We start from the raw sequence: 230,686 nt of genomic DNA on the forward strand, positions 1-230,686 counted from the left end.
CCGCCCGGTATCCGGGCAGCAGCCTCCGTATCCTGATCCTGACCATAAATGTTAGCCACGTCAAAACTGTTTTGGTACTTATAAATTGGCGACCAATTCCACAAATTTGTTCCTGAGAGATACAGTTGGGCATTTTTTATCCGGGCTTTCGAGACCCAATTCACAGGTAATTGATATCCGATGCGTAAATCTTTCAGACGCACATAGGCTGCGCTTTGCAGGTATCGGGTCTGAACGACGGCCAATTCCCGGGAACTTTGCAGCGCGACATATCCTCTTAAACGCGGAAAATAGGCGTCGGGGTTATCTTCGGACCACATATTACCGAGCATGGATTTGGGGATTAAATCATACGGACGGTTGTATTGGCCCCAGAATAAGGCGTTGTCAGTACCGGGCCACCAATCCTGCTGACCAATACCTTGGAAGAATACTGAAAACGACAGACTGTTCCAGTTGGCACCCAGGTTGAGTCCAAATGCATAGCGGGGAGAGGAATTTCCAATGATCTTTCGATCGCCGGGGTTGTTCACGGTGTTGTCTCCATAAGATATGATTCCGTCGTTATTAAGATCCCTGAATTTTATATCACCGGGTAGCCAGGTTTTGGTACTGGAAGGTGAATACAGGTTCTGATCCGCATGGCTCTGTATGTCTTCCTCTGAGGTGAAAAATCCTTCCGTCTCATACCCCCATATTTCTCCGATGGTCATTCCGGGGTAGTAATTAAATCGGGCATCCCAATACGAGCCAAGGTCTTTGTTGGGATTCGTATATCTGTCGATGGTTGATACATAATCCGATAATGTCGCTCTGATGTTGTACCGGAATGGCTTATTGCCCAGCGTGAGCTCATCATTCCAGCCCAGGCTCAGTTCCCAGCCTTTGGTGGTCATATCCGCGTAGTTACCTTTCGGAGGAGTAGCTCCAAAGGTGGCGGGAAGATCGAGTCCAACCGCAAACATGTCCTTTGTTTTTCGAACATAGACATCACCGGTAAACTGCAATCTACTATCCAAAATTTCTAAGTCCAGACCGACATCTGCCGTAGTGGAAGTCTCCCAGGTCAATCCGTTTGGAATCACAGCCGGGGTGGAGGTTGCCTGATTAATCGTCCCCCCAATCAGGCGATTCATGGTGTATATGTTAAACAATTCCTGATAGGTGTACGGGGGAACATTCCCATTTCCCAGCGATCCGTACGAAGCCCTAAGCTTCAGATTGGAAATAGCATTGGTGCTGACATCCCAAAATGGTTCTTGTGTGATTCGCCAACCAGCCGAAACCGATGGGAAAAACCCCCATTGCTGGTCTGTAGGAAACTTTGACGACATATCCAATCTGCCATTTACTTCCAGCAAATACCGTTCATCATAGTTGTAATTGAATCTAAAAAATCCGCCAGCTACTCGCCACTTGCTGTAGTTGTTGTCAATCGTGATGCCACCTCCATTGGTCAGGCTTAAGCTTTCGGCATCGGGGAACAACAACCCATTTCGACGTGTGGAGAGCGAATTGTACTCGGATTGCTCGTAATTGTACCCCAACAACCCTTTGATATTATGGACGGTAGAAAATGTTTTTTCGTATTCCGTATAAAAATTGGCAGCCAGGTAATTAACCCCGCTATTGCGGTCGGTCAGATCATTCGTGGTACTACCCAGATAAGAGATTACACCCCTTTGATTACTGTATGGGACAGGCACTCTTTTTGTAATCTGCCCTTTGTCAGTATTCCTAAAAGTGAAATCTCCTCGTACGTGAAAAGCATCATCGAAAAATGAAGCATTGAACGACGAGGTGTTCCGTACCACTTTATTCTGGGTGGTTATTCCACTTTTCCCATATTGTAAATCTCCTACACTGTACGCCGCTGCCATGGTCAGTGTTCCATCGGGATTGAACATCGGAGCCATGGGCGGGCTGTCATTGACCAAGCCGTACCAGATCACGCCACCACTAACATTTACCGGGTAAAAATACTTTTCGTTGGCCAGGTTCAGGTTGTTTCCGATTTCCAGCCAGTCAAATATCTTCACCGAAGCTTTGGCCCGAAGGTTCAAAGTAGAGTAATCATCGCTGTTGTAGGCAAACAGACCATCCTGGTTGTAATTACGGGCGGAGATTAAAAACTTGGTTTTGTCATCACCCCGCTGGATGGAAATATTGTGCTCATTGCCCATGACCTGATCCTTGTACAACAGATCCCACCAATCTGTGCTGGCGTAATACTGGAATCGCCCATCGTCATCGACTTCCACATCGGGTAAGTTGGGGTTCCCTGCCCGCTGTCGAAGTTCGTTGTGATAGTCCTCCGAATATTTTAGAGATCTGTGAAAGCTTGATGGTGTTCTGGAGTAGTCATAATATGCCGAATACGCTTCTACAAACATATCTGTGTAGACTAAAGGATCGCTGACCATATCGGGAACAATGGTCGGAGCCTTGATGGACATATTTCCGCTATAGGTAATTGACGTTCTTCCTTTTTCGGGCTCTTTGGTCGTGATCAGTACGACTCCAAAAGCTCCACGGGCTCCGTAAACGGCTGCAGAGGTGGCGTCCTTAAGAACAGAGACATTGGCTATATCATTGGGATTGAGTGTCGTGGGGTCGCCTTCTACTCCGTCAATGAGTACCAGCGCACTGCCCCCCTGACCGATCGAGCCCAGCCCCCGGATTTGATAGCTGGCCCCTCGGTAGGGTTTTCCGTCAGCGAGGGTGATATTAAGGTTAGGAATGACTCCTTGCAGACCCTGGGTTACATTGGGCATCGGTCGATTCTCGAATACCTCGCTTCCGACCTGATCCACGGCTCCGGTCAGGTTTGCTTTTTTCTGTGTGCCGTATCCCACGACGACGACTTCATCCAGTGTCTGTATATCTTCCTGCATGATAATCGTGATGCTCATGCGACCATCCACGGACACTTGCTGGCTTTTGTAACCGATGTAGGACACGGTGAGTATGGCTTGTTCGTCGATGTCATTGAGGGTGAATCGTCCGTCAATATCGGTAGTCGTTCCTTTATTGGTACCTTCTACCAAAATATTTACACCGATCAGGCTATTCCCATTGGCATCGATGACTCTTCCCTGTACATTCAATTCCAATTGTCGGTTGTATATATCCCGAGTAGCGGGCGTGTTCAAAAAAGCTACAATTTGTTCTTCTTTTTTTCGTTCATTTGCATCCAGGATGCTCTGGAAGTGCCCAACCATTTTTTCCAAAGATTCCAGTCCGGCTTTGTCATCTCGATACAATGCGACATATTGCCCGTCAAAAACGTGGTATTTTAAGTCGGTCTGTCCCATCACATAGGCCAGATCTTCTTCCAGGCTTTCGGCCTTATCCAGCGTGTATCGGACCTCATGACCGGATACCCAGGCCCGGTCATAATTGAACAATACCTTGTATTTCCGACTAATCAAATGAATCGCTTCGATCAGAGAAATTTCATTATTTGGCTTTAGAGGCGCTGCTATCCCATTTGGGATATGCAAAATCATGGTTAATAGCACGATCAATAGAATTGTCCTGCAGCCATTCATTTTGGGTGTAATTGCTATATTCATCACACATTTAGTTTTTAAGTTAAAAAATTAAAAATCAGGGAGAAGTGGTGGCGCTTACTTCTCCAGTTTCTTTACGGTTATTTCACTGTTGTTTTCTTCCATTTCAATTTCTAAGCTCAGTGACATTAATTCGGAAACGGTATACCAGTCTTCATAAGGCAAGCCCAGATCTACCTGGCGGCTGAGCATGGTGCTGTCCTCCATGATAAATGACTTACCATAAATGTCTTTCAGCTCCTGAAGCACTGTCTCCAATTTTTCATTTTCATAAACTAAAAATCCATCGACCCATGACGTTGGTTCATCTGGAAGCTTCTCTTCATGTCGCTCCAGGGCACGGGTAATTCCTGAGTAGGTGATATGATCACCCGGCGTCAGATAGATGCTGTCCATGTGTTTTGCCAGTGATGGTCCAGCGGTTTTCTTTTCATCGTTTTTAGATCGGGGGAGGGGAGGCTTTGCGACCAACAGTACTTCTCCCGATTTGAGAAATACATCGGTCTTTTGCCGTCGGGATGCTACGTTGAACGAGGTCCCCAATACATTGACCGACAAATCGGATGTGATGACTTGAAAAGGCATCAAACTGATCGAATCTTTCTGATCGGGGGAAGAATTATTAACCGGCATACGTTGATGACTGACTTCAAAGAAAGCTTCCCCCTCCAGCTGGACGGTTCTTTCCTGGATGTTTTGCCAATTGGTATTCCATGTCATTTTGGAATTGGCGTTCAACAAAACGCGGCTGCCATCGCTTAAAACGATTTCCATGGTTTCCCCAAATCCCGTTCTATACTCCTTAGTGTTGGTTTTTGTCCACCACCACAGCATCATCCCGGCGATGAGGACTCCTGCGGCAACAGCAACAATTTTTCGAATTTTTAGGGACCATATTGCGTGTTTCTCGATGGGCATTTCCCGAACGTCACTGATTTTTTGCTCCGTCGGCCACTCGGATCGGACCTTTTCCCAGGAGAGATTTTCCACTGAAAAGTCTATATCATTTCGTTCCCATTCATCTTCCATGATGTTATGAATGTGTTGAAATTGGTTTCGATCCCTCAGTAACATGAAGAGCTCCTCGACTTCCTCATGGGTTGCCGTTCTATTGAGATATTTCTCATACAATAATTTGATCTTATGAAGATTTCTCATAGTTATTCAGGGTTGACCCGAATTTTTGTTGTTTTAGTTATAAGTCACGGTAAGATGGTATTTTCATTTGTTTAGTACAATTTCCTTTGAAATTAGCTCTTCTGTGAAAGGCTTTGGTATATAAGACAAATTGCTCTGCCTTCCGTACTAGTCATTAGGTATATTTTTTTGAAAATTTGAACAGAGTTATTTTTTAATTACCTTTAGAACCAATAGGATCGAATTAACATGGTGGATCTTGAGCAAATATTTTATGAATACCGCAATAAAGTTTTTGGCTTTTTTGTCAAAAACTTAAGCGATCAGGAGTTGTCCCGAGACTACACCCAGGAGGTGTTTTTTCAGTTGTGCAAACGTCAGGATGAGCTTCAGGATATACAATACCTGAACAGGTATATATTTTTAATGTGCCGGAATATGGTGATTAATCATTTGCACAAGGCAGCGCTGGACAAAAAACATAAGGAACATCTGGTTCGGTCCTGGGAGGATCTGCGTATCCGGGGTAATTCACCAATTGATCGGCAAATTGATGCCGATCACTATCGCACCGTCATGGCACAATCCATAAATCAATTGCCCCCCCGACAGCAGGAAATATTCGCATTGAGCAAACAACAGGGTTGGTCCAATCAACAAATTGCTCAGAAACTGGGGCTCTCGCCCAATACGGTAAAAAATCACCTTCATCAGGCGATGAAAAACCTACGCGCTACGATTCCAAATAGTGAAATAATGATACTTATCTTGTCGGTGGGCTTCATGCTGTAATCAACCAGCCTTTACGATGAAGCGATCCATTAAACCAGTGCGTAAATCGATTAATCAGATCATACACAGCACTTAAACCCATCGGGATCTGTGTTTATCGTGCGATGACCCGGATTCACTTTCTTAAAGTGACATTCAATTTCATAGGACTTTGGTTCCGGAAAACCGTTAAATCCACGTTGCCTTTCCAACGCTCTCCCTGATAAGCTTCCAGTAATTGGCGCATGGAATTGGTTTCCTGATTATTCAATGCCAGGATGACATCACCCTGGATCAGGCCCTGAGTTCCTGCCAGACTACCTGTCGGTGTTTTTAGTACGAGAATTCCGCGTTCTCCATCCATACCCGTCGCCGATCGTTCCCCGGCACCTTGGAGCTTCTTCACCTGAGCGCCCAGGAATTCAAAAGTCGCACCGGCGTCTTCTTTTCCGACCGGATACAGAACAGGAATTTCCGGGGACTGAGCTAACTTTTTAAGATCAGGGCTGAATACTCCAAATTCATCCATGGAGAAATTGACAAACCCCACCTGTAAGGCAGGGGATTTCGTAGATACTTTAAAATTCCCGGATTTAGGATCGATGTACTGTGGAGCACCATATAAACTGTGCTGGTCCAAACCCAGTTTTTGAGAAAAAGCCAGAGCTGAAGAATCGGGAAGAAGGTTGTAATCAATCTGATCACCCCAATCCGAGACCCGGATGGGTTTGTATCTGGTCGACACTATATTATGCCGGAATATGTCGTGACTGTTTTCGAACCAGACGTGCGGGTGAAAAGAATTGTTAATCATGATGTTGTTTTCTACCGTTCGGTAAAATCCTTCTCTTAATTTAATTCCTCCATTCAGACAAAGGTTGTTGTAAATATGATAATTACTGGATCCATCATCCAGATCAATGTCCCAGCCATGATCACAGCGAAACCGGTTGTTCCTGATCACGGTGGTGTCGACGGCATCGAGCAGGATGAGGGAGGGATCTTCTTTTACCATGGTGTTCATGGTGGAACGATTGGGATGCCAGAAACGGTCACGTCCCCAGGAATTAAAGGCACCATGATCTCCGGTTTCCAGGACCGTATTGAATACATCATTGTATTCGATCACATGTCCTCCCCAGGTTCCATCCCCAATATTGATCCCAGCGCGCGGTGTGTTGTAGATGGAATTGTGACTGGCTGTAATTCCCATGGCCATGGAAATCTGGATGCCGGCGACCTGCTTTTCCACCCGGCCGATGTCATGAATAAGATTGTCTCGCACAATGCAATCCAGGGGATAGGTATTGTCTTTGGGACCTGTGGTTCTATCCAGTTTTTGCCAATCTACAAACTCATGATATTCTAAGCTGGGTGATCGGACAGCTTCCGGCCGGCCGACCAGACAAACACCACTGGCTCCTGGTTTACGAATACGATTGCCTGAAATCATAGCTCTACGGTTATATCCTGAGATGAAAATACCATTTCCGCCTACCTGATCCAGAAAGTTGTTTTCAAATCGGATGTTTTCAGTCCCCTCCAAAAAGATAGCACCGCCCCGGTGAATCATCCAATCGCTGCGGAGCAATGGTTCGTTGGTCTTCATAAAGGTGTGCCTGGTATGACGAAAAGTGCAATGCTGCCAGACAATGTTTTGGACGGGTGCATCAGATGTACCGGTAATTTTAATGAGGTTTTCCAGAATAGGGATTTCTACTTCTAAGGAATCCATATTCAAACCATGCGGGCGGATAAACGACAACCGGCCGGTGTTTTGATCATAAAACCATTCACCAGGGGCATCGAGTTCCTCCCGAATATTCTCTACGTACCGATATTCGGGATGCATGCCCATTTGGCGATTGTTTTGGAAGCCACCTTCCAGCGTCACATTCCCTTTTTTGTCTGATCCGGTAATCTGATAATGATAGTCGCCCCATTCCGCCACGTGCATGGCATGAAGAATACCCGTTTCAGGATTGTTCCATCCCAACGTGCGAGTGGGGGCGATGGCGTCGGCAGCATAACCATTGTATACGAGCACGGTGGTGTCACAATTCGGATACCGTGCCCGGATTTGTTTTTGACCATTGATATAGAGTTGGTCAAAATCGAGCGCAGCCTCCAGGTTTGTCTGCCATAGACTATCTTTGATTTGAACCCACTCCAGGTCCAACCTTTGAGCTCCTGAGATGATAACTTCGGAATCCCCTGTGGGTTGGATAGTGAGAGGATATTCGTTCGTGCCTGAATGGGCAGATGTCAATTCAAGTGGTGCCTCAAGATAATGCGTGCCCGGAGATAATAAAATCTCAATGGACCCTTTAATCCCATCCATATTCAGTCGGGCGACAGAATCCAGAGCGTGTTGAATGGTCGGTACATGTGCAGTGTTGGTACTCAGACTTGAGTCTGGATACTCAGACTTTACATAAATCCGATGGGGTGTTTTTTGACAGGAAGCCAGAACAAATCCGATGACTATATATCCCAATACCCGGAGTTTTAGATTCCCATGTTGCGCATATTTAACCATGTGACTTAAGGTGAAAAATGATTTTACGAAAAACCGCTGACCATTTTAATTTTTTAGGATAGAAAGCAGATCATTTCCTGCGTTTTCAACCGGGTAATCATAGCCCAGAAGGCCTGAGATAGTGGCCGCGATTTGCTCTGTCCAGATTTGAAGTGGTTCTGCTACTTCTCCCTTTGCGGCTACATTTTTTCCTAAAAACGCCATCCACACCTCATCCGATCGTGGAACACTTGATTTTCCATGATGTTTCCATCCATCCGGGTCTGTTCCCCGTCCATGATCTGTCGTAATTATGATTGTCGTCTGATCTTTATAAAATGGGTCTGTCTGGACGGTATTCCAAATATCCTGGATAAACTGGTCCGTCCGTCGGGCTGAATATAGATACTGATCGTACTTACCTTGATGGGCAAAATCATCGGTCTCTCCATAGGAGATAAATAACAGGCGTGGCTTCTCCCGCTCCAAGTAGGAATGAGCCAAGTGGTGGGTGAAAGCATCCAGACGGACCGTTTCCCATAGCTTGGGGGTTTCTTTTTGCAATTGATTGATCAGTTTTTCTTTTTCACCAATGGGATTCTCAACCTGTTCATATCCTGAATTTACGGGGATTCCGCTCCGTTCTTCATTGATGATGTACGGAAACACATCCCAGCTGGTAAATGCAGCGATCTGGTTTTTGAATCCAGGTTTTCCTGCCAGATATTCCAGCACGGTGACATTGGGGTTGTTCGATTTACTGTTGGAGTTGATTCGCTCATCATCGGCATATCCGCATAGTATCTCACTATAACCCGGGTAAGAAAACCAGTGGTTGTTCGTCAGATTGGCATTGTTGCCCAGGGCCCGGTTTCCATAAAGTTGGCCCTCCTTGCTGATGACCTCCCAAAAAAAGGGTAGAAGAAGCTCCCGCCGCACTTTGGGATCCTCTGACCAGAATTCTTTTTTCAGGGCAGCGGAATCGGAAGCGTACACCGGGTGGTTGATCAGATTGGCATCGGCACCCATGAACAATTCCTGCCAGCGAAGACCGTCCAGCGTGATCAGGATGACCTTGGCTTCCTCGTTCGATTGAGGAGTGGTATGGCTGACAAGGTAACCGGTCAAATGGAGGAGAATAAAACAAGCGATGCTTTTTAGAAGAACATGATTCATGTCAGTGGGTTTTGGTGAATAGTAGTTGATGTAATGTTAATAAAAATACAACATAAAATGCGCACCCGAACGTCTGAATTTACGGAAAACACGAAAGTTTAAAGCCCCGAACATCTTTCACTCATATATGCAATGTTCGGTCACTGATCCGGGGAACAATTGGGTATATGTATCGGCTCATATCGACTCCAAGCTTTTCTGGAGATGGTCCGACAAATTCGGAGTGCCGTCCGCTGATTTCAATTTTTCCACGAGAATCAATTTCGATAAAAGCCCAAAGGGGATCACGATAAGGAACGGTTTTTTTGATGTTCGGATGTGATTTATTCACGGCTTCGGAGTATCGGATGTGTTGATAGTCGCTGCCCAGCCATTGGTAGGAGGCACTATTGATCTGAACGTAGTGGATGTCATTGATGTGATTGTAATAATCTTGGTGATGATGCCCTGTCAATACCAATATGACCTTCTGGGCATCGGATCGATGATTGGCTTGTTCCAAAGCATATCGCACCTGGGATCCATTTTCGAGTCCGCCGGCATCATTATCCAGTCCTTGGTGACAAAATACGACGGTTGGCTTGTTGGTTTTGTCGAGGTCTTTGCTGAGCCAGTCCAGTTGTTTTTTAGAGATAAATCGAGCATATCCCTTTGGTCTGGAAGGGGCGGGGTTGTGTTCATTTCCATCCAATACGACAAAATGAAATCCTTGGTGATCGTAGGAGTAATATTTCCCTTTGGCATTCCAGAACTTAACGGTCTCTTCTCGTTTATATCCACCATCGGTGTCATGATTCCCGATGACGTGATAGTTTGGACCCGACCATTGATCCCAGATGCTCATTAGAGACTGATTTTCGGGTTTCGGGATACAAAAGTCACCGAGCTGGAGTATGAAATCCGGTTTCCGGATCTGCATGTCGTCGATGAAGGCTTGTAGACGCGCCTCCCCGTCGTGCATAATATCTTGATGCAGGTCTGCGATTACACCGAATCGGACTACGTGCTTTTTGGACGTTTTTGTCATTGGCGTGAAAAGCAAAGCTCCCGCTGATAGGGAAGCGGTCTTGATAAATTCACTGCGGTTCATAATTACCCGGTTGAAGAGTTTGAAGATACAGAAATAATGAAAGCTACTGGAATTCCAGAAGCCTGTCTGACTTTAAATTTAAGGAATTAAGTTCAGAGTTTTTATTCGCTCTTGATAAATTCAAAACGGTCAATAATCATTTCGTGTTCTTTATGGTCTGAGGGAAGCTGACCTCTGAACAACCATAGATTCATTTTTAGACGTTCTTCGGAATGCGGAGGAATATCATCGCCTTCATAACGCCATTGCTGAATCAAACCCTCTTCATTGTTTTTCCATCTAAGGCCTCTAAAACTTGAAAACTCTATGTAGTCCGGTAGCCACTTAAAAAAATGCGTAGAATTTTCTCCTTCTAAATTTAAATTATATCTTTTTTTGTTGTCAGGTTTATATCCAGGTTGAACCACAAATTGGGCATTTTGATTTTCTTCATCTGACCATTTTGAGAACTCAATATCAATTTCTTCTTCATCATTTTTGTAGGCAAATAAACCGCCTACGACATTCCTATCTAACAGACTTACATCATTGTTGAGATAGAAAACATATTGGCCATACCCCAGACTCCGTCGCAAACTAACCCCGGCACAGTACCACTCGCCTCCTGCTTGAATGATTTTTAAATGCAACCGCCCCGCTTCATCCACCCAGACATTTTCTTTCGAATCAGAGAAGTAATTGGGTCCGGGGCCAACTTGCGTTGTCCCGGATGACCTGACATACCAATCATACCCTGAAAATTGAATGATTCTCTCCGAAGGTTCTGTCGGTTCCAGGTTAGTCTGGTTCTCCGCGCTACAGGCGGTCAATAGAAGAGTGAAAATTAAAAGGCGCTCTATTATCATTGGTCGGCCGACATTGGATTCCGATTATCTGATATTGATTTTTACCACAATATCATCCAAGAAGGCTCCCGCCCGATCTCGCACGGAAAGAATAAATTCATCTGAACCTGTGTCCATCCCATTGTGTATATAAAGTAAATTATTTAAATCAATATCCGATTGGGTAAATTTGGAGTCTGCCTGAAGCACGTTTGCACCTTTGATCAGCCACCCCATTTCAGGAGCTGCTTCCACCGTGTAAATGATGTCATCGGTTGGTGCGCCTTCTACGCTTAGATTCTCGTTTTGGAGCACAAAAACACCTCCGTTGTTAACGCTGAGATCTTCCTTAGCAACCAATTCGAGGCTACTGTTGCCCGAAGCTATGGTAGCTATCATTCTGGGGGTAAACAAATCTGGGTGCTCCTTGGAAGCTAATTCATCCGTTTCATCTGATCCCGGCTCACCATCGAGCATTAGTGAAACTCTTCCTTTATGATCTTTTGACTTGAAAAAGTCTGTGATATCAAATTCGAATGAACTGACTTTGCTGGTTATTATTGAAGCGATGGGTTCATCTTCCGGAAAGACAGCATTGTCAAAATTCAGACTCAATTCGGACCAGTTCGTGTCAGGGGTTTCAAATAAATTCAAGTTCACCCCTTTGCCATGGGTAAACTTTATCGCGGTCTCAAATCTGACATCCGTAATCACCCCCGCTTTAGAGAAACCAGAAAAGTCAAACATCAAAAAAGCTTTCCGATCGTAATTACCGTCTCCGGTGACATTTTTTATTTTTAAGAGAGGATCCTTACCAAAATTCTCTGTAGATTTTGAGCCTCCATTGATGTAGGTGTCATGTAACGGATATATGGTGTCGGTGACCAGATCGGGTGAGGGGCTGTCGGTATCTCCAGTGGCCACTGAGTAATAAGTGATTGAATTGACCACATGGATCACTCCATTAGCAGGTTCGAGGTTGGATGTAACAATTTCCCACTGTTTGCTTGTGCCTTCATTGATCAGACCAACAAAATTTGTTTTATGTGATAAAAACATGATTTGGCCGTTTTCCGTAGGATAAGAAATCGGATAATTGCTGGTTGCTAATTCAGGGTCTGTGAAAATCACGCTCGATTTCACCACATGATATTTTAAAATATTGGACAGAATGGGTCTGGGGATGTCTTCTATCTCAGGATACCCATTTTCTGCCATATATTTTCGGAAGGCCACATTCTTAGGGAGGATAAAAGTCCGGTCAGAACCCTCATCATACATAGCTTTTAGTCCGGTAAATTCAATGGCGGACTCCATGAACGAAAAAGAATCTCTCTGCTGTATAAATTCCCAGGCAGACATTCCCAATTTTCCGTCGGATTCTGAGGGTTGATATTTGAAATTTTCCTGAATTTCGCACGAATAAAATATCCCTGCTATCAGCAAAAATATTCCAATAAAATTAAACGCATGCCTTTTTATCTTCATGATAGAGTGTGTTTTTCTTGAATGAGAATCTGACGTTTTATTTATAAAATTCATTTTGCTTCAGATTTGGATTTTTATTAATAGCATCTTCATGAATAGGCCACAATAAATTGGCCTCATCTTTTAAGCCATTGATCGGTTCCATGATTTCAAAAACTTTTCCGGTTCTTATCAGATCAAACCACCGGTGACCTTCAAATGATAGTTCAATCAGTCTCTCATGCAAAATAGCAGTTCCTAGATCACCGTATAGATCTTCTGCTTGCATTAGATCAAGCGAATTCAGCCCTGCACGGTTTCTTATTCTATTCAATAAGTCAAGAGCCGGTTCTGTTTCATGACGCTGGGCGTGAGCTTCGGCTTTTAGAAGCATGATGTCAGCGAGTCGAATGAGGACAATGTTATTGGAAGATGGGGCCGCGCTTTCATCGTTGAATCCCTCTCCGAAAAATTTCCACACTTTTCGGGGCTCTACCGCAGTGGTATCGTAGATCAGATTTTTTCTCAGATCTTCCGGTTCAAAAGAATTTCTGAACTTTTCGCTTGGGAAGTAATCGGCATCTGAACCTAAAGCATAAAGAACTCGCATGGCGTTGGTTTGTACCTCATCATACCCTACCTCAAAGATGCTTTCCGAACTTAGTCCAAGTGAAAAAATATCATTCCAATTCTGGATAGAGACCAGTGAATACAACGGGTTTTCCAGAACACGCTCCGCAGATTCAATGGCTTCTTCATATTTATGGCGCCACATATAGACTTTAGTAAGGAATGCATCTGCAGCTCCTTGGGTGATGAGAACCCGGTTTTTTTCTCCTCCATAGCTTTCAGCGCAATGCAGAGACGCATAGGTGAGATCTTCTTCTATCTGATCGAGTACTACCTCTTTGTTTGTTCTGGTAACAAACAATTCCTGGTCAATATTTTCATAAGGCTCAAGAATAAGCGGTACGTCTCCCCATATCCGGACCAGATAGAAATATGCGATGGCTCTCGCCGCTCTCGCCTGGCCCATCAATCGATCTCCGAACTGACTCTCTTCTGCTTCAAAGATTCCCGGAATATATTTTATGACGTAATTTGCACGACTGATGACCCGGTAAAGATTATTCCATCGTGCAGACCTGATGACCGGGGTGAGTTGGTTTTCTTTCAGAGCATAAGGGTCGCCGGAATGACGGGTCTGAACTGCATCTGCTCTTCCTTCCCCCCAGTATGCAAAATCAACCCGGAAGGTAGATTGGAGTCCATTGTATATTCCGTATACACCAGCCTGAGCATCACTGGGTTTTTCATAAAATTTCTGGGCTGAAAAGCTGCTTATGGGGTCTTTGTCCAAAAAAGATCCATTGCATGATACCATCAGAAGGACCAACGTTATGCTTATAATATGATTCATCAAATTCTTCATTGTTTTTATTTTTATAGTCCGATGTTCAATCCAAAAATAAAGGTTCGATTCTGGGGGTAGGAACCTTCGTCTACCCCGACCCTCAATCCTGAATAGGAACTTACGTCAGGATCAAATCCCGTGTAATGTGTCCAGGTAATCAAGTTGGTAGCCGAAACGAAAGCAGATATTTTATGTAGTCCTGTTTTCTGGATAAGATTCTGAGGTAATGAATATCTTAAGTTGATGTTTTTGAGCTTTAGGTAAGAACCATCTTCTACCCAGCGACTTTGTACTCTGCTATCCGATTGCTTCGGATCATCTCGTACCGGCTTTGGAAAATCGGTGATGTCACCTTGTTTCCGCCACCGATGAAGCGCATCCGTCGATAAGTTATTATACCGGACTACTGAATTTCTCTGATGATTGATCTCGCTGTAAATATCATTACCATATGAGAACTGGAAAAATACATTCAAAGCAAAATTCCCGTAAGAAAATTCATTGGTGAATCCACCAAAGAAACTTGGTTCAGCATTTCCAATGATTTGCCTGTCATCCTCATTAATAACGTTATCTCCATTCAGATCATGCCAAATGGGGTCCCCGCCTTCAAATGCTGGACCTGAAGCACCATGAGTTACATTGTTGATATTGTCTTCATCACTGGCATATACACCATCAAACCGCCATCCATAAAAAATACCAATGGGATGCCCCTCCTTTAAAATGTGGTAATTACCATTTCGGATATAACCGTTAGTCAGCAGGTTTTCCGGGAGAGAAGTGACTTTATTCCTGTTCAGGGCCAGATTTATACTACTGGTCCATGAAAACCGGCCTGTGAGATTTTGTGTGGTTAGGACAAATTCGACCCCTTTATTTTCAATGCTGCCAATGTTCTGAGTGATGTAAGAGAATCCGGTAGTCTGAGGTATGGGCACGTTGTACAATAGATCTTTGGTCTTTTTTACGTACCAGTCCGCCTGAAACGTTAGGCGATAGGAGAAAAAAGAAAGATCAAGCCCCGCATTATATTGTGTCGTGGTTTCCCAGGTTAGTCCGGTATTGGGCATCACACTGGGTACCGCGCCCGGAAAATCCAGGTACTTGCCTTCCAGACTAAATTCACCTTGCGAAGTATAATCTCCAATAGCTTCATTTCCTGTCTTTCCTGCGCTAAAACGCAACTTTCCATCGCTCAGAAATGATATATCGTCAAATAATGATTCTTCAGAAAACCGCCAACCAGCGGAAGCAGATGGGAAATAGCCAAATCGCTTTTTCGTTCCAAATCTCGAAGAACCATCCGTTCTGATGTTTAGTTCAATCAAATACCTGGAAAGATAATCGTATGAGATTCTGCCAAAAAGTGAAAACATGGAATGTTCCGATGCTACATTCACACCCTGGTTGGATATGACACTGGCTGCGTTCATAGTGCGGATATCATCGCTTGGAAAAAATTTTCCATCCAGTCCGGTTCGGTCAAAACGCCATTTCTGAAAACTAAGTCCCATAATCGCACCTAGATTGTGCGCCTCGTTGAGCGTTTTATCATAACTTAAATAGCTTTCATTTCCCCAGGTCGTATTGTCAGTAGATCTGACCGACCCGGTATTGTATCCCTCTCTGTAATCCAAAATAGATGGCATGAAATTGTCTTCTTTCATAGAGGTATAATCAAAGTTCAGATTGCTTCTTAAACGGAGATCGTTGGTGATTTGGAATTCCAGGTATTGACTCCCAATAAACCGGTTGCTCTTATTCAGGTTAGTCGCATACAAGGCAATACCCACTGGATTTCTTCGGCCGATAGCATATCCATTTAGCGATCCATCCGGCAGGTACATGGACATACTGGGAGGTCTTATCAAAAGCTCTCGGATCACACTCCTGTTTCCTGTGCCACTTGCATTGATCCGATTATTATTGGAATTGGTGTACGATATGCTTTGTCCGATTTTTAGTCTTTCAGAGATATTGATATCTGTATTTAGACGCGAGGTAATTCTTCGGTAGTTGGAATTTAAAATAATGCCATCCTGGTCCAGAAAAGATGAGCTCCAGGCATATTTTACATTTTCATTTCCTCCTCGTACGGATAAGTCCACTTTGTATTGTGGAGCTTTTCTCATCAATTCATTTTGCCAATCTACGTCTCCGTTATTTACGGGGTTCAGTGAATCAATAATGGAGAAATAGGGTTCTTCGTTGTTGTCAAGATTTTTATAGGAGTCCAGGATGACCTGACGATATTGCGTGGCATTCAACACACTCAGATGGCGGGTAATCTCGCTGACCCCTGTCGTGAGGTTAACATTCACCTCCGGTTTTCCTGCAATTCCTCGCTTGGTAGTAATCATGACTACTCCATTAGCAGCACGGGACCCATAGATAGCGGTCGATGCAGCATCTTTAAGTACTTCAATTGAAATAATATCCGAAGGGTTAATGTCTGCTAGAGGATTTAATCCAAAATTCTCCGAACCATTAAGAGAAGAAAGAGAATTTGATTCGATGGGTATGCCATCCACTACAAATAAAGGATTATTGCCCGAATTTAAAGAAGAGTTTCCTCTTACTCGAATAGTCATTTCACCACCCGGTGCACCTGAATTCGAAGTGACCATGACTCCGGCTGCTCTGCCCTGTAGAACTGTAATGGGGTCCTGAACATTCGAAGAAGCTATATCGTCCGCTCCAACAGATACGATAGAACCCGTCACATCTCTTTTGTTCCGTGTGCCATAGCCGACAACCACTACTTCATCCAGGGTCTGGGCATCTTCGCGCATCACAATACTTATTATGGAATCCCCCTTGACAGGAACCTCCTGACTTTTATATCCAATATAAGAGACGACCAATAGGGCCTGCTCATCAATATTGCTCAATGTAAAACGTCCATCCAAATCAGTGGTGGTTCCCTTATTGGTTCCCTTGACCAGAATGTTGACTCCCACGAGAGGTTCATCATCGGCGTTGACTACCTGACCATTTATATCAATATTGTCTTCATGATCACGTACAGATTTATAAAACTCTTTCAAAGATAATTGACCACTTTTCGGTTTCCTGTATAACCGGATTCCTGTTTCATTTTCCAGATTTCTGAGGGAGTTGATCTTGCGCTCCATTTTACGTATTCTTCTCGAATTCGCATTGTGCTCCGAATACAGAAGATAGTATTTGGAGTCAATAGACTTATATTTCAGATCAAGACCATTCAGAAGTCTGTGGATAGCCGTTTCAAAACTTTCTTCCTCATTAATCTGAAAAGAAACTTCAATGTTTTTGACCAAGCTCGTTTTGTAAGAAAAAAGCACTGTATAATGTTCGCTGAGATTGTTCAAGGCTACATCTAATTTGCACGGTTTGCAATCAGGCTCTTGATGGTCTCTTGCTTGCATTTGCGATATTGTCGCTGTGAAAAAAAGCAGTAAAAAAATACCCTTTGAATATTTAAATAGTTTCATCATTCTGTTTTATTTGAATTCATGTATGAGCTTGCGATTGTATGTAGCTTAATACCTTAATGGTTTGTTGTTTTTATTTTGAGTGGAACTTGTACCAGGTCTTGAATAATATCCATGGCTTTCCTTTTGTCTGTAATAGGGAATATGACAGTGAATTTTTGATTCAGCAACTCGCTGTCCGACACTGTATAACTCACTCCAAAAACATTTTCATATTCCTTGAATATCTGAGTTAATTTGACATCCTTCAGTATCATGGAACCTTCCTTCCAATTGCCAGCAGAACGGGGAACTGGGGAGCTTGAACTGGATAACGATCCTTTGTGATCAAAACCTGCTTCTTCACCGGGAACCATCATCAGTGAATCATTCTTATCCAAAGCTCGAAGTTTTACGGATCCTTCCTCCAGGTAAACCCTTGTTGCTATATTTCTTGTATTGACGTTAAATTCTGTACCCAGGACTTCGACGTTCAAATCCCTGGTATGAACTACAAACTTTTTGTGGCTTTTCAAATCCTTACGTACCTCAAACCAAGCTTCTCCCTTGAGTGAGACAGTGCGTACTTCCTGAGAAGTCCATCGGCGGGAATAGCTTATTTCCGAATTGGCATTGAGCCTGACCAGCGTATTATCAGGCAATTTAATTTCTACAATTTCTCCAAAGTCGGATTTAATCACTACCGGTGAATTTAAATAGTACATTAGTCCCAGCCCGCTTATTAATAAAAATGCCAAACTCGCTGCCACTTTGGGCCACCATGAACCGAACTTTCTAACTTTGCCGGATTTTGTTGTCTGTTCTTTGCGAATCTTGTTGCTTAGTTTTGTTCGAATGTTTAATGCCTTTTTTTGATCTATGGCTTCAGCGTTCTCCAGATCAAGCCATTTCTGTTCCAAAATTTCAGCATCCTTAAATTCTTCCTTCCGGTTTAACCATATGAGGAGTTGCTCCAGTTCTTCTGGTGAAATGGTTTGGTCGGTCAGTTTTTCTAACAGTTTTTTATAATAATGGGACATAAAAAAGCATTGTAATTTTTATTAGGGACGTGTTTTTTGACGTCTTCTTACCTAGTAACCAATGCACAAGGGCGGATGTACTAGTTGTTTTGTAATTATTTTTCCAGTAATTTCCCGTTTTGGAAAATTTAAGGATTGGTTTTTGCCCTATTGAAATCTTAATACAATGCCGGGATGGAAAAGAAATATTGAAGAGGATGGTTTTGAAGATAAGTTCGATATGGTGTATCATGAAAATTTGGATCGGGTCTATCGGTATGTAGTTTCGATTATACATCATGATACGATCGCAGAAGATATTGCTGCAGAAGTCTTTTTTACGGTTTGGAAAAAACGGGAGACGTTATTACAATATGACAACGTCGTGGGACTGCTGTATAAGATTAGCAGAGACCTGTCGATGAATTATCTTAAATCCCTGGCCAATGACCGGCGGAAAAAAGAAGAGTTTTTTCACTATTATTTTGGTCTGGGTATGGCAAATGATGAACATATCCTGCGTGAAAAGCAATTCTCTGCTCTGGAACAGGCCATCGAGCAATTACCAGAAAGGTGCCGGGAGGTCGTCAGAATGAAATTCCTTCTTGGTAAATCACTGAAAGAAATTGCTGCTGAACTCCATATTTCAGTAAATACGGTACAAAATCATTTGACCAGAGGAAAGTTTATGATTAGGGAATTAATCCAATCCGATGAATCATTATTGATACTTGCTGCCTTTATACCTGGTTTTCTATGAAAATCAGTGTGATGTAGCCGTCTTGATAATTCCATTGCGGTCGGAAACTCAAGAACTTAAGCTGATTGGATAAAAAAAGGCTCCTGGAATTCCAGAAGCCTCCTTGCCATTAAATTTAAGTAATTAGTTTCGGATTTTTTAGTACACCGTTACATAAGTAGAGAAATCATTTTACCACGATGACGGTAGCTACGCCCCGTTCACCCTGGTGATCAAATTTTTTATTGTCGCTGGGGTAATTGATTACCCCTCGGTTTTTGACCCAGGCCGTGGACGAACCGCCACCATCCAGGTTCAATGCAGAGTGGCAATTGAAAGCTTCAAATAATGTCGTCAATTCCTTGATCGACATCCCGTGTGCCTGAGAAGATCGACCATCGACCACAAATACCAACAGACGATCGTCATCCGTCACACCGATTGCTGTCCGCGGGTGGCGGTTCGAATTGAAGGGCTTGTCTTTCTGGGATAAAGCCTTACCATCATGGATCAGCAAAGGGCCGGAAGCCAATGCCGTTGGTGCAGAGAGACTTTCCCATCCATCTTCTGGCTTCTCGACAATACGAACCTTACTATTCTCGTCTATGGTCATCGCTCCATTCTCCCGGTAAGGCGTGAAGCCATCTCTGGTGTGTTTGATGATTTTACCGTCTTTCTTGAAAAACACGGTCGATCCACCGGTAGAGGTGTTAAAAAAACCGCCGTTAAACCCAATCAAGGCTCGCGTATTAATCGAAGCGTCACTGGTCTTCAAAAAGCCGGAATTGACATAAGGAATATCAATTTCAACCGCTTTTTTAAGATCGACTTCAAAGAGGGTCACACTTTGTTTTGATTTGAATAAGTCGTCAAAATGAAAATATTTCCAGGTAACTCCCTCAGATACGGCGTGGCTTTCCCAGGTCGCATCCTGAATGATCTCGATGTCTGTTTTTTCATTCCCGCCGACCGGACCTTCCGGGGTCTTCTTTGTACATGCGGATGATGTAAAAACGAAAAGTACAAGAATATAGAGCTTTATCGCTTTCATCGCTTTATTTTATGTAGGAATTTAAAAAATTGATTACTCCGGGAGGGTGGCTCCCATGGTAGTGCTGCCTGACCTGTCGTGTCCATGGAAATCCTGGTCCAACCAGTCTTTTTCAGATTCAGGGAACAGATAATCAATCTCTTTAAGATGATTTGGTGTCATCCCATAAGTCAAAGCGGGGTTGTCGTCGCCAATTGGAGTGAAATCATCACCCAGCATAGAAATGGCTTTAAAAGCTGCATCCTCTTCGATTTGTCCGTTGGCATCAAAAACCACTTCGCCACTGGTCGAAGCCAGAATTTTTGCCGGATCGGCGTCCGATTCATATACGTCGATATTCATGGTTCCTTCCTTCTGAGTGTTGCCCGAGATTATGGAATTATAGATGCTAAGGATGTTTTCTCCTTTTCGCCGGTATACACCGCCACCTGGTCCTTTGATGGTGTTCTCGGTGATGGTCGTGCTGATGATTTCCATTTCACAGTTGTCATACATCATTACACCACCCCCGCCATTGGAAGAGGTGCTTTCATTTCCGGTGACCAGACAGTTGACCAATGCCCCTTTGGAATCAGCGCGGGCATAGAACGCAGCTCCGAAGGAACGACCTTTATTGTCCCGAATTTCTGAGTTGAACAAATATATTTCAGCATTCGGGTAGGCGTGTACGGCTGGTGCAGTACCACCGGAGTTTTCGTTAAACTCGGAATGGTACGCGAATACCGTCGAATTGTTGGCCCACAATCCACCTCCATTACTTTTGGATGCATTATTATTGAGTTTGCTGTGGAGGATGGTCACTTCTGCCTCGTCAAATACATAAACACCGGCGACATACTTGTCCGAGGTATTGTTTTTTACCGCACAATTCTCCAGCACGACCCGGGAACCACCGATAATAAGTCCTCCACCATATTCACGACGAAAGTCCCTTCCCTGGATAGTTGCTGAAGATTTACTTCCATCGGCCTGACCGTCAGATATGGTTAAGCCTCTAAGCACCACTTGTTCTTCATCCGACTGAGGTGCCGAGATGGTGACTACGTGGTATGAATTGTTTCCGTCCGACAATTCTCCGGACAATATTGTAGGGTAAGCATCCGGATCTGGGGTGGCTCCTGAACTGGCTTGGGCAGGAAATCCACCGATCAGGGTCATGTTGCTCGCCACTTCAAAAGTGCGATCGCGGGGATCATCCGAATTTCCTCCGGAAACAATGTTCATAGGGGTGTGATGACCTTCCGCGATGAAAATCGAACTTCCGGTAATGGCCAATTTTAAAGCATTGGACAAATTGGTGGGATCTTCCCAAGATTTGCCGGACCCCTCAGCGCCCTCTTTGACAAATATGTTTAAGGTTAATCCGGATTCTTGAACGACAGTCAATTCGGCTTGGGTGCCTTCCTGGCTATGGACGGTGATCGTGCTGCTCCGTTCATCGTTTTCGTTTTCCGTAACTGAAAACGACAGCGCACGTTTTCCTTTTTCCCCGGTGGATTCCTCCAATGTGATCCAATTTGCAGTGGTATTGGCTTCCCAGCTCAAATTCGACAATACATCGATGGAAAATTCCCCGCCTCGGTTGGAAACCTGGATGGCGTCCTGCACATCCAATAAAAGTGTGGGGACGAAATCGTCCTTTTCTTCACAACTCATGATGGTCATTCCCGCGAGCAGGACTGAAGCTATTGCAATAAATAAAGTACGCATTATATGTTTTTTTTTATAAGATTAAAATGAATAAAGAAGTGCTCTATTGATGAAGTGTTTTGATGTATTTGGGATACAGGTTTTGGAGGTAACATTCCACAATATCCATTTCATCGTCATAAGCACTTTCGTATAAAAAGGGGCCAGAATACTTCACCTGATCCAATGCCGCGAGAATGTCCACCCAATTGTTTTCTCCTTCACCTGAACATGGGAAATAATGGTTTTCAGCTTTTCCGGTTCCATCGGCGATGTGTACTGACTTCAAGCGATCTCCCATCTTTCGGATCATGATTTCAGGATTTTTGATGTGGTTCATATCCACAGCTAATCCAATTGATTTTGGCAGGCGATTAAAAATTTCAGAAACTTCCGCTACGGTTCGCATCAATGGTCGCTCGCGATCGCCTTTCATCAATTCGGGGCCCAACATATTTTCCAAAACCATAGTGGCGCCAATATCACGAACGGCCGCATCAAGTTCCAGCGCCGAGGTGATCAACTGGCTCTTTCTCAGGTCACGTTGACCAGGAGGATCCAGGTAATAGCTCGGATGGAAAAGGATGATTTCCGGCTGAAGAATTTCCAGATGCTTCAATAATCGAGCATGACCCTGAACCACCTTTTCGCGATCTTCTTCCACTATGGTTGATAGATCCATCGCCTGGCTAAAAGGCATGTGCACAGACCAGATGTTGATGCCCGCAGCGTCCGCAGCTGCTTTGGCGTCCAGCATGATTTGCTTTACTTCCTCGTCCGTTTTGGAATAGACGCCTTTCTTATCAAAGAATGTGTTCATGCCTGATGCTTCTACATGCCGGATTCCGGATTCATACGCATGAGTCATTTTTTCTACTGTTATCCGGGTCACCGGAACAGAATACCCTATTTCCAGGGGTTGCGGCTCCTCCACTTCCGGTAGGTCATCAGTGGTCTTTGGTTCTTCCGCTTCACAACTGTAGAATAGCAGTGAAAAAAGAATGATCAGATATTTCATCATTAGTGAATTTTTAATTGTTTAATTCCAATTTGGGTTTTGTTCCAACTGTGGATTCAATTTCAGTTCCTCAATAGGAATCGGATAAAAGTAATCCTTGCTTTCGTCAAAACTTCCACCGAGTGGGAATGGATTCAAATTTCCGGAATTGGTCGGTGAATTTCCTGTTATTGGATCACGTAATATTCGCTGCTGAACATTGATGATCGAAGTAGCTGATGACGGAGCACCAGAAGGATTGCCATCGTGAAGATAGACATCAGGACTGCCATCCTTGTTAAAATCATGCGCACCCAAATCTGAAAAATAAATCCCCACCATGGGTTTCTCGATTTTACTTCCTTCTTTCCATCGCATTAAATCATCCCACCGGAGTCCTTCGTTGAATAATTCGATACGGCGTTCGCGTCGTATTTCTAGAATCACACCCTGGTAAGCACCCTGTTCGACATTGGGGTACATGTTCGCCAAATACGGATCGGGGTTGCCGTTGGCCTCCGTAAGATTTAGATGAGGCATCCCCACGCGGTCTCGCAATAAGTTAATGGTTTTGTCCAGGTCGGCCTGTGTAATTGTTCCCAGCTCTGCTTTAGCTTCAGCGAGGTTCAAGAGCGCTTCTGCATATCGATAAACGATGATGTCAAAATGAGCAGAGCTCCATTGATCTTTCGAAGGTAAGGCTTTGATCACGCGGTATCCTGTGGTTGCTCCTTCCAGTTTTACAGGTTCTGGTTCGCTTTCACCATTGACGGTGAATCCGGGGCCAGCCGTTGTTTGCGTCAAACGAGGGTCCCTGTTTTGCATCTCCTCATAGTATTCGATCGTTTCATAACCGTCTATGTCTGTAAAACGGGAGCCATCTTTCATCAAATAGCTGTTGATCAGATCTTTGTTGATTCCGTAAGCGCCTTGCGTAGGAGCTGTCATCAGGTAACCTAGATTGTGCGTTCGGATTCCTTTCTCATAGTCCGCAGCTAAAATGGTTTCGACGGCGTCTTGATTATCCCGGGAAAATAAATTTCGGTAGGCTTCGTCCGGACCCCCGGCAGTGTAGAGCTGATATGCACCCGATTCAATTAATTCCTCCGCAGCATCCACGGCGTGTTGCAACATTTTTTCATGATTGGGTAAGCCGTGGTACTTTCGAAAGGTTCCTTCAAACAATCCGATTCTGCTTTTCAGAAGTAACGCGGTGTATTTGGTAACCAGGTTCAGTTCCTTTTCGTCCGTCATATTCGCAATCGCATAATCGATGTCCATCATCACAGAATCCATAATCAGCTGTCTGGAATCCCTTGATTTGTACAAGTCTTCATCGTCAGCGGAAAGGACATGATTATACCAGGGCACATCTCCGAATCGCTTTACTTTGTTGAAGTAGAACAGCGCTCTGAAAAATCGGGCTACGCCGCCATATGTTTTTTTAGCTTCTTCGTCTTCTACTTTTTGGTAATGCTCCAAAAAGAAATTGATGTCCCGCAAGTTTCCCCATGACCAGCCTCCACTACCGCGCCGGGTCGGGACGATTCGTCCACCTCGTATGCGTTCCGATGCGATCAAGGGGATGATATTATCCGATGCGGCATCATCCGTGTAGACAGACTTAGTCGGCAACATCGTGTAGAAATCATTGGTGGCGACTTCCAGGTCTTTCGGCGTGTTGAAGAAAAAATCAGCATCTACATTGTCTTTGGGCGGACGATCCAGAAAGTCTTCATCACAACTAACCAGTGTGAGAAACAAGAGTATTGAACTTAGTGTTATATGTATATATCGCATTGTTAAAGTTTTATGTTGATTCCAAATGAATAGGTTTTCCCCATGGGGTAGTCCCGTAAATCTGCGCGGGCAACAGCATCTCCCGGATTGGAGTAGCTGATGGCGGATCCGGCCTGTTCTGGATCGATGTATTTGGTCAGGTTGCCAAATCTCCAGGTGAGGATGTTTTCTCCGCTAAAATAGATTCGAACCTTTTTGACATCGATTCGATTCGTCAGATGGCGTGGAAGAGTATACCCCAATGTCAGATTTTTTACTCGGAGATAACCGATGTTCTCCAGATAATAATCATTCATCTCATAAAGCGACCGGTTGCTACCCAACGCCGCATAGCCTCGTTCTACCTGCGGATATTTATTGTTTGGATTGTCTGGAGACCAGGCATTATCGATCAGATCTTTTCGCACAAAAGTGATGTAAGGTCTCAGGTAAGGTCCCCAATACCGGTCACCGGTGGGGTACCAATTTTGTTTGCCAACGCCTGCACCAGCCAGAGCCACATCAATATTCCGCCACGATCCGCTCATGTTAAACCCAAAAGGGAATTTTGGCATCGCATTTCCTATGGGTTGGATGTCGCCGTGGTTATCCAGACGATATTCACCCCGATCGATGCGACCATCACCATTGGCATCCACATATTCGATATCACCCGCACGAAGCTTATTCCATTCGCTATTCTGGACCGTGTTGATAATGTATTTATAGACTTTTCCAAGACTGTTGGATGGATTTTCAAATTGCGCCTGGTATGCAGCGGCCTCTTCATCGGACTTGAATTGCCCGGCTACCTTATAGCCCCAAATTTCACCCAGTTCCTGACCTTCCCAGTAGGTGCTCATTAAGCCCTCCGGGTTGTCATATTTTGTAATGACCCCTTTGAAATTTGATAGCATGGCTGAAACGCGGAACGAAAATGGATGACCACCCAAGTCAAATTCATTGCGATAACTCGTCGTCAACTCTATACCTCTGTTGCGCAGGGAAGCAAAGTTCTCTCTGGGCTCAGCTGATCCAAATACGCCAGGTAGAGGCTTTCCTGGTAAATACATGTCTTCTGTATTTTTCTCAAACCAGTCAAACGATACAAATAGCTTATTTTCCAAAAACGCCAGATCGATCCCTAAGTCAAGTGATCTGGTGGTTTCCCAGGTGACTACTTTCGGTAAGGGTGACGGTGCGCCAGCATAGTTCAACTTTAGTCCATTGTTTAACCAGCTGGATTTGCCAAGCTGCATCAATTGCTGAAAAGTGTTCACGCCTACGCTTTGATTTCCCAAAGCACCATAAGATGCCCGAAGTTTCATGGAAGTGATCAGGTGATCCAATGGACGCCAAAAGTCTTCCCGGTTCACTTGCCATCCGGCTGAAACGGAAGGGAAGAAGCCCCACCGGGTGTCTTTGGGAAACCGGGAGGAACCATCATATCGTGCATTTACTTCCAGAAGGTATTTCTGTTCATAATCATAATTCCATCTACTGAAATACCCCTGAACAGCCCAGTCCAGGGACGAACCATCAATGTTGTACATTTCTGTTCCAAACGCCAGGTTGGCTTTGTCGCGTACCAACAAATCTTCTGATTGTGCTACGATACGATCCCTGGAAAATGTTTCCTGGTTATAACCCAAAAGGAGTTTGAAATTGTGCTTGTCTTGCAGGGACTTGGCATAGGTCCCAAAAAGGTTGAGCGCATTGTAATTGTTTTTCCATCGCCATTCGCCTAATCTGTTTAACCCGACAGTTTCCTCGGAGAGCCGGTCCGTCGTGAGGTATTCAAATTCATTGTACCTGTAGGTGCGATGGGTATTGTTGATTCTGGTGCTATAATCAAAATTGACCACCAGATCCTTGATTGGCGTCAGTTTGGCTCGAAAGGTATTAGTGAATTCATCGGTCAACCACTTCCGCCAGTTGTTTCCGTCTTCCATAGCTGCATGACCGCCCTGGCCACCATTTCCACCTCGGCCGACATCGACCGGTTGTCCGTCCAGTTTATTTGGATAGAAAGCAAACAGGTCATAAAAAGTAGTTGTACTCCATATTCCCCCATATCCATTTCGATACCCACCAAAATCTTCATCCAGTTCATGGGTGAATTTGATGTTGTTCGAAAGTTCCAGCCAAGAGTTGGGAACAAAGGTAATGTTGGCATTGAGGTTGTACCGATCCATATCCGCATCACGGATGTTTTGGATGGTTTCCCGGTTGTAAACACGGCCGGACAGGTATCCTCTCAGCTTCTCATTTCCACCCGAAATAGACAAATTGTGGTTTTGCGATGGCTGATATTCTTTGAACAGATAACTGTACCAGTCTGTATTGTAAAAGAACTTGTAGGAACCATCGGACTGCTTTTCATGAAAAGGTTCGATCTCACCTTTGGAAACAAGCTTGATGGTCTCCCAGTCAAAATCATTGTAGCCGGTATAACTAGAGCCGTTGTAACCATAGATGGCAGCGTCAATCATTTTTCCATAGGCGTACGGATCCGAAATAAAATCAGTCCGTGTTGTCGGTCGGGTCCATGCAAAGTTGTTGGTGTAGTTGACGGCCATTTCTCCAGCTTCACCCTGCTTTGTGGTGATCAGAATGACTCCGAACGAACCTCGGGCCCCGTAAATAGCTGCTGATGCCGCATCTTTTAACACGGTAACATTTTTGATATCTTGTGGATTAACTTTGGTGATGTCTCCTTCTATTCCGTCGATCAGAATCAGCGGGCTACCCCCATTGATGGAGTTGAACCCCCGGATATTGATCTCTGGTGTTTTGGTCGGATCTCCTGTATTTACCTGAATATTAAGCCCAGGGATCATCCCTTGCAACGAACTGACAATATTCGCATCGGGACGAGCCGCGATATCGTCTGCGCTAACTTGTCCTACGGCTCCGGTCAGATTGGCCCGTTTTTGTGTGCCATACCCCACGACGACCACCTCATCAAGGGTTTGTGCATCTTCGACCATCACGATAGAAAACTCGGTTCTGCCTTCTACCGGAATCTCCTGACTCTTATAACCGATGTAAGATACTAGTAATACCGCCTGATCGTCGATATCTGTGAGCGTGAATTCTCCATCAAAGTCGGTCGTTGTCCCCTTATTAGTGCCTTCGACCAGAATATTTACACCGATCAATGGATCTCCCTGATGATCTGTGACTTTTCCGGAGATGTTCAAAGTGAAAGCCTTGATATAATCTATGTGTCGCAGGTAGGTAGAACGCTGGCTTGTCTGTAGCTTTGGAACACTTGAAATCGTTGATTTTGTGATAATAACCTTATCTTTTACTGAAGTGAACTTCAATGGCGTGTTAGTTAAAATCATTTTCAAAGCGTCAGATACCGATATTGCTTCTTTATTTATGGATGCCTTGTACGCCCCCACTTGTTCAGGATTGTATGCAAAGTGCAGCGCTGTTTGTTTTTCGATTTCTTTGAAAATATTCGGAAGTATTTCATCCGTGACCTTTAAGTGAACTACTTTTTTATCTAGTTCCTGCCCATATCCTGGTTCTGCCATGGTCAACTGCAATCCGACCATAAACACGGCTATTAAAATAAAGCTTAATTTCATCCAAAATAATTTTGGTAATGGAGGTAAGCGCCAATTATTTATATGGTGATTACCATTAACATCTATGTTTTTCATAAATTTGAATTTGGTTTTTGAATAATTTATTCCAGAATTATTTGAAATTTTGATCATTCCGGATATTTACTTGGGCCTGCACGCCTTTAGTCTTATCCGGGATGATCCTTTTATACAATATTGAATATTTTTATTCTTTATTTTGATGCAAATCTAAGGGCGTAATATGAACAGAATGTTAACTTAGGATGATCAAATCAATCCCTCATCTCCATTGATTTTACTAAAGGTTTTTTATTCCATTTTTACGTGGTGTTGCTCTTCTTCACACACACACACTCACACACACACTCACACGCACACCCACACTCACTCCCGTAAGTTCACTCCCGTAAGCATCCTTTTCCATAAATTGTGATTTTATTATTAGTTATTTTATACTGAGCATTTGACACTCTGCACAGTATCATCAATATTTCTTCCATGGGATCCTCTGCATTAAATGAGGCGTACAAGGGACATCCCTTGATCGCCTTATTGTCAAATACAATCTTTTTATCCCAGCGTTTCTCCAAAAACAGTGCTGCCTCCTCCATATTTACATTGGCTAGTTTGAAAGCACCGGGTTTCGGCAACTCGTCTTTTTCCTCTTCCATCCTTTTTACATTCCGTTTGACCAGGAGTTTTTCCGATTGATATATTAGTTCATCATTTTTCTGGAGGATGGCTAGTTCTTTCTCTTTGTTGTTCACTTTCACGGTTCCACTTGTTACTTTGATTTCTACCTCTTTTTTCATGGAAGAAGCATTGACACTGAAGGAAGTGCCCAGTACCGTGGTGATGATTTCACCGGTCTGCACCTGAAACGGGTGTATCGTATCTCGCTGTACATCAAACCAGGCTTCCCCGGACAGTTCTACGCTTCGGACTTTACCATTAAAAGTTGAAGGATAGGTTAATTTAGCTCCAGGACTCAATAACACATACGTACCATCCTCAAGTAATAAACTGCGCTGATCGGTTTCAGATGCTATCGTGATGTCTGTTAGGGGAGAAGGCACGTTGTTAAGCCCTTCCGGACTTGGATTGAGATAAAGATATCCACTAATCAATATTACCAGAGCAGCGGCCACCCCCGATAAGACAACCTGGAGTTTTTTACTTTTCTTTCGCTGTATGTGATCATGAATACCCCGGTACACCCGATTCTTTGTTCTGAGCTTATCTTTTTTTTTCCATGGTTGCTCTTTGGTGTCCGGATCGGACAAATGCGCATAGTACTTTTCCATTATTTTTATCTCGTTTGCTGTTGCATTTCCTGCGAGATACCGGTCTATGAGATCCTCTAGCTGTTCCTTTGTCATCGTGTGTTGTTCGACTGTTTCATATACTATGTTGCATCCAAATGCACAAACACGTAGTCAGATGGTATTTTTTTCTTAGAAAATTTAGCGTTATCTTTCGCTGTCCAAGTGAATAGTACACCTAATGGGCAGAAGCTCATTGGTTTAACAGGGGATTTATACAATGAAGGACAGGATCAATCGACTAACTCAGAATCTTTCCGAACAACAGCTTTTGAAAAATCTTTCAAGGCGTAAAGAAAGTTCGCTTAAGGAGTTGTATAACCGATACTGGGAAACACTGTATCTCCAGGCCTGGCGAATACTACAAGATGAAAAAGCCAGCGAAGATGTGGTTCAGGAAGTGTTTATCGATCTTTGGGAAAAGCGTAAATTTGGCGATATTGAAAATCTTTCCGCCTATCTGTATCAATCGGTCAAATACAAGACGCTGATGATGCTCCGTAAAAACCGCATCACAGAAAAACACCTTGAAGTCATTAAAGAAATCAGTCCTGTACATACCTTTGATCGTGCACTGCAGGTCAAGGAGCTTCACGAAGATATTACTTACCACTTGCAACAACTCCCACCCCGATGTCGGGAAGTATTTTACAAAAGCCGTTTTGAACATTTGAAGAATGACGAAATTGCGGAGCAACTCAATATTTCAAAACGAACGGTAGAGACCCACATCAGCCATGCCCTCCGTTATCTGCGAGGCGTAAAGGAACTTTTGATGCTGATGATCTGGTTGGGGCTTTTTATTTGAGAAACAAAATCAGACTACGTTAGAGTAATCGATTACCTCACCCCCTCATTGGATAAAATTTGTCCTTGTTTCTTTAAGATACGACGAACCTCCTGGATGTCCACATTTCTGGGTTGCTGATCGTTCTGAAGGCATACATGCGCTGCCACTCCTGCGGCCTGTCCCAGGGACATCCAGGTCGGTTCCATGCGGATCGAACAATAAGCTACATGGGTGGCTGAGAGCGCAACCGGAACCAGCAAACCATCAATTTTTTGCGGAATCATCGTCCGATAGGGTATTTCATAGGGGCGAGTCAAGTGCGCCAACATACCCAGGTAACCCTCTAAAACGGTTCGGTTTTTATCGAACTTTTTATGAACCGGGAAACTATCAATGGGGAATTCACCCATGGCGATGGTGTCATCGTGTTGGAAAAAACCCGGGTTTCCTTTTGTAATGGCGACATCGTGTTGCGTCAAGGTGTATTCCCCCTTCAGACGCCTTCCTTCACGGACATATAGTTGGAAAGGAAAATGGTTGTTGTTCCTAAATTCATCCAATGGCAGGTGATAGGCCTGAGCCATTTTTCGGTGCTCCTCCGGCACTTCTTCATCATTCTGTAGAAACCAGATTAGTCCCAAAGCAATATTCCGGTGCCTGTCACAGATCCTTTGTCTGGTGACGGCATCCCCCTCTATATAGCCTTCATTTACTTCCGGAAACGGAAATCCCAGCGGTCGTGGGTTTGTATTGGCGTCTACTTTTGAGTTGGGTAGATCCGTTACGGAAAGGGCCCGGACCAGGGTGTCGAAATGTTCCGGATAGTAGCCCCATCCTTCATGGAATTCAGCCGGTGCACTCAATCGACCTTCCTTTAAATCATCAAAATAGGGGGTGTATAATCTGCGATCGTAGTCCGCGGGCGGTGAATCGAGCATGTAACTGTTCTCAAGGTCTGTGGTCAAACAATAACGATAGGTGTAGGCCTGGATCCCGTGGTCGGCTTCTCCGGTACTTCCGGGCAGTATTTCACCCTTTTCATAATCAAAGAAAATTACACCGGCATGGGGTTCTCCATATGTATCACGACCTTCCCGTCCCAATCGATATTCAGCTCCGGCACTCGCATACAAATCACCTTCATAGGTCGCATCAATAAATACTCCGGCAGAAAAAGAAGTAATCATTCCATTGGAAATATTCAATGCTTCAAGGCCTTTCACGCAATGGTTATTCACATCCACCTTTAGCAACTGATGGCTCGTAAAGACGGTAATCAATCCCGTTTTGGAAACCATCTCATTCAGAATCTTTTCAGCCACCGAAGGTTCAAAATAGTACCCTTCCCGACAAAGCTTCAAGTCATCCGAATCTGGTTCAAATTTATCTTGGTAATATTGGTACACCCGACCGGTGAATTCCCGGAACAACCCCCCGATAAATTCTTTTTGTTCGACATCGCTTTTCCCCAGGCCGCTTGTTGTCATACCACCGATGTGGTTATGAAATTCTATAATAGCAACTCTTCTTCCCAGGCGGGCTGCTGTGATAGCTGTCGCCAATCCACCCGGTGTTGCTCCCAATACAACAATGTCAAACCTTTCAACTAATTCCGGCATACAAATTTTGTTTTTAAATTACTATTCGATAGATTTTCTCCAAATGTCATAACACCCATTTATTCCGTTTGACAGGAATTAAGGTCATGGATCATCCGAAATCCACTCTTGTTCTTTTTGATTTTCTTTCATAGTCCATACCGTAAGTCCCTGAAGGTTTCGATCGGACTTGTTTCTTACCAACCCGATTGCATAGGCCACTACTATAAACAATCCATTGACCAAGGCACCGACCCAATAACTATGTACAGGAAGGATCCAGGATTGCGGAAGTACACCCAACAATCCCAAGCCGAGATATATATTAAAAACCACTGCTAATATCAATGCTACGGTGGCAGAGAAACCATCGATCCGCTCCGTGAAAAAACCCATAATAAAAAGTCCCATTAGGCAACCTCCAAAAACACTTGTTACAATCAAACTAATATCATTCATACTTTCTTTATCGATTTGACTAAATACAATGGCTCCCATGATTACCAATAGCGTCGCTGTACCCGCGATATAGTAAGCGGATCGAAGGTAAAACGAATCAGGACGGTCCTTTGCCAGCCAGGGTTTCATCAGATCAATGACACCGACCGTGGATAGGGCGTTAATTCCCGAATCCATCGTACTCATGGCAGCCGCAATTACAGCTGAAATTATGACACCAGAAATAACCGGGGGAATCTCACTCAGGACAAAATAAGGCAGGACCTGGTCAGCCTCCAGACCAGCAACCACGGTATTCGGAAAAGTTAGATAATATACGAACAGTGCCGTTCCGATAAAGAAAAACAGTGTCCACATGGGGAGTGCAATAGCTGTATAAACGACGGTTGCTTTGCGCGCTTCCCTCGTCGAACGTGCCGAGGCATAGCGTTGCACCATGTTCTGATCCCCTGCATATATGCCCAGCCAGTTGATAATTCCCAGAATAGCCACGGTATAGAAAGTACGTTCACTTAGATCAAAATCCATTGCACCCAGGCTAAACTTATTGTGCTCCTTACCCACTTCAAAAATTTGTGCAATGCCATCCGGCAAATCAATGGCCATCCAGGTAAAGCAAAGGATTCCACCTACAATTAAAATAATGGCCTGCACTACATCGGTCCAAATCACAGCCTCTATTCCACCCATAATAGTGTAAATTCCAATAAACAGACCAGTCCCGACGATAACCAAAGCAATAGGTGCACCGGTCAAAAACTGGATCACCAATGAAATCAAGAAAAGGACCTGTGCCATGCGAATAAGCTGCATCATTATAAAACTCACCGTACCATACATCCTTGGAACCATTCCGTAGCGCTCCCCCAGATATTCAAAGGCGGAAGTCAGCTTCCCTCTCCGAAAAAACGGGATAAAAACAATGATGGCTAATACAGCCACAAAGGGTACGACCAGATTGACCGAAAGTTGGCGCCAATCCAACACATAAGCAGCAGCCGGCAAGGCCAGAAAAGTAGCTGAACTAACGATGGTTCCTAACATGGACAAACCGATGATCCATCCAGAGAAGGATCTTCCTCCGACAAAATAGTCTTCCGTGGTTTTGTTTCGTTTGGAGAAGTAAAATCCAACCGCCAGCATTCCGGCCAGATAGATCAAAACGGTAATGATGTCAGCGGTACGAATCGATAAATCCAAATCTTTCTATTTTAAAATTATTCCCCTTTTTTCAGTGCCTCTTATTCCTTGAAGGCATTTCAAGGTTTTCCAGATCCGATATTTGAATTCGCTCCACTTCAACGGATTGTTTTCGTCCACCTTTTCCGCCGGAATGAGCGACATACAGATATCCTTCGTGTTCCATGACATGGGGATAATCCACCCCATCAAAATCACCTTCCACGAGAAAAAACATTTTATCGAAAACCATTCCATCATCACTGACGGACAGGGTTAACCATTTTCTGTTTTCGTAGTATGAGTTGTTCACCAGGACGTATTGCCCGTTGCTCATGCGAAGGCCATGAAATTTGGAACGGGCATCCGGAAAATCGGTTTGTACAGGATGGCTCCAGGTACGACCATTATCGATCGAAAAGGAGCGGTATAAATAACCGCTTCGATTATTATCCCTAAAAAGTGCCATCAGGCTTTTTCCATCGGGAAGAACCCACCAATAAGGCTCTTCTGCTGATAACTGGCTCGCTGATCCAAAAACAGGGAAAGATTCCCACTGGTCAATAGCCTTTGTTCCTCCTACCAAAAAATGAACTCCACTCTTCGTATAATCATAGGCTCGACGGGACATCAGCCATTCGCCTCCTGGAAGTTGCTTGGGTGGGAAATTGTTGATGGTGTTATCATGAACCAGGATATAATCTTCCCAGCTTCTGTTAGCTTTATTCCACCGAAAAGCCCGCAGTTGGAGACTTGGGCCAAAGAAACCAGCCGCTTCATCCAGTGTTACCAGGGCCAATAATTCTCCGTCTCGTTCCCAGAACCCACGGGCGATATACCGAAACCCGTCTTCTGTCCTGGTATTATAATGCAGGGATTCGGGGCCCGAATCGGGGGGATAGGGTGTAAGCATTAGAGGCTCGCTCCAGGTCCTGCCATCTTCACTGGTAGCATACTTTACGACTTGACCTACCTTGTCCTCTATTGATGGTCCGTCGCTCCACATGGCCCAAAAAAGGCCATCATAGTGGATTAAATAGTTGTGTTGATTCACTCCATCCTGCGGTGTTACATCACTAACCACAATGGATTCTTTCGGAACACGAGGTAGTGCATCAAAATCAATATTATGCGGATCTTCAAACCAATCTCCAACCAACATGACGGGGGATTGATCATTACTTGAAGGATCAGGATAGTTTTCTATCTTTTCTTGGCATCCGGTTACTGTAAAAATCACAACGATCAACAATGTAATTGCCAGAAGTCCGGTGATGAGATTTTTTATCATTAGTTCTATTTTTATCATGTTTTAAATCAGAAATTTATCGTGTGGGCATTTTGAGATTTTCCAAGTCTGATATGCGAATGCGCTCTACCTCCACGGATTGCTTTCGTCCGCCTTGCCCCCCGGAATGAGCGACATAAAGATATCCCTCGTGTTCCATGACATGCGGATAATCCACACCACCCAAATCGCCGTCTACCAGAAAAAACATCTTATCGAAAACCATTCCTGGCAACCATTCAGTGTGCAGGCCATAGCACATGAGATGGTAATGGTTAGAATGTGGAGGAAAAGTGTTTTATTCATTGCATTATTTTATTGGAATATTCTCTTGTTTACGGAAGGTCCTATTTTATTTGATGTGAGCACCTTCCGTGAAATACTTTGAAATGGCATTCCCTAATACCAAACCTTCTGATCGATACCCTTCCCGTGTACTTAATGGTGTATTCATATTGACCTCCAATGTTAATATAATCGTACTATCGGTTCCATTCATGGTTACCCAGGATGTTGAATTCCCTTTATTGACTCGTTTCCAGGGTCGGGCGCTGTAGCAGATTTGGGACATGGATTGGGTCGCCCGAAGCTTGTCATCGAATGGTTTTGCATCCAAGGTTTTTAAAAACTTAGACCGATTTTTGCTCTGAGTTGGAGTAAGCACATCTTTAGATTCCGGCATGATAAAGTAGGGGTGGCTTTGATTCCCAGGGCCATGAAAATCAATAAACAGATCGGCCTTGTTTTGTGCGACCAGCTCTTTTATTTTTGATTTGATGGCACGAATTTCCGGCCAATGACTTCCCTTGTTCTCCCAACCTCTGTTGTGATCATAGGGCGCCTGCATTTTTCCGGTCCTTCCTTCCGTGACACCATCCACATCGACAATGGGAACTACAGTTATCTGGGCACATTTTCGTAAAGCCATGGCTTCCGGACTATTGGACAATAACCATTCTGTGAGTTCGTGCAACACCCAGCTACTGCCCGATTCAAACGCATGAGATCGGGCTTGCAACCAGATACCATATTTACTTTCGCTATTCTCGGTATTGTCAAATCGAAGGGCCTTAACCGGACGATCCCCTTTCGATCTACACAGTTCAATGACTTCTACACCTGGGTCGATAGCGGCTAAAGGTAAGAGTAGCAAATCGATGTGTTCCAGAGTGTACGGCAGATCATAGGCAAACCAAACCGAATCACCTTTTACGATATGTGTGTAAACAAAAAACTCTTTGCCATCTATGACCTCCATTTTCCCTGTATTGGTCAATCCCCAATCTTTACGATCGTAGCTAAAATTAATTTGGGGACTAATACCCTTTATGGTTGAGTCTCGGGTGTCCAATTGAATGGTGATTTCTTCCCCGGGAGTCAATCCACCCACCCTAAAATGCCACCAGAGCTGAGACCACCCACCCTCTTTTTGATTGTGAGGTATGACCTGAAGGGTCAACGGTTTTGAATTTACCATTTTGACCGTACCGCCTCCACTGGGAAAGTCTGTTGAGATAAAAACAGAATCATTCCTGCTATTAAAAAAACCGGTTGGAACAGACGGCAACAACGAAGGCACCATCATACTGGCTGATGCAACCAGACTTGTGTTTCGGGTAAATTCCCTTCGGCTTATCTTTTTGTTTTTCATAAATTGCTCCTTTGGTGCCTGATCCAATATCGTTTCATTCTTCGAGCCCGGTCAATCGCCCATCACACAGGGAGGAATTGAATTGAAAATAAAAATCACAATTTTTCACCAAGTCGTTCAACTGTAGCTTCATGCTGGCTGAACAATCGAAAAAAATTTATCAAAATGAAATTTACCGGAAATTAATCGAGGCGTTTAGCACCCCTAATTAGACAGGTAAGATATAGCTTTTTATTTTAGCAGGACCGGATACGAGCTTTTTTTAGTTGAATTTTTCCTGAAACTAGAGAATATTATGGAAGCTCAACATGACATTTAAAAAGATTTAAGTGGATTGCTTTGATGATGGTATGACGCTTAAGAAACAAATGCGAAGTATCCAAAGTTAGTGATAGAACACCTTGAGGCAGTTCGGAAAGAACCTAAAATAAAAAAAAAAGACACTCCTTCTTTGGTGGGTTCAGGGAGTGTCTTTGACTATTTATTCGATTCTAAAAACAGACTCAAATCAGTTCCGCATGATGGTGAGTTTTGAAATCGTTTTATACGGTTCATCTTTATGATCGGATCCCAATTTCAGATTTCACACCTTGTAAGCTTTAAGATCAGGAACATCTGTCTTTAGTACAAAACTTTTTCTCTGCTTATACCGGTCCGTATATTCTACTACTAAATACCTCCCTGACTTGGATAAAATGATCGACTTGGGATAAAATTGCGGGCTACGATAATTTTGAGTGCCGGTTGCACGGGCTTTGTATCTGCCATTGTAATGGTAGTCGGCCGTAAGAAAATTGTTGGGTTAGGATTCCTTGTGCGTGTGGGCGGTGAGTGCCTGGTGGAGCAAATTCTGAAAACTTTCTATACCAAATTCTATTCATTCGGTAGTTCTCGTTATCTTAGGAATACAGGGATCGATGAAGCCCTGACTTATCTGGACGTAACTTTGATCACTAACGTGAACTGGCCTTTGTCCAGCCCGTCAGCACCGGGTGCCCCAATGACCACTTGGTAAGGGTGGTTTAGCGCGATGAGATTTTTTACCTTTCTGAAGTACCCCTGCGTTTCGCCCCGTCTTTTGAATGCCCACTTAAAGTCAACTTCACATCGGATGCACGATGGGAGGTTGGGTGCCGTATTTTCCCGGGACCTTGCTTACTTATTGTATGATTTGGTCATGGACGGGTGAACGACAACACCATCGTAAATGCAACGACTGTAATTAAATCTTTCATGGATCCAAGATAGACTCCTTGGACTGTGGTTCCCAGCACCCAAAGTGGTGATTTATCTAACTATCCGTCGGAATAGCTCATTTACAGCTTCCTATGGACAATGATTTGATCTCCTGTCATGGTTTCTATTTCATACATGTGGCTCAAGTCGGCGCCTGAAATCGTAATTTCTTTTACCGCCAGATCCGGTTTGCCCTTTGCCGTGATCACGAATGGTTCTTTGGATCGGATCTGTAATTTCCCGCCGCGAAGACTCTCAATTTGGGCAGATTTGAGACGGCCTCCATCCCATCGGATATCCACTTGAAAAGCGCCCCGTGCTTTCAATCCGCTGACTTCACCGGTTATCCATTTCGTGGGTAGTGCGGGTAGAAACTCCAGAAATCCAGCATGAGACTGCAGCAGCATTTCAGCCACTCCTGCTGTACCTCCCATGTTCCCATCCAGCTGAAATGGTGGGTGTGCGCACAAAAGGTTGGAATAACTGCCCCCACCGGAGGACATTTCTGTCCCTTGCAACCCTGTCGGACGTAATAATCGTCGATATAACCGATGCGCCTGGTCTCCATCCTTGAGTCTTGCCCAAAAATTCACCTTCCATGCCAACGACCATCCGGTCCCCTCATCACCCCGGGCATTGAGGCTGGTTTGCGCTGCTTCGGCCAATTCAGGTGTCGTGGTTGCCGTGATTTGGTTACCCGGATGCAGGGCATACAAATGGGATACATGCCGGTGTTTGTTCTCAGGGTCATCTACATCTTCTTTCCATTCCTGCAATTGCCCCCAGCTCCCCACCAAGGGTGGTAAGATTTTGTTCATCACGATTTTCGCGCTATCCCGAAAAGCATCATCCGTATCAAGTATCATACTGGCTTCTATACAATTATGTAAAATATCCCAAGCGATCTGATGATCCATGGAGGCACCCTGAGAAATTCCGCCATGCTCCGGAGAATAAGAGGGGCTTGAAACCAAATATCCTTCTTCATCTTCGGTGAGATAATCCATCCAAAACTGTGCAGCCCCTTTCATCAAAGGATATCCACGTTCTTTGAGAAATGCAGTATCTCCGGTAAACTGGTAGTGTTCCCACACGTGGCGGCACAGCCAGGCCGCACCGGCCGGATAAAATCCCCATGGAAATCCCCATCCGGGTGCAGTATATCCAAACGCATTGTTCATCGTATTGACGATCCAGCCGCTGGCGTTGAAAAATTCTTTGGCTGAAACCGATCCCGGTTCGACCAAACTTTCCATGTAAGTCATCAATGGTTTGTGGCATTCACTCAGGTTTGTGATTTCGGCTGGCCAATACAACATTTGTTCATTAATATTCATATGGTAATCGCAGGCCCAGGGCGGGTCTGCGCTGTTGTTCCATTTTCCTTGCAAGTGCATCGGCATGGTGCCGGGGCGCGAGGCCGAGATCATCAGGTAGCGTCCGTATTGGAAGTACAAGGCTTCCAGGCCGGGGTCATCCCCGCTTTGAGCAAACTCCTGCAACCGGACGTCTGTGGTGCGGCTTTCTTTGTGACTATCCCCTAAGGACAGATGTACCCGGTCAAATAGATGGGTATAGTCTGCACGGTGGCGCTGCCGGATCTCTTCATAGGTCCTGTTCTTGATTCGTTCCAGTGCCCGTTCATTATCTTTTCGGAAATCATTCCCTGAGTAATGCGGGTAGTCCATGGTATACGCTGTGGCTGCCACCTGAAAAAGGGTCACTTTCTTTGCATTGCGGATATATATGGAGTCCGAAGTGTACCGGACTTGCCCATCCGTGTCAATTTTTAACCGCATTTCATACTCCAACTCATTGTCCCGGACTGCGCCCCGAAAAGTATAGACCTGATTCCCGTATTGTGCATTGATTTTCTGATGTGGGGTCTCATACGCAATCGTATAATTAGCAGCTTTTTCTCCCTCCAGACGATAGACCATCACCCGATCCGGATAACTGCCAAAATAGGTGCGGCTATATCGCTTTCCATTGTGGATGTAGGAAACCTTTCCTTCAGCATTTCGGATATCCAACATCCTTTTGTATTCTTCCACTTGATCCGGATGCTCCGTTCGGATAAGAACGTCTCCCATGGTCTGTTGGGCACCGTAATCACCAAACATAGCACCATTCTCGGTGTCATGAATGACCCCTGTCAATTCTTGGGCGGCCAGTTTGTGCGCTTGATTAATCTGGCCGGCCTCTAGCAATGCTCTTATTTTGTCCAAATGCTTCCAGGCATTTTCACGAATGCCAAAATTATATTGATGGCCTGACCCGGGCCCGCCGCTCCACAAAGAGCCTTCTGAAATTTGAATCCGTTCTTCCTCGAGACCACCGAAGAACATGGCTCCTGTATACCCATTGCCAATGGGGAGTGCTTCTGTCATCCACTCGGTGGCTGGTTCATCGTACCACAGAAGTAGTGCATTGGATTTGCCATCCTGGACACCTGGAAATGACGCAGGTGCTTTGATATCATGCGCTGTTATAATGACAGATGTAGTTAGTGTCAGAAGCCATATGATCAATCGAAGGGTGTAACTAATTGGTTGGCTCATAATCATAGATATAAGATGAAATATTCTCTGCAAAGGTACAATGTGTAAATGAAAACGCCATTGTCTTATTGTTTCGGGATGGTGGGATTGCGCAAAGTTCAAATGGAGGGGGAGTGTGCAACAAATGCGGTCGTCGCCAGAATATACTCAGGTTTACAGAACATGAAATTAAAAAATGCTTTATTTCGGCTGTGGACTGGTCGAGGTCCAGCCCCCATCCACAATGATTGTCTGACCGGTGATCTGGCCGCTTTTTTCACTGAGTAAAAATAAGGCTGTATGCGCTATATCACCGACGTGGGTCACTTTGCCGGTGGGTGTGATCCGTTCCCATTCCTGGATATAATCAGGGTCTTCTGTGGTGCGCTCGGTAATCGTGGCACCGGGTGAGATGGCATTTACAGTAATTCCATACCGAGCCAGTTCAACGGCCGTGAATTTTGCAAAAGCCTGAAGTGCTGACTTGGTCATTCCGTATGCTGTCAGCCCCTGGTGAGCCTGGTGTCCGGTCACCGAGGACATGACGAGAAGGCGTCCGGGAATACCTTGTTTGATCATCGCATGGGCTGCTTTTTGACAGAGAAAAAAACTACCTTGCAAGTTGAGGTGAATCAATTTTTTGAAATCTTCCGGTGTATAATCCAGGAAATTGCCGAAGGTGGTGATTCCGGCATTAGCTATGACCAGGTCGAGCCGCTGATAGGCGGAAATCGCCTTTTGAATCATAGCATCGATGGTCTTTAGGTCGCCGGCATCACCGCTGATGCCTATGCATTGACTTCCCTCGATCGCGTCATTCTTTTCGATCTCCGTGCACGTCACTTGTACCAGCTCGGGATCAAGATCATTGAGGATCAGGTTGACCCCGCGCCCTGCCAATTGACGGGCTATTTCCTTTCCGATACCTTGTCCGGCCCCGGTTATAACAGCAGATTTTCCTTTGAAGTCACTCATGGTTATTGGTCTTGAAACTAGAAATGGCGAAGCGCTGCCAAAGTATTAATTATCATGGATAATATAATTGCTTTTAGAGAAATTTTATCGATCCAGGATTATTCACACTCAATTTTTACTATCTTTCTCCTCTTCATGACCTTATAAATCAAATTATATTTTGAATCTCAGAAGTGAAAAATGGTTTGCCCGAAAAGGGAAGGATGGATTTATTTACCGGGCCTGGATGAAAAACCAGGGCATTCCTGATGATGAATTTACAGGAAAACCGGTCATTGGTATTTGCAATACCTGGTCAGAGCTCACACCGTGTAATGCCCATTTTCGAGAATTGGCAGAGTCTGTAAAAAGGGGAGTGCTGGAGGCCGGTGGATTACCGGTGGAATTTCCGGTAATGTCTCTGGGGGAAACCTTGATCAAACCCACCGCTATGCTTTATCGGAATCTCATGAGTATGACCGTGGAGGAGTCGATCCGTGCGAACCCCTTGGATGGGGTTGTTCTGTTGGTGGGGTGTGATAAAACCACCCCAGCCAGTGTCATGGGCGCCTGCAGTGTAAATTTACCCATGATCGCAGTATCGGGCGGGGCGATGCTGACCGGGAAACACCAGGGACGGAACTTGGGAACATCGGATTTGTGGCGATTTGATGCAGAAAACAAATCAGGAAAACTGACGGCTGAAGAGTTCCGGATGATCGAAGGCGCCATGTGCCGGAGCCGAGGCCACTGTGCAGTGATGGGAACGGCATCAACGATGGCTTGCATGATAGAAGCACTCGGTATTACATTGCCGGAAAATGCTGCTATCCCGGCTGCGGACTCCCGGCGAAAAGTGCTCGCTCAGTTGTCAGGCCGGCGCATCGTCGATATGGTAAAAGAGGATGTCAAACCCTCTGATATCATGACGCGCGAACTCTTTGAAAATGCCGTTAAAATAAACGCTGCTATTGGTGGCTCTACCAATTTCATGATTCATCTCATGGCGATTGCGGGCCGGCTTGGGGTCCCACTGACTTTACGAGATTTTGACCACTTAGCGAAGGATATCCCTTTATTGGCAAATCTGGAACCTTCGGGAAAATACTTTATGGAGGATTTTTATTATGCCGGCGGTTTGCCCGCTGTAATTAAAGAATTGTTGCCTCATCTTCATGGAACGGTGCGTACGGTCAGTGGTCAAACAGTGGTTGAAAACAACCAAAATGCGCAATGTTATAACCGGGACGTCATTGCCTCGTTGGATAAACCATTTCAACAAAAAGCCGGAACGGCCGTCGTATACGGTAATCTTTGCAAGGATGGGGCAGTCATCAAACCTTCTGCTGCCAGCCCACATCTCATGAAACATCGCGGACAGGCCGTGGTTTTCGAAACCATCGAAGACTATCATGAGCGCATCAATGATCCGGATCTGGATGTCACCGAAGACCACATTCTCGTGTTGAAAAATGTGGGTCCCAAAGGTTATCCGGGAATGCCGGAGGTGGGAAATATGCAACTCCCCGCTAAGTTACTTCAACGCGGAATTACGGATATGATTCGGATCTCCGATGGGCGAATGAGCGGTACCGCTTTTGGAACCACTTTCCTTCATGTCTCTCCGGAATCTGCTGCGGGTGGTGTCCTGGCATTGGTCCGGGAAGGGGATTGGATCGAAGTGGATGTAGAGGAACGGCGGCTCCATCTTGATGTGAGCGACGAGGAGCTCGAAAAACGACGGGAAACCTGGAAACCCTTGCCAGAACCTACAGACAGAGGATATGTTAAAATGTTTTTGGATTACGTTCAACAAGCCCATAAAGGTATGGACCTGGACTTTCTACAAGGAAGTTCGGGAAGCGAAGTGACGCGGGATTCGCATTGAAAGAGATAGGGCGCTACGCTGTTAGGTCTTAGGACGCTGCGCTGTTAGCTGATGGGACGCTGAGTTGTTAGGGGTTAGGGTGCCTCCCTCATGATGAGTGATGAATTACACTGCCCCAGAGGGATCACCATGTGACAATTTTCTTTTATTAACCTTATTGATTTTAGCTTAATTTAGGTTAATTGGATTGATGGAGTTTATGCGGATTCTTCCCGTTAGGGACGGTACATAGGTAGAAATCTGTATATGGATAGAATTTCCGTGTCAGGTACGGTACATGGGTGAAGAGCACGCCCTGAACAAGATGGTAAAATGAAAGCCTTTGTGACGGGATAAAAACTTCGCTGCTAAAGGTTGATAAGTATAAATCATGAAAAACAGACCCAAAAACAATCCCTTTGCTTCTGAGAATAGGAATTCCCGCCGGGAATTTTGCAAAAAATCAGCGTTGGCTTCCGGAGCTGCGTTGTTCCCATTTAGTGTGGCATCGGAGAAGTATTTGGTGAGCCAATTCACCATCCCATATAAAAGCAAAAACATGATCAGTAAATCATCAAAAAGTATTATTGGCCCGTACGGTCCGTGGTTGGCCGACCACCGGAAAGATCCTGGGGAGCTGTCATTTCGACATGCTACCTATTCAAACGTGAAATCATGGAAAAATGAAGTGCTTCCAAAGGTCCAAAGTTACATTGGACGACCTGATATTGACGCTACCCCGGCAGTTCGCGTCACTGCAACGTATCAGTATGATGGCCTGGATGTGGAGGAATTGGAGTGGTCCTGGCCCTACGGACATCCCACGAAAGCCATTTTGCTTAAGCCACAGGGGGCCCATAAGCCGCTTCCTGCCGTATTGGGCCTGCACGATCATGGTGGAAATAAATATTTTGGATGCCGGAAAATAATTAAAAATGGTGATCAACACCCCATGATGACTTCACATCAGGAACGATACTACGAAGGTCGGGCCTGGGCCAATGAACTTGCGAAAAGAGGGTATGTAGTTTTGGTGCATGACGTATTTACCTTCGCCAGCCGGCGGGTGCGATACCATGAAATGGGGCCCATACCCTGGGGTGATGTAAGTACGAAGGGGAGGTCAGACGACAATCCCGAAAGTCAAAAGAACATAGATCTTTACAATGACTGGGCTTCAGCGCATGAGCATGTGATGGCGAAATCCTTATTTTGCGGCGGCACCACATGGCCGGGAATGTTTTTATTGGAGGATCAGGTTGCTCTCGGAATACTGGCAGAACGGCCGGAAGTGGATGAAGCTCGGATCGGGTGTGCTGGGCTGTCGGGTGGGGGACTGCGCACAAATTATTTGGGCGGGTTGGATCATCGAATTAAGTGTGCGGTCAGTGTGGGGTTTATGTCGACTTGGGATGACTTTATGCTTCACAAATCATATACGCACACGTGGATGACCTACATCCCGCTGTTGCCAAAGCTGATGGAGTTTCCCGAGATACTTGCACTCCGAGCCCCGCTCCCCACCATGTCTATGAGTACTAATGATGATCAGCTGTATACCTTACCTGAAATGAAGAAGGCTGTCACTATACTGGAGGATGTATTTACAAAAGCGGATGCTTCGGATAAACTGTCGTGTCGATTTTATCCGGGGCCGCATAAATTTGATGCTGTCATGCAGCAGGATGCTTTTGATTGGTTCGACCGATGGTTGTAGGGGACGCTTCGGTTTTGGTTGTTGGTCATCGGTACGCTTTTGTTATCGATGCCCGAACAAACAGAGCAGAAGAGGAGTATCGTACACATCGGGGGGCTGCAAAACAATGAATAATCGTCTATCGTAAGATAATACAATAATTGGTCAAGTTAGGATTAAAAGAAACGCTTGAGGTCTCGCATTTTTGAAGACTCATAAAAATGTTTCAAAAACTATGCAAAGTCAGTTTGTCGGAATATGCATCTGTTTTTTGTTCCTGAGCATGAACCTGATGGGGCAATCTTTTCCAGATACTGCTTTTTTACAGCCTGTGTCTGTCAAGTATACCTTTGTGGATGATACTCAGGCAGATCGGGGGGATCGTCTTTTAGTAGACAGAGACAATAATGTGTATGTTCTTAAAGAAAATGGCCTCTATATTCTGTTGGCTGGGAAGTTAGTAAAAAACCGGCAATATCGGCCTCTTCAACATAAAATTCCGGTGGATGTAGCCGTTCAAAGTCCGACCAAAGAGTTGTACTATCTTTACAATGATCGGTTCCTTTCCAATACCCATGCGGGTAAGCCCTATGGGAAATTTGGCTCCGGTCAATTTTCCAAGATGGCCGTAAATAATTCCGGCGCAGTTCTTTTGGCCGGAGATCATGGTTTTCAACTGGTTAAAGAGGAGTCATCGACTACCGGACGAGAGTCTGATGCCATAGAAGAGGTCAAAGCGTATGAAGAAGATTTTTACATCAAGACACGTTTCGGCATCAATCGCTATCAGGATGGTCGTTTTGAACCGGTAATCACCGATTCTAAAATAACTGCCTGGGCTTTTGATAAAGACCTATTGTATGTTGCCAATGAGTCAGGATTCTATGTGGTGGATCGTGCCAACGGGCGAACGATTTCTCCACTGCAGAATAAACTTCCTGTGTTGCCTGCTGTTTCAATGGCGGTCCATCAGGGGGTGGTCTGGATGGGTTCTGATCATGGAGTTTTTAGTACGACCGATGGCAATAACTTTAGATACTATGCTTCAAAGCGGTGGTTGTGGGAGGATGTTGTTTATGATGTGACACATGATTCAGATGGCAATGCCTACGTGCTGACTTCATCGGGTGTTTCAAAAATAGATTTCAAGCCAATGACCTTGGCAGATAAGGCGGCTTATTTTCTGGACGAAACCAGAAAACGTCATCTGAGATATGGATTGATCGGAGAAGTTCATTTTAAAAAACCGGGTGATGTAACCACCATGGAAATGGTCGATACCGATAATGACGGACTATGGACTTCCTTTTATCTGGGAAGTGAAGTTTTTCGTTATGCCACAACGGGCGAATCGCAGGCGCGATCCAATGCCATGGAGTCTTTTGAAGCATTTGAACGCTTGTTGTCCATCAATGAATTGGAAGGTTTTCCTTCGCGGACTTTCGAGCGTGCGGGTTACAAGGTCTCTGATCCTGATCGATGGCGGGACAGCCCCGAGGAAGGATGGGAATGGAAAGGTCATACCAGCAGTGATGAGTTTGTGGCTTACATCTGGGTGGCAGGTATAATGCACCAATACCTTGATCTTAATCCACAGGAACATCAACGCGTGGCTAACTTTATCGATGCGATCATGATGCACATTATTCGAAATGATTACTACCTGGTCGATGTGGATGAAAAACCAACATTGTGGGGGCGATGGAATCCGACGTATATTAATAGTTATCCCAAATCTGTTGTTGACCGAAAACTGGGAAGTACGACCATCACAGCGGGATTGCAGTTGGCACATGCATTGACGGGTAAAGATATTTATACCACGGAAAGAGAACGACTCTTTGAAGAGCATGGGTATCTGGAGAATATAAAAATCCCGGTGGCTCATATTCAAAGCACACCCAATGTGTTTTATAAAGGCCATAATATGGGAGAGGGCGGCTGGAATCACTCTGATGACGAGATGGCATTTTTAACCTATTGGATTTTATATCATTTTGCTCCGAACAGTGAATTGAAAACCATCTATGCTGATGTGATTTCTGATCACTGGGCGATTGAAAAACCTGAACGAAATGCGTTGTGGAGTGTTATAGCGTATGGAACTTCAGGGGATATTGACGTGGAATCGGTCAAGTGGCATCTACAAGAATACCCCTTGGATCAGATCCGGTGGACGATGAAGAATTCACACCGCAAAGACCTGGAATTTCTCGAATCAAATTTTCGGGAACAATCTACAAAAACCTTGATTTCGCCTGCTGAGCGCCATGCGATTAGGCACAATTCCAACCCTTTTGATCTCGATGGAGGTCGAAATGGAATGACTCAGCTCGCCGGAGATGAATATCTGTTACCTTATTGGATGGGCCGATACCTTCAGGTTATCGTTCCGGAATCCAGCGAATAAAAAGATATCAACGGATAATTTAAAAATCTTTCGCTCGACCTCATCCGGGGGGCACCATTGCCGGTATGATTAGGTTCATCCCCCGGACTCGAGCGAATTTTTTTGGTGGTAAAAATTAAACCATCCGCTCAATATAGCGAGAAAAATTTAGGATGCTGTGACTGAAGTTCGGATTTTGTACAAGGAAGTGATTTTCGATTTTATGAATTATCCTTCTTATTAGCTATATTGATTTTTCGTGTCAGTTCTGAGATAGAATCATTACACCCCAAATTCAGTTCCCTTTAGGATTACAGGAGTTTAAATGGGGTACTATGGTCCACTCATTATGTCACATATTAACTCATATTTCTTTATTTGCCCGTTTCTCCAGGATGGAAGCGGACTTTTGTAAAAAATTAACATAATGTTGAAAAGAAACTTTTTAAAAGGATTCGTGCTCCTGCTGTTATTTGCAGTGTCCATTCCTGCTTTTGGTCAGAACAAACGTAACACGGACCATCCCAAACTGATTGTCGGGGTAGTCGTAGATCAAATGCGCTGGGATTATCTGTATCGGTATCAGGATCGATATGTCGATGGTGGCTTCAAACGAATGCTCCGGGAAGGATTTACCTGTGAAAATGCACATATTAATTACAGTCCGACGGTGACAGCTGCCGGCCATGCCTGTGTATACACCGGGAGTGTGCCTGCTATACATGGAATAGTGTCCAATAGTTGGTACGACCGATCCATCAAGCGAAGTATAAATAACGTGGAGGACACCACCGTTCAAACCATTGGTGCACCCCATAGCGGGCCGTCTCAATCCCCCCGGAATCTTCTGGTGACCACAATCGGTGATGAGCTGAAGCTCTCCAATAATTTTAGAAGTAAGGTGGTTGGTGTTTCTTTCAAGGATCGGGGCGCTATATTACCTGCAGGCCATCTATCTGATGGGTCCTATTGGTGGGATAAGAGTACGGGAAATTTTGTAACCAGTACCTACTTTATGGATGAATTGCCGGAGTGGATGAAAGAATTTAATGCCCAGAAACTATCCCAGGAATATGCAAAGAAAAGTTGGGAGACGCTTTATCCCATAGATACCTACGAACAAAGCACGGAAGACGATAAGCCGTATGAAAATAAGATGATCGGTAAGAAAACGGCCACTTTCCCTTATGATTATGGTAAAGCCAATGCCAAACCGGGTGATATCTACGCCTCACCCTTCGGAAACTCGCTTACGATGAAGGCGGCTATAGCTGCGATCGAAGGAGAAAATTTAGGGAAAGGAGAATTTGCAGATATGATTGCCATTAGCTTTAGCTCGCCGGATGCGTTGGGGCACACGGTAGGACCAAACGCAATTGAGATTGAAGACATGTATTTACGTCTTGATCAGGAATTTGCAGAGCTTTTTGAATACCTCGACGACCGGTATGGCCGGGATGGGTATTTGTTCTTTATTACAGCGGACCATGGTGTGTCGCATTCCCCTGGATTTTTGGATGAACACAACCTGCCGACCGGAGTCTATGGCAGTGGTTTAAATGCAGCGGTGAATAAAGCAGTGAGTGATCGATTCGGCATTGATGATATTGTCGAAGCAACCAGTAGCGCTCAGGTTTACCTGAATTGGGAAAATGTTGAAAAACAAAACAAGGACGTAGACCGCAGTGAATTAATGCATTTTGTTGCTGAACAACTGAAAAAGGATCCGGGTGTGAATGATGCCTGGCCGGCACGAGAACTTGGGACAGCACCCTGGCCAGAGCCTATAAAAAGCCGGTTTATCAAAGGATATAATGCACAGCGGGGTGGTGACGTGATGTTTGTCCTGAAGTCTGGTTGGAAAGGGGGCTCCATGAATGGGGCGACCCACGGACTTTGGTATCCTTATGATGCCCACCTTCCCTTGGTGTGGATGGGATGGAATATCGAGCCGGGCTATACGAACCGTTTTGTGGGGATGACCGATATAGCGCCTACTTTGGCTGCACTGTTGAAAATTCAGATGCCCAGTGGAAGCATTGGTCAGCCGATATTGGAGATAACGGATAAAAAGTAAATTTTTTTTAGATAACTTCTATCATACTATTGGACAATGCCCCCGTTAGCCAAGCTATCAGGGGCATTGCTCTTATTGAAAAAACCAAATCAGTGTTGTTAAGATTGCGTCATACTCTATTCACCTTCTTTAGTATACTTGTTTTTCTTCCTGGAAGCAAAGCACAAGAACCAGGACAGAACCCCAAAATAATCATTGGTGCGGTGGTTGATCAAATGCGCTGGGATTACCTTTATCGATTTCAGGATCGTTTTACCGATGGCGGATTTAAGCGTTTACTGCGGGAGGGATTTGCATGTGAGAATACACAGATAAATTACAGTCTAACTGCTACAGGGCCGGGTCATACGTGCGTATATACGGGAAGTGTACCAGCTATTCATGGCATCGTAGGAAATACCTGGTACGATCGATCGATACGAAAAGAAGTCAATTGCGTGGAGGATTCTACGGTATCGAGCGTAGGAACGGATCAGGCTAGCACCTCGCGATCTCCTCACCACTTGTTAACCACCACTATAGGCGATGAGCTCAAATTGTCCAATAACTTCAAAAGTAAAGTTATCGGAATATCGCTCAAAGACCGCGGTGCTATTTTGCCTGGAGGACATCTGTCCGATGGCTCTTATTGGTACCACAACGGAACAGGTAACTTTATCACGAGCACCTATTATACTTCAGTACTGCCACAGTGGCTTCAAGCGTTCAATGCACAAAATCATGCCGGCAGGTATTTGAAAAACAACTGGGAGACGCTGTATCCCATCGAGACCTATGTCCAAAGCACAGAAGATAATAAACCTTACGAGCGTACGCTTATCGGGAAGGATGAGCCCGTATTTCCCTATGATTATAGCGATCGTCTGGATGATTATGGCGCGATCCGAACCAACCCTTATGGTAATTCTATCTTATTTGATTTGGCCAAAGCCGCTATTGATGGCGAAAATCTTGGGACAGACGAATTCCCAGATTTGCTTGCAATTAGTTTTAGTGCACCGGATGGTCTTGGTCATCGGGTAGGGACCAATGCCATTGAGATTGAAGATATGTATCTGCGTCTGGATCAGGATTTTGCTGCGTTTTTTGATTATCTCGATGAACGTTTTGGCAGAGATGGTTATTTGTTTTTTATCACAGCAGATCACGGAACTTCCCAGTCATCTGGTTTTTTGAAGGAGAATCAATTACCAACTGGTGTTTTTAGTTTTAAATTTCTTCATGAAATCAATGAGTTTGTCAAGGAAAAGTATGGAGTTAATCACGTAATAGAGTCAGCGCAAAATGCGGAATTGTACCTAAATTGGGAAGAAATCCATGCAGCAGGAAGTAATGTTGATGAAGATCAGCTTATGACTGATATAGTGCGTATCTTGCGTGAGCAGGATGGCATAGCCAATGCCTGGCCGACTCGTAAGTTGGGCACAGCACCCTGGGCTGAACCTATGAAAGCTCGGTTTATTAATGGATACAATGCACAGCGCGGTGGTGATGTGGTTATTGTGCCTCAGCCCGGCTGGCAAGCCTCTGAAAAAGGTACAGACCATGGGTTGTGGTATCCGTTTGATTCACATATCCCGTTGGTTTGGATGGGATGGAATGTAACGCAAGGACAGACCCATCGGCTTATTGGCATGACGGACATTGCACCAACCTTAGCTGCCTTACTCAAAATACAAATGCCCAGTGGAAGTGTAGGGCACCCCATCCTGGAGATTACAGATCAGTGAATTAGCCGGCGAATAAATTCGCCGCTACAGGGGTACAGTGGTTTGTACTGGTGAAGGGTGCTGGAATCAATCCATCAGAATTGTTCGTCTCTCCCAGAACTTCATTGGAACGAATTGCTAACGATAGAGATACCCCCTTGATGAGCAGTAGGAGTAGCCCCTGTAGCAGCCCCAAATTCCATATGGGGCAAGCTGGTTTCAACCGCCAAATTTTCAATTGCTCTGTCAGACCTGCTGCCAGGACACCCAGCATTTTCTAAAAAGAATATATTTGGCTATATTGAATCTATTACTTTCTCAGACATCATTAAATATTCATCATGAAAAAGGTCACCAATCCCAATGTAAAGCTATTAGCCAAAGGAGATAAATTTACAGCCAAACAAATGGCAGCTAAAGCAGGAGCACTTTTGCCGAAGCATCGTGCGTCCGTTGAGTCTGTCCTGGTGATGCTGGAAGGAGAATGCGTTTTGTCACTGGCTCAAACAAAACATGTCCTCAAACCGGGCGATAGTTTTATTATCCCCCCAAAGATAATACATCAGATTAGTGCCAGTCAGGATTTTAGGGCGGTCCATGTGATGACTAAGGATATAAAGTTCGATTTTTTTGAGTAATTGATAATAGCACTGTATGTATAACTTTATACAATCCTCCATTCAGGGGTTCATTTCGTTTAACCCACGTATCCCACGGAATCTCGATCATATGCTATTAAATCGGAGATATAAGATGTGAGGTGGTGGATTGAATCATTTTGTATCCGCCTACGAACCTGTTGTTCAGCTCATAATAGCCTTGCAAGGATAATATACTATCTGTAATAGCGAAAATTAGTATATTTCATATCAATTTATCTTATCAATTTTATGTGCTGATATGAAAAGAGAACTTAACATGAATTTCGGGGCAAAATACAAAAGGTTCTTACGCTATAATTGGATCCTGTTGATGCTTTTTATCTGTGGCGGTTGTCTGAAAGTGCAGGAAGAGAATATGACACCTCGGGATTGGTCTCCAAATGAGTTAAACAGAATTGGTTATCATAATCCGAACATCACGGTAGATCTCGGGGTAGGGTTGTGGGCCATTCCCCTGCCCATGGATTTCGATGGGGATGGCGATTTGGATTTGGTGGTATCTTGCCCGGATCATCCTTTTAGCGGGATTTATTTTTTTGAGAATAAAGAAGGGAGCGTGGAGTATCCGGTATTTGAACCCCCTGTTAAGATTGCGGAAAAGCATCGGAACATCGAGGTGTCTTTTGTTGATGGGAATCCCAGATTGTTGGTCCCCGGTAAAGAACTGACTGGTCTTGAGCAGGGCGATTTGAAAGAAAAGGAGGTGTTCTCGGTCGAAGAGATTCTCAAAGATTTCCCGAAGAAAAAACCGCGCTTTAATCAATGGAAATACGTGGATTATGATGGAGACGGCAACTTGGATTTTATTGTAGGAGTTGATGACTGGGGTGATTATGGGTGGGACAATGCATTTGATGAAGCAGGTAACTGGACGAATGGCCCACTTCACGGGTATGTGTACTGGATAAGAAATGAAGACGGAAAATATGTAAACAAAGGTCGGTTAAAGGCCGGTGGTAAAGTCATCGATGTGTATGGAGCACCTTCGCCCAATTTTGCGGACTTTGACGGTGATGGCGATTTGGATTTGATTTGTGGAGAATTTCTGGATAAGCTGACCTGGTTTGAAAATACAGGTAGTCGGGAGCAGCCCGAGTATGCAGCGGGACGTTACCTGGAAAATGATAACGGGGTCATTCAGATGGATCTCCAGATGATTATGCCGACGGTGATTGATTGGAACGGCGATGGTCACATGGATTTGATTATCGGCGATGAAGACGGCCGAGTGGCTTATCTCAAAAACACCGGTAAGATTATGAACAATATGCCTGTTTTTGAAGATCCCTACTACTTCAAACAAAAATCAGATAAAGTGAAATTTGGTGCCCTGTCGACCCCTTTTAGTGTCGATTGGGACGGCGATGGTGATGAAGATCTTATCGTAGGCAATACCGCCGGCTATATTGGCTTTATCGAAAATCTGGATGGTGGATACCCGCCCAAATGGGCAGAGCCGGTGTTGCTGGAAGCCGGAGGAGAAACCATACGGATCCAGGCGGGAAAAAGCGGATCTATTCAAGGCCCTGCTGAAGCCAAGTGGGGGTATACTACACTTTCTGTAGCAGACTGGAATGGAAACGGTTTACCTGACTTGATCGTCAATTCGATCTGGGGCAAGGTGCTCTGGTATGAGAATGTGGGTACGCGGACACAACCCCAGCTGGCTCCGGCCCGATCAGTGACTGTGGACTGGGGAGCGTCAGGACCGCCCAAGCCATCCTGGTTTTGGTGGGATCCCGAATCCGACGAACTGGCTACCCAATGGCGAACCACGCCTTATGCCATCGACTGGAATGAAGATGGATTAACCGATCTGATCATGCTTGACCATGAAGGGTATCTCGCCTTTTTTGAACGAACCCGGAAAAATGATGCCTTGGTGTTGCTGCCGGGAAAACGTATCTTTTACGGAACTGATTACAGCGGATACAGATCAAATGGGGCCGTGACAGATAGCATGCCCGGACCGCTTCAGCTGAATACCCGACTGTACGGCGGAAGTGGTCGCACAAAACTTTGTTTTACGGACTGGGATGGTGATGGCAAAAAAGATCTTTTAATTAATAGTATTAATGTCACTTGGTTGAAAAACCGGGGAGAAAACGAAGGAAGGATTTATTTTTCCAATGAGGGGAGCCTTTCAGATGTGAAAATTGCCGGCCACTCGACCAGTCCGGCCGTAGTGGACTGGAACAAGGATCAGATTCCTGATCTTTTGGTGGGTGCTGAGGATGGGTACTTTTTTTATATGGAAAATCCGAGAAATTTAAAATAAAGAATTATGATCACTGAATATATGCACATACAGTCCCGGAGGGCAAATTCATCCCAAAAACGAACCCTCCGCGGATTTGTTTTTTTATGTATTCTCGGTCTTGCACTTAGCAGTTCCACTGTACACGCGCAAAAGAGAACCTATGCTGAAAAACTAGGCTATCCGGCAGGGAAAAAAATTTTAATTCTACATGTGGATGATGCGGGGATGTCCTGGGATTCCAATCAGGGAACCATAAAGTCGATGGAAGAAGGTGTCGCAAACTCGTGCAGTGTGATGATGCCTTGTCCCTGGGTGCCTGATATGGTGGAATACATCAAACAGAACCCCAGGGTAGATGCCGGACTCCATTTGACGCTGACCTCTGAATGGAAAAAATACCGATGGGGCCCGTTGATGGGAAAGCCAGCAGTTCCAGGTCTGGTTGACCAACAAGGAGCAATGTGGCGATCGGTCCAGGAAGTCGTAGAAAATGCTACAGCTGACGAGGTTGAAGCCGAAATCCGTGCTCAAATTGACCGCGCGTTGACGATGGGGTTTCGACCCACCCACCTGGATTCGCACATGGGAACTTTATTTGCTGACGAAGAATTTTTAAAAAGATATATCAAAGTTGGTGCTGAATATAAAATCCCGGTTATGTTTCCAGGAGGACATATATCACATCTCAAAGAAAGTTATCGGCAGGATGTGATCAAAGACTTGAAAAGGAAGGGTACTTATAAAAAAGGCATGGAAGTTCCTTTGCCAGATTTACTAAGCTTAGCCCCCGTACTTGGTCAACGGATTTGGGCCGCCGGGTTGCCGGTGTTGGATGATTTGCACAATGTGTCGGGTTGGCACATTCCAGATGATATGAAGCGCACGGATGATGTTTTGCAAGATTTTTATACCCGTAAATACATAGAAACTATTGATGAACTGGAGCCAGGATTGACCATGGTTATTATGCATTGTACCCAACCATCTGAAATATTCAGTGAAATCTCTTCATCCGGTGACCGACGACGAGCAGACATGCTGGCGATGAAAGATCCGCGGTTGAAAAAATATATTGAAGATGAAGGAATTGTACTGACTACGTGGCGGGAAGTAATGGAGCGTAGGAAAGCCGTAGATCGCTGATGACGAATGGTGCATTTAAAATAAGACACGGCACTGATGCAGCCGGTACTACTGCGTCACCTTTTTGAATGATTTGGGTGGGCCGTAGATTTTTCCGAGGCAAATGAAGTGCTGTAAACAGCCATCTGCGCCGTGACTGTGGATTTTTTGGTGCTGATGCAACAAACCAAAACAACTGATGAAATATCATTTCAGTGCACTATTGTACGAAAGAAAAATTATAAATGGTAAGAAATCCAGATTGCGGTCAATTGTGCAAATTTTCAATTATAAACTGACCGCCGGTGCGTGGCGGCCATGTGGAGATATACCGTTGAGACGGCAGAAGTGGGAGAAACAGCTGTAAATTAGTACACGAACGAAGGTACACCGGTACTGGGTGGTGTTTGTGGAGAAACTATAACTGTAGTGAATTAATTATTTAACGAAATAAATCAAACTTTATGAAACACTATGCAAATGATTTGTCACCGGGAGGGAGTACGGCCAAAACGCTGTGGGTAGGCATGATTTTTTTAACTATGATGCTCTTTTCGGGTTGTCAAAGCTCCAACTCAGAAACTGCAGACCAAGACGATGAAATGGATCTGCCGGTGAAGGATTTTGTATTCGATCAGGCAGATGGATTTGCGCAGTGCCATGCTTCGACCGTTGCTCTTATGGAAAACGGGGAATATGCCGTGGCTTGGTTCGGTGGGACCGAAGAGAAAAATGACGATGTAGGTATCTGGATGTCGACCGGGACTCCCGGAAATTGGACAGAGCCTATTGAACTGGAGAAACTTCGGAATGATCCCCACTGGAACCCCGTTTTGTTCAAAGCCCCCGATGGACGTCTCATTCTTTATTTTAAAGTGGGGAAAGAGATTCCGACCTGGGAAACATGGTATACCGTATCGACAGATAACGCCAAAACCTGGAGCGAAGCGAAAGAGTTGGTTCCCGGAGACCGGGGTGGGCGTGGTCCGGTGAAGAACAAATCCATCGTACTCAGCAATGGAGATTGGTTGGCACCGGCTTCGCATGAAGAAGGATCGTGGCGCTCATTTGTTGATCGCAGTACAGATGATGGTCAATCCTGGACAGCTGAAGAATATGTTCCTATGGACACCAGTGTAGTCACGGGACGGGGAGCGATTCAGCCCACATTGTGGGAGTCTAGTCCTGGAAATGTCCACATGCTGGTCCGGACGACATCTGGATTTATAGGTCGTAGTGACTCAAAAGACAATGGCAAAACATGGTCTGAAATTTATGATATTGGACTTCCTAACCCAAATAGCGGGGTAGATCTGGTGAAATTGCCAAATGGGGATCTCGTTTTGGCTTACAATCCGGATCACAAACAATGGGGAGATCGATCTCCGCTTACTTTAGCGGTATCTGAAGACAATGGGGAGACCTGGCCATATAAAGTCAATATCGAAACTGGCCCACCGGATGATGAATATTCTTATCCTTCAATTATCGCTCAGGGGGATACGATTTCCGTGGTCTATACCTGGCAGCGTGAGAAGGTAGCTTTCTATCAGGCAACTGGTGAACAGTTAAAGGCGTTGGCTGAAGAAGCAAACTAATCGAAGGTGAATCTTTCATGATAATGTAGATACAAAAACGACCGAGTATGCCCCAGAATAAGAAACCAAAATATGTTGCGATTTTAATTGTGATGATGACCCTGGGCGCTTCCTGGGCCATCCGAGGTCGCTTTGGACATGAATACGGAGCAGCATGGGCCGGATCTATTGGTATCCTGGCTCTTTTATTGGCTTCTAACCGGAAAGATTGGCTACAAAATTGGTTGCCGATTGCCGCAGCGGGAGCTGTCGGATGGGGTATGACAGGGATGATCAGTTATGGAGCTGTCGTTGGTTATGGAAAAAGCGGTGATCTGCTCAATACTTCATATGGTTTGCTTTCTCTGTTTGTCATCGGCGGGTTATTTGGCTTTCTGGGGGGTGGATTTACCGGTTTGATGCTTGAATCCGGGAATAAGAAAAAACCGGAGTGGGCGCCATTGCTCACGCAGATGGTCGCCGGAGGAATTGTGTTCTGGGGTTTTCTGATTTATCAGTTGGAATGGTTTATGACGCCGCCGCGGTCTGAGCTGTGGGCGGCCTGCCTGGGAGCCGCATTTGCTATGGGGTGGTACATGCTACGGCATCGTTTTAAAAATGCCTGGTATGTAGCAATGTTGACGATGTTGGGGGCTGGCTTCGGATTTGCATTTGGTAATTTTATGCAAGCGACCGGCATCAATGCCGGTATTGCCATCAATTGGTGGAATGTAATGGAATACAGTATTGGGAGTTTTGGTGGCTTGGGTCTGGCTTATGGCGTGTACAGTCGAAGTTGGCCAGAAATGCCTAGATGCTCCGCCGCCTCAATGAAATGGTCCGCATTACTACTTTTTGTTTTGATCCCGTTGTGGACTATTACAAATGCATTTGAATGGGGTAAAATAACACGCTGGGCTGAACGAAGCGGAGTGGACATGGTCGACCAGTATGCCACAGGTGTGTATGTTCAAATGGGAATCGTATCTTTTCTAGCTCTGATTGGTTTGTTTGTGCTGGCAAGGAAGACTTTCCATCAACGTGCAACACGACGCCTGGTTTTTATGGCGACTCTGGTGACCTGTTTTTGGTACCAGGCATTGAAATTGATTACTTCAGGATTGTTTGGTTATTATACCGTTTCTATGGAAGAACTGACTGTATTGAACTTATTGGCAGTAGCTATCTTGATATATGCACAGAATTTGGAAATAAGTCCTTTTGAATGGCCAGTGGCCGATGGTGAATTTAATACCTTGCTCCGCAGAACTGGCCTGGTGGTGATTGTTGTAATTCTTATTTTATCAGTGATCGCTTCTGGTGTGATCGATGATATGCCAGGCAGTAATTACCGATTTGGCGGAGAATAAGTAGGATTGTTTGAGCGGTTCAGAAGTTATGGAAAGATAGAGAATTTAAATGCAAAATTAATTCAAATGAAACATAAATTATCACTGAAGAGTAGCGTAAAAAGTGTGCTGTTTTTTATGATGGTCTTCTTTTATTATACGGAAAGTCAGGCCCAAAACCAGAATCTTCCTCAGCGGATTATGATCAATCCGCTGGAGTCGGGACACACCGGAGTAGCCATTACATGGCGGAACCTCAATCCCGATAATGAGCAGTATATCCAATGGACTGAAGCACATCCACATCCAGTCAAAATGGAAGCCGAAGCGGATTCTAAGCGAAAAGACCATGCCGCCGTATATCATGAACAAAAAGCAATGAGCCGGACGGATACCGTAGACTACAAAGGCGTGGAATCTTATGTAACCAGTTGCCGTGTGGCCTTGACCGGTTTAACGCCCGGAGAAATGTATATGTATCGCGTAGGTGGGCATGCCGGAGGATGGAGCGAATGGATCCAGTTTACAATGTCTCCCGGGCATCCGGATTCGACCCTGACCTTCATTTATCTGGGGGATCCTCAAAATGATCTTCGGAGCCAATGGTCGAGAGTTATTAGAGAGTCGTACAAAACGGCCCCGCATTCTGATTTTATCATGTATGCAGGTGATTTGGTGGACAATGGATACAACGATGCTGAATGGAAGGATTGGTATGAAGCTGGTAGTTTTATACACCGCATGATTCCGTCCATTTCGACACCAGGTAATCATGAATATACCGATGTGATCCTGACACCGTTGTGGCGGTCACATTTTGAGTTGCCAGCCAATGGACCAGAAGGGATTAAAGCATTGGAAGGCGCCTGCTTTTACATTGATTACCCTGCAGTTCGGGTGATTTCATTGGATGGGGAGCAAATCGATGAGAACCCCGAGTATCGTTTGGCAATGGTGAACTGGTTACGAAATTTGTTGGAAGAGACCACCCAAAAATGGGTTGTGATGACCATGCACTATCCTTTTTTTCATACCAACCCAAGGCGGAACAACCCCAAGTTGCGAAAAGCTTTTAAACCCTTGGTGGATGAGTACGGGGTGGATTTGATTTTACAGGGACATGATCATGGGTATGGTCGGGGGATGTTGGATGAAATCGCTGATGGTCCATCCACCCAAGGAACCATGTACGTGGTATCATTGAGCGGACCTAAGGTTTATGAGGTCGGTCATGATAAGTGGATGCAAAAGCGCGGCGAAAACATACAACTTTACCAGGTCATCGAAATAGAGGGAGATGAACTGCATTATAAAGCGTATACCACAGATGGAGAATTATTTGATTCATTTACTCTGGAGAAGCTTGAAAAAGGCAGTCGATTAGTAGAAAAGTAAATCAATTATGAAAAAAATAAAATATTATTTAGGATTTATACTGAGCTGTTGTATCAGCTTGGTAGTTGCACAGTCGTTTACCATTCCCGATCGAATTTTTATTAATCCACTTGAGGACGGTGTGTCCGGTATTGCTATTACATGGCGGTGTCCGGTATCCGTGAACGAGAGCTTTGTGCAAATTCAGCCAGCTACCCCCCATCCGGTGACCGATGAAGAGACCGGAACGATTCGGGGTGCAATATCCCGAGTGGATACCGTGACGTATGATAATCATACCGGTATTTATAAGAGTTTTCGCGTGAAACTGGAAAACCTGGCGGCGGGCACAAAATACATGTATCGGGTGGGTAGCCGGACAGCGGGCTGGAGCGAATGGATACATTTTGATCTTCCCGATCCGGATCCATCTTCTCCGTTTTCATTTATTTACTTTGGGGATCCCCAAAGTGACCTTCGCAGTCAGTGGTCACGGACCATTCGTCAGGCTTTTAGATCGGCTCCTGATGCATCCTTTTTATTGTATGCGGGGGATTTGGTGAACAGGGGATACAGCGATAGCGAATGGGGCGATTTCTATACATCTGGTGACTTTATCCATCGAATGATTCCATCGATCATGACCCCGGGCAATCATGAATATGAATATCCGATGTTGTCACCATTGTGGCAAACGCATTTCACACTTCCGAAAAACGGTCCGTCTGGCTATAAAGAATTGGAAGGCGCTTGTTATTACATCGATTACCCGGCTGTACGTGTTATTTCTCTGGATGGTACAACCAGTGAAAAAGACCGAAAGCTCAGAAAAGTGCAGGCCAGGTGGCTCGAGTCTGTGTTGCAGGAAACAGATAAAAAATGGGTTGTGTTAACCCTGCACCAACCCTTTTATAGCACCAAGGCAAGCCGGGATAATCCGCAAATCCGACGTGCATTTATGCCATTAGTTGAAAAATATGGCGTAGACATCGTGCTTCAGGGACATGATCATGCTTATGGACGGGGCATGCTTGCTGCGGGGGAACAAACCCCCGGACACTCCGGAACAATGTATGTGGTTTCGGTCAGTGGCCCCAAACAGTATGAGGTCGATGAACAAAAATCCTGGATGCAGGAAATGGGAGACAATATTCAGTTGTACCAGGTATTGGATATCGAAGGCGATGAACTGACGTTCCGGTCTTATACGACAACGGGCGAGTTGTTTGACGAATTTAAATTGGAGAAAGTGTCCAAAGGACAATTGAGATTGGTGGAGTGACCATAGCTTGTTTTATTAATCAAAGTACATGAAGCCCACTCCGGAATAGTTAATGCTTCGTGTGGAAACGCTGAACACACCGTATGAGGAGAATAGCAATTTTCATTGTACTATTGTTGGCAGGGTGTAGCTTGCAGGGACAGATTACGCTGCCTGTTGGCAGTCATCCGCCTGCCCTGGATGTGCCGTATTTTCCCAATAAAGCCTATGCTGTCGTATGGCGAAACTGGAATCTGGTTCCTCTTGAGCGGATCGCTGAAGCATTGCAATGCACTGTGACAGAGGTGGAAGAATTGGGTGAATCGATGGGGCTTCCGCCGTCGATTAAAGTTCCAAACACCTATGATGAACAGATGTACATCACCGTCGTACGGCGTAATTGGCACTTGTTGCCCTATGACCAACTGTTAACTGTCCTCGATAAGACTGCAGATGAGCTATCGGTCGCACTAAAAGAAGATGATTTTTTATACATCAAACTTGGGAGTCTAAAACCAGACTGTGCCCCGGTGTATTACACCCAGCCTACTTCAGAAGAAAAGGCCAGAGCAGATCACATCCGTCGACTTGTCAAGAAATATTTTCCGGATGTGGATACGCCGGGGGTGCCGCGGTTTGATTTTATTGATCATTTGAAGAATACCAAGGGTGTCCCGACCGTACGGGGAAAGAAAGATGAAGGTTTGAGGTTTATCTATTCTTATTTTGGTGTGTTTGGTGATCCGCTAACGAACCCTGAACTCGATCCTTACCCGGATGGTCTGTTGGCTCGTTTGGCCTCCCATGGAGTCAATGGCGTTTGGTTGCACGTGGTTCTTAATCAGTTGGTAGAAGTAGGTGGCGTTTATCCGGAACTCGGCGCCGGGAGCAATGTGCGACTTCGTAATCTAAAGAATCTCGTGGATCGCGCCGCCCGGTATGGGATATCTGTTTATTTGTATATGAACGAACCACGGGCGATGCCTGTTTCCTTTTTTGACGATCGTAAAAGCATTCAGGGTGTTCGCAAAGGGGATTTTATGACCATGTGTACCAGTACAAAAGAGGTGTTGGATTGGTTATCCCATTCATTGTCCCATGTTTTTCAAAAAGTGCCGGGGTTGGGTGGGGTTTTTACCATTACTGCTTCTGAGAATCTGACCAGCTGTGCTTCTCACAATCTTCAGGAAAATTGTCCGCGATGCAGTAAGCGAGAATATGCGGATCTTATCGCTGATGTAAACAAGGCCATTGAAAAAGGCGTTCATCAAAGTGCACCCGATGCAAAGGTTATTGCGTGGGACTGGGGGTGGTACAGTCACGGTGACGGCTCTGAAATTATAAGACGATTACCCAAGGACATTTGGGTAATGTCAGCCAGTGAATGGAAAACACCTTTTCAACGGGGCGGCGTAGAAGCAAAAGTTGGGGAATACTCCATCTCAGTAGTTGGTCCGGGGCCGCGCGCACAAAATCATTGGAAAGTTGCGCAGGAACGTGGATTGAAAACCGTCGCCAAGATGCAGTTAAATAACACTTGGGAACTATCTGCTGTTCCCTGGTTACCGGTCCTGGATCTGAATGCAGAACATCTGTCTCGATTAGCCGGTGCCGGATTGAATGGATATATGCTGAGTTGGTCTCTGGGTGGTTATCCGTCACCCAATCTGGAATTGGCTCAGATGTTCAATCTGAATCCCGGTCTGACAAAAAATGCGGCGCTTGATCAATTGGCTGAACAACGGTATGGGCCAGAAGGAATGCGTTGGGCGCGCCAAGCCTGGGCGGCATTTAGTGCCGCTTTTCAGGAATTTCCATATGATATAAATACGGTCTATAACGCTCCCCAGCAATACGGCGCATCCAATTTGTTGTATTTGACTCCCACCGGCTACAAGGCTACCATGGTTGGCCTACCGTATGACGATCTGGATGGATGGCGGGGGCCCTATTCCCGGACCGCGTTTGCTGATCAGTTCCAAAAACTGGCTGATGGATGGGAGAAAGGTCTCCGTGACATGGAATCATTAATGGACCGTACATCTCCCGATAAGCGGGGAGTAGCAGTGGCTGATTTCGCCATAGCCAAGGCCGCCGGATTGCATTTTCGTTCGGTAGCCAATCAATGCCGTTTTATCATCGCCAGAGATAATCATTTGAATGGAGGAGGCATGGAAGAACTCCGGAGGATGGAGAATGCCCTCCAAGCGGAGATCCAAACAGCTGTTGAAATGGTCGCATTGGTGAAATTGGACGCTCGCATCGGATTCGAAGCCAGTAATCAGTATTATTACGTTGTTCAGGACCTTATGGAAAAAGTCCTGAATGGTACGTATTTACTGGATCAATTGCTAACTAATGAGCTGAACCAAAGATAGTTCTCCTTGATTATTCAAAATATTGATCCAACTCATGAACCCGTTCGATAATTTCGTGACTTGAATGCTTCGCCGTTTCCAGATCATCCGTTTTTGCGATCTGACTTGTGTTGCCCATGATCGGAAAAAACCATTGGTGTAAGGCTTCATCATCAGCACCTGTCATAGTGCATTCCCGGATCATTTGGTTTAGTCCTTCCTGAATATCATTGCCGTAATCTTTGAAGTCTGCCAATGTCGTGGCCTTGCTATCCTGGAATTGGGCAGTGACCGACTTGATGTGGTCGGCATTCTTTCTGGTGGGCGCATCCAATTGCCATTTCTTGCCGTCATTGAGTTTGAGTGAAGTATCGTGCATGGCATCGTGATCGTGGTCATCGCTGTGCGAAGCCATATCATTCTTTTCATGTGACATCTCCTGATGAGTACCATGATTTTCGTCCGTATTGCTATTAGATTGGCAGGACCATACGGTTAGCATCAGGATCAAAATGGGGAGGAAATACTTCATACTATTTCATATTTGGTTTAATAAAAAGTCGTTTGAACAGATAGTAACCTGATAATGGGGATAAAGTTGTCCTAATATATGCGATTTTTTATAAAAAATAGAAAGGTGCTATTTGGGCGGTTTGAATTTTGTGAGGATTGTCATCCATCGTGACTAGGGGCGGTCTTTAAAATCCAATAGCGCGTTGCACCAATACCGTAGTTTAATTTTACCCAATAACACAATGCAATAACCTGAATCAGGGATAATCCCATTTTCTCCCGAATATTTTTGTGATGCATTCTTCGAACGAAATGGGGCGAAGGGGGAAGCAAATTTTTAAATACATACCAGAATGGTGCGGGCACGGATCTGTTTTCAGCTTTTCCACCGCCCAATCTGCGGTATTTTTTCGTAAAAGCCTTTCCGGATTTAAACGGGTATTTGAATTGAACATCGGGATCGACGAGTAATTGATAACCGCTTTCATTTGCTCGCTTGGTCCACTCTATGTCACCTAGAGAACGAACTTCTCGAAAGGGGCCGATGGCTGTCCACAGACTTTTATAGAAAAATAAGTTAGTAGCAGGAAGGGCTGCGATGGGGTGGTCTTCCTCAGGGTCGATGACTGCGTACAAATAATCAAACCGTTGATAGGCATCGAGAGACCGCGGGTCTGGTCGATGAGGCAAACCTCCAAGAATGGTATCGGGGTTCAGTAACTCAAGCGCTGATTCCATCCAACCCGGTTCTACCAACGCATTGACATCCAATAATGCAATGATGTTATTTTCGGTGCTATCGATGCCTAAATTTCTGGCGATGTAGGGTGAAGCAGTTTTGTCAGCATGGAGGAGTTGAACCGGATAATCCGAAATAAAGTCCAATGAATCGGTCGAGCCGTTATCTACCACAATGATGTCGTGGCAGTCATATCCCAGCTCGATCAACCTCCCCAGGCAGCTTTGCAATTGCCGGACTTGATTGCGGTGTGGGATGATAATCGATACGTCTGGATCGGTCATGACTTCTCACTCTCGTCCATTTTTTGTTTGGCCTGTACGCACCACATGAGTTCATCGACAAAAGCCCCGGCTAGTTTGTCTGTGATTTCCGGATTTAGAGAACGGCCGGAATCGTCGTATGTCTTATCGACATTGGGTACATGATATCTTGCCGGCACCGTCCAGGCACCGATTTTCCATAAGGTAAATTGCAGGGACATGATGACTTGCGTTCCTGCAAAGGGGCCATCTGAAACGGCGGCCAGCGCCATTGGTTTTCTATGCCATTCTTTGTACATAAAGTCAATGGCATTTTTAAGACTGGCTGGATATCCTCCATTGTATTCCGGGGTCACGATAATCACACCATCAGCACCATTTATTCGGCCTGCAAATTCTTCCCATTTTGGCTCCGGGTCTGTCATTCGCGCGAGTCTTTCTTCGAATAGCGGAAAAGAGTAATCCTTTAAATCCAAAATATGGGGTGTTTCGTATCCCTTGGATTTGATGAATTGCTGGAAAAAAAGGGCAACCCGATGACTCTTTCGTCCGTCCCGGATGCTTGAAGAAATAATTACTATATCGGTCATGTGTGTGTTTTATGATCTGTGGTGTCTGAAAGTATAGAAATATTCTCTACGATATCAAAGATATTAATAAATGTTTGTTTTTGATACTCATAGAGAGAACGACCATATGCATTTGGCTTGCTGGTCCTTGCGACCTCGCTGAGGTCGATTATTTGGGAGCTTGTCTTGGGCTATCATACTGTGACCTACGCTGTAGGTCAATTTCTTGGCCTGTTCTTTAGAGATAATTCCTTGAGCCCATCGCGGTGTGAGGAATTCAACAAAAAAAGGGGAAGTAATAGCATTGGGTTATTTTCACCACTTTTGGTTAAAATAGTTTGATCTTCAATTTTTGAAAGCGTCGACGCTGAGGATTTATACATCCCGGATTAAGAGTCCTAACCACAAAAGACCTCAGCGAGGTCCCAAGTACGTTAGTAACCAGATTAAGTAATATGATTGACCTCGGAGAGGTCACAATGAAAGAATGGCTCCCCGCAATGAATAGCTCGAGGAGGCGACTAAATAATTACGGCTTCACTTCCCGGGCTTTTATGATGGGTTGGATCGCTAGAGGCAAATCGGTTTGGATGATACTGGGTTTCGTTTGTAATAATTTTTCTAAAGGTCCTGTTTGATCCGCCCGCAGAGCCTGGTCGGTGTCTCCCAACGCATTAATCCATACATGAACACCACGGCTGTGGAAATAATCCGATAGTTCTGCCGACGCAAAGGATGGGTCTACATGGATGGCCCAGGGCTTGAATTTTTCATATGCCTTTTTTGCCATTTCTACATCATATGCCCGTGGCATGAGTGACCAGTCGGGATGTTTACTTTGAACTTTTTCCAACACTTCCCAGTCGCTGTCAAAAAAGAAAACATTCTTAGCTGCCTGCTCCTGTTCGACGACTTGCATGACGAGTTCAATTTTTTCGGTTTTAAGATCCAGGTCAAATAGAATCTTATTTTTTCCGAGTCTTAAAGCTTCTCGCAAGAGTGGAATCGTCTCATCCGTTGGCTGACCATCGTGCAATAACGGTAGATCTTTGATGTCATTCCAGTACAATGACTCGATCGCACCAGTACCGGTGGTTGTTCGGTCTATAGTAGCATCGTGCAGCACAACCAGCGAATCATCTGCGGTCCGGCGGACATCTATTTCCACAATATCAATGTTCTTCTGCATGGATTGTCTAATGGATTCCAAAGAATTTTCAGGCGCGTGTATGTGGTATGCCCGGTGGGCCGCCACTAAAATATCACCGGCTGAATAAGGTTGAACAGTGACAGGTGCTTTGCATCCCAGCAAGGATAGTACAAATGCAGAAAAAAAAGCGACAGTTAGTAGGGAAGTATATTTCATTGGGATTTAATTTGGCTGCACATGGCTGACCGAACTTCACCGTGAACGATGTGGTACTGCATGGGCTAAAAAATGTCTAATATAATGAGAACAAAATTAGCTTCCGTGACGCGATCGTTAAGATGACGTTAAATCAAAGCGGTGGTGTAAATTTTATATTGGGAAATGGTATTTCAATTTATCAGACTATATTGTATCTTTGGTTCACAAATTCATCCACCCAAACATAATTTTTATATGAAAAGCACATTACTTACTTTATTCGTAGCATTTATATGTTTCGGTCTCTCGGCCTGTGGAAATTCTAAAAAAGCTGTTGCAGGGCAGAATACTTCAGAACGCCAGGAAACAATGAATTCTAAAGACAATACACTGACAAAAAAGCAAAAGAAAGAAGGGTGGAAATTGCTTTTCGATGGAAATTCAACGGATGGATGGCACACCTTCAATGAGGACAATGTCAGTGCCAAGTGGAGTGCCAAAAATGGGGTTTTAATTTTTGATCCTGAAGTCAAATCAAAGGGTGGAGACTTGGTAACCAACAAGGAATATTCAAACTTTCATTTAAAACTGGATTGGAAAATATCCGCCTGTGGGAATTCCGGGATTATGTTTAATATTCAGGAAAACGGCCAAGAGAAAACATATCATACAGGACCCGAAATGCAAATACTGGACAATACATGCCACGGTGATGCCAAATATCCTACCCATCGAGCTGGTAGCCTATATGATCTTATTCAGGCTCAACCAGAAACAGAGAACCCTGCCGGGGAATGGAATACCGTAGATATTATTCTTGATCAGGGGCACCTTGTCTTTAAGTTAAATGGTACACAAGTGGTCGAAACTCAAATGTTCAATGATCAGTGGACTGAAATGCTGGCAAATAGTAAGTTCAAGCGCTGGCCTGGGTTTGGAACCTTTAAAAAAGGACACATCGGCTTACAAGATCACGGAGACTATGTGGAGTTTAAGAATATCATGATCAAAGAACTGTAATCTTACAAGTTAGCCAAATCTGTGACGAAAAATACTAGACCGCGGTGTAGTACGGTTCAATCTAATACACGGCCTGCCCATGCCATGATCACTCGGCAGGGTCGCTCCCAAAAATTCTGTCGAGACTAGCTTAGATTTACACGGTCATAGAGAAAATTCGATTTTCAGGTTGGTTTTGATGGAGGTGAAGGTCAAAAGCCATGCAAATGTTTCGAATAAACGGACGGCCCCGGTCTGTGACGGATAAGGTGTTGTTTGAGATTTGGATTAAGTTGTCTTTAAGTGGTTCTTCCAACCGGTCAAGCACTTCCGGTAATACGTCAAACTTCATGTCATCTTCGTTCCATGAGGTTTCAAGTCGGCAAGTGAGGTTCAACAAGTGGCGCCGGATGACTTGGTCTCTATGGTCAAGATGATGGCCCTTTGTCACAGTGCTTTTTCCAGCATCAAGAAGTTCGTAGTAGCGTTCCACATTTTTTTCATTTTGGGCAAAGCTTGATCCCATATCACTAATCGCGGAGACCCCCAGACCAATCATATTCGTTGAATTTACCTCCGTATACCCCATGAAATTTCGATGCAGAGTGCCTTTTCTGCTCGCTGCGGAAAGTGCGTCTCCAGGTAAAGCAAAATGATCAAAACCTATCTCTTCGTACCCCAATCCTTGCAATTGTTCCTTGCCATATTCGTACATATCCCTCTTTAGATTAGCCGGAGGCAGATCCGATGCATCAAAACCCCGCTGGCCGGTGCCTTTGATCCAGGGAACGTGTGCATAACTGTAAAATGCAATTCGCTCTGGCATTAACCGCTGCGTGTATTTGATATTTCTTCGGATGTCAGCCAGAGTTTGGAATGGCAGCCCAAAAATGAGATCATGGCCCACAGATTCATAACCTGCTGCCCGGGCGTCCATGGTGACTTGCTGGACATGATCGTAAGGTTGTATCCGGTTAATTGCTTTCTGAATTCGTTCATTGTAATCTTGGACCCCAAAACTCACCCGTCGAAAACCATATTGGTACAATGTTTCTAAATGTTGTTTTGTTGTGTTATTGGGATGCCCCTCAAAGCTGTACCTGGGCCTGTCAGGTAGATTAACCCCGGGCTGCTGAAAGAGCCCGTCCAGCAGTGCAGCCAGATTAGTGGGTGAAAAAAAAGTAGGTGTTCCGCCACCGAGATGCAATTCACTGATCGTAATTTCACGGGTTATGACGGAATGATACTGTTGCCATTCTCGGAGTAAATAGGCGATATATGGATCTTCCACTTCATGGCGGACTGTGATCCGTTTGTGACACCCGCAAAAGGTGCACAACTTTTCGCAAAATGGGAGATGAATATAGAGGGAAATCGCCGGATCAGCCTTGGTTCTCGATTCAACCTCGTTCATCCATTTTTTAACGGAGAAGAATTCGGGCTGCCAATACGGTACGGTTGGATAACTGGTATATCGGGGGCCGGGAACATTGTATTTATCAATCAACGGATCTTTCATGTGCAGTTTTTTGCGGTGAAAGACAAATATAAAGCCTCCCGACTGAAATATCCAGTCATTAAGAAAGTTTTCGGATGATTTCGTCCACAATTAGTTGCGGCGTTTTGTTTACCTCTACGGCAATTACATTTCGGTGTGGAACTTCCAAGGTGTCAAATTGGGATTGAAGGAGCGATTCGGGCATGAAGTGATCTTGGCGGTCTTTAATTCGCTGATAAAGCAATTGATAATTTCCATAAAGAAATATCCACTGAACCTGATCTTTGGGTAAGTTTTTATCGAGTATGTGGCGGTAGGCTTCTTTCAACGCAGACGTAGCGATGATCAGACTCTGCGTGGGAAGTTCTTTTTGAGCAAACGCTTGAATAGCGTGGAGCCAGGGCTGGCGATCTTCGTCAGTCAAAGGAGTCCCTTCAGACATTTTTTTGATATTGGCGTCCGGATGAAATTCATCACTATCGTAAAATGGAATGTCCAACCGTTGGCTTAATAGCTTTCCTACGGTGGTTTTTCCACTTCCGGAAACGCCCATGATGTAATAAATCTTATTTTTCATTCTGTATCTTCTGTGCTAATATAAGGAATATACCAAGTTATATGTTTTGGGGATCCATCGAATTCGCGATTCGTCATCCCCGATGAGACATCGGGTAGAGCATCCGTCGGTAGAACTTTACACCTCAATTTTGGAAGCCCAGCCTAATTTTTGAAAACAAAAGAATAGGTGAATAGAGATACATTCATTATCTTTGCCGTCCCTCATTCGGGATGTGGCGCAGCTCGGTAGCGCACACGCATGGGGTGCGTGGGGTCGCTGGTTCGAATCCAGTCATCCCGACAACTATTTTAGCTAATAAAAAAACCCTGTAAATCTTTTGATCTACAGGGTTTTGTGTTTTAAACGTTCTCTGTGGGAGGAATCACATGCTCAAATACATGGACCTCCGTTTATCCAGTTCCCTGAAATATGGATCTGACAGATCATCGATGAAATAAATTTTTTCTCCCGTGGATTTCATTTCTGGCCCGAGACTCTTATCTACATTCGGGAATTTATCGAATGAGAAGACAGGAATCTTAATAGCGTACCCATCCAATTTGTTTTCTACGTTGAAATCTTTCACCTTTTTAATTCCCATCATCACCTCTGTAGCCAGTTGTATATAGGGTATTCCATAGGCTTTGGCGATAAAGGGAGTCGTCCGGCTTGCGCGTGGATTGGCTTCGATCACGTAGACCTTCTCATCCTGTATAGCAAATTGGATGTTGATCAAGCCCACAGTTTTTAAGGCTACTGCCAGTTTTTTAGTGTAGGCCACCATCGTGTCAATGTTTTTTTGCGACAGACTGTAGGGCGGGAGTACCGCACTACTATCCCCGGAGTGAATTCCGGCCGGTTCGATGTGTTCCATTACGCCCATGATATGGACATCTTCTCCGTCGCAGATCGCATCGATCTCTGCTTCGTGCGCCCGGCGAAGGAAATGATCGATCAATACCCGATTATCAGGTAAATGCTTGAAGATGCTAAGCACATGTCGTTCCAGTTCCTGGTCATTGATCACGATACGCATCCGCTGGCCACCCAGTACATAAGATGGTCGAACCAAGACCGGGTAGCCGACGCGATTCGCAATTTCGATTGCTTCATCCACCGTGTTGGCGACACCATAATCGGGATAGGGGATGTCAAGATCTTTTAGCATATCTGAAAACCGACCACGATCTTCTGCCAGGTCGAGCGAAAGGAAATCAGTTCCAATCGTCGGAATTCCTTTTTCATGAAGTTTCTCAGCCAACTTAAGAGCAGTCTGACCACCCAGCTGGACAATCACTCCTTCCGGCTGTTCCAATTCTATGATTTCTTCCAGGTGTTCCCAAAAGACCGGTTCAAAATAGAGTTTATCAGCAATATCAAAATCGGTAGAGACGGTTTCCGGATTGCAATTCACCATGATGGCCTCGTAGCCGGCATTTTTGATCGCTAAGATCCCATGAACGCAGCAGTAATCAAACTCGATGCCCTGACCGATTCGATTGGGGCCGGATCCCAAGACGATAATTTTTTTCTTATCAGAACGCTTACTTTCATTTTCTTGTTCGAACGTCGAATAGAAGTAAGGGGTTTCTGCTTCAAATTCGGCAGCGCAGGTATCTACGGTTTTATATGTTCTGCGGACGCCAATATTTTTACGATGACGGGTAACTTCATCTTCGTCGAGTCGCATTAACCAGGAAATTTGCGCATCTGAATAACCGTGCTGTTTGAGTTCTAACATAAAGTCCTCATCAATGTCTTCTGCGACATTGTAGTGCGTGAGTCTTTGTTCCAGTTTGACCAGTTTCTCGATTTCTCTCAAAAACCATTTGTCGATACCGGTCAGGCGGTGCACTGTACTGATGGGGACCCCAAGCCGCAAGGCATCCTTGATGCGATACACCCGGTCATCGGAAGGCTTTTCGAGGCGTTCCAAAATATCATCTGTGCGAATCCATTCTTTTTTATCCCCACCCAGTCCCATTCGGTTATTCTCTTGTGCCTGACAGGCCTTTTGAAGGGCTTCTATGAAAGATCGTCCAATGGCCATCACTTCTCCCACCGATTTCATTTGTAAGCCCAGTTCATGGCTGGACCCGTAGAATTTATTGAAATTCCATCGGGGCATTTTGACAATGACATAGTCCAGTGTGGGCTCGAAAAAGGCGGAGGTGTTGCCGGTTATTTGATTTTTGAGTTCATCCAGGGTATACCCGATTGCGAGTTTGGCTGCGATTTTAGCGATGGGGTATCCCGTTGCTTTACTGGCCAAAGCGGAAGATCGTGAAACCCGTGGGTTGATCTCTACGGCAATGATATTTTCCGTATCCGGATCGATGGCAAACTGGACATTGCATCCGCCGGAGAAATTACCCAGCGAACGCATCATTTTGATGGCCATATTCCGCATTCGTTGGAATGTAGTATCCGATAGCGTCATTGCAGGAGCCACGGTGATGCTATCCCCAGTGTGTATACCCATCGGATCCATGTTTTCAACTGTACATATGATCACGACGTTGTTATTTCGGTCCCGGAGTAGTTCGAGTTCAAATTCTTTCCAACCGAGCACCGCTTCTTCGACCAATACTTCGTGGGTTGGCGATGAATTGAGACCATGACGCAGCGCGTCATCAAAATCTTTCTCTTCCATCACAAATCCACCACCGGTTCCACCGAGTGTGTAACTGGGTCTGATGACAAGTGGAAACCCGATTTTCTGAGCCGCATCTTTTCCTTCGAGAAAACTATTTGCGATGATGGAGGTGGCTACCGGCATGTCAATTTCGCCCATCAATTTTCGAAACTCCTCTCTGTTTTCTGTGATTTCGATGGCATTGAGATCGACACCAATTAGTCGGATGTCATATTTTTCCCATATTCCGAGTTTCCCCACTTCAATGGCAAGGTTGAGCGCTGTTTGCCCGCCCATGGTGGGGAGTACAGCATCAATTTCCCGCTCCTGGAGGATTTTTTCAATACTTTCTGGAGTCAGAGGTAATAAGTAAATATGGTCTGCTGTGACCGGATCAGTCATGATGGTTGCTGGGTTGGAATTGATTAGCGTGACCTCTATCCCTTCCTCCCGAAGCGACCGGGAGGCCTGAGATCCGGAATAATCAAATTCGCAAGCCTGCCCGATTATGATGGGGCCGCTACCGATAATTAGAACTGAAGAAATGCTTTGATCTTTAGGCATATGTGATATGGATTTGTAGAATTGGCTGCAAATATAAGTCACCAAGGCCAAAGATTTGAATGAGATCGGTTTTTTATCCACGAAATTATCTTTGACAAGCTTGGCGTGGATTAATTTCTTCTTCTATTTTTGTGTTATGACACAAGATGCATCATTAATAAGCTGGGATGATTTCAAGAAAATAGAAATCCGAAAAGGAACGATTGTTAAGGCGGAACCATTTCCGGAAGCCAGACAACCTGCCTACAAGATCTGGGTCGATTTTGGCGCTGAAAAAGGTGTTTTGAAAACGAGCGCTCAGGTTACCCGACATTACCTCCCTGAACATTTGCCCGGTAAAGCGGTTATGGGAGTAACGAACTTCCCCAAAAAACAAATCGGCCCGCTGATGAGTGAATTTCTGCTGGTGGGTTTTGAAGATGAAAGCAAGGCTATTATCTTGGCAACTTGTGATCCACAGGTGCCTGATGGGGCCATATTGAAATAAAACATAAGGAAATTATGAATGATGTTTTGAAGGCGGTCTCTCGACGAAGAGCCATATACCCGGATCGGTTTAACAACAATGAGATTACCCAAGAACAAGTGCGAGAATTGTTAGAAGCCGCCCGGTTTGCACCAACGCACAAATTAACAGAACCCTGGCGATTCCATGTCCTGATGGGGGATTCCAAGCATTCATATGCGGATAAGATCAAAACCTTTGTGGAGGATAAAACCAACAAACCTGAAAAGGGAGATCGGATGAAAGAAAAAATGGACCAATCCCAGGCCGTGATTGTCATTAGTTATCAGCGAGATCCCAGAGAACGGGTGCCGGAGTGGGAGGAGATTGCAGCTACGGCGATGGCCGTCCAAAATATATGGATCCATACACAAGCGCTGGGAATGGGCGGATATTGGTCCACCGGTGCCCCAGCCGTAGAAGCATTGACCCGTCAATTGTCCCTCGAACCCGGTGAAAAAATTCTCGGGCTGTTTTTCCTGGGCCGCCACGATCATGAACCCCGACAGCGACCTTCAAAATCTGTCGATGAATTTACAACATGGTTGACCTAGAATTAGCTCTATGAAAGCATTATCGTTAATACTGATATACAAATCAGAGAACCAACGTGTTCAGATCGGTTTCCAAAATGACACCTCGGATACCTTTAAGCTCCAGGGTGACATAACTTTCAACGGACCGGAGCCCATTCTTTTGAAAGGCACCCTGCCCCCCGAATCCAAATCGCTGATGGGGGAGATTCCTTTTGATCAGATCAACGATTACCCACATTTTGAAATGGAGCTGGAGCGACATTCATCCAGGGGGCATGCAGAAACTATAACGTGTAAGATAAAGCCCAAACCCAAGCATTTTATTAAATTGACCCTGCTCGACGCTTGGGAGAACAGACCAGGACGAAGCTATCTGGTATGGAAACAATCGTCGAATTCCGACAGCCTCAAAAGTATTCCTGTTTCAAAACGAAAACCAGGGTCATCGCAACCCAAAAGAACATCCAATGTGATCCGCGACCTTTCCGAATTGGCCGTTTTCAATCGAGAACTCGACCTCCATGCGGAAAAACTTTTCGACAACGCAAAATCTGTTCCCCCGGATCAAATCTACCAGCGGCAGATGAAAACATTTCAATGGTATATGGACAAGGCACGCTCCATGAATATCGACCGGGTTTTTATCATTCATGGCGTGGGGTCTGGTCGTCTCAAGAAAGCCATCGCTAATAAGCTGGAATTTGACCCATCGGTCGCTTCTTACACGAACGAACACCACCCCAAATATGGATTTGGCGCCACTGAAGTGGTGTTTAGATAAAAGGCTTTTGGGTATTGGGTCGCTTCGCTTTTGGGTGTTCGTCGACCTGAGCGGGTGCCGAACGATCATCAACCATCAACAATTAACCATCAACCATCAACCATTAACCATCCACCATCCACCATCAACCATCAACCATCCACCATCCACCATCAACCATCAACCATCAACCATCAACCATTAACCATTAATAATTAACAGTTACCCTGTCACCACTTTGGTGTTCCCGCCACCGCGCAAGGAGATGTCTACAGGCGCATTGGTTTTCCACGAACCTCTGGTGAAATCAGGAACATCAATCGAATTGGATCGGTTGGCGACAGAGGCTTCACTGAGTGGCGATATCGCGCTCCACAAGGCACCGTCATAAACGTCATTGTCCAGTGGAAGGCCATTGCGCAAACAGTCGATGAGTCGCCAGTCCATGATGAAGTCCATGCCACCGTGACCACCGATTTTTTTTGCCATATCACCCACTTTTTCAACCAGTTCCGGGGTGTATTTTTCTTCAATCTCTTTGAATTCCTGCTCGTTTTTCCAATTGTGACCTTGGGCGATTCGCGCTGGTGAAGGCCACTTGCGCGCGATACCTTTGGTGCCGGAAAGTAAATGGATTCTGGAATAAGGGCGTGGCGATGTGACATCATGCTGTACCATGATGGTCCGACCTTTGTGTGTTTTTATGCAACTGGTATTGATGTTACCCCGGTATTTTTTACTCGCCCACATATTGAAGAATGGATCTTCTGCGGCTAGTTCCACCGCATGGTCATGCATCATAAAATCATCGCTCGACATGGAGTTCATGTATTCCATTTTGTCCCCGCGATTGATGTTCATCGCCCAACAAACCGGGCCCAGGCCATGGGTCGCGTATAGATCCCCGTCCCGTGTGGCGTTTTCTTCCAGTCGCCACATGTCCGAATATCCGGTTTTGCTGAAGTTGAGCCCCAGCAGATTGTGCAGGTAAGCCCCTTCTCCGTGAATGATCTCACCGAAATAACCCTGTCGAGCCATATTGAGTGTCAAAAGCTCGAAAAAGTCATAACAGCAATTTTCCATCATGACACAGTGTTTTTTTGTCCGTTCGGAAGTTTCTACCAATTGCCAGCATTCTTCCAAAGTGGTGGCAATAGGTACTTCACAAACAGCATGCTTATCGTGTTCCATCGCATAGACGCACATGGGAGTGTGCCAATCCCATGGTGTAACGATGTATACCAAGTCGATATCATCGCGTTCACAAACTTTCTTCCAGGCCATCGCTGATCCCGAATACAAATCCGGCGCGTGGTGAGTACCTTCGAGGATTTTCTTAGCTTTTTCTGTGCGTTCCGGCTGAATGTCACACAATGCTTTGATATCTACACCCTGGATTTTACTCAACCGATTCACGGCTCCGGGACCGCGTTGTCCCAGTCCGATGACAGCAACCCGCACGGTGTCTAAAGCGGGTGCTGCATAACCCGACATATTAAAATGCTGCTGGTTGTTTTTGGGTTTGAGTCCCTGGATCTGATTGGATTCTTTACCCTGGACGAATCCTGCTCCTGCCAAACCCAAACCTGCTAAACCGGTCTTCCGAATAAAATCTCTACGGTTGTTTTTCATGGTATATTATTTCTTATTACTGTTTGTATGATTATATGCGAGGCCAATATACAAATTTATATAAGAATTCTTTATGGTCCTTGTATTTCACCTCCGTGCAAATCATCAAAATTATCTAAGTATTCTGCCAGACGTAAAAATGGACGCGAAAACTTTGTTACTTTTGAATCATCTGTTCATGACAAAAATAAGCTCTGTATGAAACCCCATTTATTGATTGCTTCCTTATTTATTTCTTTTACTTCCGGACTTATGGGTCAATCCACAGAACGAACGATTTCTATTTCTGAAAAATACCTGAATTTGCCGGTGAATCAATCGGAAGCCCGGGAAGAGATGACCTTGACCTTTGAAGATGGTACCGTCCGCAAGTTTGTGATCCGACTTAGTGATGGATCGCCTGACTATTGGGTTTTTGTGGATCTGACTACCTTTCAAAATCAAGATCTTAAAATCAATTATCCTTCAAACCGGCAGGGCATAGCACAAATATATCAGTCTGCGGAGATCACCGGGGCAGACAGCCTGTATCAGGAAACGTACCGACCACGGTTTCATTTTTCGTCCAAACGAGGCTGGAACAATGATCCAAACGGCCTGGTCTATGCCAACGGGGTCTATCACCTGTTCTACCAGCATAATCCCTATGAGATTTTTTGGGAAAATATGCATTGGGGACATGCGACAAGTACTGATCTGATACACTGGGAAGAACAGGGAGACGTCCTGTATCCAGATTCACTGGGGACGATGTTTTCGGGCTCAGCCGTGGTGGATGAGAAAAATACTGCCGGGTTTCAGCAAGGTACAGAAGATGTGTTGGTTGCCATTTATACCGCACACAGGCCGGGTCATGAGGTGCAATGCCTGGCTTACAGTAATGATGAAGGAAAAACGTGGCGTAAGTACAAAAACAATCCGGTTCTCGATAGTAAGGAACGGTGGGAGTCTGGAAATACCCGGGACCCCAAAGTATTCTGGCATGAGGAGACTGACCGCTGGGTGATGGTTCTTTTTGAAAAAGATGGCCACTCGATTTATACTTCCACCGATCTGAAAGGATGGATCTATCAAAGTCATCAACCCGGATTCTGGGAATGTCCTGAACTGATTCAGATGCCGGTGGACGGAGATGAGAACCATATGAAATGGGTCATGTATGGAGCGTCCGGCACCTATTTTATCGGAGATTTCGACGGAGAACGGTTTGTGATTGAATCGGGGAAGCACAATTATTACTCGGGCCCGATGTATGCAGCACAGACATTCAGCAATAGTCCAGGGTATCCTTCTCCGGTGATCCAGATCGGTTGGGCGCAAATCTCGCATCCGGAAATGCCGTTTAATCAGATGATGGCTTTTCCCACGCAACTGAGTTTGAAGTCTACGCGAAATGGCATTCGGTTGTGTTCAAAACCAATTGATGGTATTGAAAAATTGTATGCGAGATCCTGGAAATGGACCGACCTGGATGTTTCTGGAGCGAACGAGGTGCTGCAAGAAACGGAAGGGGATTTGTTTCAGATCAAAATGAAGGTGGAGATGATCGAAGGGATTGCTTTTGATCTGCAACTGGATGGAAATTTGATCGCGTCTTACAGTTTTAATCACAATAAGCTCAATGGAGCATTCTATGCCGGAGATCAGATGGAAGACCGAATGATCGATCTGGAAATTTTAGTCGATAAGACCTCCATCGAAGTATTTGCAGACGATGGGCAGTTTACGGTTCTTTCACCGAGGCAAGAAGCTAAAAATAATGCTGGACTCCAATTTGCACCCAGAAAGGATCAGGTAAAGATCCATGCCCTGGAGGTCCACCGGCTTAAAACAGCGTGGTGAATAACAATACGATCGTCTTGGCTGGACGTCTTTACTATTTTGAAGTCTGTGTAGTATGCCATGAAACTATAACTACTAATGTGTATGTCAGACCTTCCGAAACTGGGGGAATGTCTTGAAATAGGAATTATTTTGATAATTAAAATCCTATATTTGCGGTAATTTTTTTGGAATATACTTCTCGAAGTAACAACAATGCTCATGGATTACTCAGCATGCATGCCGAGGTGGATGAAATCTGAAGTTTTATTTCAATACATGATGAAAATAAATTAGACAAGCCTTCGGGGAGCTAAGAATGGTGTGGAATTATAAGGATGGAAGAAAGGCGCCAAGTGTAAGAATTACTTCATTGTAAGGTATGAAAGCAATTTGCTAGTGGATCACCATTTCATAAACAGTCAGGTATTAGGTGCAGAGAATGAGACACACCCTTTAGAATCAAAGGGTGTTGCTTTGGTCTTTCCGCAAATGCTTCTTATTACCATTCTACTGCTTTTTTCAGTCCTTCATTTATCGATGTGGATCGTTGATTTATCTCTGGTTTATGTGCAGGTCGTGTTAGTACTGGGCCCCTTGTTAAGATTCTCTTATACGAACCACAGAAATGATGCCCCCGTCATCAAAGTGGTATGGTGGCAGGCGCTTCCTTACTTTATTCTGGCAGTTGTTTCATTTGTCGGTTGGCATTTAGATTTTTTTTATGATTTTGACCATTTTAGCCAAAGGTCATTGAGTATCAGTTGTTATGTGTTGACCTTTAGCTTGATTATGGCATACACTATTTGGGTCTTATTTCGGGCCCAATCAATTGATTTTTCATCCCGCTCTTCTGAAGTGAACGTTATTCTCATCGTGACCATGGTTTTTGTTGTGTTGACACCAATTGTTTTTCTAAAACTTAGTGAAGTCTTTTTTGTCGGTTTAAATGATTCTTATTCCATTGGTAACACCATATACATAGTCGTTATTCTTGTGGCGCTTAAGTTGGTTTGGGTTCTGTTTGATTTCCTCCGTGTTTCAGTTCCTCAAAATAAAGAGCAAACGATGCCGTACAGTCTTTCGGTTCATAAAACACCTGTGGATTTAACTATTTCAGCGCCGACGCCGGATAATGAAAACCCCCAATCTGAGACGGTTCAATTGGCTGCGGAAGTAGAAGCAGCTTTGATGAATTCTAATTGGATTGTGAATCCTACCATATCTTTGGATTCTATGGAGGCTAAAACGGGCATTGCAAAGTCACGGCTATCTCATTTGTTCAACACGTATTATAAGAAAGGATTTTATCAAATGATCGGAGAGTACAGGATTCGATACGCGATGACAATTTTGGATGAAAATAAAAACATCTCTTTTGAAGCATTGTCAGATATGTGTGGATTTAACTCTAAAACAACCTTTTATAAATACTTCAAAGCAGTCAATGAATGTACGCCCAATCAATATTTGCGATCACTGAATAAAGAAGAAAACAGCAGTGAAAATAATGTAAGGTAACCTTTTACTATGAATATACTTCAGATACTAGTAGCTGTTGATATTTTGGTGGTTTTGATGGTTTTGGCGTTTCATTTAAAAAAACCTCATCAATACCAACGTTCTTTTTATCAGGTACTCACTTCGTTTTTGGTTTTTTTATTATTTCATTTTGTCTATGTCTTTGTTAGTAAGATCTGGTTCCCTGAAGGTGGATGGGTGGAAAATTCTGCACCTTTTGGCTTGATGTATGGGCCTTTTTTGTATGTATTGCTGAAAACCAGATTGACAGATAGAATTGTTCCTCGGCAAGTTGTCATGCATGCATTGCCCTATCTTGTTTTTTTAGTATTGCAACTGACCTTTTTAATCATCCAGTTGGAATACCGGACACCGATTGCCAGGATTTACATGAAAATATTATATAGCTTGATTCCGGTATCATTCATTGGATATGGTCTGATATCATCCCGAATCATACATAAATCACAATACAGAATTAATCCTAGATTTTACATAGTGCTGATATGTAACATTCTGATGCTGTTTATATTGTCACTGTTTTTTATTAATATCATATTGAAGGATTCCATTTTTCTTCAGAAACCCGGGGTGGATGTAGGAGGCTTGATGATATATACTTTTTTCTTGTTGAGTTTGCTTTCAATTTTTCTTTTTATTTGTAATAGGAAACCAATCATAATTGGCAATTCAGTGGTAGAAGGTCAAAAGATTGATGTCACTCCATCCAATCCTTCGCAAGAATACCTGGAATCGGACTCCCAATATAAAAAATCAGGGCTCACAGAATCTGATTTGATGACCTATGAAAAAGATTTGGATAAACTTATGGAAAATGAGAAGCTGTGGCTGGATCCAGATTTGAATTTGGATTTTTTGGCTGATTGTTTAAAAGTGCCCAGCCATCACCTGACTCAAGTGTTGAGTGTGCGAAAAAACAAAAACTTTAATGAGTATATCAACACCATGCGAGTGGAACACGCTTGTCATCTAATCCATCATAAAGGGGACGAAATATCACTGACCGAAGTAGCGTACCAGAGCGGATTCAATTCCAGGTCGACCTTCTATCGATGGTTTAAAAAGCTACTTAAAAAGACCCCCGCAAACTACCAGGCCGAGCAGCGTTGACCTTCTCTTCTCTTACGTCGTTTAATTGCGACAAGCAACTTTAGACCCTTTCGAACATGAAACCGGTATTTGTCTTTGCAATACAGGCATATACGGGTGTGACAATGAACTGTGTCAATTCTGTGGCGTGTCGTACTTCCCATAGAAATGGACGATGAATACTGATTTATGAAATTACTTTCGCATCCAAATAGTAAACTAAAATATGGTCCGGAAGAAAGCTGGGTGTTAAATAAAGAATGGTACGATAATATTAATAGTTCAATAAATAGACCGCTGGTTGTGGCTGAACTTTTTATTTTTATATTAATGAATTTTCGCTTATAAAAGTTGATTATTGTCAACAATAAACATGTCTTCGTAAGTTGTAATATGACTTTGGCTGTTGATGCAACGGCTCTGGTAATACCTAGTAACCCCTTAAATCTAACATGTAAAACACGCCGACTATGAATTCAAAATTTACCCTTTTAAGTGTATTCTTTTTGATTTTTGTAACAGCCCTCAGCGGGCAGGAAATAACTTTGAATTTCCCAGAGCGACCCCAGACGGTGAATGTTTGTGGCGCGGATAGTTTGAGTTTTTTCAGGATTGAGATCCAGGATTCGACTGATCTGGAGACGGTCAAAATACGACTTCCAGATGGATTGGAATATGTTCCCGGTTCTCTTTCTATGATAGCCAACGCTGGGTTTGCACTGGCGGAGTTCGATGTCAGCGATTTAAATAACCCGGTTTTTGCACCGGATGTTAATGAAGTGGGTAGCGGCAACTTTGTGGAGTTTACCATAGCCAAGAGCGCAGGTTGTGACGCCATCGCTTTTGTGGATGCCGGCAATCTGGCTCAGGACACCATTAGTGTGCTCCGGGATCTGACCATGGGTGATACTGCGATCACGAGTAGTTATGATATTAATTATGGATCCATATCCACCTCCTATGCGTCTTCCACTGCACGGGATACCACCGTGAATGATCTTCCTTCCAAAGTTTGTCGGGAAATTCAGATCGTGAATGGTGGAACCGGATATCTGACCAGTCTTCAGCATCGGGCCACTCCGGGAAGTGATCTTCAGGATTATGTTTTAGTATTCCAGGGTGACACTCTGATTCCTCAATCCACTGTCGGAGGTACTTTAATATATGAGTTTGATTTGAGTGCTCCTCCATTTGCCAATAATTTTGGTAATGGAGACACCCTATTTGAAAATGGGGAAACACTTGTGTTTGAAGAGTGTTTTACCGTGAATTCCTGTAACTTTTCAGAAGGGACGGTCCAACATCAGAGTTCCTGGGGATGTGGGGGAAGCATATGTCAGGAGGGTAATGTCATCAATGGGAATGTAGATCTTCTGTTTTCACAGCCCGAGTTAAATTCAATGATCGATTTCCGGGACAACATTCTTTGCATGGATGGTGTAGACCAGGGTGTCATCCGCATGAAAGTTTGGAATGACGGACAAGGACCCGCCGTGCTCAATCGGATTTCAGCGCGCGCAAATGGTGCGAACACCGCCATTGATGCAGCAAATATTACCATTACCCATGATGGGGTGGATATCAAAAGTTATTTTCCGGAGGCCAATCCAACCACTAATCCCGGCCTTGCCTGCGGATCGAATGTGACGCGAATGGATCTGGAAAGCAGTGATTTTCTAAGCTCTTTCCAGTTGTTGCCCGGGGATACCGTATATGTAGAACTGCGATACGTGTTGTGTTGTCCGACGACGTGCGGCGATTACAGCCGCTCCAATCCATCCATTGCATTGCGGGGGAGTGATCTTTGTGGTGCTAACAATCAAAGCGCTTCTGAAACCTCAGGAACAGGTGGATCAGCAACGGTAGCAGACCCGATTGTCAGTGGTAATTCAATAATAAACAATGGTGACGTCGAGACATTGTGTGTGGAATATCCGAATTACGAATTTTTGGATGTGACTCCCACAGATAGCAGTTATGTGAGTTTTGTGATCGGGTTACCCGATGGTCTGGTGTTTGATGCCCCGAGTACGACCACTGTTATGATTGGTTTGAGTACCGTCGTTCCAATCCAATCTGCTATGCCGACGACAAATGGAGATTCTTTGATCGTCCATATGTTGTTATCAGATGTTCCTCCTTCCAATGCATCGCTTCAGATTTGTTTTGATGTGCGGGCAGTATGTGTAGAAGGTGTCGGTGGAATGGCTTCATTGACCCTTGGTCAATCAACTAGTATACAATGTGATCCATTGTGCATGATTGAGTTGAATTGCAGCAGCCATGATGTGCTGTTGTTCAATTGTGGGGAAGGAGAATGTGACGAAGGTGGTGGTAATATTTACGATTATGAAGTCCAGCGGATTTCTTTTGGTTATGAAGATCCCGAAGACGACCGAGACTGGACTTCTTTTACAAAAGCTGACTCTGCCGATGTCAATGTGAATCGAGCCATGGTGGGAGATACCATCCGTCATCGTTCAAAGCTGGGTTTCGCAGCTGGGACATACAGCTCATGGGATGAGGGTACTTATAAAGAAACCTATACCCAAAACTGGGATGGACTACTTTGTGCAGACACGGCTTGGATTGTTATTCGCAATGGCGGCACGACGTATACGGCTGGTGGACTTGCACCGGTTCCGATCCAAAACGGATTTGAATATGATTTATCTGTGAGCAACCTATCTACGCTGGGTGATTTGCCTTCCAATTATACATTTTCGGATGCGGATACCTTATATCTGAATACGCAGTATGCATTCTGTAAAGAAAAAGCCCAGGACTGGTACAGCATCGTCCCCGGTGTTTATCAGCCTTCAAACACACGGCAAAACGTGATATTCAGTGGTAGTTTTGAAGCTACTCCTGTTGGTCAGAGTACAGCTTATGGCTGTAGTGAACGGTTTGATGAAATGCTTTTCCTGGGAGCTGCCTTATCTGTCGATATCAGACCGGGCGGATTTTCGGGCAGCGGATGTGACCGTAATTTCCGGTATCTTTTTGAAATCCGACAAAATATTGGCGGGGTACTTAGTGGTTATTCGGGAACTTACGACTTTTTCCCCAATGAATTCAGACCATTATATATACCGGATAGCATTGTAATTGCGAAGCAGCCGGACATTTTTTATGATACGGCCCGATTGGTCACCCAACAAGTCAATAATGAAACTCAGGAGCAGCTTGAAAAATACATCCCATTAACCTATCAAACCAATGGGAGCCTGGTGTTTAAAGTGCGTGATGTTCATGATGCCTTTGGCGGGACCTTGTTCCCTTATGAAGAAGAAAATGCGGACCTCCGGTATTATGTGGAGTTCCGGCGATCGTGTGCTTCGCCCCTGGCGATGCGGACGGATCTGGAGATTGCCTATACCTCGCCGTTGTGTCCGGGCGATGAATTTCAAACCGCGAAAACAAATCTTTCAACGGGCAATAATTCAAACCTGAATAACATCGACTTTGTACGAACACCTCGATCTCAACCGGCGAACAATACTTCAACCTGTTATGAACTGCAGGTTCGACCCAGAGGTGGTCAGCTAGCGTATACCTGGTTGGAATTCCCGGCTAATGCAAACGTGACCATTCTATCTGTAAGTGAGAATGGAATGAATATTACCCCGGATGCAGAAGGACGTTATCTCCTTGGAGCACATGCAGGTACGACCACAAAAACGTTCACCATATGTGCACGTCTGGATGGATGTAACCAAGCAAACTTCGACGTCCAGTTTGGCTGGGATTGCAATGGATACCCCGGAGATGTAACCTATGAAGGTACTTGTTCCTACAATGTCCGGACATTCACGATGGAGACTGTTCCTTCGCGATTGCAATTAAATCTGATCACACAACCAGGTCGGGATATGATGGGGAATTATCCGGAACTATGTGACGATTTACTGTATGAATTAACGGTTAATTCCGCGAATGCAGGGTCAGTAGTCGAACCGAGCATGGATATTACACTTCCGGACGGATTTGTAGTGAATATGATCGAAGGGGAATACCCCAATAACAGCGGTAACCTGGAATCACTTCCTTTTACTACGAACGGAAATGTTCTCTCGGTTAACTTGTATGATCATTCCCAATTGGTTAATGACAGTCTGCCTGGAACAGCAACAGATATTACGCCCAATAATCGTCAGGTTTTTATTAGGATCCACGGTCGGACAGATTGTGATTACCGATCAGGTTCCCGGCTTTTCTTTACTTTGTTTGGAAACCGACCCTGCGGAGGCCCGGTGAGTGGAAATGGAACGATAATCGGTACAGATCGATTATTTATTGAAGGATTGAAACCCTATGAAGTCAATCCCGATTTCACCGTAGATGCGTCCGAGGGAATTACCTGTGCATTTAATACCCCGGTGGATGTTTCTTTTCAGGTGGAAGGTGGTGATTTTGTAGGTGCTGACTCCGGAGTGATCATACTTTCTCCGGGTGCTGATTTTGTGACCGGCAGTTTGGTGTGCAATGGTGATCCGACAAAATGTCCGCAAATTGATCGCATCGAAGCAGATCCCAATAATCCTGGTGGAACGCTGGTATATATATCTTACCCGTCGACTATTACGGAGGGTGATCTGGTTAATTATTCTTTTGAAGTAACCGCACAGGAAAATAGTACTTGCGGCCAAGAGATAAGTATCGAACTTGAAAATTATATTACTGTTTCCGGTTTGGAATGTGGAGGAACACCTTGTCCCAATGACCTTGTTGGAATTACAGGCTCTGGATCTATTGATCTGGAAGTTATTCATCCTGAATTAACTTTTAATGGGTTGACAGTCAACACTATTAATGGTACGCCGTATGTAGAATATAGTGGTTCATTGATTTTGTCGGAGCGTGATCTGTCAGCAGAAGATTCATTGTATATTATCGCATACTGTGCAGATGCTATGGGCGTGTCGACTGGCATGGCTGTTGATTCAGTACTGATCACCGGACCCGCTGCTATTGGGTCCATGGTGTCATTCACCGGATCATTCCTGCAAAGCTTATGTAATCTCGATAATGGTTTGGTTGTAACTGCAGAACCCATCAATGGTTGTCTGTGTACTGATCCTGTGTTGTCACAACCGAATGTGGGGAGTGAACAGCGTACCTTCGACCTGGCTTTGGCAAAAACCTTCACGGAGCCTGTGGGTATGAAATATGGCGATACCTTGATCTTTGATATTCAGGTGTTTAATCAGGGTGATGTGCCTGCTGATTCCTTTGAAATTACAGACTATATCCCCTCAGGATTGAGTTATGTGGCAGATAATGATGCAGACGGCTGGAATTATGATGGAACAGGCAAAGCAAAACGCTGGGTCACTGGTCCATTAGTCGGAGGTGCTGATACGACGATTTCGATTTCCCTCAAATTAGAATATACTTTTGAAGTTGGCGCTTACATTAACGTTGCAGAAATTAGTCAGGACGCCAATCCTTTTGACTTAGATGATATAGACTCTACACCGGACGATGATCCGGACAATGATGCCGGCGGAAAGCCCGACAGCCCGGCCGATGATTATGTGGATGGTGACGGTACGGGTACACCAGGTGATGGGGTCGCGGAGACCGATGAGGATGATCACGATCCGGCACGGGTTACGATTGCGGATCTGGCATTGCGTAAAGTGATGAGTGATGATACACCGGGACCATATCGATATGGTGACACACTTCGTATGAACATCGAGTTGTACAACCAGGGCAACGTGCCTACGAACTACATTGAGGTGACGGATTATTTGCCGGCTGGTTTCACATATATCAATGATGCAACGTTAAACGCAGGATGGGATGGAACCGATCCATCGAACCCTGTATACACGTGGACGAACGATACCTTGTTCCAGACGGAAAGCGATACGATCAGTATTTATGTCGTATTAGATATGGTGGACATGCCGGATTCCTCCTCGTGGACGAACTTCAGTGAGATCAGTGTGTCGCGCGATACGCTGGGTATGGATCTGGATGATATTGACAGCCAGGAGGACAATGATCCGACCAATGATGCAGGTGGTCAGCCGGAGAGTCCGGCCGATGACCACATCGATGGCGATGGTAAAGGTACGCCGGGTGATGGCGTCGCGGAGACCGATGAAGACGATCATGATCCTCTCCATGTAGATGTATTTGATCTGGCTTTGGCGAAGACCTTTGATCAGCCGATAGATATGGTATATGGTGATACTTTGGTGTTTGATATACAAGTATTCAACCAAGGGAATGTGGTGGCTGATCGATTTGAGATCACGGATTACATACCTTCCGGATTGATCTATGTGACAGAAAATGATGCGGACGGCTGGGTGTATGATGGAAGCAGTAAAGCAAAACGCTGGGTGGAAGGACCCCTGGAGTCTGGTGCGGATACGACAATATCTATCTCATTGATATTGGAGTATGCCTATGAGGTGGGTGCGTATATCAATATCTCAGAAATCAGCCAACACGATAACCCTAAAGATTTAGATGATATAGACTCTACACCGGATGATGATCCGGACAACGATGCCGGCGGTCAGCCGGACAGCCCGGTTGATGATTATGTGGATGGTGACGGTACCGGTACCCCGGGTGATGGGGTCGCAGAGACCGATGAGGATGACCATGATCCGGCCCGGGTGAGGATTGCGGATCTGGCATTGCGCAAGGTGATGAGTGATGATACACCGGGACCATATCGATATGGTGATACCCTTCGTATGAACATCGAGTTGTACAATCAGGGAAATGTCCCCACGAACTACATCGAGGTGACGGATTATTTGCCTGCTGGTTTCACCTACATCGATGATGCGACGCTGAATGCGGGATGGGATGGAAGTGATCCATCGAATCCGGTATTTACCTGGACGAACGATACGTTATACCAGGCAGAAAGCGATACGATCAGTATCTATGTGGTGCTGAATATGGTGGACATGCCGGATTCGTCTTCGTGGACGAACTTCAGTGAGATCAGTGTGTCGCGTGATACACTGGGCATGGATCTGAATGATATTGACAGCCAGGCGGACAATGATCCGACCAATGATGCGGGTGGTCAGCCGGAGAGTCCGGCCGATGACCATATTGAGGGCGATGGAACAGGTACCCCGGGTGATGGCGTCGCTGAGACCGATGAAGACGACCATGATCCACTTCGTGTAGCTGTATATGACTTAGCGTTGACAAAAATGATCAATCCGTCCAATCCGGGACCATACCGCTATGGTGATACCATCATACTTGATATTACGGTGTACAATCAGGGCAATGAGCCGAGTAATTCAATTGAGATTACAGATTACATGCCGGATGGAATGACCTATGTGCCTGGAGTGGTCTCTGGGTGGAATGATACCGATCCTGAGAATCCCGTATACGTGATCAACGATACATTGTATGCCGGTTTGGATACGACCATTCAGATGCCTGTACGATTAATACAGGGAAGTACTGCAACGAGCTGGGACAACTATGCGGAGATCAGTGCTGCCAGCAACAAGGACGGTGATCCGTTGGATGATATTGACAGTGATGCCGACAATGATCCGGACAATGATTATGGAGCGGTTCCGGATGGTAATACCGATGACGAAACCGGAGGGGATGCAAAACAAGATGGCACCCCGGATGGCGATGATGATCCTTCATTTGATGAAGATGATCATGACGTAGCCCGCGTCCGCATAGTTGATTTTGCCTTAATCAAGCAAATCGATAGTTTGAATAGTGAGTATCCGCTGCAATTCGGTAGCTTAATCAAATTTGACATCATCGTCCAGAATCAGGGCAATGTGGTCAGTGACAGCATTCGGGTAGTAGATTATGTGCCGGCCGGATTTGGTTTTGATCCCAATCTTTCAGAAAACATAGCGGAAGGCTGGCAAGCTGATGGTACTGCGATGATAGAAAGTCGATTAGACTTCGGTGAATTCGATACGATTAGTATATATAAAACCTTGCAACCGGTTTCGGATCCCATGATGGACAGTTGGACAAACTATGCAGAGATTCTCGAAGCATATGACACGATGGGCATGGAGATCGCCGGAGAAGACTTTGATAGTGAACCGGGTAGTGATAGTCCGGAAGAACGAGACGTGAGACCAGGTGACCCTGGAGATGATGACTTTGACAGCACCGGCCGAGATGACGAAGGCAGCGAAGATGATCACGATCCGGCTGGGGTGATGTTCCTGGATTTGGCCCTTTACAAAACGGTAGACAGCACGGAGACGAACTTCCCTGTACGGTATGGGGACTTGATTAAATTTGATATTCATGTCATAAACCAGGAAGGGGTTATGGTCGATAGTGTGCGTGTGGGAGATTATATCCCGGAAGGCTATGCGTTTGATCATTCGATTCCTGAAAATCAGGCGTTTGGATGGAGGTCAGATGCTACTACGGTAATTGAAGGGCCGGTCAACGTGGGAGACACGGTGACTACATCTATTTATCTGGAGCTTAATCAGATTAGTGTGCCCACAGATCGAAGCTGGGTGAACTATGCTGAAATTCTGGAAGCGTGGAACAATGGAATGGAGATAGCCGGTATGGATATTGACAGTGAACCGGGCAGTGATAGTCCGGAAGAACGGGAGGTATATCCAGGTCAGCCCGGTGATGATGATGTGGAGAGTATATCCCGCGATAGTCTGGGAAGTGAGGATGATCACGATCCGGCTTTTGTCGAAGTATTTGATCTGGCACTGCGTAAAACAACCGAAGAAGAAGTTGGTTATCCGGGACTGGAAGCGCAATTTGACATTACGATATTTAACCAGGGTGGAATTCCGGCCACTAATATTGAAGTGACGGACTATGTTCCGATTGGATACGATTTTGATGCCAACCTCAATCCTGATTGGGTGGGAGCGGCTCCTTTGGTGACCTATTTGATTACAGATACGCTTTATCCAGGAGAGAATACGACCATTTCGATTATTTTGACGGTTAATGCAAATCTTGATCCAGACAACCTAATCAATGTATCAGAAATCAGTGCCGCACAGGATACGTCTGGAATGGATCGGGAAGATATTGATGGTGTATTTGATCAGAATCCTGATAACGATGCCGGTGGTGAACCCGATAGTCCGGCCGATGACTATGTAGATGGAGACGGTGCTGGTAATATTGGAGATGGAGTGGCTGAGACGGATGAAGATAATTCGGATCCGGCTAAGATCATACCTTGTCTGGCGGTCAATTGTCACGCTTATATCAATCTTGGATTTGGTGAGGATTGCGAGATATTGGTGACGCCGGATATGTTATTGGTAGATAACCGTTTGGCTGTCGTTCGACCTGATTTTTATAAGGTAGAATTATTTTATGGACCGGATATATTGATAGCAGATAATATATTACGTCCGGAACATGTGGGTAAAGAGATCACAGCCCGGATCACGTTCTTAATTGATGAGTGTGGAAACGGGACGTGTGAGGCGACGATAGTATTGGACAAGCCGAATGCGTGTCTGATAAAGAATACTTTGGACACCACGGTGTATTGCATCGATCCGTTCCTGGCACTGGATCCTTTGGATCCGGCATATCCCAAACCGGAGTTGGTTAATGTTTGCAATAGTGCAGAATTGAAATTGGAGTTGAGTCCGGATTGGATCATGCCTGTATCGTGCGATGAGGCGAATGATACGGCTGAAGTGATTTTCCGGGAGTGGACGGCGACTACAAAAGATGGCGAACGTTGTGTTGGCGTAGATACGATTGTGGTGATGCGGTTGCCCAAATTGACCCCGGAGGCGTTTATAGGAACGGCTGAAGATACGGTATACTGTGAGCTGGAGCCTGTGCGGAATGATGGGGGACTGTTGAAGCGCTATGCATCGTGGAAGCAGCCGGTGGGACTACACGATTATGAGTTGCCGTATGCTAAGCTGCGCGGGGTGACCTATGAATTGCCATTGACAGTAGTGGAAGCGGGGCTGGATCATGCTTCGGGTGAAGGACTGCTTGACGTATACCTGAATTGTGTTATTCTGCGTCAGTCAGATGGCAGTGAAGTAACGATCGGCGATTTGGTGACGGGAAGTTATATGGATAATTTGCTAGCGGGAATGAGTTCTGCACAGCGGGGTTATGGATTCCTTCAGGCTATTCTAGATGGGAATGAGACGCCGGAGACGGTCAGTACAGGAATGGGAAGCTTTACGTTTTATCCCTACTTGCTGTTGCAGTCGGGAGATCAGGTGCTGAGTGAAGACGGTGGGTTTGAGCAGGTGGATGCAGAGTGGTTCTACAGCGGCCATGGCAATAGTCCGTACTGGTTCTCGGGCGGCTGGCCATCGATCTATGGCAATGGAGATTGTGTATCGTACTGTGATACAGGATCGGAGGCCCCGGGTGACCTTCGGGGTGGATGCATATTGATCCAGGTACCGTCGCTATCGTCAGAAGGCTTTAGTACCTCCGAATGTGATACAATCTGTCTGACAGCAGGTGGTATTCATTGTGGGATCACGATCGAACGCGATGTGACAGCAGCGTGGCAGGGAGAATGTCCCCAGACGTGCGGGGTGAATACGAAGATCACACAGACATGCTGGGCGGAGACTCCGAACTATTGTGCTATTGAAGGACCAGCAACTGATAACGAACTGGTGAGCTCGTACGACAGCACAGCGAAACGTGTAGAGATAGCACTTAGCCAATGGCAGACCTTAATAGATACGGTGGGTCCGATCTTTGAGTTCTGTTATCCGGAAGGCTGGGATCAGTCGGAGGTACAGACATCGATACGTAATGGTGCCCAGTATAGCGAGGCACTGACCTGGGAGCGTTCGAACCCGACGAGATACCGTGTGGGTGAATCGATTTGTGAAGCGGAAGTATATGTTCCTGCTGTCGAATTGATAGACAATTGCAGCGGTATTCATTCCGTCAAAGCGATGATGGATGTACGAGGTGGTACCCGTGCTGTAGAGCTGGAACTCACGTCGACCCGAATGAAGGTGTTAGCGAACGGCGATACCTGCACGATATACACGTATTCTCATACGCAGGATCCGATCCGTATCCCCTTCACGGAATGTGAAGGAGCGTTGAACGAGGTTCGGTATGAGGCTGCGGATAATTGCTGGAATCAGAGTCGCTGGACGAAGTTTATCGAGATAACGGATGATGTACCACCGACGGTGGTTGTGAATCGCAACTTGAATGTGACGTTGACGAACAAGATCGCATGGGCCCGGGCGACGTCGTTTGATGAAGGCAGCTGGGACAATTGTGCGATCGGTCTTCGATTGGGTCGACGAACGGATTGGTTGTCGGAGTCCGGGATGGTAGACCTGTGTGATGGCAATCGCCCCCATGCACCGTACGACAACTGGGTAGACCTGTTGGATGATTTGGGTGTGGACCGGACTCAAGCCACTACGGCGGTGACCGGCGGCGAGGTGAGTATGGCTGCATTCAATGCAAAATACAATGTCAACGATCTGTCGTCAATATTGAATGACGGGGAGGTTGAGCGATATTATTATAAACAAATCGAATGGCTGTGGGAAGATGAGGAGGCCTGCGGAGAGAAAGTAGTTCACGGGTGGTTGTACTCGATGGCAGCGCACATAGCCGAACACTGTTCATCGGAAGATGAGCATGGAAACGCCCTTCGGGTGAGCGATCTGGAAGCGATCTTTGATCGTCTGACAGGCACGCCGGGGTATGGTCAGGAGATGGCCTACCTGGGTGGTGGCTGGACGAAGGAAGTGCCGTTCAAGTGCGGTGATGCGTGCGAGGAAGTACCGGTGGAATTGTTGGTGATGGATCATTGCTGCAATTTTGGAATCGGAAGGACCGGGGTACAGGTTGATGATGAGAGTGCTGCGAAGCTGGTGAAGCGCTTGCCTGATCTGACGGTGACGTGTGAAGCATACCATGGTTTTTACAAAGACATTGTAGCGGAAGCGGCTGCACTGGGAGAGCAGGGTAGTGCGGTGGATGAAAATGATGTATTCGCAGCTTTGGACAGCGTGTTTGGCCGGTACATACCGACGTGGGTGGATGGACAAAATCGTCCGACGGATATAGACGGAAACTTGCTTCCGAATAGTGCGCTTTACTTTGACTACCACAGCATCAGCTGTGGAGAGAAATCGGAGACGGAGAAGGTAGCGGTTGAAGGCCACGACGGTCGGATCGACTGGGTGAACCAGGTCACGCAAACGACCTATCTGGATACGACGGACCACACGGGATCGAATGGTGTGATACAGATTAACTGTGCTGCGGAATTGGTTCAGGATGTGTGGATTGATCTGGATGAATGTGGTCAGGGGACGCTTACGCGGCGGTTCTTTATCACGAGCGGATGTGGCGCCGGCAGACCGGAACTGGTATTGGAGCAGGTGATACGAATCGAATCGGCGTGCGGACTCAGAGCGAGTATGTTTGATTTACCAGCGAATGTAGGAAGTCATGATGATCCGATCTGTCTGCCGGAGTCCCTGACGAAAGAATACGTGCCGGATACGATCGGAGCAGCTAAGGTGAAGTCCCATTTAGATGATGCGCTGTGTGCATCCATAGCCATCGGTAAGACGGTTAAGGAGCTCAATGTACTGAACAGTGACATGAAGAAGTATGAGATCACGTGGTCGATGGTCGACTGGTGTGCGGATCATACTTCCAGTACACGGACGCTGACTCATGTTCAGACGGTGATCGCGACGATCGATCCGTCGTGTGCTATCGATGGTGGAACCGGGTCCGGCGATGTCAGCTTGATCACGGGTCAGATCCGGACGGAGCTGAACAGTCCGGTGAAAGGGATTGATGTGAAAGCGGTACTGGGATCGGGCAGTCCACTGGAGGTGTCGACCTCGGAAGATGGCAGCTTTAGCATGACGGTTGATCAGGGCAGCACGGTCAGTATTGTTCCGTATAAGAACAGCGACTTTGCAGCGGGTGTAAGTACCGCGGACCTGATCGATATGCAACGACATATCTTGCAGAAGAAGCGTCTGGACAGCAAGTACCAGCGTATCGCAGCGGATGTGAACGGAAATGGATTGATTGACGGGCTGGATGTACTGGAGCTGCGCAAAGTGGTTCTGAATCCGAGCGGGGTGTTTGCGAACAATACGAGGTGGCGGTTCTATGATACAGCGACGGGTCAGGAAGTGTTTGATCTGGAGGATGTATCGGAAGACCATCATGTGGAGTTCACGGGCGTGAAGATCGGTGATGTGAATTTGAGCTTGTCCCGACAGAATGTTGGGAGCGATCCGCCGAGCCCCAATAGTTATCGGGGTCGAAGCACGAAGGGTCAATTGCATCTGAATATGGCGGACAAAGTGCTGAAAGGCGGTGAAGTGTACCGCATTGAAGTTCGATCGGATAACTTTGAGAATATTCGAGGCTTGCAATACACGCTGGACTATGCGGATGCGTATGTATCGGTGGAATCGATGGAGCCGGGTGTGCTGAATATCACGGGGGACAACTACCTGAAGTATGCACCGGGCGTGGTCACCGCCAGCTGGAATGATGCAGAAGGTGTGAGTGCTGCGGCCGATGAAGTGTTGTTTACGATTGTGGTCAAAGCGAAGAGTGCTGCTCATTTGCGGAATGTATTGAGTATAAATAATAGGATTATTAAATCTGAAGCATATATCGAAGGTGATACAGAGTCCGTCCCCCGAAGCTATACCCCTGAAAGGAAAGATGTGGCTCTGTACTTCGATAACTCAGATAGCGGCTTTGCGTTGTACCAGAATACACCGAATCCATTTACCGGAGAGACGGTGATCGGATTTAAGTTGCCCGAGGCCACATCGGCTGTTATGACGATCTATGATGTGAATGGTCGTTTGATTAAGCGCATCCAGGGCGATTATAAGGCCGGGTACCATGAAGTACGCGTGACGTCCATGGAACTGGGTGTAACGGGTGTGTTGTACTATCAGTTGGATACGGATAAATATACCGCGACGAAGAAGATGATAGTGGTGGAGTGATTTTGAATTTTAAATGTTTAATTGTGAATTGAACATTTATAAAATAAGGAAATACAGCCTCTGGAGTTAAAAGCTTCAGGGGCTTTTTTTATTTGAAGTGTAAAAATAGGAAAAGAGGTAAATTGGATATAAGGTCACATGGGATATACTTTTAAGTATGGGGAAGGCAGCGATATAAATAGCCGTTATAATTCATGTTTTGGGTGATATAATTTTTCATTGTTGGAAAAGATGTTATAAATAATGTGTTAAAATGCGGAATGTGTTTTATATTCGAATCTTTATTTCGATGGTTCTAACAATATGGTCTCCTATGAAACTAGCCTTACCCTCCCAATACACCTATAAAGATTGTGTGGCAGTACTACTTATGGTGTTTTTACTACCCAATGTGAGCTTTTCACAATCATTTCCCTTTGAGCTTCCGGAATTGCCGGCCGGCAAGAAAATCACAATCTATTACAATGTGGTAGTCAATGATCCACTGGATCCCCGTACCACTTCGGTCATCGGAGAGCACGATACGGTATTTTATGCGCCGGGCCGTTTTTTACTGAGTGACGATCCGGATACAGGGGCAGAATTGGATATCACTCTGACACCGGCCGCACAATTTGCCTGTAATTCATATAGTGGTATCGTTTATGTCGATTCATCGGCGACTAGTGGGAATAATGACGGAACATCATGGACAGATGCATTTACTGATTTGCAAGATGCACTCCTGGCGCGGGTGATTTGTCCAGGTGATGTAGATAGTATATTTGTCGCGGAAGGGACCTATTATCCAACTCCGGACCCCATGAACCAGGATTCATCATTTAATATTCCAGATGGTGTGGTAGTATTAGGCGGTTTTCCGTCCGGCGGTGGAATCATAGATGAACGGAACTGGGACTGTAATGCAACCATACTTAGTGGAGATATAGATAAAGATAATGAGCTGACAGGCAATAGTCTTCATGTGGTTCAGACAGAAAATGTAAGTTCTGCCACCGTAGTTGATGGGTTTGTTATCACAGGTGGGAATGCTACCGGCGGATCATTGCCGGATCAGGCCGGTGGTGGCTGGTACAATGATGGATCCGGATCCGGCAATATTTCCAATCCAACGATAATAAATTGTGCTTTTATTGAGAATTCGACGTCTGATTTTGGTGGAGCAATGTTCAATAACGGACTTTCCGGAGAGAGTTCCCCAATCTTAATCAACTGTGTGTTTTCAGGTAATACCTCATTAGTGAGTGGGGGGGCTATTTTCAATCAAAGCGTGTTTGGTGTTAGTTCACCGGAGTTTACTAATTGCGTTTTTTCAGGAAATACAGCGGTAAATGGCGGAGCATTGTTCAATAACGGAGCCGCAGGTGTTAGTTCACCGGAGTTTACTAATTGTGTTTTTTCAGGAAATACGGCGGATGATGGTGAGGCGATCTACAATCTGGGATCTGGTGGTACGAGCGCGCCAAGCATAGTAAATAGTATATTTAATAGTAATTCAGCTTCTAACGACCCTGTTTTCTATAATGAGGATGCTTCACCTTCCATTCAGTATTCTTTATTTGACGTAGATTTCATCACGGTGAATCATAATAACAGTGTCATGGACAATGGAAATAATAAATTTTCCATGGATCCACTCTTTATGCATGCCCCCCCGGCATCAGCAGCACCTACCACGGCGGGAAACTTTCGTTTAATGTCAGGTTCTCCTGCCATTGATATGGGAGACAGTGGGGCGAATTCTCAATCCGAAGATCTGGATGGCATGTCCCGGGTGTATAGCGGTATCATTGATATGGGTGCCTATGAATGGCGGGAATATTGCAGGCAGGATACAGTATATTTAGATGAAAACGGCGAAGGGCTCATAACCCTGATGAACCTCGATCTGGTAGGTGAATTACCGGAACCCACGGGCTGCGAGCTGGATACCATCATCGATGCACCAGCTATGGTCGGGTGTGGAGATACAGCGGTGCTTTATACCCTGTATCTGATTCGAAATAGCAGTTCTTCCACACCGGATACCCTCATCCAATGCACCGATACCATTTGGGTTCGCGATACGTTGGCACCGGTTTTTGATATGATCAATATGGATCTGACAGTCAACGAAGATTGTATGGCTGTGATGCCCGATCTGAGCCCGTACGTCAGCGACAATTGTGCTTTGGATACGGTGATTCAAAGTCCGGAAGTCGGAGAACCGCTTGGGGTTCCGGGTTCTATGGTTATGGTGACGTTGTATGCCCGTGATTCCAGCGGCAATGAAGACAGCATTATGTTTGATTTTGAAGTAATCGAAGTGGCTCCTACCGTCACCTTGAACTGTAGAGGGATTATTTCCCCGGCTATCCATTCGGATGGGACAATTAGTGTATTGGTCGTTGAGATAGCTCCTAACGCTACGTGTCTGGATGTTCATGATGTTCAGGTATTGAATGAATGGAATAATGTAATATGGAGTGCGGAGAATTTAAGAAATAATGACTTTATTTTAGACGGGTTTAATCTGTGTTCTTACCTGGGTAAAACCCTGGATGTGGTGATCACCAATGGGTTGGGAACCTGTACGACCGTTCTCGACTTAAATAAAAACGGAAATTTGGTTATGACTTCGGCTTTGCAACCGGGGATTGATCCCGCCATAGCAGAAGGTAAGATCAATGTATACTGCGGGAAAGTGCCCGATCCTTCTAAATATCAACCTACCGCCATTAACCCTTGTACTGGCCAATCCTTTAAACCGCAAGTACAGCCGGACTGGGTGATGATCGAACCCTATACCTGCGATACCGAAAGCGATACGGCGGAAGTCATTTTTCGGACCTGGGAGGTTTTTGACAAAGATGGTAATTTAGCTACCCTGACGGACACCATTGTCGTATTCCGTTTGCCCAAATTGACTCCCGATGCTTTTATAGGAACTGCCGAAGATTCATTTTACTGCGAGCTGGTGGCTGTACCCAATGATGGCGGAGTGTTGAAGCGCTATGCGTCGTGGAAGCAGCCTGTGGGCTTACATGACTATGAGTTGCCTTACGCGAAGCTGCGTGGAGTGACGTATGAGTTGCCATTGACGGTGATCACTGCGGAGCTGGAGCATGCTTCGGATGAAGGATTACTAGATGAGTACCTGGGTTGTGTTATTTTGCGTCAATCAGATGGTAGCGAAGTAACAATCGGAGATCTGGTGAAGGGATTATATATGGATAATTTGCTAGCTGGAATGAGTCCTGCACAGCGGGGTTATGGATTCCTTCAGTCTATCATAGATGGGAATGAGACGCCGGAGACGGTGAGTACAGGAATGGGAAGCTTTACGTTTTATCCCTACTTGCTGTTGCAGTCGGGAGATCAGGTGCTGAGTGAAGACGGCGGGTTTGAGCAGGTGGATGCAGACTGGTTCTACAGCGGCCATGGGAACAGTCCGTACTGGTTCTCGGGCGGCTGGCCATCGATCTATGGCAATGGAGATTGTGTATCGTACTGTGATGTGGGAGTTGGTCCCCAAGATGCTTGGGGAGGATGTATATTGATCCAGGTACCGTCGCTATCATCAGAAGGCTTTAGTACCTCTGAATGTGATACAATCTGCCTCCCTTCCGCTGGTCATGAGGTAAATCTGACAGCAGGTGGTATTCATTGTGGGATCGCCATCGAACGCGATGTGACAGCAGGGTGGCAGGGAGATTGTCCCCAGACACGTGGTGTGGATACGAAGATCACGCAGACGTGTTGGGCGGAGACTCCGAACTTCTGCGCGGGAGACGGGACGGCGGATGAGTTGGATCTGGTGGCTTCGTACGACAGCACTTCGAAACGTATAGAGATAGCACTCAGCCAATGGCAGACCCTGATCGATACGCTGGGTCCGATCTTTGAGTTCTGTTATCCGGAAGGATGGGATCAGACGGGGGTACAGGCCTCGATCCGTAATGGAGAACAGTATGGCGAGGCCCTGTCGTGGGAGCGTTCGAACCCGACGAGATACCGTGTGGGTGAGTCTAATTGTGAAGCGGAAGTCTATGTTCCTGCTGTCGAATTGATAGACAATTGCAGCGGTATTCATTCCGTCAAAGCAATGATGGATGTACGAGGTGGTACCCGTGCTGTAGAGCTGGAACTCACGTCGACGCGGACGAAGGTGTTAGCGAACGGTGATACCTGCACGATCTATACGTATTCGCATGCGACGGATCCGATTCGTATTCCATTCACGGAATGTGAAGGGGTCTTGAACGAGGTTCGATACGAAGCGGCAGATAATTGCTGGAATCAGAGTCGATGGACGAAGTTTATCGAGATAACGGATGATGTACCACCGACGGTGGTTGTAAATCGCAATCTGAATGTGACGTTGACGAACAAGATTGCGTGGGCTCGTGCGACATCCTTTGATGAAGGCAGCTGGGACAATTGTGCGATCGGACTTCGATTGGGCCGACGAACGGATTGGAGTTCGGATGCGGCGATGGTGAATTTGTGTGATGGCAATCGCCCCCATGCACCTTACGACAACTGGATTGACCTGTTGGATGATCTGGGCGTGGACCGGACTCAAGCCACTACGGCGGTGACCGGCGGTCAGGTGAGTATGGCTGCATTCAATGCAAAATACAATGTCAACGATCTGTCGACGATATTGAATGACGGAGCGGTTGAGCGTTATTACTATAAACAAATCGAATGGCTGTGGGAAGATGAGGAGTTCTGCGGAGAGAAAGTAGTTCACGGGTGGTTGTACTCGATCGCAGCATACATAGCAGAAAACTGTTCTGCAGAAGATGAGCACGGCAACGCCCTTCGGGTGAGCGATCTGGAAGCGATCTTTGATCGTCTGACAGGCACACCGGGTTATGGTCAGGAAATGGTCTACCTGGGAGGAGGCTGGACGAAAGAAGTTCCATTCAAGTGTGGTGATGCGTGCGAGGAAGTACCTGTGGAATTACTGGTAATGGATCAATGCTGCAACTTTGGAATCGGAAGGACGGGCGTGCAGGTGGATGATGAGAGCGCAGTGAAGCTGGTGAAGCGATTGCCTGATCTGACGGTGTCGTGTGAAGCGTACAATGGTTTTTACAAAGACATTGTAGCGCAAGCGGCTGCACTGGGAGAGCAGGGTAGTTCGGTAGATGAGGGTGGTGCATTCGCCGCATTGGACAGTGTGTTTGGCCGTTATATACCGACGTGGGTAGACGATCAGAATCGCCCGACGGATATAGACGGAAACTTGTTACCGAATAGTGCGCTTTACTTTGACTATCACAGCATCAGTTGTGGAGAGAAATCGGAGACGGAGAAGGTCGCTGTCGAAGGTCACGACGGTCAGATCGACTGGGTGAACCAGGTGACGCAGACGACGTATCTGGATACGACAGACCTGACGGGAATGAATGGTGTGGTGCAGATTAACTGTGCTGCGGACTTGATCCAGGATGTGTGGGTTGATCTGGACGAATGTGGTCAGGGGACGCTCACGCGTCGGTTCTTTATCACAGGCGGATGTGGAACCGGGACTCCGGAATTGGTGTTGGAGCAGGTGATTCGAATCGAATCGGCGTGCGGACTCAGAGCGAGTATGTTTGACCTGCCAGAAGATATGGGTACGAAGGATGATCCGATCTGTCTGCCGGAGTCTCTGACGAAAGAATACCTACCGGATACGATCGGAGCAGCAGCCGTTAAATCGCATTTAGATGATGCGTTGTGTGCCTCGATTGCAATTGGTAAGACAGTTAAGGCCTACGATGTAGAGACAAGCCATGGCTTGTCTCTACAAAAATACCTGATCACCTGGTCGATGGTCGACTGGTGTGCGGATCATACCTCCAGCACCCGTGAGCTGACCCATGTTCAGACGGTGATTGCGACGATTGATCCATCGTGTGAAGTAGATGGTGGATCGGGTTCTGGCGATGTTAGTTTGATAACGGGTCACATTATGACGGAGCTGAACAGTCCGGTGAAAGGGATTGATGTGAAAGCGGTATTGGGCTCAGGAAGTCCATTGGAAGTATCGACCTCAGAAGATGGCAGCTTTAGCCTAACGGTTGATCAGGGATCTTCCGTGAGTATTGTCCCGTATAAGAACACGGACTTTTCTGCAGGAGTTAGTACCGCGGACTTGATAGATATGCAACGTCATATCTTGCAGAAGAAGCGTCTGGATAGTAAATACCAGCGTATTGCAGCGGACGTGAACGGGAATGGATTGATCGACGGGTTGGATTTACTGGAGCTGCGCAAAGTGGTTCTGAATCCGAGCCGGGTGTTTGCGAACAATACGAGCTGGCGGTTCTATGATACGGCGACGGGTCAGGAAGTGTTTGATCTGGAGGATGTATCGGAAGACCATCATGTGGAGTTCACGGGCGTGAAGATCGGTGATGTGAATCTGAGCTTGTCCCGACAGAATGTTGGGAGCGATCCGGCGAGCCCCGATAGTTATCGGGGTCGAAGCAAGAAGGGTCAATTGCATCTGAATGTGGCGGACAAAGTGTTGAAAGGCGGTGAAGTGTACCGGATTGAAGTTCGATCGGATAACTTTGAAGCGATCCGGGGCATGCAGTACACGCTGGACTATGCGGATGCGTATGTGTCGGTGGAATCGATGGAGTCGGGTGTGCTGAATATCACGGGGGACAACTACCTGAAGTATGCGCCGGGCGTGGTCACCGCCAGCTGGAATGCTGCAGAAGGTGTGAGTGCTGCGGCCGATGAAGTGTTGTTCACAATTGTGGTTAAAGCGAAGAGTGCTGCTCATTTGCGAGATGTATTGAGTGTATCGAACCGGGTGACGGCTACAGAGGCCTATACCAGTGCTGGTGAATACAAGGATATAGGACTCCACTTCAATGGAACAGACGCAGGGTTTGCGTTGTACCAGAATACACCGAATCCATACACCGGGGAGACGGTGATTGGATTTAAGTTGCCCGAGGCCACATCGGCTGTCATGACGATCTATGATGTGAATGGTCGTTTGATTAAGCGCATGGCGGGCGATTATGAGGCCGGTTACCATGAAGTCCGGGTGACGTCCATGGAGCTGGGTGTAACGGGAGTGTTGTACTATCAGTTGGATACGGATAAATATACCGCGACGAAGAAGATGGTCTTAATCAAGTGATCGTTGACGATGGACTATTGAAAATGAAATGGCTTGTAGGGATGCGATGGAGTTTGAAACTTGCTCCGGCAGGATCCCTCCGGGAGTGGTAAGGCTTGTATACAGGCCTTGTATCTTGTATCTTGTACCTTGAAAGAGGTAGGGTGCATTAAAAAGGGGTGTCAGACAATGAAGACTGACCTAAAGAAAAAGAATATAAAGATAGATATAATAAAAAATATGAAGAAACAGATTACATATATTCAGACTGTGGCATTACGAAGTATGTTATTATTTTACTTCTTGATGCTTTCAGTGGTTGCTGTTCGATCTCAAAATGTGATTTTTACCAAGGAATTTCTTGGATCGGGCGTAGTCGGAGGTACGGTTGAATTGAAATTTACCATCACAAACAATGAGTCTAGCCCCATCACCGGACTCACATTTACAGATGATCTTAATGCGGTACTAACCGGCTTAGAAACTAGTGGGTTACCTTTGGGAAATATATGTAGATCTGGTTCAAATATATCAGGAACATCTTTTTTAACATTTACGGGTGGGGGTGTACCTGGAGGAAGCAGTTGTGATTTTACGATTACCTTACAGATTCCCTCTGGCGCAGTGCCGGGAACCTATACGAATACGACCAGTCAGCTTACAGGAAGCTTAGGTGGAAATCCATTTTCCATAAACGGGGCATCGGGGGATCTCGTTATTGAAGGGGGCCCCACTTTTACCAAAAGCTTTTCACCTTCTTCTATACCGTTAGGAGGCTCAAGTACACTTCATTTTATGATTGATAATTCCGCAAATACGTCAGCGGCGACTGGTCTGGATTTTACTGATAATTTGCCAGCCGGTATCATGATTTCAAATCCTGCTCTTGCTTCAACAACCTGCACGGGTGGAGTTCTGACTGCGCTGGCAGGCACTGGAAATATTTCGTATACTGGAGGCACTGTTGCAGCGGGTGCTACTTGTGTCGTTTCGGTTGGGATTACTAGCACAGCGTATGGGACACATCAGAACACCACCGGGAATTTAACAAGCAGCTTGGGAAGCAGTGGGACAGCAACCCATACGATAACCGTTGCTCCTTCTCAGCCTGAATTTGACATGGAGTTTGTTCCTGGTCAAATAAAGAAAGACAGTATTAGCACTCTAACCTATACGATTAGCAATCCGAATGGAACGATTGACTTTAATTCCTTGGGATTTGTCGATGATCTGCCTGCAGGATTGAGGATAGCTGCTGTTCCTAATGTCATTACATCATGTGCTGGAGCCATGGTGACAGCCCCAGCGGGTGGAACTTCAATTGTATTTTCCAACGGTGCTTTAAATGCTATGGACATATGCACGGTTCAAGTTGATGTTACTAGTAGAGTTTCAGGATTTTTTCAGAATGAGGCAGAATTAAATGCCGGGAGAGATCCAATTCGAACGGTGGCCGGTTTGGGGGTAGATCCTGAACTAGACATTACCCTCTCAGATTCCATTAGTTACGATCCCAGTATGGATCAGGTCGCGAATCCAAACGACTCAATCCGATATACATTGAAAATTAAAAACATTGGAGACACCAGTGTATATAATCTGAGCATTGGTCGGGGATCGGATCCTAATATTACTTTAGATCCGTCGACTATCCAGGCGACGCCGGTGGCGATTAACGATACGTTTGAGTTGATGGGGGCTCCCATGACTGTGCCGGCGGGGAATGGTTTGTTAGCCAATGATTTCGATATCAATGATCCCTTACCAAGTCCGCCGTTTAATACTAACCTGTTGGTTCTATCTGTAGAGGGTGGGGCACCAGGCAGTCCACAGGTCACGGCAAGTGGGGGTGCAGTTACTGTGAACACAGATGGTTCGTTTACCTACGATTCTACGGGTGTCGCTACAGCTATTGCAGATTCATTTTTTTATAAAATAATAGATTCGGAAGGATTTCAAGACAGTGCCCGGGTGCTTATTTCCTGGACCAGACCACCTGCAGCACAGAATGATGACCTCGCTTCCCAGATCAACTTAGTTCATAATTTCGGACCCGGAGCATTGTATTATGATAATGGGTATGGAACTGATGACCTGGGAATACCCGAAGGTGAGATTATTAGTTTTGGAGGCGGCGATGCCGGAGGAACAGTGACCATGAATGCAGCGGGCAACACGATCACTTTTGCGGGCGGAATGCTTACAGTTGAGGCCGACGGGAATTTGATATTGACCAATGCCACTGTGCCCGGTGTGTTTACCTTTATGTACCGGATTCAAAACTCACTCGGGTTTTCGGATGCCACGGTAACATTGACTATCCATGAACCACCTTCGGCACAACCCGATTCATATACCTTTCTATATTCATCGGATCAAAATATAAACACGGGTTCAGGCCTATTTGTTGACAACGGTTCCGGAGCGGACGATTTGGGGTTCCAGGCCGCCACATTGACCACTTTTGGTGGTGGAATTTTAGGCGGAACTTCTTACGATCATCCGGCCGGAACATCCGTAGCATTGGCGGGCGGAACCCTGACGGTCAACGTCGATGGAAGCTGGTCTTTGACCGGGCAACCGTTTACCCCGGGCACTTATACCTTTGACTATCGGATCGAAAACGCAGTCGGTGCTTCCAATGCTACGGTAACCTTCATCATTCAGGATCCTCCCATGGCTCAGGATGATGATTTGATGGCCCTTGTGAATACCGTGAATAATTATCCCGCTGATACGCTTTATATGGATAATGGGTTCGGAGTAGATCATTTGGGTTCACCGGCAGCCTCAATAGTACGATTTGGAGGCGGTAGTCTGGGTGGTTCTGTGACTGACAATGTCGCCGGAAGTGCTGTAGCTTTTGCGGGCGGTATGCTTACGGTTAATGCCGATGGTAGTTTGAGCGTTAGTAACCCTTCCATGCACGGTATATTTACTTTTGAGTACCGGATTCAAAATTCATCCGGGTTTTCGGATGCTACCGTGACGGTCACCATCAATGAACCACCGGTAGCTCAGCGTGATACCTATGAATTCCTATTTGATGTGGACCAAAATGAAATTACCGGTACAGGATTGTTTGTAGATCATGGTTCCGGAGCAGATAATTTAGGATATCCGACAGCCACTTTGACCACTTTTGGTGGCGGAAGTCTTGGCGGAGCAGTTACTGATCATGCTGCCGGTGTATCCGTAGCCTTAGCGGACGGAACACTGACAGTCCATGCGGACGGCGGTTGGTCTTTGACCGGCCAACCTTTTACAAAGGACACTTTTTCTTTTGATTATCGCTTAGAAAGTAGCTCAGGTGCTTCGGATGCCACTGTTATCCTGATCATAAAAGATGATCCGCCTGTGGCTCAGCCGGACACCTATACTGCAACTGGAAATATTTCCATTAACACGACCACAATGGCTGGTCAGAGTGTATTAGTGAATGATGCTGGAAATGGATTATTCGTCTCAGCGGTCCAGGGAGCTATGGCGAATGTGAACATTGCTACAGCGACCACCCAGGGAGGTTCCGTAGTGGTTCAGGTCAATGGCGAGTTTAGTTATACCCCACCAACGGGGTTTACCGGATCCGATACATTTACATACACGGCAGGCAACAGTTCTGGTCAATCTTCTCCAGTATTGGTAACCATCACAGTTTCGGATTTGATTTACTTCATGGATGATGCTGCCTCACCAGGTGGGGACGGGTCCTTGACCAAACCTTATAAGACGATAGCGGAATATAATGGAGCACCACCTCCACCCAATTCCCATTTATTTATTGCAGACAATGGCAATTCATATTCTGGAGATCTAACATTGGTTGCGGGACAGACCGTCATCGGGGAAGGAAGTATGGGTGCTTTGTTTGGAGTGGGATCCCTGACCGGAATCACATTGGCAGCACTTAGTAATTCGGTGCCATACAGCACCACAGGGAACGTTAGTGACTGGGCTCAATTCGTTAATCCTTCGGGCAATGCGGTCACCTTAAATTCCGACAATAGAATAACGGGCTTATCAATAGGAAATCGAACAATCTATGCCTTTACCGACAACGGAGCATCGGTGGGAACGCTCTTTCTCAAAGAAACCGAAATTACTGGCACGGGTGGTGGCTTAAAGATAGAAAACGGTGGTACACTGGATGTTGATCTGACTGATCTGACGACGTCCGGTGGAGCCTACGGCCTGTGGCTGAAAAGCACCTCTGGAACTGTGGCGGTGTCGGGAGGTATGATAACCAACCCCACTACTTCAGCCATCACCATAGACGGTGGAAGCGTGAATACCACCTTTACCCTAAGCAGTATTTCCCAGTCGTCTAATACGAATACCGTATCCGTGTTGGGTGGTCATACCGGGATCTTGACTTATTCCGGGACTGTAAATGCCACAAATGGAAATGGTCTCCAATTTGATAATGCAGATGGACAGTACAATTTCAATAACACGGTCATACTCAATGGCGGGGATGCCGGTATCGATATTGTCAACGACTCAGGTGGTTCGTTTACCTTTTCCAATACCACCATCACCAATCCGACCGGTACAGCCTTTAATGTGAATGGCAGTAGTGCAAATGTCTCCTATCTGGGTGGAGCGATGACTCAGAATTCTACCGCTTCAGGGGTAGTGATCAATACAAATACTTCAATAGTCCGAATTGGTGCACAACTGGATCTAAATACAGCTACTAATCCGGCCATTAGGTCCTCTGGAGGAGGGGCCGTAGAGATCACGAATGCCAACAACACCATATCCACGACCACAGTTGCGGCCGTGACCATTGACGGCACCACAATTGCAGCATCCGGAGTTACGCTTAAAAGTGTATCATCCGATGGAGCCCCAAGAGCCATCTATCTCAACAATGCCGGGCCTGCTTCCGGTGGATTCTTTACCGTGACAGGCACCGGATCCACGGACGGTAGCGGTGGAACCATACAAAATATCACGAATCGAGGTGTAGAGATCGTCAATACGAATCAGGTGACGTTGAAAAATATGGATTTCAGCAATGTAGGAACGATAAATGGAGCTGGTCCTTGCCATAGTCTGGACAATGTCGGTTGCCATGCCGGCATCTATGGCTCTCAGTCGAACGATATTGTGCTGGACAACTTGTCCCTCAACGGTGGCGCTCAGATCGGGATCAATGGAAAGAATATCAATAATTTTACACTAACCAATAGCGTGGTACAGGGATTTGGTGATCAAGTCAATGAACACGGGGTCTATATGCGGGAACTGACCGGGAATGCTACGATCAACAATAGTACCATCAAAGCCTCATCTGAGCGGAATGTACTGATCGAAACGTCCAGCGGTTCGCTGAATTTTGTGAGTAATGGTGCTACTTACTCAGAATCCAGTCTGACTTTGGGTGCGGACGGTCTGGAATTTGGTCTCAAGGGTACAACAACAGCCACCATAGATATTGACAATTGCAACTTCCTGAAAAACCGGACCAATGGTCTTCAGGTTCAGGCGGAAGGCAGTGCTAATGTCACACAGTGTGATGTTACAAACAGTACCTTCGATCCCATGGGTGGCCCTGGTATCGGTGTAAATCTCGCTTCAGCAAACAACGGGCAAATTCGATTTAATGTGATCGGCAATCCTAAAATATATGGCAATAAAAATTCGGCTGTCAATATTACTTCGTTTGACAATGGACAGTTGGAAGGACGCGTTAAGGACAATCCAGATATACAGGTTGGTGGAGCAGGAACATCGGGCCATGGAATCGGAATCACTATAAACGACCAGTCCCGGGGTATCATTGAGATTGAAAATAATACCATAGGTGGTATCGGAAATGATATTGGAATAAATGCAGTAGCCCGCTCGCGAGCTACCGGGATGGGAGCCTGTGGATTGGCTTGCACAGACGGTAGATTGGAGGCGACGATTACCAACAATGTGGTGTCAGTTGCAGATCCGGTCTTAAGTCTTGGTATTCGTACGCAAGCCCAGGAAGAGAATACGGTTTGTGCCGATGTGAAAAATAACCTTGTGAATTCCACAGGCACGGCTTTTAGAACACGAACCAACGACGCCAATGCTACCTTGCTACTTGAGGGGTTCAATACCAGTCCTACTGTGACGTGGGTTGCAAATGGTAATAATAGTGTCGGAACAGTTAGTGAGAGCCACATTGTGGGGACAGTGACTGGAGCCAGCTGTATTTTACCTTCTAATCCCATGCCGTAACTAAATTTTGGCATGGGGAATGATTGATAATATCAATTTTAAAATATTTCGCATTGATTCTATGTACAGATAGATAATTATTTTTACATTTAATAAAGTAGTAATTGCTCTTTTAAACTATAAAGTATGGCCGAACCTTTTCTTGCTGAAATCAGAATAGTTGGATTTAATTTTCCACCTCGAGGATGGGCCTTTTGTGATGGTCAAATCCTGCCGATTAATCAAAATCAATCTCTTTACTCCCTTTTAGGAGCTAATTATGGAGGTGATGGCCGGACCAGTTTTGCCCTGCCGGATCTAAGGGGTAGGGTCCCTATTCACACAGGAAGGAGCAATGGAGGAGGTGATCGCCAGTTGGGGCAAAAATCCGGTGAAGAAACACATACCTTAACCGAGAATGAAATGCCTCAGCATACCCATCAATTGCGAGCTGTGAATGCAGAAAATAATACACCCCTGCCCAATGGCGATCATTTGTCTCAATCCACCCCCGCGGAATTTTATAATGCTCCTGCGAATCTGGTCAATCTGGCCTCCAATACGGTAACTTTCGCAGGAGGGGGACAGGCACATGAAAATATGCAACCCTATTTGGTCGTCAACTTTTGCATAGCACTGCAAGGCTTGTTCCCATCACGAAATTGAAAAATTACATTACTTAGATAAAAACGAAACTATGGCAGAACCATATGTAGGAGAGATCCGGATGTTTGCAGGGAATTTTGCACCTCGTGGCTGGGCATTTTGTGATGGTCAACTCTTGGCTGTATCCCAAAATGATGCTTTATTTTCCTTGCTGGGGACCATTTATGGTGGCGATGGCAGAACCACGTTTGGTCTGCCCGATTTGCGGGGCCGGTTGCCTATTCATGCAGGAACAGGACCAGGATTATCCCCCAGAAGACTGGGAGCTAAAGGGGGCGCTGAGAAGGTCACGCTTACGGTAAATCAACTGCCTTCGCACAACCATGAATTCAAAGGGACTAACGATCTGTCTTCTTCCCCCAATCCGGAGGCACATGTTGTTTCCCGATCGACGGATGTAGATGCCTACATCAAGAATGAAGCTGTCGATCAAAATCTAAATTCGGATACTTTAACGAAAATTGGAGCAAGCCAGTCACATACGAATCTGATGCCGTATCTGTGTGTTCATTTTATTATTGCTTTGTTCGGCATATATCCTTCCCGGCATTAATGTTGGCGGGTATGCAATTTATTATTAAAAATTGAATTTATAATGGCAGAACCATTTACAGCTGAAATCCGGATATTTGCCGGAAATTTTGCCCCCAGAGGCTGGGCCTTTTGCAACGGGCAATTGCTTCCGATAGCCCAGAACACAGCCTTGTTTTCATTAATTGGCACCACTTATGGTGGGGATGGTCGTTCGACGACAGCACTACCCAATCTTCAGGGACGAGCTCCTATGCATCCGGGCAGAGGTCCTGGATTGACGAGCCGTAGATTGGGTCAAAATGGAGGGGTTGAATTGGTCACTTTAACGGAAGCGCAAATGCCAAATCACAACCACAATGTCATGACTTCTTCTACCCGGGCTGAAAATCCTTCGCCTGTAGATTCAAATTTGGCGCGATCTGAAAAAGGGCAGATCTATAACAATGCTTCTTCCAATTTGGTCAATATGGCTGAGCAGTCTATTTCATCGAAGGGTGGAGCACAGGCACATAATAATATGCAACCCTATTTGACGCTGAATTACATCATCGCTTTGGTCGGGCTGTATCCATCAAGAGGTTAAATTGAAATCGTCTTAACGTGAAGGCGTCTAAAATATTAATTTATTTCTTTAAATCACATGTCATATGTTGCAGGGGAATCAACACAAATTATGGATCATCAACGTTCAAAATCAGGTATGTTATATCGATGATGAGCAGCAAGTGAATGCTGTATCTGAAGAAGGATTCGCCTCCGATATCGCTATTTCTGAAGGTGGAGTGATCTGGGCTTTATCTTCCACACCGGATCCGGACGGAGGCGGAGCAGAAATTGCTTGGTTGGATCGGCATCAAACGTGGCATACTATATCCCATGGTTCCGGTGCTTTTGAGATTACAGGAGGTCGGAAAGATCAATGTGTATATAGGACGTCATCTGGGGCACTCCATACCATAGATACCCAAGGCATGGGTGGAAATATTTGTGATACCTATTCTGTACGGTCGATGGATTGCGGTGGGGGCATGGTCTGGGCATTGTTATCTGATCGGACCGGTGGAATTCCCCAATTGCATTACGCCGAATTTTCGGAATCACTCCAGTGGAATAAGTTTGCAGGAATACAAAATCCCACATCGATCTCCGTAAATGATCGGGGAGAATGCATGGGGATTCAAGGATATATGCCATTCGAGTACCAGCTACCTGGTGGTGTTCAAAGACTGGATGCCAGAATCTGCCCCCCCGCATTGCAAGTTTCTTTTAAAAGTAATCTATATCTCCTAAGTGCTCATCCAACCAGACATGGAAATGCCATATATGAATGGAACGAATCCGGGGATGGATTTTGGATGGATACCGGATTGAAGGGGAAACGGATCTTAAGTACCTATTATTCAAATACTTCAGCAAGCTTGACGTAGTCTGAACTATTCATCACCACGTAGAGTATATGACATTTCGAAATGATACTCACATTCAAAAACAAAACATTTCCAGTATGCAATTGGACATTAAAGGGGTTTCATTCCGTGCGTTTCAGGATGCCGATTTGACATTTCTCCAAAGTGTCTACAGGAGTTCCCGAGAACATGAACTCAGCCTGGTACCATGGACCGAACAGGAGAAGACTCGGTTTATAGAACAGCAATTCGGAGCTCAGCATGCCTATTATCAGGAACATTTTAAAGATGCCTCCTTTGACCTGGTAATTATTCATGGAAAAAAGGCCGGAAGGCTATACTTGGATGAACGCAACGATGAATTTCGCATTCTCGATATCGCTTTACTACCCGGGTTCAGAGGTCAGGGTTGGGGCTCTAAAATCCTCGCCGAGATCCAACGCCTCGCAAAAATCAAAGGTAAAAGGGTGGGAATTCACGTCGAGAAAAACAATCCGGCCATGACTTTGTATCTACGGATGGGATTTGAAAACCGGGAAGATAAAGGGGTTTACCAATTTATGGTTTGGGAACCTGTCACGATAAAAGAAAGCAAAAAACGATGAGTGATTTACCACAAATATTAACCAAAGATATTTTTCAGAAATGGTTATCGAAAGAGGTCAATATTCATTTTACCCCAGATGACATACGTACCGCACAAATAGTGGAAGTCAAAGCACTCACTGAGAATAAAGACAGCCCTCGAATTCCTTTTTCCTTGACCCTTCTTTCTTCCATGACCGAGGCCTATTATCAGCAGGGAACCTTCAAGGTCGTTCTTCCGGGGGAGGAGGAACTCTTTCTTTTTATGGTGCCCATCGGCGTCGATTCAGAGACCGGTGGAATGCGGTATGAGGTGATTTTTAATTAGCCCGGTTACATACCGGCATTCTTTTTTATACTCTGTCTGTGCCCAAACTACTCAGTTGGTACATCTCCTTTGAGCTTTCAGCTTGTGACTTTTAGCTGCCTTGCTTTCCCTTTCAACTTTCCGCTTTGAGCTTTCAGCTTGTTTGCTTCTTTGCTTTCACCTTTTGACCTCGCCTACTCCGGTTCAAACCCAAGCAGTACCTGGAATTTTCCAAACTCGGTCAACTTCGCTCCCTGCGCTTGCAAGGCGGGTTTATCCCAACCAATTCCATAATCAAATCCGATCAATCCAAACATAGGCAGGAATACCCGAAGCCCGAGCCCGGCCGATCGTTTGATATTAAACGGGTTGTATTCATCGAAACTATTAAACGCATTACCCCCATCGAGGAAGCTCAGCACATAAATGGTAGAGCTTGGATTGAGTGAGAATGGATAACGGAGTTCCAATGAGAACTTATTGTAAATGCTGGATCCACCGGTTCCCACCGCCGGGAAGTTTTGTTCTTCATACCCCCGCATGTTGATCTGTTCTTGTCCGGTGATCTGAAACTGATTGGACAGCGGCTCGGCTCCGAAAATGAATCGTTCAAACGGAGAGTCTCCGACGGCTTCGTTGTAGTAACCCAGGAACCCAAACTTGGCGCTGGCTTTAACCACGAATTTGCCAAATACCTGTTTGTACCATTCGGCTTTGACTTTCCACTTGTGGTATTCGACCCATTTATATTTATCCTGGATAGATATTCCATCATATGACTTGTTATTGATCAAGCTATATGGCGGCGTCAATTGAAGCGAAAGACTGAATGAAGATCCTTCGGTCGGGAAGATCGGCTCATAGATGGTGCTTCGCGCAAAGGTGGATTCTAAATATATATTATTGAAAAGACCATCAGTAACAGTTTGTCCATTAGGCAACTGAAATATATTTCTTCGATAATTATTAATATCAATACGTTGGTAATTAATCGTATTGTTGATTACGAAGTTGTTATCCGGCCATTTCAGTGGTGATCCCAATCCCAGAGTTAGCTGGCTCATTCTTACAAAATTCGAAATGTTTTGAATATCTGTAAACTTATTCGTGTAGGCAGCGAGGGTAAAAGCATTGGGCTTTTTACCCCCCATCCACGGTTCCGTAAACGAAAAGTTGAAGGACTGATAAAAATTACCATTGGACTGTGCTCGTACGCTCAGTTTCTGGCCGTCTCCGGTGGGAAGAGGGTGCCAGGCTTCGCGATTGAATATATTTCGAATGGAGAAGTTATTGAAAGTCAGGCCCAGGGTACCGATCAATCCACCACTGCTGTAAAAGCTTTCAGGTTGGTATCCCGCTGACAGTTCCAGTTGATCCGAGGATTGTTCCTCGACTTCGTATTCGATATCCACGGTACCACGTTGTTCGTTCACCGGGGTGTTGATGTTAAATTTTTCCTGATTGAAATAGCCCAAGGCCAGGACTTTTCGCTGGGAGCGGATGATGTCGGACCGGCTAAATTTTTGTCCCGGTTTGGTGGTCAGTTCCCGACGAATCACATTTTCGTGCGTCCGGTCGTTTCCGGCAATACTAACCCGGTCAATCGTTGCTTGTGGTCCTTCATAGATCCGGATTTCGATGTCTACCGAATCTTGTACGACGGCCACTTCAATCGGCTGCGCACTAAAAAACAGGTATCCATCATCCATATAAAGCGCTGATACGTCGTTTCCGTCCAGGGAGAAACTCAATCTCTTTTCGAGTTCATCCAGATTGTACACATCGCCTTTTTTCATTCCCAGGACCCGTTTTAATTGGTCGTTCGAATACAGGGTGTTCCCTTTCCAGGCGATGTCACGAATATAGTATTGATCCCCTTCCTCCAGGTTTATTTTGATCATTAGTCGATCATCCTCATTTCGCCATATGCTATCACTAGTGATTCGCGCATCCCGAAAACCCAGGGTCTGGTAAAACGCAATGATCTTTTCTTTGTCTTCTTCGTATTTATCTTCAATAAATTTGGATGAAGAGAAGAGTTTGCGTTTCCGTTTGGTCTCTTCCATCTGTTTCCGCAATTTACGGTCTTTGACCTGGGTATTGCCCTCAAAGATGATATCGTGAATTTTTACTTTGCTTTTCCGATCGATCTTTATTTTGATCTGAATTCCGTTTTGGAGCTTTTCTTCCGGAACCTCTTCTATGGTGACTTCGGCATCGAGAAATCCTTTTTCTCTGTAGTATTTTTTGATGGCTGATTCTGCTTTGCTCAGATCACTTTCGGTAACAATTGATCCTTTGACAAGGTAGGGTTCCACAGCTTCTTTTAGGTCGGTCTCGCGGGAATTTTTATTGCCTTCAAAGTAGAACCGGGTTAGCCGTGGACGCTCTTCAATATAGATATCGATAAAAACGATGTTATCGATCCGTTTTCGTTCTACGATTTTGATGTCTGAAAAAAGATTGAGGTCCCATAGGTTGTTAAATGCTTCCTGGACATCATCCGGTAGGGCAAGTTTGCCGCCGGTTTTTAGACCGGACACCACCTTTAATGCATTGGGGTCGGTGTGGGTCGCTCCGATAATGTTTACGTCGCCGACTTCTAAAATCTCCTGAGCCTCACCGATTTGTGAAAATGCATTGGACTGCCCCATAAAAAATATCAGCGATAGTAAAATATAGCGCAGGAAAGGTGTTATTCTCATTATGATCATAAACTATTGGATCTTTTCATTTGGAAAAACGTACCGTAATCACTCCTTTCCCTCGGGAGTATCGACATTAACATTTTATTAAAGTATTTGATCACTTGTTTTTCCAAATCTTCGTTCTCTGTTTTGGTATTCTTTAATGGCCAGATTGAAATCTTCTTTCTTAAACTCGGGCCACATCTTGTCTGAAAAGTAAAATTCTGTATACGCACACTGCCACAGTAAAAAATTGCTCAAACGTTTTTCGCCACTGGTCCGTATCAATAATTCTGGATCTGGCATAAAATGGGTCGCAAGGTAATCAGAAATCGTTGATTCGGAGATATCTTCGGGTTTTATTTTAAGTTGCTGTACTTCTCGGGCAATGGCGCGCGTACATTCCGTGAGCTCCCAACGGCTGCTGTAATTCAATGCAAGCGTCAGATCCATCCGGTTATTGTCTCTGGTCTTTTCTATTCCTTCGAGCAATGCTTTGTGAGTCCGGGGCGGAAGTTGGTCGAGTTCGCCGATGGCCCGCAATCGGATGTTGTTTTTGTTGAGCGTATTCATTTCGCGATGGATGGTCTCGACCAAGAGTCCCATCAGTGCAGAGACTTCCCGGGGTGGTCGTGACCAGTTCTCTGTGGAAAATGCATACAATGTCAAAAATTCAATCCCTGCCTGGGCTGCGGCTTCGGACACTTCCCGAACAGACTGGACCCCATTTTTATGGCCGAATATTCGGGGTTTACCGTGCTTACGAGCCCATCGTCCGTTTCCATCCATGATGATTCCAACATGGCGGGGCAATTTTCCCTGGTTCAATTCATTGATATTAGATGTTTCTTCCATGATATGGTTTTGAAGTCATTGGGTGTCAAAGTTAGAACAACCAAAATTGGGCGACCTCTTTGCGCACAAAATTAACAAAGAAATTTACAACCATATTTTACTGAAGGACTTATATTTGGAAAAACTTAGATTTGGGTGAGAAAAAAAAGCTTGATATTAGTTGGTGCGATGGTGGGCTGGTTAGTTTCGAGCACTGCGCGGAAATTTTTGAAGGTGTCGTGCCTAACCGAATTACAGGTAGTGTGCGAATGGTAGGGAGATGCCAAGAGCTCAAATGGCAGGCGTTTACAGCAAATATTAGTATGGTAAATAAAATATTGGTCTTATGAAAAGTGAAAAAATGTATCCATTTCGACCGGTATTACTATTTCCTGTAGTTTTGGTCTTGTTTATGCTGTGTCTCCAGAGTTGTGAGATTGATCCGTGTGGCAGTGCACCTGCTGATCTGGTAGAGAATCTGGAAGATCTGGTCAAAGAAGTCAAAAAGGTAGATTATAAGCCGAAAGATCACCGGTGGGAACCGTATGATGACCGGTTCAATACTTTCTTTGACGTCTGCTACGATCAATGGCGTGAAGAAATGACTTTTGATCAGAAAAGACAGTTTACCGGCCTGGTGACACGTTATATGGCCCATCGTTTTGGTCGATCGTTTTTTGGGTCAATCTTTGGAAATGGTGATGATGACGACGCTGAGTCGTCCGAAATTTTTGAGAAATTGGGTGAAGAATTACAAGATTTCCTTCAGGACAACAAGGAATCGGGCATCAATTTTCTGCAAGAGTTAAAGAAAAGTTTTTCTTCAGAACAGGACGAGAACCAAAAATAATCCATTGTGTACGATATAATATTGAGTTTTATTACGGCGCTGCTCGTTACATTTTATGCCATTCCCTCCATTATCCGGGTGGCTCGGGTCAAACATTTAATGGATGAACCCGGTCATCGCAGCAGCCATAAAACCGTGACACCGTCCCTGGGAGGTATTGCTATTTTCGCCGGAGTGTTGATTTCCATTGTGTTATGGACGCCTTTTGAACTTTTTGGTGACTTGCAATATATACTGGCTGCGTTCACGATCATTTTTCTGATCGGAGCGAAGGATGATATCCTTCCGATGAGTCCCGGTCGGAAATTTGCCGGAGAATTTATAGCGACCATCATTCTGGTTACAAAGTCAAATATACGGATAACCGATTTTCAAGGGTTGTTTGGGATCTATGAGGTGCCCTATTGGGTAAGCATCATAATTTCGTTAACGACCATTCTGATGATCATAAATGCGTTTAATCTGATCGACGGAATCAACGGATTGACGGGGATGTTGACCATTCTGATCACACTATTTATGACCACCTGGTTCTTTTTGGTGGATGAGCTGGCATTGTCGCTAATTTCATTTAGCACCACCGGTGCCTGTGTGGCATTTTTGTATTACAATATTTCACCGGCTAAAATATTTATGGGGGATACTGGTTCCTTATTTATCGGGTTGATTTGCTCTATATTGGCCATTCAGTTTATTGAGGTGAACGGCCTGGTGGCTGGTGAGTCGAGGTATGCTATATCAGCTGCACCAGTCGTGGCCATCGGGGTGCTTGCGCTGCCGGTGCTGGATACCTTACGGGTATTTGCCGGGCGTATACTTCGTGGGCGGTCCCCCTTTTCCGCAGAGCGGAATCACATCCACCACCTGACGATTGATTCCGGAATGACACACATGGAGGCCAGTATTGTACTGACTATTTTCAATGCCGGGATTATTTATCTGGTGGTATCTTTTCAGAACATTGGAATCAATTACCTCTTCTTCGGATTGATGGTCGTTTACCTTTTGTATGTTGCCGTTTTCTACGCATTGACTCAGCGAAAACAAAAACTTGCGCAGACCGGTCATTGATGGAGAATCGATGATGAATGGTGGATGGTAAATTGTGAATGGTGACACAACAGATAGGCTACCATCAACCATCAACCATCAATCATCAACCATCAAGCCGGATACTCCGCAAAGTTCCGTGGTGTTTCCGACAAGCGTATATGAATATCATATTTTTCATCCAGGACCCGGCTCAGTCGTTGATGGATAATATAGCAAAGATTTTCAGTGGTTGGAGGAATGTGTTCAAATTCCTTGATTTCTACATTGAGATTCCGATGGTCAAAATAATCCTCAATGTGTTCACGGATGATGTCTTTCAGATCTTTGAGATTAATCAGCATTCCTGTTTCGGGGTCTGTCTCCCCGATCAGCTTGACCTCAAATTCATAATTGTGCCCATGAAAGTGTGTGTTGGAACATTTGCCAAAGACTTCCTGGTTCTTTTCTTCACTCCAGCTCCGGACATGAAGACGATGTGCAGCATTGAAATGACCCTTTCGGATGACGGCTATTCTCATGGAAAGTCCTATTTTTGGCAAAAATACGGGTCATCCTTGTAAGTAGGTAAGAAAACAACGGAAAAAAGTTTACCTTGTATGGTAAGAATGTGCCAGTTTGCCTATTTTTGACAAGCTGTTTCGTAGAATTAAATCAATAAATCACAGATTCTGAATACGGATATTCCCATAAAGTCAATGAAGACGCGTTCCCGAATTCGTGAAATGATCGATAACGGGCGGATGCCACATGCGGTTCTCTATTCCGGCCAGGAAGGCGGTCACGTACTTCTGGAAGCGCACTACATGCTGGGCTACCTGATGTGTGACAACAGACAGGAGTCTGGTCCTTGCATGGACTGTCGTCAGTGTCGGCGGGTGGTCAAATGGATGCATCCTGACGTCAATCTTGTAGTGCCTACTTTTGATTCAAAACAAAAATCAGAAGATGTGATCAAGCCGTGGCGGGAATTTACGACAGATCGTGATTTTTTTACCTACGACGACTGGTCTGCTTTTATGGATGCGGGTAAAAACCCAAATATCAATCGGGAACAAACCCGGGCAGTCATGAATTCATACCACCTCAAGCCTTATGAAGGCGCCAACAAAGTGTTTTTTATCTGGGGGATTGAGTTCCTGGGGAAGGAAAGTAATCGATTTTTGAAAATTCTGGAAGAACCAACGGATCAAACCTATTTTATTTTGGTTACACACGATAAACAGGCATTGCTCCCGACGATTATATCGAGGGTTCAACAGTTTGATATAGGACGTCCCGATGACTTTATGATGGAGGCCTATGCTATGGAGAAACAGTGGGGATCCAAAGAAGAAATCCGCCAGGCCATATTTTTAGCAGATGGTCACATCGTTGAGATGAAAGGAATATTGAGCGAGCAAGGCCAGCAGTATTCGTCTTCTTTGCTAAGCATGCTCAAAGCAGCATACAGTAAGAATGGATTGGTGATGATGCAATGGGCCGAAAAAGCGGCGCAGATGCCACATCGGGAATATCAGTATTTTATCCATTACCAACTTCATTTTATCCGGGAAAGCCTGGCAGGTGCGCTTCAGAATAGTTATCAAAAAAGGTTATTGCCCAAGGAACAAAAAGCGGCGGATTGGCTTTTAAATAATGTCCGGCAAAGTGATTTGATCAAATTGGTGCAGTATTTGGATACTTACAGCCGGGCGTTGGTCCAGAATGCAAATGTCAAAATATTATCATCTAAAATGATCCTGGATTATAAACGATTATTTGATCGGACAACATATAGAACATGATGGTGGAATTTTTTTACATAGATAAAAATCAATATATATTATGGGATGTGAATCATGCGGAAGTGGAGGCGGTACACCGAAAGGTTGCCAGAGTAACGGTACCTGTGGAACAGATGGGTGCAACAAACTAAATACATTTGATTGGCTGACGACCTACGATATTAGTGACAATGATGGATTTGACCTGGTCGAAGTCAGCTTTAAGAAAGGAAATCATAAATATTTTTACCATAAACCGCAGCGGGTTCCCGCCCAGACTGGCGATATGGTGACCGTGGATGCCGGTACAGGTTACAATGTGGGACGAATCTCTTTGTCCGGCGAGTTGGTGCGACTTCAGATGAAAAAGAAAAAAGTATCTCCCGATAACAAGTTTTATCGCGTGATACGACCCGCTACAGAACGGGATCTTGAAAGTCTGAAACATGCCAGGGAGTTGGAGAAGCGAACGATGGTCCGAGCCCGGGCAATTGCACGATCTTTGGATCTTGATATGAAAATATCGGATGTGGAGTATCAGGCTGATATGAAGAAAGCAATTTTTTATTTTATTGCGAATGGTCGGGTGGATTTTCGAGAGTTAATCAAACAATATGCCCGGGAGTTTCATATCAAAGTAGAAATGCGGCAGATTGGATCCAGGCAGGAGTCTGCGTTGGTTGGAGGAATCGGTTCCTGTGGACGGGAATTGTGTTGTTCTACATGGTTGACCAACTTTTCATCAGTAACGACTTCAGCAGCCCGGTATCAAAATCTTGCATTGAATCAATCCAAGCTGACCGGGCAATGCGGACGGTTGAAATGTTGCCTGAATTATGAACTGGATATGTACATCGAATCGCTGAAGAAGTATCCGACCAAAGCGCGGTATCTGAAAACGAAGCAGGGGAAAGCAGATCTCATTAAGACCGATATTTTTAAAAAGGTCATGTACTACGGTTATAAAGATAAAAATGGCCGGTACAATGTCATTATGCTGGACCCGATTACGGTACAGTCTATTTATGAAGCAAATAAGCGAAAGGAATATCCGGACGAATTTGAAGAGAAGAAATACTTTAAAGAAACGACCGTGGAAGAACCGGAACATCAGTTTGAAAAAGATCTGACCGGAGTAATCGAACTGCCCGATGAGAAACCCCGAAAACGACGTTCTCGAGGTAATCGGAAAGGAAGTAAACCCAAAGGCCGCCGGTCCAAATCCAAGCGGAACCGAAATTCAGGCCCCAAAAATAAAGGCGGGAATTCCCGTAAGAAGTAACCAACGAATATTAATCTTTGACAAATAAAAAACATACATTAAATATGCAATATGATCTTGCCATAATTGGCTCCGGACCTGGTGGTTATGTAGCTGCTATACGAGCGGCACAACTTGGAATGAAAACAGTATTGATCGAGCGGTACAGTACGCTGGGTGGAACCTGCCTCAATGTGGGGTGTATTCCATCCAAGGCTTTACTTGATTCTTCTGAACATTATCATAAAGCAGACAAAGAGTTTGGTGAACATGGAATTGACATCAGTGGGATGAAGATTAACATGGATCAAATGATTGATCGAAAAGATAAAGTCGTGAGCCAGACCTGTGATGGTGTCGCTTTTTTGATGAAAAAAAATAAAATTGACGTTAAGTATGGACACGGTCGGTTTCAAGATGCTCACCATATTGTGGTAGCTGGTTCCGAGGGGGAGGAAGAGACGATTGAAGCAGAAAAAATTATCATTGCAACCGGATCGAAACCAGCGATGCCGGAAAGCTTTGATTACGACAAAAAACGAGTGATTACTTCAACCGAAGCGTTGGATTTGCGAGAAGTGCCCGAATCCCTTCTTGTCGTTGGTGGCGGCGTGATCGGTCTGGAAATGGGTTCGGTCTTTAGCCGGTTGGGCACGAAGGTAAAGGTGGTGGAGTTTATGGATCGACTGGTTCCAGGTATGGACAAGGATGTGAGCAAAGAATTGCAGCGTTCACTGAAAAAGCAAGGCATGGAATTCTTTTTAAAACACAAGGTGACAGAGGTGAAGGCCAATGAAAAAAGTGCGACGGTCTCCTTTGAACCTAAAGATGGCGGCGAAGCTATAAAAGACCGCTATGATTATGCGCTGATAGCGATTGGACGACGACCGTACACCGATGACCTGGGTCTTGATACTGTCAATGTTGATTTGGATGAGAAGGGTTTTGTAAAAGTCGATGAAAATCTTCGAACCGGGGCAGACAATATATATGCCATCGGTGATGTGATTGGTGGTGCTATGCTGGCACACAAAGCAAGTGACGAAGGGGTTTTTGTAGTGGAGTCCATTGCTGGACAAAAACCACACATTCCTTATCACTTAATTCCATCTGTGGTCTATACCTGGCCCGAAGCGGCTGGTGTGGGGTACACGGAGGAACAGTTGAAGGATCAAGGTGTAAATTATAAGGTCGGTAAATTCCCCTACAAAGCACTGGGACGAGCTCGTGCAAGCATGGACCTCGACGGGATGGTGAAAATCATTGCCGATAAATCCACCGATGAGGTACTTGGGATTCACATGGTGGGTGCCCGGGTGGCAGATATCATAGCGGAAGCAGTCACGGCGATGGAGTTCCGAGCATCGGCAGAAGATATTGGACGCATGTCTCATGCGCATCCCACCTTTACCGAAGCCGTGAAAGAAGCCGCCCTGGCGGCCTGGGATGACGGAGCGGTGCATGTGTAGTGGAAAGGTGCAAGCAAGGAAGCTAAAAGTCACAAGCTGAAAGCTCAAAGGGGCAAGGGGAAAGGGGAAAGGTGAGAGGGGGAATTTTTCCACCTATGCCAAAAACGGGTGCTTATTGTCATGGATTAATTGGAATAACTTATGAAACGGAGCACTGGTGATCTGTTTCATAAGTCATTATAAAAAATAACACCTCATAGATTTCAAAATGACTCAAAGATCAATCTAATCCGACCCTGACTGGGTCGGAATTGGTTTTCTAACTCACATCTAACCTAATCTGACCCTGACCGGGTCAGAACCTTTGCAGGTCAAAGACCTCAGAGAGGTCGGATTAGATTCTGAATCGCATAATTTTGTTCGGCACATTTTAATTATCAAAATTTATGAAACGCAGCACTAGTAATCATAAATAATGTATAGTATCTAGCGCTTACATCCCCAGCTTGTACCTTTTTCGCGAATATGATACAATTATACGTGGTCCCCAACTGGTCAGAGAATTTGAGTGCGTAACTAATCTTATATTCAGAGCATTTATATCGTCGTATTTTGCGCTAAATTAACTTGTGTGCGTATTATTATAAATGGCGAGCGCATAGAACTCATATTATTCGTCATTTCCTAGATAAAGATTGAATTCAACGTAAGCTTCGATTAGATCATTAGTCATGAGACTGGGACACGCCATATTTGAGATTACACCTACTTTAAGAAAATTTACCTGTCAGTGTATCTGTCAATATTTTCTGTGGTTTTAAATATGTAATCACAATAGAACAGACTATGGTTGTTTGTTGCGAAAGCGGACCATGTGATCACGTAATAGGCGCCGAGCCTATGGCTCTCGTTTATATAATATAATGATATACAGGAAGGGAAAAGAGCCCTAGCCCGAAAAAGTCATCCGTTACCCAAAATTGGGCTATGGAATGTGACCAATTTTGGAATTTAATCAATTGATGCAATGCATATTATGGATTGTAATAGATTGACGTGGTGAATAAAGCAGGCTAGACTCGGATTGTATGATAGCTTCCGGTTTTAACCGGGGGGATAATGGATTGAATTAATTTGAGAGCTGTAGGCTCGGTACATTTCAATCACGGAAATGTGATATATCTCCTGCTTTTTTACGCAGTATTGAGGTAGGATTTTAGGTTACTGACTGGTTGGGGACACTCTAAACAGATAACCCAACTTATTGGGGATGGAACTGCTTTATTTAAGGCATCCTACTTCTGAATTGGAGCCCGAGGTTCCTTCACCAAAGGTGCATTGAGCACCTTTGATCACATCAGAGATGTGATTTCGTTCAGTCATATTAAAAATTAACTATATGGCATTCTTTTTGAGTAGGTAGTCCCAAAGATCGAATGCATGAAATTAGAAGATAATAATTCTGTACTGGACGATACCCGGTTTTGGATGTTTGTAGCCTTGTTGTTGTTGTTTTTAGCCTATGTACTCAGCTATCCTTTATGATTTCGCACCGCCATGGACAGGATATGAAGTAGCCTGCGTTCAGAGAACCCCATAAAAATAATATATCAACGAACCTGTTGTTTTGCGTTTGTTCCAATTGTGCCTGGGATTTGTTAAAATAATGAGCTGGGTCCGGCTCGGGAAGACTATAACCCATTTGATGTTCATGATTCTGCGCATAAATATCAAAAGCTACAACGGATACCGGCCTTTTTAATCGTTTTACTATTTTAGTAGCTCGTCAGACCGACACCTATAAAATAAATTGAAGCCCATGAGGAAAAATGTACTCAATTGGAATAAGATAAGCAATATCCTGATTTCTGCAGTCATCCTGGGTTTCTTGTTGATTAAAGGACATGCTTTTTTGGTTCCGTTGGTTTTTGCAATTTTTCTGTCGATACTTATTTTACCCTTATACAATTTCTTTTATCGCCTCACCAGGACCGACTGGCTTTCCATTGTGTTTTCCTTTTTAATTATTCTTTCAGCGATCGGCGGCGTGATGTATTTTTTTTCCGTCCAGATCTATTCTGTATTCTCTGAGCTGTCAGAGATTCAGGGTACAATGAGCAAAGGGATCAATAAAATCAATTATTTTATTGCAGAAAAATTTCATCTGAGTTCGGAGGTGGTTCGGGATTGGATTGACTCCCAGGTGAATTTGCTGGTCGAATTGCCATCTACCTATATATCGCAAGGCGTGTCCTCTTCGTCTACATTTTTGATCCAAAGTCTGATTTGTCTGGTGTATATGTTTTTTATATTGTTGTATAAGGACGCTTTTCAAAATTTTATCATTAGTCAATTCCCCAAAACTAACCGGGCGGATATTTTTGAAGTATTGGAATCCATTAGTAAGGTCAGTCAACAGTATTTTCTCGGCCGCTTGCTGGTGATGGTTATCCTGGCGGTGCTCAACAGCCTGGGGCTGTGGATTTTAGGAATTGGTTTTCCCATATTGTGGGGAACGTTGGCTGCTGTACTCACCATCATCCCATATATCGGAACGACGCTCGGCGGGACTTTCCCTTTTATTTATGCATTTGCTACAGAAGATTCCTTGTGGGCTCCGGTTGGTGTAGTGATCATGTATCAGGTCGTTCAACAGCTGGAGGGAAATATCATCACGCCCAAAATCGTCGGAGGCACGATGAAGCTCAATCCTTTTGTCTCCATTGTCGCTATGGTTGCCGGCGGGTTGATGTGGGGGATCTCAGGTCTGGTTATTGCGCTGCCTGTGATTGCGATCATTAAAATACTTTTTGACCATGTAGAATTGATGCAACCGATCGGGTTGCTACTGGATAAAGATCTAGCTGTCAAGAAAGATAAGTTTCTCAATGAATACGATCAGGATAAATATCGGTTGGTGAATTATCTGACTGCCAGAGAATCTTCAAACGAAAAAGAGCTTTAGAAATTAATCTAAAGCTCTAAGAAATTATACTTACTTAAAATTAACATGGCCGAATCTAATCAAAGCCACCTTCCATTCATTTTACCGCTCTGTGACTTAGTGAGCCCAATGTAGCAAGTATTTTTTCGTGACCCTAATAATTTAAGAATTATATTTTAGTTTTTTACTAAATCGGGTGGCACGACGGCATCTAGAGTAGTCATTTCTTTTTTACTAAATTGTTACCATGAACGAACTTTCCAATTTACCTATCCGTGTTGTAACAGCGGCTTCCCTATTTGATGGCCATGATGTATCCATTAATATTATGAGACGGGTCATGCAGGACCAGGGAGCAGAAGTCATTCACCTCGGGCACAATCGATCGGCACGGGAAGTGATCCGATGTGCCATTCAGGAAGATGCGCATGCCATTGCAATTAGTTCCTATCAGGGCGGGCATATGGAGTATTTTAAATATGTGCACCAGCTCCTCCGGAAAAATAAGTGTGACCATATTAAAATATTTGGTGGTGGCGGAGGGGTGATTTTGCCTGAAGAAATAGCAGAACTCGAAGCTCATGGTATAGAGAAAATATACAGTCCACAAGATGGAAGAGAACTGGGGATGAATGGGATGATCAAGGATTTGCTTGGCCGGATTGATGCCGACCTGCCTTGTGACCCCTTGCCGGATGAGGATGGTACGGATCATGCCATAGCCCGTCGGATAACCTGCATAGAGCGGGGGATATGGGCACCAGGGGTAGGGAAGAGCCAACGCTCACAATCAGAAAGAAGTCAGGCTCCGTTGATTCTGGGTATTACAGGAACAGGAGGAGCCGGTAAAAGCAGCCTGATCGATGAATGGGTTCGTCGGTTTATGAACCAGTATCCAGATAAATCTCTGGCTATTCTTTCCATGGACCCAACCAAACGTCGTTCAGGAGGTGCATTGCTCGGAGACCGGATTCGGATGAACTCAATCGATCATGCGAACGTGTTTATGCGGTCCATGGCCACCCGTGAGCAGCACGGAACGATTTCAAATGCGTTGGGTTCCGTCCTGGAATTTTTAAAGACCTGTCCTTTTGATCTGATTATTCTCGAAACTTCAGGTATTGGTCAAAGTGATTCGGTGGTAACAGATTATTCAGATCGAAGCATGTACGTGATGACTCCTGAATATGGAGCGCCTAGTCAGTTGGAGAAAATAGATATGCTCGATTTTGCGGATATCATTGCCTTAAATAAGGCAGACAAGCCAGGTACGCGGGATGCACTTCGGTGGATCCGGAAACAGTACCGACGAAATCATCAATTGTGGGAAGCGGATGAAAAAGATTTTCCGGTGGTAGCATGTCGGGCGGCTCAGTTCAATGATAGTGGGATGAACCTGTTGTTTGAAAAGACCATTGATCAACTGGATCAATTGCAACCCGGCGTATTTTCTCCCGGGCAAGAAGGAGCACTACCCGATGGAAACAGTCAGATGATTATTCCACCATCACGAAACCGATATCTGAGTGAGATAACAGAAAGTATTAAACGGTACGATCTATGGGCGCAAAAACAGTCCGATATAGCGAGTAACTGGTATGTGCTGAGTAAAAGTCAGCAAATTTTGAAAAATAATGCAGCGTTTCAAACCGAAAAGGAAAAGATTGTTGAGGAGCTTGCTCCGGAGAATATAGAGAAGATTGAATCGTGGGAGGAGACTTGCGCGTCCTATAAAACGGACATTTTTAGTTATGTGGTCCGGGGGAAAAATATCGAACAAGAATCCTTTACCACCTCACTATCGGGATTGAAAATACCCAAAGTGGCCGTACCCGCTTATCGGGATTGGGGTGATATCCTCCAATGGCAGTTGCAGGAAAACTTTCCGGGATTTTTTCCATACACGGCAGGAATTTTTCCACTAAAGCGAATCGGAGAAGACCCGACTCGCATGTTCGCCGGGGAGGGGGGACCGGAGCGGACCAACCGACGGTTCCATTATGTGTCTCGAGGTATGACTTCACGCCGGCTGAGTACCGCTTTTGATTCGGTGACCCTGTATGGTTCCGATCCGGCTGAACGGCCGGATATCTATGGGAAAATCGGGAATGCCGGCGTCAGTATCTGTACCGTCGATGATGCGGTCAAATTGTATAGTGGGTTTGATCTTGCACATCCGAAGACTTCAGTGAGCATGACCATCAATGGCCCGGCACCGGCGATGACTGCTTTTTTCTTTCATGCAGCCATCGATCAACAATGTGAAAAATACATCCGGGCCGAAGGACTGACCGGGGAGATAAGACAAAAAATAGCGAACAAGTACCAGGCCTTGGGAATGGATCCCCCACAGTATGATGGAGATTTGCCCGAGGGGCACGATCAACTTGGATTGCTCTTACTTGGAGTAAGTGGCCGGGAGGTCTTGCCTGAGGCGGTTTATAAAAAGATCAGATCTGAAACCATTCGGAAAGTCCGGGGTACCATTCAGGCTGATATCCTCAAAGAAGATCAGGCCCAGAATACCTGTATTTTTTCCACCGAATTTTCTTTAAAGGTCATGGGCGATATGCAGGAATATTTCATCAATCAACAGGTGCGTAATTTTTACAGTGTATCTATCTCCGGGTACCACATCGCGGAAGCCGGTGCCAATCCGGTGACCCAATTGGCGTTCACATTGGCCAATGGTTTTACGTATGTGGAGTACTATTTGTCAAGAGGGTTGGATATCGATGATTTTGCACCCAACCTAAGTTTTTTCTTTAGCAATGGCATCGACCCCGAATACAGCGTGATCGGCCGCGTTGCACGCCGGATATGGGCCAAAGCCATAAAATATAAATACGGTGGGAATGAGCGTTCTCAAAAGCTTAAATACCACATTCAGACCTCGGGACGTTCGTTGCATGCCCAAGAAATATCGTACAACGACATTCGGACCACACTGCAGGCACTGTATGCGATATATGACAACTGCAATTCTTTGCACACCAATGCTTATGATGAAGCAATCACCACGCCGACCGAAGAAAGTGTTCGTCGGGCACTCGCTATTCAGTTGATCATCAATAAAGAACTGGGTCTGGCCAAAAATCAAAACCCGCTGCAGGGTTCTTTTATCATTCACGAATTAACCGATCTGGTGGAAGAGGCTGTTTTGTATGAATTTGATCAGTTGACAGAGCGTGGCGGGGTCCTTGGTGCGATGGAAACCATGTACCAACGGTCAGCCATACAGGAAGAAAGTATGTACTACGAACAGAAGAAACAAGATGGAAGTCTTCCGATCATCGGAGTGAATACTTTTATAAACCCGGATTCAGAAGATTCTGCACCAAAGGCTGTGATGCGGAGCACCGATGTTGAAAAAAAGATTCAAATCAAAAACTTGAAGGCATTTCAGGAGAGAAACCGTCGATACAAGGAGGAGAAATTGGCAGAGCTTCGTAAAACGGCCCTGGAAAATGGAAATATTTTCGAAACATTAATGGATGTTGTGCCGTTTTGTTCTTTGGAAGATATCACGGATGCATTGTATGACGTGGGCGGGCAGTACCGTCGGGGGATGTAGGTTTTTGGTCGTTGGGTTTTGGTCATTGGTCGTTGGTACGCTACGCTGTTGGTCATTGATCGTTGGTCGTTAGCCTGTGGGTGTTGGTCGTTGGATGGTCCACGGTTTGCGGTCCACGGTCGGGAAATGTCGTTCGTGGAATTTTTAAATCAAAATAAATACCGCTTGTGCGGGACGAGTTATGAAGATATTTGTTTTTTGGATATGGGCATCAATGATTTCACTGGCTGTGAATTGTCAGAATACCGGAAACCAGCCTGGAAATCAGAACGGGAATGATCTGAACCAGCGAAGTACCTCCATGGACCTGAAGGCCGCACCAGACGAAGCGATTTTTACAATAGCTGGTGGTTGCTTTTGGTGCGTGGAAGAAGTGTATGAACGGACCAAGGGTGTCCATCGTGCGATATCGGGATATGCCGGCGGACATACCAAAAACCCGACGTACGAATCAAGCAATACCGGCCAGACCGGACACGCTGAAACCGTTCAGGTGTATTACAATCCCGATTCTATTTCCTTTCACACCTTGCTCGAAGTGTTTTTTCTGGCTGCGCATGACCCTACCCAGGTGGACCGCCAGGGACCCGATGTCGGGACTCAGTATCGATCGATCGCGTTTTACCGTTCTCCGGAAGAGAAAGATGCAATCGAAAATTATATGGCGGAATTGAATGCGTCCGGGAAGTTTGAGAAACCCATTGCGACAGAAATCAAAAAACTGGATACCTTTTATCCGGCAGAAGATTATCATCAGAACTACTATCCACAGAATCCCGGGAACCCGTATATCCAGAAAGTGAGTCGCCCAAAGGTGGAAAAGTTTGAACGGAAATTTCCGGAATTGGTGAAGTAATGGCATAGAGACAAGGCATGCCTTGTCTGTACTTGGGGCATTTTCTGCGTTGATGATATAATTCAAAAAAATTTATCCTCTTTCCAATGAGTAAGATTATTACGAATATAATTGGATATTCTAACGAATTCTGCCTTATCACGGATGATGTGATCGTGAAAGCGGGGTTGCCAGCCATTGGGAAGTTTCAATCGATTTGCGTATTTGGTCACGGCAGATTTATATCCACCCACGATCGATGAGACGGTGTTTTTCCCCTGATTGCGCAATCTGTTTTTCCCCGGGATTTCTGGATGATCCGAGGCGTGCAGAGGCAAGGCTGGCCTTGCCTCAACATCCGGTCGATCCAATATTATAATTCCGTGGATATGATTGGGCATTACCTGGAATTCGCCCAATTCTACAAAAGATGCATGGTAGGAGATTTGCCACCATAATACGTCAGCGATAACGCCTGTATTTGATAGTATCATTTTCCCCTCTTTTATCTCTCCAAAAAAATGTTCCCGATAGGCCGTACAGATTGTAATGAAATAGGCTCCATTCCATCCATAATTCCACCACTGGGCACGTGCGGATTCTATACGATATTTATTTTGGTACTTCGACATATTACTAAGGTCGTATTGCAAATATTTCCTTCACATAGAAAGTAAGATATATTTACTAAATTCTTATGATTGATATAAATAAAATCTCCTTTGGTTTATGAAATAAGTGAGATGTAAATAGCCTGATTTTCTATTTTTCCACTTTTAAGATTCCCCGAAACAGTCCATACTGGGCCAACCCGTAGGTGAGCATGACCAATACGCTGATTAGCGGGGTAAACTGTACAAATTTGTTGTATCCCAACAGACTGTCTGAGAGCACAAATAGCAAAGCACCTACCCACAACCAGAAATTGAATTGATAGCGGCGGAGTGCTTTGAATGAGGCTAGTAACCACATTGCCAGGATGACCAAAGCATAGATCAGAACAGCCGGGAAAAGATTGCCTGTTTCCACCAGGATGATTCGGTAGAACAGAATGAATAAAGCGATCGTCAAAAGGATGGTGAATAAAAAAGATTTCTTTTTGATCGAGGCCTTCGGTCGGATGCGATAAAATACGAGGAGATAGCCGAGGTGAGCGCACAAAAAAGCCACCAATCCTGGAATAAAATAGGATTCATCCAGCAAAAGAAATACATCACCCAGCCATGAAAAGACCAGTGCAATCATCCAGGGGATGTAATAGCGTTTATTTATCGTGTTGCGAAGAAGTATGAGTCCTGTGACGAGCGTCAAAACTATGAGTGGTTTTGAGAACCAGCGGAGATGTGGCTGGTTTGTCGATGTAAATGTCAGATCAGCCATTAGAATAATAAAATAAGTGACCGTGACGTATGGTAAAAGCCGCGTGATCAAGTCTGACTTTTTCTTCATGGTCTGATCGGTCTGATGGTGTTGAAAGATATGGAGTCAAGCGTGTTGTCAACCATAGGGCTCATCGTTTATTGTATTTTTTCATGATTTTCAAAACCTGGTTCAAAGGCAATGATTTTACAGCGTGACCATCCCGGCCGGTCATGTTTTCTGCTGCGAATAAAGCATTGAGGATAGCTTCTTCGGTGGCTTCTATGGTTGCTAAAAACAAGGGGGACATCGCATCGTTTCGCAACACACTATATGTTTTCAGGGATTTGGTTGAGGTGTAGGGGATAAAGTTTTCTTCGGCCGTCGAAGCGGCAATGATATAATCCCCGCTGCCATTGGAAGCAATGCCTCCTGTTTTTGCTATCCCCAACATGGCTCGTTTGGCCAATCGTTCCAGATTCCGCGCATCCAGTGGTGCATCGGTCAGTATGACAACCATGCAGGAGCCATCAACATCGTACGTATAAGATGAGGGTATAGTTCCCAATTCTTTGGCGATGGGCACACCGTTTAACTCAAATACACCACCGAAGTTCGTCTGTACCAATACGCCCACTGTATAGCCACCAGAACTCACGGGTAAGATCCGCGAGGCCGTACCGATCCCCCCTTTGTATTGAAAACAAACGCTACCAGTTCCGGCCCCCACATTGCCTTCCTGCACGGCCCCTCCTTTTGCGCTGGAGATGGCGGTCAATACGTCACTTTCCGTAACGTGACGTCCTCGGATATCATTGAGCCAGCCATCGTTGGTCTCCCCAACGACGGCATTTACAGACCGGACGTGCTCGTTGCCGGGTTGCATTAGGGTGTAAGATATCAACGCATCCGAGGCGACCGGCACGCTCAATGTATTGGTCAGAATAATGGGGGTTTCGATATTTCCCAATTCACGGACCTGGCTGTACCCGGCCAGTTTGCCAAAACCGTTTCCGATGTAAATGGCGGCTGGGACTTTGTTTTGAAAAATATTACCTGGGTGGGGTAGTATTGCGGTGACCCCGGTTCGGATGCTGTCGCCACGAATCAAAGTTTGGTGTCCGACCTGGACGCCTTTTACATCCGTAATGGCATTGTGCTTGCCAGGATTCAGAATGCCGATTTTTATTCCATGATCCCGGCACCTTTGGTTTTGTCCCAATGCGGTCGATACCCAAAGCAAACAACTCAGAAGTGTAACGAAATAGGGTCTGCCATGCATTATTTAAACTTTTTCACGGACTAATAAATGAAGTCCACAAGGGATACTCGGTTCCTTGTTTCAGCTCTGGAGTCCACATATGGGCTGCTTTCACTGAACCCTAAACTATGACTGCCTTGCTATCCTTTATTTAGATGTTTTTATAATTCCATTTGCCCCGGTAGGCGCGCCCTACCATCGTATTGGCATCATCATCGCCGGTGAAGACTTCTTTTTCCGGATCCCAGAGCAACGGACGTTGAAGCTCATAGGCGATATTGGTTACGTTGCACACCGAGGAAGTTCTGTGACCGATCTCTACATCAGATATTGGTCGGGTCCGGGATTTAATGGCGTCGATCCAGTCCTGGTAGTGGTTGTCGCTGAAGTAGACCCGTTCGTCCTGGGATTTTAATTCCTGAGTGGCCAATTCTTTATTGGGAAATGTTCTCAGAAAACCTCTGCTCACTTCAATGCGGCCTTCTGAACCAATGAATTGGATGGCATTGCCATCTTTTTCTCCACCCCACAATTTGTGGTTGACCCGGATATCATTATCATAAACCATGGTGAGTCCATGTGATTGGGCAGGTTCTTCGGGCGGTAGGAATTTGACCGGTCCAGAATCATCTTTGTCCAATGCCCATTGGACAATGTCAAACATATGTGCGCCCCAGTCTGTGATGAGACCACCGCCAAAATTCCGATAGCCGCGCCACCATGCCCACGGTCCATTAATATCAGGTGGAGCCAGTTCCTCATGATAAGGCCGGTAGAGCGAAGGACCGACCCATTCATTCCAGTCCAGTCCTTCAGGAACTTCTTGTTCTGGAAGTGCACATTGTCGCACAGGTTCGCCGACACTGACATTGACTTCTTTGATTTCTCCGATATAACCGTTTCGCACCAATTCTACCGCATGGCGGAAATCTCGCCAGGAACGCTGCATATTACCGGTCTGAAAAACACGATCATATTTCCGGGTGGCCCGCACCATAGCCCGACCTTCTTCGACCGTGAGTGCCAGAGGCTTTTCGCAATATATATCTTTGCCAGCCCGGGCCGCGTCGATAACCATCTGGGCGTGCCAGTGGTCCGGTGAAGCAATGACCACGGCATCAAGATCATCTTGTTCAAGGAGTTCCCGGTAATAGTGATATCCTTTGACATCATGAGCCGTACCATTTTTGGTATTGTTTTTTGTGGCAGCATCCACCATAAGGTCCAGTTTTCGCTTAAAAACATCACTGGCTGAAACCGCCACTGTCTCCGGACATTCTCCAATTTTATTTAAGAGATGGTACATTTGCTTTCCTGCACCGATATACCCCAGATTAATTCGGTCGTTGGGGGCGATAAATCCTTTTCCTCCCAGAACATGACGGGGCAGAATTGTAATTCCGGCGGCCCCTGTGGCTGCCTGTTGTATAAATTTTCTTCGCTTCATTCAATATGGTTTATTGGGTTTTTAGGAAATTTTTTCTTGACCGGAGGTGAACCGATGGTTTTAGTTATGATGGCTCAAGATGTGAAAAATTTTTAACGAATGCAAGTGAAAAATCAGCTGTATCAGGTACAACAATAAAATTTCGACTTATTTCTTCCCCCAAGAAATTATTTGGGGCGAATGAAGCTTCTTGCATCAGACCGTATAGTAATTAAGAGCCAGCGCACCGGCGACGATTAAAAGTCCAAAAAATTCACGGGTCTGCTCTACCCATGGTTTCGTGGCTTGCATGGTTTCAGCTATGTTTTGCATCGAGTGTTTGGTGACCCAATCCCAGACCCCATCTTTTTTGAAGAACAATATAAGTGCATAGATGAGGTAAAAAATTATTCCCGCCAGATAAGCTAGGGGGAAAGCATATCCAAATACGGCCGCAGCGCACAAGAGAGCCGCATACATATAAATGGGCACCCAGAGCCAAGAATCAGCGTCATTTAAGTTAACGTAAGCAAAGGCGATAAATGCGAGGGTGAAAATTATATTGAGAAGAATCATTATTTTAAAATGTGGTTGTTCAGATAGGTGATGCTTTTTTTGATGCTATCAAAAGGAGATCCGGCAGTTCGGTCTTGTTCTACGAAATAATATTCCAATCCCGACTTATCCGCCAGAGGGAAAATTTCTGTCCAGTCGATGACCCCATGGCCCACTTCGGCAAATCCCTGATCCGGGGTGTCGTCCATGTCTTTGACATGCCAGAGTGGAAATCTTCCCGGGTGAGCATTGATCATGGCCACGGGATCCAGTCCGGCTTTACGCACCCAATAGATGTCTATTTCCATTTTGACCAGATCGGGATCGGTGGCGTTAAGCAGTATATCATACGGAACCTGTCCGTCGATTTTATCGAATTCGAAGGCGTGATTGTGGTAGCAAAACTGGATGCCGGCGCTTTTGCACGTTTCTCCGGCTTTGTTAAAGGCATCTGCGGCAAACTTGTAGTCGTCCAGGGTTTGTCGGTCATCATAAGAGAGCATCGGGCAGACCATGTATTTTATGCCCAACTTTGAAGCATCCTCCACGGCGACTTCCCAGGTGCCGAGGATGGATCCGGGTTTGTCGGGTGCACCGAAGCCATAGTGGCCGCTTGGGGAATTCAACCCGTTCCTTTTCAGCACTTCCCTAAAACGATCGATGTCCATTCCATAAAATCCTGAGTCGGGGGAATAACTCGCCGTTTCCATCTCTTTGTATCCGAGCTCTGCGACGCGTGCGAGTGCAGCTTCGGGGTCTTTATCCATCGCTTCCCGTACTGTGAACAACTGCAGACCGGGCTGTGGGTAAGTGTTTTGCCTCGATTGGCACGAATAAGACAGGGCAGGGATGGTGGCAAGACCTCCGGTTAATAGTCCAGCTTGTTTAAGAAATTGACGTCGGTTGGATCGGCTCATTTGTTTTTTATTTATGTGGTTAAGCTCATTCTGTTCTTAGATTTCCGAAATATAATGATAATTTTTGGTTGGAGGTGGGACCATCTGTCCGTCGAAAGTCTTTATACCATGTGAATTCATAATTGCCGCATATATTCCGAAATATTCTTTGATTCTCTTCGTTATAAATCCGCGGTGTAACTCCAGCTATCCCTCCGTGTTTTTCTTCTACAATTTTTGAATATTTACAAAAGCTTATACGGCATTATCAAATACAATTGGTATTAGTCAAAACTTGAGTGGATTGAAGATAATTGATTAAAAACCCAACATGTATCTGAACGTATATTCCTGTACCACTTCTGCAAATTTTCATCAGATGCTGTTGACAACGATCAGCAGTTTTCAGTGGTTGTAAAAACTAGTTTGATCTAAATCGAGTGTTTTAGATAGAGCTTATCTCCTCAAAGAATGCATAGGCCCGGACCTCCGCATAAGAATGGTAAGAATGGGGCATCGGAAAAGCACAATGACCACCGTGATGGGGTGTTTCCAGGAAAAGAGAGGAATGGTAATGGGCCATCTCAACGGGATAGTCCTGTGTTCCCAGCATGGGATCATTCCAGGCATTGAGTACCAGCGCTGGTGTCCGGATGCAATCGAGCGTAGACTCGGGAGAAGCTCGCTGGTAGTAATCCTCCAGGTCGGTAAAACCATGAACGGGGACCATAAAAGAATTGGCAATATCTTCAAACCTTTTTATTCGTCTGACTTGATGGATGTCCAGTAAGTGCGGAAATGTCTGCGCTTTAGTCAAGACTTTCTTTTTGTAGCTTTTGATAAACCGTCGGGCGTAAATGCGGCTCAGCCCCTTGTTGATCATCTGTGCACTGGATTTTAATTGGATCGGAGTCGAAACGGCGACGGCTGCTCTGACGGTATCTGGAATGGTGTGCCGCCCCAGATAACTCAATATCTGTGCTCCACCCAGCGAATGGCCGAGGAGGTAGATGTTATTGAATCTGCGGTCTGAAACCCGCTGCACAACGGTTTCTAGGTCTTCCGCAGAACCGTGGTGATATAACTGGGGCAACCGATTGATTGTGCCGCCGCAACTGCGGTTGTTCCAGGCAAATACAGAATAGCCACGCCGTATAAAGTAATCAGCAGCTGTATTGATATAACCACTCTGTGAATCGCCCTCCAGACCATGGCACAGAATGACCGCCCGATCTGTATTACGGATCCGGACATCCACCTGAAGAAAATCACCATCTGCCAATTCCCAGGTTTCCTGTTCATACTTCGGAGCGATGGTCTTTTTTATCACACCGGAATACATGGTGGCCGTGTGCCCATTTCTGAAAAGATAAGGTGGCTTGTATTTTGATTTTATTAGATAGGGCATGGTTTTCGTCTTCTCGAAATACACTTTATTCAGGAAGTGCGAAGATAAGGGTTCTGTTTGGAGAATTGAACCAAAAAGGCGTTGGCTTCGTTTTTGGATACTGCTCGATTTTTTCAGATAGTGACTGTGAAAACCAATATTTTTTCGGCAATCCTTTTTTAAAAGATTAATATATCATAGATTTGCGTACCTTTTGAAGAAATTGGTCCCATAGCTCAGTTGGTTAGAGCACCTGACTCATAATCAGGTGGTCCATGGTTCAAGTCCATGTGGGACCACTTTTTTACGATATGTCATACCTTACAGCTATCATACACAGCAACCCCATTATTCTATTACTGCATACGTTGCAAGAAATTTATGAAATGATAAATTATCGCCGACGATACTTTCAAATCCATCCTTTAGGGATGGGGCAGAGGTATGAGAGCTGGATGCGGCCGAACGAAAAAGTTTTTGTCCCGACCCAACAGGGAGCAGTAGATGCAAATTACTGTGTGGACGAAAATGGCGCAAAAGTCATAATTGCGTTTTACGCTTAGGAACAATTAATAACGGCAATGAAATTCTTCGCGGGCTGTTTATCAGCCGCCTTCATGTTGGAAGCAATAACCGTTGATGTTTTTGGTTTTTCGCCTGCATCTTTTTTGGGCCTTTGTTACTCCTTTGCATTGAACTGCAGTGGATCTGGATCCCTGGACTTCATTTTTCTGAATCCCCAATTTCGCAGAACTACGCAATGTAGAGGATGAGGGTTGATCCGGTTTGCATTGGGAACAAGGACCCAATCGGTTACTACGAGCTTCCTTTATTGATAATTTATGGGATACATTTTTTACATATCGACATGTAGCCGTATGGTATTTTTTGCCCGAGGGTGTTTTGTATACGGTTTGAGCCGTACCAATTCCATGCACTGTGAAAAGAAACAATACTAAAAAAGAAAATCGCATCTTGGACAGGGGTTTATCTTAAGCCTAATGTACGGCTAATATTTCATGGTGAAAAACAAAAGCGTGAAAATTCTCTTATCACGACACCACCCGCCCCGGATTTTTTTTGATAAAGTCATTCCAGCTACCGCCTTTGTTCTCAGTGAGGTTGTTTTTACGGCCGTAGTGCAGACAGACCGCTACCGCCAGCGCATCCGTCGCATCGAGGGTCTTGTGGTCCAAGTTAGCACCCACGATGATGGCGAGCATGCCGGCAACCTTTTCCTTGGAGGCATTCCCGCTTCCCGTGATGGATTGTTTGATTCGTTTGGGTGAGAACTCTTCGACATCCAGATCCATGGCAGAAGCAGCTGCGATGGCTACACCCTGGGCCCGGCCCAATTTGAGCATGGACTGCGGATTTTTTCCGTAAAAGGGGGCCTCGATACCCATCATTGATGGATTGTATCGCTCGATAACATCCTGGATCCGCAGAAATATTTCACGAAGTTTTTGCTGGTGATTATTAAATTTGGATAATTTGATAATTCCCATGGTCAGCACTTTTATTTTGTCGCCCTGACACTCTATAATGGCGTATCCTGTTATTGTACTGCCCGGATCTACTCCTATAATGCGCATGATCTGATGTTTGATAACCGATTTAGTGCTTCAAAAGTAGGCATTTTTATGCAGACGATATGGCAGATCATCAAATTGTGGTCGGGGAGATTGGTCATCATTATATTCATAATCTGCTTGTCCTACCTTTAACATTAATTTTAGTAGATCACTGCGTCCTGATTCGTTCATTGGGTAGAGTATGTTGAAATATGATCTGCTCAATGTATTAGCTTTATGACAGGTCACGGTGCGCAGTGGCGCAAATTTTAACACAAATAATAATCAATTGGACTTACTCATCGTTATGGTGATGATTTGACCGGTTAGTAAATAAATATACCAAGAATAAATTATCAGGAATTCAATGCGTGATTTCAGATCCTACTTTGTGCTGGCATTACTTTATTTTTTCTTGCCCAAGGCAAGCATAGAGGATCATCCTGTATCCGCAGTAGAGACTGGACGGGAAGTGGTGGAAGAATCCACCAATGATTACTGTCGGGTGAATAACAGGACATTCCGGGATGGTGAAGTATTGACCTATAAACTCTATTACAATATTAACTTTATCTGGATCGGGGCGGGTACGGTGACTTTTAAAATCAATCAATGGGGGAACAAATACTACGCGCAGGCTATTGGAAAGACCTATGGCGGTTATGATTGGATTTTTAAAGTGCGGGATACCTTTCACTCGGTCCTGGATGCGTCCACGTTGCTGCCTATCCAGTCAACCCGGATCGTCAATGAAGGCAGTTATACCAAATACGACCAGGTAAATTACATGCGCAATAGCCGGCTGGCTGAATCGACCATGGGAAAATCCCGTGCGTCCGCTGAATCAAAAATAATCACCATCGATCAATGTGTCCACGATATTCTATCCACGATGTATGCCTTCCGAAATACGCCTATTGAGTCCCTGGCCAGCCAGAACAAGTTTGAACTTGATATGCTATTGGATCGGAAAAAATATCCGATCACCCTGACGTATAAGGGGGCCGATGATCAGACCAAGGTAAAAGGAGTCGGAAGTTTTGATACCTATGTTTTCGAACCAAAACTCATCGCAGGGAATATATTTAAAGAGGAAGGGGGCATGAAGATATGGGTGTCCCGGGATCGCAATAAGGTTCCCTTGATCATCGAATCACCCATCTCTGTGGGGAAGGTGAAAGCCATCCTGATCGATCATAAAAACCTTCGGTATGAAACTTTGGGGTACTGAATGTAGTTTATAGTTTATAGTTCGCAATTCATAGATTTTAGACACCATGAAAAATATAAAAAACGTTCTGCTTATTCTGTTGAGTATCCTGCTTATTGCAGTTGTGATCGGTGGGTTCAACTGGGTGCGGAGTTTTGAAAATCAAAAGGTGTTTCAGCAAAGTGATATCATCTTGAACCAGATCAAAAGTGTCCAAAAACTCATTACCGTCGAAGGCTATTTTACGGAGTTGTATACGCACAAAGATTATTATAAATTTGACATTAGTCCTCTGCGCAAAAAAGCCCTGGTCCGGGTGAAAGCTAAAGCTTCGGTGGGGGTAGACCTGTCTGAGTTGCGTCCATACACCAATCCACAAGCGAAGACTTTGCACATCCAGAAGTTTCCGAAACCGGAAATCCTTTCCCTGGATCACAGCCTGGATTATTATGACATCTCGGAAGGAACCTTTAATTATTTTAGCACCACGGATTATAACGACATCAACAAAAAAGCCAAACAGTTTATTGAAGAAAAAATAATGAATGGGGAGATGATTGTCCAGGCGCGTAAGCAAAGTCAAAATATTCTGGAGACCATCACCTCGCTGGTCGAAAGCATGGGGTGGGAGTTGGTGGTGGATCCGATGCCCTAGGCGGATGACTCACTATTTTTTGGGGTCCAGCTTTTTTATGAGGGGGGTGCGATTTGGACCGATCTGTGGTGCCGGAATTGCGTATACCATATTACCCGACACGCATTTATTCCTTGCAAAATCCTGAAAAGAGAGCTACCATCATTGTGGTTATTGACCCGGATTCAATATTAATTTTGTAATATTCACTTTCGTTTTTATCTTACATCGATCTTTTATAGTACGGTGTCGAGGTTCTGGCTGGTATAAATCATAGGTAGAATACTCGGGCGGAAAGCTTTAATATCTGGTAACTCTTACAAATTTTCTATGGCAAATACGATACAAGTAACTCCACGCAAGGAACTTTTTGGTCATCCGGTTGGGCTTTATGTTTTATTTTTCACTGAACTTTGGGAACGTTTTAGCTACTACGGCATGCGGGCCATTCTGGTGCTGTTCCTCGTGGCCTCGGCGCAAGGAGACAACCCCGGTTGGGGGTGGTCTGATGCCAGTGCTCTGAAGTTGTATGGATGGTACACCGCCCTGGTTTATATTATGTCTATTCCAGGGGGCGTTATCGCGGATAAATTCCTGGGGCAGAAGAAGACCGTTTTGCTGGGTGGTATTTTGCTGGTCTTGGGGCATGGTGTGTTGGCGCTGCAGGCTCCGTGGGCGTTCTACACAGGATTGCTGCTCATCGTCCTGGGGGTTGGTGGACTGAAGCCGAATATTTCTACGATGGTTGGAGGTTTATATCCTCCCGGGGATGACCGGAGGGATAAAGGATTTACCATTTTTTATATCGGCATCAATGTCGGTGCTTTGTTGTCCGCTCTTATTGTAGGGTATGTTGGTGAGAAAATAGGGTGGCACTATGGATTTGGACTGGCAGCCATTGGAATGTTATTGGGGCTCCTTGTCTATTTATTCGGACAGAAATACCTGGAAGGAGTGGGTGATTATATTGGGGCTGCTGACAATCCTGACCGCGAAGAGATGAAGCGACCACTGACCAAGGTGGAAAAAGATCGTATGAAGGTCATGTTTCTTTCATTTTTATTGATCATCGTTTTCTGGGGGTCTTTTGAACAGGCGGGAGGTTTGATGAATCTATATGCCGATGATAAAACCAATCGATTGCTGGACCTCGGTTGGATGGGTGCTGGTATGTTTGAGGTACCTGCTTCCTGGTTTCAGAGTGTGAATTCGTTTTTTATTATAACGCTGGGAACAGCTGTAGCCGGGTTTTGGTACCGTCGCAATCACCGTGGAAAGGAAGCATCTTCTTTGTTCAAAATGGCCATTGGTGTTATTATCATGGGATGGGGCTTTCTGTTTATGTCCGCTGCAAGTATGCAATTTGAGTCTGAAGGGTCCTCAGCCATGTATTGGTTGGTTCTGGCCTACCTTTTTCATACGGTTGGTGAACTGTGCGCTTCTCCGGTTGCCTTATCATTCATTACAAAACTTGCACCCATAAAATACGCATCATTTATGATGGGAGCGTATTTTGCCGCTACAGGTATTGGGAACAAACTGGCCGGTTGGCTGGGGGAGGCTTCGGCTTCTGCGGGCGAACTACAAATATTCACCGGTATCGCCGTGTTCTGCACCTTAACCGGGGTGATTGTACTTTTATTCCTGAAGCCCCTAAAGCGACTGACTCATGGAGCTGAATCGCTGCGTCATCCGCAGGAAGAAGAAATTGCAGAACCTGACACTGGAGCTCAGCCACACCAAACTCAATAAGTTTAAAATAGTATGAAACCTTCTCAGAAACCTTATATTCCTGCGTCTAAAAAGCTTCCGGAAACGACCGTCAAAGCATTTATTTTGGGTGCTTTGCTTTCGATGGTACTGGCATCTGCCAATGCTTACCTGGGCCTGTTTGCCGGAATGACCGTATCAGCCAGTATACCTGCAGCGGTGCTTTCGATGGCCATTCTGCGGCTGTTTAAGAAAAGTAATATTCTGGAAAATAATATCGTCCAAACGGCCGCATCCGGCGGAGAATCACTCGCAGCCGGGGTCATTTTTACCTTTCCGGCATTGGTGCTCATGGGATTCTGGACGGAGTTCGACTATCTGGAGACCATGCTGATAGCGCTTTGTGGTGGCGTGTTGGGGGTGTTGTTTACCATCCCCTTGCGATCTGCATTAATCGTCCAGCAAAAGCTCCAGTTTCCTGAAGGAGTTGCAACCTCTGAGGTGTTGAAATCCGGCGAAGAAGGAGGTGATTCGGTCAAATATTTGATCTGGGGTAGTTTGATCGGTGGGGTCGTGAAACTCATCGAATCCGGGCTCAATATCTGGCGCGGCGTGTCAGAAGGCGCCGGTTTGGTGGGGAATAAGCTTTATTTGTATTTTGGTATCAATTTATCACCGGCGCTGGTAGCCGTGGGGTATATTGTAGGGCTGCGCATTGCTGTTCTGGTTTTTGCCGGCGGCGTGATCAGCTGGTGGATCACCATTCCCATCATCATGTGGGGAAGTGGAATTCCGGAGGGTGCATCTCTCGTTGATGCGGGCTATGCCATGTGGTCGGCTAAAATTCGTTATATAGGTGTGGGCGCCATGGTCGTGGGCGGATTGTGGGCGCTGGTGGATTTGCGTTCATCGATTGTTTTTGCGGTCAAAAGCGGAATTCATGCGGTGCGGAACCGGGTGGATTCTAGTAAGATCCTCCGGACGGAGTTCGACACCCCCATGTCCTGGGTGCTGATTGGGATCGGTGCGTTAATTGTGCCGATCTATATTATCTATGAACGGGTGATCGGCGACTTTACCATTTCGATATTTATGGCCATGATCATGGTGATTGCCGGATTTTTGTTCGCTGCGGTGGCTGGATATATGGCCGGATTGGTCGGGAGTTCCAATAATCCCATATCTGGTGTGACGATAGCAACCATATTGGCTTCTGCGCTGATTCTGCTTGCACTCATGGGCTCCGGGGCTGAACGAGGACCCGCAGCAGCTATTATGGTCGGGGCGGTGGTGTGTTGTGCAGCCGCTATAGCCGGTGACAATATGCAGGATCTTAAAGCAGGTCACATTCTCGGCGCCACCCCTTTCCGGCAGCAGATGATGCAGATGGTCGGTGTGGTTTCTGCTGCTCTGGTGCTTCCTTTGGTTCTTCAGTTGCTCATGACCGGGTATGGTTTTGGGCCGGTAACCGAAGCGAATCCGGATGCTTTGGCTGCTCCGCAAGCCACCTTGATGGCGAGTGTGGCGGAAGGTGTTTTTAAGGGCAATTTGCCGTGGGATATGGTATATATCGGTATGGCAATCGGCATGGCGATTATACTGGCAGATCTTTATCAGAAAAAAAGAAAATCGTCATTCCGGATACCTATTTTGGCTGTAGCGGTGGGAATTTATCTGCCCTTTGAGCTGGATAGTGCGATTATGCTGGGTGGAATCATCGCCTGGTTGGTTCAGCGATCTTTAGCCAACAGTAAAAAGCTGAATCTGGACAACCCGGACAAACGGAAGAAGGACAGCGAACAAACCGGGTTGTTGATTGCTTCCGGATTGATCACCGGCGAGGCCTTGATTGGTATTCTCCTGGCTATTCCTGTCGCCGTGTATGGCCGGTCTGATGTGCTGAGAATCATGGATGATCCGTTGTCATCATTGATTGGCGTGGTCGTTATTCTGGCGATTGGGTATTGGATTATCAGTTCCGTGAAAAAAGTGTACAGGGCGTAGACCTTAGACCTTAGTTCGTAGTCTGGTAGGCGGGCGGGAGTATCCAAAGCGCCAGCGTCCCAATTACCAGCAGCCCAAGCGCCAGCGTGCCAACAGCTAATAGCCAAAGCGAAGCGTCCCAACAGCCAATAGCTAACAGCTAACATCCAATAGCCAACAGCCAACAGCCAACAGCTATAATCAATATGGTTTTCCCGTACCCTGTAACAACCAGGTCTTGGACCAGGCGCTGTTATTGGTTTGGTCCTGTCCTTTGAATTCCGTGGGTTGAAGCCAGGAAATAGCCTCGTCTGCATTGGATTTGTTTTTTGCGATCTCAGCATCTGCGTGGTAATAAAACCGCAATGGAAGCGCTTTCCTTTTTGCGGAGGGGCCCGTTTCCAATTTGGGTAAACCGGTCCGCCGATAGTCGAACCAGGATTCTGCAGCCGCACTCCAACTGGCGACCCATTTCTGGGTGATGATGCTTTCCAATCCCCTATAAGGGACACGCTCCATATATGCGTCGAACTGATCTCCGACTTTCCAGGCACGGAGGGATTCCCGGATTCCCGCCGAATAATGATCTTCAGGTGCAGAGCTAATCCATCCGTACGATGCGGCCTCGGCCAGTATCATGTGAACTTCGGCGGCTGAGATCAGTCTCATTTGTAGGAGATCTCCGGTGCTTTCTTTGTACATATCGGCCAGTTGCGATACATGCGGATTGTAGACGCCCTGGGGAATGGAGGGGTTCATATTGTAAAAACCGGCGGAGTTGATCTGAACCGGAATACCGACATAATTTGGGTTGAAATTAACTTCCACTTGATCTTCTTTGAAGTCATTTTCATATTTTTGAACGACATCACTGGATACCTGTCTGACGCCATTAACGATTTGATCTACGTCTTCTCCGGGTACCAATTCCAGAGGTATTCCTACCTTGTTGGCCCAAACTCCAATTCTAGGATCTTCATATTTGAGCAATGTATCGACAAAAGTGGCACACATTTTCACCCGCATGTAATTGCTACTTGGATCCGCCTTAAAAGCCTCGGTGGTCGGCCAGGAGTCCCCGGGAGAATTCCCGCTGTATGCTATGTTGGCGTCGTCTGAAGTCGACAGAATCAAGGGGTACGTATCCGGATTGGTTATGATTTTACTGATGCCATTTTTCGCTATATCTGGTTCCTTGGCCGAGAGACGCATATAATAGCGTAATGCCAGTGAATTTGAGAATTTTTGCCATTTTGATACATCGCCCTCAAACAATAAATCTTGCGAAGGATCTATATTTGAATAAGACGATTGCGGATTAGATAGTAAGTTATTCGCTGCTTCGAGATCGGACAGCAAACTGGTGTAGATGTCTAACTGTTTGTTGTATTTGGGTTTGAAGAACTGAGAACCCTCCTCCGCTTTGAGTGCCTCATCGTAGGGTGCTGCCCCCCAGAGATCAGAGATCATGCCAAAAGCATACGCCCGCAATACCAAAGCCGCACCCTGGTGAAATATATAATTTCCATCGACGGCTTTATGGTACATCTCCTCATTGTTCCGTAAGATGCCATACCAGCCTGCCCAGTTATGACTCAGGTTATCCCAGTCGTAATCGTTGTGCCCGCCGGACCAACCATCTTTCTGAGTGTGTTGCATGACCCCGGCAATGTCTCCGAAGCCGAGACTGGTGATGTTCTGACCCAGTGAGGTAATTGTGGTGGGTAATAAAAGGTTGAGATCAGCGGTTTCCGGGTCGACACCGTTGGGATTGATGTTGAGTTCATCCAGATCTTCGCACGATACTCCAATCACAAGTAATAAAGCAATAATGCAGGTCCACTGTATATGTATATGTTTCATATTTTTTTGACTTTTTTCCTTTAAAATTGAACGCTTAATTTGAATCCGATCGGCATCATCCAGGGTTCTACGTTGAATCGTTCCACGCCCTGACTAAAACGGCCATTGCTTTCTGCCTGATATGCCCGCTCCGGATCCACCCGTAATGGAGAGTCTTTGACCCACAGCATTATGTTTCGACTGTATACGGACAGGTTTAGATTGTCGATGCCCCACCGCTGCGTGAGCTGGCTCGGGAAGTGGTAGTTAATAGAAATTTCCCGAAGCTTGATATAGTCGGCATCAAACATATTAGCCGATCCGAGGTCCCAGGGATAGCTGGCGGCAAAGGGGATAAAAGACGTGCCTTCATCGCCCAGGTTTTCTTTTTCAAGAATAAATTTCCCATTCTCGTCATAGGAACCCATCACACCCGGTGCAAACGTGGCATCATACAAAGTATATCCGCTGAAATTCTCGGGAAACCCGCCAAACTCAGGCGTAGGTCCGCCGATGGGACGTACATATTCTGAGAATATAAATTCATCTGCATTTGCTAAGACCCATTCTTTGAGCTCTTTGCTGGGTTTTCCTCCCAGATCCCCGGGATGAACCAATCTATCAATCCAGGTTTCTGTCAACATTCCCTCGGACAGGTATCGCATCGTCTGAGATACAAACTGTCCACCGGAACGCCAATCAAAGGTCGCATTCAAACTAAAATTTTTAAATCGCAATCCGGTCTGCAGCCCCATGATGAAGTCGGGGTTGTAATTTCCGACCAGCTCATAATCATCATCCCTTTCCCACTCTGCATCCAGACCGCTTCCCAAAATCGGGTAGTTGTAATAGGGAGAAGTTTTATCTTTCACCCGTTTTACTTTCTGGGTGTACAAGTTGCCTACTCTTCCATCCTGACCTAAGTTGTCATCTTTTACATAGGCGATATTTTTAACCCGCGCATTACTCCAAAATTCCAGAAAATCGACTTCATCCGCGAGGTCAATCACCCAGGTATCGTTGTGGGTGAGGTTTAAATCCAGATCCCATTGCCAGTCTTTCGACTTTACTGGTGTGAAGCCCAGCATCAACTCATAGCCTTTGCTTTGAAGCAATCCGGTATTCACCTGAATACTGCTAAAACCGGTGGAAGCAGCCAGAGGTACCCCCAGAATCTGATTTTTGTTATCAACAGCGTAAATGGTTCCTTCAAATCTCAGCCGGTTAGCAAACATGATTAAATCCAGACCGAATTCTATTGAAGTAGATTCTTCCGGCAATAAGTTTGGACTCAGAAGGCTCCCGGATTTACTCATTCGGATGGCATCTCCCCATTGGCCGGCATTTCCATACGTTGCCAACAATCGGTAAGGACCGGTGTCATTTCCCACTTGTGCCCACCCTCCGCGAAGTTTCAACATATCTACATTATTCCCCATCCCGATCATTTGATCGATCAGAAGGCTTAAAGATGCAGATGGATAGAAGTATGAACGATTCGCAGCCGGTAGGGTGCTTGACCAGTCGTTTCGTGCGGTGAGGTCCAGATAGGCCATGTTGTTGATCCCGATGGTCGCCATTCCGTAAAGACTGTATATCCCGCGCTGACTTCGGGAGTTTCCATAGCTCAGCGCATCCGATCTGATATTATTGATCGTAAATACATTGGGCACGACCAACCCTGCACCGGATTTCGCCGAAGTACTGCTGCCGGCACCTTTGGAATAGAGCATATTTCCACCTCCGGAAGCCGACAGGGTTATATAATCCCAATCCTGGGAATAAGTGGCCAGAAAATCAATATTTCGCTCCAGTCCGTTGCTGGTAGATATTCCATAGGTTCCGTTATTCCGCTCTTTGGAGTAACCCGGGGCAATTTTTGACTCCTGGGTCTGATCACTTTTATTAAGAGAATAGCGTGCCATTAGTTCCCAGGACGGAGATATTTCCCAATTGGCAGATACGTTTCCGAAGATTCGATAGCGGTTGAAACTATTGTTAACATCATAAGCCAGAAACCACGGGTTTTCGAATCCCTGTCCCGGCGTAATGATGTCTTTCCCACTGCCATAATTTCTCAAATCCAGAATGTTTGCGTTCGGAGGTGTTTTGTACGCCCACTCCAGCGGGTTGGCTCCCCGGTTGGATGCCGGTCGGTTTTTGGCATAGGAATTGGAAAAGTTGATGTGCGTACTTATTGTCAGCTTGTCTTTTAATTTGGAAGAAGCAGCAAGACTCAGATTGTTTCGATGCAGATCACTATTCGGTGTGATGCCGTCATGGGTCATATTGGTGTAGCCCAACCGATAATTTAAATACGGGTTGCTGTTGGAGATCGATGCTGTATTGGTCGTTGTCAGCGCGTAATCATTCAGAAAGTTTCGGACATTATTCGGATAAGATCGTACTTCGGTCGGGACTCTTACTCCATTGGCATCTAGAGGGGAATCCCACTGGACGGCCCAATAGCCCTTGTCATTCTCGATACCACCTGCAAATTCAGCAATTTCTATTTCAGGTAAAATACCACTACCTACCGCCTCTGGCGTATAAGAGAATGCGCCCAGGTTGAAGCGAGACTGTGTATTGAGGAATTGATAGGGTATATCAAAAACGGTGTTCGACGAAACATTTATTTTCATCGGTTGCCCGGCAACCGCTTTTTTGGTGGTAATTAGTACCACGCCATTTCCGGCCCGGGTACCGTATAGTGCTGCTGCACTGGGACCTTTTAGGATAGAGATGTCTTCGATATCATTGGGATTGAGGTCTGCGATGGCGTTTCCATAATCCACCCGGTTGTCATCACCAAAGCCCCCTACATTGTTGATAGAGCTATTCATGGGCACTCCATCAATGACGAACAATGGCTGGTTGTCAGTGCTCAGGGAAGTCGCACCACGGATGACCATATTCACCGAAGAACCGGCACCGCCCGTATTTGAAATGTTGACGCCGGCAGCTTTTCCGGCCAGGGCACTCAATACATTTTCCTGAGCCACCCGCTGTACGTTATCACCGGAAATCCGCTCCACGGAGTAGCCCAGGGATTTTTCTTCACGCTTTATTCCCAGGGCTGTCACGACTACTTCGTCCAATGCAGACACACTTTCTTCCAACGTGACGTCGATGATGCTGCGATTATTTACTTCTATTTCCTGGGTGGCAAAACCGATGTAAGAGAAAAGGAGTACAGCGTCAGATTCCGCTTCGAGCTCATAACGTCCGTCCATATCGGTCACTGTCCCCTGATTGGTTCCTTTGACCTGAATCGTCACGCCGGGCAGGGTCGTCCCGTCTTCTGCTGAGGTCACAGTACCTGTGATGGTGATCGCTATTTGATCGGCAAAGGTTGCACGATTTTCAGCCGATATATTCTGATTCCAACCCAGGAATAAAAATGAGAAAAGGATGCAAAGAAGATATGCCTTATTGAAATTGATGTAAAATTGAAGTTTCATATCGATTAATTTGTTAGGGTTTACTTGACCACGTTAAAAGTAAGTACGACTGCATTGGTCGCCAAAGCAATTAGTGGATTCTGACTGACAATTGCATCCGGACTTAAGGTCAAGAACATAACCAGACGCATGGAATCATCCGTGATATTTTGAATGATTACTTTTTGATGAAAATCCCGGATTCCCACAAATTCATCCGTGCCTGGAAAGTCAATAGTTGTTACGTCTTCATAGGTGACCACCGGAATTCCGGAAGGGGTCATACCGGTAGGGAATGCGGAAGGCAAGACATAATCTGTATTTTCTTGAAGTTCGAATGTAGCATTGTCATCCGGTTCGTATTTGGTGATCGCAAAGGCATCTTGTCCCAACACGTCTTCACCGCCGGTTTTTGTGATTTCAGTCTGGCCGAATTGCTGCATAACAATGGCATATACGATGCCTCCAAAAGAAGTGCCATCTGCAGTGTTGTGTTTATATTTTCCGTCTTGGTAGAAAGTAAACTCATCATTATACGCTTCAGGTAATCCCAGGAATAGATCAAATGCTCCCGCAGGCAAGCTTGGAATGTCTTCGTCAAATAAGCTTAAGTTCACGTCTGAATTGGCTAAGATATCATCGGGTGAATGTGTGGCAGACAACTTCCAGGTCTTCCCATCATAACCTTCCTTGGTAGGGTCTCCCACGAGCAGGTCATATGCTGTGAGATCCAGCGCCAGGGTTACGTCTTTGGTGACGGAGGCACCGGAAGCATCCGAAGCGGTAAGCGTGACCAGATAATACCCTCCCTGGTCATAAATATGGACCGGATCTTTTTCGTTGCTGGTGTTGCCATCTCCAAAATCCCAATGCCAGCTCACTGCACTGTGGGTCAATCCCGAAAAGGCCACCTGCTTCCCATCGGCACTGTGAAAAATCTCGGCAGATAAGGGAAAGGTCGGTCTGCTTTCCTCTTTGTTGCAGGAGAATACGAGAGGGATGAGAAAAACCACAATAAGCCATTGTGTCTTTTGTAAAATTTGTTTCATCGGTTCGCTTAGTTTTTTATTAGATATCTGTGAATATTGAACTTGGTTCATGTTAAAAATAAAGGCATAACCTGAATTCGGAGGAAAAGATAATCAATATATCTTACATTTTTTACCGAGGGTCAGAAAAAATAAAATTCAAATTATTTATTTGATTAGTTTTAATGGAGAAGATTAACCCAACCTCATAGGTGTCCGTTGTTTTTTATAAAAAATAACAAAATATTGAGCCCCTGATTTCTAAATATAGACCTTGAATTCATGGTGATTCTTAATCAGCTCAATTTGTGAGCAAGAAAATAGGATTAGGTTCTTTGAATGATTCTAAGAATCAGTATCTTTCCTTTTTGAATTGATGGTAACTGATCTTGCCAACAGGTAGAGCTTTTAAGAGATTACTATGAAATGGATAATTATTGGTTTTTGCATTATTGAGTTGATTGGGGCTGCTGTCCAGTACAATGACCCGGATGCCCTTTTTTGGATTATCGTCTATCTCATTCCCTTTTTTCTTAACCTGGTCTACCTCAAAAGGCGCCATTTACGGTGGGTAAACATCATCGTATTGGTGGCTTATCTACTTTATTTTTTTACCTTCATTCCTGATCTTGTCAATTGGGCTCAAAAAGGTTTCCCTACGATAGTAGGTGCTATGGAGGTTGATAATCCTTACATAGAACTTGTGCGGGAAGCAGGAGGCGTATTGATACTGACGGTCAACCTGGCTTTACTTCTTCGACCGATTCCTCAAAAAGTATAATAATGCCGGAAAACAAACAGGATCTTAAGACGAAGCATGAGCGTCGGTTTGGAAAACCGGACTGTGAAGTATGGACACCGGGACGGATCAACCTAATCGGAGAACACACCGATTACAACAATGGATATGTATTACCTGCGGCGATCGATAGTGGTATTTCGTTTTTATTTTCATTGAATTCCGACGAAGAGCAGTTTGAGCTTTATAGTGCCAATCTTGATCAGTATGAGTCATTCCGCAGGGAAGATGGAAAACTTCCTCCCCAAAACTGGGCCAAATATCTTCAGGCATTGATTCAGCTTCTTCGAGAAGAAGATATTACAGTGCCTGGTTTTAGTGTTTCGCTGAGTAGTTCCATTCCGACAGGGGGAGGGTTGTCGTCATCGGCAGCGCTGAATGCAGGGTTTATCCTGGCGATCAATAAAATAGGGAACCACGAATGGTCCATAAAAAAGATGGCTCGATTAGCTCAGTACACAGAGCATCGCATCGGTGTTCGCGTAGGCATTATGGATCCGTATGCCATCCTGGCCGGGAAGAAAAATCATTTTATAAAGATTGATTGCAGAACGAACACGTACGAAAGAATACCGGCCGATATGAAAGGCCATGTATTGCTTCTGCTTGATACGGGGATATCCCATGATCTCGCTGATAGCGAATACAATGAACGGCGTCAAACCTGTGAGAACATACTTTATGCGGCACAGCATTTTCGTGATGTGAAAGATGTCAGTGCGCTGACAGATGAAGACCTTGTCCGGATTCGTAGCCATTATCCTGATTTGTCCACGGCAGAAGTAGAATATGTGCTCGCCGAAAATCAGCGGGTGATCGATGTGGTGGGAGCACTCACCGATGGCAATATGGACGAGGTTGGTCAACTGATGTATCAAAGTCATGCCGGTCTGCGAGATCAATATCGAGTCAGTTGTGACGAACTGGATTTTTTGGTTGACCAGGCGCAATCCCATGCTATCCCTGGTGCCCGGATGATGGGAGGAGGTTTTGGAGGAAGCACGATCAATCTCTTGCCGGAAATTCAACTAAAATCTTTTGTGGAAGAAGTTACCCGGGCGTACTACAGTCAGTTTGGGTGGCAACCGACATGCCTACTGGTTCATCCGGCAGATGGTGGCCGGCTCGGCGCTTATTGATTGGCGGTATGGCGGTATATATTCTTCATCGTACACGACCGGACAGCATGAAATTTCAGGTATCCTATTAAGTATCGCGATGAAATTATTAGTTTGAGGAAGAATGTAGTACGCTGTGCGGATGGGATTGTTCGGCTATTGATGATATCTGGTCGATCTGTTTCAGGAGAGATTTGAAGTGTGCTTGCACCTGTTCTTCACTATATAAATGTTCAATGGTTTTTCTATTGTGGATCTTTTCCTCAAGATTCAAAGGATTTAAAGAGCTGGTCAGCGTGTTAGAATCCAAAGCATAAACCTTAACGCCCATACTTTTAAAAAAAGCGTATGCCGGATTGGAAGCGCGGAGAAATACCCGGTGGCCTGCCCATATTCCGAAAACAATATTGCCCAGACCTTGGGCACGGATGTGGTTAAAGATCATTACATTGCAGCTGAGTAAATTTTCGTTGTATTCCTTTAAAGGAATATATTTATTGATGGGCGTAAAGTGGTTTTTAAAAAAATACCTACCTGCAACATTGATAAGACGTCTGTACCGTGGACATCCATAACCCAACGGTACAACAATATCCCGATCGCCGGTCCAACCCCTTAATTGACGAAAAACATCCAGGTGGTTGCTTGAGTTCGAAGCACTGTTTCCGACATAGATATGAGGTCCCAAATCATACGAAGATCCGGACAGCTCTTCCGTGATGAAGTCGATCGAGTAATAGGAAAATGGAAACCGGCGGGCAGGGTCCTTTGGGACGACCCGGAAAACATCGCTGTGATTGGGCATCATATTGCAGGTAAGGTCGATCCGATGTGCTGCCTGTTGTTGCAACCGTTCCCGAGCGTTCCACCCCAAGTGTTTCAAATACGGATGCAGCTGGTATTTTAAGTATTTCGTCGTCAGTGAAAGTTTACCCAGCACGATATTGGCCAGCGAAGTTGCCGGTAAAAAAATATTACGGTACAACCCGGGGTAAACATAATAATAATCATACCCCCATATGCCCCACACAAAGACAACATTTCGAGGACTTGCAAGAACAATCTTTGCCTTGTGATAGCAAAGATTATGTATAAATACCGCTTTATACCTGTGCAATGATTGAGTCAGAAGACGGATGTTGTTGTCGGAGGGAAAAAATTCTGTGCGGTCGGTCAATGGTAAATGCAGATCGGTAGATGGAGCAGATTGAAGGGTTAGAAAATAGTGGTCGTGAAGATCCATTTCCCGGAGCCTGCGTATAAAATGATTAATTGTTTTGGATTCGTCAATTATATGTAAATACATCACAAGCAATTATATATGGTCTCAATAATGTATTCCTGCTCTTTATTTTTTAATTCATAGAATAAAGGAAGTCGAATAATTCGTTCACTGAACCGAACCGAATTATTCAGTGGACGGCCATCGTGTTTGCATTTAAAAAAGGGTGATTCGTGCAGGGGTAAATAATGAAAGACGGAGTGAATCCCTTTTTTTCGTAAATCTGCAATCAATCGATCCCGAGTCTTTTGACTGTCGCATTCCATGAAGAACAAATGCCCGTTAATGGTGGCATAGTCCGGGAGATTGGCCAACCGGATTTTTCCTTGAGTCTCCAGCGCAAGCAAGCCGGAGTAGTAATTTTGCCAAAGTGTCGTTCTTCTTTTCTGGATCGCATTTATTTCTTCGATTTGGCTATATAGCACAGCGGCATTAATTTCGGATGGCAAGTAGGAAGAACCCAAATCCATCCATTCATATTTTTGGGTTTCATTCCGATGAAATGCAGTTCTGTTGGTGCCTTTCTCCCACAGAATTTCTGCGCGTGAAATATCTTCAGGCTGGTTCAGGATAAGTAAACCACCTTTGCCCGACGTAATGTTTTTGGTTTCGTGGAAAGATAAGGTGCTAAAACGGCCAAAAGTCCCTAAGTGTTGATTTTTATAGTAGGAAAGGATGGCATGCGCAGCGTCTTCGATGATCATTAGCCCGTATTTGGCGGCCAGTGCAGTTAGTTTTTCCATGTCGCATGCTACGCCGCCATAGTGCATGCAGACCAATGCTTTCGTCCGTGGTGTAATCAAGCCTTCAATGGCGTCCACATCCAGATTGGGGTATTCATTCATAGTATCGGCAAATACGACTTTGGCTCCTCGTAAAAGAAAGGGATTGGCCGTGGATACGAATGTGAATGAAGGGATGATAACTTCATCGCCCGGGCCTATTTCCGCCAACAGTGTAGCCATTTCCAAAGCCACGGTACATGAAGTGGTCAGCAGGGTTGGCCGAGCGTAAAGATTTCGAAAATAGGCATGGCATTTTTTGGTAAAATAGCCGTTGCCACTGACATGCTTTTTGTTGATAGCACAGGCTATGTGGGGTAAAGCGTTCGCCAGATAAGGTTGATTAAAAGGTATGGTTTTAGCCAACATTCAAGGTGGTTTTTGGGTGTTGATTAAAGGTTTTCATATAGGCCGGAGACTGTGGCCCTTTATTGAAAATCAGATCTATGATGGACACTTGATGGCAAAATGGCGGATATAATTGCCGGTACCTGGGATAGTCGGTGTAATCCATCCACTGCAAATCAATTTGTTTTGCTTGGAAATGCTCTTCGAGGATATAGTCTTGAGCAGATGGGCCGCTAAGATAGGCTGTTGCTCCGCATTGGGTCAGCAAATCCAATACTCTATCTTCTTTTTTACCATTTAAAGTAAAGTTGCGGCTGTCTTCAAATCGCGTGGTAATCATTAAAATGTCCCGGGCAATGGTTTTAATAAGATATTGATTCAGTTCGGATAAGTTCGTCCATTTTTTTTCGAGATAGATCGATTCAAATATGGGTTTATAGGTGCTGAAATAGGGGGTGCGGGAATAATTGTGCTCAATGGTTCTCCAATGTTTTTTTTGCCATTTGAATTCGGACAGATCAACCTCGCAGATCAGTTGATCTCGAGTGGATCTGCATGGGATGGTAAGCCATTTTACCCCATCTGAAGTCTTAATCCGGTTTCGGTTTCGCCAGTCTCTTCGGGTGTATTGGACGTCGTCATAAAATATGAATAAATCGACCGCGTTGATCATGTCAAAATATCCTTTCCAGGGAATGTAATTCGATTGTATGCAGGCTACTTTCATGGTGTGGTTCAGAGATTATGGTAAAATCACAGTTTTAAACTAAAGCGATCCCTGTCCAGCAATTTGCTCTCGGCTGCTTTTATTATCGCTTCATTATCCAGATTTTTCAAAACGACGGCACCCGCGCCTATTACGACATCCTGACCTATGGTGACCCGATCTCGGATGGTAGAATTTGTTCCGAAAAAACAATGACTACCAGTGATGACTTTTCCGGAAAAGGTGCATTTGGGAGCCAGGTACGAATATGCACCTATTTCAGTCTCGTGGCTGACATAAGCTCCACTTCGAATAAATACACCTTCATGAATTGTGGCTCGGGGTTCAACGATCGCATGTGGAAAAATCAATACATTCTCTGCGATTGAAGCAGAGGAGGCCACAAATGCTGTGGAGTGTATAAAGGTATATAGACGATAACCCAGCGCCCGGACTGCGGCGATTTTTTGGGAATTCAGGTGCTTATTCCTGGCTGCTGCTGATATTGCTACCAAGAAGTAGTGGTCGTCGGGCGGATAGCGTTCATGCACGGACTCAAATGAAACAAGTGGCAATCCTTCAAATCGAGTTCTACGGTCAAGATAGGCAGCATCGAGCGTATAAGCCACCACTTGATCCGGAGTGTCCGTATGAATATATTCGGCCACGATGCCCGCAAAACTTGTATCTCCAAAAATGATGACTTTTTTCATAATTAATTTAGACCCAATATTTTTCTGGCTTCCCCTGGTGAATAAGGCTCTGAACCTAGAAGACGACCAATTTCTGTGATTCTTTTTAACAGCTGAATATTTGTAGCTAGCTGGGTGCCTTGCGCATCATAGTAGAGGTTGTCTTCTAGTCCGACGCGTACACCTCCTCCGTGAACGAGGCCTGTGGTATTCATTTTTAATTGCGATGCCCCGATGCCTCCGAGCGACCAATAGGATTGCGGGGGGAGTTGTGAAAGTAAGTAACCAACATCGAGAAGCCCTGCCTGAGAACTGGCAATGTTCCCAAGAATAATGTTAAAATAAAAGGGAGGTTTGATGATCCCTTTTTTATGTAAATATTTAGCATAATTAATCATGCCGGGATCAAACACTTCCAATTCCGGCTTTATTCCATTCCGGAGCATTTTAGTGGCTAACTTTTGGATCATTTCCGGACTATTGGTACTGGGGCCGGACGTGAAGTTTAATGAACTTAGTGTCAGACTTGCCATATCCGGTTTGCATCCACCATTTAAATCCATGCATTCGGACCGTCGCTCAAAATCCGGCCAATTCCGTCCGCTGGCAGAAACGCAAATAATCAAAGCTTCATGATGGGATCCCTCTTCTTTTCGGATACCTTCAATGATTTCCTGGTAGATTTCTTTCTTCCAGGTGGGTTTTCCTTCCGCGTCCCGGGCGTGTAAATGGACGATGGATATGCCGTATTCACGTGCTTCTAATACTTCGTCGATGATTTCTTGTGGTGCAATCGGTACGTGAACAGAATGGTCTTTTGTGGGGACCATTCCCGTCGGAGTAAAGTTAATAATATAAGAGGACATATGTAAACATTTGGGGTTTTGGCCCTAAGATATTACATATTATGATAATTCATAATAAAATTAGTATTTTTATAACTTTATAGGCTACATACGCCGCGAAATCAATGGACCGATGGCTTTCAACGCAGCATGAGGGCAATCCATGGGAGGAGGTGCGATGCATGGCCTCCGACACCGGAATGTTTTACATCTTGGGGTATGGACCTTGGTTCACACAACACATGCACAGTTAATGATGCCAATAATCCTTGTCCTTTGTAACTATTAGTCTAACCTGGGAAACTCACCTTTCCCATACTTGTTCTGGGAATTTTAATGCCCAATTCCGGATAAGATTTCGGGCGTCCAAATAGACATTCATTCGCTAATACAGCAAATACAATGGCTTCTTTTGCGTCCGGATTGATTCCAAGGGCTTCGGTCGTATATACCGAATGGTCACGTAGATCGGACTGGAGGCTTTTCATGACCAATGGATTATGAACTCCTCCACCGCTGAAATAAATAGAAGTGTGGCCTTTAAGATAAGGACCAATCGTGCAATATATTGTCTTCGCAGTAAATGCTGCCAGGGTTGCCATGACATCCTCATGAGCTAATTTGGACCGATTAGCTGCGGTTTGTTTTGTGTATATATATGTAAGATTAAACAATTCCGGACCGGTTGTGCGGGGCAGGGGCTGGTCAAAAAAAGGATCATCCATCAGAACTTTTAATAACACGGGATCCGGATTCCCCATACGGCTGATTTCTCCGTTCCGGTCGAACGGTTGATCAAAATGTTTTTGCATATAGGCATCCATCAAGGTGTTTCCAGGGCCGGTATCACTACTCATCAAAGGATTGTCACCATACACTTGTGGGAGAAACGTGAAGTTCGCAATTCCACCAATATTCACAAGCATCCTGCGTTCACCAGAGTCTGAAAATAGTAAAAAATCACCGTAAGGGGCCAGCGGGGCCCCTTCACCACCGTGCGCGATATGCTTTTGCCGAAAATCACTTACGGTCACGATCCCGGTTCGTTCTGCAATAAAATCACCATCTCCGAGCTGCAAGGTGATCGGCCGGGCACGAGCATTATCAAACGGTCGTGCACTGGGATTATGATATACGGTCTGTCCATGGCTGGCTATCAGGTCAATTTCTTCGGGTACCCTATTCCATTGATCCAGTGCTGTCCTGATTTGTTCTGCGTGAACTTCTGCAATAAATTGATGCAGCCAGGTCAGCTTGACGGCTTCCGCATTCCCATGGGTGAAAACGGTTCTGATTTTTTCCTTGTACTCTGTGTTGTGTGGGATGGTGTCGAACTCCATGAGTTCTAGGGAAGTATTCACGCCTTGCCCGCTAATACGGCATAAAGCCACATCCAACCCGTCCATGGACGTTCCAGACATAAGCCCAAGGACATGTTTTGTTTTTTTTGATGCGACGTTGGCTAATCTTTGGTAATTGCTAAGCATATGGTTTTTGAAGTAGAATATTTTACTCTGTCAAAAATAATTCCGTCAGAACCTGATCAGTCATCATTTTATCGAATCCTGATTTTATTTTAGGATGATAAAGTAAGCGGATAAGTTCTTTGTCGATCGGTGCGTAGGTGGTGGTCGTGGTCCAACTGCTCTGAAAAATGCTTTCCGGATAAACCGGAGCATCGCGGGCCAGTCCAAGCGACTGAGTCAACTCCTCACGAAGAAGGTGTTTTTGTGCATCCCCCTCAGCTCGGTGTATGTCGACGTACATGTGGCCTCGGTTCAGATTGTTATGGCTATCCCAGAATACGGAAAACAATCCAAAATTGCCGTTGACCAGATCAGATTGGGAGGGATAACGGCTCGCGTAATTTTCTCCAGTTCCCAAATACAGGTAAAAGTTTGATGTGAGGGAGTCTTCGACGATTTTTACGTTAAATCCGTCGGAGGTCAGTTCATTTATTTCAGAGATGATTTTATTCAACTCACCATCCAGCATATGGCTCGGCTCTCCTCCAACATATATCATCATATCCTCCTCCCATTTTCTGGTGATCGAAGAGGCATTTCCAAATTCAAAACCCAAAGCCACCTTATTGAAGTAGTTAATGACTTCTTTTTGGTGATCGGTTAACGCTGGTTTGTTATCGTCTGGCGAACAACCCTGCCCCAGAATGAAAAGAATGCACAGGAATAAGAACCCACTCGTCCTGAACCATTGGGAAAAAGATAAGATACAAAACATGATATAATTTTTTCAAAAATACTTGTTTTTTTATCCAATAAAAAATCTGGAATTACCATACTGAGCTCATACTTTATGAAGTCGTTATAAAGTTCGTCTATATTTAAAATGGTGCTTGTTCTTTGAACTGAAAAAACCGACTTTTAATTTTATCTGCCAGTGCTTTTACCTGGTTTTCAGAAGGTGGATTGCCCGATTCTCCCGCCTCTACCCAGGTGGTGATTTGATCCTCCAACGCTGTGTTAATCAGGTTTTCATAGGGTTTGCCAACACCCAAGTTCGTGGGCCATAATTTGCTTTGAGTCAGGTAATCCCTGGCAATATCATATTCTTTCTTGCTGAGGGCATTTAGTGCCAAATTGAGTTTTACCGCCTGATACAACCGCCGACCTTCACTCGCGCCTTCATAGGGCAGAACATGAATTTCTCTCAGAATATGATCTGCGATTTCTAAGGTGCCTTTCATCAGATGGAGCTGTGCCAATGCCATTCCGGCCTGATAATTCTTCGTGTTCTCTTCATAGTAGGGCGTCAGTATAGTGGTAGCTTCATTCAGTTGATTTTGTTTCATTAAAAAATCAGCAAGCGTGAGGAGATACCGCCAGTTGCCCGGGTCAATGGATAGCGCTAAGCGCAAATCTTTTTCTACTTCTGTGGGTTGGTTCTGGAAACTTGACCGCCAAATATACAAGGGTGCAAAACCGGTGTCATCAGGCAGATCAAAAAGGATGTCTTTTGCAAACTGTGTTTTTCCCGCATGGGCAAAAATCAAAGCCAGGTAATATTTGGGTTTCCAGTGATTGCTTTCAGAGGCGGCCCACATCAAGACTGGCAGCGATTCCCTCCTGAAAGGAAATACAAATCTTGGGTCCCCTTGATTCGCTTGGTTAAGCGTCCGGCTGGGGGGTGTCTCTGTGCGGGTCAGATAAGCCAACCAGAAGTCACTGAGATTATTATCCGGAGCCAGCTTCAATAGTTTGACTGCATCTTGTGGACGGTTTAGTTTGACCGCATACCAAATTGCCATTTCGAGATAGGTTTGTTCGGGGAGTTCATTTTGAATTCCAGATTGGAAGGCGTCCAGATTGTGTTGATTTGGTGAACGAAGATAATGTTCAAAAGCGACGAAATGATTGTCAGGATCGATCTGTGACAGTTGGTCAATGACGGCCAGGTCAACGGGTGTGTTGCGAAGTCGATCGAGAACTAGTTTTATTTTTATTCCCTGTGGATTCGCGGGCTGGATGTCCAGGATCTTATCGACATAATTCCGGGCCATGGCCCAGTTTTTTTCCCGAAAATAAACAGCAGCGAGCTGGTACCAAGCGGCCATACGCCACGCGGGGGAAAGAGCTGCCACCTCCCAGCCGTCTTTTGCATCGTAAGATTTTCCCAACTCACTGGCCGCCAATCCGTAGTAATAATTCGCTTGTGGATCATAGGTGTTGACGCTCAATGCGCGGCGTGCATAAAAATACGCACTGTCGTATTGCATTTTTCTGTATTGAAGCTGAGCCATTTCTGTCAATGCCGGAATAAAAAACGAATCCTGTGATAATGAGGCGCGGATGTGCTTTTCCGCCTGGTCATATAAACGGAACCGGGCGGCATCGTGGCCCTGTAAATACCGGGCATAAGATCCTGATTGGTCGAAGTCGGCTGGTATGGTCAATGGTCTGTTGAGATCTGTAGCTTTCGTCCATTCGGGTATGATTTGTGTTTCCCCGAAATTGATTCTGGCAATTTGATCCGGGTTAATCATAAATACGATGTGTTGCGGTTTGAGTGGGTGTACTTCCATGGGTTTTTTCACCACGAAGCCATCGATCATGGTGATTTGTAAGGTGTCAGAGATGGTGGTCAGTCCCATGATGTCAATCCCCAGTTGAGCAGCTGATCTGTCAAAATGCCATACGCCGTGACGATCTGCAAAGTCAACGGAACCTATTCCGTGATAGGGGAACCAGTACTCGGTCCATTGGTCTGTTTGAAGAGGCCGAAAGCCAATTTGCTTGAATGGTGTCCGGCTGCTGGTATAGGAATTTTGATTGAACAATCGACCGCTTTGAACTTCTACATACTGACCGGCTTGATCCGACAATAGTGTTTCCCAGATGTGGCCTGCTTCGGACAGTGCCCACAAAAAAACTTTCTTTCCGGGTTTGGCGTCCCGGTCGGCCAGGTGGATCATTCCATCGTCGGTTTTTTCATAATAAGTGCCAAAAAAATCGCTGTGCTTACCGGTGATGTGGTAGGATTTGGATCCGTCAAAAGCGTTGTTCACATAGACGGAAAGATCGGTTTGGCGGGTTCTGTCGATTGGCCAGGAACGGGCTTGACCACCATGTGTGATATAATGAGTTCCCGGATCCAAAAAATGAAGATCTTCCCGGGCCGGCACGGCAAGATTCATCCAGGTATAGTAGGGTTGTTCCAAATCTGTAGGGTTTGTCCAATGAACCTTTGTCGAAAACAGGGCTTTGTCTTTAGGTAGGTTGATCTCTACGATCCACCGGGTCCGCGTTAACAAGTCCAGCGCAGAAATGTAGCAACTGACGCTACCGTCCTTTTTCTTCATGGTGTGATAATCGATGGGTGTCGATACAGTCGGGGTATGACCAATAATGCCAAAATTAAATTCGATGCCGCCACTGGTCCATGGCCCTCTCATGGCTATATTTCGAAACTTGACCACATCGTTGGCATAGATAAAGGGTTTGTTTTGGATTTTGTCAATCGCAGACCAGATTTTCCCCCCGATTTCAGGCGTGATTTGTACCCGAAGGTAATCATTCTCCAATTCTACCATTTTCCAGCTTCGCTCAACCGCTTCGGTGCTGTATCCGTCAAAAGTAAAGTATGGATATATCTTACCGGTACGGGGAATTGGATTTGGATCACTGAATGGATAGGTCAGAAAGGTGGTGTCATATTCCTGGATCGTAGCTGCAGACTGAGCATGTGATAGGGTGACACCTAACAAGGAATAGCAGATTACGAATAGTAAAATTATCTTCTTTTTCATTTCTTTCAAAGTTTCGCTTTTTTAAGAATTGCCGTCAGGATCAGAATGATTTCACCACAGTTCTCTATCATTTTTTCAACTTTTACATTTTCTAAAAATCCTGTATTCCTGCAAAGCCGGAGCCAGTACTTTGTTTCTTTTGCTTCTTTCAGAGATCTGCATTTTCGCAATAAAATCCCGTTTGGATTGTGCTCCTTGAGCTTCCTCTATATTAGCCCCGAATGATGTATCACTTTTCAGAAGTTGTCTGGATAAGACATATTCATTCTGAGACTTCATAAATAAATATAGATGTACAATGTTTTTCGCAAACACATGGGACATATCCCTGATCACATTTTCTTTCTTTTCTTCACTCCCTCCATTTCGCCTGTTCCATTCCTACACTATCCTTATAGTGCTGTGCCAACTCCATCAATATTTCATGCATTTCATCCTGAACGTCGGAATATTCCGGTGTATCGTACACGTTGGACAATTCATCCGGATCACTTTCCAGATCAAACAGTTCCCATTCGTCGATATCGTCGTAAAAATGGATCAGTTTATATTGGTCAGTTCGGGCACCGATGTGTCGTTTGACGGCATGAATACCCGGATATTCATAGTAGTGATAGTAGAGTGCTTTCCGCCAGATCGGGTTTTTATTTTTGAGCAGTGGAACCATGCTTTTGCCCTGCATATCCTCCGGCATAGGTATACCTGCCATGTCGAGCATTGTTTGAGCAAAATCCAGATTTTGGACCAGGTCCGAATTGCGACTCCCTGCCTCCACCACACCCGGCCATCGGATCATCAACGGAGTGCGGAATGATTCTTCATACATAAATCGCTTGTCAAACCAACCGTGTTCACCCAGGTAGAAACCCTGGTCAGAGGTGTATATGACAACTGTATTGTCTGCCAGATCATTTTCTTCCAGATAATCAAGCACCCGTCCTACATTATTATCTACAGCGGCGATCGACCCCAGATAATCCTGCATATAGCGTTGGTATTTCCAGCTGGTTAGTTCATCGCCTTTGAGATTTTGGGCATCAAATTCTTCGTTGATCGGGTCATATACGGCGTCCCAGGCCTGTCGTTCTTCATCGCTCATCCGGTCAAGATTGTTGTGATAGGCATTGGAGTACCAGGGTAGAAAATCTGTAAATCCATGAGATTCTGCCACCGAAGGTTTTATTTTGTTGTCATTCGTCAGGCCCATATGATCCGAAATACGCATTTCAGCTTCTTGAGCGGCTTTGCTACGGCCAGAATAATCATCAAACAGAGTGGCTGGTTCGGGAAAGGTTTTTTTGGTGAACGCTTTGTAATCCTCTTCTTTAGGCAACCATTCCCGATGCGGTGCTTTGTGCTGATATACCAGGAAAAATGGTTTATTATCGTTTTTGACTTGATCAATCCACTCGAGAGAAAAATCAGTGATCAGATCAGTGACGTAACCACTATCCACTTCCTTTCCCTGGCTGGTTCGGAATTCCGGATTGTAATAGTGGCCCTGACCCGGTAATACTTTCCAGGTGTCAAACCCTGTAGGGTCTGTTTTTAGATGCCATTTTCCAAATATGGCCGTGTGATACCCATTTTGCTGAAACAGCTTGGAGATGGTTTGTTGTGCGCCATCAAATCGGTCTCCGTTGTCTCGCAACCCATTGAGGTGACTGTGTTTTCCAGTCAGGATGACAGCGCGACTCGGTGCGCAGATGGAATTCGTGACGAATGCTCTTTCGAATAGCATCCCTTCTGATGCAATCCGGTCAATGTGGGGGGTGTGGATGAGTCGATCATCATAAGCACTAATCGCTTGATAGGCATGGTCGTCAGACATGATAAATAATATATTAGGCTGACGAGCTGATTCTTCCGAGGATTCATCGTGTGGTTCTGCAGAGTTACATCCGGCGAGGATTGCTATTGCGATCAGGGTGTACATCCATAAGAAAAGACTCGTTTTCATAAATTGTTCGATTAAAAGTAAATGTTATCAGACCCTAAATATTTATCTGCAATCGGTGCATAATAGCTTTTGATTTCATCCAGGTCATAAGTTATTTGCGACTTGGAATACAAGTCGTATTGATTGAAATCATTGATCCATTTTTTATACTGTACATCTTGATCGTTCATTAATGCCGTATAGCTTCCGCCCGTATGCCAAGGGTAAAAAGAATGGTATCGTATCATCACCATTCCTTCAAGGGGCAACTTATTTCCGGGATGGTGTTTCAGGACCTGGTAGAGGTATTCATCGTGTCCCCAGGCTAGTTCCAGTTGATCCAGACCACAGTTTTCAGGGTAAATTCCGGTAGGCGTGTTGTAGCGAGGATTCGCCATATCAGGGTTCAATTTGTTGAACTCCGGATAAACCAGGGTGTCAGGAAGGGCGGCACCAACCACGAAAATATCTCCGACCAGTCCCCACTGTTCATTTTGACTCGTTCCATCTTCATCGCATCCTTTGATATACAGCATTTTTCCCAGGTCATGAATCAATCCGACGAGTTGCATCCAGTCCGGACGATTATCTTTTCGAATGGCTTCTGCAGACTGTGCCAGATGCTGAATATTGGGAAGATCGAGATCGGGGTCACTCACATCGATCAGGTCATTGAGCTTGACAAAAGCATCCCACAGGTTCATCGGAGTGTCGTAAGTCAGGTATTTTTTTTTCATACGCCGGACATAATCATAGGTTTGATTTTGGCGCATTTTCTTGTAGTGGTCTCTGACGGCCGCGGTGGCGTCGCTTTGGTCGTAATTTCGAAAGGTTTTTTCCTGGGTTTCCATATCAGAAGAAAATAATATATAAACAAATGGTTGCGATCAAAATGGCGATACTCCAGTTTTTTACCAAACGGGAATTTTTGTGATCAGATTGATTGAATATCGGGATCTCACTCGGGTGTTGCTGAGGCCGGAGCCGAGTAAATATAGTCATAAATATCATAATAAGCACGAAAGTGATCGCCATATGATGCAAAAAGGCGATGTTCGGAATAAAAAATAAAAGTGCTCCATAGATGGGGATGTTTAAGAGCATTCCCCAAAAGGCAGCACCAGAAGGCACTTTTTTCCAAAGGAAGCCCATCAGGAAAACAGCTACGACACCGGGTTGGATAAAACCCCAATACAATTGGAGAAACAGATACAGTCCGCCTTCAAATTGATTGACCACCGGCGCCCACAAGCAGGCCAGGATCATCAGAATAAAAGTGACGATCCGCCCGGTCCGAACGATCTGCTTTTGCGATCCATCCGGATTTATAAAAGGTTTGTAAATATCAATGACAAATATAGTTGCGGCAGAATTGAGCAGGGAATCCAACGTGCTCATGGTCGCTCCAAATAGTGCTGCAAAAAAGGCTCCGGTCAACCCGGCAGGTAGCAAATGGGTGATCAAGACAGGGTATGCGGCATCGCCATTGGCAATTTCGTCACCATACAATTCATAGGCGATAATGCCCGGAAAAATGATGATAATCGGTATAATGAGCTTGATACTGGCTCCAAAAAGTACGCCTTTTTGTCCTTCCGCGATGTTTTTTGCACCCAGCGTCCGCTGAGTGATAAACTGATTGAGACCAAAATAAAACAAATTGGGTATCCACATCCCGCCAAAAAATACCGCCAACCAGGGCAGCGTGGGATGATCCAAAGGAAGCACCGTATGAAGCCGGCCATCCGATAATTCGATAAACTGATGAAGCCCGCCCAATTCCTTCATGCCCAAATAGGTGATAAATGCACCCCCGATTAGCAAAGCCGCACCCTGGATAACATCGGACCATACGACCGCCTTGAGACCACCATACACTGTGTAAAGACCACCAGTTAATCCAATGAGCCAAATACCGGTGATCAAAGAGGTGTCAAAAATTTCCTTTAAGGCAAAGGCGCCCGCATACAACACCGTCGCAATGGTTATCATCACATAAAAGACCAACATAAATATGGAGAGAAGGGTCCTTGTTTTCCGATCATACCGATACTCCAGATACTGAGGTATCGTATAGATGCCGGATTGTAAAAAGCGGGGTAAGAGATAAAGCGCCACGATGACCAACGCCAATGCACCGATCCATTCGAAGCTGGCCACTGCCATCCCGATGTCTTCCCGAAAACCTTGTCCGGCCATTCCAACAAAGTGTTCCGTGCTGATGTTGGAGGCGACCAGTGAGATACCAATCACCCACCAGGAAAGCGACCGGCCGGCCAGAAAATAATCTTCCGAGTCTTTTTCATCTCTGGAAACATAGAGTGAAACTGCAACAACGAACAGGATAAAACCGATAAAAGCTATGAGATCAAGCAGGGTAAAATCCATGTGGCGACTTCCGGGTTAGTTGTTTTCAATTGAATTACAGCATCCTTCGTGATCGGGTACTATTGTACTTTGTTGCTGTCGTTGTAATAATACTAAAACAATATTTAAATCTCAAAATTAATATTTTTTACCCCTGTACTATTTGGTTTGAAACGCAACACTAGTGTATGGAATCAAAAATAATGTATAGGATCCATTTCGCGCTTCCATCCTCAAATTGTACCTGTTTAGCGAATATGACACAGTTATACATGGGTGCTGTTTTGCCCCGTCCCCAACTCGTTGGGGATGGCGGGGTTGGGAACACAAAACAATAATAGGCTTCATCCTCTAACTGCGACATTTGTTAAGGGCTAAAGCCCGACTTGGTGAATCATAATTCTCCCCGGGCTAAAGCACCGGGTCAAAACACTCTAAACAGATAACCCAACTTGTTGGGGATGGGAGCGCCTCATATAATGCATACAACTTCTGAATTGCAGCACAAGTGCACCGAATCATTGTAAAAGATACTATTGAAGCGATTGTTTTTTGGGAAGCCAAACCGCGTATAGCCATAGCTACATAAGGATTTGGATGATGAAGATATGGTAAAAAAGAAGCCATGAATAGTGTTTGGTATTTATGATTTGGCACACTAGAAACACCTATATAGAAAACGCAATTCACATTTCTTTTAGCTGTCAATTATCCAATTCCTACTGACGTAAATTAATTCTCCACGGACTTTTTACTCAATATCTCCACTTCGAAGATGATATCCTGAAAGCCTTTTTCCAATCCGGGTGGGGGGCTCGCTCCAAAAGCTTTCATCGCCGGAACATACATTCTGACATGGTCACCTACTTGTAATCTGGGGAGCGTTTCATCAATTCCTTTGGGCATGAATCCAGACATAACCTCATAATCCATCGGGACATCATCTTCCCCGGTGTTTGTGCCAAAAACACTTCCGGTGATGGTTTTGGCGGTAAAACGAAAAGTAATCATATCGCCGGGTTCTACCTGTACGCCCTGTCCTTCCTTGATTGTTTCGATATAAACGGTGTCCGGAGTTAACTCTGCATCAATGTGACGTTTATCCAGGTATCTCTTTAGTCGAGAAGCACCAGATTTCCTGTTTCTGGCCATGGCTCGGGGATATTCTTCATTCATATCAACACCTGCGAGACTGTCACTGGAAAAGATATCGAGAACTTTAAAGTGGGTGACTACTTCGTCCCCCGAAGAAACATACGATGGGACCGGGTAAAAAAGTCGTCGTTTTAATAAAGAATCAGCTTCCTGATACAAAACAATACTATCTCCTTTTCGAAAATAAGGGTAAATCTCACCAGCTTCATAGGGGTAGAACAGACCGGGCATTACCTGTTCATATTGAGGAATCCCCGGGTAGGTGGATTCCACTAAGGAATCGTTGACATACTTTTTATAATTGAATTTGATGACTTCACCCACTTTGGCCGTGGAATCCTTTGACTGGTCACCGTATACATAGAAGATCAGACCGCTTTCAGTTCGATAACCTTTTGGCTTGTTACACGCATGGAGGATAAAAATTGCGAGTAGTGCAAATGTGATAAGTAAAATTGGTTTGTTCAGGTAAAACATCCTATTCATAATTAATCGGTGTTGAATGAAATCAGAGGTATATCCAAATTGGATGAGCACCTCCAGTCGCATATGGACAAATTTATACAATTTCTGATTTTAACAAAATCCAATACGATTTAGTTAACCTGATTTTATAACCTGTTCGTTTTTGGATGAATGATTAATTGCGTCGCATTGTAAGATGGATGTTTATTAGGTTCATCAGAAATTATGTAGCTTACGGGTTTAAAATTGTCTTTTCGTAAATGGGGCATTCATGTTGAGATCAAGAGTCCGTCAAATATACCAGGTCGTTCGATGGTTGACCGTAATATTCAGCCTCGTATCACTCAGCTGGCTGATTTATGATATTGGATTCAAACACCCCGAATACCACGTTCTTGCGTCGGTTTATCAATTGTATATAAGTACTTTTATTTTGAATGTTGGTGCTCTTGTTTTTCGATACGCCATGCGAGAAAAGCGGCCACCCCGGAAGATATGGCCATTTGACGTACTTCTTATGCTGTCGATGCTGAGTATATTGTACTTTATTATTCTGCCCGGACAGGTGAGTGCTTCATTTATCACCTCAGAAGGAGCCTGGATATGGGTGTTTGTAACCTTGCTTTTCGGATTGATGGGTGAAATCTTTACCAGCAATATCCATCGGGCATTTCTGGATTTTAATCCCGCACAGCTTTTTGTGGGAAGTTTTTTTGTGTTGATCGTATTGGGGGCTTTTGCTCTTAAATTACCCACAGCCACTTATGAGTCTATATCTTTGCTGGATGCATTCTTTACGGCGACCAGTGCGGTGTGTGTTACAGGCCTTATAGTGCTTGATACCGCCAAGGATTTCACCCCATTTGGACAAGGACTTCTGTTGTTGCTGATACAATTAGGGGGATTGGGGATTATGACATTTACCAGTTTTTTTAGTTTTTTTTTTCGGGGAGAAACCAGTTATAAAAATCAGCTTTTGATCCGTGAGATCACGAATTCAGGCCGTTTGACACAGGTTTATTCCATGATAAAAACCATTTTGTTGTACACACTGGGATTTGAATTGCTTGGTGCGTTGCTCATTTTTAGTTCTATAAATGACTGGGAGGTGATGGGGTTGACCTCCAAGTTATTTTTTTCGGTTTTTCATTCTGTTTCTGCATTTTGCAATGCGGGCTTTTCTACGCTCACAGATGGTTTGATGACCTCCGGTTTCCGATTCAATTACTCCCTGCAGATCATATTAGCCTGGTTATTTATCTTCGGGGGATTGGGCTTTCCGATTGTATTCAATTTTCTAGAGTATTTCCGCTACTATATTGTAAATTCCGTGTCATCCATAAAAAAGAAATTGCCTTTCGTGCATCGGCCCTGGATCATCAACATCAACACGCGGTTGGTGTTGATAACGACCGGTTTTTTGATTGTGATCGGAACTGTCTTCTTCTCCATTTTTGAATACAATCATAGCTTGTCGGAACATTCAATGTGGGGAAAGATGGTTGTTTCATTTTTCAATGGTACGACACCGCGGACCGCCGGGTTCAATTCCATTGACTTTGATCAAGCTCAGCTGGGGACGATCATGTTTACTGTTTTGCTAATGTGGATTGGTGCTTCTCCAATGTCCACGGGAGGTGGGATAAAAACGACGACTTTTGCGCTCGCAGTGCTCAATATTACCCAAATGATTCAAGGAAAGAAACGGATAGAAGTCTATAGAAGGCAGATTTCTGACGCATCGATACGACGCGCATTTGCGGTCATATTTTTATCTTTGGCTGTGATCGGAATCAGTATTTTCTTAATTCGAATTTTCGATTCTGAAAAAGACCATACTGCAATAGTATTTGAAGTATTTTCCGCGTATAGCACGGTGGGTTTGTCGATGGGGATTACACCGGATCTCTCGGCCGGAAGTAAAATGGTGCTTATCGGGACCATGTTTATCGGGCGAGTGACCATGTTTACTATATTAGTGGCTGTGTTCCGGAGGGTGGCTCATGCGAACTACCGCTATCCCCAGGAAGAAATCATGATTAATTAATAATTCCTATGAAATACATTATTATCGGGTTGGGAAATTTTGGTTCTGCGATGGCTGTGAATCTGACAGAGTCAGGACACGAAGTCATGGGCGTTGATATAGATATCAACCGAGTCGAAGCCCTTAAGGAAAAAGTGACTCATACGGTCGCATTGGATGCAACGGATGCCAGCGTGGTCGAAGAATTGCCGCTCAATGAAACAGACAGGGTAGTCATAGCTATCGGAGAGGATATTAGTGCGAATGTAATGGCTTCAGCGGTGTTCAAACAACTGAAAGTGAAATACCTTGCCTGCCGGGCCATATCAAGTATTCATCAGACCATACTGGAAGCCATGAATGTCGATGTGGTGATCAATCCGGAAAATGAAGCAGCGACGAAGTGGTCCATTAAGCTGGCCATGAAAGGAGTCCAGGATGTACATTATCTCACCGGACCTTTTTATGTGATCGAAATTAGTGTGCCCTCCAAAATGGTTGATAAAACACTGGAAGAACTAAATTTAACCGAAAATTACAATGTACTGGTGTTGACAACCTTTACTCCCCGGGAAGGAATCAACCCATTGGGGGCATTCAAAGAAGATGTGATTGTTAATAAGATTGCTGATCCGGAAACTGTTTTGAATGAAGACGATATTATGGTCATCTACGGCAATATCAAGGATATTCGCAAAATGTTATCCGATTATTGACCCTGAAGTAATTGGTTGACCGTGGAGGTGGCATCATTTTTTTTATTTTTTAGAATGGATTCCATGCCAGAAATTAAATCTGATTTTTCACCTAAACACCTAAACACCTAAACACCCAAACACCTAAACACCTAAACATCAAATTCCTTTCCTATGATCAGTATTCTCATGCCGGTGTACAATACTGCACCTTTTTTGAGTGAATGCATCGAGAGCATTCTTGCACAATCATATAAAGATTGGGAGTTAATTGCAATTGATGATTTTTCAACCGACGATTCCAGATCCATTTTAGAATCATTTCGTAAAATTGATTCCCGCATCCAGTGGTATGCCAATGATGAGAAAGGAATTGTACCGGCATTGGAAAAAGGGTTTTATATGAGTAGGGGCGAAATAGTGCACCGGATGGATTCCGATGATATCATGCCGGTGAAAAAATTAGAGAATCTTTACAGCTTATTGCGAGAAAAAGGACCCGGCAGCGTTGCGACGGGCAAGGTGAAATATTTTAGTACGGAATGGGAGGTGCGTCGCGGATTTTTGGATTATGCGTCATGGATTAATCATCAGATTGACCAGGATGCTATTTTCGAAGAAGTATTTATGGAGTGTCCCATCGCTTCTCCGGCTTGGATGATGTATCGGAAAGATCTTCTGTCGATCGGTGGAATTACTTCTGGAAGGTATCCGGAAGATTATGATTTAGTGTTTCGCATGTATGAGCACGGACTCAAAGCGCATGGGTGTGATTCTATAGTACACCTGTGGAGAGATTGGTCCCACCGGGCCAGTCGTACCAAAGAAGAATATGCAGATCAGTTGTTTTTTGATCTGAAAGTTCATTATTTTTTAAAATATAAATACAGGCCAGACCACAGGTTGATCGTATGGGGTGCAGGAAGGAAAGGCAAGAAGTTGTACCGCACGTTACACAACATGGTGCCTCATGTAGAATGGGTGACTCAAAATGAGAATAAAATAGGCCATAACATCTACGGAACGATTCTAAAAGATCCTGAAGCTGCCCTTTCTTCCGATGCACAGGTCATTGTTGCCGTTTCAAATCCGGGGGGCAAATCAGTTATTCGGGATCGTTTAACCCATGCAGGAAAAGTCAATAATGTCGACTTGTTTTTCTTTTGTTGAAAGAAAGGGGAAAAACACCCTAAATGTTAAACTATCTTCTGTTCGATTTCGCTTAATTTGGACGAATTAAGATTCGAAGCTCTGTAAATAAAAACTGAACAGTCGAGGAGTTTGTCGGGATATCGCATATTTGCTGGGAAGTCGGTTGCCACCCATATCTAATAAATATAAATCATGAAAGACACGTCAAAGAACCTTATTTCGATGAAAACCGCAGCCGAAATGATTGACCGGCATGACGAATTCAGAAAATCTTCAAAGGATTCAGATCTAAAGTTGGTGCAATCTGTACAATTTCCCATCAGTGCCATTGAAAGCTATTTGAAATATGTGAAATCATTGACCCGGCTCAAAGGGGTAGAAGTGTCCGGTGTGAGAGTGGTCAATGCCATTTACCCGTCCGACCACTCTGATGAAGAGAAACGGAACGCACACACCGTGTTGTTTATACCGACGTATAAGAATGGTAAAGGGCAGGATGAAGCTTTTGATCCATTGTACATCCGGGATGGCAAACCAGAAAATCTTAATGAGCTCTTGCAGAACGCATTGGCTGATCCGGAGGAAAATAGTGGTTCTACTCAAAAGAGGCACCTTCAGATGCGAAGTTATAGCATGGAATTTGAAGAAAGTTCTTTCATGAACTTTGGAGGATTAGGAAGACCTCCCATTAAGGATTGACCAATGAAATCATGGTGGAGAGATATGCATTCCAATGGAAAGTAGGATACTGATTCTTCTTATGGAGGTGGTAGTTGCCGTGGTGGGTACTATAACTTTTGGAAAGTACAAGCACAATACGCTGCGATATTTTTTGCTCTATTTGTGGGGGATTGTATTGCTGGAGGTGGTTGGTAACTTTATGCAAGGTCAGTTGGAAGTATCCAACCTTTGGCTATACAATACATTTATTATCCTGGAATTCCCATTGCTGGTTCTTTGGTACCGTTCATTTATCACCAGTGTACAGATAAAAAGGATTTTGCTTTCCCTAACCGGCGGATTTCTGGTTTTTGCCGGAATCAATACCTGGGTGATGCAATCCTTTTGGGTCGTATTCCAATCCTTTAACTTTATTGCGGGCGCAACTTCTTTAATTATTGCAATTATTCTTTATTTTAATGAAGTGCTGCATACGGATAAAATTCTGATCATTCAACGCGGACTACTGTTTTGGGTCTCCGTGGGGTTCCTCTTTTTTTATGCCAGTGTTATTCCTATTATGATCACGGGAAACATGTTGCACCACGATGGTGTAGTGTATAATTCATTTATGTTAATATTAAATATTATATTACACATCTGTTTCTTAATTGGGTTATTATGGGGGAAAAAGAAGTTCAACTGATTATTGTAGTTTCCACCCTCGTTATTATGTTAATGGCTGCCGGATTGGTATTGTTTTTCATCTATATTCAAAAGCGTAAAAACAAGTACATTCGCGAGAAAGAAAGAATCACGGAGGAATTGGAAAAAACCTACCTTACCTCTCAAATGGAAATTCAAGAGAAGACCCTCCAGTACATCGGACGGGAGCTCCATGATAATCTCGGTCAGATTCTTTCGTCCATTAAGATTAAGCTTGCATTAGCTATGGATGAAGAGGTCGATCGCGATACCCTGTTTGAATTGCATGAACTGGTGGGCCGGTCAATAAGTGAAATCCGGGCGCTGTCACGAACGCTCAATAAGGATCACATCCAAAATATTGGCTTTATAAATGCTATAGATATCGAGTTAAGACGGTATCAGAAATGGCGGATTATACAAACACATTTTGACTTCAACTGCATCACGCCATTGGAACATGATAAGGATCATTTAATATTGTACCGGATTCTCCAGGAGTTTTTTACCAATACAATCCGACACGCGCAAGCCGAAAATTTGTGGATAGAAATAGAAAACAATGCCGGAAGATTACATATCGTAGCCCGGGATGACGGTAGGGGGATGAAATATGATGATGCGAATGGGTGGGGCTCCGGATTGTTGAATATGCGCAAAAGAGCCCAAATGATCGGCGCAGAATACATTTTTCATTCAGACCCCGGCGTCGGAACTCGCATGGAGATTTCTTATAGGCATTCCGTTCGAAATATAGACCGAGATTCAGTTGTAGAACAAACGGAGCGATTGGGATATACGGCATAAATAAAGACCCTGAAATATGGAAAAAATATACACTGTAGTCATTGTGGATGACCATCTATTGTTTTCAAAGGCATTGGGTGAGCTGGTCGGTAAATTTGATTCGTTTGAAGTTCAATATTATTGTAAAAATGGAAAAGAATGCGTGGACCGGATCGAATCGAGCCCGTCTCATCCGGACATTGTTTTGATGGATATTAATATGCCTGTGATGAATGGGGTTGATGCCACTGAATATCTGGCTGCTCACTTTCCTCACATCAAGGTTGTCGCGCTTTCCATGAATGATGATGAATCCCACATCATTGAAATGCTCCGAGCAGGAGCGAAGGGGTATCTGGTGAAAGATATTAGCCCGGTAGAACTGCAACGAGCTTTGACAGAAGTGGCAACGCGGGGGTTTTACTATTCCGAAAATGTGACCAGTAGTTTGGTCTCTTCCATTCAAGATCATACTGAACCGGGTCGACCCGCGTTCAAAGAAAACGAACTTATTTTCCTCCGCCTGGCCTGCTCTCAGAAGACGTACAAAGAGATAGCGGCTGAAATGTTTTTGAGTCCGAAGACCATCGACGGTTATCGGGAAGCCCTGTTTAAAAAACTGGGGGTTCGAAGCCGTGTCGGGTTGGTGCTCTATGCCATTAAACATGGCATATGTAAACTTTGAATGAAAAAGCGTACGGCACCGGGTCCTGGTGATTTTTGGATCTCGTACCCCCTTTCATTAATCATCGTAGTTAATTATGGTTCCGTTTTGTGCTATCCTGCGTTGCAAAGCCTCACCATAACCCGCAATAGCCAAACGCCACCCCAAAGTGGACTATGTGATAAATCGAATTTTGGAATTTAAGCAATTGATGCACTGTATAATTATGTGTCGCAACAGATTAACGTGGTGGATAAAGCGAATTAAACCCAGCTTTGGCTACGTGTTGATGCCTTGACAATCACAAAAATGACCTCAGAAATATTCCGCCTTACTTATAAAACAAAGCAAATGAACAACCCCATTGAATTGTTGAAACAAATCATTGGGTACAGCATCTGCGATTTCCCATCCATGCGCTTGGATTAATAGTTAAAACCCTCCTTCGGAAGGCATCATTACATGCTGTCCGTCCGGCTGAATACGATAGTACCTGCCTCACCGCTTAAAGTTAACTTTCCATCATCGTCAATTTCCCACGTGATATCATCTTGACCGAGCAGGCTGAGAAATTTATCCTCCGAACTCATATCCGGACAAGCCATTCTGGTCGCTCCGACCTGGTCAAAGCTCAGCGTACGTGCTGTACTTTCGATCGATCCAAAGTAACGATTACAACTCGTACTTCCTGCCATCCGTGTTTCAGGGAGGTAAATGCCCAGCGTAGGCTTTTTACCTTGAATGGGTTGACCATCCATACTGATGACCTCCCACGTTCCATTTAACTGGTATTTGCCTTTGAATTCTCCACAACCATTAAGCGTCTTCTTTTGACCATCTGAAGTGTATTCTACGCGGAGTGTTGTGGTGAAGTGTTGGCCGGACATGTTATCCTGACAGGCTTTGTTGGCAATCTTAACCTTAAGCTTGTGCCTCTCATTTTTTCCCGTATAAACGATGGAATTGTTGTCGTCGGACAGCTCAACTTTAGCGACGGGTAATTCAAATTCTACTTCCCCGTTTTCCATGAGTCCTTTGAAAATAAGGGTGTTGCTCGAAGTAATCTGAACCATCCAAAATGGTTCGTTTCCGGTCCCTTTATAAATGATCGGCGTATTTAATATGCCAAAATCAGTGGGCATGTCCGCTTTGGTCGGATCGCCTTTGTAGAGTTGGTAATAAGGTGCCAGATTAGTTTCAATGCGATTGCCGTCTGCATCCAGGGCGATCAATTTATCACCTTCTACTTCAAACCGGGAGGTGATTTCACCTTCAGAAAACAATTTTATTTTGTTGTTCTTATAGGTGAATTTATCTTCCGTGACGAAGGTCGTTTCCCGATCATAATAATCCATGGTCAGCGAATAATCTCCTTTTTGATGCAGTTCCAGCGTGTAACTAATGCCCGGACAATCGGCACAGGGTAAAAAACCATAGTACGTGTCTGCAATGTCAGCAGGAATGTGACGGTAGGAAGAGCAGCCTCCCAGCAGTATGCCTGCCAGGAAAAGAGTTGAGGTGAAAATTGAAAGTAGTTTCATATTTGTTGTCGTTTTATTCTTTGGTAATCTGACGACTGAAAACATGGATTGTTTCATCAAAAGTCAGTTGTTAAGAGTAAATTAACCCGGTTAATCCAGAATATCTTTAGAATTGACTTCAGTTGTACACACTCAAGCACAGGTGATTCGCGACTAGAATTATTTGATCAAACTGTTCGTTTAACATTTAACGTGGACTGAGGAGTGTCGGTTGTGTTTTCCGGTAAAGCTGTGGTTTTTGTTAAATAAATCGTGAAAAATATCAATGCATTTCCTGGATGGTAGTTATGTTGTTGCTTCCACTAAATAACGTTTTTATGAGAAATACTAAAATAATTCATGCCCTTGGAAATTGCATTAATCATTGCAATTATTGTGCGGACGCCTGTCTGTCAGAAGACAATGTAAAAATGATGGTGGATTGCATCCGACTGGATCGCGTTTGTGCAGAAGTTTGTTCTACACTTTCGCAGGTTTTGTCTACCGAATATGATGACGTCAACGAATTGGTAGCGTATTGCAAATCTACTTGTGAAAAATGCGCAGCTGAATGCAGTAAACACGATCACGATCATTGTCAGGCGTGTGCGCAAGCATGCCGGGAATGTGCTGAAGCATGCGAAGAGTATTTAAGCGCGAACTGATTGGAAGTTAAGAACGGACGCTGAACAGCGAGGAAATGCTTAAAGCACAAGGCTTAAAGCGATTTCATGCTGGAAACAAACGACATATTTTCAAACACCAAATACCTTCAAAATGCCTTATTCATCAAAATCAGAACTACCTGATTCGGTTAAAGACAATTTACCGTCTCATGCTCAGGACATCTACAAAGAAGCCTACAACAGTGCGTATGAGGAGTACAAAGATCCGGACGACCGAAAAGGAGATGCATCCCGGGAAGAAACCGCGCATAAAGTCGCCTGGAGCGCTGTCAAACAAGCGTATCACAAAGTTGACGGAGATTGGAAGAAAAAATGATTCCTGCTGACGGTGGTTTTATTTATAGAACGAATGATTGAACACTAATCGTCTGATTAGTGTTATCACTCCAAACATTTTTAAAACTAACTTTATGATCAATCAAGTCATCGAACTGGCAGAGCGTCCGGACGGACAACCTTCTGAAAATAATTTTCGAATAAAAGAAATTGAAACTCCCACCACAAAAGATGGCGAAGTATTAGTTCAGAGTAAATATATTTCAGTCGATCCGTATATGCGTGGTCGGATGCGGGATGAAAAATCCTATATGCCTCCTTTTGAGGTAAATGCTCCGATTCAAGGGGGTGTTGTCGCAGAAATTTTAGAATCGAAGTCTGACAACTGGAGAGAAGGGGACCTGGTAGAGGGTATTCTTTCCTGGCAACGAATTCAGACTGTCAGACCAGAACTGTTGCGAAAAGTAAGCCCACAGGTTCAACCGTCTTCACTGGCGCTGAGCACGCTCGGGATGACCGGGTTGACTGCTTATTTTGGGTTGATGGATATCGGTCAGCCTCAAAAAGGAGAGACCGTGGTGGTTTCTGGGGCTGCCGGTGCTGTAGGAGGCGTTGTCGTACAAATAGCAAAGATTCAGGGCTGCCGGGTGGTGGCGATCGCAGGATCAGATGAAAAGACGACCTATCTTGAAAATGAGCTGGGTGCCGATGTCGCACTGAATTACAAGACAACAACGGATATGTCGGAGGCCTTGAAAACGGCCTGTCCGGAAGGTGTTGATGTGTATTTTGACAATGTAGGTGGCGAAATCTCCGATGCGGTCATCCCGTTGATCAATAAATTTGCGAGAATCGTGTTGTGCGGCCAGATCGCACTGTACAATGAAACATCCATACCCCATGGCCCCAGAGTGGCTCCTTTGCTTGTCAAGCGAAGTGCATTGATGAAAGGATTTATTGTGACCGATTATCAGAATCAAATTAAAGAAGGCGTTACCGCTTTGTCCGGATGGTATCAGCAAGGACTGCTGAAGCATCAGGAAACTGTGGTCGAGGGCTTTGAAAAACTTCCTCAGGCCTTTTTGAGGTTGTTTACCGGCGAAAAATTGGGGAAGCTTGTGGTCCAGGTAAATTAGAATAGAAGCAGCATCTATAGTCCGCGGTCGGCCAACGGAAGACTACAGATCGCTCCAATAGCAGAAGATGGACCGTGGACTCCAAACGGAATTCATCAACATCAGATAGCTGACGGTAGATTCATGATGGCAGATGGCAGACCACAGACTGTGGTCTGCAAACGGATGCTCCAACCACCAACGACTACAAACTATCAACAACCACCCATTGCCCTACAAATCAAAGATTTGATCCATCTTAGTTATGATGGTATTTAGTCGTTCCTTATCGCCTCCGCGTACTTCTGCAGAAGCCCAACCCTCGTAGCCTATTTTATCAAGCGATTTGACTACGGTGGGCCAATCACAGTCACCCTCCATGAGTTCCACGTCAAAACCTTTCCACACGCCCTCATTTTTTTGTTTTTCACGGCTGTATTCCTTTACATCGAGCTTCATGATACGATGATCCAGCGCTTCAATCCAATGCTCCGGCCAGCCGTAGCGAACGATATTGCCGATATCAAAATACCACCCGATTAAATCGTGGTTGAATTCGTCCACATAGTATGCTGCTTCCAAAGGACTTAGGATGAAATTGTTCCATACATTTTCGAAAGCTATTTTGATGCCGGTTTTTTCGGCCACAGGAATCATTTTTTTTATTTCCATTTGGGACCTTTGCCACGCATTGGCATAACTGATATCTTTATTGACTACGCCGGGGACCAGGAGAACCGTAGTGCCGCCATATAATTTACAGTCTTCCAACGCTTCGGTCATAGAGTCCACACATTTTTTCCGGACTTCCGGATCAGGATGGGATAGAGGGTATTTCCAATGCATGGAGTTAACAACGCCCGGGATTTCAAGACCGGTCTTGTCTTTGGCCTCCAGAATCTCATTATTATCCAGTTCGTTTGGAGAATCCATCTCGACGCCGTCATACCCCAGATCCTTAAGCAGTTGGAACTTTTCCATAACTGTTCCCCCCGTATTGACCATGCCATATTTTAGACTTTTCTTAATATTACGTGACTTGTTTTGAGGCATCGATAAATGGTCTTTGGAAGCAAATAACTGCCCTGGTGTCAGGCCAACAGCCGCCATTCCGGTTGCCGTAAGGCCGGTTTGTAACATAAATTTTCTCCGTTTCATATTGATAACTTCATTTTCATTTAAATGATCGTTCCCATGTAGGGTGGAACTCGATCCCTAAAGATAGAAGAATAACTTTATTTCTCGACCGAACGGCACTAAAGTATCCCATTTTTCCGGGGGTGATCAATTGGAGTTTACGTTGGCATAAAGGGGGTTTTTCCCCATCTGAACGGGGGTTTTTGCTGTTTTAACCTCTAAATAAGGGACTTATATTTGAACCATCAATAGAGACCAAGGAGGTTAAAATCCCCCTTAAGAAACAAATGGATTTCTATTGAATGATCGGATCCGTGAAGACGGATCCGGGATAAACAAGTGAATTTGGACAAGGGAGGATTCTCGGAATCTATCCAATGCTTCCTATCCGTAGTGCATTACCCGCTTTATTCACCACGTCAATCTGTTGTGATACATAATACACAATGTATCAATTGATTAAATTCCAAAGTTGGGCCTATTACATCGTCCAATTTTGGGTGACGTTTGACTTTTGATTCAATCATCTGCGGCGTTATTAACTTCTTGAAATAGAATACTTTTTCTGTGGAGTTAGATGCCTTGCATGTGCCTAAATCAAAGCGACGAATTTTGCGCGATTACTCTTTACTACCACTAACCCATGTTTTCTTAACTCCATCTCCTTTTGCTCAAATTCACTTTTTTTTGATCGTTGCAGATGATCAAATTGATAAGACCCGGGTTATGCAATAACTAAGCGCAGGCCCAACGATGTTTATTAACAAAAGCATACAGATCCGGATGAACCCGGGTTTACATCTGCTGTGAAATTCCAAAATGGTATATCGGTGTTCGCTAACGCCTTAATCAAAAAGATTATTCAATCGTTTGGGTAAGATTGATTCTGCTACGAAACACCTGAGTTAATTCATTCTAAGCGTTTACAACTCCTGTTTTCCATTTACCAAACGTGGAATGCCTAATGGATTATCCCTCTTCAGAGCATCCGGCAGATGCTGATCAGGAATATCCTGGTAACACACTGGGCGGAGAAACCGGTATATGGCTGATGTGCCTACACTGGTGGTAGAAGAATCTGTCGTAGCCGGGAACGGGCCTCCATGGACCATGGCGTGGCATACTTCGACCCCAGTCGGATAACCATTGAAAATAATGCGTCCTACTTTTTCCTGAAGAACCGGAATTAATTGATCCAATACATCGCTGTCTGAATCTTCTGCATGAATGGTAGCTGTCAGGTGGCCATCCAAGGATTTGGCAAATTCCAGTATTTCATCGGTCGAATCGGAAGTCACCATAATGCTGGCAGGCCCGAAAACTTCTTCGGAAATCAGCGCATTGGCTTTAACATCGGCGTATCTGGCCTGAAATAGGGTGGGGCGACCGGCCAGCTTGTTTTCTTCACTCTGCCCCTGTGCCAGAACCCGGAATGCCCCCGAATCGCGGAGTTTGCTCGTTCCACTGGTATAAGCACTGTGTATGCCTGGGGTTAGCATGGTCTGGCTATCCAAATCTGTAAAGGCGGTCTGAAGATCCTGGGTGAAATTTTCAGATTCGTCAGAATCCGGAACCATAAATACACCCGGATTGGTGCAGAACTGACCGGCTCCCAAATTAATCGACCCTGCCAGACCAGCGGCGATTTTTGGTCCTCGGGCTTTTAACGCGCCCGGCAGGATAAAAACTGGATTGGTGCTGCCCATTTCAGCATAAACAGGAATGGGAGTGGGCCGAGTCTGAGCGAGGTCGTAGAGCGCTTTGCCGCCACCAAACGATCCTGTAAATCCAACGGCTTTGATTCGAGGATGCATGACCAGGTATTGACCTACTTCATGGGTGTTCCCCTGGACCATAGAAAAGACTCCATCCGGCATATTTGTTTTCCGAGCTGCCTCCTGGATCGCTTTCCCAACTAATTCCGAGGTTCCGGGATGCGCCGGATGTCCTTTGACCACGACAGGGCAACCCGCGGCCAAAGCAGAAGCCGTATCACCTCCTGCTACTGAAAATGCCAATGGAAAATTACTTGCCCCAAAAACCACCACCGGACCAATGGGCTGATTAACCTTTCTGAGGTCAGAACGGGGCATGGGTGTTCGGTCTGGCATGGCTTCATCAATGGTGGCCTGCAGGTACGCGCCGTCTTCGATCCAATCCGCAAACATATTTAGTTGACCCACTGTACGGCCGCGTTCTCCGTTCAGACGACCATCAGGTAACCCTGTTTCTGCGCCTGCTGTGTCGGTCAGGAGCGGTCCGATGTTTTCTATTTCCCGGGCGATCGCTCGTAAAAACTCTGCGCGTTCTTTCGCCGTTGTATTTTTATAATCTGCATGGGCTTTAGCAGCCAACTGAATGGCCTGATTCATGTGGTCCGTCGAAGCATTGTAATAATCGACCGACTTGATTTCTTCTCCCGTATTTGGGTTGACCGGATAAAATGGATCTCCATTCTGGTACTGTTCCAATGTTAATCCGATAATTTGCTGTCCTTGAATTTTCACTATGATATGTTTTTGACTTGATTTATTAATGTGCCGATATGATCAATACTTATTTTGACGACATCGTTTTCCTGAAGCGTGAAGTCATTGTCCGGAACAAGACAGGTGCCGGTCATCAGAAAAGCCCCATGTGCAAAAGTGCATGCCCGGAATAAGTAGGCCGCCAATTCTGTATGGCTTCGTTTCATCTGGCTGATCCTCACTTGGTCTTGGTATACTGTGTCATCGTTCCTAAGGATACGAATTTTTATCTGACTGTCCAAAGGAATTGGTGATTCAGGTACCCAGAGGCAGGGCCCCATTGCTGCAGCACCGTCAAAAACCTTGGCTTGGGGCAAATACAGCGGGTTTTCCCCTTCGATGCTTCTGGAGCTTACATCGTTTCCGATGGTGTATGCGACAATCTGTTGATCACTGGTAATGAATAAGGTGAGCTCTGGCTCCGGAACATCCCAGTCACTGTCTGGTCGGATCTGTATCGGGTGATGATGGCCCCGGACCCGGAACCCCAGCGCTTTAAAAAAAAGTTCCGGACGATCGGCATCATAAACCAGATTGTAAAATACGGCACCGCCCGATTGTTCTGATTCTTCCATGCGGGCCTCCTTGCTCCGTTGGTAGGTCACTCCCGCCGCCCATACCTCCTGATGCTGGTCAACAGGCGGATCGATAGACAAATTTTTATCTAGGTAATCATCTGATACCTTCTCCCAGTGATTGACTTGGTTCGTTAAATGGTGGTGTAAATCGTTTCTGTTGATCAAGCCATGCCAGGATTGAAGCTCCGGGCTGAGATAGTAGTTTCCATCCGCTTCCATAAGCGCCTGATTTTGTATTTTATAAAGTTTCATTTCACTGATTTAAGGACAAAGGTTAATCTGTGATTCTTCATTGCATGGCAGCCTATTCACCATGCTCATTGATCCACATGTAAATATGAAACAGCGCTCGTATCTTCTATAATAGTAATCTGTCAATCTGTTCTACTATCTTAACCCTGATCGATAAAACGAAGTTCCTGGTCTTTTGATGCCAATTTCAGGATGACCTGATAAATATACTCCGCTACTTTTTGAGTACCCGCAAAATTAATGAGCTCAATGGTGTCTTCCGGGGTGTGGTACTGGGGATGGGCGCCCGTATGGAGACCGAGCACGGAAATTTTTTGCCTGTAAAATGATACATGATCAGAGCCTCCTACTTCGCCGGCATGGACTATGGGTGAAAGCCCTTGTGCATTTCCTGTTTTTTTCATCAATTCCATACCATTTGGGAAAGTACCTGCACCTCCCATGTATATATGCTTTTGATCATTCAGACGACCGACCATATCCATATTGATCATGAGTTTAATTTGTTCTTTCGGGACTGGAGGATGGTCGATGAAATAACTGCTTCCTTTTAAACCTTGTTCTTCGGCACCAAAGGCCACAATGATGATACTCCGATCCAGTAATTCCCGATTTGCCGATAGTTTTTCTGCAATCTCCAGTAAAGCCGCAGTGCCGCTGGCATTGTCATCTGCTCCGGCATGAAGCCCGGATTTAGTGGGTGCTTTGGAAGATGGACCACCCATTCCCAGATGGTCATAGTGGGCACCGAGGACGATGTATTCATTTTTTGAGTCTGTATCGTGACCTGGGATATACCCCATGATGTTCCAAGTCTGCACTGTAGGACCTGGAGACTCCTCTTTTTCGGATCGCATTTGGACATAGAAGGGTTGAAAATATCCATGGTTAAAATGTTTAACCCCTGATTTTTTTAGGTCAGTGCGCAAATACCGGATCACCTTTTTATTGAGTCGGCCGCCAGGCGTCCGTCCCTTGAGTTTTTTTTGGGTGAGGTATTCGATATGTCCATAAAGTTCAGGCACTGTGATATTCTCCTGAGCCTGAATCTGAGAAGACAGAGTAAGACAAGCGATCAGTAGGGTTTTATAAAGTGATAGTTCCTTCATAACACCTAAAAGTATTTATTTTTTATGAAATATTCGCTATAGATCTGGTATAAACATCAGGCGCTTTGGCAAGGCAAAGAGTGCCCCGCATCATAGACAGCTATCCAACAGGTTATGTTCTGTAGAATGGTACGATCTCCTGCTGGTTATGCTAGTGGTGCGTTTCTTAATTCTTTATGATTAATTATTTGCGCTTCCAGATCCCTACAGGCTCACGAATCGCAGATTGAGCCAAGCGATTCGTGAGCGTGAACCGATCTGGAAGCACCTAGATTAATTAGAATAATTTATGAAACGAAGCATTAATGCTCCAATTAATAAATAATGTATAGGTATTATCTCGCGCTTCCATCCCGATTAGCAGATGGTTTTGCAGTATTCTTCGACTTCGGAGAAGTCGCAATGTCTAAGCATACATTACGACCTCTCCGAGGTCGATATTTTGACAATAACCGTTGCTAATATACTTGGACCTGCGCTGCAGGTCTACTTAGAATCTACATTTAGAGTGCTAAGCACGCACCCAAACTTGTTGTGGATGGGAGCGCTTCATATAAAATACATGCAACTTCTGAATTACACTGGTGCAGTTTATAGGGAATGTTTTATATCTTCAGCAGATCCCGAAGTTCCTTCATATCCTCAGATTCCAAAAACTCTGCCCATTCCTTTTCCGGGATAGTTTCTCCCGGGCTGCGAAGACCTCCACAATCCAGTCCGATTTCTTTCATAATTCGTTTTCCCACGCGAATTCCGCCGCCGTACCGGTTCATAGCACGGACCAGTGTAGCTGAATCAGCCTGCATTTTTCGGGCTTTTTTTAGGTCTCCGGATTCAAATGCCTTGACAAGGTCCAGATAATGCGGCGTCATATAATTGTAGGTGCTTCCGATGGCTCCTTGAAGCCCAAAAACCAGACCAGCTAGTAATTTTTCATCCTGGCCATAAATGATGTCTCGTTTAGGCGCGTTAAACTCTGCGCATAGTAAGACATCCATGATGTCGGTTCCGGAATATTTTAATCCCGCAAAATTGGGAATACGGTCTCCAACCTGCTCCAGAAAATCTACCATCATAAAATCCACGGCAGTTACCTGGGGGATGTGGTAATAATAAAAAGGAAGATCTGGTGCTTCTTCAGCAACCTTAGCACAAAAGTCGATCAGTGCAGAAACTGATTGTGGTTTCAGAAATAGCGGGGCCATCGTACTAATACCTGTTGCAGAAATAGAAGCTGCATGTCGGGCCAATTCTTTGGCATCTTCGATACTGGATGCGCCCACATGTATAATGACCTGGAATGTATTGTCCTGTTCAGCAATCCAGGCCGCTGCCATTTCTTTCCGTTCCCGGACCGATAAGAGCAGACCCTCTCCCGTAGTTCCACCCACAAAGACACCGGCGACGCCATCTTTTTTTAGATGATCCGCATAAGCGGGTATGAGGGAAGGGTTAACCTTACCGTTGTTGTCAAAGGGCGTAAAAGGTGCCGGAAAAAATCCAGTGAGTTGCATGTACTTCTAATTTAGAGGTTCAGGTGATATAGTTTTTAGGTCTGAATTTTTGTAATTGTTGCCCTTGAGAATAAGTTCTGGACGTCAACAATTATTCAGATTTCAAAGATAAAAATTAATTAATGATAGGACATGTCATTTCACATGGAGTGGCAGTGTTTGACAGGATAGTATTAATTTTTGGCAATTATTGACCAATGCATGGATTGGGGGGATAGTTTAACACCATCTGTGAAGTCTGTTGCCTAAATCTCGATCTGAAGGTTCGGCAGGTTAGCTATGGATTTATACCATATTTGGAGCGTGATGTAAAAGATTCTGTAGAGAATCAAAGGTAGCCCGATAAAATTATCGGGGGGTAGCCTGAGTTACACCAAGCATATTGGATGAACGGCGTCGAGGAAATTTTCGTTACTTGTGGAGTAATAAAGGGTTCAATGGTATTTGACGGACAATCCATCATCCGAATCCCCAGGCTGCTCTGCTTTTAAGGGATTGACAGAACCACTGTTTCATACAAAGAGATGATTTAAAATAATCAAATAATCATTTATATTAACAATCAAAGAAATGACACGTCAGGGAATACGGTCGCATTCCCTGACGTGTTATTTCCTTACTGAGCTACGATCTCTCCTTCACCTTCTCCATCCTTCCATATGAAAGGGGTGATGCGATTTTCATCGCCAGGGTAGCCTTTGTTTTGATTGATATGGCCTTGGGTGTTCGCATTAATGGCATCGGCCGGGATGGGCCAAAGGACCAGCCACGGAGCCGCCCGGTAGTTGTAATGTGGCGCACGGACCTCTTCCCGGTAAAAACTGTTTTTCTCCATGACGCGGTCATACCAGAAATTGTCCTGAGAAAAATTGTCCATGGAATAGGTTTTTCCATTGTAAGCTTGTTTACCGGTCATAGCATAAATAAAAGACACCCGAGTCAGCTCTGTTTTTCGAGGTTCTTCGTAATACAATTCCCGGGCGCGTTCATTAAATATTGCATCAATATTGACCTCGTCCGAGGAAATCGATGCTGCCCCGGCGCGGTTTCTTACCGCATTGATGTCTGCTGCAGCTTCAGCCAACTGACCTTTCCAGAAGTATGCTTCTGCGCGCAATAAGTACGTTTCAGCTACCCGGTACAGATACCAGTCTCCACGACCGCCATCCGGTGTCTGATCGGTCGGATCGGCTACGAACAGCTTGTAGTACGGCCAGCCATACCAGGAGCGGATGGTGTCCGTACAGAGGATGCCGCCCTGATCATCATAGAGCTGGAGGTGTTCTCCATAGTATGGATCATTGGCTTCTTTCAGTCCGGGATGGTTGTATACCATGTCTTCCATGTCGACCCAGTTTCCGGGGGCATGACGCAGGTCATTGTCATCGGTCCAAATGTCCTTGTAGCCATAGGACGTCAGGCGACACCGACCGATTCCCCGTCCGTATTTACTGACCTGATCGATTTCGACACCACTCGAACCGAGGGGTTTGTCAGACATTCCGGCTCTTCCGCTGGGTGTTTTGATTTTGCCGGTACCACCCCAGAATGGAACGGTCTGCCGCATAATGCTGATCCGGCTGTTACCGTCTTCTTCAAATCCTTCCCGGGCGATCATAACATAGATGCGTTCGGTATTTTCAGGATTGGATTTGTTTTCTGCCTGATGAAGATCCCAGATTACATTTTTGGATGGATCGTCTTTATCTATCCCAAATCGTTCGGTCATCAAGGCGTGGTGTCCATCGTTGATGATCGCGGAAGAGGACGCGATGGCATCATCAAATTCACCCAGTGCCAGATTGACTTTGGTCAACACATGATTCACTGCGGCTTTGGTGACATCACCGATCACATTCGTTTCCCATTCGGGTTTTACCCATTGAGCAGCAAATTCCAGATCTCGTTTGCATTTTTTCAAAATGCTTTCCCGGGTCACGGTATTGAAATCGAGTCGCGGAGAAGTAATTTCTCCTAAAACCAAGGGCACATCACCAAACTGATGGACCAGGCGATAAAGGGTGCGGGAAACATGAAAATAAGCTTTTCCCAAGACGTGATTCCGTTCGGCTTCGCTGTTGTATTCGGCGTTGTCAATACGTGAGATTACAGCGCTGGCATATCGGATCCGTTTGTATCCCTCTTTCCAGAACCAGCCGATGCGATTGCAATCGTTGCTGTTTAGGCAGGCATCGGGTAAGATTTGCGCCGGCAGATCCATCGCCGGGCCCGTTTTGTCGGTCGTGCCTTCCACCGCTACGTCCGAGAAAATATTTTCTGTGATCATCGGATTACCGTCGCCGTAGAATTCATGCCGGGTGTTTCGAAGACAGGCTACGAGCGCGGCGTCAAATCCGGCGGCATCAACAAAAGCATTTTCCGGTGCAAAAAACGAAAGGGGTTTGGGTTCCAGAAATTCGTCGTTGCACCCGTTGCTGGACAGCAAAAACACCATGGTAAGAGCGATATATATTATATTGTTTTTCATCATTTTTCTTTTTAATAGATTACAGAGTCAGATTGAGTTTGAATGTGAAGTATTTCGGTGCATACCCCCGTTTTTCAGGATCCATCCATTTCCAACCAGGCGCAAACACGTACGGATTTTGAGCGATCAGTGAAAGTCTTAATTGCTCAATGTTGATCCTGGATAAAATGTTGGTCGGTATTCGGTAGGATAAAGCAATATTGTCAATCCGTACAAAGGAATTATTGTCATATACTGAAAACCCACTTTCATAACTTTCTACCCGGGCCCATTCATTGTTGGGGTTTTCAGGGGTCCAGTACGGTACATTGTAGGAAGTTCCCCGATCATAAAAGACATCGTTGTTTTTACGATGATTGTTTGAAGCATAATACCCCAGGTAAGAATACATCTTTAAAGATAAATCCCAATTGCCGTATTGGAAGTCATTGCGCATTGTGAGTCGCAGCTGCGGTTTTCCATATCCCTGGAAGACCTTATCGTCGTTCGTATATACCCCGTCACCATTAATATCCTGGATTTTAAAATCACCGGGTGCCCGGGAATATTGTTTGGCTTCCTCCCGTTCATCTTCCTGCCAGATACCCAGAACTTTGTAGTTCCAGATGCGGTCCAGAGCTTCCCCGATAAACCACTGGTTCGATACGTCATCGGCTTCTTTTTGACCGATCACATTCCCGTTGTCATCGACCACGTCTTCGAGGTCGCCATAAAGATGGACGATCTCGTTTCGATTGTGAGCAGCCGATATTCCGGTATTCCAGGTAAATTGGTCTGTGGTGATATTGACCGTGTTCAAACCAATTTCAAATCCACGGTTGTCGACCTGACCTAAGTTTGAAAACACATTATCGTACCCGGTGACATCGGGTAGGCTCCGCTCTATAAGCAAATCCTTCGTTTGCATGTAATAAACCTCCAGGTTTCCGTTAATCCGTCCATTGAAAATACCAAAATCAAATCCCAAATTATAAGCGCCTGTGCGTTCCCATACCAAATCTGAGTTCGCCAACCGGGTGGAATAGAGCTGGGATACGTATTGGGGCGTTCCGTCAATCACTTGAACATATCGGCCCGAATTCAGATTGGAAAGCGCAGAGTATCGTCCGATGGAACGGTTCCCATTGGTCCCGTAAGAAATTCGGATTTTAAACAGATCCAACCAATTTATATTGAAGAATTCCTCCTCGCTAATTAACCAACCTAAGGCTACGGATCCGAAATTGGCATGGGGGTTCTTCTGACCGAATGCGGAATAACCGTCTCGTCGGAATGACCCGGTAATCATATACCTGGAAGCAAAGCTGTAGTTCAGCCGGGCCATTAGTGCTGTACCGGTTTCGTAATTGTCTGTACTTCCTATTTCCACATCTTGTGTAGCGGCTCCGATCTGGTGATAGCCCAAGATGTCGCTGGGTTGAAAACCGTTCCGGCGTACCCTGTCCCACCAGGATTGGTATTTTTCTGCATTTTGCAAAAGAGTTAAATCAAAGTGATGAACATCAAACTCTTTGTTCCATTTGAGAATATTATTGACCTGCCACTCATACACAAATGAACTGATTCGTTCTGCACGTCCGCCTTCCAAGGCCCAGTCCGGATGCGCTGAAGTCCAGTGATTGAATTCCCGGTTCCAGTTGAGACGTGGAATGTATTCTGAGGTAAATGTGATCCCAAACGGAAGGCTGATGTCAGCAAATATTTTAGAGTTTAGGGAATTTAATTTGTAGAGTCTATCTCGGTAAACCAGATTGAGCCAGGGGTGTCTGGAGGCTGAAATGTTACCTGTAGGAGCATATGCAATGGTTCGGCCATCGTCTTCATAAAAAGAAGAATAAGGGGTGACATTTAATAAGTTGGTGCTCGAAGCAATCGGCGATTGATCTTTCGTTGCAAACTGGGTGTTCGTACCGACGGTAAGAAAGTCCGTTATTTCAGCTTCAAAATTCAACCGGGACCGGATGGCGTCATATTGGTCATTGTACACAAACCCTTCATTGTTTACATAACCTAAGGACCAGTAATAGCTCAATCGATCGTTGCGTCCGGAAATGCTAATATTATGATCTTGCCGCAATCCATTCTGGAATTCATAATCTCTCCAATCAATCGTTTTGTTGTTCTTGTAGTTGGCGATTTCCACCGGAGAAAATCCGATTCGGTTTAACCAAATTCCAATCAGGTCGTCCGATTGGGAGGAGCCGTCATACCCTTTCCAGTCATCGATCGATACGCCGGAAGGTAATTCGTTGGGATTGTTATAATAGGATGGAAAGTCAATGTGTTTTCGTTCATTGCTTTCAAATCCCGCCACACGCCAGTTAATAAACTGAGGACCGTTCATGGGTTCAATCTCCTGGCCGGATAGTGTCGCTAATCCAACACTAGAAGAAACATTAATACGGGGCTTCCCTGCTTTCCCGCGTTTGGTGGTGATTAGTATTACACCATTGGAAGCCCGGGATCCATAAATAGCAGCGGAGGAGGCATCCTTCAAAATATCAAAAGAAGCAATATCTGAAGGGTTGATGTCCGCCAGATCACCCGAATAGATCATTCCATCCAATACGACCAGTGGGGCATTGGCCCCTGAGCCGCGGACATTTGTCGATCCACGTACTTCCATACTGGATGCACTGCTGATCCCTTTTGGAGAAGTGCTAAAACCAACATTGAGTCCTGGCATACTCCCCCGGAGCATATCCGTGATATTCGCCGTGGCTTCCGTTTCCAGATCTTCTGCATTGATTTGGGAGACGGCACCGGTCAGATCTTTTTTCTTCATGGTGCCATATCCTACAACGACGATTTCTTCCAGACCGACGGCATCTACAGCCATTGTCACATCCATCGTTGTTTTGGTTCCAATTTCAATGTTTTGAGATTGGTATCCCACATATGAAAATTTTAAGGTGGTGGCGTCATTGGGAACTTCGAGGGTGTATGTCCCATCCAAGTCTGTACTGGTCCCCATAATATGGTCCACTACGGAGACCGTTACGCCGATCAGCGGGTTGTTACTTTCATCGACGACGGTTCCCGTAATCGTTTTAGTAGATTGCGCAAAAACAGGGAGGGTGAAGATCAGAAATACGAATATAGTTTGCGCTATACCGTCTGTGCATTTCATGACCATGTCAGGTAGCATCTTTTTCATAATGTCATATTTTTGTTAATATAATGATACTTATTTACGGATGAGACGATGAAAGGATAGGCAAAGAGTATGAGAGCATAACCCGTTACAAAAGTTCATCCAATTCACAAATCCTGGTAAATATAACAGATATATGATTTAAATGCAAACAATTGATTAACGAATCTTGCTATTGTTTCAGTTTTATTAACAACGAACAATGTTTCGGATACGGATTAGAGCCAGAGGAATGCAATCGTTTTAAATAAGAAAGCTTCGGCTACCATGTAGTGTAAATCGGACGAGCTTATTTACTGTATGTATTCAGCAAACAAATGCCCGACGCCGCCGACACTGGCGGCGGCATCGCCCAATTCTGCAGGGGCTATTTGAAACGTGTCGTGGAGGTGGCTCATGCAATACTTATTAATATACTTTGCGATACCCTCCAGATATTGCGGCCCGCCATTGACGATGCCTCCTCCGAGGACGATGCGTTCCGGAGCGAAAATATTGACCAGACTGCCCAGACCGATCGCTACATTTCTAAAATGCCAGTCAAAGGCCTGAGAAGCATGAGCGTCTTTGGCGAGGTATTTTTGAAACAACTGCTCGCCATTGATGTGTGGATGCGCTTGCCCGGACAAATAATCGTAGTGCCTGACCAAAGCAGAGGTGGACCCGTACACCTCCAGACAGCCATGACTGCCGCATGAGCAGGGCAGCCCGTCCCGTTCGATAATGATGTGGCCCAATTCTCCGCCCCGGTCGTGAAATCCATTGTAAAAAGTACCGTCGATCAACAATCCGCCGCCGATGCCGGTGCCGATGGTAATAAATATCGCATCGCTGCAGCCTCGGGCCGCACCGTAATAGTGTTCCCCCATGGCCATTCCGATGGCATCGTTCATCGCAATGGTCGGCAGACCAAACCGTTCTTTTAAAAAAGGTGTCAATTGGAGGGGGACCAACCCGGGTAGGTTTCCGGCTCCCCCGGTCACGACTCCTTCTTCGACGATTCCGGGAAATGCGACGCTGATTCCGGCGATCTCGTGACCGAGACCAGTGGCATGCTGTTGGCATTCTTCTACTATACCTGCCAGTTTTTTTAGAAAAATTTCTTTGGTCTGGAAGTCCGTATCGACGGTCTGGTGATAGGCGACTTTCCCCTGCCGATTGGATATACTGTATTTGATGCGGGTACCACCTACATCGATGCCGATACCATATTTCATTTGTTCCTGTTATGAAGTTACGCGAATAATTAAAGTGGAAATTGAATCGAAAATATAAAATTTGCTCGAATTTCCGCCTCCTTTCCTTGTTTTTAATTACTTTGTCACTCTCAAAGCTTATGGAAAACTGAACTGTAAAATCAAAACGGAAAGGCAACAATCCATTGTTTTTAGTTTACAGACAAATACATACTAAAAACGATATACCTTTTCGCATGAAGAGATAAAGTCCAGTGATAACCCACGCGCATGTATTCAATGACAGAACATCCTTTATTTCGATCACGTAAAGCCTAAAACCATATGAAGACTATCGCCGGTGTGAAGCCGTCCCAAAGAATTATGTCCATTGATGCCCTTCGGGGTTTTGATATGCTTATGATTATATTTTTGGATCATTTCTTTCGAAATTTGCATCGAGGGGTGGATCACCCGGTGACCGGATTTTTGGCGAATCAGTTCACACATCCGGAATGGTATGGGTTTCACGCCTACGATGTGATTATGCCCCTCTTTCTCTTTGTGGTGGGAGCCGTAATTCCTTATTCATTATCCAATATACAAAAGAAAAGTTCTGATCTCGGACCGGTCTATAAGCGTCTCGGAAGGCGGTTCGTGATTTTATTTGTCCTTGGTTGGATCGTTCAGGGGCATCTGCTGGATTTGGATCCACAGACTTTTGCGGTGTTTAGCAATACGTTGCAGGCTATCGCGGTGGGGTATGTTTTTTCTTGTCTGGCGTACATTTATCTTTCCAAAAAATCACGCTACCTGCTTTTTGTTCTATGTCTGGTGGCGTACGCGTTGATCCTGACCGTGCCCCATGTGCCAGGCCTAGGTCGCAGTGTGATCCTTCCCGACCAAAATTTTCCAATTTGGTTTGATCGGTGGGTCATGGGCGGATGGGATGATGGCACACAATACAGCTGGTTGTTAACCGGGTTAGGTTTTACGGCGACCACGCTTTCAGGTTTGTTTGCCGGAGAAATCATAAAAGAAGGTGTGTCCAGACCTCGCGTTGCCCGGACCCTGTTGATTTATGGCGTGATTGGTGTGGTTTTAGGTCTCGTATGGGGAATATGGCATCCGATCGTTAAAAAATTATGGACCTCGTCATTTGTTTTGTTTCTGTCTGGAATTTGCTTTTTGTTGCTGGCTTTATTTTACTGGATCATCGATGTGAAAGGATATCATCGGTGGGCGTTTCCGCTCAAAGTGATCGGCATGAATGCGATTACAGCCTATGTGCTCTCTCATGTGATTGATTTTAAAGCGATTTCTGAGTATGTGATCTATGGTTTGGAACAGTATATGCCAGCCTTATATCCGGCATTGACCTCTGTAGCCGGATTTGGGATATTGTACGCTTTGTTGTGGTACATGTATAAGAACAAGACTTTTGTGAAGGTGTAGTTGTTGGGCCGCCTCCCTACTGTGTGACGAGAGGTAAACTTCGCTGTTAGTTATGGGTAAACGGTCAAGGATTTATGGTCGGATCGGTAAGCCCGTGGGCTGAAATGAGGTTTTTGTGGATTGCCGCGCCCGTCCTGACTTGGTATCCTCCGGCAGTCTGTAATCGATCTTTCAACGCTTCATTTTGTGGAAATTATTGTATATAATAGTCGAATAAAAAGAAGAATGATGAAAAATTCACCAAAGAAAAAAGTATTGATTACCGGAGCGACTTCCGGGATTGGGCGGGCTACGGCATATGAACTGGCCCGGGAAGGACATGATCTTATTCTCACTGGTCGACGGGATGATCGGCTAAAAAAGATTCAGGATGAATTGGTGCAGGTGCATCCGGGGATCCATGTTCGAACGATGGCGTTTGACGTTCGGAATCAGGCCCAGGTCGAGGAAGCCCTGGCCTCACTAAAAGATCAGGACGTCGATGTATTGCTCAATAATGCCGGACTGGCCAAGGGGTTTTCGGAAATTCATGAGGGTGATCTGGAAGATTGGGAGCAAATGATCGATACCAATATAAAAGGTCTGCTTTATGTATCGAAAATCGTTTCGGGCTGGATGGTGAAGCGGGGCAAGGGACAGATTCTCAATATTTGCTCCGTCGCCGGGAAGCAACCCTATCCCAATGGCAACGTGTATTGCGCGACCAAACACGCCGTGGATGCTTTGACACATACCATGCGGATTGATCTTCACAAGTACGGCATCCGGGTGGGACAGGTGTCTCCTTCTCATGTGGAAGAAACAGAATTTGCGGAAGTCCGGTTTGACGGGGATAAGGAACGGGGCCAGCAGGTTTATGAAAACTGGCAACCCTTGAAAAGTAGTGACGTAGCAGAGATTATTGCATTTATGATCAGCCGCCCGGCGCATGTAAATATTCAGGATGTCGATGTGTTTGGCAGTCAACAAGCGACAGCGACGATCGTGGATCGGTCGGGGCGAGAGCGGTTTAATGATTGATTGTTGATGGTCAATTGTAAATGATTAATGGTGCTGTCGAAAAAGCGCAAGCGAAAGAACAGTTGGATTTACAAATAGGAGTATATTAAGAATATGGGGAAACAAGGAATTAATAATTAAAGAATAATCTAACCCCTGAATCAATCTATGGCTTTCGCCATGGGATGCAAAGAAAATCGTATATTCCATGCCTAAAACAGAAACAACATGAAAACAAATCGACGTTCATTCTTCAAAAAATCAGGAACCGGACTTACTGCACTGGCAGCCGCTCCCTTATTGACCACCTCAAAAAGCTCGCTGGAGAAATTAGTGAAACCTCCGCGGAAAATAACCTACGATCTTGGAATGGCGGGGTACACCTTTGTCAAATTTTCCCTGGATGATGCACTAAAAATGACGCAACGAGTGGGGATCCACCACTTTTGCATAAAGGATTTTCATTTACCCATGGACAGTACGGATAAAGAAATTGCTGAATTTCATAAGAAATGCAAAGCACATGATATCGAAGGATATGCGGTCGGCCCCATCTATATGAAAACCGAGGAAGAAGTGAACCGGGCTTTTGATTATGCCAAGCGGGTCGGTGTCCGGATGATTGTTGGTATTCCAACCTATGAATTACTGCCTCTAGTGGATGAAAAAGTCAAAGAATACGATTTTCAAGTAGCCATTCACAATCATGGACCCGGAGACAAACTTTACCCTACTCCGGAAGTGATTTATGATAAAGTCAAAGATCTGGATCGAAGGATTGGCATGTGCCATGATGTGGGACATACTAAGCGTTACGGGAAGGATCCGGTCGCTCAGATCCTGAAGTACGGCGAACGGACGTATGATATGCACATCAAGGATGTCACAGAAGCCACTTCTAAGGGAAGTTCCTGTGAAATGGGCCGGGGTGTCCTCGATCTGCCGGCCGTTTTTGAGGCCATTGCCAAGACGGGGTATTCCGGGAAATGCAGCATCGAATATGAAAAAGATAACACGGATAATTTAGCGGGTATAGCCGAAAGCGTGGGGTATTATAATGCAATACAGGATATGATGTAGGAATCAGATTCAGCCGATAGTGTCTGACAGGGCATGTGCCGCCGAAGTGATATTCTGAAAAAAGCATTGGAACAATTAAAAACCGCTTTGATGATTTCAATATGTGGAATGTAAAAGAGGTAAGAATGCATTGGTTACACCCACTTTTGGAGGTATAACGATGAATTTTACAGCTATATAAACAAGTTGGGGCACATGCAAAAAAGACAACGGACACATTGACAATGACGAGTAACAAAAGGCATATCGATTTACAAACCGACTTTACGACCGGACTAACTCGACTTGACCAACATTGCAACTGGACAACGACAGAGACGACTGACAAAGAAGAAAAAAGAAAAAGCCCCCGCTTCGCATTTTTGAAAATTTCTGCCAACGCGCATTTGGCACATCCCGCTTTCCCAACACACATAGCCAATACGACAAAAAGCGGGAAGAGCCAAATTTTACCAACGCTCAATCTTGAAAAATTAATCAACTTTGGTTAAATTTGCAACCGTGAAAATTCTCTCAATCATACTTTCAATCTACATCATTGCACTCAATGTGCAGCCAATAATGGATATGGTTGATTTGGGTAACGAAGACATCTGTATCGCATCCATTCACAATTCAGATGCAGAGAACCAGCAACCAACGGAGAATGATGAAGACGGCTGTGATGACCTTTGTAATCCTTTCATGTCCTGCACAACATGCCTCGGATGTACAGTTCCAGTTGCTATTTTATTTTCGGAGCCATTCGAAAATCATGAAATACAACTGACCTTCTACAAGAATTTCCATTCCCTTCAATATTCCGGTTCCATCTGGCAGCCGCCTAAGATTGGATAATGTTTAAAGTGTATTCGGCATAAATGCTGAAAGCGGTGCTACGCACCGCCAAGCTATTTTTTAACATTATCAATCTTAAAACAATGACAACAAAAAGCATTTTGCTGCTATTGGCGGCATTTAATATAAGTTCTGTATTCGCTCAGAACACTTTCGAAGCAATTATAACAGACAGCGAAACTCAGCAACCACTGATTGGGGCAACTGCGGTTTTAAAGGGAACAACCAAAGGCAGCACTGCTAATCTGGAAGGTTTATTGTCAATTGAAAATATTCCTGATGGCAAGCAAATTATTGTCTTTAGCTACATTGGTTATGAAACCAAATCAGACACCTTTAGTTTTCCTCTGACACACACCGAACCTTTTCAAATTGAGTTGAACCCCAAAGCCGGTGAATTAGAGGAAGTTGTTATTTCTTCTACAAGAAGCACCCGAACTATTCAGGAAATTCCTACCCGAATGGAATTCATTGGCTTAGAGGAATTAGGAGAAAAAGCCAATATGAAAGCCGGAGATATTCGAATGCTCTTAAGCGAAAGTACGGGCATTCAAACTCAGGTAACTTCTGCAACATCCGGCAATGCTTCTATTCGTATTCAGGGGCTGGATGGGCGCTATACTCAAATTCTAAAAGACGGTTTTCCGCTTTTTTCAGGTGCAGCAAGTGGGCTGGGTCTTTTACAAACTCCACCACTCGACCTCAAGCAGGTGGAAGTTATCAAGGGTTCGGCATCAACACTTTATGGAGGTGGAGCAATTGCGGGCTTAATAAACCTGATTTCCAAAACACCTTCTGAGGAAAGAGATTTACTTTTTCACCTGGATGTAAACTCTGGGAAAGGGTTTGACCTGAACGGATTTTATTCCAAGCGTTTCGAGAAGGTAGGCACTACCATTTTTGCTTCACACAACAGAAGTTGGGCTTATGACCCTGCGGGAATAGGCTTATCTGCCATTCCACAATACGAGCGTTATGTATTGAACCCAAAGCTGTTCCTTTATTTCAGCGAAAAAACAAAATTGAACTTTGGAGTGAATGCAACAGTGGAAGACCGGTTGGGAGGAGATATTCAATTCATTGAAGGTGAGGGAGACAACATTCACAGCTATTTTGAGGAAAATAATACGCAACGCTATTCCACTCAATTAAGCTTAGACCATAGGACAGGTAACGGATTGTTCAATTTTAAAAACAGCGTAAGTTATTTTAATCGAAGTATATCAGTCCCTGATTATAATTTTGAAGGAACACAGTTAGCCACATTTTCAGAAGCAAGTTACGCCAGTGGCAATGAAAAGTTTGAATGGGTTACAGGATTAAATCTTTGGACTGACCATTTTGATGAAAATCAACTGGACACCTTTCAAACCCGCGATTACAACTTGAACACCCTTGGAGCTTTCGCACAAACTTCATGGAAAGCCACTGAATGGCTAAACCTTGAGACAGGATTGAGAACTGATTATGTTTTTGATTATGGTGTTGTCTTGCTTCCCCGAATTTCTGCTTTATTTAAAATTTCACCAAAGTTATCTTCGCGTATTGGTGGAGGTTTTGGCTATAAGGCACCTACCATTTTCACGGAAGAAAGTGAGCGCATACAGTTTCAAAATGTCTTGCCCATTAGCAGCAATAACAATGAACTTGAACGTAGCTATGGGGGAAATTTTGACATTAATTACAAAACCATTATTGGCGAAGAAGTCAGTTTCAGCATTAACCAACTTTTCTTCTATACCTATCTGGACAATCCATTGCTACTTGAACTACAGACAAGCGGCCTATACCAATTTGTCAATACTCAAGGCTACATAGATACAAGAGGAACCGAAACGAATATGAAGATAGCATATGACGACTTTAAATTGTTCTTGGGTTATACATTCACCGATGCAAGGCTGCATCAAGGTGGCACAGTGAATGAAGCTCCTTTAACTCCAAAGCACCGCATCAATTCAGTGCTATTCTATGAAGTTGAAGAAAAATGGAAAATAGGGTTAGAAGCATATTATTACAGTCCTCAAAAGCTGAGCGATGGAACTACCGGACAGCAATATGTCATTGCCGGATTTATGGCTGAAAAGCTTTGGGAGAATTTTTCCATCTACCTGAATTTTGAAAATTTCCTTGACGCAAGACAAACCCGCTTTGACACAATTAATACAGGCACGGTCACCAATCCTGTTTTCAGGGACATCTATGCACCACTCGATGGTTTTCTTATTAACGGAGGAATTAAACTCAAACTTTAACGGCATGAAGAAAACAGTTTTTAAAATTCAGAAAATGGACTGCCCCAGTGAAGAACAGATGATAAGAATGAAACTGGAAGGGGACGACCAGATAAAGTCTCTTGATTTTGACCTTGAAAATCGAAGGTTAGAAGTTTACCACACCGGGACTTATCAATCTATATTGGCTGCCTTGGAAAGTCTAAACCTGAATACAACGCAAGTTTCTTCCGAAGAAGCGGAATTGGCTCCTAATACACCTTCTGACAAAAAAGAAAAGAAACTGCTCTGGGCAGTTTTACTCATTAACTTTTCTTTTTTTGCCATCGAACTAACCACAGGATTGGTTGCAAACTCAATGGGGTTGGTAGCGGACAGTTTAGACATGCTTGCGGACAGTATCGTTTATGGACTATCACTATTAGCAGTAGGTAAAATAGTTTCAAGAAAGAAAAAGGTTGCAAGGTTTGCAGGCTATTTTCAAATAACCCTTGCTATTATAGGTTTTGTAGAAGTCATCAGACGTTTTGTTGGTGAAGAAAAAATGCCTGACTTCCAAACTATGATAATCGTCTCAATACTCGCATTGATTGCGAATGTAATTTGCTTATTTCTACTTCAAAAGGGTAAGAGCAGTGAAGCACACATGAAGGCAAGTATGATTTTTACTTCCAATGACATCATAATTAATACTGGCGTAATTGCGGCCGGACTTCTGGTGAACTGGTTAAACTCAAGCTATCCGGATTTAATAATCGGGACTATCGTATTTCTTGTAGTAGCAAGGGGAGCGTACAGGATAATGCAACTTTCTAAATAGTGCCAACGCATCAGTCACACACATTGGCTGGCCACTCAGAGCCGACCCGCAGACCAAAGCCAGCCAAAGAGTGTGCCTGCCCAACCCGAGAAAAGAAATTTTCAAAAATGCCCCACGCGCGACTAAAAAGAAAGACAAAACAATAGTACGAACAGACAAGAATAAGACTTTGAGCCGGTTGACACTGTGGACAGAAAACAAAAAGAATGAAAAGCACGATGCCCCAACAAAGTGTATAAGCAATAGCGCGTGAAGTGCTAAATTTAAGGTCGGTGCATTTAATTAACTTTGGTGGTAGCCGGACAGGTAACTGCCTTGAAATCCGCTACTGCTCATACACAGAGCCGTTGTGCGTCAGCTGAAAAAAGAGAACAAAGAGCATTAGAAGAATTAAAATGAAATCAGAAAACAAACTTGCAGGACTTGGACTTTTGACAGCAATCTCGGCTTCACTTTGCTGTATCACACCTGTTTTGGCTTTGTTGGCAGGGACAAGTGGACTCGCTTCGACTTTTTCTTGGCTTGACCCATTGCGACCGTACTTAATTGGACTGACTGTTTTGGTGCTTGGGTTTGCTTGGTATCAAAAACTGAAACCGCAAAAACAAATTGACTGCGACTGCGATACGACTGAAAAAACACCTTTCATTCAGACAAAGAAATTCTTGGGTATCGTGACAGTTTTTGCATGACTAATGCTTGCATTTCCAACTTATGCGCACGTTTTCTTTCCAAAGACGGAAAATACAACAGTCGTAACCGACCAATCAAAAATTCAGACGGCAGAATTCAAAATATACGGAATGACTTGTACGGGATGTGAAGAACACGTAAATCAAGAAGTAAATAAACTAACAGGCATAATCCAGACGACTGTATCTTACGAAAACTCAAACGCAATCATTGAATTTGACCAAGCCCAAACAAACATTGAAGAAATCGAAAAAGCAATTGAAAAGACAGGCTATTCAGTAACAGAAAAAAAAGCAATTAAATGAACATAGAATTACAATCAACAATCACTTGCCCATACTGCGGACATAAAATGGAAGAAACTATGCCGACAGACGCTTGCCAATACTTTTATGAGTGTGAGAACTGCAAGAAAGTATTAAAGCCAAAACAAGGCGACTGTTGCGTTTATTGCAGTTACGGAACAGTAAAATGTCCACCAATACAACAAGGAACAAGTTGCTGTTAAAGGATAAAATTCAAAAAACTAAAAAGCCGACCGCACAACATTAGCTATACGTAATGCGGGTGAAAGTGCTGATATGAAAGTAATTACACTAAATAAACTTTTTGGTGAGCGGAAAATGAAGTGCCTTGAAATCCCGCACTACGCATAGCCCGGCCGTTGTTGTGGCAAATGCAAAAAGAAATCCCATTTCATCTCAAAATTGGGTCTGTTTAAAAGTAAATTATAGTTTACCTTTGGATTGCTAAGTTAAAGTGTAGGCCGAATGAAATGTTCCAAACTGTACCGAATTTTGACAAAAGGCGGTTGGTACGCAGTTTTACAAAAAGGTTCGCACGTTAAAATGCGACACGAAGTAAAAAAAGGATCCATTATATTTCCAAATCATGGTGGCTAAGAAATAGGTAAGGGGTTGGAAATTAGAACTCTATAGGATGCGGGGCTGAAAAAATAAGGAAAATGCGAAAAGGGAAAAAAATTACAATGACCGTATAGAAAACCAACACAGGATTTTCTGCATTTACGGAGGATTATCCAATTTTTACCACTGGAAAATCCGTTCCGGAATTGATTAATAATGTTAATGAGGCAACCGAACTTTATTTTGAAGAGGAACCGGTAAAATTAGTCTCCACAGACATCAAATTTGAAATCGATTTTCAACAGTTTTTCAAATTTTATAAAGTAATCAACGCTAATTTTCTCTATTTTAAATGACTCACAACTTTGATTTATTCTTCCATCCGGTTTGTCTTTCCATCATCCTCATACAACCCCATTTTATCAAATGGAACCTGCTCAAATCCATGCTCTAAAGCGGGTGAGTTTGGTTGGAGCTGATAGGTTCCATTTTTCGGGGAGTCCGGGTCGACAAACAACGGCTCTGTAATGATAATACTGCTGGAAGTGCTGTCTTGTACCGCGGTTCCTGGTGCGACCACATTGGCTTCCATGGTGAGGAAGGGGAGTGCTTTTCTTTCGATGGAGGTTCGCCAAAATCCGGTGGCTTTATCCCAGGTACCTCCCATGCAGATATTATTTGAGATTACATTTCCCTTGGGTGCCCTGGGTTCATCTTCCAGGATGTTGATCAGTTTGGGGTAGCGGGAGCTGTAGGGTGGTTGATCGTAGGCAATTCCCAGGATGGTTCCTTTTTCTTCTGCTTCCTTAATCCATCGGGTGGGGTGTTCGTGCATCCAGCCCATTGAGCGGGCATCGATGTGCAGCGATGGGGCGCAATTGATGAAAATATTGTTGAGGACCGCGTTGTCGCGCCCACCACCGATCATCATGGCCCGGGTGACATTGTCAAATACATTACCAAATACCTCAACCCCTGAAAATGCATCATCCAGGTAGACGCCGACAGAACCTTTCCCTTCAAAGCCGGAGATGTCGTGAAGATAATTGTACCGGATGACATTGCCGCGCATGGTCCAGTTCCGTCCGGCATAAACGGCTCCGGCGTCGTTCGATTCTGTGCAGACGTCATAGATTTCATTGAATTCCATCAAATGGTCATTCCCGTTAAAATAGATCGCAAAATGGGGCAGGTGTGCAATGCGATTGTGGGAAGCCCGATTGCCCACTCCATTCAATGAAATGCCGGGAAAATAGACTCGTTTGATCCGGGCGATGTGGTGGATGTCATTATTTTCAGCAAAACACGATCCAGCGGTCAGGGACGGGCGATCACCGGCATCTATTTTTATGCCGCCGGCACCGACCCCATATATTTCGCACCCGATGACTCCGTTTTGGTTGCCCCCATCGATGACTACCCCCTCATCACCGGCATTTCGGATGGTGCTTTCCCGAAGTACGACATCTTTACAGTCGGACATGCTGACCACTGTTTTACGACTACCCTCTAAGGTGATGTTTTCGAGACGGAGGTGAGAAACATCGTTCATGAGAATCACATGATCGAGCATGGACACATAGGCACTTTCTTTGTTGGGATCAGATGGTGGGTAGAAATATAGTATTCCTTCTTCTCGATCTACATAGTATTCACCGGGTTCGTCGATTTCGGAAATCAGATTGAACCCATAAAACCATTGCCCGACCCGGTACCCATAGCTGGCGTAGGGCGGGGCCACTTCCATCAATTGACGGGTCGTATCGATGCGGGCTATTTTATGTTTTTGATTGCTCCAATCCCAAAACCAATACCCACTGACCCAGCCATCTTTCTCCCTGGCCCAGCGGTTAATCCGGGTATCCTCATAGTTGAATTTTCCAATCCGATCTCCTTTTGTACCGCGAATGTCAACGGGGTCAAGGTTCAGTATTCCGGTGATTTTTACAAAACCCTCGTTGGGGTATCGGGAAATCCACATGGGTTCGTCATTGAAAAACAATTCGATGCCTTCACCTCGGGGAGACCCAAAATCAGTAATTCCCAAAGCCGCGAGTTCGGCCTGGTAAATTTTATCCCGGAGCTGAGGTTGAATGAGATCCAGTACGGTTTTATCGGTCACTTTATCCCATTTAGGGATGGACTTACCACCTGTAATTAGGACTTCATTTCCTTGCGCACCCCGATATATGATAGGTGTAGCCGAGGTCGGTCCGCCGTCGGAGGTTCCCAGGGCAAATGGTTCGTTCAATTCATAACGGCCACCTTGGATTTCTACTATGATCGTTTTTTTGAAGGGTTTGGTTGTGGCTTTTATTTTTAGAATTTCATCCCGGACTCTGGTCAGAGTAGCAAAAGGCCCATCTGTGTTTTTATTGTTGGGTTCTGCACGCGTCCCGGACCAACGGTCATCTCCCTGGGGCGAAACGTAAAGTGTTCTTTCGTTGTTCGAAGCGTGCTTTAGGGAGGAACACCCCAGGGTGCACCCCATAAAAATGGCGATTAATAGTCCAGGGAACAGCATATAGCACTTTGTGGCGCAGAAGTTATGAAGAATTCGTTCAAATGGTTTATTCATGATGATGTGTTGAAATGTGATTCATTCGTATCCTGTGTTCGAGGAAAAATAGCGACATAAAAATAGAATTATTTTTGTGATCACAGATCAATCTTTATTCGGATCGTTTTTACCTATCCCAAACAAATCGGCTAAATGAAGTCATTCTATCTGAATGGTCCTATGATACCTAACTATATTTACCATTTAGATTAAAGGCCTAGCATTCCTAAAGTCCAACTAAGAAGGGTGTAGAAAGCTATTGCAACGCTTATTAAATGTATCCCCTCATTTTCCATTCCAAAAATATTGTCTAAATTTAGGCCAAAATAGGGTAGAAGGTTTGCATGAATCAAATTTTCTTCTAGTATTGCTAAAAAATTTAAAAATGTTTTACGTGAAAATAAGCACCATTTTTTATTTCTTATTAATCATCCCAATCCTTTTTACAGGATGTGCGAATCAGGAAAAAAACCAGGACGAAGAGCAGGAGCAGGCCGAAGATCAGGCCCAGAAATGGATCAATTTACTGGATGCAGAACACGCTGATCATTGGCGCGGTTACAACGGCGAGACTCTGCCTCCGGGTTGGACCATCAACAACGGGATGCTGTATTTCGATACCGAATTAAAACTGGAGCAAGATTATACCGGTGGGAGCGATGTCATCTATGGTGGTCAGAAGTTTGAAAATTTTGAGCTGTCCGTAGAATGGAAGATTCCGGAAGGGGGGAACAGCGGTATTTTTTATCATGTCAATGAAGGACACAAATCACCATCTGGGACCGCACCCGAATACCAGTTGATCGATGATGAACATTATGCAGATATCCATGATCTGGTCGGGTACAATTCTCAGTTTGGTGCAGAGCATCCGGAGTTGTTGCAGGACTGGCAAATGACCGGAGCGGATTACGCCATGCATCCGGTGGAAATAGAGGATAAAGTGTTGCATCCGACGGGAGAATGGAATACCTCTAAAATCGTCGTAGCTCCTGGACGAACAGAGCACTGGTTAAACGGTAAAAAACTTTTGAGTTTTGATCCGGGCTCTGAAGACTGGCAAAAAAGGAAAAATTCCGGAAAATGGGACGGTTATCCGGATTATGGAAAATACAATTCCGGGTATATTGCTTTTCAGGACCATGGAAGTCCACTGTGGTTTCGCAATGTTAAAATCAGACCCATTGAATAAAATCCATTTTATGTAGCGGAAGAACTTGCCGCTAAAGGCTAAGCGTGCGGGAAAGGCCTTCAGCTTAGTTCACAATGATCACAATTGGCTGAATTGAAAGACCGTTATAAACTTTATCAATAAATTTAGAAGTATAAATAATGAAAAGAAGACATTTTATAAAGACCACCAGCGCCGGAGCTCTTGCTACGGGATTGTTGCCTGTTGCATTTTCCTGCAGCAATCCAAAGCACCTTATCAAAAACGGCAAAGTACGGATCGCTCAGGTGGGGCTGGGAATGATGGGAGTTAATGATCTAAAAGATACCGCCTCTCATCCGGCGGTGGAAGTGGTAGCGCTGTGTGATGTGGACAGTACATACCTGAACAAGGCTGGAGCGGATTATCCGAATGCACGTAAATTCATCGATTACAACGAAATGCTGGACACAATGGGGGATCAGATTGACGCTGTGATTGTTTCCACTCCTGATCATATCCATGCACCGGTTTCATTGAAGGCGATGAACATGGATAAGCACGTTTATTGTCAGAAACCACTGACACATTTTGTGTCTGAATCCAGAGAAATGGCACGTGTCGCCAAAGATCGGAAGCTGGTTACCCAAATGGGGATTCAGGTCCATTCATTTTATGATTACGTGTTGGCAACGGAACTGATCCGCGGCGGTATTGTCGGAAAAGTAAGTAAAGTGATCGCGTGGTCTCCAAAAGTTTGGGGGTATGATGGTCCGGCACCGACAGGAAGTGATCCGATACCTGCTGATCTGGATTGGGAATTGTGGCAGGGTGATGCCCCAAAACGTCCGTATAAAGATGGATTTTATCATCCTTCGAACTGGCGAAAAGTGCTCGATTATGGCTGTGGGACCCTCGGGGATATGGGCGTTCATATTTTTGATACACCCTACAATGCCCTGGAACTTCAGGTTCCGCTTACGGTAAAAAATGATTGTCGTCCGCCCAATGGGTTTGGCCATCCGGAGAAAAATCATGTGACGTATACTTTCCCGGGAACAAAGTATACCACGGACCAGATGACTTGGGTATGGTATGATGGCGAAGGTGCTCCGGAACCGCAGCCTGAGCTTGAACTGCCCAATGGAGAAGAGTTGCCAGATCAGGGAGCGATGTTTATCGGAGAGAATGGCCAGCGTCTGTTGTTGCCCCATTTTATGGAATTGCCTCGGTTGATCGTAAACGGCGAATACCAGCCGCTGGAGATTGAGAAGTATGATCCGAAAGGAAAACTGGGGGAACCGGTCCGGGATTATGCTGGAGAATCACCCAAGCATTATCACCAGTTTGTGGATGCTTGCATGGGTAAAGCCGAAGCCAGTGCCCCATTTTCTTACGCTTCCAAACTGACTGAAGTGATATTACTTGGTGTCATTGCTGCGCAGTTTCCTGGTGAAGAATTGCATTGGGATGGGCAAAATGCAAAGTTCAGAGAAGAAAAAGCCAACCAATTTATTAGTGGGACCGCTAGCTAGGGTATAGGTGTTATACCAAATAGTATAAAAAATAGAAACGGGTCGTGGTTCAGCCAGACCCGTTTTTATTTTTTTATGCAGCGCCATTGAAAGTGATGTTACAGCGGAAAAGGGTTGCATGACATGAAGAAAAGCGAGGCTTATGGAACAGTGGTAATGGAATTAGAGGAGAAGACTTGATTATTAAGCATAGAATATAAAAATTTTAAAAACAGTTGGTTATGCGAATTTTTTTGGCTCTTGTTGTATTGTTGAGTACCCCATACCTGGTTTTAGCTCAGAATGCTAAAAAAGTGCTTTTTATCGGTTCTGATGGTACCACCGGAAGTGAATTGCGGGATATTCCCACACCCAACATCGATTTGTTGACTGAGGATGCCATCTACAGCTACGATGCGATCAACAATGGAATCACGATCAGTGGGCCGGGGTGGAGCAATCTTTTTACAGGTGTACTAGATAAGAAGCATAAAGTGGTTGGCAATTCATTTGAAAAAAACAATTTGGCCAATCATCCTGACTTTCTTCAAATCATCAAGAAACATATACCCCATTATGAAACCGCCGCTTTTTATACTTGGTTGCCCATCGGGATAATTCTCAATGAGACGGACACCCGTGTAGCCCGACGCTACGCCCATGGGGGCGATGCGTTTGTTCACCAAATTGCGCAGGATTATCTTAGGAATGAACCAGCGGATGCTACGGTCGTGTATTATGGTGACGTGGACATTGCGGGGCATAATTTTGGGTTTTATAAGGAAGTTCCTGAGTATTATAGGGAAGTCGTCCAATTTGATCGGTATGTGGGTGATCTCGTTGATGCTATCAATGCCCGGCCTACGCGTTCGAAGGAAGACTGGTTGATTGTCCTAAGCACCGACCACGGTGGTCACAAAACCGGACATGGCGGAGAAACCCTTGGGGAGCGAAATATTTTCCTGATTGTGGCTGGGGACCCGGTCCGTCACTCAGAGTTGCGACGAACCAATCATCGTAAATTAAAGATGGATGATCAACTGCCATTGAAAAGACTGAAAAGATATGGTTTTGATACCATGCCTACTCAGGTAGACGTCGTCCCTACCATTTTAGATTTTCTGGAAATTCCTGCGGATTCGTATGACCTGGATGGCGCGTCGTTGTTGGGAAGATAGTGCAGTATTAAGCCATAAAATACATCGTCATTCCCGATACAAAGGCAATGGTATCTACCTGCATTTTTTCCCGGAGGTATTTCATCGCTTCAAACAAATGATTCCGGACGGTTTTATTGGATATATTTAGTTTGGCAGCTATTTCGTCGTGGGACAAACCATGCAATTTGCTGAGCTCAAATACTTCCTTTTGCCGCGGTGGCAGCGTATCGAGTATAAAATGCAGTCTGGAGTTGAAATCTTCCTGCATAAGGCGTTTAATAGCGGCGGGTTCATTGTGTTGAATGGTTTCATAAAGAGATGTGCGATAAGAATGTTCCAAGCGGGCACGTCGGAAGTGATCCATAACATGATGGCGGGCCATGGTGAAAATATAATTGTCCAGATCTTTTACATTTTGAAGGATTTGCTGATTCACCCACAACTTTAATAAAATATCCTGTGTAAAATCCTCGGCAATATCCTTCATCTTGACATGCTTCAGAAAGAAGGCATGCAAGCGGTTTTCGTATTCAATTAATATAGACTCTTTAATCTCCAATTTACCGGTTCTGCAAATAAATCATTTTCACTATGATGGGTGAATCTAATCAATTTTGTTAAGAAAAAACAAAATATTGCTATTTATTCATGCTCTGATCAACGAGTTAGTTTTTTGACTGTCGTCCAATCTGCTTTAAGAGTAATTTCGGTTAACCCTAAGCTCATTGCTGTGACAAGGCCATCGAGGTAAGGTTAGGTGGTGTTACCCCGGTGTTTCAGTATATGGGATTGTTATTAAGTTGAATTAAAATTAACTACTATTCAGAAATATTTGAAAAAATATTAAGAATCTCTTGGGACATTTCAACACCTGGTCCGTCTACTCTATATAATAAAGCGTGAAGAGCGTTCTTGCGGTTAATTGCTTGACCACCTCCACTATGATGTAGATTCTACCCATGAAAAGAAAAAAAACAGATCACGTAGAAAGAATTCGTACCCTTTATCAGAAGTACATGGATCATGAAATATCGGAAGATGAATTCAATGAGTTGCTAAACTCATCATTTCATCCAGAGTTTAGTGCCATCATAAACGAACCGTTACGCAAAAGTTGGGCTGAGACGAAAGATGAGGGAAAGAAAGGCTCTACCAACGGTAGATCGAATCCTTCAAAGAAAGGTGGAGGCAGCATGAAATCAATAGGAATGTGGATTGCAGCTGCAGCTGCAGCTGCGTTGGTTTTGTTCACGACCACACCTTGGCACAGTTCCACCACGGATGGATGGATCATCTACAATACGGGCTATGCTGAAACACTTGAAATAGATCTTTCTGATGGCAGTAAAGTGTTGCTCAATGCGAGCTCCGAGCTCCGCTGGAAGAACGATTGGGCGTCTTCTGGGAAGCGGCTGGCTCACATATCCGGCGAAGCTTACTTCGATGTTCAACCACAGGGTCGGAATGGAAATAAAATTCCTTTTTTGGTGGAGTCCAAAGAAGTCAGGATTGAGGTGGTCGGAACCTCGTTTAACATCGAAGATTATGGTGACGAGACCAAGGTGTTTCTTAATCAGGGACAAATCAAACTGGGCCTGTTACGGACTTCGGATTCAACGGTGTATTTGACAGATGGAGATCAGGTGGTCATTGAAAATCAAACTCATCAGGTTCTGTCACAGACTCAAACCTCTAAACAAGAAGCTGCAAGCTGGACCGAGGGTGAATTGCGGTTCAAAGATGTGGACCTGGGAAAAATTTTGCCCCAGTTGGAAGCCATATACGGCGTTGAATTTGAAGTGGAAGATTCTGCAATGCTAGAAATTCCGATGGATTTTGGCGTTCCTTATGCGAATTGGGCGGTGGTGCAAAGTGCGTTGGAGCTGGCTCTAACGGTTGATTTGCATACACATGACGGAAAGATATACATCAATAAAATTAAATAATAACCCTTAAATCAAAGTCTAAAACCGTAGAACTTATGAAGAAATTATTTACAATTTTAACCACCGTGATCCTGTTCGTGGTCATTTGTTCGGTGGACACCCGGGCGAATATGCCCGATGATCGTGAACTCGTCAATGAAGATGAAATTTCATTGCTGGATTTGCTGCGCCAATGGGAAAAGCAGTACGATGTCCTATTTACCTATGACCGACGAATTGTTGCTCCGGTAAAGGTAGAAAAACCAGAAGGAGCCAGTGATGATATTTCGGAATCATTGGATTTGGCGCTGTCCGGAACGCATCTCAGATTTACGATTTTGGAAGACCGGTACATTGTGTTGTACAAAAATGATGCGGAAGGAATGGAATCGCTTAAAAAGATGATAGAACATTTGAGCCACATTATTGAAGAACGCGAACATGCGGTGGAGCGTCGTCAGGCCACTACGGTACAGCCATTGATGATTCGTATGTTTGACCGCATCGCCAGGACCAAACGACTGGCACTGGAGGTGTCCGGAACTGTACGGGATCAGGATGGGACACCATTGATCGGGGTGACGATCCGTGTGAAAGGTACGAACAAAGGAACTTCCACAGATTTTGATGGCCGGTTTAGTCTGGATGATGTGGATGGAAACGCGACTCTAGTATTTACCTATGTGGGAATGCTTGCTCAGGAAGTTAATATTAAAAATAGAAACGTGATTAACGTAACCATGCAAGCCGATGCGACCCAGCTGGAAGAAGTAGTAGTCACGGCGTTGGGGATCGAACGGAATAAAAAATCGTTGGGATACTCTATAGCAGAGGTTTCGGGTGAAGATATGACGACAGTGACTCAGGAAAATCCGGTGAATGCGTTGGCCGGTCGGGTCGCTGGATTGACACTAAACCAAACATCCGGTGTGGGCTCTTCAGTCAGCGTAGTGATCCGTGGGATTACTTCCCTCACCACAGACAATCAGCCGCTCTTTGTGATTGATGGGGTTCCTGTTCAAAATGGTTTGAACAATGTTCGGGGAATGGGCAGTCGAAATACAGTGGACTATGGAAATGCTATTTCAGATTTGAACCCAGAAGATATTCAAGAATTAAATGTACTAAAAGGTCCCAGTGCAGCTGCTTTGTATGGTTCTCGGGCTGCGAATGGTGTTATTCTGATCACAACCAAAAAAGGTGGGAAAGGACAAAAGATGAAAGTTGATTTTAGAAGCAGCAATGTATTTGAAGAACCGTATAACCTTTTGGATTTACATTATCAATATGCCAATGGGGCCCGCGGTAATCAATTGGATCCCAATGCAGCTTATTGGCTGGGTCCAAAACTGGATGTTGGAAATAAATACCCCCAATGGAATAGTCCACTGGATGAAAATGGAAATAGAATCCCCACCGAATTGAAATCCTATCCGGATAATATGAAAAACTTTCTTCGTACAGGATTTACGACTTCTAATAATATTTCTATACGTGGCGGGGGGGATAATTCAACTTATCGGTTGTCCTATGGTAATATGACACACCACGGCATGGTGCCTGGATCGGATTTGTTCCGAAATTCACTAAGTAGTGTTTTCTCCCACGATTTCAATGCGAAGATTAAGATTTCAGCAAATATTAATTACGTTCGATCCAATTCAAATAATCGACCATCGTCAGGAAGTCGGGGAAGTGCGATAGAATCGGTATATGATCATTCGTATGTGGATATCCGGGACTTGAAACAATACTGGATCCCTGGCCGCGAGGAGATCGAACAACGACGCGTTTCAGATGATGGGAATAATCCATATTTTTTGGCCCATGCGAAAAAAAATAGTTTTGATCGGAACAGGTTGTATGGAAACCTTCGATTGGATTACGATATCCTACCGGGTCTGCGTGCTTTTGCACGGATGTCATTGAATCGATCAGATGAAAACCGGGAAACAAAAATACCCTGGAGTTATACTCGAATGCCACAGGGCGGATACTATTTGTGGGAAATTGCTCGGGAAGAAATTAATAGTGACTTCCTGTTAACCTATGAAAAGAAATTTACGGGTTTTGATTTTAATATTTCTGGTGGAGGGAACTATCGAAAAGAAACTTATGATGACCTCTATAATGGGGTTGCAGGTCGGGGACGAGGTCTGGTGATTCCCGGGTTGTACCGAATCTCAAATATTCCACGGGATATACTCCAGACGGTTAACTTTAATACCCTTAAAAAAGTATACAGTCTATATGGAACAGCATCGCTTGGAATTAAGAATCAGCTGTACGTTGATGTGACCGGACGAAACGATTGGTCCAGCACTTTGCCTTCTTTTAACCGGTCCTTCTTCTACCCTTCCGTATCGGTGAGTTGGTTGGCGAATGAAACATTTCAGCTTCCTTCTAAAATTTCATTGTTAAAATTTAGAGCGGGTTGGGCAGAAGTTGGCAATGATACTGATCCATACCAGCTCGAACCAGTGATCGGAGTAAACAGCCTGAGTGGGTACCCCTCTATCTCAACATCCATCTCTGGGCGATTACTCAATCCCCAACTCAAGCCTGAGATTGCAACTTCCATGGAATACGGGACAGATATTAACTTGTTTCATAACCGGGTTCGGTTTGAGGCCACCTATTATGATATGGTCAACAGAAACCAGATCTTAGATGTCGGGACACCAGCATCATCCGGCTATGACAGTAAATTAATCAATGCCGGAAAATTGGAGAACAAAGGTTGGGAAATTGCTTTAGGTTTTACTCCAATCAAAAACAATAATTGGACCTGGGATCTCAACACGAACTTTACACGTAACCGGACAACCATTGTAGAGTTGGCCGATGGGATTGATCGCATTCAGCTCTGGAGCGAAAATGGCGGAGGATCTTATGGCAGAGTAGGCGAAGAACTTGGAGCTTTGTTTAGTCGGGGGTATGCGCACGTTGAAGATCCAAATTCACCGTATTATAAATGGCCTATTTTGGACGATGTCGGCGGATGGCAGCGGAAGGACGATCCGGAAGATTGGGTTAAAGTGGGTAATTTCAATCCGGATTTTATTTTTGGGGGGCAAACTCGATTATCCTATAAAAAATTTACCCTGAGTGCCAGTGTTGATTGGCGGATGGGGGGTGACTTCTTGTCATTCACATATCGTTATGCAGAATCGGATTGGAAGTCACAGCGACAAATGGATAATTTGATCCCTGGTGGGCACTATTCCCCCGAAGAGTTGGTGGCTTTGTTGAAGTCGGATCCGGATAAATACATTATTCCGAGTAACGGCGATTTTCCACGGGTGGGTGGTTATGACAAAGAAAGTGGTGGCTTTTTTACTGAGTTTGGCGGGGAAGGTTGGGATGGCGCCTTTATCCCAGGTGTCAAAATTGGAGAAGATGGTGAGTATGTTGAAATTCTTGGGGGTGGGCCTGAAACGTTTAAAGTACCCATTGGTCTGATATTTCCTTGGCGATTTAATCAGCAAGTGACGTTTGATGCTTCTTTCGTAAAGCTTCGAGAAATTTCCTTAGGGTATGACTTGCCCACATTTAAAGGGCTTAACCGTCTAAGGTTGTCTGTTTTTAGTCGAAATTTAATGCTGTGGACCGCTGCAGATATTGGAATCGATCCAGAGCGGGCTTTTGCAGGAAGTAGTAGTTTCGAAGGAGATACTAAAACCATGTTCCGACAAGGATTGGAGTGGCAAAATGTGATTCCGTTTACAGCCTCATTTGGTTTTAATCTGAGCGCCTCATTTTAATTAAGAATTCTAAAAATATATTTTATGAAATATCAACACATATATAAGTTAAGTTTTATCCTGCTGGCACTTTTTTTTATGGGGTGCGACAAAGAACTTACGGAAGCAAATAAAAATCCCAACGGAATTGATCCGACGGAAGCCGATCCAAATCTTTTTCTTCCCAGTATCATGCAAGGAACTGCCCGAAGGTACACCTTTAGAGGGTATGGTCATTTTGGGGGCGTGATGCAACATATGCAGGAAGACGGTTGGTTTGGTGGGTATAACAATTATCAATGGACGCCTGAAAACTGGAATCATTGGTTTGCCTATCTCCGGAATAATGAGTTTGTTCTGGAAAAAGCACAAAATCGAGGTTTTACCTTCCTGGAAGGAATTACGACAACCATGAAAGCGCTAGCTTTTGGCACGATGACAGATCTATGGGGAGATATTCCCTATAACGAAGCACTGAAAGCACGGGACGAATCAGAAATTCTTTTTCCGACTTATGATTCTCAAGATGTCGTTTATAAGGGAGTTTTAGAACAGCTTAATTATGCTTCTGGATTGTTTGCCTTGGGCGATAACACAGGAAGTCCTGGTGGTGCTGATTTATATTTCCAGGGTGACATAAGTAAGTGGCAACCATTTTCTAATTCGCTGATCCTAAGGTATGCGATGCGTGTATCTGAAAAAATGCCTGATCTGGCGCGACAAAACATCGAATCTGTTTACCAATCGGGGATCTATATTAAAGATCATACAGAGGATGTGCAGCGACCCTTTTACAACAGTGATCCCTGGCCTACCGCTGAAAGTCAAAGTTCTACCGGTTCAGGATTTTTGCGTCGTAAGCCTTGTCAGACGTTGGTGGATGTATTGTATGAAAATCAAGATCCCAGAGGACCGGTATGGTTTGCACCTGTGCATTGTCGTTGGGTTGAAGACTATACCCTGGATAAGCCCAAAGACGAATTTATTCGTAAGAATGGCGAGCTGACCAATAAAGTTTCACTCCTTCACAAGGAATATGTTGCAGAAATCGCTGCAGGCCATGTTTTTACCCGGCATTATAATCCGGATTTGCTGGGTGAAAAGTTGGATACGAACGTGTATGTCGGTGTTCCTCCCCATATGTTGGAGCCTTCTATACACAATGAAAATCCAACACCGGGTCAGATTGTTCAAAATCAGCATGTCTCACAAATGGCACCGATGTTTGCCGCCCGTACCCACGATATGCTTCAATCTCGTGTGATCACAGCAACGGAAATTCATTTTATTCTGGCAGAAGCTGCCCTAAAAGGATGGAATGTTGGTAATGCAGAAGATCATTACAAAGAAGGAATTCGTCAATCTTTGGCAATGTGGGGTGTTGGTGAACACTTTGACAGCTATATTGAACAACCCAATGTTAAGTTCAATGGCACCCTGGAACAGATCATGGAGCAAAAATGGATTGCAGGCTTTACCCACGCACTGGAGTCCTGGTACGATTACCGACGAACGGGGTACCCAGTCCTTGAAACGGGCCGAGCAGCTCTGCAAAGTGCGGTGCCAGTACGTATACTCTATGGAGAAAATGAATTGCAATTTAATGAAGAGAAAATTCGAGAAGCACTGGAAAGATTGGAATCTACCCCGTATTCAGAAGCACAAGGAAAAAATAGTCAATGGGCAAAACCCTGGTTGATTCAGGGAACTGGGAAGCCGTGGTAATTAAACCGCAATTGACCAGGTTCTATAGAATTTATTAATAAATAAAAGCATATCGTCTCATGGATTTAGTTATCTATGAGACGATTTTATTTTGATAAGTCTCTTACCGTGATGATGAAAAGCTGGAGTTCAATCTGGCCAGGCCGGATCCTGCTTTATCAATATTTTAAATCCCCGGCTTAAAAAAGACAACCCCTCCTCATGAAAGACAAGGAAGGGCTGTTCCGGATATGCCATAACTATGGAATGGGAATGGCTATTTTTTAGAAATAGGTGCTGAAGCCAAAGAGCCAGGAGGCTGATAATTCAGCCGGATTATTTAGAATATCTGTGGTCCATTGGTATCGGTAATTGAATCGAAATACGGTTTGTCCAGAGGGGCGAAAACTGATGGAAGGCGTGACAGCCCACTGATGATCGCCTATGGCGGTCCCTGTTTCACGGAAAGTCCCCACGTTCCAGTCTACGTAGTCAAGTCGGCCCGATAGGTTGATGCGGGCATTATCCCACCCAAACATGGGTTTTTGAATGATGGGTTGAACGACATCGATGAAAAAACCCTGTTGTTGATTACCATATTGCTGTGTGTAGCTGGCGGGAACATCCACATAAATCCGAGCAGCTTCTCCGGTGACTTCCGTTCGGAGCACCGGAATCTTTGTGGTGATATCGATCGCAAAAGTATGGAGCCGGAGGTGATCTGATGCAATTTGCAATCCGTCCTCCATGGTTCGGTTGAATTGGCCGCCCATGTATGAAACACCAACTTCTCCCCACCGTCGGTTTTTAACGGCGATCTTTGCTGTAGTAAGCGGTCGGTCCCCAAAGCTTTCTTCGAACCGGTCTCCATTGGCCTTCGTAGCTGGTAAATATGTTTTATGCATTTCATTGTCAATGATACTGCCGTCAAAGCCGTTGGTGAGATACGCTTCATATCCGAGAATCCATTGTTGATGATGGATTTTGCCGAATATCCCAAAGCCGGCGTTGGACCAGGTCGTAGGCAACATCTGTACAGCCATATCGGGCCGTTCAACAAACTCCCATTTGGGCCCGTCGTGGTTTTCATTAAACGCTCCGATGGGATTCATAATGATCCCGCCCCGAAGATTGAATAGGGGATGCAAAGCGACGTCCATGGAGGCAAATTCGATGCCGATGGTTTTTCCCCCATCTTCGATCTCCAGCTCCGTCAAAAATGACAGTCGTTTTCCAATGGAGGAAGACATGAATATGGACATCCGACGGGCCTGGAACATGAGGCCCTCGGTCAATCCTTCTTCGATGGTGTGAATGGCGTTGGCTTCAAGGTATCCGCCAATGGCTACAGCACTTCCTTTTTTGGTCATAAAAGGTCGGTTGTAGGTGGCATCCATGTTTAATATGGAATCCTGATCGTCATGGGTCGGATTTCGTTCGGGAACCATATCCTGTGCTTGGATCGCATCTAAAGCGAAACATGATAAACCCAGGATCCAAAAGGTGGTAAAAAGTAGCTTAGGTAAGTTCAATATAGATATTGTCATGGTCGGTAGTGATTTTATAAGTGGTTAAATTTTCTTCAGCAGGTCCTTCGAGTACCGTGCCCTGCAGGGTGAATTCGCTGCCGTGACATGGACAAGTGAATTGTCCTCCGCCCGGGTTGAGTTCACAGCCCCGATGCGTACATCGGAGTAAAACCGCCGTGTACTCCGACCCGGATTTGTGCACAGCAATCGGAATATCCGATGCTGCAGTTTTGATAATAACCAGATCTCGTTCGATGGTTTTCTGATTCTTTTGTGTGCTAAATTCAGATTTTGGGACCACCAGCCTGTTGCCGTCTCTGGAAAATGCGGCATAATGGATGCCGGCACAGCTTTGGAGAAATACGCCGGACAAAGCCACGCCGGCAGCCATCGTACCGCACGATCGTAAAAATTCTTTTCTGGTCATGGTTGCTAAGATTAAAGGGAGTTTAAGAAAGCAATAAGCTGTTCTTTCTTTTTAGTTGGTAATTCCTGGTATTCATTTCTTGAGTTTTCTGCCTCTCCGCCATGGAGTAAAATAGCTTCTTCGATGGATCGGGCCCGACCATCGTGCATGAGATAAACTTGTCCCCCCTGAGAATCTGCCGCTAATCCCAATCCCCATAACGGAGCCGTTCGCCACTCGTACGTTTCTGCATAGCCTTCGGTGTATCCATCATCCAACTCGGGACCCATATCATGTAAAAGAAGATCCGTATAGGGATGAAACTCCTGATACGAGAGCTGGGCGATGGGTGAAAAGCCGGTTTGGAGTGTTGGAGTATGACAACTGCTGCAACTTATGTCTTCAAATATCTTTTTACCGGCTATAACTTCAGGCACATCCTGGTCTCGTTGGATGGGTGCTTTCAAAGTTTTTAGGTACAAGACCACATCGTTGATGGTCTGGGTCCCAATTTCAGGGTCTTGGGACAGTCCACTGTAAGGGTCGATCGGATCAAAAATACTGGTAATCCCAATATCCTGATTGTAGGCATCCACGGTTTGATGAAGCAGATCATAGGTGCTGGCTTTTTTACCAAACCGGAAAATATATTTTTCCCCATTCGGAATGCTGTTTTGGCGGTAATGTACATAGTCGGGTGGGTAATTATAATGCGGTCGTCCGCTGATGCCGTCCCCATCCAAATCATCCGGATCCGCCAACGCTAGGATGGTTTCATCCGTGACAGCGTCCAGATAACCCAGCCCGGTTACGCTGGGTGCCACAAATTCTGAAAATGGCGCGCCTTCAGGAAGTACTTGACCTTCATATCCGGGTATCGCTTTATGCTGCAATTGATTTCTTCCGTCGCCAAAGGTGGCAAATTGGTTTCCAGTGCTGTCACTCTGACCAAACCGGGTGAATTTCACAAAGGGATGCCCCTTTCCATCACCGGCATGGCAGCTTCCGCAGCTGGTTCCCACGAAAACTGGTCCAAGTCCTTTCTCGACGGTAAATATCTCATCATTAAAAGCGATGTCCCCAGCGAGGAATTGCTTTTGTTCTTCGATTGTGAGTCTTTCAATGGGGCCATCCAACAAGTCGTGCTCTTCGGGTTCCGGGGGGCCAAAATGCTCGCAAGAGCCAAAAAACAGAATGAGCACCGCTAAAGAGGTGATGATTATAGGTTTCATTGTCAAAAGTGTATTAGTTTGTTTAGTGATAGTATAAAGTTAGACAAAGCTAACAAAATTAATTTCATTGCACAAAAATTACTTTCGACTTGATTCGTTTCATTCATTTTACTGAGCTCACCATCCGGAAGTGCACAGGATGTGCTTGCTATAGCGGAAAGGAAGACACGATGGAATCAGGAGTGGAGAATAGACTCCTTTTAATTTTTCGTGGACCTCATGTTTGATGCAGCACCATCGGTTGTTTCAAATTAAATTACTCGGATCGAGCAACATAATTGGTTTTGATTTTTACTTTCCGAAAAAAATTGTAGTTTTAAGCCGCTTGCCAATCATCCTGAAAAATTATTAATCAATGAGCAGATTGCTATGTATGACTATTCTAGCTTCGATGGCTTTATCAACCACCATGGGACAATCCAACTCCTCAGTGAAGGTGAATAACCTCCCTTCAGAAAATAAAGTGGATGTCCTTTTCGACGGTGAACTTTTCACTTCCTACATTTATCCGGAAAACATCATGAAGCCGGTTCTATGGCCAGTGAAGACAGCACAGGGAACCGTAATAACACGGAGTTATCCCCTGGAGAAGGTGGAAGGAGAACGAACCGACCATCCCCATCACATCGGGATATGGTTCAATTATGGTGATGTCAATGGGTTGGATTATTGGAATAATTCCGAAGCCATACCGGCCAGCAAGAAAGATGAATACGGCCGGATCGTTCACCAACGCGTCGTATCCGCTTCATCGGAAAAGAACAAAGGCGAACTGATTGTGGAAAGTCAGTGGGTGGGGGATGGGCACCCGGTGTTGGAGGAAATCACTAAATTTACTTTTATCAACAAAGGCCCCATTCGGATCATAGACCGTGAAACCAAATTGAAAGCACTGGAAGATGTGTCGTTTGAGGATAACAAAGAGGGCGTTTTAGGAATAAGGGTAGCGCCTGAGTTGGAATTGCCATCTGACGATGAGATTACTTTAACTGATGCGCACGGTAATCCGACGACGGTCAAGGCATCAAACAGCCGGGCGAATGCAGATTATCTAAGCAGTGAAGGAATTACGGGTAAAGATGTATGGGGAACCCGAGCTCGCTGGATGAATCTTTTTGGGGAGTTTGGCGATGAGAAAGTTGATGTAGTTATTATTGATCATCCGGATAATCCAGGTTATCCGACCTATTGGCACGCCCGGGGCTACGGATTGTTTGCAGCCAATCCCCTTGGTCAAAAAGCCTTATCCGGCGGAAAAGAGGCGTTACATTTTGCCCTTAAAAAGGGGGAAGAAACAACTTTTAGGTACCGAATCGTGATCTCGGGTGAGAAGAAAGCCGGGAAAAGAAAATGGGATAAATTATCGAATAAGTTTGCTAAAGAATATTAATACAAACCAGCATGAACAAACAGTACAATACAGATCGACGAACTTTTCTTAAAAATACTTCACTGGCCACGGGAGCTCTATTACTCCCGGGAATTGGGGGAGTCTCGCCCCATATCAAAAAGTCGAAAATGAAGCTGGGCCTTGTTACATATCTGTGGGGTAAGGATATGGATATTCCGACCCTGATCAGCAGTTGCAGTAAAGCTAAATTGGGTGGGGTGGAACTTCGGGTAGAGCATGCTCATGGTGTACATCTGGGGATGTCTTCATCAGAGCTGGAGAATGTTCGAAAACAGTTTGAAGATAGTCCGATTGAAGTGCTCGGAATGGGAACGAATGAACAATATGACAGTCCTGATCCGAAAAAACTGAAAGCCAATATGGATCGGACCAAAGCCTGGATACGATTGAGTAAAGCGATTGGCGGCAGCGGTGTAAAAGTGAAACCTAATCAATTTCATGAGGGCGTTCCCCATGAAAAGACGCTGGAACAGATCGGGCGGTCTCTGAATGAATTGGGACAATATGCAGGAGATTTTGGTCAGGAAATTCGGCTGGAGGTTCATGGAAGGGGCACGCAGCAACTGCCCAACATTAAAACAATAATGGACCATTGTCCGGACCGGAACGTGGGTGTTTGTTGGAATTGCAATGATCAGGATTTGGATGGTCAGGGGCTGGAATACAATTTCAATCTGGTCAAGGATCGGTTGGCCGATACGGTTCATGTCCGGGAAATGAACATCGGAGACTACCCGTATGCCGAGCTTATGAACTTATTCAAAAAGGAAAACTATGGTGGTTGGATCTTGCTCGAATGCCGGACCGATCCGGATGATAAGGTGGCGGCCATGAAGGAGCAAAAAAAGGTTTTTAAGAAATTGACGTGATGGAATCATCTGCATGGTAAATTTGATTAAAATCTTCGAAGAAGTTTATAGGTGATTTAGGTATGTGTATTAAAAGTACATTGCCTTAATACCTTACCAATCAAATCCTGCCACTTTTTGGCGAGAATTGGGATAAGGGTAAAGGCGGGTCGCTTTCCCGCTATCTAAGCTGCAACCTCCTTTCCCCATGCATTTTTGTTCTGGTTTATCCAGGGTAGGAGGTTGGAGAATTTAAGACATAGCTATCGAAATTATCTATATGGATCACCTGAAAAGAGCTCTTGGGGTAAGCTTTCCTGAACGAATTTGGTGGCTTTAAATGTTTGGCGGAAGAGGAAAATTTGAATTCAAAAGCATTGAGATCTCCGCCAGCTTTCTCTATCAGATCAATTTCTTTCTGTTGCTTCGTGCGCCAGAACCACAAATTTTTCCAGATTTGATTATTATTTTGATATTTGATCCGCTCGGACAATGCGAAGTTTTCCCATAGAGGTCCTTTGTCACTCCTGTTTTCGATCTGGTTAAAGTTGTTGATAATGGCATTCCTGATTCCATTATCATAGAAGTAGATTTTTTCCTATGATCGCTTTTAACCGGGTAGCAGAGATGTTGGAAAATAGCCGCTGTACATCCAATTCATCACCATTCAGCCAAAGTAATTCCAATTCATTCTTCTTCAATAGATTCCTGACCATAGTGGTTTTTCACACCTGCTTTGCGCCCATCAGGATAATCGCTTTACCATCGCCAAGCGTATTTCGTATTGTGTCAATTAAAGTTCTATGAATCATAGTAGAATTCATGTTTCTATCCCAAATTTACTTCTAATTCCTCAGAAGTTAATAAATATGAGTATTGTAATCCTCAAAAGTTATAACTTATGCGGATTTGACTCCATAAAGGTTAATAATTGGATCTGCCCCGAATAGTATCACTGCAAATATTCATTCTTTTTATTATATTTATTTTACCACATATTGACATCAACAATCTACCATTAACCATTAACCATTAACCATTAACCAATGACCAACAACCAATGATCTACACCATAGGACACTCCACGAGATCCATCGAAAATTTTATCGCTATACTCAAGAATTACGAAATTTCCCAGCTAGTCGATATTCGCACCATTCCAAAATCCCGCCGGAATCCTCAGTACGGTCAGGAGAATCTGAAGGAAAGTCTTGAAGTAGAAGGAATTCAATATATCCATATGAAAGATCTGGGCGGACTGCGACCGTCCACCGGAGAATCGGTCAATAAGGGCTGGAAAAATCAGTCTTTTCGAAACTATGCGGATTATATGCAGACCGACGAGTTCGTCAGCGCAGTAAACGAATTAAAAGAGTTGTGTAGAGCTGAGACCACTGCCATGATGTGTGCAGAAGCAGTACCCTGGCGATGTCACCGGCGATTGGTGGGAGATGCTTTGATTGTCCGGGGCGAGAAGGTATGGGATATATTTGACCTGAACAATGTCCGGGAGCATACCATGACGCCCTTTGCTGAGGTGGAGGGAAAGAAGATCATTTATCCATCTGATCGACGATTCGGAAGTGAAAGTGAGGCCGGTTAGCATGTTGCCAGTTGAACATGATAAATCTACTAAGCCAGATAATCGGCTAAATGGTTCGGAAAGGCAATTATTATTACCTATGGACAAGGTGATCGGATAGCAATTCGCTACAATTTTTATCGTTACTAATCAAAAAAATATGACCGGAGTTTCTATTCGCAGGGGTTTTATTTTGATCTTCCTATGTGCCACCACATTGGTGCAAGGGCAGCTGATTACTGTCGATACCTCGGTGACCTTTCAAACCATCCAGGGGTGGGAGTGCGGTACAGAACTCGCTGTGATGCCGGATGAAAACATCGGCACCGACACGGCCATCCAATACGTGAAAGACGAGGTGGCACAGTTAATGGTAGACTCCATGGGCGTCACACGGGTACGATTGGAGGTTCGATCCGGGTCGGAAAATCCCCGGGACACCTGGCAAGAGCTGATGAATGGGCAAATAGATTACGAAGACTGGCAAGGACTGCGGTATTCGGCCGTAAATGACAATGCCACCCCGGCCTCTTTAAACTGGAATGGGTTTCATTTTTCTGAACTGGATGTGAAAATACATAATGCGGTGTTGCCATTGTTAAAGCAGTTGGAAAAAAATGGAGGTGAATTGTATGTGAACCTGTGTTATGTCTCTTTTCTGGAGGACCATCAGGTGGAGGGGTTTCTTCATCGGGATCCGAATGAATATGCTGAGTTTATGTTGGCTGTTTTTCAGCACATGGAACGTACTTTTGGTTTTGTGCCTGATGGGGTCGAGGTGATCCTGGAACCGGGCCTGGCCCAATTCGGAGATGGTAGAATAGTAGGCGAATGCATGGTGGCAGCCGGCGAAGTTCTTGAAAAACATGGTTATGCCCCGGAATTTATAGCACCGTCATCGACCAATCTGATTGCAGCTGCTTCACCCAATATGGTCGGTCGATTCCTCGATGTAGATGGCGTGGAAAAGTATTGGTCCGAATATTCGTATCATGCCTATGGTGGGCGGACGGAGGAAAATTTGATCAAAATAGCTGATATTGCGGCTCGCTATGATGTCCGAACCGCCATGCTGGAATGGTGGAATCCGGGAAATACCTTCTTCAGATTGCATGCGGACTTGACCAAAGGAAACAACAGTGCGTGGGAGTTTCGATTTTCGCCGCTTGCACCGGCCTCAACGCAATATGGAAATTTTGCCATAGATTGGAATGGGAAGGACGACTATCAAATCGATATGCGATCCCATACGAAATACATCAGTGAATACTTTCGGGCGATCCGGCCGGGAGCTGTGCGAGTTTCTGCTGTGTCAGATCAGGAGGTCGCTAATCCAGTCACTTTTGTCAATCCGGATGGAAGGTTAGTGCTGATTATAGCCATGACTCAAAAAGGAAAGGTGCGTGTAAAGAACCTGCCTCCGGGACGCTATGCTGTCACGTATACCACGGGGAATGGATATGCCGAACCCATCGAATACCGCCATCGGTTTTCCACGCCCACGATTCGAGCCGGAAAATTACTCCGAGCTTCTATTCCTGACCAGGGGTTGATTGTCATCAGCCAAGAACCAGCCTGGTCATCAACAGAGGATTCAGGGCGCAAATGATCTGTATCAATGCGGTCGAAAGATTATTGCTCATGTGCTGGAAAGTGAATAAGATTAAGGCGTTTGTCCGAATATTCCGTAAATTTGACAAATACAATACAATCCAAGTAAACACAAAGTTATGAGCCACTCTATATTTTTAGTTACAATGATTCTTTGTTTGACGAGTGTGATTTTTAATAATGCCTATGGTCAGGATGCCACCCTGTCCGAGGGAAATCCTGCGACGCAGGTTGTCCCCGAAGAAGCAGAACCTTTTCTTGGACGTTGGGATTTGACATTGAATGATGGAGGACAGGAGAAGCCATCCTGGCTGGAGATGAAACTGTCCGGGTATGCTACCTTGGTAGGTCGCTATGTCGGTGCAACCGGAAGTGCACGCCCGGTATCTTACATACTTTTGAATAACGGTAAATTTTCATTTTCTATACCCCCACAATGGGAAGGTGGCGAAGGATTTATCAAAGTGGAAGGACATCTGAAAGATGGTAAGTTGAAAGGGGAAGTCACCTCAAACAAAGGGGAGGTGATTCCATTCACCGGTGTGAAAGCACCTTACCTGGTTCGGGAAACAGCGCCTGTGTGGGGTGAATCGATTGATTTATTCAATGGAAAAAATATGGATGGTTGGTCCCCCACTTCCAGAGGGAGTCATTGGGAAGTGGTCAATGGAATATTAACCAACACAAAACCCGGTGCCAATTTGGTTTCAGATCGTAAGTTTGATGACTTTAAGCTCGAAGTGGAGTTCAAATACCCGGAAGGGAGTAACAGTGGAATTTACCTTCGGGGCCGGTATGAAGTTCAGATCGAAGACAGCCCGCTGGACAGGCATCCTTCCAGTATTTATTTTGGAGGGGTTTATGGTTTTTTATCACCCAATGAAATGGCTGCACTTGGTCCGGATCAGTGGCAAAAAATGGAGATCACCTTGGTGGGTCGACTGGTTACTATAAAAATCAATGGAAAGTCGATTATCACTCGCCAGGAAATCCCCGGTATCACTGGCGGGGCATTGGATAGTCATGAAGGAGAACCTGGTCCTATATATATCCAGGGGGATCATGGTGCTATCGAATTCCGGACTATAAAAATTACACCGGCAAAATAAGAATGCAACCCAAGCTTCCTGCATTTGTATGTATGGTTTGTCCGGCTTTATGCGGAAAAAGCTCGCAGACGTCTTACGTATAAAAGCACAGTTTATTTTTTTGAATTACCTGATTTCACCATTCCAAAGTTTAGTCACAGGGTTCGTGTCAAAATTTCTATACGCCTGAAGACTTATCAGGATGAAAAGAACGATAGCGGATCCAATCGCCGTGTATTGAATGGAAAGATTCGTGCCCCAGTTTGCCACGGCAATTCCGATCAATGACCATACACCGACGGTAGCAAACTCCCGCAAATTTCTGGTACGAATAGCCATTGTATTAATCAGCACAGCCGCGAGAATCATGATGATGGTCCAGACTTCTGGTTGAACACCCCATCCACCCCAATTTATTTTGACAAGATACGCGGCAATATTCACTATGGTAGCTACGGTAATCCAGCCGGTATACACTACAAACGGCCACCACAAGAAAGCGATGACAGATAAGGGCGCATCATAGAGCTCCATCTGATTGTGGATGATAATTTGGATCAGTGAATAGAGCAAAATCAGCATAACAATCACACTGATCAAGGTGTATCCATAAAGCCAGGTGACAATCCAGCCTATATTGGCCAGGCAGCTCAGAACAAACCATCCACCCACTTTAAGAACAAAGTCATCTTTGGCATTCGGGTAAATAAGGCTTCTTGACTGGTAGATCACAAAACCCGCTAAAAGTAAATAAATCACACCCCAAATGGCAAAAGTATAACCAGCTGGCGTAATAAGACTTTGGTTTTGGCGAGAGACTTCAGCTATGGTTTGATGATTAAAAAATCCGGTGTTCGACAAGTAGTTGACAATGAGCATCAGAACGAAGGCAATACTATTGGCAATCTGTAAAGTCTTTTTCATATGTGATAAATATAACTTATTTTCAGCGTCATTACTAAAAAAGTTATCTTTATGGAGCGACGAAAAATGTTAAATTTGATTGGGTTAGGTGGTGTATTAACCTGGCCCGGAACCGCACAGGCTGTAGAAAATGTCGCTCCTAAAACAACCGGCATTCGGCATTTTGCAACCTTTACCCAAATGCTGAAGGATAAAAAATTGAGATCTGGTGACCTGGTCACCACCTTAGGATATCACCAAGTGGATGACGGGGGGAGTGCGCAGTATAAGATAAACCATTTCGACGCTGTTCCTGATACCTCAGATTTGCCAGCCGGGACGTTTCAACTTCAGAATAAATTGGTGGCGCAATTGATCAACGTCAAATCTGTCAACTATGCTGTTTTTGGTGCCCGTGGGGATGGAGAAACTCAAGACGGAAATGCCATATTGGCCGCCCATCAGTACGCCAATGCACACAATCTTCCGGTACATAATTTGTCCGGGGCATACCGGATAGGGGGGATGCGGAATATTCCCGTCGAAACGAGTGTGCAATGGGGACACAGTGTGTTTTATATAGATGAAAAACGCAACACCAGTAAGCCGGTGTTTCATGTGCGAAGTAAGTATGAACCGGTGACCATAGAATCAGGGAGTCCAGCAGGACGAAGTGTGGTTGAGAATCTGAGACCGGGCGTGCAGGTTATCCCCGAACTGGCCGATTATAAAAATCACTTGATTCACCTGCGTGATGATAAAGACCGGATTGCTTTTCGAGCGGGCGCAAACTACAGTAAGAGTGGCCGGCCGCGGGAAGAATTGGTCTATGTCAGCCAGGAAGGAAGAATTCTGGGCGATGTTGCGTGGTCATTTAAATCTACGGTAACCATCACAGCCTATCCGGCGGAGGATTCTTATCTGATCGTAGAAGGCGGAACCTTTTATCTTTCCGGCGAAAGCCCTGTGGATCCACCATCCTCTTATACGCACAATGGCATCCTGGTGACCCGGAGCCGGACACGAATCAACAATCAGTGGATGGGAATCGAAACGGGGCGGAGTGATGACTCGCTCATCGCACAGAGTGGGTTTTATTATTTCAGTAAAGCTTATGATGTTCAGCTCAATGACATTCGGTTAATTCCCAGAGAGCAGAACAGGCCGGGAGAAGACCGGGATGTCCCCCACGGAACCTATGGTATTGGCGGAAATGGCGTGTTGGAATTTTCGATGACCGGAGTGGTTGCCGAAGGGACAGGTACGCACTGGGGCGTTCTCGGAACCAATATGATGAAAAATGTAACTTTGAAAGATTGCCGGATCAACCGATTTGATGTGCATTTCCATCTGTGGAATCTGACCATACGGGATACCGATATTGGGTACCGGGGGCTAACGGTGACAGGGGGTGGACGTCTGCATATAGAAAATACGTCTTGCTATCAGCATCAATTCGTGAATTTCCGAAGAGATTACGGGGCCAAGTGGGATGGTGATATTTATATATCAAATTGTACCTTGAAACCGCCTTCCAGTCGTGAAAGTACGGTGCTTTATTTTGTGGCCAGTGATTTTGAGTATGGATATCCCATTGGTATGGCACGAAGTATAACAGTCAAAGACTTTCTCGTGGACTATAGCAGTACCCCCGAAAATGACGCTAGTTGCTGGTTGATTAAAACCGCACCATTTTCGATCACCAGCTCTCAAGAGCGTTTGTTTTTCCCGGCCAGCGTGCGCTTTCAACACATACGGGTAACCGGTCGGCAAAAAGGTGTTCGGGTGGCTTATTTGAAGAATCCATCCGGTTTCTATGTGGAGCAGAAGGGCCACTATGATGGGGATCGATTGCACGCCAATTCGCATTGGGAACTGGATCATGTCGATCTGGAGTCTCCGGATGCCGGGAAAGATCCATTCCTGCAGGCCCATATAATGTTCGACAATCAGGATGTAAAAAATGGAACTGGGGACAATCACGCACCCTATTTCAATATGGTAATCCGAAATTGTCGTCACTTGATTGCCGATTTATCTGGTGCACCAATGCAGCTACTTATAGAAGATAGTACCGTTCATTATTTACGGATGAGTGATGGGTCACCAGCCAAAGGACAGATCCACTTTAATCGATGTAGTTTCGTCCCGCTCAATGCTAATGATCAGGGTACCTCCCTATTTGAACTGGATGCTACTTTGGGAACGACCTTAACGAATTGCGTCATCCATTTGCCCCTCAATAGCACGGATTTGGAGGTTGATCGCTTTTCTGTAATTCCGTTTATTGAAATCAATAAATCGGTGAAGTACAACCATGTAAATACCCGATTGAGCAACAGTTTTATGCAGTTTCTTGAAAAACATGAAATTCAGCTTAATGAGGCATTTAAAAAGGACTTGATGCTTCACTCCAGTAGGTAGGTAAATAAAATGAAATATAGGTGGAGTTATTTGATTTGCATTAGGAATGGGGATGAAATAAAATATCAGGAATTGCCGACGCTATTTTGTGCATTAACGAGGCGAAAAACGTAGCTATCCCCAACGGGTTGGGGACAGCGAGGCTTTTTAACGAAGTGAATGCGCAAAATAGCAAGTCAAAACTGATAGGTTATTCCGTACCTATTCCTTAGGATTGTAAGCCATCCTACGTGCTTCTACAAGGCGAGGTGACTTCCACTATTTTTAAATCCTTATAAAAGATGGCAGGATTTATTTGACCCCTAAAACCTAGCTCCTAAAACGAAGCGTCCTAATACCTCATACCTATCTCTACTCTTTCACAAACGCCTTTGCTACCACTTTACGACCCGATGTTATTTTTAAATAATACACGCCGGAATGTAGTGATGAAATATCCAATACGGTGTGGATTTGGCCATTGCTTTGCAATTCTTTCTTCGATTGCAGGGATCCTTTGACATCGAGCACTTCCAGCTGGTAATCGCCGGATGGTCCTTCGAAATCCACCGATAGTTCATTGATTGCCGGGTTGGGGTATAGATTGAAATTTTGCAAGTTCAGCGTTGCTTCAGCAGATTTCATCACTGGGTCTTTTGTCGTGAGAATGATCACGCCGTTTTTTCCCTGATCACCGTATTTTTCGATGGCTACCTCTCCTTTTAATACACTGATGGATTCAATATTATCCGGATCAACATGTTTCAGGTTCCGGCTATCATCTGCCCGGCCGATAATGTAGCCATCCAGTACGATCAAAGCTGCTGCCTCACCAGCCGGAATTATGTTGAGACCCTTCCTGTTGCTCTTATCCTCAGTCTCAGTCTCAACTTTAGCCTTAGTCTTTGATTCGCCATACCCCACTACGGTGATTTCATCCAGTACGTTCGGCATTTTTTGTTTGGAATCCGGATCTTTCTTTTGAGCTTTTGATGCTGCCTCTGATAAGGCTACCACCACGATTTCAGAAAGCGGATTCACCGCTCTGTCTATATCGAGCTTCTCGACTTTTGTGGTAACATTATCACCCTTCAACTGAAAGGAGACCGGGAGCGTCATTTCAAAATCGACGGGCTTACCATCTTTTATGGCCGGCGTCCATTTTCCCTGGCTGTTCATATTCACGAGAAGTCGTTCTACTTCGTCTCCGAGCCGGGCTCCGAGATCCCGGATGATATGTACTTCATCGACAGTCCCATCCTTCGTTATCGTAAAAGTAGCTATCACTTGACCTTGTATATTGTTTTTTCGTGCTATAGCCGGATACCCAATATTTTCGTACAGATATTCGAGGAACTTTTTCTCGGCACATTGTACTTTCTTACTCAGGGGCCCGGTTAGTTCTTCGCAACCCGGAAAACGAGGCGGAGATTCGACTAAATTTCCCTGATCTGCCTTCACATTATCGCCCAATGCTGAACCTAATGTCACCACCGGAAATTGAACAATCGAATTGCTCAAGGTAGGACTTCCAACGGGCAAGATCATTGTATAGGAACCTTTCTGCGATGAAAAGACCAGTTCGTCATTTTTATCAGCCCCCATAAGCCGGTATTCCCCGTTGAAATCTGTGACGGTTCCGGTTTGAGTTCCTTTAATAATTATGGTCGCACCGGCGAGCGGCTTTCCTTCTTCGTCGACGACTTTCCCGACAATGGTTTTAAAACCACGACGGATCTTATCGGGGTTGTTGTCAGCCCACTGCCGGGTTTTAATGTCAATAATGTGAACATCATTATTGATCTTGTATTTTTTCTTAGTGGTTTCATTGTTAACAGTAGATATCCTATAAATCTGGTCGGCCTCAATATGATCAGAAACAGTGGAAGCTTTTATTTTTCCGATGGCTTGTTCATCGATCGTGAGGAATATCTGGTCCATTTGCTCTGAAATAATGTCCAGGTAATTTTTATCAGGATAGGTTCTTGTGGTGGTGATGCTTGGTCTTTCACCGAGCCAGTGCTCTTTGGAGAACCCGTATTTTATCATTACCTCCTTGCCTTGCCGTAACGCAGAAGGAAGTCCCCTTTTCCGGCCTTCGGACATCTGGAGTGCACCAATCGCTTCTTTCCCAATTTTAGAATGAGATGAAGTCATTAATTTCGCATTGGAAAATGTGCCGTTATTTTCTAATGAAAAATGGATGATGGCTACCTCCTGATCTGCTGGTGCTGCTCCAGAATGCCCCATTCGCGAATACCGGTATTCAATTCGGGGTTTTGAACCGGTGCTTTTTAATCGTCTAAATATGCCTATCATTTTTCTTATATCCGGTGTGTCCGTGTTCTCGTCATTCGTTAACAGCATCAAATCGAGCTGGACGTTGTTTTCTGGAAATGTATCAGTGGACACGCTGTTCAACGGATCAGGGAGAATGTCCTTATTTACAAAAGAGAATACCAAGGCGGCCAGTGCGATAATTGGGATGGCGATTAAATATTTGAGCATGGCAGTGCGGGTGGAAGGTTTGCGGGTCATCATTTTGAATCTGTTTTTAAGCTGTGAGTAAAAAAAATGGTTGGCGAGAGCGAGTTGAAGGTCGGAGTTGGCCTGATTCAAGAGGAGTTGTCCATAAGCTCTTTTACTGCCGATCACGCAGGCCGCTGCATCGGCTTCGTATTCATGAACTTCTTTGATTTCTTTTCGATAGATATAGATCAATGGGTGGAACCAAAAGAGAATGCATAGCACTTCAATAAATAGTATATCGAGGCTGTGCATGGCGGATACATGTCGAGCTTCGTGTGCCAATATCCGTTCTTTTTCACTGGATTCATGGTAGAGTTCATGAGACCAATACACTGCATTCAAAAATGAAAAGGGCATATGAATGCGATTGGTCAATATAAGTTGATAGCCCTTTTCGTTTGAGATCTCCGCTCCTTTTTTCAGCGATAATATTTCAAAAACGGCTTTGATAAGTTTAACTGTTGTAATCGCCACGCCCAGTGAATAGATTCCGGTCAGGATCAGGTACCACAAAGGCGTCGTGTCTGAAGTGGCCACGTACAAATCCAGTTGATGGACCTGGGTTTGTGCCGGAGCCACGTAGATGTGGCCGATACTTTCTGCCTCATGAGTGATCAAGGTTGTCCAGTCGATGACAGGGAGAATTATGCCCAGCACGAGTCCACCGAGAAGAAACCATCTGTTGTATTCAAAAAAAGTCTCCCTTTTCAGAAAGATGTAATATACCCCAAAAAGGATGGTCCAGCAGATGGTTAATTGGGTCAGGTAGGTGATCATGTACTTCGATTTTGACGCGGGCAAATTGGTGATATACGCAATATACAAATTTATATCGTAATAGTACGTTATAAGAAGGCTTAATCAAAAATAATTTTGGGGGTAAGGGTTTGCATAAGGTTGAAATTGGAAAACGTAACGTAAATAAGCCAGGGGCTAAGTTGGTTTATTTGCGAAAAAAAATTAGTTTAGTGGATGAGGGAGTCTGTGAAGATATTGTTCTGATTAAATTTTCACTTACACTTATCTGTTGAAATGATTTTTCCTGACTAATAGTCGGATTAAAGTCTGTTGAGCTATTGACTTTTAAGACGGGAACGACGTTGATCGAAAAGCCCAGGGATCGAAAGTTTCTAGGAAACCGATATGCCATAACGTAACTGCATTCAGGAAATTATACGATAGATATCCTCTGGCGGTATATCGATATAGCATTAGCTTTTTAAACGAGGAGATCTGCGCCGAAGAGATGGTGCAGGAAGTGTTTCTGAAAGTCTGGATGAACAAACAAGGTCTCGATCTGTATTTATCGTTTGGATCCTACCTCTTTGTGATCACAAGAAACCTGATAGTCAATTTTGTGCGAAAGCAGATTATGACAAACAATTGATGGAAGAGGGGTTGGATCATCGTTTAAAATCATATAATCTATTGCGCGCCGAGCGACGAAGAAGAGTTTGAAAGAATGAAACAGTAGGGGAGAGGTTTATACTCTCCGCGAAGAAAACTCATTTTGAAATGTCTCGATTTGAG

The 230,686-nt window shown here is 44.9% G+C and carries 152 protein-coding genes, 2 tRNA genes and 2 pseudogenes (1 of these 156 cut by a window edge); 80 read left to right on the forward strand and 76 right to left on the reverse strand.

Annotated elements, in window-relative coordinates; translation table 11 throughout:
* Together KUV50_RS01320 and KUV50_RS01325 are read right to left on the reverse strand one after the other, a co-directional pair.
* Positions 1–3,575: the 5' portion of a SusC/RagA family TonB-linked outer membrane protein gene (locus tag KUV50_RS01320; RefSeq protein WP_222578277.1), read on the reverse strand. 88 nt of this gene lie to the left of the window's left edge; 3,575 of the gene's 3,663 nt are visible here — the first part of the coding sequence; its start codon is at positions 3,573–3,575; its stop codon lies beyond the left edge, outside the window.
* 54 nt (positions 3,576–3,629) lie between these two features.
* A complete protein-coding gene (locus KUV50_RS01325; protein ID WP_222578278.1) occupies positions 3,630–4,730 on the reverse strand; it encodes a FecR family protein in 1,101 nt (366 codons plus the stop codon).
* 228 nt (positions 4,731–4,958) lie between these two features.
* On the opposite strand from KUV50_RS01325, the gene KUV50_RS01330 reads away from it, so the two are divergent.
* Positions 4,959–5,501, forward strand: a complete 543-nt coding sequence (locus KUV50_RS01330; protein WP_222578279.1) for an RNA polymerase sigma factor — start codon at positions 4,959–4,961, stop codon at positions 5,499–5,501.
* A gap of 115 nt (positions 5,502–5,616) precedes the next feature.
* Here KUV50_RS01330 and KUV50_RS01335 read toward each other — a convergent pair whose 3' ends face one another.
* The 8 genes from KUV50_RS01335 to KUV50_RS01370 form a co-directional block, all read right to left on the reverse strand.
* A complete protein-coding gene (locus tag KUV50_RS01335; protein ID WP_222578280.1) occupies positions 5,617–8,019 on the reverse strand; it encodes a PDZ domain-containing protein in 2,403 nt (800 codons plus the stop codon).
* A 45-nt stretch (positions 8,020–8,064) separates the two neighbouring features.
* Positions 8,065–9,174, reverse strand: a complete 1,110-nt coding sequence (locus KUV50_RS01340) for an alkaline phosphatase family protein (protein WP_222578281.1) — start codon at positions 9,172–9,174, stop codon at positions 8,065–8,067.
* 121 nt (positions 9,175–9,295) lie between these two features.
* Positions 9,296–10,264 carry a metallophosphoesterase family protein gene (locus tag KUV50_RS01345; protein ID WP_222578282.1) on the reverse strand — a complete coding sequence of 323 codons (969 nt, stop codon included), beginning with the start codon at positions 10,262–10,264 and terminating at the stop codon, positions 9,296–9,298.
* A 101-nt stretch (positions 10,265–10,365) separates the two neighbouring features.
* Positions 10,366–11,073 carry a hypothetical protein gene (locus KUV50_RS01350; protein WP_222578283.1) on the reverse strand — a complete coding sequence of 236 codons (708 nt, stop codon included), beginning with the start codon at positions 11,071–11,073 and terminating at the stop codon, positions 10,366–10,368.
* Positions 11,074–11,133: 60 nt separating this feature from the next.
* Positions 11,134–12,576, reverse strand: coding sequence for a cadherin-like domain-containing protein (locus KUV50_RS01355; protein WP_222578284.1), 1,443 nt, complete (start codon positions 12,574–12,576; stop codon positions 11,134–11,136).
* A 37-nt stretch (positions 12,577–12,613) separates the two neighbouring features.
* Positions 12,614–13,987 (reverse strand): RagB/SusD family nutrient uptake outer membrane protein, encoded by a 1,374-nt coding sequence (locus tag KUV50_RS01360; RefSeq protein ID WP_222578285.1) that lies wholly within the window; start codon positions 13,985–13,987, stop codon positions 12,614–12,616.
* A gap of 11 nt (positions 13,988–13,998) precedes the next feature.
* On the reverse strand, positions 13,999–17,322 hold the full coding sequence (locus tag KUV50_RS01365) for a SusC/RagA family TonB-linked outer membrane protein (RefSeq protein ID WP_222578286.1): 3,324 nt from the start codon (positions 17,320–17,322) through the stop codon (positions 13,999–14,001).
* Positions 17,323–17,501: 179 nt separating this feature from the next.
* Positions 17,502–18,464 (reverse strand): FecR family protein, encoded by a 963-nt coding sequence (locus KUV50_RS01370; RefSeq protein WP_222578287.1) that lies wholly within the window; start codon positions 18,462–18,464, stop codon positions 17,502–17,504.
* 166 nt (positions 18,465–18,630) lie between these two features.
* Between KUV50_RS01370 and KUV50_RS01375 the strand changes: the two genes are divergently transcribed.
* Complete coding sequence (locus tag KUV50_RS01375; RefSeq protein ID WP_222578288.1) at positions 18,631–19,203, forward strand: RNA polymerase sigma factor; 573 nt, start codon at positions 18,631–18,633, stop codon at positions 19,201–19,203.
* A gap of 166 nt (positions 19,204–19,369) precedes the next feature.
* On the opposite strand, the gene KUV50_RS01380 is transcribed toward KUV50_RS01375, so the two are convergent.
* The 6 genes from KUV50_RS01380 to KUV50_RS01405 all read right to left on the reverse strand — a co-directional run bounded on the left by KUV50_RS01380 (position 19,370) and on the right by KUV50_RS01405 (position 29,676).
* On the reverse strand, positions 19,370–20,233 hold the full coding sequence (locus tag KUV50_RS01380; protein ID WP_222578289.1) for a phosphodiester glycosidase family protein: 864 nt from the start codon (positions 20,231–20,233) through the stop codon (positions 19,370–19,372).
* Between the two features lie 33 nt (positions 20,234–20,266).
* The gene (locus tag KUV50_RS01385) at positions 20,267–21,943 is read right to left on the reverse strand and encodes a right-handed parallel beta-helix repeat-containing protein (protein ID WP_222578290.1); all 1,677 of its coding nucleotides are present in this window, start codon (positions 21,941–21,943) and stop codon (positions 20,267–20,269) included.
* A gap of 43 nt (positions 21,944–21,986) precedes the next feature.
* Entirely contained in the window at positions 21,987–22,943 is a 957-nt protein-coding gene (locus KUV50_RS01390) for a sugar phosphate isomerase/epimerase family protein (RefSeq protein ID WP_222578291.1), read from the reverse strand.
* Positions 22,944–22,961: 18 nt separating this feature from the next.
* Entirely contained in the window at positions 22,962–24,719 is a 1,758-nt protein-coding gene (locus tag KUV50_RS01395) for a RagB/SusD family nutrient uptake outer membrane protein (RefSeq protein WP_222578292.1), read from the reverse strand.
* A 2-nt stretch (positions 24,720–24,721) separates the two neighbouring features.
* Positions 24,722–28,297, reverse strand: a complete 3,576-nt coding sequence (locus tag KUV50_RS01400; protein ID WP_222578293.1) for a SusC/RagA family TonB-linked outer membrane protein — start codon at positions 28,295–28,297, stop codon at positions 24,722–24,724.
* Positions 28,298–28,695: 398 nt separating this feature from the next.
* Positions 28,696–29,676 carry a FecR family protein gene (locus tag KUV50_RS01405; protein ID WP_222578294.1) on the reverse strand — a complete coding sequence of 327 codons (981 nt, stop codon included), beginning with the start codon at positions 29,674–29,676 and terminating at the stop codon, positions 28,696–28,698.
* 163 nt (positions 29,677–29,839) lie between these two features.
* Here KUV50_RS01405 and KUV50_RS01410 point away from each other — a divergent pair, with 163 nt between their 5' ends.
* A complete protein-coding gene (locus KUV50_RS01410) occupies positions 29,840–30,427 on the forward strand; it encodes an RNA polymerase sigma-70 factor (protein ID WP_222578295.1) in 588 nt (195 codons plus the stop codon).
* A 32-nt stretch (positions 30,428–30,459) separates the two neighbouring features.
* On the opposite strand, the gene KUV50_RS01415 is transcribed toward KUV50_RS01410, so the two are convergent.
* The 7 genes from KUV50_RS01415 to KUV50_RS01445 form a co-directional block, all read right to left on the reverse strand.
* The gene (locus KUV50_RS01415; protein WP_222578296.1) at positions 30,460–32,028 is read right to left on the reverse strand and encodes an FAD-dependent oxidoreductase; all 1,569 of its coding nucleotides are present in this window, start codon (positions 32,026–32,028) and stop codon (positions 30,460–30,462) included.
* Positions 32,029–32,112: 84 nt separating this feature from the next.
* Positions 32,113–33,666: a sodium:solute symporter family transporter gene (locus KUV50_RS01420; protein ID WP_222578297.1), complete on the reverse strand. Its 1,554-nt coding sequence runs from the start codon at positions 33,664–33,666 to the stop codon at positions 32,113–32,115.
* 31 nt (positions 33,667–33,697) lie between these two features.
* Positions 33,698–34,936, reverse strand: coding sequence for an exo-alpha-sialidase (locus KUV50_RS01425; protein WP_222578298.1), 1,239 nt, complete (start codon positions 34,934–34,936; stop codon positions 33,698–33,700).
* Between the two features lie 34 nt (positions 34,937–34,970).
* Entirely contained in the window at positions 34,971–35,159 is a 189-nt protein-coding gene (locus tag KUV50_RS01430) for a hypothetical protein (RefSeq protein ID WP_222578299.1), read from the reverse strand.
* Positions 35,160–35,285: 126 nt separating this feature from the next.
* Entirely contained in the window at positions 35,286–36,584 is a 1,299-nt protein-coding gene (locus tag KUV50_RS01435; RefSeq protein ID WP_222578300.1) for a M14-type cytosolic carboxypeptidase, read from the reverse strand.
* A gap of 1,316 nt (positions 36,585–37,900) precedes the next feature.
* Positions 37,901–40,381 carry a glycosyl hydrolase family 95 catalytic domain-containing protein gene (locus KUV50_RS01440; protein ID WP_222578301.1) on the reverse strand — a complete coding sequence of 827 codons (2,481 nt, stop codon included), beginning with the start codon at positions 40,379–40,381 and terminating at the stop codon, positions 37,901–37,903.
* Between the two features lie 180 nt (positions 40,382–40,561).
* A complete protein-coding gene (locus tag KUV50_RS01445) occupies positions 40,562–41,335 on the reverse strand; it encodes an SDR family NAD(P)-dependent oxidoreductase (protein ID WP_222578302.1) in 774 nt (257 codons plus the stop codon).
* 160 nt (positions 41,336–41,495) lie between these two features.
* Here KUV50_RS01445 and KUV50_RS01450 point away from each other — a divergent pair, with 160 nt between their 5' ends.
* From KUV50_RS01450 to KUV50_RS01510, 13 genes are all read left to right on the forward strand, one after another.
* Positions 41,496–43,202 (forward strand): IlvD/Edd family dehydratase, encoded by a 1,707-nt coding sequence (locus KUV50_RS01450; RefSeq protein WP_261394952.1) that lies wholly within the window; start codon positions 41,496–41,498, stop codon positions 43,200–43,202.
* A 370-nt stretch (positions 43,203–43,572) separates the two neighbouring features.
* Positions 43,573–44,898, forward strand: a complete 1,326-nt coding sequence (locus KUV50_RS01455; RefSeq protein WP_222578303.1) for a dienelactone hydrolase family protein — start codon at positions 43,573–43,575, stop codon at positions 44,896–44,898.
* Between the two features lie 214 nt (positions 44,899–45,112).
* Complete coding sequence (locus KUV50_RS01460) at positions 45,113–47,287, forward strand: DUF2070 family protein (protein ID WP_222578304.1); 2,175 nt, start codon at positions 45,113–45,115, stop codon at positions 47,285–47,287.
* Between the two features lie 406 nt (positions 47,288–47,693).
* Positions 47,694–49,343, forward strand: a complete 1,650-nt coding sequence (gene pafA / locus KUV50_RS01465; protein WP_222578305.1) for an alkaline phosphatase PafA — start codon at positions 47,694–47,696, stop codon at positions 49,341–49,343.
* A 92-nt stretch (positions 49,344–49,435) separates the two neighbouring features.
* On the forward strand, positions 49,436–51,073 hold the full coding sequence (gene pafA, locus KUV50_RS01470) for an alkaline phosphatase PafA (RefSeq protein ID WP_222578306.1): 1,638 nt from the start codon (positions 49,436–49,438) through the stop codon (positions 51,071–51,073).
* Between the two features lie 320 nt (positions 51,074–51,393).
* Positions 51,394–51,690, forward strand: a complete 297-nt coding sequence (locus KUV50_RS01475) for a cupin domain-containing protein (protein WP_222578307.1) — start codon at positions 51,394–51,396, stop codon at positions 51,688–51,690.
* Positions 51,691–51,952: 262 nt separating this feature from the next.
* Entirely contained in the window at positions 51,953–53,992 is a 2,040-nt protein-coding gene (locus KUV50_RS01480; protein ID WP_222578308.1) for an FG-GAP repeat domain-containing protein, read from the forward strand.
* 6 nt (positions 53,993–53,998) lie between these two features.
* Positions 53,999–55,117 (forward strand): polysaccharide deacetylase family protein, encoded by a 1,119-nt coding sequence (locus KUV50_RS01485; protein WP_222578309.1) that lies wholly within the window; start codon positions 53,999–54,001, stop codon positions 55,115–55,117.
* Between the two features lie 443 nt (positions 55,118–55,560).
* Entirely contained in the window at positions 55,561–56,694 is a 1,134-nt protein-coding gene (locus tag KUV50_RS01490; protein ID WP_222578310.1) for a sialidase family protein, read from the forward strand.
* A 47-nt stretch (positions 56,695–56,741) separates the two neighbouring features.
* A complete protein-coding gene (locus tag KUV50_RS01495) occupies positions 56,742–58,043 on the forward strand; it encodes a hypothetical protein (RefSeq protein ID WP_222578311.1) in 1,302 nt (433 codons plus the stop codon).
* Positions 58,044–58,109: 66 nt separating this feature from the next.
* The gene (locus tag KUV50_RS01500; protein WP_222578312.1) at positions 58,110–59,417 is read left to right on the forward strand and encodes a purple acid phosphatase family protein; all 1,308 of its coding nucleotides are present in this window, start codon (positions 58,110–58,112) and stop codon (positions 59,415–59,417) included.
* A gap of 7 nt (positions 59,418–59,424) precedes the next feature.
* A complete protein-coding gene (locus KUV50_RS01505; RefSeq protein ID WP_222578313.1) occupies positions 59,425–60,678 on the forward strand; it encodes a purple acid phosphatase family protein in 1,254 nt (417 codons plus the stop codon).
* 83 nt (positions 60,679–60,761) lie between these two features.
* Positions 60,762–63,035 (forward strand): hypothetical protein, encoded by a 2,274-nt coding sequence (locus tag KUV50_RS01510; RefSeq protein ID WP_222578314.1) that lies wholly within the window; start codon positions 60,762–60,764, stop codon positions 63,033–63,035.
* A 10-nt stretch (positions 63,036–63,045) separates the two neighbouring features.
* On the opposite strand, the gene KUV50_RS01515 is transcribed toward KUV50_RS01510, so the two are convergent.
* The 4 genes from KUV50_RS01515 to KUV50_RS01530 all read right to left on the reverse strand — a co-directional run bounded on the left by KUV50_RS01515 (position 63,046) and on the right by KUV50_RS01530 (position 66,464).
* The gene (locus KUV50_RS01515; RefSeq protein ID WP_222578315.1) at positions 63,046–63,546 is read right to left on the reverse strand and encodes a hypothetical protein; all 501 of its coding nucleotides are present in this window, start codon (positions 63,544–63,546) and stop codon (positions 63,046–63,048) included.
* Positions 63,547–63,686: 140 nt separating this feature from the next.
* A complete protein-coding gene (locus KUV50_RS01520; RefSeq protein WP_222578316.1) occupies positions 63,687–64,550 on the reverse strand; it encodes a glycosyltransferase family 2 protein in 864 nt (287 codons plus the stop codon).
* Positions 64,547–65,119: an NADPH-dependent FMN reductase gene (locus KUV50_RS01525; protein ID WP_222578317.1), complete on the reverse strand. Its 573-nt coding sequence runs from the start codon at positions 65,117–65,119 to the stop codon at positions 64,547–64,549. The genes KUV50_RS01520 and KUV50_RS01525 overlap by 4 nt, the downstream gene beginning before the upstream one ends.
* 508 nt (positions 65,120–65,627) lie before the next feature.
* Entirely contained in the window at positions 65,628–66,464 is an 837-nt protein-coding gene (locus KUV50_RS01530) for a glycerophosphodiester phosphodiesterase family protein (RefSeq protein WP_222578318.1), read from the reverse strand.
* A 237-nt stretch (positions 66,465–66,701) separates the two neighbouring features.
* On the opposite strand from KUV50_RS01530, the gene KUV50_RS01535 reads away from it, so the two are divergent.
* Positions 66,702–67,466: a DUF1080 domain-containing protein gene (locus tag KUV50_RS01535; RefSeq protein ID WP_222578319.1), complete on the forward strand. Its 765-nt coding sequence runs from the start codon at positions 66,702–66,704 to the stop codon at positions 67,464–67,466.
* Positions 67,467–67,602: 136 nt separating this feature from the next.
* Here KUV50_RS01535 and hemN read toward each other — a convergent pair whose 3' ends face one another.
* Both hemN and KUV50_RS01545 read right to left on the reverse strand, forming a co-directional pair.
* Positions 67,603–68,964: an oxygen-independent coproporphyrinogen III oxidase gene (gene hemN / locus KUV50_RS01540; RefSeq protein WP_222578320.1), complete on the reverse strand. Its 1,362-nt coding sequence runs from the start codon at positions 68,962–68,964 to the stop codon at positions 67,603–67,605.
* A 58-nt stretch (positions 68,965–69,022) separates the two neighbouring features.
* Positions 69,023–69,520, reverse strand: a complete 498-nt coding sequence (locus KUV50_RS01545; RefSeq protein WP_222578321.1) for a gluconokinase — start codon at positions 69,518–69,520, stop codon at positions 69,023–69,025.
* Positions 69,521–69,728: 208 nt separating this feature from the next.
* Here KUV50_RS01545 and KUV50_RS01550 point away from each other — a divergent pair.
* Positions 69,729–69,802: transfer RNA gene (locus KUV50_RS01550), tRNA-Pro, on the forward strand.
* 82 nt (positions 69,803–69,884) lie between these two features.
* Here KUV50_RS01550 and carB read toward each other — a convergent pair.
* Positions 69,885–72,701 (reverse strand): carbamoyl-phosphate synthase large subunit, encoded by a 2,817-nt coding sequence (carB, locus tag KUV50_RS01555; protein WP_222578322.1) that lies wholly within the window; start codon positions 72,699–72,701, stop codon positions 69,885–69,887.
* A 136-nt stretch (positions 72,702–72,837) separates the two neighbouring features.
* On the opposite strand from carB, the gene KUV50_RS01560 reads away from it, so the two are divergent.
* From KUV50_RS01560 to KUV50_RS01570, 3 genes are read left to right on the forward strand one after another with little or no spacing between them, the layout of a single operon-like run.
* Positions 72,838–73,188 carry a tRNA-binding protein gene (locus KUV50_RS01560; protein WP_410000024.1) on the forward strand — a complete coding sequence of 117 codons (351 nt, stop codon included), beginning with the start codon at positions 72,838–72,840 and terminating at the stop codon, positions 73,186–73,188.
* 14 nt (positions 73,189–73,202) lie between these two features.
* Positions 73,203–73,760 carry a nitroreductase gene (locus KUV50_RS01565; protein WP_222578324.1) on the forward strand — a complete coding sequence of 186 codons (558 nt, stop codon included), beginning with the start codon at positions 73,203–73,205 and terminating at the stop codon, positions 73,758–73,760.
* Positions 73,761–73,770: 10 nt separating this feature from the next.
* On the forward strand, positions 73,771–74,523 hold the full coding sequence (locus tag KUV50_RS01570; protein WP_222578325.1) for a Smr/MutS family protein: 753 nt from the start codon (positions 73,771–73,773) through the stop codon (positions 74,521–74,523).
* 201 nt (positions 74,524–74,724) lie between these two features.
* Here the strand turns inward: KUV50_RS01570 and KUV50_RS01575 are convergent, their stop codons facing one another.
* Complete coding sequence (locus KUV50_RS01575) at positions 74,725–76,134, reverse strand: Gfo/Idh/MocA family protein (protein ID WP_222578326.1); 1,410 nt, start codon at positions 76,132–76,134, stop codon at positions 74,725–74,727.
* 198 nt (positions 76,135–76,332) lie between these two features.
* On the opposite strand from KUV50_RS01575, the gene KUV50_RS01580 reads away from it, so the two are divergent.
* The 12 genes from KUV50_RS01580 to KUV50_RS01635 all read left to right on the forward strand — a co-directional run bounded on the left by KUV50_RS01580 (position 76,333) and on the right by KUV50_RS01635 (position 111,396).
* On the forward strand, positions 76,333–77,976 hold the full coding sequence (locus KUV50_RS01580; RefSeq protein ID WP_222578327.1) for a glycoside hydrolase family 32 protein: 1,644 nt from the start codon (positions 76,333–76,335) through the stop codon (positions 77,974–77,976).
* A gap of 378 nt (positions 77,977–78,354) precedes the next feature.
* A complete protein-coding gene (locus KUV50_RS19550) occupies positions 78,355–79,476 on the forward strand; it encodes a helix-turn-helix domain-containing protein (protein ID WP_222578328.1) in 1,122 nt (373 codons plus the stop codon).
* A gap of 9 nt (positions 79,477–79,485) precedes the next feature.
* Positions 79,486–80,607, forward strand: a complete 1,122-nt coding sequence (locus KUV50_RS01590; RefSeq protein WP_222578329.1) for a helix-turn-helix domain-containing protein — start codon at positions 79,486–79,488, stop codon at positions 80,605–80,607.
* 449 nt (positions 80,608–81,056) lie between these two features.
* On the forward strand, positions 81,057–94,571 hold the full coding sequence (locus KUV50_RS01595) for a T9SS type A sorting domain-containing protein (protein WP_222578330.1): 13,515 nt from the start codon (positions 81,057–81,059) through the stop codon (positions 94,569–94,571).
* 313 nt (positions 94,572–94,884) lie between these two features.
* Positions 94,885–101,703 (forward strand): choice-of-anchor Q domain-containing protein, encoded by a 6,819-nt coding sequence (locus KUV50_RS01600; RefSeq protein WP_222578331.1) that lies wholly within the window; start codon positions 94,885–94,887, stop codon positions 101,701–101,703.
* Positions 101,704–101,922: 219 nt separating this feature from the next.
* Complete coding sequence (locus KUV50_RS01605; protein ID WP_222578332.1) at positions 101,923–107,898, forward strand: Ig-like domain-containing protein; 5,976 nt, start codon at positions 101,923–101,925, stop codon at positions 107,896–107,898.
* Positions 107,899–108,024: 126 nt separating this feature from the next.
* Positions 108,025–108,543: a phage tail protein gene (locus tag KUV50_RS01610; RefSeq protein ID WP_222578333.1), complete on the forward strand. Its 519-nt coding sequence runs from the start codon at positions 108,025–108,027 to the stop codon at positions 108,541–108,543.
* A 31-nt stretch (positions 108,544–108,574) separates the two neighbouring features.
* Positions 108,575–109,096: a phage tail protein gene (locus KUV50_RS01615; RefSeq protein ID WP_222578334.1), complete on the forward strand. Its 522-nt coding sequence runs from the start codon at positions 108,575–108,577 to the stop codon at positions 109,094–109,096.
* Positions 109,097–109,138: 42 nt separating this feature from the next.
* Positions 109,139–109,660, forward strand: coding sequence for a phage tail protein (locus KUV50_RS01620; protein ID WP_222578335.1), 522 nt, complete (start codon positions 109,139–109,141; stop codon positions 109,658–109,660).
* A 64-nt stretch (positions 109,661–109,724) separates the two neighbouring features.
* The gene (locus tag KUV50_RS01625) at positions 109,725–110,504 is read left to right on the forward strand and encodes a hypothetical protein (protein WP_222578336.1); all 780 of its coding nucleotides are present in this window, start codon (positions 109,725–109,727) and stop codon (positions 110,502–110,504) included.
* A 77-nt stretch (positions 110,505–110,581) separates the two neighbouring features.
* On the forward strand, positions 110,582–111,088 hold the full coding sequence (locus tag KUV50_RS01630; protein WP_222578337.1) for a GNAT family N-acetyltransferase: 507 nt from the start codon (positions 110,582–110,584) through the stop codon (positions 111,086–111,088).
* Positions 111,085–111,396, forward strand: a complete 312-nt coding sequence (locus tag KUV50_RS01635) for a DUF6916 family protein (protein WP_222578338.1) — start codon at positions 111,085–111,087, stop codon at positions 111,394–111,396. Before KUV50_RS01630 ends, KUV50_RS01635 begins: the two co-directional genes overlap by 4 nt.
* Before the next feature lie 173 nt (positions 111,397–111,569).
* Here the strand turns inward: KUV50_RS01635 and bamA are convergent, their stop codons facing one another.
* A complete protein-coding gene (gene bamA, locus KUV50_RS01640; protein WP_222578339.1) occupies positions 111,570–114,080 on the reverse strand; it encodes an outer membrane protein assembly factor BamA in 2,511 nt (836 codons plus the stop codon).
* Between the two features lie 87 nt (positions 114,081–114,167).
* Positions 114,168–114,917 carry an isoprenyl transferase gene (locus tag KUV50_RS01645; RefSeq protein WP_222578340.1) on the reverse strand — a complete coding sequence of 250 codons (750 nt, stop codon included), beginning with the start codon at positions 114,915–114,917 and terminating at the stop codon, positions 114,168–114,170.
* Positions 114,918–115,242: 325 nt separating this feature from the next.
* On the opposite strand from KUV50_RS01645, the gene KUV50_RS01650 reads away from it, so the two are divergent.
* Both KUV50_RS01650 and KUV50_RS01655 read left to right on the forward strand, forming a co-directional pair.
* Positions 115,243–115,746, forward strand: coding sequence for a DUF6565 domain-containing protein (locus KUV50_RS01650; protein WP_222578341.1), 504 nt, complete (start codon positions 115,243–115,245; stop codon positions 115,744–115,746).
* A 6-nt stretch (positions 115,747–115,752) separates the two neighbouring features.
* Positions 115,753–116,817: a glycosyltransferase family 4 protein gene (locus KUV50_RS01655; protein ID WP_222578342.1), complete on the forward strand. Its 1,065-nt coding sequence runs from the start codon at positions 115,753–115,755 to the stop codon at positions 116,815–116,817.
* 92 nt (positions 116,818–116,909) lie between these two features.
* Here the strand turns inward: KUV50_RS01655 and KUV50_RS01660 are convergent, their stop codons facing one another.
* Positions 116,910–117,317, reverse strand: a complete 408-nt coding sequence (locus KUV50_RS01660; protein ID WP_222578343.1) for a 6-pyruvoyl trahydropterin synthase family protein — start codon at positions 117,315–117,317, stop codon at positions 116,910–116,912.
* Between the two features lie 177 nt (positions 117,318–117,494).
* On the opposite strand from KUV50_RS01660, the gene KUV50_RS01665 reads away from it, so the two are divergent.
* From KUV50_RS01665 to msrA, 6 genes are all read left to right on the forward strand, one after another.
* Complete coding sequence (locus KUV50_RS01665; protein ID WP_222578344.1) at positions 117,495–118,583, forward strand: ATP-binding protein; 1,089 nt, start codon at positions 117,495–117,497, stop codon at positions 118,581–118,583.
* A 40-nt stretch (positions 118,584–118,623) separates the two neighbouring features.
* Complete coding sequence (locus tag KUV50_RS01670) at positions 118,624–119,844, forward strand: stage 0 sporulation family protein (protein WP_222578345.1); 1,221 nt, start codon at positions 118,624–118,626, stop codon at positions 119,842–119,844.
* Positions 119,845–119,888: 44 nt separating this feature from the next.
* Positions 119,889–121,292, forward strand: coding sequence for a dihydrolipoyl dehydrogenase (gene lpdA / locus KUV50_RS01675; RefSeq protein WP_222578346.1), 1,404 nt, complete (start codon positions 119,889–119,891; stop codon positions 121,290–121,292).
* 1,759 nt (positions 121,293–123,051) lie between these two features.
* Complete coding sequence (locus tag KUV50_RS01680) at positions 123,052–124,197, forward strand: AI-2E family transporter (RefSeq protein WP_222578347.1); 1,146 nt, start codon at positions 123,052–123,054, stop codon at positions 124,195–124,197.
* A gap of 226 nt (positions 124,198–124,423) precedes the next feature.
* A complete protein-coding gene (locus tag KUV50_RS01685; protein ID WP_222578348.1) occupies positions 124,424–127,750 on the forward strand; it encodes a methylmalonyl-CoA mutase family protein in 3,327 nt (1,108 codons plus the stop codon).
* Between the two features lie 181 nt (positions 127,751–127,931).
* The gene (gene msrA, locus KUV50_RS01690; protein ID WP_261394953.1) at positions 127,932–128,606 is read left to right on the forward strand and encodes a peptide-methionine (S)-S-oxide reductase MsrA; all 675 of its coding nucleotides are present in this window, start codon (positions 127,932–127,934) and stop codon (positions 128,604–128,606) included.
* A 62-nt stretch (positions 128,607–128,668) separates the two neighbouring features.
* Here the strand turns inward: msrA and KUV50_RS01695 are convergent, their stop codons facing one another.
* The 7 genes from KUV50_RS01695 to KUV50_RS01725 all read right to left on the reverse strand — a co-directional run bounded on the left by KUV50_RS01695 (position 128,669) and on the right by KUV50_RS01725 (position 135,490).
* Positions 128,669–129,217: a transposase gene (locus KUV50_RS01695; RefSeq protein WP_222578349.1), complete on the reverse strand. Its 549-nt coding sequence runs from the start codon at positions 129,215–129,217 to the stop codon at positions 128,669–128,671.
* A 130-nt stretch (positions 129,218–129,347) separates the two neighbouring features.
* Positions 129,348–130,034 carry a lysoplasmalogenase gene (locus KUV50_RS01700; RefSeq protein ID WP_222578350.1) on the reverse strand — a complete coding sequence of 229 codons (687 nt, stop codon included), beginning with the start codon at positions 130,032–130,034 and terminating at the stop codon, positions 129,348–129,350.
* Between the two features lie 61 nt (positions 130,035–130,095).
* Positions 130,096–131,226, reverse strand: coding sequence for a P1 family peptidase (locus KUV50_RS01705; RefSeq protein ID WP_222578351.1), 1,131 nt, complete (start codon positions 131,224–131,226; stop codon positions 130,096–130,098).
* Between the two features lie 130 nt (positions 131,227–131,356).
* On the reverse strand, positions 131,357–132,652 hold the full coding sequence (locus tag KUV50_RS01710; protein WP_222578352.1) for a Gfo/Idh/MocA family protein: 1,296 nt from the start codon (positions 132,650–132,652) through the stop codon (positions 131,357–131,359).
* Positions 132,653–132,847: 195 nt separating this feature from the next.
* Positions 132,848–133,207 (reverse strand): transmembrane 220 family protein, encoded by a 360-nt coding sequence (locus KUV50_RS01715; protein WP_222578353.1) that lies wholly within the window; start codon positions 133,205–133,207, stop codon positions 132,848–132,850.
* Positions 133,207–134,103 carry a sugar phosphate isomerase/epimerase family protein gene (locus KUV50_RS01720; RefSeq protein ID WP_222578354.1) on the reverse strand — a complete coding sequence of 299 codons (897 nt, stop codon included), beginning with the start codon at positions 134,101–134,103 and terminating at the stop codon, positions 133,207–133,209. The genes KUV50_RS01715 and KUV50_RS01720 overlap by 1 nt, the downstream gene beginning before the upstream one ends.
* Before the next feature lie 424 nt (positions 134,104–134,527).
* Positions 134,528–135,490 carry a YheT family hydrolase gene (locus KUV50_RS01725; protein ID WP_222578355.1) on the reverse strand — a complete coding sequence of 321 codons (963 nt, stop codon included), beginning with the start codon at positions 135,488–135,490 and terminating at the stop codon, positions 134,528–134,530.
* Positions 135,491–135,694: 204 nt separating this feature from the next.
* Here KUV50_RS01725 and KUV50_RS01730 point away from each other — a divergent pair.
* Positions 135,695–135,768: transfer RNA gene (locus KUV50_RS01730), tRNA-Ile, on the forward strand.
* A gap of 306 nt (positions 135,769–136,074) precedes the next feature.
* Here KUV50_RS01730 and KUV50_RS19640 read toward each other — a convergent pair.
* Together KUV50_RS19640 and ruvC are read right to left on the reverse strand one after the other, a co-directional pair.
* On the reverse strand, positions 136,075–136,443 hold the full coding sequence (locus KUV50_RS19640; RefSeq protein WP_222578356.1) for a DUF5763 domain-containing protein: 369 nt from the start codon (positions 136,441–136,443) through the stop codon (positions 136,075–136,077).
* Between the two features lie 78 nt (positions 136,444–136,521).
* Positions 136,522–137,064: a crossover junction endodeoxyribonuclease RuvC gene (gene ruvC / locus KUV50_RS01740; RefSeq protein WP_222578357.1), complete on the reverse strand. Its 543-nt coding sequence runs from the start codon at positions 137,062–137,064 to the stop codon at positions 136,522–136,524.
* Positions 137,065–137,410: 346 nt separating this feature from the next.
* Here ruvC and KUV50_RS01745 point away from each other — a divergent pair, with 346 nt between their 5' ends.
* The 4 genes from KUV50_RS01745 (at position 137,411) to KUV50_RS01760 (ending at position 142,601) form a co-directional block, all read left to right on the forward strand.
* Positions 137,411–138,274 carry a DUF3108 domain-containing protein gene (locus KUV50_RS01745; protein ID WP_222578358.1) on the forward strand — a complete coding sequence of 288 codons (864 nt, stop codon included), beginning with the start codon at positions 137,411–137,413 and terminating at the stop codon, positions 138,272–138,274.
* A gap of 46 nt (positions 138,275–138,320) precedes the next feature.
* Positions 138,321–138,908 carry a DUF4230 domain-containing protein gene (locus KUV50_RS01750; protein WP_222578359.1) on the forward strand — a complete coding sequence of 196 codons (588 nt, stop codon included), beginning with the start codon at positions 138,321–138,323 and terminating at the stop codon, positions 138,906–138,908.
* A 309-nt stretch (positions 138,909–139,217) separates the two neighbouring features.
* The gene (locus KUV50_RS01755; RefSeq protein ID WP_222578360.1) at positions 139,218–140,639 is read left to right on the forward strand and encodes a peptide MFS transporter; all 1,422 of its coding nucleotides are present in this window, start codon (positions 139,218–139,220) and stop codon (positions 140,637–140,639) included.
* Between the two features lie 12 nt (positions 140,640–140,651).
* Positions 140,652–142,601 (forward strand): OPT family oligopeptide transporter, encoded by a 1,950-nt coding sequence (locus KUV50_RS01760; protein WP_222578361.1) that lies wholly within the window; start codon positions 140,652–140,654, stop codon positions 142,599–142,601.
* A gap of 180 nt (positions 142,602–142,781) precedes the next feature.
* On the opposite strand, the gene KUV50_RS01765 is transcribed toward KUV50_RS01760, so the two are convergent.
* From KUV50_RS01765 to KUV50_RS01775, 3 genes are read right to left on the reverse strand one after another with little or no spacing between them, the layout of a single operon-like run.
* The gene (locus KUV50_RS01765) at positions 142,782–144,443 is read right to left on the reverse strand and encodes a SusD/RagB family nutrient-binding outer membrane lipoprotein (protein WP_222578362.1); all 1,662 of its coding nucleotides are present in this window, start codon (positions 144,441–144,443) and stop codon (positions 142,782–142,784) included.
* A 20-nt stretch (positions 144,444–144,463) separates the two neighbouring features.
* Positions 144,464–147,883, reverse strand: a complete 3,420-nt coding sequence (locus KUV50_RS01770; protein ID WP_222578363.1) for a SusC/RagA family TonB-linked outer membrane protein — start codon at positions 147,881–147,883, stop codon at positions 144,464–144,466.
* A 20-nt stretch (positions 147,884–147,903) separates the two neighbouring features.
* Positions 147,904–148,911, reverse strand: a complete 1,008-nt coding sequence (locus tag KUV50_RS01775; protein ID WP_222578364.1) for a PKD domain-containing protein — start codon at positions 148,909–148,911, stop codon at positions 147,904–147,906.
* Positions 148,912–149,311: 400 nt separating this feature from the next.
* Here KUV50_RS01775 and KUV50_RS01780 point away from each other — a divergent pair, with 400 nt between their 5' ends.
* Together KUV50_RS01780 and galK are read left to right on the forward strand one after the other, a co-directional pair.
* Positions 149,312–149,671 (forward strand): transmembrane 220 family protein, encoded by a 360-nt coding sequence (locus tag KUV50_RS01780; protein ID WP_222578365.1) that lies wholly within the window; start codon positions 149,312–149,314, stop codon positions 149,669–149,671.
* 2 nt (positions 149,672–149,673) lie between these two features.
* Entirely contained in the window at positions 149,674–150,828 is a 1,155-nt protein-coding gene (gene galK, locus KUV50_RS01785) for a galactokinase (protein WP_222578366.1), read from the forward strand.
* Between the two features lie 88 nt (positions 150,829–150,916).
* Here galK and KUV50_RS01790 read toward each other — a convergent pair whose 3' ends face one another.
* The 13 genes and pseudogenes from KUV50_RS01790 to KUV50_RS01850 all read right to left on the reverse strand — a co-directional run bounded on the left by KUV50_RS01790 (position 150,917) and on the right by KUV50_RS01850 (position 166,756).
* Entirely contained in the window at positions 150,917–152,113 is a 1,197-nt protein-coding gene (locus KUV50_RS01790) for a TDP-N-acetylfucosamine:lipid II N-acetylfucosaminyltransferase (RefSeq protein WP_222578367.1), read from the reverse strand.
* Positions 152,113–153,240 (reverse strand): dTDP-4-amino-4,6-dideoxygalactose transaminase, encoded by a 1,128-nt coding sequence (gene rffA, locus KUV50_RS01795; RefSeq protein ID WP_222578368.1) that lies wholly within the window; start codon positions 153,238–153,240, stop codon positions 152,113–152,115. The genes KUV50_RS01790 and rffA overlap by 1 nt, the downstream gene beginning before the upstream one ends.
* Complete coding sequence (locus tag KUV50_RS01800; RefSeq protein ID WP_222578369.1) at positions 153,230–153,946, reverse strand: WbqC family protein; 717 nt, start codon at positions 153,944–153,946, stop codon at positions 153,230–153,232. Before KUV50_RS01800 ends, rffA begins: the two co-directional genes overlap by 11 nt.
* Before the next feature lie 26 nt (positions 153,947–153,972).
* Positions 153,973–154,638 (reverse strand): NeuD/PglB/VioB family sugar acetyltransferase, encoded by a 666-nt coding sequence (locus KUV50_RS01805; protein ID WP_222578370.1) that lies wholly within the window; start codon positions 154,636–154,638, stop codon positions 153,973–153,975.
* A gap of 2 nt (positions 154,639–154,640) precedes the next feature.
* Entirely contained in the window at positions 154,641–155,483 is an 843-nt protein-coding gene (locus KUV50_RS01810) for a 3-keto-5-aminohexanoate cleavage protein (protein WP_222578371.1), read from the reverse strand.
* A gap of 269 nt (positions 155,484–155,752) precedes the next feature.
* Positions 155,753–156,949: an anhydro-N-acetylmuramic acid kinase gene (locus tag KUV50_RS01815; RefSeq protein ID WP_261394954.1), complete on the reverse strand. Its 1,197-nt coding sequence runs from the start codon at positions 156,947–156,949 to the stop codon at positions 155,753–155,755.
* A gap of 22 nt (positions 156,950–156,971) precedes the next feature.
* Entirely contained in the window at positions 156,972–157,703 is a 732-nt protein-coding gene (locus tag KUV50_RS01820) for a DUF2927 domain-containing protein (RefSeq protein ID WP_222578373.1), read from the reverse strand.
* 103 nt (positions 157,704–157,806) lie between these two features.
* Positions 157,807–160,728: a DUF5107 domain-containing protein gene (locus KUV50_RS01825; protein WP_222578374.1), complete on the reverse strand. Its 2,922-nt coding sequence runs from the start codon at positions 160,726–160,728 to the stop codon at positions 157,807–157,809.
* A gap of 5 nt (positions 160,729–160,733) precedes the next feature.
* Positions 160,734–161,064 (reverse strand): annotated as a pseudogene (locus KUV50_RS19645) (four helix bundle protein).
* A 16-nt stretch (positions 161,065–161,080) separates the two neighbouring features.
* Positions 161,081–162,688, reverse strand: a complete 1,608-nt coding sequence (locus tag KUV50_RS01835; protein ID WP_222578376.1) for a sulfatase — start codon at positions 162,686–162,688, stop codon at positions 161,081–161,083.
* Positions 162,689–162,699: 11 nt separating this feature from the next.
* Positions 162,700–163,518 (reverse strand): inositol oxygenase, encoded by an 819-nt coding sequence (locus KUV50_RS01840; protein WP_222578377.1) that lies wholly within the window; start codon positions 163,516–163,518, stop codon positions 162,700–162,702.
* 1 nt (position 163,519) lies between these two features.
* Positions 163,520–165,055: a solute:sodium symporter family transporter gene (locus KUV50_RS01845; protein WP_222578378.1), complete on the reverse strand. Its 1,536-nt coding sequence runs from the start codon at positions 165,053–165,055 to the stop codon at positions 163,520–163,522.
* 711 nt (positions 165,056–165,766) lie between these two features.
* Positions 165,767–166,756 (reverse strand): FKBP-type peptidyl-prolyl cis-trans isomerase, encoded by a 990-nt coding sequence (locus tag KUV50_RS01850; RefSeq protein ID WP_222578379.1) that lies wholly within the window; start codon positions 166,754–166,756, stop codon positions 165,767–165,769.
* Positions 166,757–166,925: 169 nt separating this feature from the next.
* Between KUV50_RS01850 and KUV50_RS01855 the strand changes: the two genes are divergently transcribed.
* From KUV50_RS01855 to KUV50_RS01885, 7 genes are all read left to right on the forward strand, one after another.
* Positions 166,926–168,701 carry a TrkH family potassium uptake protein gene (locus tag KUV50_RS01855; RefSeq protein ID WP_222578380.1) on the forward strand — a complete coding sequence of 592 codons (1,776 nt, stop codon included), beginning with the start codon at positions 166,926–166,928 and terminating at the stop codon, positions 168,699–168,701.
* A gap of 8 nt (positions 168,702–168,709) precedes the next feature.
* Positions 168,710–169,396, forward strand: coding sequence for a potassium channel family protein (locus tag KUV50_RS01860; RefSeq protein ID WP_222578381.1), 687 nt, complete (start codon positions 168,710–168,712; stop codon positions 169,394–169,396).
* Between the two features lie 153 nt (positions 169,397–169,549).
* Positions 169,550–170,545, forward strand: a complete 996-nt coding sequence (locus KUV50_RS01865; protein ID WP_222578382.1) for a glycosyltransferase family 2 protein — start codon at positions 169,550–169,552, stop codon at positions 170,543–170,545.
* Between the two features lie 174 nt (positions 170,546–170,719).
* Positions 170,720–171,226, forward strand: coding sequence for a hypothetical protein (locus KUV50_RS01870; protein ID WP_222578383.1), 507 nt, complete (start codon positions 170,720–170,722; stop codon positions 171,224–171,226).
* Between the two features lie 34 nt (positions 171,227–171,260).
* Positions 171,261–171,893: a hypothetical protein gene (locus KUV50_RS01875; protein ID WP_222578384.1), complete on the forward strand. Its 633-nt coding sequence runs from the start codon at positions 171,261–171,263 to the stop codon at positions 171,891–171,893.
* Positions 171,869–172,699, forward strand: a complete 831-nt coding sequence (locus KUV50_RS01880) for a sensor histidine kinase (protein ID WP_222578385.1) — start codon at positions 171,869–171,871, stop codon at positions 172,697–172,699. Before KUV50_RS01875 ends, KUV50_RS01880 begins: the two co-directional genes overlap by 25 nt.
* Before the next feature lie 16 nt (positions 172,700–172,715).
* Complete coding sequence (locus KUV50_RS01885) at positions 172,716–173,363, forward strand: response regulator transcription factor (protein WP_222578386.1); 648 nt, start codon at positions 172,716–172,718, stop codon at positions 173,361–173,363.
* Between the two features lie 437 nt (positions 173,364–173,800).
* On the opposite strand, the gene KUV50_RS01890 is transcribed toward KUV50_RS01885, so the two are convergent.
* Positions 173,801–174,883 (reverse strand): META domain-containing protein, encoded by a 1,083-nt coding sequence (locus KUV50_RS01890; protein WP_222578387.1) that lies wholly within the window; start codon positions 174,881–174,883, stop codon positions 173,801–173,803.
* 317 nt (positions 174,884–175,200) lie between these two features.
* Between KUV50_RS01890 and KUV50_RS01895 the strand changes: the two genes are divergently transcribed.
* From KUV50_RS01895 to KUV50_RS01905, 3 genes are all read left to right on the forward strand, one after another.
* Positions 175,201–175,527, forward strand: a complete 327-nt coding sequence (locus KUV50_RS01895; protein ID WP_222578388.1) for a four-helix bundle copper-binding protein — start codon at positions 175,201–175,203, stop codon at positions 175,525–175,527.
* A 112-nt stretch (positions 175,528–175,639) separates the two neighbouring features.
* On the forward strand, positions 175,640–175,864 hold the full coding sequence (gene chaB / locus KUV50_RS01900) for a putative cation transport regulator ChaB (protein WP_222578389.1): 225 nt from the start codon (positions 175,640–175,642) through the stop codon (positions 175,862–175,864).
* A gap of 94 nt (positions 175,865–175,958) precedes the next feature.
* Complete coding sequence (locus KUV50_RS01905) at positions 175,959–176,960, forward strand: NADP-dependent oxidoreductase (protein WP_222578390.1); 1,002 nt, start codon at positions 175,959–175,961, stop codon at positions 176,958–176,960.
* Between the two features lie 213 nt (positions 176,961–177,173).
* On the opposite strand, the gene KUV50_RS01910 is transcribed toward KUV50_RS01905, so the two are convergent.
* The 8 genes from KUV50_RS01910 to KUV50_RS01945 all read right to left on the reverse strand — a co-directional run bounded on the left by KUV50_RS01910 (position 177,174) and on the right by KUV50_RS01945 (position 190,916).
* Positions 177,174–178,097, reverse strand: coding sequence for a sugar phosphate isomerase/epimerase family protein (locus tag KUV50_RS01910; protein WP_222578391.1), 924 nt, complete (start codon positions 178,095–178,097; stop codon positions 177,174–177,176).
* Between the two features lie 902 nt (positions 178,098–178,999).
* On the reverse strand, positions 179,000–180,583 hold the full coding sequence (locus KUV50_RS01915; protein ID WP_222578392.1) for an aldehyde dehydrogenase (NADP(+)): 1,584 nt from the start codon (positions 180,581–180,583) through the stop codon (positions 179,000–179,002).
* A complete protein-coding gene (locus KUV50_RS01920) occupies positions 180,583–181,434 on the reverse strand; it encodes a fumarylacetoacetate hydrolase family protein (protein ID WP_222578393.1) in 852 nt (283 codons plus the stop codon). Before KUV50_RS01920 ends, KUV50_RS01915 begins: the two co-directional genes overlap by 1 nt.
* A 140-nt stretch (positions 181,435–181,574) precedes the next feature.
* Positions 181,575–182,543: a M28 family metallopeptidase gene (locus KUV50_RS01925; protein ID WP_222578394.1), complete on the reverse strand. Its 969-nt coding sequence runs from the start codon at positions 182,541–182,543 to the stop codon at positions 181,575–181,577.
* Between the two features lie 605 nt (positions 182,544–183,148).
* Positions 183,149–184,057: a dihydrodipicolinate synthase family protein gene (locus tag KUV50_RS01930; RefSeq protein WP_222578395.1), complete on the reverse strand. Its 909-nt coding sequence runs from the start codon at positions 184,055–184,057 to the stop codon at positions 183,149–183,151.
* Between the two features lie 616 nt (positions 184,058–184,673).
* Positions 184,674–186,545 (reverse strand): RagB/SusD family nutrient uptake outer membrane protein, encoded by a 1,872-nt coding sequence (locus KUV50_RS01935; RefSeq protein WP_222578396.1) that lies wholly within the window; start codon positions 186,543–186,545, stop codon positions 184,674–184,676.
* Positions 186,546–186,564: 19 nt separating this feature from the next.
* Positions 186,565–189,702: a SusC/RagA family TonB-linked outer membrane protein gene (locus tag KUV50_RS01940; protein WP_222578397.1), complete on the reverse strand. Its 3,138-nt coding sequence runs from the start codon at positions 189,700–189,702 to the stop codon at positions 186,565–186,567.
* Between the two features lie 290 nt (positions 189,703–189,992).
* Complete coding sequence (locus tag KUV50_RS01945) at positions 189,993–190,916, reverse strand: ROK family protein (RefSeq protein WP_222578398.1); 924 nt, start codon at positions 190,914–190,916, stop codon at positions 189,993–189,995.
* A gap of 303 nt (positions 190,917–191,219) precedes the next feature.
* On the opposite strand from KUV50_RS01945, the gene KUV50_RS01950 reads away from it, so the two are divergent.
* The 9 genes and pseudogenes from KUV50_RS01950 to KUV50_RS19655 all read left to right on the forward strand — a co-directional run bounded on the left by KUV50_RS01950 (position 191,220) and on the right by KUV50_RS19655 (position 199,894).
* Positions 191,220–192,329 (forward strand): acyltransferase family protein, encoded by a 1,110-nt coding sequence (locus KUV50_RS01950; RefSeq protein ID WP_222578399.1) that lies wholly within the window; start codon positions 191,220–191,222, stop codon positions 192,327–192,329.
* Positions 192,330–192,557: 228 nt separating this feature from the next.
* Positions 192,558–193,349 carry an SDR family NAD(P)-dependent oxidoreductase gene (locus KUV50_RS01955; RefSeq protein WP_222578400.1) on the forward strand — a complete coding sequence of 264 codons (792 nt, stop codon included), beginning with the start codon at positions 192,558–192,560 and terminating at the stop codon, positions 193,347–193,349.
* A 207-nt stretch (positions 193,350–193,556) separates the two neighbouring features.
* The gene (locus KUV50_RS01960) at positions 193,557–194,408 is read left to right on the forward strand and encodes a sugar phosphate isomerase/epimerase family protein (protein ID WP_222578401.1); all 852 of its coding nucleotides are present in this window, start codon (positions 193,557–193,559) and stop codon (positions 194,406–194,408) included.
* Between the two features lie 501 nt (positions 194,409–194,909).
* Positions 194,910–195,245, forward strand: a complete 336-nt coding sequence (locus KUV50_RS19650; protein ID WP_236976703.1) for a DUF6660 family protein — start codon at positions 194,910–194,912, stop codon at positions 195,243–195,245.
* Positions 195,246–195,328: 83 nt separating this feature from the next.
* Positions 195,329–197,500: a TonB-dependent receptor gene (locus tag KUV50_RS01965; protein WP_166143260.1), complete on the forward strand. Its 2,172-nt coding sequence runs from the start codon at positions 195,329–195,331 to the stop codon at positions 197,498–197,500.
* A 4-nt stretch (positions 197,501–197,504) separates the two neighbouring features.
* On the forward strand, positions 197,505–198,299 hold the full coding sequence (locus tag KUV50_RS01970; protein ID WP_166143261.1) for a cation diffusion facilitator family transporter: 795 nt from the start codon (positions 197,505–197,507) through the stop codon (positions 198,297–198,299).
* 395 nt (positions 198,300–198,694) lie between these two features.
* A pseudogene (merTP, locus tag KUV50_RS01975) lies at positions 198,695–199,297 on the forward strand (mercuric transport protein MerTP).
* Positions 199,294–199,500: a GDCCVxC domain-containing (seleno)protein gene (locus KUV50_RS19555; RefSeq protein WP_315899910.1), complete on the forward strand. Its 207-nt coding sequence runs from the start codon at positions 199,294–199,296 to the stop codon at positions 199,498–199,500. The pseudogene merTP and the gene KUV50_RS19555 overlap by 4 nt, the downstream one beginning before the upstream one ends.
* A 262-nt stretch (positions 199,501–199,762) precedes the next feature.
* Positions 199,763–199,894 carry a type II toxin-antitoxin system HicA family toxin gene (locus tag KUV50_RS19655; RefSeq protein WP_222578402.1) on the forward strand — a complete coding sequence of 44 codons (132 nt, stop codon included), beginning with the start codon at positions 199,763–199,765 and terminating at the stop codon, positions 199,892–199,894.
* Positions 199,895–200,228: 334 nt separating this feature from the next.
* On the opposite strand, the gene KUV50_RS01985 is transcribed toward KUV50_RS19655, so the two are convergent.
* On the reverse strand, positions 200,229–202,436 hold the full coding sequence (locus tag KUV50_RS01985; RefSeq protein ID WP_222578403.1) for a right-handed parallel beta-helix repeat-containing protein: 2,208 nt from the start codon (positions 202,434–202,436) through the stop codon (positions 200,229–200,231).
* Between the two features lie 367 nt (positions 202,437–202,803).
* On the opposite strand from KUV50_RS01985, the gene KUV50_RS01990 reads away from it, so the two are divergent.
* The 3 genes from KUV50_RS01990 (at position 202,804) to KUV50_RS02000 (ending at position 206,260) form a co-directional block, all read left to right on the forward strand.
* Entirely contained in the window at positions 202,804–203,610 is an 807-nt protein-coding gene (locus KUV50_RS01990) for a DUF1080 domain-containing protein (protein ID WP_261394956.1), read from the forward strand.
* 140 nt (positions 203,611–203,750) lie between these two features.
* Positions 203,751–205,103 carry a Gfo/Idh/MocA family protein gene (locus tag KUV50_RS01995; protein ID WP_222578405.1) on the forward strand — a complete coding sequence of 451 codons (1,353 nt, stop codon included), beginning with the start codon at positions 203,751–203,753 and terminating at the stop codon, positions 205,101–205,103.
* A 221-nt stretch (positions 205,104–205,324) separates the two neighbouring features.
* On the forward strand, positions 205,325–206,260 hold the full coding sequence (locus tag KUV50_RS02000; protein ID WP_222578406.1) for an alkaline phosphatase family protein: 936 nt from the start codon (positions 205,325–205,327) through the stop codon (positions 206,258–206,260).
* 7 nt (positions 206,261–206,267) lie between these two features.
* On the opposite strand, the gene KUV50_RS02005 is transcribed toward KUV50_RS02000, so the two are convergent.
* Complete coding sequence (locus KUV50_RS02005) at positions 206,268–206,801, reverse strand: RNA polymerase sigma factor (protein ID WP_222578407.1); 534 nt, start codon at positions 206,799–206,801, stop codon at positions 206,268–206,270.
* Between the two features lie 400 nt (positions 206,802–207,201).
* On the opposite strand from KUV50_RS02005, the gene KUV50_RS02010 reads away from it, so the two are divergent.
* Genes KUV50_RS02010 through KUV50_RS02020 form a run of 3 tightly spaced genes read left to right on the forward strand, consistent with a single transcriptional unit; the run spans position 207,202 to position 213,635 of the window.
* Positions 207,202–208,188, forward strand: coding sequence for a FecR family protein (locus KUV50_RS02010; protein ID WP_222578408.1), 987 nt, complete (start codon positions 207,202–207,204; stop codon positions 208,186–208,188).
* A 35-nt stretch (positions 208,189–208,223) separates the two neighbouring features.
* Positions 208,224–211,931, forward strand: a complete 3,708-nt coding sequence (locus KUV50_RS02015; protein WP_222578409.1) for a SusC/RagA family TonB-linked outer membrane protein — start codon at positions 208,224–208,226, stop codon at positions 211,929–211,931.
* Between the two features lie 24 nt (positions 211,932–211,955).
* Positions 211,956–213,635 (forward strand): SusD/RagB family nutrient-binding outer membrane lipoprotein, encoded by a 1,680-nt coding sequence (locus KUV50_RS02020; protein WP_222578410.1) that lies wholly within the window; start codon positions 211,956–211,958, stop codon positions 213,633–213,635.
* Positions 213,636–213,898: 263 nt separating this feature from the next.
* On the opposite strand, the gene KUV50_RS02025 is transcribed toward KUV50_RS02020, so the two are convergent.
* From KUV50_RS02025 to KUV50_RS02035, 3 genes are read right to left on the reverse strand one after another with little or no spacing between them, the layout of a single operon-like run.
* Positions 213,899–215,161 carry a hypothetical protein gene (locus KUV50_RS02025; protein ID WP_222578411.1) on the reverse strand — a complete coding sequence of 421 codons (1,263 nt, stop codon included), beginning with the start codon at positions 215,159–215,161 and terminating at the stop codon, positions 213,899–213,901.
* Positions 215,133–215,570, reverse strand: a complete 438-nt coding sequence (locus tag KUV50_RS02030) for a ubiquinol-cytochrome c reductase iron-sulfur subunit (RefSeq protein WP_222578412.1) — start codon at positions 215,568–215,570, stop codon at positions 215,133–215,135. Before KUV50_RS02030 ends, KUV50_RS02025 begins: the two co-directional genes overlap by 29 nt.
* Before the next feature lie 11 nt (positions 215,571–215,581).
* Positions 215,582–216,781, reverse strand: a complete 1,200-nt coding sequence (locus KUV50_RS02035; protein WP_222578413.1) for a di-heme oxidoredictase family protein — start codon at positions 216,779–216,781, stop codon at positions 215,582–215,584.
* Between the two features lie 355 nt (positions 216,782–217,136).
* Between KUV50_RS02035 and KUV50_RS02040 the strand changes: the two genes are divergently transcribed.
* Both KUV50_RS02040 and KUV50_RS02045 read left to right on the forward strand, forming a co-directional pair.
* Positions 217,137–218,171, forward strand: coding sequence for a PmoA family protein (locus tag KUV50_RS02040; RefSeq protein ID WP_222578414.1), 1,035 nt, complete (start codon positions 217,137–217,139; stop codon positions 218,169–218,171).
* Between the two features lie 11 nt (positions 218,172–218,182).
* Entirely contained in the window at positions 218,183–219,061 is an 879-nt protein-coding gene (locus KUV50_RS02045; protein WP_222578415.1) for a sugar phosphate isomerase/epimerase family protein, read from the forward strand.
* 205 nt (positions 219,062–219,266) lie between these two features.
* Here the strand turns inward: KUV50_RS02045 and KUV50_RS19660 are convergent, their stop codons facing one another.
* On the reverse strand, positions 219,267–219,632 hold the full coding sequence (locus KUV50_RS19660) for a DUF4143 domain-containing protein (protein WP_222578506.1): 366 nt from the start codon (positions 219,630–219,632) through the stop codon (positions 219,267–219,269).
* 468 nt (positions 219,633–220,100) lie between these two features.
* Between KUV50_RS19660 and KUV50_RS02055 the strand changes: the two genes are divergently transcribed.
* From KUV50_RS02055 to KUV50_RS02065, 3 genes are all read left to right on the forward strand, one after another.
* Positions 220,101–220,643: a DUF488 family protein gene (locus KUV50_RS02055; protein WP_222578416.1), complete on the forward strand. Its 543-nt coding sequence runs from the start codon at positions 220,101–220,103 to the stop codon at positions 220,641–220,643.
* Between the two features lie 139 nt (positions 220,644–220,782).
* Positions 220,783–222,231, forward strand: coding sequence for a hypothetical protein (locus KUV50_RS02060; protein ID WP_222578417.1), 1,449 nt, complete (start codon positions 220,783–220,785; stop codon positions 222,229–222,231).
* Positions 222,232–222,352: 121 nt separating this feature from the next.
* Positions 222,353–223,342 (forward strand): DUF1080 domain-containing protein, encoded by a 990-nt coding sequence (locus KUV50_RS02065; protein WP_222578418.1) that lies wholly within the window; start codon positions 222,353–222,355, stop codon positions 223,340–223,342.
* Between the two features lie 105 nt (positions 223,343–223,447).
* Here KUV50_RS02065 and KUV50_RS02070 read toward each other — a convergent pair whose 3' ends face one another.
* The gene (locus KUV50_RS02070; RefSeq protein ID WP_222578419.1) at positions 223,448–224,245 is read right to left on the reverse strand and encodes a hypothetical protein; all 798 of its coding nucleotides are present in this window, start codon (positions 224,243–224,245) and stop codon (positions 223,448–223,450) included.
* A gap of 51 nt (positions 224,246–224,296) precedes the next feature.
* Here KUV50_RS02070 and KUV50_RS02075 point away from each other — a divergent pair, with 51 nt between their 5' ends.
* A complete protein-coding gene (locus tag KUV50_RS02075; RefSeq protein ID WP_222578420.1) occupies positions 224,297–226,648 on the forward strand; it encodes a hypothetical protein in 2,352 nt (783 codons plus the stop codon).
* Positions 226,649–226,999: 351 nt separating this feature from the next.
* Here the strand turns inward: KUV50_RS02075 and KUV50_RS02080 are convergent, their stop codons facing one another.
* Positions 227,000–229,933 carry a TonB family protein gene (locus tag KUV50_RS02080; protein WP_222578421.1) on the reverse strand — a complete coding sequence of 978 codons (2,934 nt, stop codon included), beginning with the start codon at positions 229,931–229,933 and terminating at the stop codon, positions 227,000–227,002.
* 364 nt (positions 229,934–230,297) lie between these two features.
* On the opposite strand from KUV50_RS02080, the gene KUV50_RS19665 reads away from it, so the two are divergent.
* Positions 230,298–230,543, forward strand: coding sequence for a sigma factor (locus tag KUV50_RS19665; RefSeq protein ID WP_222578507.1), 246 nt, complete (start codon positions 230,298–230,300; stop codon positions 230,541–230,543).
* Positions 230,544–230,686 lie beyond the last annotated feature (143 nt).

The organism is Membranihabitans marinus (genome assembly GCF_019802045.1).
In the GTDB taxonomy this organism is placed as follows: Bacteria; Bacteroidota; Bacteroidia; order Chitinophagales; family Saprospiraceae; genus Membranihabitans; species Membranihabitans marinus_A.

Excerpts from the sequence above, each read along its gene's own strand:
- KUV50_RS01940 (WP_222578397.1), bottom strand. The coding sequence starts at position 189,702 with ATGAAAAAGATGCTACCTGACATGGTCATGAAATGCACAGACGGTATA.
- KUV50_RS01500 (WP_222578312.1), top strand. The coding sequence starts at position 58,110 with ATGAAACATAAATTATCACTGAAGAGTAGCGTAAAAAGTGTGCTGTTT.
- KUV50_RS01755 (WP_222578360.1), top strand. The coding sequence starts at position 139,218 with ATGGCAAATACGATACAAGTAACTCCACGCAAGGAACTTTTTGGTCAT.
- KUV50_RS01825 (WP_222578374.1), bottom strand. The coding sequence starts at position 160,728 with ATGAAAAAGAAGATAATTTTACTATTCGTAATCTGCTATTCCTTGTTA.
- KUV50_RS01700 (WP_222578350.1), bottom strand. The coding sequence starts at position 130,034 with ATGAAGAAAAAGTCAGACTTGATCACGCGGCTTTTACCATACGTCACG.
- KUV50_RS01760 (WP_222578361.1), top strand. The coding sequence starts at position 140,652 with ATGAAACCTTCTCAGAAACCTTATATTCCTGCGTCTAAAAAGCTTCCG.
- KUV50_RS01660 (WP_222578343.1), bottom strand. The coding sequence starts at position 117,317 with ATGAGAATAGCCGTCATCCGAAAGGGTCATTTCAATGCTGCACATCGT.
- KUV50_RS01745 (WP_222578358.1), top strand. The coding sequence starts at position 137,411 with ATGCGTGATTTCAGATCCTACTTTGTGCTGGCATTACTTTATTTTTTC.
- KUV50_RS01330 (WP_222578279.1), top strand. The coding sequence starts at position 4,959 with ATGGTGGATCTTGAGCAAATATTTTATGAATACCGCAATAAAGTTTTT.
- KUV50_RS01460 (WP_222578304.1), top strand. The coding sequence starts at position 45,113 with ATGCAAAGTCAGTTTGTCGGAATATGCATCTGTTTTTTGTTCCTGAGC.
- KUV50_RS01485 (WP_222578309.1), top strand. The coding sequence starts at position 53,999 with ATGATCACTGAATATATGCACATACAGTCCCGGAGGGCAAATTCATCC.
- KUV50_RS02025 (WP_222578411.1), bottom strand. The coding sequence starts at position 215,161 with ATGACAATATCTATATTGAACTTACCTAAGCTACTTTTTACCACCTTT.
- KUV50_RS02070 (WP_222578419.1), bottom strand. The coding sequence starts at position 224,245 with ATGAAAAAGACTTTACAGATTGCCAATAGTATTGCCTTCGTTCTGATG.
- KUV50_RS01380 (WP_222578289.1), bottom strand. The coding sequence starts at position 20,233 with ATGAAAGCGATAAAGCTCTATATTCTTGTACTTTTCGTTTTTACATCA.
- KUV50_RS01335 (WP_222578280.1), bottom strand. The coding sequence starts at position 8,019 with ATGGTTAAATATGCGCAACATGGGAATCTAAAACTCCGGGTATTGGGA.
- KUV50_RS01615 (WP_222578334.1), top strand. The coding sequence starts at position 108,575 with ATGGCAGAACCATATGTAGGAGAGATCCGGATGTTTGCAGGGAATTTT.
- KUV50_RS02045 (WP_222578415.1), top strand. The coding sequence starts at position 218,183 with ATGAACAAACAGTACAATACAGATCGACGAACTTTTCTTAAAAATACT.
- KUV50_RS01890 (WP_222578387.1), bottom strand. The coding sequence starts at position 174,883 with ATGAAACTACTTTCAATTTTCACCTCAACTCTTTTCCTGGCAGGCATA.
- KUV50_RS01870 (WP_222578383.1), top strand. The coding sequence starts at position 170,720 with ATGAAAGACACGTCAAAGAACCTTATTTCGATGAAAACCGCAGCCGAA.
- KUV50_RS01820 (WP_222578373.1), bottom strand. The coding sequence starts at position 157,703 with ATGTTTTGTATCTTATCTTTTTCCCAATGGTTCAGGACGAGTGGGTTC.
- KUV50_RS01715 (WP_222578353.1), bottom strand. The coding sequence starts at position 133,207 with ATGATTCTTCTCAATATAATTTTCACCCTCGCATTTATCGCCTTTGCT.
- KUV50_RS01515 (WP_222578315.1), bottom strand. The coding sequence starts at position 63,546 with ATGAAGTATTTCCTCCCCATTTTGATCCTGATGCTAACCGTATGGTCC.
- KUV50_RS01960 (WP_222578401.1), top strand. The coding sequence starts at position 193,557 with ATGAAAACAAATCGACGTTCATTCTTCAAAAAATCAGGAACCGGACTT.
- KUV50_RS01930 (WP_222578395.1), bottom strand. The coding sequence starts at position 184,057 with ATGCAACTCACTGGATTTTTTCCGGCACCTTTTACGCCCTTTGACAAC.
- KUV50_RS01560 (WP_410000024.1), top strand. The coding sequence starts at position 72,838 with ATGACACAAGATGCATCATTAATAAGCTGGGATGATTTCAAGAAAATA.
- KUV50_RS01595 (WP_222578330.1), top strand. The coding sequence starts at position 81,057 with ATGAATTCAAAATTTACCCTTTTAAGTGTATTCTTTTTGATTTTTGTA.
- KUV50_RS02065 (WP_222578418.1), top strand. The coding sequence starts at position 222,353 with ATGAGCCACTCTATATTTTTAGTTACAATGATTCTTTGTTTGACGAGT.
- KUV50_RS01385 (WP_222578290.1), bottom strand. The coding sequence starts at position 21,943 with ATGCGTACTTTATTTATTGCAATAGCTTCAGTCCTGCTCGCGGGAATG.
- KUV50_RS01405 (WP_222578294.1), bottom strand. The coding sequence starts at position 29,676 with ATGACAAAGGAACAGCTAGAGGATCTCATAGACCGGTATCTCGCAGGA.
- KUV50_RS02010 (WP_222578408.1), top strand. The coding sequence starts at position 207,202 with ATGAAAAGAAAAAAAACAGATCACGTAGAAAGAATTCGTACCCTTTAT.
- KUV50_RS01600 (WP_222578331.1), top strand. The coding sequence starts at position 94,885 with ATGAAACTAGCCTTACCCTCCCAATACACCTATAAAGATTGTGTGGCA.
- KUV50_RS01525 (WP_222578317.1), bottom strand. The coding sequence starts at position 65,119 with ATGACCGATATAGTAATTATTTCTTCAAGCATCCGGGACGGACGAAAG.
- KUV50_RS01565 (WP_222578324.1), top strand. The coding sequence starts at position 73,203 with ATGAATGATGTTTTGAAGGCGGTCTCTCGACGAAGAGCCATATACCCG.
- KUV50_RS01355 (WP_222578284.1), bottom strand. The coding sequence starts at position 12,576 with ATGAAGATAAAAAGGCATGCGTTTAATTTTATTGGAATATTTTTGCTG.
- KUV50_RS01680 (WP_222578347.1), top strand. The coding sequence starts at position 123,052 with ATGAGGAAAAATGTACTCAATTGGAATAAGATAAGCAATATCCTGATT.
- carB (WP_222578322.1), bottom strand. The coding sequence starts at position 72,701 with ATGCCTAAAGATCAAAGCATTTCTTCAGTTCTAATTATCGGTAGCGGC.
- KUV50_RS01635 (WP_222578338.1), top strand. The coding sequence starts at position 111,085 with ATGAGTGATTTACCACAAATATTAACCAAAGATATTTTTCAGAAATGG.
- KUV50_RS01695 (WP_222578349.1), bottom strand. The coding sequence starts at position 129,217 with ATGTCGAAGTACCAAAATAAATATCGTATAGAATCCGCACGTGCCCAG.
- KUV50_RS01445 (WP_222578302.1), bottom strand. The coding sequence starts at position 41,335 with ATGAGTGACTTCAAAGGAAAATCTGCTGTTATAACCGGGGCCGGACAA.
- lpdA (WP_222578346.1), top strand. The coding sequence starts at position 119,889 with ATGCAATATGATCTTGCCATAATTGGCTCCGGACCTGGTGGTTATGTA.
- KUV50_RS01885 (WP_222578386.1), top strand. The coding sequence starts at position 172,716 with ATGGAAAAAATATACACTGTAGTCATTGTGGATGACCATCTATTGTTT.
- KUV50_RS02035 (WP_222578413.1), bottom strand. The coding sequence starts at position 216,781 with ATGAAACCTATAATCATCACCTCTTTAGCGGTGCTCATTCTGTTTTTT.
- KUV50_RS01340 (WP_222578281.1), bottom strand. The coding sequence starts at position 9,174 with ATGAATCATGTTCTTCTAAAAAGCATCGCTTGTTTTATTCTCCTCCAT.
- KUV50_RS01475 (WP_222578307.1), top strand. The coding sequence starts at position 51,394 with ATGAAAAAGGTCACCAATCCCAATGTAAAGCTATTAGCCAAAGGAGAT.
- KUV50_RS01875 (WP_222578384.1), top strand. The coding sequence starts at position 171,261 with ATGGAAAGTAGGATACTGATTCTTCTTATGGAGGTGGTAGTTGCCGTG.
- KUV50_RS01630 (WP_222578337.1), top strand. The coding sequence starts at position 110,582 with ATGCAATTGGACATTAAAGGGGTTTCATTCCGTGCGTTTCAGGATGCC.
- KUV50_RS01535 (WP_222578319.1), top strand. The coding sequence starts at position 66,702 with ATGAAAAGCACATTACTTACTTTATTCGTAGCATTTATATGTTTCGGT.
- KUV50_RS19555 (WP_315899910.1), top strand. The coding sequence starts at position 199,294 with ATGAACATAGAATTACAATCAACAATCACTTGCCCATACTGCGGACAT.
- KUV50_RS01805 (WP_222578370.1), bottom strand. The coding sequence starts at position 154,638 with ATGAAAAAAGTCATCATTTTTGGAGATACAAGTTTTGCGGGCATCGTG.
- KUV50_RS01480 (WP_222578308.1), top strand. The coding sequence starts at position 51,953 with ATGAAAAGAGAACTTAACATGAATTTCGGGGCAAAATACAAAAGGTTC.
- KUV50_RS01935 (WP_222578396.1), bottom strand. The coding sequence starts at position 186,545 with ATGAAAAACAATATAATATATATCGCTCTTACCATGGTGTTTTTGCTG.
- KUV50_RS01375 (WP_222578288.1), top strand. The coding sequence starts at position 18,631 with ATGCCGGGATGGAAAAGAAATATTGAAGAGGATGGTTTTGAAGATAAG.
- KUV50_RS02080 (WP_222578421.1), bottom strand. The coding sequence starts at position 229,933 with ATGATCACCTACCTGACCCAATTAACCATCTGCTGGACCATCCTTTTT.
- KUV50_RS02015 (WP_222578409.1), top strand. The coding sequence starts at position 208,224 with ATGAAGAAATTATTTACAATTTTAACCACCGTGATCCTGTTCGTGGTC.
- KUV50_RS01750 (WP_222578359.1), top strand. The coding sequence starts at position 138,321 with ATGAAAAATATAAAAAACGTTCTGCTTATTCTGTTGAGTATCCTGCTT.
- KUV50_RS02055 (WP_222578416.1), top strand. The coding sequence starts at position 220,101 with ATGATCTACACCATAGGACACTCCACGAGATCCATCGAAAATTTTATC.
- KUV50_RS01810 (WP_222578371.1), bottom strand. The coding sequence starts at position 155,483 with ATGTCCTCTTATATTATTAACTTTACTCCGACGGGAATGGTCCCCACA.
- KUV50_RS01495 (WP_222578311.1), top strand. The coding sequence starts at position 56,742 with ATGCCCCAGAATAAGAAACCAAAATATGTTGCGATTTTAATTGTGATG.
- KUV50_RS01440 (WP_222578301.1), bottom strand. The coding sequence starts at position 40,381 with ATGAGCCAACCAATTAGTTACACCCTTCGATTGATCATATGGCTTCTG.
- KUV50_RS01410 (WP_222578295.1), top strand. The coding sequence starts at position 29,840 with ATGAAGGACAGGATCAATCGACTAACTCAGAATCTTTCCGAACAACAG.
- KUV50_RS01670 (WP_222578345.1), top strand. The coding sequence starts at position 118,624 with ATGGGATGTGAATCATGCGGAAGTGGAGGCGGTACACCGAAAGGTTGC.
- KUV50_RS01705 (WP_222578351.1), bottom strand. The coding sequence starts at position 131,226 with ATGCATGGCAGACCCTATTTCGTTACACTTCTGAGTTGTTTGCTTTGG.
- KUV50_RS01720 (WP_222578354.1), bottom strand. The coding sequence starts at position 134,103 with ATGAGCCGATCCAACCGACGTCAATTTCTTAAACAAGCTGGACTATTA.
- KUV50_RS01770 (WP_222578363.1), bottom strand. The coding sequence starts at position 147,883 with ATGAAACTTCAATTTTACATCAATTTCAATAAGGCATATCTTCTTTGC.
- KUV50_RS01580 (WP_222578327.1), top strand. The coding sequence starts at position 76,333 with ATGAAACCCCATTTATTGATTGCTTCCTTATTTATTTCTTTTACTTCC.
- KUV50_RS01800 (WP_222578369.1), bottom strand. The coding sequence starts at position 153,946 with ATGAAAGTAGCCTGCATACAATCGAATTACATTCCCTGGAAAGGATAT.
- KUV50_RS01390 (WP_222578291.1), bottom strand. The coding sequence starts at position 22,943 with ATGATGAAATATCTGATCATTCTTTTTTCACTGCTATTCTACAGTTGT.
- KUV50_RS01780 (WP_222578365.1), top strand. The coding sequence starts at position 149,312 with ATGAAATGGATAATTATTGGTTTTTGCATTATTGAGTTGATTGGGGCT.
- KUV50_RS01360 (WP_222578285.1), bottom strand. The coding sequence starts at position 13,987 with ATGAAGAATTTGATGAATCATATTATAAGCATAACGTTGGTCCTTCTG.
- galK (WP_222578366.1), top strand. The coding sequence starts at position 149,674 with ATGCCGGAAAACAAACAGGATCTTAAGACGAAGCATGAGCGTCGGTTT.
- KUV50_RS02040 (WP_222578414.1), top strand. The coding sequence starts at position 217,137 with ATGAGCAGATTGCTATGTATGACTATTCTAGCTTCGATGGCTTTATCA.
- KUV50_RS01970 (WP_166143261.1), top strand. The coding sequence starts at position 197,505 with ATGAAGAAAACAGTTTTTAAAATTCAGAAAATGGACTGCCCCAGTGAA.
- KUV50_RS01990 (WP_261394956.1), top strand. The coding sequence starts at position 202,804 with ATGTTTTACGTGAAAATAAGCACCATTTTTTATTTCTTATTAATCATC.
- KUV50_RS01835 (WP_222578376.1), bottom strand. The coding sequence starts at position 162,688 with ATGAAAACGAGTCTTTTCTTATGGATGTACACCCTGATCGCAATAGCA.
- KUV50_RS01570 (WP_222578325.1), top strand. The coding sequence starts at position 73,771 with ATGAAAGCATTATCGTTAATACTGATATACAAATCAGAGAACCAACGT.
- KUV50_RS01520 (WP_222578316.1), bottom strand. The coding sequence starts at position 64,550 with ATGACCGATCCAGACGTATCGATTATCATCCCACACCGCAATCAAGTC.
- bamA (WP_222578339.1), bottom strand. The coding sequence starts at position 114,080 with ATGAGAATAACACCTTTCCTGCGCTATATTTTACTATCGCTGATATTT.
- KUV50_RS02020 (WP_222578410.1), top strand. The coding sequence starts at position 211,956 with ATGAAATATCAACACATATATAAGTTAAGTTTTATCCTGCTGGCACTT.
- KUV50_RS01455 (WP_222578303.1), top strand. The coding sequence starts at position 43,573 with ATGAAAAACAGACCCAAAAACAATCCCTTTGCTTCTGAGAATAGGAAT.
- KUV50_RS19640 (WP_222578356.1), bottom strand. The coding sequence starts at position 136,443 with ATGCGATTTTCTTTTTTAGTATTGTTTCTTTTCACAGTGCATGGAATT.
- ruvC (WP_222578357.1), bottom strand. The coding sequence starts at position 137,064 with ATGCGCATTATAGGAGTAGATCCGGGCAGTACAATAACAGGATACGCC.
- KUV50_RS01910 (WP_222578391.1), bottom strand. The coding sequence starts at position 178,097 with ATGAAACGGAGAAAATTTATGTTACAAACCGGCCTTACGGCAACCGGA.
- KUV50_RS01710 (WP_222578352.1), bottom strand. The coding sequence starts at position 132,652 with ATGAAGCGAAGAAAATTTATACAACAGGCAGCCACAGGGGCCGCCGGA.
- KUV50_RS01590 (WP_222578329.1), top strand. The coding sequence starts at position 79,486 with ATGAATATACTTCAGATACTAGTAGCTGTTGATATTTTGGTGGTTTTG.
- rffA (WP_222578368.1), bottom strand. The coding sequence starts at position 153,240 with ATGTTGGCTAAAACCATACCTTTTAATCAACCTTATCTGGCGAACGCT.
- KUV50_RS01880 (WP_222578385.1), top strand. The coding sequence starts at position 171,869 with ATGGGGGAAAAAGAAGTTCAACTGATTATTGTAGTTTCCACCCTCGTT.
- KUV50_RS01865 (WP_222578382.1), top strand. The coding sequence starts at position 169,550 with ATGATCAGTATTCTCATGCCGGTGTACAATACTGCACCTTTTTTGAGT.
- KUV50_RS01775 (WP_222578364.1), bottom strand. The coding sequence starts at position 148,911 with ATGAAACAAATTTTACAAAAGACACAATGGCTTATTGTGGTTTTTCTC.
- KUV50_RS01905 (WP_222578390.1), top strand. The coding sequence starts at position 175,959 with ATGATCAATCAAGTCATCGAACTGGCAGAGCGTCCGGACGGACAACCT.
- KUV50_RS01860 (WP_222578381.1), top strand. The coding sequence starts at position 168,710 with ATGAAATACATTATTATCGGGTTGGGAAATTTTGGTTCTGCGATGGCT.
- KUV50_RS01920 (WP_222578393.1), bottom strand. The coding sequence starts at position 181,434 with ATGAAACTTTATAAAATACAAAATCAGGCGCTTATGGAAGCGGATGGA.
- KUV50_RS01845 (WP_222578378.1), bottom strand. The coding sequence starts at position 165,055 with ATGGATTTTACCCTGCTTGATCTCATAGCTTTTATCGGTTTTATCCTG.
- KUV50_RS01345 (WP_222578282.1), bottom strand. The coding sequence starts at position 10,264 with ATGAACCGCAGTGAATTTATCAAGACCGCTTCCCTATCAGCGGGAGCT.
- KUV50_RS01325 (WP_222578278.1), bottom strand. The coding sequence starts at position 4,730 with ATGAGAAATCTTCATAAGATCAAATTATTGTATGAGAAATATCTCAAT.
- KUV50_RS01950 (WP_222578399.1), top strand. The coding sequence starts at position 191,220 with ATGAAGACTATCGCCGGTGTGAAGCCGTCCCAAAGAATTATGTCCATT.
- KUV50_RS01370 (WP_222578287.1), bottom strand. The coding sequence starts at position 18,464 with ATGTCCCATTATTATAAAAAACTGTTAGAAAAACTGACCGACCAAACC.
- KUV50_RS01685 (WP_222578348.1), top strand. The coding sequence starts at position 124,424 with ATGAACGAACTTTCCAATTTACCTATCCGTGTTGTAACAGCGGCTTCC.
- KUV50_RS02030 (WP_222578412.1), bottom strand. The coding sequence starts at position 215,570 with ATGACCAGAAAAGAATTTTTACGATCGTGCGGTACGATGGCTGCCGGC.
- KUV50_RS01650 (WP_222578341.1), top strand. The coding sequence starts at position 115,243 with ATGAAAAGTGAAAAAATGTATCCATTTCGACCGGTATTACTATTTCCT.
- KUV50_RS01610 (WP_222578333.1), top strand. The coding sequence starts at position 108,025 with ATGGCCGAACCTTTTCTTGCTGAAATCAGAATAGTTGGATTTAATTTT.
- KUV50_RS01490 (WP_222578310.1), top strand. The coding sequence starts at position 55,561 with ATGAAACACTATGCAAATGATTTGTCACCGGGAGGGAGTACGGCCAAA.
- KUV50_RS02075 (WP_222578420.1), top strand. The coding sequence starts at position 224,297 with ATGGAGCGACGAAAAATGTTAAATTTGATTGGGTTAGGTGGTGTATTA.
- KUV50_RS01545 (WP_222578321.1), bottom strand. The coding sequence starts at position 69,520 with ATGAAAAATAAGATTTATTACATCATGGGCGTTTCCGGAAGTGGAAAA.
- KUV50_RS01625 (WP_222578336.1), top strand. The coding sequence starts at position 109,725 with ATGTTGCAGGGGAATCAACACAAATTATGGATCATCAACGTTCAAAAT.
- KUV50_RS01855 (WP_222578380.1), top strand. The coding sequence starts at position 166,926 with ATGTTGAGATCAAGAGTCCGTCAAATATACCAGGTCGTTCGATGGTTG.
- KUV50_RS19655 (WP_222578402.1), top strand. The coding sequence starts at position 199,763 with ATGAAATGTTCCAAACTGTACCGAATTTTGACAAAAGGCGGTTGGTAC.
- KUV50_RS01415 (WP_222578296.1), bottom strand. The coding sequence starts at position 32,028 with ATGCCGGAATTAGTTGAAAGGTTTGACATTGTTGTATTGGGAGCAACA.
- KUV50_RS01790 (WP_222578367.1), bottom strand. The coding sequence starts at position 152,113 with ATGTATTTACATATAATTGACGAATCCAAAACAATTAATCATTTTATA.
- KUV50_RS01895 (WP_222578388.1), top strand. The coding sequence starts at position 175,201 with ATGAGAAATACTAAAATAATTCATGCCCTTGGAAATTGCATTAATCAT.
- KUV50_RS01995 (WP_222578405.1), top strand. The coding sequence starts at position 203,751 with ATGAAAAGAAGACATTTTATAAAGACCACCAGCGCCGGAGCTCTTGCT.
- KUV50_RS01620 (WP_222578335.1), top strand. The coding sequence starts at position 109,139 with ATGGCAGAACCATTTACAGCTGAAATCCGGATATTTGCCGGAAATTTT.
- KUV50_RS02060 (WP_222578417.1), top strand. The coding sequence starts at position 220,783 with ATGACCGGAGTTTCTATTCGCAGGGGTTTTATTTTGATCTTCCTATGT.
- KUV50_RS01575 (WP_222578326.1), bottom strand. The coding sequence starts at position 76,134 with ATGAAAAACAACCGTAGAGATTTTATTCGGAAGACCGGTTTAGCAGGT.
- KUV50_RS01425 (WP_222578298.1), bottom strand. The coding sequence starts at position 34,936 with ATGATAAAAAATCTCATCACCGGACTTCTGGCAATTACATTGTTGATC.
- msrA (WP_261394953.1), top strand. The coding sequence starts at position 127,932 with ATGAAGATATTTGTTTTTTGGATATGGGCATCAATGATTTCACTGGCT.
- KUV50_RS01605 (WP_222578332.1), top strand. The coding sequence starts at position 101,923 with ATGAAGAAACAGATTACATATATTCAGACTGTGGCATTACGAAGTATG.
- KUV50_RS01725 (WP_222578355.1), bottom strand. The coding sequence starts at position 135,490 with ATGCCCTATCTAATAAAATCAAAATACAAGCCACCTTATCTTTTCAGA.
- KUV50_RS01505 (WP_222578313.1), top strand. The coding sequence starts at position 59,425 with ATGAAAAAAATAAAATATTATTTAGGATTTATACTGAGCTGTTGTATC.
- KUV50_RS01530 (WP_222578318.1), bottom strand. The coding sequence starts at position 66,464 with ATGAAATATACTTCCCTACTAACTGTCGCTTTTTTTTCTGCATTTGTA.
- KUV50_RS01955 (WP_222578400.1), top strand. The coding sequence starts at position 192,558 with ATGAAAAATTCACCAAAGAAAAAAGTATTGATTACCGGAGCGACTTCC.
- chaB (WP_222578389.1), top strand. The coding sequence starts at position 175,640 with ATGCCTTATTCATCAAAATCAGAACTACCTGATTCGGTTAAAGACAAT.
- KUV50_RS01815 (WP_261394954.1), bottom strand. The coding sequence starts at position 156,949 with ATGCTTAGCAATTACCAAAGATTAGCCAACGTCGCATCAAAAAAAACA.
- KUV50_RS01840 (WP_222578377.1), bottom strand. The coding sequence starts at position 163,518 with ATGGAAACCCAGGAAAAAACCTTTCGAAATTACGACCAAAGCGACGCC.
- KUV50_RS01945 (WP_222578398.1), bottom strand. The coding sequence starts at position 190,916 with ATGAAATATGGTATCGGCATCGATGTAGGTGGTACCCGCATCAAATAC.
- pafA (WP_222578305.1), top strand. The coding sequence starts at position 47,694 with ATGTTGAAAAGAAACTTTTTAAAAGGATTCGTGCTCCTGCTGTTATTT.
- KUV50_RS01430 (WP_222578299.1), bottom strand. The coding sequence starts at position 35,159 with ATGGTTTTCGATAAGATGTTTTTTCTGGTAGACGGCGATTTGGGTGGT.
- KUV50_RS01510 (WP_222578314.1), top strand. The coding sequence starts at position 60,762 with ATGAGGAGAATAGCAATTTTCATTGTACTATTGTTGGCAGGGTGTAGC.
- KUV50_RS01435 (WP_222578300.1), bottom strand. The coding sequence starts at position 36,584 with ATGAAAAACAAAAAGATAAGCCGAAGGGAATTTACCCGAAACACAAGT.
- KUV50_RS01985 (WP_222578403.1), bottom strand. The coding sequence starts at position 202,436 with ATGAATAAACCATTTGAACGAATTCTTCATAACTTCTGCGCCACAAAG.
- KUV50_RS01925 (WP_222578394.1), bottom strand. The coding sequence starts at position 182,543 with ATGAAGGAACTATCACTTTATAAAACCCTACTGATCGCTTGTCTTACT.
- KUV50_RS01965 (WP_166143260.1), top strand. The coding sequence starts at position 195,329 with ATGACAACAAAAAGCATTTTGCTGCTATTGGCGGCATTTAATATAAGT.
- KUV50_RS01765 (WP_222578362.1), bottom strand. The coding sequence starts at position 144,443 with ATGAAACATATACATATACAGTGGACCTGCATTATTGCTTTATTACTT.
- KUV50_RS02000 (WP_222578406.1), top strand. The coding sequence starts at position 205,325 with ATGCGAATTTTTTTGGCTCTTGTTGTATTGTTGAGTACCCCATACCTG.
- KUV50_RS01665 (WP_222578344.1), top strand. The coding sequence starts at position 117,495 with ATGAAGACGCGTTCCCGAATTCGTGAAATGATCGATAACGGGCGGATG.
- hemN (WP_222578320.1), bottom strand. The coding sequence starts at position 68,964 with ATGAAAGATCCGTTGATTGATAAATACAATGTTCCCGGCCCCCGATAT.
- KUV50_RS01395 (WP_222578292.1), bottom strand. The coding sequence starts at position 24,719 with ATGCGATATATACATATAACACTAAGTTCAATACTCTTGTTTCTCACA.
- KUV50_RS01645 (WP_222578340.1), bottom strand. The coding sequence starts at position 114,917 with ATGGAAGAAACATCTAATATCAATGAATTGAACCAGGGAAAATTGCCC.
- KUV50_RS01400 (WP_222578293.1), bottom strand. The coding sequence starts at position 28,297 with ATGAAATTAAGCTTTATTTTAATAGCCGTGTTTATGGTCGGATTGCAG.